This window comes from Cellvibrio fibrivorans, assembly GCF_031457055.1.
Lineage (GTDB): Bacteria > Pseudomonadota > Gammaproteobacteria > Pseudomonadales > Cellvibrionaceae > Cellvibrio > Cellvibrio fibrivorans.
The window spans coordinates 57,672-288,357 of the sequence record NZ_JAVDVX010000007.1; the positions used below are offsets into that span (position 1 = coordinate 57,672).

180 protein-coding genes, 2 tRNA genes and 1 riboswitch (2 of these 183 only partly in view) are annotated in these 230,686 nt (G+C 48.0%); of the genes, 76 read left to right on the forward strand and 106 right to left on the reverse strand.

Annotated elements, in window-relative coordinates; genetic code table 11:
• Positions 1–204, forward strand: the end of a protein-coding gene (dinB, locus tag J2X05_RS17465) for a DNA polymerase IV (protein WP_310074931.1). Its footprint begins 927 nt before the window's first position; the window shows 204 of its 1,131 coding nt (coding positions 928–1,131); the start codon falls outside the window, past its left edge; the stop codon is at positions 202–204.
• Between the two features lie 90 nt (positions 205–294).
• On the opposite strand, the gene J2X05_RS17470 is transcribed toward dinB, so the two are convergent.
• The 4 genes from J2X05_RS17470 to J2X05_RS17485 form a co-directional block, all read right to left on the reverse strand.
• Positions 295–894 carry a DUF998 domain-containing protein gene (locus J2X05_RS17470; protein ID WP_310074933.1) on the reverse strand — a complete coding sequence of 200 codons (600 nt, stop codon included), beginning with the start codon at positions 892–894 and terminating at the stop codon, positions 295–297.
• Positions 895–1,082: 188 nt separating this feature from the next.
• Positions 1,083–2,183 (reverse strand): aspartyl protease family protein, encoded by a 1,101-nt coding sequence (locus J2X05_RS17475; protein ID WP_310074934.1) that lies wholly within the window; start codon positions 2,181–2,183, stop codon positions 1,083–1,085.
• Between the two features lie 37 nt (positions 2,184–2,220).
• Complete coding sequence (locus tag J2X05_RS17480; RefSeq protein ID WP_310074936.1) at positions 2,221–2,706, reverse strand: glutathione peroxidase; 486 nt, start codon at positions 2,704–2,706, stop codon at positions 2,221–2,223.
• 95 nt (positions 2,707–2,801) lie between these two features.
• A complete protein-coding gene (locus J2X05_RS17485) occupies positions 2,802–3,620 on the reverse strand; it encodes a 3-keto-disaccharide hydrolase (protein WP_310074938.1) in 819 nt (272 codons plus the stop codon).
• 233 nt (positions 3,621–3,853) lie between these two features.
• Here J2X05_RS17485 and J2X05_RS17490 point away from each other — a divergent pair, with 233 nt between their 5' ends.
• Positions 3,854–4,339, forward strand: a complete 486-nt coding sequence (locus tag J2X05_RS17490) for a DUF3833 domain-containing protein (RefSeq protein ID WP_310074940.1) — start codon at positions 3,854–3,856, stop codon at positions 4,337–4,339.
• A 25-nt stretch (positions 4,340–4,364) separates the two neighbouring features.
• On the opposite strand, the gene J2X05_RS17495 is transcribed toward J2X05_RS17490, so the two are convergent.
• On the reverse strand, positions 4,365–4,640 hold the full coding sequence (locus J2X05_RS17495) for a hypothetical protein (protein WP_310074941.1): 276 nt from the start codon (positions 4,638–4,640) through the stop codon (positions 4,365–4,367).
• 33 nt (positions 4,641–4,673) lie between these two features.
• A complete protein-coding gene (gene hflX, locus J2X05_RS17500; RefSeq protein ID WP_310074943.1) occupies positions 4,674–6,038 on the reverse strand; it encodes a GTPase HflX in 1,365 nt (454 codons plus the stop codon).
• A 404-nt stretch (positions 6,039–6,442) separates the two neighbouring features.
• Here hflX and J2X05_RS17505 point away from each other — a divergent pair, with 404 nt between their 5' ends.
• Entirely contained in the window at positions 6,443–8,260 is a 1,818-nt protein-coding gene (locus J2X05_RS17505; protein ID WP_310074945.1) for an endo-1,4-beta-xylanase, read from the forward strand.
• A gap of 200 nt (positions 8,261–8,460) precedes the next feature.
• Here the strand turns inward: J2X05_RS17505 and J2X05_RS17510 are convergent, their stop codons facing one another.
• From J2X05_RS17510 to J2X05_RS17530, 5 genes are all read right to left on the reverse strand, one after another.
• Positions 8,461–9,117: a nuclease-related domain-containing protein gene (locus J2X05_RS17510; protein ID WP_310074948.1), complete on the reverse strand. Its 657-nt coding sequence runs from the start codon at positions 9,115–9,117 to the stop codon at positions 8,461–8,463.
• A 183-nt stretch (positions 9,118–9,300) separates the two neighbouring features.
• Positions 9,301–10,029 (reverse strand): TIR domain-containing protein, encoded by a 729-nt coding sequence (locus J2X05_RS17515; RefSeq protein ID WP_310074949.1) that lies wholly within the window; start codon positions 10,027–10,029, stop codon positions 9,301–9,303.
• Between the two features lie 49 nt (positions 10,030–10,078).
• The gene (locus J2X05_RS17520) at positions 10,079–10,777 is read right to left on the reverse strand and encodes a hypothetical protein (protein WP_310074951.1); all 699 of its coding nucleotides are present in this window, start codon (positions 10,775–10,777) and stop codon (positions 10,079–10,081) included.
• A 331-nt stretch (positions 10,778–11,108) separates the two neighbouring features.
• Positions 11,109–12,761 (reverse strand): sensor domain-containing diguanylate cyclase, encoded by a 1,653-nt coding sequence (locus J2X05_RS17525; protein ID WP_310074953.1) that lies wholly within the window; start codon positions 12,759–12,761, stop codon positions 11,109–11,111.
• Between the two features lie 130 nt (positions 12,762–12,891).
• Positions 12,892–14,049: a tetratricopeptide repeat protein gene (locus tag J2X05_RS17530; RefSeq protein WP_310074955.1), complete on the reverse strand. Its 1,158-nt coding sequence runs from the start codon at positions 14,047–14,049 to the stop codon at positions 12,892–12,894.
• Between the two features lie 552 nt (positions 14,050–14,601).
• Between J2X05_RS17530 and J2X05_RS17535 the strand changes: the two genes are divergently transcribed.
• The 5 genes from J2X05_RS17535 to J2X05_RS17555 all read left to right on the forward strand — a co-directional run bounded on the left by J2X05_RS17535 (position 14,602) and on the right by J2X05_RS17555 (position 22,813).
• Positions 14,602–15,978: a CmpA/NrtA family ABC transporter substrate-binding protein gene (locus tag J2X05_RS17535; protein WP_374725285.1), complete on the forward strand. Its 1,377-nt coding sequence runs from the start codon at positions 14,602–14,604 to the stop codon at positions 15,976–15,978.
• A gap of 90 nt (positions 15,979–16,068) precedes the next feature.
• Positions 16,069–17,046: an ABC transporter permease gene (locus tag J2X05_RS17540; RefSeq protein ID WP_310074958.1), complete on the forward strand. Its 978-nt coding sequence runs from the start codon at positions 16,069–16,071 to the stop codon at positions 17,044–17,046.
• Positions 17,047–17,141: 95 nt separating this feature from the next.
• Entirely contained in the window at positions 17,142–18,002 is an 861-nt protein-coding gene (locus tag J2X05_RS17545; RefSeq protein WP_310074960.1) for an ABC transporter ATP-binding protein, read from the forward strand.
• A gap of 275 nt (positions 18,003–18,277) precedes the next feature.
• Positions 18,278–20,149: a thiamine pyrophosphate-binding protein gene (locus J2X05_RS17550; protein WP_310074962.1), complete on the forward strand. Its 1,872-nt coding sequence runs from the start codon at positions 18,278–18,280 to the stop codon at positions 20,147–20,149.
• Between the two features lie 129 nt (positions 20,150–20,278).
• Positions 20,279–22,813: a two-component system response regulator gene (locus J2X05_RS17555; protein WP_310074964.1), complete on the forward strand. Its 2,535-nt coding sequence runs from the start codon at positions 20,279–20,281 to the stop codon at positions 22,811–22,813.
• A gap of 87 nt (positions 22,814–22,900) precedes the next feature.
• Here J2X05_RS17555 and J2X05_RS17560 read toward each other — a convergent pair whose 3' ends face one another.
• The 7 genes from J2X05_RS17560 to gloA2 all read right to left on the reverse strand — a co-directional run bounded on the left by J2X05_RS17560 (position 22,901) and on the right by gloA2 (position 33,191).
• Entirely contained in the window at positions 22,901–24,484 is a 1,584-nt protein-coding gene (locus tag J2X05_RS17560; protein WP_310074967.1) for an SDR family oxidoreductase, read from the reverse strand.
• Between the two features lie 5 nt (positions 24,485–24,489).
• Positions 24,490–25,284 (reverse strand): citrate synthase family protein, encoded by a 795-nt coding sequence (locus J2X05_RS17565; RefSeq protein WP_310074969.1) that lies wholly within the window; start codon positions 25,282–25,284, stop codon positions 24,490–24,492.
• Between the two features lie 47 nt (positions 25,285–25,331).
• Complete coding sequence (locus J2X05_RS17570) at positions 25,332–27,524, reverse strand: TonB-dependent receptor plug domain-containing protein (protein WP_310074971.1); 2,193 nt, start codon at positions 27,522–27,524, stop codon at positions 25,332–25,334.
• A 173-nt stretch (positions 27,525–27,697) separates the two neighbouring features.
• Positions 27,698–30,061 carry a YfiR/HmsC family protein gene (locus J2X05_RS17575; RefSeq protein WP_310074972.1) on the reverse strand — a complete coding sequence of 788 codons (2,364 nt, stop codon included), beginning with the start codon at positions 30,059–30,061 and terminating at the stop codon, positions 27,698–27,700.
• Positions 30,062–30,234: 173 nt separating this feature from the next.
• A complete protein-coding gene (bdpA, locus tag J2X05_RS17580; protein ID WP_310074975.1) occupies positions 30,235–31,752 on the reverse strand; it encodes a BAR domain-like protein A BdpA in 1,518 nt (505 codons plus the stop codon).
• A gap of 64 nt (positions 31,753–31,816) precedes the next feature.
• Entirely contained in the window at positions 31,817–32,749 is a 933-nt protein-coding gene (locus tag J2X05_RS17585; protein ID WP_310074977.1) for a polysaccharide deacetylase family protein, read from the reverse strand.
• 52 nt (positions 32,750–32,801) lie between these two features.
• Entirely contained in the window at positions 32,802–33,191 is a 390-nt protein-coding gene (gloA2, locus tag J2X05_RS17590; RefSeq protein ID WP_310075405.1) for an SMU1112c/YaeR family gloxylase I-like metalloprotein, read from the reverse strand.
• 184 nt (positions 33,192–33,375) lie between these two features.
• Here gloA2 and J2X05_RS17595 point away from each other — a divergent pair, with 184 nt between their 5' ends.
• Entirely contained in the window at positions 33,376–34,836 is a 1,461-nt protein-coding gene (locus J2X05_RS17595; protein WP_310074979.1) for an alkaline phosphatase PhoX, read from the forward strand.
• Between the two features lie 90 nt (positions 34,837–34,926).
• Here the strand turns inward: J2X05_RS17595 and J2X05_RS17600 are convergent, their stop codons facing one another.
• The 13 genes from J2X05_RS17600 to ppc form a co-directional block, all read right to left on the reverse strand.
• On the reverse strand, positions 34,927–36,153 hold the full coding sequence (locus J2X05_RS17600) for an EAL domain-containing response regulator (protein WP_310074981.1): 1,227 nt from the start codon (positions 36,151–36,153) through the stop codon (positions 34,927–34,929).
• Entirely contained in the window at positions 36,150–37,196 is a 1,047-nt protein-coding gene (locus J2X05_RS17605) for a protein-glutamate methylesterase/protein-glutamine glutaminase (protein ID WP_310074984.1), read from the reverse strand. Before J2X05_RS17605 ends, J2X05_RS17600 begins: the two co-directional genes overlap by 4 nt.
• A 115-nt stretch (positions 37,197–37,311) precedes the next feature.
• A complete protein-coding gene (locus tag J2X05_RS17610) occupies positions 37,312–37,833 on the reverse strand; it encodes a chemotaxis protein CheD (protein ID WP_310074985.1) in 522 nt (173 codons plus the stop codon).
• A 4-nt stretch (positions 37,834–37,837) separates the two neighbouring features.
• Positions 37,838–38,659, reverse strand: coding sequence for a CheR family methyltransferase (locus J2X05_RS17615; RefSeq protein ID WP_310074987.1), 822 nt, complete (start codon positions 38,657–38,659; stop codon positions 37,838–37,840).
• A gap of 41 nt (positions 38,660–38,700) precedes the next feature.
• Positions 38,701–40,224 (reverse strand): methyl-accepting chemotaxis protein, encoded by a 1,524-nt coding sequence (locus J2X05_RS17620; RefSeq protein WP_310074989.1) that lies wholly within the window; start codon positions 40,222–40,224, stop codon positions 38,701–38,703.
• Positions 40,225–40,324: 100 nt separating this feature from the next.
• A complete protein-coding gene (locus tag J2X05_RS17625; protein WP_310074992.1) occupies positions 40,325–41,950 on the reverse strand; it encodes a methyl-accepting chemotaxis protein in 1,626 nt (541 codons plus the stop codon).
• 63 nt (positions 41,951–42,013) lie between these two features.
• Positions 42,014–43,678, reverse strand: a complete 1,665-nt coding sequence (locus J2X05_RS17630) for a methyl-accepting chemotaxis protein (RefSeq protein ID WP_310074994.1) — start codon at positions 43,676–43,678, stop codon at positions 42,014–42,016.
• Between the two features lie 40 nt (positions 43,679–43,718).
• Positions 43,719–44,228 (reverse strand): chemotaxis protein CheW, encoded by a 510-nt coding sequence (locus tag J2X05_RS17635; RefSeq protein WP_310074996.1) that lies wholly within the window; start codon positions 44,226–44,228, stop codon positions 43,719–43,721.
• Positions 44,225–46,420, reverse strand: a complete 2,196-nt coding sequence (locus J2X05_RS17640) for a chemotaxis protein CheA (protein WP_310074998.1) — start codon at positions 46,418–46,420, stop codon at positions 44,225–44,227. Before J2X05_RS17640 ends, J2X05_RS17635 begins: the two co-directional genes overlap by 4 nt.
• A 10-nt stretch (positions 46,421–46,430) precedes the next feature.
• The gene (locus J2X05_RS17645; protein WP_310075000.1) at positions 46,431–46,736 is read right to left on the reverse strand and encodes an STAS domain-containing protein; all 306 of its coding nucleotides are present in this window, start codon (positions 46,734–46,736) and stop codon (positions 46,431–46,433) included.
• Between the two features lie 58 nt (positions 46,737–46,794).
• Positions 46,795–47,157, reverse strand: a complete 363-nt coding sequence (locus J2X05_RS17650; RefSeq protein ID WP_133685375.1) for a response regulator — start codon at positions 47,155–47,157, stop codon at positions 46,795–46,797.
• A gap of 9 nt (positions 47,158–47,166) precedes the next feature.
• Entirely contained in the window at positions 47,167–48,423 is a 1,257-nt protein-coding gene (locus J2X05_RS17655; RefSeq protein WP_310075003.1) for a methyl-accepting chemotaxis protein, read from the reverse strand.
• Positions 48,424–48,796: 373 nt separating this feature from the next.
• The gene (ppc, locus tag J2X05_RS17660; protein WP_310075005.1) at positions 48,797–51,412 is read right to left on the reverse strand and encodes a phosphoenolpyruvate carboxylase; all 2,616 of its coding nucleotides are present in this window, start codon (positions 51,410–51,412) and stop codon (positions 48,797–48,799) included.
• Between the two features lie 799 nt (positions 51,413–52,211).
• On the opposite strand from ppc, the gene J2X05_RS17665 reads away from it, so the two are divergent.
• Positions 52,212–54,218, forward strand: a complete 2,007-nt coding sequence (locus tag J2X05_RS17665) for a TonB-dependent receptor plug domain-containing protein (RefSeq protein WP_310075007.1) — start codon at positions 52,212–52,214, stop codon at positions 54,216–54,218.
• 291 nt (positions 54,219–54,509) lie between these two features.
• Positions 54,510–55,688 (forward strand): lytic polysaccharide monooxygenase auxiliary activity family 9 protein, encoded by a 1,179-nt coding sequence (locus tag J2X05_RS17670; RefSeq protein WP_310075008.1) that lies wholly within the window; start codon positions 54,510–54,512, stop codon positions 55,686–55,688.
• A 203-nt stretch (positions 55,689–55,891) separates the two neighbouring features.
• Here the strand turns inward: J2X05_RS17670 and J2X05_RS17675 are convergent, their stop codons facing one another.
• On the reverse strand, positions 55,892–56,311 hold the full coding sequence (locus J2X05_RS17675) for a cupin domain-containing protein (RefSeq protein ID WP_310075009.1): 420 nt from the start codon (positions 56,309–56,311) through the stop codon (positions 55,892–55,894).
• Positions 56,312–56,596: 285 nt separating this feature from the next.
• On the opposite strand from J2X05_RS17675, the gene rnk reads away from it, so the two are divergent.
• Positions 56,597–56,983, forward strand: coding sequence for a nucleoside diphosphate kinase regulator (gene rnk / locus J2X05_RS17680; protein ID WP_310075010.1), 387 nt, complete (start codon positions 56,597–56,599; stop codon positions 56,981–56,983).
• Between the two features lie 347 nt (positions 56,984–57,330).
• A complete protein-coding gene (locus J2X05_RS17685) occupies positions 57,331–59,517 on the forward strand; it encodes a putative bifunctional diguanylate cyclase/phosphodiesterase (protein WP_310075012.1) in 2,187 nt (728 codons plus the stop codon).
• Positions 59,518–59,580: 63 nt separating this feature from the next.
• Here J2X05_RS17685 and J2X05_RS17690 read toward each other — a convergent pair whose 3' ends face one another.
• Entirely contained in the window at positions 59,581–60,633 is a 1,053-nt protein-coding gene (locus J2X05_RS17690) for a M23 family metallopeptidase (RefSeq protein WP_310075013.1), read from the reverse strand.
• A gap of 402 nt (positions 60,634–61,035) precedes the next feature.
• On the opposite strand from J2X05_RS17690, the gene J2X05_RS17695 reads away from it, so the two are divergent.
• Complete coding sequence (locus J2X05_RS17695; protein ID WP_310075015.1) at positions 61,036–63,051, forward strand: hypothetical protein; 2,016 nt, start codon at positions 61,036–61,038, stop codon at positions 63,049–63,051.
• Positions 63,052–63,065: 14 nt separating this feature from the next.
• On the opposite strand, the gene J2X05_RS17700 is transcribed toward J2X05_RS17695, so the two are convergent.
• Positions 63,066–63,965, reverse strand: a complete 900-nt coding sequence (locus J2X05_RS17700; RefSeq protein WP_310075017.1) for a YihY/virulence factor BrkB family protein — start codon at positions 63,963–63,965, stop codon at positions 63,066–63,068.
• A 97-nt stretch (positions 63,966–64,062) separates the two neighbouring features.
• Positions 64,063–64,347 (reverse strand): hypothetical protein, encoded by a 285-nt coding sequence (locus tag J2X05_RS17705; RefSeq protein WP_310075019.1) that lies wholly within the window; start codon positions 64,345–64,347, stop codon positions 64,063–64,065.
• A gap of 266 nt (positions 64,348–64,613) precedes the next feature.
• On the opposite strand from J2X05_RS17705, the gene J2X05_RS17710 reads away from it, so the two are divergent.
• Both J2X05_RS17710 and J2X05_RS17715 read left to right on the forward strand, forming a co-directional pair.
• Positions 64,614–64,880 carry a DksA/TraR family C4-type zinc finger protein gene (locus J2X05_RS17710; RefSeq protein WP_310075021.1) on the forward strand — a complete coding sequence of 89 codons (267 nt, stop codon included), beginning with the start codon at positions 64,614–64,616 and terminating at the stop codon, positions 64,878–64,880.
• Positions 64,881–65,001: 121 nt separating this feature from the next.
• Entirely contained in the window at positions 65,002–65,406 is a 405-nt protein-coding gene (locus J2X05_RS17715; protein ID WP_310075022.1) for an MAPEG family protein, read from the forward strand.
• A gap of 51 nt (positions 65,407–65,457) precedes the next feature.
• On the opposite strand, the gene J2X05_RS17720 is transcribed toward J2X05_RS17715, so the two are convergent.
• From J2X05_RS17720 to J2X05_RS17735, 4 genes are all read right to left on the reverse strand, one after another.
• Complete coding sequence (locus J2X05_RS17720) at positions 65,458–66,255, reverse strand: EcsC family protein (RefSeq protein WP_310075024.1); 798 nt, start codon at positions 66,253–66,255, stop codon at positions 65,458–65,460.
• Between the two features lie 94 nt (positions 66,256–66,349).
• On the reverse strand, positions 66,350–67,639 hold the full coding sequence (locus J2X05_RS17725; RefSeq protein ID WP_310075025.1) for a cation:proton antiporter: 1,290 nt from the start codon (positions 67,637–67,639) through the stop codon (positions 66,350–66,352).
• A gap of 255 nt (positions 67,640–67,894) precedes the next feature.
• Positions 67,895–68,731, reverse strand: coding sequence for an alpha/beta hydrolase family protein (locus J2X05_RS17730; RefSeq protein ID WP_310075027.1), 837 nt, complete (start codon positions 68,729–68,731; stop codon positions 67,895–67,897).
• Positions 68,732–68,893: 162 nt separating this feature from the next.
• Complete coding sequence (locus J2X05_RS17735; RefSeq protein ID WP_310075029.1) at positions 68,894–69,919, reverse strand: GlxA family transcriptional regulator; 1,026 nt, start codon at positions 69,917–69,919, stop codon at positions 68,894–68,896.
• A 202-nt stretch (positions 69,920–70,121) separates the two neighbouring features.
• Between J2X05_RS17735 and J2X05_RS17740 the strand changes: the two genes are divergently transcribed.
• The 5 genes from J2X05_RS17740 to J2X05_RS17760 all read left to right on the forward strand — a co-directional run bounded on the left by J2X05_RS17740 (position 70,122) and on the right by J2X05_RS17760 (position 75,334).
• Positions 70,122–71,189 carry a class I SAM-dependent methyltransferase gene (locus J2X05_RS17740; RefSeq protein ID WP_310075030.1) on the forward strand — a complete coding sequence of 356 codons (1,068 nt, stop codon included), beginning with the start codon at positions 70,122–70,124 and terminating at the stop codon, positions 71,187–71,189.
• A 333-nt stretch (positions 71,190–71,522) separates the two neighbouring features.
• A complete protein-coding gene (locus J2X05_RS17745) occupies positions 71,523–72,134 on the forward strand; it encodes a YigZ family protein (RefSeq protein ID WP_310075031.1) in 612 nt (203 codons plus the stop codon).
• Positions 72,135–72,186: 52 nt separating this feature from the next.
• Positions 72,187–73,077, forward strand: a complete 891-nt coding sequence (locus J2X05_RS17750; RefSeq protein WP_310075032.1) for a DMT family transporter — start codon at positions 72,187–72,189, stop codon at positions 73,075–73,077.
• A 26-nt stretch (positions 73,078–73,103) separates the two neighbouring features.
• Positions 73,104–74,384: a DUF445 domain-containing protein gene (locus J2X05_RS17755; RefSeq protein ID WP_310075034.1), complete on the forward strand. Its 1,281-nt coding sequence runs from the start codon at positions 73,104–73,106 to the stop codon at positions 74,382–74,384.
• A gap of 92 nt (positions 74,385–74,476) precedes the next feature.
• Positions 74,477–75,334 carry a YciI family protein gene (locus J2X05_RS17760; protein WP_310075036.1) on the forward strand — a complete coding sequence of 286 codons (858 nt, stop codon included), beginning with the start codon at positions 74,477–74,479 and terminating at the stop codon, positions 75,332–75,334.
• 79 nt (positions 75,335–75,413) lie between these two features.
• On the opposite strand, the gene J2X05_RS17765 is transcribed toward J2X05_RS17760, so the two are convergent.
• The 7 genes from J2X05_RS17765 to J2X05_RS17795 form a co-directional block, all read right to left on the reverse strand.
• Complete coding sequence (locus J2X05_RS17765) at positions 75,414–76,073, reverse strand: hypothetical protein (protein WP_310075037.1); 660 nt, start codon at positions 76,071–76,073, stop codon at positions 75,414–75,416.
• A gap of 169 nt (positions 76,074–76,242) precedes the next feature.
• Positions 76,243–77,418: a low temperature requirement protein A gene (locus tag J2X05_RS17770; protein ID WP_310075039.1), complete on the reverse strand. Its 1,176-nt coding sequence runs from the start codon at positions 77,416–77,418 to the stop codon at positions 76,243–76,245.
• A 3-nt stretch (positions 77,419–77,421) separates the two neighbouring features.
• Positions 77,422–77,706 (reverse strand): hypothetical protein, encoded by a 285-nt coding sequence (locus J2X05_RS17775; RefSeq protein ID WP_310075041.1) that lies wholly within the window; start codon positions 77,704–77,706, stop codon positions 77,422–77,424.
• 37 nt (positions 77,707–77,743) lie between these two features.
• Entirely contained in the window at positions 77,744–80,815 is a 3,072-nt protein-coding gene (locus tag J2X05_RS17780) for an ATP-binding protein (protein ID WP_310075043.1), read from the reverse strand.
• Positions 80,794–82,068, reverse strand: coding sequence for an EAL domain-containing response regulator (locus J2X05_RS17785; protein WP_310075045.1), 1,275 nt, complete (start codon positions 82,066–82,068; stop codon positions 80,794–80,796). Before J2X05_RS17785 ends, J2X05_RS17780 begins: the two co-directional genes overlap by 22 nt.
• Before the next feature lie 84 nt (positions 82,069–82,152).
• Entirely contained in the window at positions 82,153–82,995 is an 843-nt protein-coding gene (locus J2X05_RS17790) for a CheR family methyltransferase (RefSeq protein ID WP_310075048.1), read from the reverse strand.
• Between the two features lie 318 nt (positions 82,996–83,313).
• Complete coding sequence (locus J2X05_RS17795) at positions 83,314–83,937, reverse strand: response regulator transcription factor (protein ID WP_310075050.1); 624 nt, start codon at positions 83,935–83,937, stop codon at positions 83,314–83,316.
• A 158-nt stretch (positions 83,938–84,095) separates the two neighbouring features.
• On the opposite strand from J2X05_RS17795, the gene tcdA reads away from it, so the two are divergent.
• Entirely contained in the window at positions 84,096–84,920 is an 825-nt protein-coding gene (gene tcdA / locus J2X05_RS17800) for a tRNA cyclic N6-threonylcarbamoyladenosine(37) synthase TcdA (RefSeq protein WP_310075053.1), read from the forward strand.
• A gap of 13 nt (positions 84,921–84,933) precedes the next feature.
• Here the strand turns inward: tcdA and J2X05_RS17805 are convergent, their stop codons facing one another.
• Positions 84,934–85,296, reverse strand: coding sequence for a SufE family protein (locus J2X05_RS17805; protein ID WP_310075055.1), 363 nt, complete (start codon positions 85,294–85,296; stop codon positions 84,934–84,936).
• Between the two features lie 253 nt (positions 85,297–85,549).
• Between J2X05_RS17805 and J2X05_RS17810 the strand changes: the two genes are divergently transcribed.
• Positions 85,550–86,680 (forward strand): glycoside hydrolase family 18 protein, encoded by a 1,131-nt coding sequence (locus J2X05_RS17810; protein WP_310075058.1) that lies wholly within the window; start codon positions 85,550–85,552, stop codon positions 86,678–86,680.
• A gap of 154 nt (positions 86,681–86,834) precedes the next feature.
• Positions 86,835–88,166, forward strand: coding sequence for a GGDEF domain-containing protein (locus J2X05_RS17815; RefSeq protein WP_310075060.1), 1,332 nt, complete (start codon positions 86,835–86,837; stop codon positions 88,164–88,166).
• Here the strand turns inward: J2X05_RS17815 and J2X05_RS17820 are convergent.
• A complete protein-coding gene (locus tag J2X05_RS17820) occupies positions 88,149–88,991 on the reverse strand; it encodes a TatD family hydrolase (RefSeq protein ID WP_310075062.1) in 843 nt (280 codons plus the stop codon). The two genes, J2X05_RS17815 and J2X05_RS17820, sit on opposite strands and share 18 nt — an antisense overlap.
• A 198-nt stretch (positions 88,992–89,189) precedes the next feature.
• Between J2X05_RS17820 and J2X05_RS17825 the strand changes: the two genes are divergently transcribed.
• From J2X05_RS17825 to J2X05_RS17840, 4 genes are all read left to right on the forward strand, one after another.
• Complete coding sequence (locus J2X05_RS17825) at positions 89,190–90,167, forward strand: GGDEF domain-containing protein (RefSeq protein WP_310075064.1); 978 nt, start codon at positions 89,190–89,192, stop codon at positions 90,165–90,167.
• Positions 90,168–90,275: 108 nt separating this feature from the next.
• Positions 90,276–91,190, forward strand: a complete 915-nt coding sequence (locus tag J2X05_RS17830; protein WP_310075065.1) for an AAA family ATPase — start codon at positions 90,276–90,278, stop codon at positions 91,188–91,190.
• Positions 91,191–91,193: 3 nt separating this feature from the next.
• Complete coding sequence (locus tag J2X05_RS17835) at positions 91,194–92,183, forward strand: DUF58 domain-containing protein (protein ID WP_310075067.1); 990 nt, start codon at positions 91,194–91,196, stop codon at positions 92,181–92,183.
• Positions 92,173–94,185, forward strand: a complete 2,013-nt coding sequence (locus tag J2X05_RS17840) for a transglutaminase TgpA family protein (RefSeq protein ID WP_310075069.1) — start codon at positions 92,173–92,175, stop codon at positions 94,183–94,185. The genes J2X05_RS17835 and J2X05_RS17840 overlap by 11 nt, the downstream gene beginning before the upstream one ends.
• A gap of 102 nt (positions 94,186–94,287) precedes the next feature.
• Here J2X05_RS17840 and J2X05_RS17845 read toward each other — a convergent pair whose 3' ends face one another.
• Complete coding sequence (locus J2X05_RS17845) at positions 94,288–94,899, reverse strand: carbohydrate binding domain-containing protein (protein WP_310075072.1); 612 nt, start codon at positions 94,897–94,899, stop codon at positions 94,288–94,290.
• A 287-nt stretch (positions 94,900–95,186) separates the two neighbouring features.
• On the opposite strand from J2X05_RS17845, the gene J2X05_RS17850 reads away from it, so the two are divergent.
• A complete protein-coding gene (locus tag J2X05_RS17850) occupies positions 95,187–95,744 on the forward strand; it encodes an RNA polymerase sigma factor (protein WP_310075074.1) in 558 nt (185 codons plus the stop codon).
• Positions 95,741–97,828: a vWA domain-containing protein gene (locus J2X05_RS17855; protein ID WP_310075075.1), complete on the forward strand. Its 2,088-nt coding sequence runs from the start codon at positions 95,741–95,743 to the stop codon at positions 97,826–97,828. Before J2X05_RS17850 ends, J2X05_RS17855 begins: the two co-directional genes overlap by 4 nt.
• Before the next feature lie 39 nt (positions 97,829–97,867).
• On the opposite strand, the gene J2X05_RS17860 is transcribed toward J2X05_RS17855, so the two are convergent.
• The 3 genes from J2X05_RS17860 to J2X05_RS17870 all read right to left on the reverse strand — a co-directional run bounded on the left by J2X05_RS17860 (position 97,868) and on the right by J2X05_RS17870 (position 100,553).
• Positions 97,868–98,275, reverse strand: a complete 408-nt coding sequence (locus J2X05_RS17860) for a hypothetical protein (protein ID WP_310075079.1) — start codon at positions 98,273–98,275, stop codon at positions 97,868–97,870.
• Positions 98,276–98,314: 39 nt separating this feature from the next.
• Positions 98,315–99,970 carry an NINE protein gene (locus J2X05_RS17865; RefSeq protein ID WP_310075081.1) on the reverse strand — a complete coding sequence of 552 codons (1,656 nt, stop codon included), beginning with the start codon at positions 99,968–99,970 and terminating at the stop codon, positions 98,315–98,317.
• Positions 99,971–100,040: 70 nt separating this feature from the next.
• Positions 100,041–100,553 (reverse strand): DUF1993 domain-containing protein, encoded by a 513-nt coding sequence (locus J2X05_RS17870; RefSeq protein ID WP_310075083.1) that lies wholly within the window; start codon positions 100,551–100,553, stop codon positions 100,041–100,043.
• 223 nt (positions 100,554–100,776) lie between these two features.
• Here J2X05_RS17870 and J2X05_RS17875 point away from each other — a divergent pair, with 223 nt between their 5' ends.
• Positions 100,777–102,486, forward strand: coding sequence for a cation:proton antiporter domain-containing protein (locus tag J2X05_RS17875; RefSeq protein WP_310075085.1), 1,710 nt, complete (start codon positions 100,777–100,779; stop codon positions 102,484–102,486).
• A gap of 95 nt (positions 102,487–102,581) precedes the next feature.
• Here the strand turns inward: J2X05_RS17875 and motB are convergent, their stop codons facing one another.
• Together motB and motA are read right to left on the reverse strand one after the other, a co-directional pair.
• On the reverse strand, positions 102,582–103,583 hold the full coding sequence (motB, locus tag J2X05_RS17880; RefSeq protein WP_310075087.1) for a flagellar motor protein MotB: 1,002 nt from the start codon (positions 103,581–103,583) through the stop codon (positions 102,582–102,584).
• A gap of 12 nt (positions 103,584–103,595) precedes the next feature.
• Positions 103,596–104,453: a flagellar motor stator protein MotA gene (gene motA, locus J2X05_RS17885; protein ID WP_310075089.1), complete on the reverse strand. Its 858-nt coding sequence runs from the start codon at positions 104,451–104,453 to the stop codon at positions 103,596–103,598.
• Positions 104,454–104,728: 275 nt separating this feature from the next.
• Here motA and J2X05_RS17890 point away from each other — a divergent pair, with 275 nt between their 5' ends.
• Positions 104,729–105,040, forward strand: coding sequence for a DUF1244 domain-containing protein (locus J2X05_RS17890; RefSeq protein WP_310075091.1), 312 nt, complete (start codon positions 104,729–104,731; stop codon positions 105,038–105,040).
• Between the two features lie 27 nt (positions 105,041–105,067).
• On the opposite strand, the gene J2X05_RS17895 is transcribed toward J2X05_RS17890, so the two are convergent.
• Both J2X05_RS17895 and J2X05_RS17900 read right to left on the reverse strand, forming a co-directional pair.
• Entirely contained in the window at positions 105,068–109,612 is a 4,545-nt protein-coding gene (locus J2X05_RS17895; RefSeq protein WP_310075093.1) for a two-component regulator propeller domain-containing protein, read from the reverse strand.
• A 165-nt stretch (positions 109,613–109,777) separates the two neighbouring features.
• Positions 109,778–110,617, reverse strand: a complete 840-nt coding sequence (locus tag J2X05_RS17900; protein WP_310075094.1) for an SMP-30/gluconolactonase/LRE family protein — start codon at positions 110,615–110,617, stop codon at positions 109,778–109,780.
• A gap of 288 nt (positions 110,618–110,905) precedes the next feature.
• On the opposite strand from J2X05_RS17900, the gene J2X05_RS17905 reads away from it, so the two are divergent.
• Positions 110,906–111,958 (forward strand): LacI family DNA-binding transcriptional regulator, encoded by a 1,053-nt coding sequence (locus J2X05_RS17905; protein ID WP_310075095.1) that lies wholly within the window; start codon positions 110,906–110,908, stop codon positions 111,956–111,958.
• 82 nt (positions 111,959–112,040) lie between these two features.
• Here J2X05_RS17905 and nagB read toward each other — a convergent pair whose 3' ends face one another.
• The 9 genes from nagB to J2X05_RS17950 all read right to left on the reverse strand — a co-directional run bounded on the left by nagB (position 112,041) and on the right by J2X05_RS17950 (position 124,262).
• Positions 112,041–112,835, reverse strand: coding sequence for a glucosamine-6-phosphate deaminase (gene nagB / locus J2X05_RS17910; protein ID WP_310075098.1), 795 nt, complete (start codon positions 112,833–112,835; stop codon positions 112,041–112,043).
• A gap of 48 nt (positions 112,836–112,883) precedes the next feature.
• Positions 112,884–114,041, reverse strand: coding sequence for an N-acetylglucosamine-6-phosphate deacetylase (nagA, locus tag J2X05_RS17915; protein WP_310075099.1), 1,158 nt, complete (start codon positions 114,039–114,041; stop codon positions 112,884–112,886).
• Positions 114,042–114,087: 46 nt separating this feature from the next.
• Positions 114,088–115,176 carry an acyltransferase family protein gene (locus tag J2X05_RS17920; RefSeq protein WP_310075101.1) on the reverse strand — a complete coding sequence of 363 codons (1,089 nt, stop codon included), beginning with the start codon at positions 115,174–115,176 and terminating at the stop codon, positions 114,088–114,090.
• 45 nt (positions 115,177–115,221) lie between these two features.
• The gene (gene nagP, locus J2X05_RS17925) at positions 115,222–116,526 is read right to left on the reverse strand and encodes an N-acetylglucosamine MFS transporter NagP (protein ID WP_310075103.1); all 1,305 of its coding nucleotides are present in this window, start codon (positions 116,524–116,526) and stop codon (positions 115,222–115,224) included.
• Positions 116,527–116,541: 15 nt separating this feature from the next.
• Positions 116,542–117,468: an N-acetylglucosamine kinase gene (gene nagK / locus J2X05_RS17930; RefSeq protein ID WP_310075105.1), complete on the reverse strand. Its 927-nt coding sequence runs from the start codon at positions 117,466–117,468 to the stop codon at positions 116,542–116,544.
• A gap of 492 nt (positions 117,469–117,960) precedes the next feature.
• Positions 117,961–118,665 carry a DUF6445 family protein gene (locus J2X05_RS17935; RefSeq protein WP_310075107.1) on the reverse strand — a complete coding sequence of 235 codons (705 nt, stop codon included), beginning with the start codon at positions 118,663–118,665 and terminating at the stop codon, positions 117,961–117,963.
• A 63-nt stretch (positions 118,666–118,728) separates the two neighbouring features.
• The gene (locus J2X05_RS17940) at positions 118,729–120,252 is read right to left on the reverse strand and encodes a tryptophan halogenase family protein (protein ID WP_310075110.1); all 1,524 of its coding nucleotides are present in this window, start codon (positions 120,250–120,252) and stop codon (positions 118,729–118,731) included.
• Between the two features lie 94 nt (positions 120,253–120,346).
• Complete coding sequence (locus J2X05_RS17945) at positions 120,347–123,055, reverse strand: TonB-dependent receptor (RefSeq protein ID WP_310075112.1); 2,709 nt, start codon at positions 123,053–123,055, stop codon at positions 120,347–120,349.
• A 367-nt stretch (positions 123,056–123,422) separates the two neighbouring features.
• Entirely contained in the window at positions 123,423–124,262 is an 840-nt protein-coding gene (locus J2X05_RS17950) for a DUF3014 domain-containing protein (protein ID WP_310075115.1), read from the reverse strand.
• A 172-nt stretch (positions 124,263–124,434) separates the two neighbouring features.
• Between J2X05_RS17950 and J2X05_RS17955 the strand changes: the two genes are divergently transcribed.
• From J2X05_RS17955 to J2X05_RS17970, 4 genes are all read left to right on the forward strand, one after another.
• Positions 124,435–126,831: a fatty acid cis/trans isomerase gene (locus J2X05_RS17955; protein ID WP_310075116.1), complete on the forward strand. Its 2,397-nt coding sequence runs from the start codon at positions 124,435–124,437 to the stop codon at positions 126,829–126,831.
• Positions 126,832–126,940: 109 nt separating this feature from the next.
• Positions 126,941–127,243 (forward strand): FeoA family protein, encoded by a 303-nt coding sequence (locus J2X05_RS17960; protein ID WP_310075118.1) that lies wholly within the window; start codon positions 126,941–126,943, stop codon positions 127,241–127,243.
• Positions 127,244–127,255: 12 nt separating this feature from the next.
• Positions 127,256–129,115, forward strand: coding sequence for a ferrous iron transporter B (feoB, locus tag J2X05_RS17965; RefSeq protein ID WP_310075121.1), 1,860 nt, complete (start codon positions 127,256–127,258; stop codon positions 129,113–129,115).
• 20 nt (positions 129,116–129,135) lie between these two features.
• Entirely contained in the window at positions 129,136–129,306 is a 171-nt protein-coding gene (locus tag J2X05_RS17970) for a FeoB-associated Cys-rich membrane protein (protein WP_310075122.1), read from the forward strand.
• A 43-nt stretch (positions 129,307–129,349) separates the two neighbouring features.
• On the opposite strand, the gene J2X05_RS17975 is transcribed toward J2X05_RS17970, so the two are convergent.
• Positions 129,350–130,273 (reverse strand): substrate-binding periplasmic protein, encoded by a 924-nt coding sequence (locus J2X05_RS17975; protein WP_310075125.1) that lies wholly within the window; start codon positions 130,271–130,273, stop codon positions 129,350–129,352.
• A gap of 156 nt (positions 130,274–130,429) precedes the next feature.
• Here J2X05_RS17975 and J2X05_RS17980 point away from each other — a divergent pair, with 156 nt between their 5' ends.
• The 4 genes from J2X05_RS17980 (at position 130,430) to eptB (ending at position 135,194) form a co-directional block, all read left to right on the forward strand.
• On the forward strand, positions 130,430–131,530 hold the full coding sequence (locus J2X05_RS17980) for an AI-2E family transporter (RefSeq protein ID WP_310075127.1): 1,101 nt from the start codon (positions 130,430–130,432) through the stop codon (positions 131,528–131,530).
• A gap of 45 nt (positions 131,531–131,575) precedes the next feature.
• Complete coding sequence (bamJ, locus tag J2X05_RS17985; protein ID WP_310075128.1) at positions 131,576–132,196, forward strand: BamJ family beta-barrel-assembly machinery protein; 621 nt, start codon at positions 131,576–131,578, stop codon at positions 132,194–132,196.
• Positions 132,197–132,445: 249 nt separating this feature from the next.
• Positions 132,446–133,363, forward strand: coding sequence for a recombination-associated protein RdgC (gene rdgC / locus J2X05_RS17990; protein WP_310075130.1), 918 nt, complete (start codon positions 132,446–132,448; stop codon positions 133,361–133,363).
• A 124-nt stretch (positions 133,364–133,487) separates the two neighbouring features.
• Positions 133,488–135,194, forward strand: a complete 1,707-nt coding sequence (gene eptB / locus J2X05_RS17995) for a kdo(2)-lipid A phosphoethanolamine 7''-transferase (protein WP_310075132.1) — start codon at positions 133,488–133,490, stop codon at positions 135,192–135,194.
• On the opposite strand, the gene dauA is transcribed toward eptB, so the two are convergent.
• On the reverse strand, positions 135,150–136,970 hold the full coding sequence (dauA, locus tag J2X05_RS18000) for a C4-dicarboxylic acid transporter DauA (protein WP_310075134.1): 1,821 nt from the start codon (positions 136,968–136,970) through the stop codon (positions 135,150–135,152). The two genes, eptB and dauA, sit on opposite strands and share 45 nt — an antisense overlap.
• A gap of 90 nt (positions 136,971–137,060) precedes the next feature.
• Here dauA and J2X05_RS18005 point away from each other — a divergent pair, with 90 nt between their 5' ends.
• Genes J2X05_RS18005 through J2X05_RS18015 form a run of 3 tightly spaced genes read left to right on the forward strand, consistent with a single transcriptional unit; the run spans position 137,061 to position 139,304 of the window.
• Positions 137,061–138,095 carry an FAD:protein FMN transferase gene (locus tag J2X05_RS18005; protein ID WP_310075136.1) on the forward strand — a complete coding sequence of 345 codons (1,035 nt, stop codon included), beginning with the start codon at positions 137,061–137,063 and terminating at the stop codon, positions 138,093–138,095.
• A gap of 22 nt (positions 138,096–138,117) precedes the next feature.
• On the forward strand, positions 138,118–138,435 hold the full coding sequence (locus tag J2X05_RS18010) for a putative signal transducing protein (protein ID WP_310075137.1): 318 nt from the start codon (positions 138,118–138,120) through the stop codon (positions 138,433–138,435).
• A complete protein-coding gene (locus tag J2X05_RS18015; RefSeq protein ID WP_310075139.1) occupies positions 138,432–139,304 on the forward strand; it encodes an endonuclease/exonuclease/phosphatase family protein in 873 nt (290 codons plus the stop codon). Before J2X05_RS18010 ends, J2X05_RS18015 begins: the two co-directional genes overlap by 4 nt.
• Here J2X05_RS18015 and J2X05_RS18020 read toward each other — a convergent pair.
• Positions 139,287–140,246 (reverse strand): LysR family transcriptional regulator, encoded by a 960-nt coding sequence (locus J2X05_RS18020; RefSeq protein ID WP_310075141.1) that lies wholly within the window; start codon positions 140,244–140,246, stop codon positions 139,287–139,289. The two genes, J2X05_RS18015 and J2X05_RS18020, sit on opposite strands and share 18 nt — an antisense overlap.
• Positions 140,247–140,372: 126 nt before the next feature.
• Between J2X05_RS18020 and J2X05_RS18025 the strand changes: the two genes are divergently transcribed.
• Both J2X05_RS18025 and cysD read left to right on the forward strand, forming a co-directional pair.
• Positions 140,373–141,308: a sodium-dependent bicarbonate transport family permease gene (locus J2X05_RS18025; RefSeq protein ID WP_310075143.1), complete on the forward strand. Its 936-nt coding sequence runs from the start codon at positions 140,373–140,375 to the stop codon at positions 141,306–141,308.
• Between the two features lie 36 nt (positions 141,309–141,344).
• Positions 141,345–142,265: a sulfate adenylyltransferase subunit CysD gene (gene cysD / locus J2X05_RS18030; protein ID WP_310075145.1), complete on the forward strand. Its 921-nt coding sequence runs from the start codon at positions 141,345–141,347 to the stop codon at positions 142,263–142,265.
• 191 nt (positions 142,266–142,456) lie between these two features.
• Here the strand turns inward: cysD and rtcR are convergent, their stop codons facing one another.
• A complete protein-coding gene (gene rtcR, locus J2X05_RS18035; protein ID WP_310075147.1) occupies positions 142,457–144,061 on the reverse strand; it encodes an RNA repair transcriptional activator RtcR in 1,605 nt (534 codons plus the stop codon).
• Positions 144,062–144,275: 214 nt separating this feature from the next.
• Between rtcR and J2X05_RS18040 the strand changes: the two genes are divergently transcribed.
• From J2X05_RS18040 to J2X05_RS18060, 5 genes are all read left to right on the forward strand, one after another.
• Positions 144,276–145,499 (forward strand): RtcB family protein, encoded by a 1,224-nt coding sequence (locus tag J2X05_RS18040; RefSeq protein ID WP_310075148.1) that lies wholly within the window; start codon positions 144,276–144,278, stop codon positions 145,497–145,499.
• Positions 145,500–145,662: 163 nt separating this feature from the next.
• Positions 145,663–145,734: transfer RNA gene (locus J2X05_RS18045), tRNA-OTHER, on the forward strand.
• A tRNA-Asn gene (locus J2X05_RS18050) sits at positions 145,734–145,803 on the forward strand. Before J2X05_RS18045 ends, J2X05_RS18050 begins: the two co-directional genes overlap by 1 nt.
• Positions 145,804–146,083: 280 nt before the next feature.
• Complete coding sequence (locus J2X05_RS18055) at positions 146,084–147,247, forward strand: slipin family protein (RefSeq protein ID WP_310075150.1); 1,164 nt, start codon at positions 146,084–146,086, stop codon at positions 147,245–147,247.
• 85 nt (positions 147,248–147,332) lie between these two features.
• Complete coding sequence (locus J2X05_RS18060) at positions 147,333–148,424, forward strand: hypothetical protein (RefSeq protein WP_310075151.1); 1,092 nt, start codon at positions 147,333–147,335, stop codon at positions 148,422–148,424.
• Positions 148,425–148,474: 50 nt separating this feature from the next.
• Here the strand turns inward: J2X05_RS18060 and J2X05_RS18065 are convergent, their stop codons facing one another.
• Positions 148,475–148,768 carry a type II toxin-antitoxin system RelE/ParE family toxin gene (locus J2X05_RS18065; protein ID WP_310075153.1) on the reverse strand — a complete coding sequence of 98 codons (294 nt, stop codon included), beginning with the start codon at positions 148,766–148,768 and terminating at the stop codon, positions 148,475–148,477.
• Positions 148,765–149,022, reverse strand: a complete 258-nt coding sequence (locus J2X05_RS18070; protein WP_310075155.1) for a type II toxin-antitoxin system prevent-host-death family antitoxin — start codon at positions 149,020–149,022, stop codon at positions 148,765–148,767. Before J2X05_RS18070 ends, J2X05_RS18065 begins: the two co-directional genes overlap by 4 nt.
• 199 nt (positions 149,023–149,221) lie before the next feature.
• On the opposite strand from J2X05_RS18070, the gene purE reads away from it, so the two are divergent.
• From purE to J2X05_RS18095, 5 genes are all read left to right on the forward strand, one after another.
• Positions 149,222–149,713 (forward strand): 5-(carboxyamino)imidazole ribonucleotide mutase, encoded by a 492-nt coding sequence (gene purE / locus J2X05_RS18075; RefSeq protein WP_310075159.1) that lies wholly within the window; start codon positions 149,222–149,224, stop codon positions 149,711–149,713.
• Between the two features lie 81 nt (positions 149,714–149,794).
• The gene (purK, locus tag J2X05_RS18080; protein ID WP_310075162.1) at positions 149,795–150,871 is read left to right on the forward strand and encodes a 5-(carboxyamino)imidazole ribonucleotide synthase; all 1,077 of its coding nucleotides are present in this window, start codon (positions 149,795–149,797) and stop codon (positions 150,869–150,871) included.
• Positions 150,872–151,005: 134 nt separating this feature from the next.
• The gene (locus J2X05_RS18085; RefSeq protein ID WP_310075167.1) at positions 151,006–151,686 is read left to right on the forward strand and encodes a glutathione S-transferase family protein; all 681 of its coding nucleotides are present in this window, start codon (positions 151,006–151,008) and stop codon (positions 151,684–151,686) included.
• 23 nt (positions 151,687–151,709) lie between these two features.
• The gene (locus J2X05_RS18090) at positions 151,710–152,084 is read left to right on the forward strand and encodes a hypothetical protein (protein ID WP_310075170.1); all 375 of its coding nucleotides are present in this window, start codon (positions 151,710–151,712) and stop codon (positions 152,082–152,084) included.
• Between the two features lie 266 nt (positions 152,085–152,350).
• Positions 152,351–153,856, forward strand: a complete 1,506-nt coding sequence (locus tag J2X05_RS18095; RefSeq protein ID WP_310075173.1) for a methyl-accepting chemotaxis protein — start codon at positions 152,351–152,353, stop codon at positions 153,854–153,856.
• An 88-nt stretch (positions 153,857–153,944) separates the two neighbouring features.
• Here J2X05_RS18095 and J2X05_RS18100 read toward each other — a convergent pair whose 3' ends face one another.
• Positions 153,945–155,672 carry a phosphate ABC transporter substrate-binding/OmpA family protein gene (locus J2X05_RS18100; protein ID WP_310075177.1) on the reverse strand — a complete coding sequence of 576 codons (1,728 nt, stop codon included), beginning with the start codon at positions 155,670–155,672 and terminating at the stop codon, positions 153,945–153,947.
• A 186-nt stretch (positions 155,673–155,858) separates the two neighbouring features.
• On the opposite strand from J2X05_RS18100, the gene chrA reads away from it, so the two are divergent.
• Positions 155,859–157,202 carry a chromate efflux transporter gene (chrA, locus tag J2X05_RS18105; RefSeq protein WP_310075179.1) on the forward strand — a complete coding sequence of 448 codons (1,344 nt, stop codon included), beginning with the start codon at positions 155,859–155,861 and terminating at the stop codon, positions 157,200–157,202.
• Positions 157,203–157,255: 53 nt separating this feature from the next.
• Here chrA and J2X05_RS18110 read toward each other — a convergent pair whose 3' ends face one another.
• The 11 genes from J2X05_RS18110 to fucP form a co-directional block, all read right to left on the reverse strand.
• Positions 157,256–157,873, reverse strand: coding sequence for a DUF3617 family protein (locus J2X05_RS18110; protein ID WP_310075182.1), 618 nt, complete (start codon positions 157,871–157,873; stop codon positions 157,256–157,258).
• 70 nt (positions 157,874–157,943) lie between these two features.
• Positions 157,944–160,370 (reverse strand): glycoside hydrolase family 95 protein, encoded by a 2,427-nt coding sequence (locus J2X05_RS18115; RefSeq protein ID WP_310075185.1) that lies wholly within the window; start codon positions 160,368–160,370, stop codon positions 157,944–157,946.
• Between the two features lie 166 nt (positions 160,371–160,536).
• Positions 160,537–163,746 carry a glycoside hydrolase family 3 N-terminal domain-containing protein gene (locus J2X05_RS18120; RefSeq protein WP_310075188.1) on the reverse strand — a complete coding sequence of 1,070 codons (3,210 nt, stop codon included), beginning with the start codon at positions 163,744–163,746 and terminating at the stop codon, positions 160,537–160,539.
• 203 nt (positions 163,747–163,949) lie between these two features.
• Complete coding sequence (locus J2X05_RS18125; RefSeq protein WP_310075190.1) at positions 163,950–164,798, reverse strand: fumarylacetoacetate hydrolase family protein; 849 nt, start codon at positions 164,796–164,798, stop codon at positions 163,950–163,952.
• A gap of 15 nt (positions 164,799–164,813) precedes the next feature.
• Positions 164,814–165,542, reverse strand: coding sequence for an SDR family oxidoreductase (locus tag J2X05_RS18130; protein WP_310075192.1), 729 nt, complete (start codon positions 165,540–165,542; stop codon positions 164,814–164,816).
• A 10-nt stretch (positions 165,543–165,552) separates the two neighbouring features.
• The gene (locus tag J2X05_RS18135) at positions 165,553–166,770 is read right to left on the reverse strand and encodes a UxaA family hydrolase (protein WP_310075195.1); all 1,218 of its coding nucleotides are present in this window, start codon (positions 166,768–166,770) and stop codon (positions 165,553–165,555) included.
• Positions 166,767–167,114, reverse strand: coding sequence for a UxaA family hydrolase (locus tag J2X05_RS18140; protein ID WP_310075197.1), 348 nt, complete (start codon positions 167,112–167,114; stop codon positions 166,767–166,769). Before J2X05_RS18140 ends, J2X05_RS18135 begins: the two co-directional genes overlap by 4 nt.
• Positions 167,115–167,151: 37 nt before the next feature.
• Positions 167,152–168,150 (reverse strand): aldo/keto reductase, encoded by a 999-nt coding sequence (locus tag J2X05_RS18145; RefSeq protein WP_310075199.1) that lies wholly within the window; start codon positions 168,148–168,150, stop codon positions 167,152–167,154.
• A 286-nt stretch (positions 168,151–168,436) separates the two neighbouring features.
• A complete protein-coding gene (locus J2X05_RS18150; RefSeq protein ID WP_310075202.1) occupies positions 168,437–169,243 on the reverse strand; it encodes an IclR family transcriptional regulator in 807 nt (268 codons plus the stop codon).
• A 140-nt stretch (positions 169,244–169,383) separates the two neighbouring features.
• A complete protein-coding gene (locus tag J2X05_RS18155) occupies positions 169,384–170,229 on the reverse strand; it encodes an amidohydrolase family protein (protein WP_310075204.1) in 846 nt (281 codons plus the stop codon).
• Entirely contained in the window at positions 170,226–171,494 is a 1,269-nt protein-coding gene (fucP, locus tag J2X05_RS18160; RefSeq protein ID WP_310075207.1) for an L-fucose:H+ symporter permease, read from the reverse strand. Before fucP ends, J2X05_RS18155 begins: the two co-directional genes overlap by 4 nt.
• 193 nt (positions 171,495–171,687) lie before the next feature.
• Here fucP and J2X05_RS18165 point away from each other — a divergent pair, with 193 nt between their 5' ends.
• The 3 genes from J2X05_RS18165 to J2X05_RS18175 all read left to right on the forward strand — a co-directional run bounded on the left by J2X05_RS18165 (position 171,688) and on the right by J2X05_RS18175 (position 175,051).
• Positions 171,688–172,839 (forward strand): L-lactate dehydrogenase, encoded by a 1,152-nt coding sequence (locus J2X05_RS18165; RefSeq protein ID WP_310075211.1) that lies wholly within the window; start codon positions 171,688–171,690, stop codon positions 172,837–172,839.
• 15 nt (positions 172,840–172,854) lie between these two features.
• Entirely contained in the window at positions 172,855–173,754 is a 900-nt protein-coding gene (locus J2X05_RS18170; protein WP_310075213.1) for a LysR family transcriptional regulator, read from the forward strand.
• A gap of 202 nt (positions 173,755–173,956) precedes the next feature.
• A complete protein-coding gene (locus J2X05_RS18175; protein ID WP_310075216.1) occupies positions 173,957–175,051 on the forward strand; it encodes an NADH:flavin oxidoreductase/NADH oxidase in 1,095 nt (364 codons plus the stop codon).
• A 118-nt stretch (positions 175,052–175,169) separates the two neighbouring features.
• Here J2X05_RS18175 and J2X05_RS18180 read toward each other — a convergent pair whose 3' ends face one another.
• The 9 genes from J2X05_RS18180 to J2X05_RS18220 all read right to left on the reverse strand — a co-directional run bounded on the left by J2X05_RS18180 (position 175,170) and on the right by J2X05_RS18220 (position 185,449).
• The gene (locus J2X05_RS18180) at positions 175,170–176,852 is read right to left on the reverse strand and encodes a methyl-accepting chemotaxis protein (RefSeq protein WP_310075218.1); all 1,683 of its coding nucleotides are present in this window, start codon (positions 176,850–176,852) and stop codon (positions 175,170–175,172) included.
• Positions 176,853–177,166: 314 nt separating this feature from the next.
• On the reverse strand, positions 177,167–177,862 hold the full coding sequence (locus J2X05_RS18185) for a response regulator transcription factor (RefSeq protein WP_310075220.1): 696 nt from the start codon (positions 177,860–177,862) through the stop codon (positions 177,167–177,169).
• Between the two features lie 17 nt (positions 177,863–177,879).
• A complete protein-coding gene (locus tag J2X05_RS18190; protein WP_310075222.1) occupies positions 177,880–179,511 on the reverse strand; it encodes a methyl-accepting chemotaxis protein in 1,632 nt (543 codons plus the stop codon).
• Between the two features lie 534 nt (positions 179,512–180,045).
• The gene (locus J2X05_RS18195; RefSeq protein ID WP_310075224.1) at positions 180,046–181,728 is read right to left on the reverse strand and encodes a carbohydrate-binding protein; all 1,683 of its coding nucleotides are present in this window, start codon (positions 181,726–181,728) and stop codon (positions 180,046–180,048) included.
• A gap of 244 nt (positions 181,729–181,972) precedes the next feature.
• Positions 181,973–182,965, reverse strand: coding sequence for an LLM class flavin-dependent oxidoreductase (locus J2X05_RS18200; RefSeq protein ID WP_310075226.1), 993 nt, complete (start codon positions 182,963–182,965; stop codon positions 181,973–181,975).
• 148 nt (positions 182,966–183,113) lie between these two features.
• Positions 183,114–183,866, reverse strand: a complete 753-nt coding sequence (locus tag J2X05_RS18205; protein ID WP_310075229.1) for a DUF72 domain-containing protein — start codon at positions 183,864–183,866, stop codon at positions 183,114–183,116.
• Between the two features lie 117 nt (positions 183,867–183,983).
• The gene (locus J2X05_RS18210) at positions 183,984–184,514 is read right to left on the reverse strand and encodes a hypothetical protein (RefSeq protein ID WP_310075230.1); all 531 of its coding nucleotides are present in this window, start codon (positions 184,512–184,514) and stop codon (positions 183,984–183,986) included.
• 17 nt (positions 184,515–184,531) lie between these two features.
• On the reverse strand, positions 184,532–185,044 hold the full coding sequence (locus J2X05_RS18215) for a BON domain-containing protein (RefSeq protein WP_310075232.1): 513 nt from the start codon (positions 185,042–185,044) through the stop codon (positions 184,532–184,534).
• Between the two features lie 225 nt (positions 185,045–185,269).
• Positions 185,270–185,449, reverse strand: a complete 180-nt coding sequence (locus tag J2X05_RS18220; RefSeq protein WP_310075234.1) for a DUF6435 family protein — start codon at positions 185,447–185,449, stop codon at positions 185,270–185,272.
• Positions 185,450–185,655: 206 nt separating this feature from the next.
• On the opposite strand from J2X05_RS18220, the gene J2X05_RS18225 reads away from it, so the two are divergent.
• Complete coding sequence (locus tag J2X05_RS18225; RefSeq protein ID WP_310075237.1) at positions 185,656–186,192, forward strand: pyridoxamine 5'-phosphate oxidase family protein; 537 nt, start codon at positions 185,656–185,658, stop codon at positions 186,190–186,192.
• 359 nt (positions 186,193–186,551) lie between these two features.
• Positions 186,552–188,234 carry a pectate lyase family protein gene (locus J2X05_RS18230; RefSeq protein WP_310075240.1) on the forward strand — a complete coding sequence of 561 codons (1,683 nt, stop codon included), beginning with the start codon at positions 186,552–186,554 and terminating at the stop codon, positions 188,232–188,234.
• A 98-nt stretch (positions 188,235–188,332) separates the two neighbouring features.
• Here J2X05_RS18230 and J2X05_RS18235 read toward each other — a convergent pair whose 3' ends face one another.
• The 6 genes from J2X05_RS18235 to J2X05_RS18260 form a co-directional block, all read right to left on the reverse strand.
• Complete coding sequence (locus J2X05_RS18235; protein WP_310075243.1) at positions 188,333–189,238, reverse strand: RluA family pseudouridine synthase; 906 nt, start codon at positions 189,236–189,238, stop codon at positions 188,333–188,335.
• A 383-nt stretch (positions 189,239–189,621) separates the two neighbouring features.
• Complete coding sequence (locus J2X05_RS18240) at positions 189,622–192,606, reverse strand: TIM-barrel domain-containing protein (RefSeq protein ID WP_310075245.1); 2,985 nt, start codon at positions 192,604–192,606, stop codon at positions 189,622–189,624.
• 144 nt (positions 192,607–192,750) lie between these two features.
• The gene (locus J2X05_RS18245; RefSeq protein ID WP_310075247.1) at positions 192,751–194,484 is read right to left on the reverse strand and encodes a DUF5597 domain-containing protein; all 1,734 of its coding nucleotides are present in this window, start codon (positions 194,482–194,484) and stop codon (positions 192,751–192,753) included.
• 81 nt (positions 194,485–194,565) lie between these two features.
• Complete coding sequence (locus J2X05_RS18250) at positions 194,566–197,529, reverse strand: TonB-dependent receptor (protein ID WP_310075248.1); 2,964 nt, start codon at positions 197,527–197,529, stop codon at positions 194,566–194,568.
• A 55-nt stretch (positions 197,530–197,584) separates the two neighbouring features.
• A complete protein-coding gene (locus J2X05_RS18255; RefSeq protein WP_310075250.1) occupies positions 197,585–200,008 on the reverse strand; it encodes a glycoside hydrolase family 95 protein in 2,424 nt (807 codons plus the stop codon).
• Positions 200,009–200,218: 210 nt separating this feature from the next.
• The gene (locus J2X05_RS18260; RefSeq protein WP_310075252.1) at positions 200,219–201,709 is read right to left on the reverse strand and encodes a tryptophan halogenase family protein; all 1,491 of its coding nucleotides are present in this window, start codon (positions 201,707–201,709) and stop codon (positions 200,219–200,221) included.
• Between the two features lie 248 nt (positions 201,710–201,957).
• Here J2X05_RS18260 and J2X05_RS18265 point away from each other — a divergent pair, with 248 nt between their 5' ends.
• Positions 201,958–202,926 (forward strand): hypothetical protein, encoded by a 969-nt coding sequence (locus J2X05_RS18265; protein WP_310075254.1) that lies wholly within the window; start codon positions 201,958–201,960, stop codon positions 202,924–202,926.
• Positions 202,927–202,990: 64 nt separating this feature from the next.
• The gene (locus tag J2X05_RS18270; protein WP_310075258.1) at positions 202,991–204,049 is read left to right on the forward strand and encodes a phospholipase A; all 1,059 of its coding nucleotides are present in this window, start codon (positions 202,991–202,993) and stop codon (positions 204,047–204,049) included.
• Between the two features lie 21 nt (positions 204,050–204,070).
• Here J2X05_RS18270 and J2X05_RS18275 read toward each other — a convergent pair whose 3' ends face one another.
• Both J2X05_RS18275 and J2X05_RS18280 read right to left on the reverse strand, forming a co-directional pair.
• Complete coding sequence (locus J2X05_RS18275) at positions 204,071–204,433, reverse strand: PilZ domain-containing protein (RefSeq protein WP_310075260.1); 363 nt, start codon at positions 204,431–204,433, stop codon at positions 204,071–204,073.
• A complete protein-coding gene (locus J2X05_RS18280; RefSeq protein WP_310075261.1) occupies positions 204,430–206,859 on the reverse strand; it encodes a DUF1631 family protein in 2,430 nt (809 codons plus the stop codon). Before J2X05_RS18280 ends, J2X05_RS18275 begins: the two co-directional genes overlap by 4 nt.
• 526 nt (positions 206,860–207,385) lie before the next feature.
• A riboswitch (guanidine-I (ykkC/yxkD leader) is annotated at positions 207,386–207,526 on the forward strand.
• Positions 207,527–207,596: 70 nt separating this feature from the next.
• Here J2X05_RS18280 and J2X05_RS18285 point away from each other — a divergent pair.
• The 6 genes from J2X05_RS18285 (at position 207,597) to uca (ending at position 215,537) form a co-directional block, all read left to right on the forward strand.
• A complete protein-coding gene (locus tag J2X05_RS18285) occupies positions 207,597–208,655 on the forward strand; it encodes a putative urea ABC transporter substrate-binding protein (RefSeq protein ID WP_310075263.1) in 1,059 nt (352 codons plus the stop codon).
• Between the two features lie 129 nt (positions 208,656–208,784).
• Positions 208,785–209,606 (forward strand): ABC transporter permease, encoded by an 822-nt coding sequence (locus tag J2X05_RS18290; protein WP_310075265.1) that lies wholly within the window; start codon positions 208,785–208,787, stop codon positions 209,604–209,606.
• Positions 209,607–209,674: 68 nt separating this feature from the next.
• Complete coding sequence (locus tag J2X05_RS18295; RefSeq protein ID WP_310075407.1) at positions 209,675–210,451, forward strand: ABC transporter ATP-binding protein; 777 nt, start codon at positions 209,675–209,677, stop codon at positions 210,449–210,451.
• A gap of 3 nt (positions 210,452–210,454) precedes the next feature.
• The gene (locus J2X05_RS18300; protein ID WP_310075266.1) at positions 210,455–211,189 is read left to right on the forward strand and encodes an urea amidolyase associated protein UAAP1; all 735 of its coding nucleotides are present in this window, start codon (positions 210,455–210,457) and stop codon (positions 211,187–211,189) included.
• Between the two features lie 27 nt (positions 211,190–211,216).
• Positions 211,217–211,858, forward strand: a complete 642-nt coding sequence (locus J2X05_RS18305) for an urea amidolyase associated protein UAAP2 (protein ID WP_310075269.1) — start codon at positions 211,217–211,219, stop codon at positions 211,856–211,858.
• 73 nt (positions 211,859–211,931) lie between these two features.
• Entirely contained in the window at positions 211,932–215,537 is a 3,606-nt protein-coding gene (gene uca, locus J2X05_RS18310; RefSeq protein ID WP_310075271.1) for an urea carboxylase, read from the forward strand.
• A gap of 61 nt (positions 215,538–215,598) precedes the next feature.
• Here uca and J2X05_RS18315 read toward each other — a convergent pair whose 3' ends face one another.
• The gene (locus J2X05_RS18315; RefSeq protein WP_310075272.1) at positions 215,599–218,136 is read right to left on the reverse strand and encodes a DUF1631 domain-containing protein; all 2,538 of its coding nucleotides are present in this window, start codon (positions 218,134–218,136) and stop codon (positions 215,599–215,601) included.
• A 217-nt stretch (positions 218,137–218,353) separates the two neighbouring features.
• On the opposite strand from J2X05_RS18315, the gene nadC reads away from it, so the two are divergent.
• A complete protein-coding gene (gene nadC, locus J2X05_RS18320) occupies positions 218,354–219,208 on the forward strand; it encodes a carboxylating nicotinate-nucleotide diphosphorylase (protein WP_310075275.1) in 855 nt (284 codons plus the stop codon).
• A 39-nt stretch (positions 219,209–219,247) separates the two neighbouring features.
• Here nadC and J2X05_RS18325 read toward each other — a convergent pair whose 3' ends face one another.
• Both J2X05_RS18325 and J2X05_RS18330 read right to left on the reverse strand, forming a co-directional pair.
• On the reverse strand, positions 219,248–220,009 hold the full coding sequence (locus J2X05_RS18325; protein WP_310075277.1) for a hypothetical protein: 762 nt from the start codon (positions 220,007–220,009) through the stop codon (positions 219,248–219,250).
• A gap of 112 nt (positions 220,010–220,121) precedes the next feature.
• Positions 220,122–220,652, reverse strand: a complete 531-nt coding sequence (locus J2X05_RS18330; RefSeq protein WP_310075280.1) for a pilin — start codon at positions 220,650–220,652, stop codon at positions 220,122–220,124.
• Between the two features lie 336 nt (positions 220,653–220,988).
• On the opposite strand from J2X05_RS18330, the gene pilB reads away from it, so the two are divergent.
• Genes pilB through yacG form a run of 5 tightly spaced genes read left to right on the forward strand, consistent with a single transcriptional unit; the run spans position 220,989 to position 225,748 of the window.
• On the forward strand, positions 220,989–222,713 hold the full coding sequence (gene pilB / locus J2X05_RS18335; protein WP_310075282.1) for a type IV-A pilus assembly ATPase PilB: 1,725 nt from the start codon (positions 220,989–220,991) through the stop codon (positions 222,711–222,713).
• A gap of 4 nt (positions 222,714–222,717) precedes the next feature.
• Positions 222,718–224,004 carry a type II secretion system F family protein gene (locus J2X05_RS18340; protein ID WP_310075286.1) on the forward strand — a complete coding sequence of 429 codons (1,287 nt, stop codon included), beginning with the start codon at positions 222,718–222,720 and terminating at the stop codon, positions 224,002–224,004.
• A 2-nt stretch (positions 224,005–224,006) separates the two neighbouring features.
• A complete protein-coding gene (locus J2X05_RS18345) occupies positions 224,007–224,903 on the forward strand; it encodes a prepilin peptidase (RefSeq protein ID WP_310075289.1) in 897 nt (298 codons plus the stop codon).
• A gap of 11 nt (positions 224,904–224,914) precedes the next feature.
• Complete coding sequence (coaE, locus tag J2X05_RS18350) at positions 224,915–225,529, forward strand: dephospho-CoA kinase (RefSeq protein ID WP_310075291.1); 615 nt, start codon at positions 224,915–224,917, stop codon at positions 225,527–225,529.
• Between the two features lie 6 nt (positions 225,530–225,535).
• Positions 225,536–225,748, forward strand: coding sequence for a DNA gyrase inhibitor YacG (yacG, locus tag J2X05_RS18355; protein WP_310075293.1), 213 nt, complete (start codon positions 225,536–225,538; stop codon positions 225,746–225,748).
• 28 nt (positions 225,749–225,776) lie between these two features.
• Here the strand turns inward: yacG and J2X05_RS18360 are convergent, their stop codons facing one another.
• The 3 genes from J2X05_RS18360 to secA form a co-directional block, all read right to left on the reverse strand.
• Positions 225,777–226,730, reverse strand: coding sequence for a Nudix family hydrolase (locus J2X05_RS18360; RefSeq protein ID WP_310075296.1), 954 nt, complete (start codon positions 226,728–226,730; stop codon positions 225,777–225,779).
• 16 nt (positions 226,731–226,746) lie between these two features.
• Complete coding sequence (gene argJ / locus J2X05_RS18365; RefSeq protein WP_310075299.1) at positions 226,747–227,967, reverse strand: bifunctional glutamate N-acetyltransferase/amino-acid acetyltransferase ArgJ; 1,221 nt, start codon at positions 227,965–227,967, stop codon at positions 226,747–226,749.
• Positions 227,968–228,063: 96 nt separating this feature from the next.
• A protein-coding gene (gene secA / locus J2X05_RS18370) for a preprotein translocase subunit SecA (protein WP_310075302.1) crosses the window boundary here: on the reverse strand, positions 228,064–230,686 show its 3' portion. 110 nt of this gene lie beyond the right edge of the window; the window shows 2,623 of its 2,733 coding nt (coding positions 111–2,733); the start codon falls outside the window, past its right edge; its stop codon occupies positions 228,064–228,066.

The window sequence follows — 230,686 nt, forward strand, 5'->3', positions numbered from 1 at the left end:
ATGGAATTGCAAAGTTTGTGTGCAGAAGCTTATGAGCGGAAAAATTTACCAGTGCGGTTGATCGGTGTAGGCGTGAGGTTTATTGATTTGCGGGAGAGTAATGCGTTTTTTCAGCTGGAACTATTTAACAACACCAATCAGTATCTTACAGAAAAGCCATTTTATGGATTGAGCGATGAATTAAGAAAACAAAACATTGTTTAGTGAAGATTTAGGCGAGTCTGCAGCCAGTGAATTCCTCGCTCAATCCGTTATCCTCTCATAATCATTAACAATAAAAAAAAGCAATCCAAATTAATTCTTCATCAACATCAAACTCAAAACCACTACCCAAACCGCCAACACACCATAATTAATGCGTTGATATAAACCCAAGTTGATATTGGTTTTGATCGCACGCAACATTAACACCAGAGCAACAACTGATATTACCGCACTAACTGCGGAATACAGCGAAAACCACGCAGGCAAATTGTGTATTTTAATCGTCCACAGCAAGCAGGTGGCCAGCAAAGAAAAATACACCACCAAACCCGCAAGGTTATGTATTACCTGCCCCTTTGATGGTTTGGGAACACCCAAATCTTCATCACAAGGAAACAAGCCCGTTACCCAATGTGAAACGCCCTGCACCATCATCAAAATACCGGTTAAAAATAAAAGGTTATTAGTGGATTCAATATTCAGTAGCATCGCACCAAACAATACAAACCAAAACCCAATAGGAAAATTATTGATCCATGGGTGAATTTTGGTAGTGGCGCGGTTGCGTGCGCCCAACTCACTCATCACTTGTTGGCGATGGTTATAACCGGGATATAAACGCGCGACTATAATTACGCCCACTAGCATCCACAGTGGTGCAACAATTCCAGCTAAAACTAATAATTCCATAACATATTTTTTCCAATTTATTAATTCTCTCTCAGAGGAAATTCCATCTCAATTATATCGTCAATACTCAATTTCGATTCGTCGCTTTCTTCACCCTCAATCAGCAAAAGCCTTATTGTCGCCATTGTTGAACTATTGGTGTCAGACATTTTACCGCTCCAAAAACTGATCTATGCACAGTGTAATCACTACCGCTTCTTCAACCGCAATACCGCTTTATTCTGATCAATCACAAAATCAAACCGGCCGAGAATATCAATGCCCAGCAGGCCATCGAATTGATCGCCATTATCCATCGGTAGGCGGGCGAGCATGTGTTTGTTGAAGGTAATGCTTTCGATGGTGAGGGTATCGACTACAAATAAATAACTTTCAACCGTGCCGCTTGCGGTGTTGAGTTGGATGGGTTTGGGAGATTTTACAAATGAGTAATGGCGATTGATAAAACTGGCAGTCAGGCCGCTGATAGATGCACCCGTATCCAGCAATAATTTTACTTGCTCACCCTCTACTGTTATTGGCACTAAAAATTGGCCGCCGAAACGAATCAATGGTACTGTAATTTCGGCGGGCCCATCGTCTTGCGCAGTTGAGCCTTCATCCAGTTTTGTCAATATACCTTCAGCGCGCGCCTGGGTTTCGGGTTGGTTGGCAGCCATGAGAGCATGGTATTGAGCTTGCTCTTTATCTTCGATTTTTAAATGCATTTTGGCGAGCTGCAAATGCAACTCGCCATTGTCAGGCGTGAGTTTGATCAGGTCATTGATCTGCGCCATTAACCATTCGTAGCTCTCTCCAAAAATAGAGGGATTCTCAGTGAGGCGAATTAAATATTTCGCCAAATACGCGAGCGCACTTTCAATTTTTTGCGCATCCACTTCGGTATTGATATAGCGGAACCAAATGCCGACTGCTTCTTTATGCTGCCCCTGCTGCTCGTACACACGCGCCAACAACCACAGCGCCTCGGTATTTTGCGGCTCCAACTCGAGTAATTGATTCAGCAGGCGCGCAGCATCGCCGTAAGCGCCATTAGCAATTAACTGATTGGCGCGTTCGAGTGGCGACTGGGGTTTCGTCGGTAAAAACTGAGTTGTTGATGCAGATGAAGTGGGACTGAGATCGTGCGGAGGGCTTGGTTCTGGCTTTTCAAAAAAATCAGGTTCATCAATATTAGCCGCAACAATCGGCTGCGCATTTTTATCATTTTTGGCATGACGATATTCGCTGGCGTAAAAACCCAGTGCAAATGCCAGCGTGGCGACAAAAACAATTTTTTTGTTATTCATCGTTAATTTTTTGTAGTAGTCAGGATAGTTGTACTTATTAGGGCTGTTGTAGCTGCTTACGGATAAAATCCGCCATATTTTCCGGTTTGGTAATAGTTGCAAAACGTTTGATGGGTTTGCCGTCGCGACCGATTAAAAATTTAGTGAAATTCCATTTAATCGATTTACCTAACCAACCGGGTAATTCACTGGTTAACCATTTGAAGAGCGGGTGCGCATTGTTGCCGTTGACATCCACTTTGGCGAACATGGGGAAACTCACACCGTAATTAATCTGGCAGGTATGGGCAATTTGATCAGCGTCGCCAGGTTCCTGTCCACCAAATTGGTTGCAAGGAAAACCGAGAATCTCCAAACCCTGAGCGCTAAATTCCTTATAGAGCGCCTCAAGTCCAGCATATTGCGGGGTAAACCCGCATTGGCTGGCGGTATTCACCACCAGCACCAACTTGCCTGCGTAGTCAGACAGGTTGATGGGCGTTCCGTTCAGGGATTCAGCTGTGAAATTGTAGAAAGGGCTCATGGTTCACCTGCGAGTATTATTGGCGAAAGTGCATCAGCCCAGACTGCATGGAGCGCAGGATTAAATCAACCCTCGCGCTCCATTGACGTGAAGGATTAATATTCCGCCGCAGGCTTATCGAGCGTTTTGATCTGGATATTGCGGAAGAAAGTCTCAGCGCCTTCCGATTGGATTTGCAGTTTGCCGCGTGTGAGCGGAACAAATTTTCCATCGACTTCGTGGCGTGAATTAAAGCCGCGAAACACTTCATGGCCGTTTACTTTATGGATCAGGGTTTTGCCATCGGTAATCACTTCCATGGTGTCCCACTCACCGCTCGGCTTTTCATAGTTGCCCAGTTTTAATACGCGCGCGGCTATATCTTTGCGCAGCGGCAATTTGGGGTCGTAGCGATAAAATTTCCAATCGCCGAGATTGGTATCGCCCGCATGCACATCAATGATCACACCGTCGAGACTGTGGTAGTCACCGCTATCACCTTCCTGGATCTGGAATTCGTGGCTGCGCATCCAGTGGGTGCTCTGTGCACCTTGTGGGCCGACGGCAAAATAGAGAAGGCCGTTGTCACGTGCAACATCCAGGCGTGGATGCCATTTTTGTTTGCCCCATTTCACTTCAAATTTCAGATGGAAGTTTTCAAACTCTTCAAGGCTGGTCAAACCGCCCCACTCTTCCCCCGATACCCGCAGCAGGCCATCAACCACCGAGAATACTTTCTTCGGATCATTATTAACACCGCGCGGCTTGTGCTTGGAAACCAGATTGTATTCATTGGTTTCCGGTTGGTAGCTCACATAAGGCTCCCAACCACTCAGGTCCTTGCCATTGAACAGGGATTTCCACTCACCCGCGCCCGCCGCAAACACCTGGGTGCTGGCGATAAGGCCAAATAAACATAAACCGATTAATTTCATTGCTGTTCCTCGTTGTTGTTCTTTATGACGTCAGATGCGCGCAGCCTAGAGCCTGGCCACTGCCCAGTCCATATTTCCAGAATGACAATTACAGTCCTTTACCTTGCGCCGCAAATGATCCCCGTAGCGCTGGCTTGCGTATCTTTACTTACATCCGGTGCGAAATCCCATCACCCAAGGTTTTTACTATGTATACCCACTGCAAAATGCTGTTTTTATCAGGCCTCATACTTATGCTCTCTTCCTGCTCTACTACAGCCATCGACGACTACGCCAGCAATCAGCCGCGCCTTGACCCGCAGCAGTTTTTTAATGGCAACCTGAGCGCGCACGGTGTGTTAAAAGACCGCAGTGGCAAGGTGACGCGCTATTTCAACGCGAGCATCAAGGCCTATTGGAAAAATGGGGTGGGCACACTGGAAGAAAAATTCATTTTTGATGACGGCGAAATCCAATTCCGTAATTGGACGCTAACACCCACCGCCGATGGCTACGCAGCAACCGCAGGCGATGTAATCGGCGCCGGCAAGGCACAAGTTAGCGGCAATGCCATGCAACTCAATTATGTGCTGGAGATCAATTACAAAGGCTCACCACTGCAACTGAAAGTAGACGATTGGATGTGGCAGGTCGATAGCAAAACGCTGCTGAATGAATCCACGTTACGCAAATGGGGCTTTAAAGTGGGTAGCATTCAGTTGGTGATTGTGAAGCCTTAATACCGATCCTGACATCGAAAGCTGATTAACCTCTTTTAATACGCACGACTTTCATCACTTCAAATGTAATGCCCGCAACAACTTGCTGTTCCGGGTAATAGGTAATGTTCACTCTGGCCCCTTTTAAACTCAAGTACTTACCTTTGCGCTTGAACTTAAACGGGACATCACAACCCTCCACCATTAGCGTATGTAAAATCCATTCACCTTGCTCCCGTTGAACATGGGATACCACTTTCAACAATTCGGAATGATTGAGGCTGCTGTTTTTCTCTACCAGTTTTTTAGGATCTGATTGCATATTCAACTTTTGTGAATTTAGATGTGACGACTATTATCCCGCTCGATTTGAACCGGCATCGTCGGCGAGTTTGCTCAGTTTGGCAACCATGTCCGGTGCGGCGCGCAAACGAAAAAAAGCACCGGTCGCATCAGCGCGCTCTTCCAGCACATTGCACGACGCAAATATCTCGCCACGCAATTCTTGCGCCGACCAAGGCAAAAAAATCTCGGTTTCCACCAGATCTTTTTGAAAAAACTGCACAATCGTTTGATGCAACTTTTTTATATCCTCGTCGCGCTGCGCACTCAACACAATACAGCCGGGATAACTCGCTTGCAGCTCGGCAATTCGCTCGGCTTGCGCATCGGCATCCTGTAGATAATCAATCTTATTGAACACGCGAATGCGCGGCACTGTATCAGCACCAATCTCGGCTAATACTTTGTCCGTGACCTCAAGCTGCGCCTCATAGCCTGCGTCACCCGCGTCGATAACGTGTAACAACAACGATGCGTTGAGCGCTTCGTCCAGCGTTGATTTAAACGAGGCGACTAAACCATGCGGCAAATTTTTGATAAAACCCACAGTGTCACTCACCAACACTTTGGGCACAGTGTCCGGCTGTAAGGTGCGTACTTTTGTGTCGAGTGTGGCAAAGAGCTTATTGGCCACCAATACCTCATTGCCAGTCAAAGCGCGCATCAAGGTAGATTTACCCGCGTTGGTATAACCGACCAACGCCACTTGCGCCAATCCGGTTTGCCCTTGCCGCTGCGCGCGCTGGGTTTCACGCCCCGCTTCCATTGCATCAATTTCTTTTTGCAGCTCGGCAATACGGTCGCGCACTTTGCGGCTATCGATTTCACTGCGCGACTGACCCGAACCGCGCCCACCCACACCACTGCGCTGCCGCCCTGAAGGGCCTTCGCGTTTCGCTGCTTCACGCAAACGCGGCGCCATATAAGTCAGGCGCGCGATTTCAACTTGAATTCTTGCGGCGTGTGAACTGGCGTTGCGATGAAAAATTTCGAGGATGACAACGGTGCGATCCATCACCTCACAACCCACTTCATTTTCAAGATTGAGCGCTTGCGACGGCGAGATTTCATGATCGACAAGAATATAATCCACCGCCTGACTCACCGCGTGCGGATCAACTTGCGCACGGCCATTCGAGGCATCTTGCTGCGCTTGCACGAATTGCCGTATCTCATCGCGCTTACCAACGCCCATATACGCCGTCGAATCAAACGCTGCACGCTTTTGCGTAAATTGCCCAACCACCTCCAAACCCAAGGTTTTTGCTAGCTCGCCTAATTCAGCCAACGACGAGTTAAATTCAGTATCGTCAACACCGTCTAACTGCACAGCGACGATAAGCGCACGCGGAACGCGTGTTTGTTCGGGGTTTAACATGGAGTCACATCTCGGATAAGGGCGCGATAGCGGCGCCAGAATTTAAACATGGGTTAGCAGCTTAAAAGGTTAGCGGCTTAATAGGGTCGCAGCTTAACGGGTATTAATCCCCCGTTGCACGCACAGAGTTGCGGCATAGATTTGCGATCTGCGTACCTGCTGGTTGTCATTGCAAGACTTGCAGCGCAAGGTTCCGTTCAATTAGTCGTCGCGCGCCAACATTTTGAGCACAGCATCTCGATTAATGGCGCCAGCCTCATCGTTTGCGAGCGAACGATTTACCAAACATATGGTCAACTATACAATAAGCCACAATTCCGGATGCTACGTCACTTGCATCGCCCAAGGTGCCGAGCCTGCGGTTGTGAAGCTGGATTTCCAAAAACCATAAGAGAGTGATCACTATGAATATGAATCGTTGTAGCTTATTAGCCGTTCTACTGGCACTGACTGCCTGCGGTGGCGGGTCCGGCTCTGGATCCAAATCCTCCAGTTCGTCGGTCGTCAGTTCGATGGTGTCGAGTTCGGCGGCTTCCATGGCTTCCCTATCATCGGCAGTGAGTTCAATACCATCATCAGCGGCGATGAGTTCAGTATCTTCCTCCGCCATTACCTCCAGCATATCCAGCGCCAGCTCAAGTTCGACACCAGTAGTGATTGAGCTAGCCGAAAACGGCGGTTTCGAAATCTCGGAAGCGGGCAGCACCGCGCCCGCGAATTGGTCGTTGGCGACCAATGGAGGCACCGCGGCAATTCAAGTTATTAGCGCGGCTAATCAACCATCCAATGTTCACACCGGCGATCGAGCCCTGGAGGTCGCCATCAACACGATCGGCGCTAACCCTTGGTCGATAGAAACCACTCATACCGGGCTCAATAACGGAGGTATTCCGGTAGTTGGTGGCAGCATTTACGCCTACAAAGCTTGGGTAAAAGGCCCTGCCGGAGCGCAAGCCAATTTCACCGTCGGCACTCCCGCTCCAGCTTACGCTGAGCGTGCACGTAGCAATGTCACTCTGAGCGGTGAATGGCAAGAGGTGAGTATCGAAGTCACCACTAGTCCGGACGATACGCTATTGCGATTGCCAGTTCATTTTTCCCTCGCAGCAAACGTAGGCGCGACTATTTACGTCGATGATTTTTCTTTCACCAAAGTGGAATCCATCACTTACGAATATTCGCCTGTCACAGTTGAAAGCCTCCGCAGCCTGAGCCCTGGCAATATGCCAATTGGTGTTGCTGTGGCAGCAGGCAATTCTGCGATCAGCCCGCTGACTAACATCCCGCGCCAAACTGTCGTGACCCAGCACTTCAGCCAGCTGACCGCTGAAAACATTATGAAGCCCAGCTTTCTGCAACCGACCCAAGGTCAGTTCTCCTTCGGTGATGCAGACGCCCTTATCGACTTTGCTGAAGCTAATGGTTTGAAGGTGCATGGTCATACGTTGCTGTGGCACAACCAAATTCCAACCTGGATGCAAAATTTCTCGGGCACCAAAGACCAATGGTTAGACGTATTGAGAACGCATGTCTCTACCGTGGCTAGTCACTTTGCCGCGCGCCAGTCAGTCGTTAGTTGGGACGTGGTAAACGAAGCTTTCGAAGACGCGGGCGGTCGTTATCGCGGTTCAGCAGCAAATACCGGATCTTCCGTGTGGTACACCAATATTGGCCCGGAATTTATTGAAGAAGCGTTCAAAGCTGCCCACGCGGCCGCTCCTAACGCCGATCTGTATTACAACGACTTCAGCACTGAATGGAACCGGCCGAAATTGGATGCAGTGGTCGCGATGGTAGAGGATTTTCAAGCGCGCAATATTCCTATTGACGGTGTTGGTTTCCAAATGCACGTGTGGGGCAACGCTAACGTCGCCACCATCCGTGAGCATCTGAAATTAGTGGCAGATATTCGCCCGGCGATCAAAGTTAAAATTACCGAGCTGGACGTACGCTTAAATTACGTAGATCCGCCACTGTCAGCTAACGCCTACACTCCAGCGCGCGCCGACCAGCACAAAGCATTAATTAAAGGCATCGTCGAAGCCTACCTTGAGGTAGTACCCCCTGAGCAGCGTGGTGGCATCACCGTTTGGGGCGTTGCCGATGTTGATAGTTGGATTAACTCGCTCTATGGCCGTCCAGACTGGTCACTGTTTTTCTTCAACGACATGAGTCCAAAGCCTGCACTACAAGGCTTTGCTGATGCACTGAGCGGTAACTAGGACTAAACTAGGCGGCCTAACCATTCGCCTGACCAAAAAAATGCCGGGATCAGAAATGATCCCGGCATTTTTTTTTGAAGAAAAGATTATTTGGTCAGCATGTATCAAATTGCAGTTACTTAAACGCCGTAGTGGCGACGAATTGATACTATCGCCACTGCTTGCCCAAGAGTAGGCACTCAAAGATGAGACTTATTTGGTTAATCGGTTTTAGCTTGGAGAATTCCAGCTGCATTTAGCAATTGCAATGTGCGCCCAATATCTGTTGATTCAACAACAGTGGTTTCCTTCCCATCAAATCTATTCAAAATGTCCTTTACCAGCTCATCTATAGTAATGATTTTAATATTAATTTCAGCACCATGCTTCAAAAAACGTTCTTTCAAAATAGCAGAGTTTTCAAGCTTTTTGCGATACATCTGGGCATCTCTCCCTGATAACTTTGTTACAGCTATATAATAAGTGAAGGAGATTTTTCCGGTTTGTTGCTGAATCGTTTTTAGGAAAGCGCAAAGCCACTTCGTAGAAACCAATTCCCTAAAATATTTCCATCCTTCTCTTTTCTGAAAGTCTTGTGTGCGCTCATTGTATTGCGCTTCCCCCTCAAGAACGGCCAGCCATTTTTTAGCATCGAACCCACTTTGCCAGGATTTACATGTAACAACAGCAACCTCATTGCCACTTCTTCCAGTAGGTGAAAAAGCTAGTATGTCGATATCCGAGTGAACGGAATCTTGCTTTGAGTTGTATTGCGCATCGTCTTTTGATGGCCGAAATTTAACGTTATGTTTTACAAACCACCCGTCTTGTGCCACAAACCAATCCGCTACAATTTGCTCAAGAATGTCTTCTTTCAATATAATTTCCTAATACGTTTTTCGCACAATCAATCACTTTCTTTGTTTTCGGTTGCACTAAAAATTAGTTTTCGTATTTCAGCTTTCGACCAAAAGCAGAAGTTGCTCACGGTTCTGCCGACTTGGCAACTGGAGGTGGTTGCATAAGGGGATTTTTTTACCGCAGTCGCTTGTTATAAATATTTAGCCCCAATTTCTGTCTACGTAAAACTTAAATACATTACCGCCTGAAATGTTCATTTTATATGTAGAATTTCTTTGAAAGACTCTCGGCAGAAGCTCTTTCGTAGAACCCAACTCCAATCGTAATATATTGTCGACTTCTGTATATTTGATGGCAACGTTCTCGATGGCTTCGTTAGTTAGCCATGCTTCTAATACCGCAATTTTATCGTTTTCATCGTAATTGTCGTGATCGTTGATAGGTATTTTTTTAAGAGATGCGGTTGATTCGTTATATAGACCCTGTAATTTCATTGCTTGACGGATTTCATGACATGCGGGTCCTAAAGCAGCTGCCGCCTCCGATTTAGCTCGGGCTCCCGAATACTTAGCCGGTGAAACACCAACTAAATCTGTAGGAATATGTAAATCAATATTATCGGGCATTACTATAAAGCAACGCCTTTTCCCAAGTTTGCCAATGAATAGACCAAGTTCGAAGATAACATTGTCGCGAACGGTATCACTAACATTACCGCGCATTCGAGTCTCATCGTCTCCACTAAAAACAAATATGCCAAAATCGGATGCTCTCAAAGCTTCAGTGATGGAATCTAAAGGCGTTATCGACAAAGAAAAGACACCTTGGCTCCAGACCGTTATATCTGCATCATGCTGTAAATTCACTTGCAGCGGATAAGCGATATCTAAACCTTCTACAGACGATGCTACAAATACTTTTGGCTTCAACTTCCACCTCGCTTATGCAACTTAAAATACCACCCATTTGATTGCTTCGTTACGCTGCTTTTAGCGCTTTTAACATTATTTTTCCGTCTGGTTTACCATATGCACCGAATAAAACATCTTCTTCTATATCTTCAAAATGCTCTATATAAGAGAAATGCTCAAACCCAAGCTCTTTTGCTAAGAGTAATATTTCATTCACTGTGTTTTTTGGCAGATTTTCTGCAATAGCTACGATCAAATTTTCAGGCTCACCACCATTTACTCCAAATGTTCTAATCGCCGGAACACCAAGCTCTGCTAATTTTGATTCAATTTCATTCTGATTATTAATGTTGGCATTAACAGCATACGAAAGAGTGGAGAGAGATGAATTTTCTTCATCGTTATTATTTATTTTACTAAGTTTGTTTTCTAATAACTGAATTTTTGAGTTTAACTGGTCATGAAGAATGTCTATTTTTGAAACCTTCATTATTTCGTTAGTACGGCTATTTAGGTAAGTTGAATAGTAAGAATCTTCTTGCAACTCAGGACGAAACTTAGTTTGCAGAAGAAAAAGGGCACCAATAAAAATAGGAACATTTAATATTGCAGCTATTGTCAGTGCCCCTGACTGCCAGGAATTCAAATCCATTTTTGCAGCCGCCATTAAAAATGCCGTATCAATGGTTAGCAGACCGACAAGCCACGCGCCTAGCAATTGAATAGGCTTAGTGATCCGGTCGGGTGAAATGTTGTGTTTTTCCATTGCGATAATTCATCCTTCGCTTAAAAGTTTATTCAACGACCCAATGCCTTGTGGGCAGATTAACCCTACCCCTTTAAAAATACTAGATGCAGCAATATCTCAGCAATCAACACAAATAAAGTTGGAAGTGTACGGTTTAATAAATTAGGAGATATACGGCCTCTATTTTTAAACTTCCGCTTTGGGCATATCTACGACCTTCGGCGGATTGTTTCGCTAAGCACGCCCTACCAAAGCATCAACTGATTGAAGCACAGATGAGCTGAATAACAAATATTGCTCGCAAGTGGAATTACCACTCATTACACCAATAAAAATTAAACGGCTTGGTTTAATCACTTTCCCTAAACGCAACCGCACAATTACGGCCTGCTGCTTTTGCTGTGTACAAGGCTTCATCGGTGCGTTGTATAACGGCGGTTGCGTTGGGTTCGTTGGGGTGCCAGGCGCTGCTGCCGATGCTCATGGTCATGTGGCCGACATCGGGGAAGGTGGCGATTTCAATTGCGCTGCGAATTTTTTCAGCAACCGTGCTAACGGCGATGGCATTGGGGGAGTTTGGCAAAATTACCGCAAACTCTTCACCACCGTAGCGTGCGACAAAATCAGTCGTGCGGATATTGTCTTTAATTACGCGGGCGATTTGTTGTAACACGGCGTCGCCTACCGGGTGGCCGTGGTTGTCGTTTACTTTTTTGAAGTGATCCGCATCGAGCAATAAAAGTGAAAAGCCGTGGCCGGTACGCTGCCCCATGCGTACACACTCTGCCAGTTTTTCATCAAACGAACGGCGATTGTTAACGCCGGTAAGTGGGTCAGTGGTGGCGAGGTGTTCCAATTGTTTATTCGCAGCAGCCAAGGCTTCTGTGCGTTGCAATACTTGTTGCTCCAGTGTTTGATTCAGCAATTCCAGTTCGCGCTCGCGCGTGAGTAATGACTCAGTCATGGATTGCATGGCATTACTTAATTGCGCAACTTCACGCAAGTTGGTGCCGGTTGGGTAGCGCGGTGCGGTGGTGTGGAGTTTGATACTGCGCGCAGCGGCGGCAAGTTGCTCGATGGGTTTACTGACACTTTGGGCGAGGCGCCACGCCAGCAATGAAAACAATATCATCGCAATGACTGCAAGAATCAGAAAATGCCAATAGGTGGCATACACAGGCGCTAATGCGTTTTCCAATGGCTGACGCACTACAATTCGCCAACCGAAATGGGTATTAGCGCTCGCGTCTACCATTACTTGACTGGTCAAATATTGACGTCCATCGTCCCAGGTAGCTATCGAATAATTTGCCGAATGATTTTTCGAATAATTTTTGTTGTCGGATAGATTTTCAGGTAAGCGACTAATACCAGCCAACGCCTGCGGATAAAGCACATTGCCCGCCTCGCTGACGATGAGAATTTCTGAACCGCTATCGCGTTCACGGCGATTGGCAACCCGTTGCACAGTCTCTGTCACCCAATTCCAGTGCGCATGTGCAGCCACCACACCAATGACCTGCCCCTCTTTATTGCGGATGGGCGCGGCGAAATCGATAAAGCGTAAGGGTTCGGTGCTAGCGGGATGAGGCAAGAGTTTGGCGAGCAACAAGGCCTCATGTACATCGCCGGTAAATACACCCTTTAATCCGGCAATAAACCAGGGGCGCTGTGCGACAGATTCGTTGACGAGCATGTTATTGCTGGCCTGAATCACTTTGCCATTTGTATCTGCCACACCCAGCCATGCGAATTCACTGCGCAGTATCCGGCGGCGCTCAAGAGAGGCCAGCAGATCCGGGCTAGTGAAATCCCCACGCACAAAATGTGGGGCCTGGCTGAGCAATACAATTTCCATTTCGCGCTCGCGCAGGTTTGCGCCCAATAATTCGGCGGCAGCCATCGCATTAGCAAAAACCGATTCGCCTGCAGTAACTTTGATTTGTGCGGTAGTGAGCAAGCCAGCGTAAATACCCACGCTGAGCAAAGTAAACAGAGACAAGCCGCCGAACCAAAGCGCGAGCCTTACCCTGAAGCTGTTATGTTTAAACAATCGATAGGCCTTTTGTGTGTGGGGGTTGTTGAATTCTACAACACAGGCGCAAATGGCGTATTTAGTTAATCAATAAAAATCAAAACCGAATCGTGCTGAGCTGGTACAGCTTATCGCGCATATGCCGCGCGTTTTCAGTATCGCCAAGCTTGTCGTAAATATCGGCAGCAAGGCGATAGAAGCGCGCTTCGTTCTCTTCTTTCTTAATCGCTTTTTTAATCAGCACCAACGCACCGCTGGGATCATTTTTTTCCATCGCCTCTTCCGCGCGCTTAAACATGTAATACGGATTGGCATTGCGGTGCATGCGCACACGTTTTTGGTAATACTCGCTCTGTTCGAGCTTGCCCATGTCTTTATACAGACCGGCAAGATTATGCATGATGGTGTAATCGCGCGGATTAATGCTCAGGCCGTGCAAATAAATTGCCTCCGCTTCCGGCAGTAATTTCTGGCGGCGATAAAAACTGCCGAAATTGCTCCAGATATAACTCGGCTCCTGACTCATCAATAAGGCTTTGCGCAAATACAAAAAGGCCTCGCGCGCATTGCCCTCAGCAGCTAATTCCATCCCGCGATTGGAATAAAACTGCGCCGCTACCAAATCCTTACTGATCACCTGTTGCTTGTAATGCGGCCGATAGCGGCGCATTTCCAAATCCACCACTATATCGCTCACGTCTGCCGTGCCGATAACACGGATAAAGGACTGGTTGGGGCGCGGCATAAACACCTTGGCGTTGACATGGCGCATCAGCAGATAGGTATCGGTTGCGCGCATATCCCAGGTGGGAGGCAAAATCACTTCATTCACTTCCGCCTTTAACCCCAGATGGCGAGCCATAGCGACGAACAGAAGTGTGTAGCTTATGCAGTTAGCCTGGCGCCGCTCAAACGCATCAATACCGGTGATGGTGTCAAAGGCGCTGTAGGTAATGCCGCGACCGCCGACACTGGTTGAAGATATGAGCGCTTTATGGAGCGCTTCCGCTTTGGCATCGCTGCGCTTGGCATCGGCAGTGGAGGTTTCTGCAAATAGCTGCATTTCCTTCGTCAAGCCAAACAAATCTGCATTGGGCAACTCCTCGGGTAAATAGGGGCGCCCCAAAATCAACTCTCCCGATAACTCCCGCTCTAAAGAGCCTTTATCCGACAAAAAAGGGACTTTCTGCACCACGGAGGAACAGGCAGAAAGCGTAAAACAGAAAAATAAGACCCAAAAGCGTGGTGTTTTCATTGTCATCAGGCTCAGTTCCGGTCAATTAGTCATATTTAGTATAGGTGCTATTCACGCCCTGTGCGCGTCACAAATGTCACGCTAAACCTGTGAGATTAAAGAGAATTTTTATATTTACCCACGCGCGAAAAAAGTGTCATTAGCACTTTGTACCGCCCACATAAATTAGCCACAAAAGCACTTTGCGCAAAAAAAGTGCGCCAACCCACTCGTTCGACGTCTGTCAGCGCACGTCTCGCCAACAAAAACCAGCACTAAAAAAACGCACGTGCTTTTTGTGTGATCCAGCAGTGTGCAAAAGTAAAAGAAACAGACCAATAACAGCAAATTCACTGCGCCGTTAATGTGCATTACTGATATTGGCACAGTGTTTGAATAGACCTGTTTGTACTGATTCATTACAACAACTCAATTTTCTTAATTTTTTTGCGCAGCCGTTTGTTTTTCGAAAACGTTTTTTGTGGCGCAAACAAGACCTAAAAAATTCACCATTTTTTTTAAGCGATTTGTATCCACCGCCAGGAGCCAGAGATGAAAGAAACAATCACAACAATGAAAAAAATTTCCAGTTTGTTAAGACCTTTAGCAAAAACCACTTTTGCACTTGCTGCTGCATTCTCTTTAATCACTGCAGCACAAGCAGCAACCGGCCCTGCCGAAAAAACCGAATTGAAATTTGGTTTTATTAAATTGACCGACATGGCCGACCTCGCTGTCGCTTACGAAAATGGTTACTTCGACGATGAAGGTTTGACCGTTGAACTCGAAGCGCAAGCCAACTGGAAAGTCGTACTTGACCGCGTTATTTCCGGTGAACTGGATGGTTCGCACATGTTGCTTGCTCAACCTGTGGCAGCCAATATTGGTTACGGCACGCAAGCGGAATTAGTGTTTCCGTTCACCATGACACAAAACACTTATGCAATTACGGTTTCCAATGAAATTTGGAAAAAAATGAAAAAGAATGTGCCGGTGGGCACCGATGGAAAACCCGTTCATCCAATCAGTGCGAGCACATTGAAGCCCGTTGTTGACAGCATGAAAGACGCAGGCAAATCGATTCAAATGGGCGTGGTGTTTCCCGTATCCACCCACAACATGGGTTTACGTTATTGGTTGGCTGCTGGTGGAATTAATCCCGGTTTATATGCACCGCATAAAGGTGATACCACCGGCCAAATTAATGCCGATATTTTATTGTCAGTTACTCCACCACCACAAATGCCCGCCACTATGGAAGCAGGCACCATTCAAGGTTACTCAGTAGGTGAGCCTTGGAACCAACAAGCAGTATTCCGCGGGATTGGTGTACCGGTAATGGCAGTACACAATAAAATTGGCGATAAAGTGTTTGGTGTGCGCAAAGATTTTATCGAGAAAAATCCCAACACCACTATCCGTGTTGTGAAAGCCATGATCCGCGCAGCCAAGTGGCTGGATGAAAACAACAACGCTAACCGCTCTGCCGGTGCAAAAATGATTTCTGCTGCACACTACGTCGGTGCCGATTACAAAGTTATCGCCAACTCCATGACCGGCGTCTTTGAATACGAGCGCAAAGACGTTCGCCCAACTCCTGACTTCAACGTGTTCTTCCGCTACAACGCTTCTTATCCACATACTTCTGATGCCGTTTGGTACCTGACCCAAATGCGTCGCTGGGGCCAAATCCCTGAAGCAAAACCTGACAGCTGGTACATGGAAATGGGCAGAAAAGCGGTAGCGCCAGAAATTTACCAACAGGCTGCAGCCGATTTAATTGCCGAAGGAAAAATGGCAGCGAGCGATTTCCCTGACTTTAAAACCTTCAACGGTATTCGCGCAGTGAATGAAACCGAGTGGATTGATGGTGTGCAATTTGACGCAGCAAAACCGAACGAGTATCTCACCAAATTTAAAATCGGTTTGAAAGGCGACGAGAAAATTTAAGCACACCAAGCTTGCAGAACACAGTTGTAACGTTTGTTGACAATAAGCCCGCTTGCTTACGAGCAAGCGGGCAATCCAGAGGAAACGATCATGAGTAGTAAATTAGCCACCTTGAAATTTGAACAGCTAAAAGCCATCAAATGGCGCGATGTCCTGATCAGCACCTTGATGCCATTGATCGGTGTACTCGCCTTTATTTTGCTGTGGCACACAGCCGCACCGAACATCAACACTTCACTGGGTGATTTTCCCCAGCCCAAACAAGTATTCGAGCAATGGGGTAATTTGGTTGACGAATATAAAACTGAACAAGAGCGCGCTGAGGTATTTTACGAGCGCCAGGAAAAACGCAACGCCGAATTGCTTGCTCAAGATCCCGCCGCCAAAATTGACGAGCGTGAATTTAATGGCCGCCCCACTTTTTTTGACAAAATCGAAACCAGTTTAGTTACTGTGCTTTCCGGATTTTTTGTTGCATCGATCATTGCGATTCCGGTGGGAATTTTGATTGGCCTGAGCCAACCGCTCTACAACGCCATCAACCCGCTGATTCAATTATTTAAACCGGTATCGCCTCTTGCCTGGCTGCCGCTGGTGACCATCGTGGTGAGTGCGGTCTATGTTTCCGATTCGCCGATGTTCTCCAAGTCTTACATTATTTCCCTTCTAACCGTGAGTCTCTGCTCGCTCTGGCCAACCATGATAAACACGGCTGTTGGTGTTGCGGGTGTTAGCAAAGATTTGATCAACGTGAGCCGCGTATTGCGCCTCGGCTGGTTCACTCACGTCATGAAAATTGTATTGCCATCTGCAATTCCGATGATGTTTACCGGCCTGCGTATTTCACTCGGTATCGCCTGGATGGTATTGATCGCTGCTGAAATGCTCTCGCAAAACCCGGGCCTCGGAAAATTTGTGTGGGACGAATTCCAAAATGGTTCATCGGATTCACTGAGCCGCATTTGCCTCGCGATTTTGGTGATTGGTTTGATCGGCTTTCTACTCGACCGGATTATTTTGATCCTGCAAACCTATATCAATTGGGACAAGAGTGCAGTCGTCCGTTAACGCACAGCGCAAACGGTATATAAATTGCCTTATCAAATTGTGTCCAAATTATTTATCACTCGCCAAATACGATAGAAAGTACAGAGGAAAACACCATGAGCCAGATTCATCTTGAATTGACTAAAGTCGGCATAGAATTTCCAACGCCCAAAGGCCCATTTTGCGCACTGCGCGATGTGGATTTAAAAATTAAAAAAGGTGAATTTGTATCGCTGATTGGCCACTCGGGCTGCGGCAAATCCACCGTGCTCAATATTGTCGCCGGCTTGTATCAAGCCACTACCGGTGGCGTGGTTCTGAATGGCCGCGAAGTAAATGAACCCGGTCCCGAGCGTGCCGTGGTATTCCAAAACCATTCCCTCCTGCCTTGGCTGACTGCCTACGAAAACGTTGAGCTGGGTGTGAAACGCGTCTTCAAAGGCAAAAAAACCAAAGCGGAAATGCGCGAGTGGATTGAGCACAACCTGGAACTGGTACACATGACCCACGCCATCCACAAACGCCCGGATGAACTCTCCGGCGGTATGAAGCAGCGTGTGGGTATTGCGCGCGCGCTGGCAATGGAGCCGCAAGTGCTGTTGATGGATGAACCCTTCGGTGCGCTGGACGCACTGACCCGCGCCCATTTGCAAGACTCGCTGATGGAAATCCAGAACGAGCTGGGCAATACCGTGATTATGATTACGCATGATGTAGACGAAGCGGTACTGCTCTCTGACCGCATTGTGATGATGACCAACGGGCCAGCCGCTACTGTCGGGGAAATCCTCGATGTGCCACTCGCGCGTCCACGCAATCGCCTGGAACTCGCCGACAACGTCGAATACAACCACTACCGCTCAGCGGTATTGCGCTTCCTGTATGAGAAGCAAAAAAAAATTGAATCCATCGACGCCAAACGCGCCGAAAAGCAACTCGACAAAGGCGCGGCTGAACCAGCCAAAAGCGTCGCCTGATCTCGCGCTTGTCCGGCTTTGTGGCGGTGTACCTCCACAGGCCAGAAGTGCGAATTCGACCTCTGTTTGCCCCGGCTTGCCGGGGCTTTTTTATGCCCGAAAGACAGCGATTTTCACCCCTTAAAAGCCAAATCAAAAAAATAAGCGCATTAATTAAGCGTTTTGACTATTTTTTGGTTGGCACATTTTTCATCATTGGTATATATTGTGCAGCATATTTTGACGACACCCATCCGTGATGGACCACGCACTTCTGGAAACAAGGCGCGAACTCCATGCAGCAAGCCATTAACAAACCCTATCTCCTCCTCACATCGAAACTGGAACACCCTCCGGTTGCGGAATTTAATCCCGCAGTAGAACCCGTGACTCTCGGCGAGCTGGAGCAATTCACACAGCTACAGACACCGGAAGTCACCGCTACCTACGCCGATTTGATTATCGATTACCTCAAGCAATTACAGATCGATACGGTCTTTGGTGTTCCGGGTGGTGCGATAGAACCCCTGCTCAACTCTCTTGCTCGCAGCGAGCGTGCCGGTGGCCCGCGCCTGGTAGTGGCGCGCCATGAGTGCGGTGCTGCCTTTATGGCCGATGGCTACTCACGCGAAACCGGCAAGATGGGTGTGGTGTGCGCGACTACTGGCCCAGGCGCAACCAATCTGATCACCGGGGTGGCGTCGGCGTTGGCTGATGAAATCCCGATGCTGGTGATCACTGCGCAAACGCCGCTGCCCAAATTCGGCAAACGCGCACTGCAGGAATCCAGCTGCACTGCCATCGATACCGTCGGCATGTTCCGCTACGTCACCCAGTTCAATACGCTGGTATCGCACCACGAACAACTCGAAAGCAAATTGGTGTCGGCAATCATGGCGGCGCACCGCAAACCCAATGGACCGGTACATATCAGTGTGCCTGCCGACGTATTGCGCGCACCAGCAACTATCAATGCACATATTCACAGCGACTTGCTGGTGCACGATTTCGCCATGGCCGACGATTCGGCCATCGCCCGCCTGTGCGAAAAGCTCGGCAAGGTCGATAACATCGTCATGTACATTGGCAACGGTGTGGGCAAAGCCAGCAAACAAATTATGGAGTTTATCGAACTGACCGGCGCCGCCTTTGTCACCGGCCCCATGGGCAAAACCTGGGTCGATGAACATCATCCGCAATACCGCGGCGTGTTCGGTTTTGCCGGGCACGAAAGCGCCCGCAACCTGCTGCAAAGCAAAGAGGTCAACCTGATCCTCGCAGTGGGCACTGAGCTGGGCGAACTGGGCACCAGCGGTTGGAAAAACGATTTGCTCAATACCAAACTCGTCCACATAGATTCATCGATTGAACACTTCACCCGCTCGCCTATGGCGAATCTGCATGTGTTCGGCAATATCGATGTGATTTTTGATCGCCTGGTCAAAAGCGTACGCGAAGTGCGCAAATGGGGCCGCACCTGGCAAACACTGCCAGGCGCCGCCACAGAAAATGCCAACGGCGGTTTTTTCACTCTTAACGATGCAGACAAATGCCACTCCAACGCCAGCCCGGTAAAACCCCAGCGGTTGATGTGTCACTTGTCGCGCGCCCTGCCCGACGACACGCGCATTTTTGTCGATGCCGGCAACGGCTGGTCCTGGGCGACGCACTACCTTACCCGCTCGAACAGTGAAGGCCTGTACCGCATCGCCATGGGTTACGGCTCAATGGCCTGGTCGATTGGCGCAGCGATAGGCTCTGCGATCGCCAATCGCAATGCACCGACTCTGTGTATCGTCGGCGACGGTTCCTATTTGATGAGCGCGCAGGAAATTACTGTTGCCGCACAGCAAAAACTGCCGGTGGTGTTTCTGGTATTAAACGATTCGGCGATGGGCATGGTGATGCACGGGCAAATGCTCGGACAGCAGGAATCGATTGGCTGGGAATTAAATGAAGTCAATTACGCCCTAATGGCACAGGCGATGGGTGTGGATGGCATAGTGATCGATTCACCTGAGCAACTAGATGCGCTCGATTACGCCGCACTCTTCCAAAAAAATGGCCCGACCCTGCTTGATGTGCGTATCGACCGCAATGAAATCCCGCCCATGGGCGATCGCATCAAAGGGCTTGCAGTCAACGGCTCAGCCACTCCGGGAGGTTAACAACCCGCTCAGTTGATTATTTGGGAAGCGCGGCTAATTTAGGAAAGGTCTACGCGAAAAACATCCCTAGGCGAAAAGGAAAGCGCAGTTTATGCTAGGCTGAAAGGATATTAATTCGGAGACTAATGAGTGTTAACTAATAACACCAATCCTAATCAACCAAGCTCGCCTATTAACCTCCTCATCGTTAATAACGACCCCGCTGCGCTGGCTGCGATCAATGCCAGCTTGCGTGCGGCTGGGCTGGATAATCTCACCAGTGTCGATTCCGCACAAAAAGCATTGCGCGTACTGCGCCAACAAACCATTGATGTATTAATTGTGGACGTCGATACCGCCGATCTGGATGGCTGGCGGCTCTCGCGTTTAGTGCGCAGCGGCATACTGCACTGCCGCGCCGATATGCCAATTATTATTATCGCTAGCACCTGGTGCGAGCGCATCGCTGAAGTTACTGCGCGCGAGTATGGCATCAACCAATTACTGCCGCTCGACCAGGTCAACCAATTACCCACTCTGGTGACGCAACTCGCGCACCGCGAGCAGAATAATTTCCCCAAGCCTCGTTTACTGGTGGTAGAAGATGAACCCGATACTGCCGATTTAATTAAGCGGGTGCTCGCGCCCTCCTTTGATATTGAAGTGGCCAGTGAAGGTGATGCAGGCTTGAGGGCCTGGGTGCAACGGCGCCATGATCTGGTGCTGCTTGATGTGATGCTGCCGAAACTATCGGGGCGCGATATTTTGATTGAAATCCAGAGTATCGACGCCAATCAACCTGTAGTTATTATGACTGCCCACACCACTATCGATCAGGCCGAAGAATTAATGCTGCTCGGTGCGGTCGATTTTTTACCCAAGCCCTTTCGCGCCGAACAATTGCGCAAAGTGTGCGACATCGCCATTCACCGCGATGATTTTTTAGTGAGCAACGCGCAATTTGCAGCACAGGTAAAATCCCTGCAAGAGCGCGAGCTGGCCTATCGCCAACTTTACGAAAACCACCACCAACTGCTTGATGATTTGCAATCCGTAGTGATGGAGTTGGATGCGAACTTTACCATTTGCTATCTCAACCGCGCATGGGAAACCATGATGGGTTATCCCATTGATGATTGTATTGGCCAATCGCTGGAAAGTTTTATCGCACCGGAGGACATAGCGCAATTTTCGCTGTACAAAAGCAGAATACGTAAAGCATTACAGCAAAACAAACCCTGTCCAGAAATAGAAATTTGCTTGAGCAGTAGTCGCCACCAAAAATTGTGGGCGCAGCTAAAAATCAGCCGCTCCAGCAACAACAAACAGCAGAGCAATCTAACCGTCTGCCTGGACAACATCACCGAGCGGCGCGAATCGCAAGAGCAACTTAAATATTTGGCGATGCACGATTCACTCACCGGGCTTTACAACCGCCACTTTTTTGAAACCACCCTCGCTCAGCTGACTGCCGATTCGGTACGCAATAACCGCCAACACGCACTGGTGTATTTGGATCTGGATCACTTCAAGGTAATCAACGATACCTTCGGCCATCAAAAAGGGGATGAAGTGCTACGCGAAATGTCGCACTTGCTTAGCAAACGCATTCGCGGTGCCGATATCCTGTGCCGTTTGGGTGGCGATGAGTTTGCGATTTTATTGCGCGATATCCATAGCACTGAAGCACACGAATTTGCGCGCAGTATCCAGCAGATTATCAGCGAGTTCAGTTTCCAACTGCAGGAGCAGCGCATTAACCTCGGCAGCAGTATCGGGCTTACGTTAATCGATGGCAGCACCAACAATGCAGAAGAGCATTTAATGCGCGCCGATATTGCGCTCTACGTTGCCAAGGGGCGCGGGCGCAACCTCATCCACCAATATGATCCGCTCGATAGCGAGAGCGATGAGCTGCGCCATTCGATCAACATGTCGCAAAAAGTGCGCAAGGCTATTACCGAAGATCGGATGACTCTCTATTTCCAACCGATTTTTGATATCAAAAACAATAAAATTTCTTACTACGAAGCATTGGTACGCCTGATAGAAACCGATGGCAAAATTATTGGACCAAACAATTTTATTCCCGCACTTGAAGCGGCAGGTGAAATGCATTTACTGGATCGCTGGATTATTAAATTGGCGATCCACAAACTCAAAGAGCATCCTGAGCTAAACCACATCGCCATTAATCTCTCGGCGCAAGCGTTTAAAGATGACAATCTGGTACCAACCATTTTAGAAAATCTGAAAGCCACCGGCGTTGACCCCAAACGCATCACCTTTGAACTCACTGAAAGTGCGAGTTTGTTTAACCTGCATATCACCCAGCGGGTAATTGCCGAGCTGCACAAATTGGGCTGCAGTTTTTCAGTGGACGATTTTGGCTCCGGCTTCAGTAGCTTTGCCTATTTAAAAGATTTGCCCGCGGATTACATTAAACTGGATGGTTCATTTATCCAAAACCTGCACCGCGATAAGATCGACCAAACTCTGGTCAAATCAATGATCCAGGTGATTCAGGCATTGGGTAAAAAAGCGGTGGCGGAATATGTTGAGAATGAGGCAATTCTCGATATTTTAAAAACCATGGGCATTGATTTTGTGCAGGGGTATCACATTGGGCATCCGTTGCCGATAGCGCAGTTATTTACGCAACAGGCTGTGGGTTCATTGCCGTAAATCGATCATGACTCGAAAATTGCACTTGGATTACCAAGTGCAAGTCCATAAAAAAATAATCAACAGAAACAGGTTATTCACCCAACATCAGGTTACATTTACGCCGCCATCAACAGCCCAAATTGCACCCGTGGTATAACTTGACTCCAGCTGCGCCGCAATTATTTCAGCAACTTCTTCTGCCTTGCCATAACGTCGCAATGGGATTTGCGTTTCCATATGCGCCTTGGCTGCCGCAATCGTTTGCTCATCCAAGCCGAACTTGGTAATGATCGGTGTATCAATAGCGCCCGGCGATACTGCATTGACACGCACATTAACAGGAGCCAATTCAATCGCAAGACTTTTGGTTGCCGCTTCAAGCGCTCCTTTAGAAGCTGCATACAAAACTGCATTTGCCAACCCGTTATTGACCACGGCAGAGGACACATTCGTAATGCTCCCCTTAGCTTTCTCCAGCGCGGGTAACAGGCCTTTAATTAAATCCAACGGACCACGCACATTAGTATTCATGACCTCATCAAAATCAGCCGCACTGCAAAATTGCATAGGAATAAAACGTGCAATGCCGGCGTTATTCACCAATGCATTGAGTGCTTTACCCTGAAAGTGCGAAGCTAATCTGGCGACATCCGCCGGATTTGCCATATCGGCTACCACAGCATCTACACCGAGTTCATTCGCCGCTTCAGCAACCCGCTGCGCATTGCGTCCGGAAATAGTCACAGCATAACCACGCGCTTTTAATAATTTTGCCGTTGCATATCCGATTCCGGAATTGCCACCGGTCACTAACGCTATTTTTTGCATTGCAAGTTCTCTTTGATTGGTAGGTTGAAAGTCAGGTATAGGTCGTACAGCAACACCCTGATAATCAATATCATCACAGCGCAGTGGTAGAAATGTATCCGGAGCCTGATGGTAGGTATCCAGATAACAGGCAGTTACGCCACTGGCGACCAAGGTGGTAAATATTTGATACACCTCATCCGGTGAAAAACCATGGTCTGCCATTACGGCAGATACATAGCCATTAACATTCATTCCCTCGTCATATTTTTCCTGCAAGACACGCTCAATTGCCATCGCTAATTCAAGATGCGGACCCACTGGAAAACCATATCCTTCAGCGATGTTTGCCATGGCACGTATACGCTCATCACCTTTTGCAATGGGGCGAATATATCCCACAATTAACGGCTTGCCTCCGCGCGAGGGCACGTTCGCAACTATCTGCTCGGCAGATAGTCCTTGCTGATGACTCGCCAGGGCCGTTTGAATAAATTGCACGCCTTCTTTCAATGGGTAAACGCCGTAGGTGCGCGAATCTGTCGCCAGCACCCCCATGGCTGTTGCTGCAATTGCCGAGGTGCGCGCGCCACCTGCAAGCGCCCCAATTTGATTACACCAAATGCGCGGATCAGGCCAGCTAAGGCACGAGTAACCAACCTCTATCCAATGGGCAAACTCGGTGGAAATCATTTTCCCCGTCGCATTTAATACCACAATCTGGAAGTAGGATTTTTTCCCCACCAAATCATCCATCATGGAATAGCCATGACTGAAAACGCCCTTGCCGGGAAACCAACCACCTGTCTTGCTGATTATTTTTCCTCGGCGGGCATTGAGTGTGTCAATGATATGTTGATCGCTAAATGTTTTTTCAGACATGCCCATCACCGCTCAATAAAATAATTTTCATCAGAGACAAAAGGCATCGCAGTAATAGGTTTATTGGCCAGTTCGAGGCCATGGGCAACCACACCTGGTGCTCCCATTAATTGATACAAACACACTCCCGCTTTAGGTTGGAACCCCAAATCCGATAAGACGGCAGAAGCAACGCCAGGCATTAGCCAGCCCATACCTTTTGCTTCAAGCGCATAACTCAATTGCATACCCCATTTCAAAGCTTTACCTGCGCCGGGTAGTTGCGCGAGTTGCGCAGCATGCGTGTTTGCAAGGAGATCAATGCCACCGTAGTAGGCACCAAACCCTGGAATAGGCGTTGAGGATTCCACATGCGCCGCAGCACAAACGGCAGCATCTTGATTTTGTTGCTTGCGTAAAAAACGCATCGCCTCTTCCACTACTCCGCCGCTGTGATACTCACCGCCGAGCAGTGCCGCGCCAATTGGCAATATGTGGGCAGGATCTGTTTTACCGATACCAGCGTTCATCGCTGCGCGAGTGGCGGGATGGCGGGGACCGGGATTGATGAGGGCAATCATCAGTTGTTGCAGAATTTGAACTTCATCCGGTGCTGGTAACTCACCACGAAACAATAAGTAAAACACATCGGTAAATGACCGCTTCGCCATCAGCTCACTAACATCATAGCCATGACAAAAAGCGGCACTGGCGATGTAAGGATTATCATCACTAGGTTGCTCGAGGCAAATTTTAGTGCTGGTCCGCTCTGCAAAAATTTCATTTCTGCTGCGCACCTGATTGGTATTTTTTTCTTGCATCAGTAAAGTCCGGCAATGATTAGAGATGAGTGATGATTAGGTGGCACTCAATGGAATCTATAACTTAGCTCCAGCAAAACACTGCGCGATTCCAACAAATAATCTTCCGGAATTTCACCACTGCTTGGCTCACGCGCGTCTCTATCCGCAACGTTGCGCACGGCAATCATCAAATCCAGATTTTGCAGCACATTGGCTCTGCGCAGATTCATATCCCACAAACTGTAATTGGCGATTGGAGCGCGGTTATCACCCGGGGTTTTAAGAATTGGATCTGCCAGACGACGACTGCGGTCACCCACCCAGATATATTGGTTATGCCAATGCCAATCAGGTAAAAACTCCCAGTCCAACATTAACTTGAATTGTTTTGCTGGCGCATCCTGAACAGCGGCACCGGTGCTTTGATCACGCGCATTTTGATAAGAGTAACTGGATGCTAACGAAAAGTTATTCAGTGGTCGCCAATTCAACTCTGCCTCGTAACCATCACCTTCTTGATCGCCCGTATTTTTGGCAATTTTGTTGGTAAGGTCGGAAGGAACAAACTCAATCAGATCGGTCGCGCGATAATCAAATAACGTCAGGTTAGTTCCCACGTTTTCAGATACATAAAAATTCAATGACAATTCTGTGGTTGCTATGCGCTCAGCCCCAACAGCCGGATTCCCCAATGACACAGGATTATTTTTGCTGGCTTTTTCAGTAAATGAAGGTGCACGAAATGCGCGACCATGCATAAGTTTGGTTGTCAAGCGCTCGTTAGTTGCCCACACCAGTGCGACACGCGGATTGGTCGTTGAACCAAAATCCGAGTAATGGTCGTAACGCACTCCGCTGGTCAATTGCAAATTGCCTGTCATCTGCCACTCATCTTGCAGGGATACGTAACCGATAGTGCGCGAATAATTGGACAAAAAAGCATACTCAGTGCCGCTTACATCCTTTAAGGTTCCATCGACTATCATTTCCGATCCAGTAAGTACACCAGGACCAAAATTTTTGTGCTCGCGCGGTTCTGCAGACTGGTCACGAGCGCCCACCGCGGCGCGCACTTGATGAGAATCCAGACCCTTAAAGATCGCAACGTAATCCAATTGTGCATCTTCCGTTGCTCCTCCTGGTTTACCAATTAACCCCTCAGAAAATAACGTCCAGTTGGCATTAGGTTGGGCGAAGTCAATGTTGCCCTGATTGCCCTCCTGCTTGCTAATTGGCAATACTGCACCGCTGGGAAAGAGCGTAAATGTGGATTCCTGATCATAGCGAAAATAGCTGAGTCGTACGCTCTTATCCCATTCGCTATCATCGTTATCAAAACGGTAAGTGAAGTCGGCCATCCATAAGTCGCTATCGTCACTTCCTGAGGCATCAAGCACCTGAGCAGCCCCCGCACCGACGCCAGCATCGCGCGATAACCAGTTCCAAAAATTAAATTGCCATTGTTTGCCGCTCAACGCCAGATGCGAGTCAAGTACCTCATAACGGGTAGATAAACTGCCGGGAGCCAGCGATGCTTTGGTGCCCAAGAGTGAATCGAGTGTGGATTGCAAATCGGTACTTACCCTCCGCTCGCTATCACCGTCCGATTTTTGGTAGGCCATAGTGAAGGCAATATCCACGGCTTGCCAATCGGCGGCCGTCTCCAACCACAATTCGCGCGTGCCAAAAGATCCGGATGTTGCACCCACTCGTGTTGAATCTATTGCCGATGCATCTTTAGTAATAACATTGATCACCCCCGAAAACGCATCCGCACCATAAATTGCTGAGCCTGGCCCACGGATGACCTCCACTCGTTCAATGCTGGCCGAAGGTAAGCGAAATAAGGTTGGGCGGCCACCCTGAGCGTTGTACTGGACGGGTATTCCATTCAGCATTAACAATACATGTGGGTTCAAGCCAGTGTGAATACCGCGAATGGAATACACCGAATCCAATCGGCTTAAGGATGAGAGAGACACATGCAAGCCAGGAACGGTTTCCAGTACTTCATTCAGATTGCGGGCACCCATGGCTTGGATTTCACTGGCGGAGATAACCGTTGCCGTCGCCGGAGCGCGATCAAGCGGTGTGCTATTGCCCGTGGCGATAGAAATTTCGACCTGACCCAGTTCGGCCAGCGATAGGTTGTAAAAGTCACTGGAGGAGGATTGTGCGCCCGTTTCTGCGTTAGCGCTGCCAACCCAAAGGGCTAAAGCCAATGCAAGCGGAGTCGTTGGTGTTCTTATCACGCGCATAATGACAACCTATTCAAAAGGGCCTACGTCATTCCGCTGACAAAATCACTCGATAAACCATTAAACCTGACAGATAGCTGATCATCTAAGAAACTGGGTCTAAGCACTTTTTGCACTAAGAGTGCTTAAAGATAGTTTACCTTTGCATGAAAGCAAAGCAGATTGATGCAACTTTAGAATAGAGGTTCAGTATTTTTATGCGGTGCGAGGCGCTGGATGGCTTGTTTAAGGGTTTCGCGTCTCACCGGTTTGGTTAAATATTCTTCCGCCGGTTGGCGATTGAAACGCTTACGCTCTTCAATCATGGAAATCACAATTACAGGAATGTCGCACACATCGGGATCGGCTTTGATTCGCTCAAACAAAATCCAACCGTGCTGGTCAGGCAAAAATAAATCCAGCGTAATCACGTCGGGTTTAATCGCCTGAATTAAGCGCCAACCACTTTCCGCATCACTGGCGGTGTGCACGTTGTAGCCTTCCGCGCGAATAGTGCGCGCCATGATGTCCAGAAATGCCGGATCATCGTCGATCATCACCACCTGCTCGCCAGCGGGCGTCAACGCTGCCGGTACCGATATTTGCGGCTCATCATCTGACTTGGGTGCCTGCACCGCTGTAGGAGTGATCGGCAGTGGCAGCTCAACAATAAACTTGGAGCCCGCTCCCAAGTCACTTTCAACACGAATTCCGCCTCCCATTAGCTCGCACAACTGGCGAGTGATGGATAACCCCAGACCGCTGCCCTGGAATTTGCGTGTTGTGCCAGAATCAGCCTGTTTGAAGGGATCAAAAATGGTGGCTTGCTGCTCTTTCGAAATGCCGATTCCCGTGTCGGCAACACTGATATAAATTTGTTGCGGTTGATGGTAAGCCTTGATCCGCACTTGGCCGTTGGGAGCAAATTTAATCGCATTGCCCAACAGGTTAATCAATATGTGCAGCAATTTTTCCGGATCGGCAACCGGCAGGGACTCACCATCATCAACATCAACCTGCAACTGTATGGCATTTTTTTCCATCAGCGGCGCAACGGTACCCAAGGCCTCCTCGACCAAACTCGACAATTTCACTTCGGTTAAATCAAGATCCATGCGGCCTGATTCAATTTTGGCCAGATCCAGCACACCATTGATCAGTTTTAACAAACGTTCACTATTGAGTATCACCCGGTTTAAATCTTTCAGGTGATGCTCGTCATCCGCCAGTTTAAGTTCTTCAATCACCACTTCGGTATAACCAATAATTGCCTGCAGCGGCGTGCGTAATTCGTGGCTCATAAGTGACAGGAATTCACTTTTTGCCTTGCTTGCATCTTCCGCTTTGCGCTTGGCAATCGCGAGCCGGTCGCGCGCAATTTGCAAGTCCTGGCTATGCGCCGCCAAACGTTGGTTATCGCGGCGTTTGATCGTGTAGGCAAACAATACGGTGATAATTAATAAGGCTCCCAAAATCACGGAGCCCCACAAATAACGCAATGCCACTTGTTGTGAGTCAACTAATTCATCAAGATCGACAATGGCATTTTTTTGTTTAAGGATGGTATTTTCTTGCGATTTAATCGTCGTATTCAAATAGGTCAGACGCTTTTCGCGCATATCAATCTCCTGCAAAATAGTGCGCAGATGCGTCTGTTGCTCGTCCAACTCTTTGGTGCGCAGCTCTACTTCTCGCAATAGTGCTTCACGTTCTTGCTTACTGGTTTCGATTTGTGCCTGTTGGTTTTGCAGGAGTATTTTTTGCTCGGCAATTAACGCATCGCTTTTGTGGATATTTTGGTTTAACTCAGCCATTTGTCCCTGCAGGCGCGCCGTCATCTCCTCTTGCGTTTTAATCGCTTCCGTTAATTCACTGAGTATTTTTTCCCGGCCACGCAATTGTTTTTGCAGCGCAACCAGTGAGGCCTGTCCCTCGCGGTAAAGTTTGGCAACATCAATTTCAGTCCCGCCGTTTAAAATTAACTCCGGCAGCGGGGTTAAGCCGTGGTTGATGATGTTGGATTTATTGACTTCAAACTTAAGGCGATCATTTTCTGTAGTGATCAGGTTTATCATCACCAGCTGCTTGTTGTTATAGGAATCAGTAACCAGCAAGACCGGCTTGCCTTCAAGCTCGTCGTAAATATCCGCGATTATTTTCGCATTCACCTGTTCAACATACACCAGATGGTAATTCGCCAGTGAGTCCACTCGATTCACCTGGTTAACGGTAATCGGCAGATCGCGCAGCTTTACCCTGTCGCGTAAAACCGCCAACTCATTCATTAATGCCGGGGAGCTTGCTCCATAGACGGCGATATCAAAAGAGGTCATGGTCGCCTGATTGGGCCACTCAATGTTTTTGGCAAAGTTGTACAAATAAGAGGCGGTAATTTTTTCCTTATTGAGTCCCTGCGCCCACGCAGGTGTGGTGCAGCAAATAAACACTATCAGGATCAGAGGGATAAACAGCAACGAAAAAACCTGCTGCCTTGCTTGCTGTGGCAGCCGAGGGCCGAGTGTAGCGATGGCTACTGACAGGAAGGGGGTTGTTAACATTGTCGTTGGTCTTATCTATTTTTAATCACTGAAGCATAGCTTGTTCATTCCGCTATTGATAGGTCTTGCAGGTTGCAGCACGGGAGTAAAATTACTCTTGCACAGAATACAAAGAGGCACCCGTAGGTGCCTCTTTTAATAACTGAACGCTAATCAAAAGTGCCGGATATAAGCTACATATAGGCTTTAGCAAATGCGGCCTTGGACTCCTGGATATAAGTGCGGACTTTTACCGCGTGGGATTCCCAGAGCCCGCGGTCTTTTTCGTCAGAGAAGGGGTTTTGGTCTTTCGCGACCGAGCGATCAAACTTGTCATAAAATGTAATGACCGACGAAGCGATTTGATTGAAGCGCTCTTTAAACACTTGGGTTTCCTCCATAGTACCAGTGGCTTTCATCATGAATTGCACGAACTCGGTATTGGAGCTGGAATGATTTTGATAGCTCTCTGCTTGCAACGTAAAGTAGCTGTTGATTTCCTCCAGCGCCGCACTGCGAATAGCTTCGTCTTTACTCATGACACGGTTGTAATTTTCCTGACCACGCCCCATACCACCGGCAATCAGTGATTCCTTTAAATGTTTGTCCAAATCTTTGCGAAATTTATCAACCTCACGCTGGATATCCATTAAATCTTTGTCCAGAGCAACCACCGTGTTTAATTCTTTTTCCACTTCTCCCAGAAAACCTTCGGCTTTGGAAAAGGTTTTTAAACCGTTTTCTTCAGCAAACTTACGTGTTTTGCGATCCACACCGGCATTTTCATAGGCCACTTTATCGAAGGTAGTCGCCACTATGGTTTTAAAGGGTTCTGCGAACGCTGCATAGGCTCCCTGGGTCATTACATTCAGGGTAGCGGTTGCTATATCACCCAAGGGTTTTAAAAGCGAATCCATACGCGCCTTTTGTATGGGTGATGCCACCATCTTCACATCGCTCACTATGCCTTTAAAGGTTTGGTAACCGAGTGGGTTAGCCATCTTGCCCCGCTCTGAGGTGGCGAGTACCAGTGTCACACTGGAATAAATACCATTGGCGTATTCCAGATATTGGCGCTGCACATCGATCTGTGCAGCGTAATTTTTACCCAGCGTACGCAGCGCATCCGCCTGCACCTGATAATTTTTGTCATCGCGTAATTTGCCCAGCACTTCTGCAATCACTTTTTCCTGATTTTTTTGCAGCGCCGTATCCAGCAGAATTTTTTCTACGCTCAGGTCATCAATCCATACCTGGCCATTGGTAATTTCAAAATCCAGACGCAAGTATTTTTTGCCAGGGTCGTCAATAGAAATACGCTTTGCATGGTATTCCGCCGAATCGTTATTACCCAAAATTTGACCAACCTGCACCCAACCACTGTCTACATTTTGGTTGGCAGCTACCAGCACATTGATTTTGTATTGGGTAGCGGGCGATGAAGTTTTGATCCAAAACTCCAGCGTACCCTGCTCACTTAAATTCACCCGCGAACGCACTGATGCCTCGCCCTGCTCTATTTGCAGTGCGCCAGTGCCCGTACGCGCCTGCTCACCGGTAAATTTTGCACCGTATATCAGCGCCCATTTTTTATGGTCGGAATCGCTTTCAAAACCGTTTTTGAAAATAACCGATTTCTGCTGGGCAAACGCCAGCGATGCCATCAGGCTGGCGGTGGATAAAACCAAAACACTCGCGATTGTTTTTAACATGGTGGTCTCGCAATCCTTAAAAAAATACATAGGTAACCGATAAAACAGCAATGAACGCTGGATGTTATTCAATAAAACCCGGGATCCGATTTTGCAAAAAATTATCCACTGCAGTTTTACGCTCACCGAGCACGCGCGCATAAGCCACGCGCTCATCAGGCAAGCGGGTTATGGAATTCAAATAGCCATTTGCGCCCCAGCGATTGGCCGCAATAGGATTAGCGATAGGATCGTTCATCGCGCGCTCGGCCGCGATAATAGTCCAGCCTTGGGCGACTAAACGATCAACCAACGCAACGATAAAATACGCCGCCAAATCATTTTCCTGCAGCACTAGCACTTGCCGCGGAGAATAACCCAATACATTAAATGCTTTGGCGTCCTCTTGCACGAGCGACTGCGTGATCAGATCAATATAGGCTCCCTCCAGTGATGCCATATTCACTGCGCGATTGCTGCGGATTTTTTTCTGGTACAACTGATCCAGATATTGATCCACACCGCGCATGGCATTCACACCGGTAAATGCAGGGCGATAGCCGCGCTCTTGCAAAAAATCCGCAAGTTCACGCTGGATGTTGGCGTCGCCAAATTCATGCAGATAAGAAAAGTGCACATGTTTTTTATAGCCGCTATAAGCCTGCAATATGCGATTGGCTTTCATAATGCCAATTTCATACACATAGAGATCACTCTTAGTCACCAGACTGTGACCATGGCCGGCATTCACCAGCAAATGTCCTTTATCGCTATAGAGCGCCAAACGCGCTTTGTCTTTTTGATCAGCACCTTTGGTTTTAATTAAAAACATCGCTTGTGGAACACCCGCCGTGGCCAGATTGCGCACCAACATTTGCGAGCGCGCCATTGCATCCAATGAAGTGGATGCTTGTAAGGTATGGTCAAACGCAATGACCAATTCGCGCGCGTGAGCCATGCCAGTACTAATCAGCCCACTGAGCAACAATAAACTACCGAGCAACCATTTTTTCAACACAGTCTTATCTCATGTAAATAGGTCGTTGGATAACATTGTTAGACAAAAAACGTTATTCCGGCAACTCATACAACTCCAACGGCAAACCATCGGGATCTTGAAAAAACGTAAAACGTTTTAAGGTGTATTCATCGATGCGAATGGGCTCTACCGAAATATTATTGGATTCCAGCCAAGCAACAGTCCGGTCAAGATCGCGCACCACAAATGCCAGGTGGCGCAAACCGCATGCTTCGGGTTGCGACGGGCGCGCGGGCGGATTGGGGAATGAAAACAATTCCAGTTGGGTGCCATCCGGTAATGCCAAATCCAACTTCCACGAGGACCGTGCCGCACGATAATGCTCGGCAATAACCTGCAGACCTAAAATAGTGACATAGAAATGTTTGGATTTTTCATAATCCGAACAGATCAAGGCTACATGATGGACTGCCTGCAACATGGATAACGCATTCTTCATTTCTTAGCACTCGCTGCTCATCGCCCAATACTCGCAATGGGCGCATTTTAGTATAACCTTCACTTTACAAAAGACGACGGCTTTTACCTTTGTAAACCAGCCAGTCGTTATGCTGCCGTCATTTGGCTGTATCTTATCTGAATAAAAAAACACTCACGGATATATTATGAGTCTCTCCCGCCGTCATTTTTTACACAATGCAGGTGCCGCTGCAATCGCCCTGGCCGTCTTTCGCCATTTGCCCGCCCGGGCTGAAGCCTATGCGCGCGACCCCAAATACGGCATTGATAAATATGGTCCGCTCATTAAAGACCCGCACCAGATAATCGATTTGCCTGCCGGTTTCCACTATCAAATCATCGCCCGCACTGGCGACCCCATGAGCGATGGATTGATCATGCCCGGCGCTCCCGATGGTATGGCGGCCTTCCCCGTTGCAATGAATCCCACACAGACCGTATTGGTGCGCAACCATGAATTGAGCTCCTCCTGGGGTGATGTGGATGCTTTCAGTGGCGATAAGAAACGGGCGAGAAACAGCGTGGGCCATAAAGCCTTTGATTTTTATCGCAACGGCTTACCGGCTAATGGCGGCACCACCACGCTCTTGTACAACCACAGCTCCGGCAAAATCGAGCGCAGCCATTTGAGCCTCGCCGGTACATCGCGCAATTGCTCAGGCGGAGCAACCCCCTGGGGGTCGTGGCTCACCTGCGAAGAGACTACTTATGGCACTAAACAGGGTTTTGGCAAAGATCACGGATTTGTGTTTGAGGTTCCCGCCAGTGCGACTGAATTAGTCGCGGCAGTCCCCTTGACTGCGATGGGGCGTTTCGCCCATGAAGCCTGCGCAGTCGATATCACCACCGGCATTGTGTACCAAACGGAAGATGCCAAGGACGCGCTCTTTTATCGATTTATCCCTGCTACCCCGGGCGAATTACACAAAGGTGGCAAACTGCAGGCGCTGGTGATCCGCGATTGGCACTCTGCCAATACCCGCAACTGGCGCGATGATGAAAAAGATTCCCACGCACGCAAAGTTGTTATGCAACAGGAATTCCTGTGCGACTGGATAGACCTGGATAATGTCAGCGCCCCAGAGGCTGATTTGGCTGCACGTGGCCAAGCAAAGGGCGCCGCTATTTTTGCCCGCTGCGAAGGCCTCGCCTTTGCCTTGCGCGACAACACCCAGCCACAGACGCGGGAATTATTTTTTACCGCTACCACCGGCGGCGACAAAGGCCTTGGGCAAATATGGCGCTATCAACCCAGCCCCTACGAGGGTACCGCGCGCGAACATGAAGCGCCGGGCAAACTTGAACTGACCTATGAAAGCCAGGATCGCGCCTATCTGGAAGGTTGTGACAACCTCACTATCGCCCCCTGGGGTGATTTAATTGTGTGCGAGGATAGTTATTCCGGTGAGCGCGACAACACCAATTACTTGCGCGGCCTGACTCCGCAAGGGAAAATTTATACCCTGGCGATGAATGCGCATAAGAAAAAAGGTGAATTCTGCGGCGCCTGTTTCTCACCCGACGGTACTACCTTGTTTGTGAATATCCAACAACCGGGATTAACACTGGCCATTACCGGCCCATGGCAAACACTGCGCCCAGCCTGATCACTTTTCCATAAACTTTACGCATTAAAAAAATCCCGGGCGCGCCGGGATTTTTTTAATGTGATTGATCAACAAACAATATTGTATTGTTTATTTGCGCTCATGCTGCCGGCGCAATTGGCTTAATCCAGTCTTGATAAACGCCAGTAAATCATCGGGAAATAACGGTTTGGAAAAATAGTAACCCTGCACCAGATCTACGCCTAAATCATAAATTATTTTAAAATCCTCTTCCGTCTCCACACCTTCTGCAACGGTGGTGAGATTCAGATTTTTTGCGAGATCGACCGTGCTGGCTAAAATCGTCCGCTGTTGCGGCCGCGCAGCAGAGCGATGTACCAATGAGCGATCAATTTTTAATTCCGTTGCAGGCACACGCGAGAGCTGCTGCGCATTCGCAAAACCAGTGCCGTAATCATCAATCGCAATATGGAAACCTTTTAAGCGCAAGCGTGCGAGTGTGCGGATAGCGCTTGCCAATTCTCCGAGCAGCGCATTTTCCGTAATCTCAAAAGTCACGTCAGCGGGCGCTATGCCGTAATCTTCGGTGAGCTTGCACAACCACTCCACCATATCCGAATCTGCCAGTGAGAGCGGCGACAAATTAAACGCGAGATTGAAACGCAAACCGTAATTTTGCCAATTTTTTTTGTGCTGGAAAGCTACCTGCAGCAGATGCCGGGTAAGCGAATCAATCATGCCATGGCGCTCAGCCAAGGGGATAAAAACACCGGGGGAAATAGTGCCTTTGTGCGGATGTTTCCAGCGCGCCAAAGCCTCGACTCCTTTTAGCATCAACCCATGCACAGTGAGTTTGGGTTGGAATGCCAATGTCAATTCACCATTGGTAATTGCCTGCCCCAGCTCAACCGCGGTGACTTCATTCTCGGGCGCGGCTTTGGGCTCGGCGGCCTGGTTTTTTGCATCCTGGATAAAGCGCAGCAAACTGCATTCAAGCGCATCAGGCAGGAGCGGCTTTTGAAAAGTACCAAGCACATGCAAGCCGTCTGCTTCGGCCATGGTGCCGACGCTGGCAATTAAAATGGGATCTTTAGCGCTGAGGATAATGACGCTGCTCACATACTTTTTCTGCGCCATCGAACGGATTAATTCAACACCATCCATAATCGGCATTTCAAGGTCGATCAACACCACGTCCACACTGCACGATTCAAGCACCTGCAAGGCATCAACGCCATTGGCAGCGTCATGGAGATCGCTGACACCCAAGTCCTGGCACAACTCTTTGGCGTACTGGCGCTGGGTCAAACTGTCGTCAGTGACCAATACACTCAATTCGGAGATAACGGACTTCATGCCTTGCCCCCTAATACTGCGGGAATCTGGGATAAAGGCATAACTTCTTTCGCGGCACCGAGACTAATCGCCTCTTTCGGCATGCCAAAGACAACACAGGATTGCTCATCCTGCGCGATGGTTCTACAACCAACTTGCCGCATTTCCAATAAGCCTCTCGCGCCATCATCCCCCATGCCCGTCATGATGATGCCCATGGCATTGCGCCCGGCGGCGCGAGCAGCAGAGCGAAACAGAACATCGACTGACGGACAGTGGCGGTTCACGCTTGGGCCTCGAAATACCTTGGCAATATACTGGGCACCCGAGCGCTGTACTTCGAGGTGATGCCCGCCCGGTGCGATGAGCACTCGCCCGGGGATCAGGCGATCACCACTCTCCGCCTCTTTTACATCCACTTCACACAAACCATCCAAACGCTTGGCAAAGGCTGCGGTAAACTTTTCTGGCATGTGTTGCACCACAGCGATACCTGGGCAAGTGCGCGGAATTTTGCTGAGGATTTCCTCCAGCGCTTGTGTGCCACCTGTTGAAGTACCAATCACGATAATCGTATCGGTAGTGGCGGTCATAGAGACCAGATCCGAGGCAGGTATTAACGGCGCCGCTTTTTTGGTATCAACCGTCGCCACCCGACGCGACACATGAGCGCCGGCTGCACCGCGCACGGTTTGCCAGAGCAAATGTTTTGCCTCCAATAAAAAATCCTTAACGCCTAATTGCGGTTTGGTAATCACATCAATAGCACCCGCCGAGAGCGCCTGTAATGTCAGCTCGGCACCCTTCTCCGCCAACGACGAACAAATAATTACTGGCGTAGGTTTTTCATGCATCAGCTGGCGCAAGAAAGTCAAACCGTCCATGCGCGGCATTTCAATATCCAGCAAAATCACATCGGGCCATTTTTTTTGCATTTGCTGTTGGGCAAAAATGGGGTCCGACGCAGTAGCATAGACATTAATGTCCGGCGCTTCATTGAGCACGCCACTAAGCACTTGGCGCACAACCGCTGAATCATCCACTACCAACACATCAATTGTCATAATCTCTCAACTTTTCAGCGCGTTTTAAGTATCAATCGACTCAGTTACCAGAACACTTGCCCCGGCGATGCTGCAATTTATAAAGTATTGTCGATCAAACCGTTATTTCAATCATTCAAGGCTGATTCATCTGATAATGTTTTAACTGAATTTCACCGGTGTGTATAACCAACATTAACGAGCGGGAAATAGAGCCCCCCACATCGACGTGGAGAGGCTTGAGCTTTTCGCGTATTAGCCATTGGCGCGCATAAGCAATATTGTCGAAACCAATCGAGGTTGGCGTACTGTAGGCAAACATATCGCCACCGCCAAATATGCCGAGTTGGAATTCATTCATATCAGCATAAGCCTGCATCGAGCGTTTCATTTGTTCCAGAGCGTTATTGGCATAGCGACAATCACCTGCAATCATTCGCTGTTGGCTAGGCCCGCCACCCGCCGCAGGGGTATTTTTTTTATTTGGCTCAATGGCCAATAAGTAATGGCACATACCGCCAATTTTGAGTGCCGGATGCCACGCGGTTAACGCAACACAGGAACCCAACACGGTATGCAACCGCTCGTATTCAACACCGAAGTACCACTCGCCAGGATGTATGCTGTGCAATGGTTTGATAACCGTCGCGACGGCCATAGGTTCACCGCCCAGCCAAACGGTAAATGGCAGGTTTTACCGGCGTAAAACGGGTACTGATACCATGCAAACTTTCGGAATGGCCAACAAACAATATCCCACCTGGATTTAATTTATCGGCAATCCGCTCCAAAATTTTTGACTTGTTGTCATTCTCAAAATAAATCAATACATTGCGCAAAAACACCAGATCGAATTTTCCAATATCGGGAAAATCCTCATGCAAATTTAATGTAAAAAATTGCACTGCATCGCGCAACTCGGCAGTTACGCGCACATTACCTTGCTGGGGGCCAACACCTTTCCGGCAAAACCGGCGTAAATATTCAGGTGGAATATTTTTTACACGCACATCTGGATAAATACCAATTTTTGCTTGTTCAACAACAGTGCGGTTTACATCCGAACACAATAGTTCCCATTCACTGGGGCAGCGGTCGCGCAACACCATAGCGATACTGTAAGGTTCCTCACCGGTGGAAGAGGCTGCACTCCACACTCGGAAATTAGTACCCGGCCGCAATTTGGGCAGAATCTCTTCCTGCAAATAATCAAAATGTTTTTGCTCGCGAAAAAAATAGGTTTCGTTAGTAGTAATCAGTTCCAGCGCAATATTCAACTCGCCTTTGCCTTGAGGGCTCTGGATCAAGCGATAATAATCGCCAAAGCCTTTAACCTGACACGCCTGCAAACGCTTCCACAAACGATTACTTAACAACGCTTTTTTTTGTGCAGGTAAAAAAATCCCCAACTTATCCTGAATTAACTGCTGAAATAACTGGAACTCTTTATCTGAGGGGATAGGTGTTGCGCTGTCCATTTCCATAGCGTGACTCATCATTATTTACTTTTATCAGCACAGTTCATTTAATTCGTCCTGCGCTGTTTATCGCCAACCAATTTGAAATAAGTCATCGACTCCTGCAAACGCAGCGCCTGCGCACTCATCTCTTCCGACGTTGAACTCAACTCTTCAGATGCCGCCGCATTTTGCTGAAGGGTTTGACTGACTTGGCCAATTGCCAAATTGATCTGATTAACACCGGTAGTCTGCTCGCCTGAAGCCGCGGCTATTTCCTGAATTAAATCGGCAGTCTTGCGAATGGCGGGTACCACCTCTTGCAATAATTTTCCCGCACTATCCGCTTGTTTTACTGAATCGGTGGCGAGCGTACCTATTTCTTGTGCGGCTCGCTGACTGCGCTCAGCCAATTTGCGTACTTCCGATGCAACTACCGCAAACCCGCGCCCATGCTCACCGGCGCGTCCTGCTTCAATTGCCGCATTGAGCGCAAGCAAATTCGTTTGGTAGGCGATGTCATCAATCACACCGATTCGCTCGGCAATTTTTTGCATTGCATCCACAGTTCCTACCACCGCAGCACCACCAGAAGCAGCATCGTTCGCCGCCTTCTGTGCCATCCCATCGGTGACACGGGCATTTTCATTATTTTGTGCAATTGAGGCTGCCATTTGTTCCATCGAGGCTGATGTTTCTTCCACACTGGCTGCCTGCATAGAGGCACCTTTTGCAAGCGATTGCGCAGTTGCATTCACCTCTTCCGACGCTGAAGAAAGTGAATCTGCGGAAGAACGTACTTCCGCAATAATGTGCCCCAGTTGTTTACACATATTATCGACACTGGCTAGCAGTGAGCGATCATCGCCTGCGCGCAACTCAATCGCCACATCCAAATTGCCATCAGCTACCTGACTAACCACACTCGCGGTGTAAGCAGGCTCGCCACCCAAAGTGCGGAATAGATCGCGAAAGATATAAATTAACACGCCGAGAATAAATGCAATGGCCACCAATAAAATAATGCCGAAGGTGCGTAATGATGCGGAATAAAGGCGTGCAATTTCTTCATCGGTGCTGATGACCAATTGATTAAATTGCTCGCTCATTTGCTCTGATACCACGAGAATATTGGCGCCCAGAGCCGACACAATTCCCGCCGCACGTCCATCCACCTTCAAACCGGTAGCAGGGTCATTAAAATCAAACCGCTGCAGTGCGCGATTGTACCGGTCGAGCACACGGTCGTACTCTGCCAAAAAGTAAGTGAGCTCCTCAGAGTTTTGTCCTAATTTTTCCTGCAGCGCAATACCGGATTTTAAATTGGTTTTAACTTTTTCAGTGGACGCATTAAACGCTTTCAAATAGCGCTCATACTGGGACTTTTCATTGCCACTGATCATGATGTTTTTCCACGCTTGAATCTGGATGCGCAACTGCAGCGAGGAACTATCAACAGCAGAAAGCAAATCCGATTGCATCTGGATTTGTGTGAGCTTTTCATCAACTGTGGTGTTGTATTTTTGTAGCTGAAAAAGTGCAGACGCACCCAAACCAACCAAGCCGAGCATAATCAGGCAGGTCAGAATCATAAGCTTTGCTTTTAGACTGAGTTTGCTGAACATAAGCTGGCATCCTGTTTTATTTACCGACCGGATTAACTGTGGTTAGCAAAGAATAAGCAATTGTCTCTTAGGAATAGCGTACAAAGTCTTTATCCAGATCGTCATCACTCAGCATTTTCTTATCCGCTTTTTTGCGCGGTTGCGGCTGAGACTGAACATTGGCTTTTGGTGCGCGAGAATAAGAAGGGCGTGAATCCTGGTTACTCAGAGTGAAATAGCTCACGGCCTCTTGTAGACGCAATGCCTGTGAACTGAGTTCTTCTGACGTAGAACTTAATTCTTCGGCAGCAGCAGCATTCTGTTGCATGGTTTGGCTAACTTGACCAATAGCAGCGTTAATTTGATTAACACCCGCTGTTTGCTCAGTAGACCCGGCCGCAATTTCTTGCACCAAATCGGCGGTCTTGCGAATCGAGGGAACCATCTCTTGCAGGAGTTTGCCCGCGTTATCAGCTTTGCTTACCGTTTCACCCGCGAGCGAACCAATTTCCTGTGCAGCAACCTGGCTTCGCTCAGCTAACTTGCGTACCTCTGAAGCCACCACTGCAAAACCGCGCCCGTGTTCCCCGGCACGCCCTGCTTCAATAGCAGCATTAAGTGCGAGCAAATTTGTTTGGTAGGCAATGTCATCTATTACCCCAATACGGTCGGCGATTTTTTGCATAGCCTCGACAGTACTTGCCACTGCTGAACCACCAGTAGCCGCATCGATAGCCGCCTTTTGGGCCATTCCGTCAGTGATACTGGCGTTCTCATTGTTTTGCATAATGGAGGCAGACATTTCCTCCATTGATGCAGATGTTTCCTCCACACTTGCGGCCTGCACTGATGCGCCTTTTGCAAGTGATTGCGCCGTTGCGTTGACTTCTTCCGATGCAGAAGCCAAAGCATCGGCAGAACTGCGCACCTCACCTAACACTTGCGACAAGGTATTAGACATTTCGCGGATCGCCGCCAACATGCTGGAGCTATCACCTTGTCTGGTATTCACTTGCACAGTTAAATCACCCTCGGCGATTTTTGCTACAACAGCAGCGGCATAGTCTGGCTCACCACCCAATTGGCGCAGTAGATTCCGCGCAATGAAAAAACCAATTGCAGCAATTGCCAATAAAGTAACCACAGAGATAATGATGGAATAAGTCGTTGCCTGTGATTTAGTAGCTAACGCCAGATTTTTGGAATTTTCTGCTATCTCCATATTGTAAACAGCATGATTTTCAATTGCTGCAGACGCTGCCAATGCATCGGGTGTTGCAACCTCTAACAAATCCCGAGCCACCTCCAATTGATTTTTTTCTGAAGCGGCTATGATTGCAGGAACATGTGATAGGTAACGATCAAAACTCTTAATATTTTCTTCCAATAGCTTACGGTCTTTTTCATCAGCAAGCATGGTTTCATATTCTTTAAATCCCTCGCTAACCTTGGCAATTGCATCATTCATACTTGCTTCAAGCTTTTCCGATTGAGTGGTATCGGTATTGAGAATGTGACGATTAAGGCGGATACGCGTGCGGTATACATTGTTTTGTATTTCCGATAATAAGTGCATACTGGGAATAACATTTTCGTTACTGTAATTCGTCTGCTCAAAGACAGTATTGATTTGCACTTGCGCAGCACCAGCCAGAATAATAATTCCCAGCAATGCAGTAGCCACCAACAGCAGCATTTTTTTTGCGACAGTCATTTTCTAACTCCATTAACATCCATTGATCGCTTTGCCTAATAATTAAATCAAGCCGTTTCGTTGTCAGTTGTAACGTACAAAATTTTTATCTAATTCATCATCATTTACAGGATTCGTTTTATGGCTAACAGATTTCGGCTTATTACCTGCTGATGGCTTTTTGTTGGCGGGTTGAATAGTTTTTTTAGCACGATGGCTATCAAGCGTAAAATAGGTCATGGATTCCTGCAGGCGAATAGCTTGTGCACTCATTTCCTCAGATGTGGAGCTTAATTCTTCAGAAGCGGCGGCATTTTGTTGTAGTGTTTGGCTTACCTGACCAATCGCGCCATTAATTTGGGCAACACCAGCGTTTTGCTCAGAAGAGGCAGCCGCAATTTCCTGTACCAAATCAGCCGTTTTGCGAATGGCAGGAACCATATCGTTGAGCATGGTTCCCGCTAATTCAGCACGTTTAACTGTATCCAGTGCGAGTGTGCCAATTTCTTGCGCAGCTACCTGGCTGCGCTCAGCCAACTTGCGAACCTCTGATGCCACTACTGCAAATCCGCGCCCATGCTCTCCTGCGCGCCCGGCTTCAATTGCAGCGTTTAATGCGAGCAAATTGGTTTGGTAAGCGATGTCATCAATCACACTGATACGCTCCGCAATTTTTTGCATAGCTTCTACAGTACCCATTACCGCCTCACCGCCTGTAGCAGCATCACGTGCCGCTTTTTGAGCCATGCCATCAGTAATTTTGGCGTTTTCACTATTTTGCGAAATGGAGGCAGACATTTGCTCCATAGATGCAGAGGTTTCTTCAACGCTTGCCGCCTGCACTGATGCACCTTTAGCAAGGGACTGTGCAGTCGCATTGACCTCTTCAGAAGCAGATGAAAGTGCATCGGCCGAACTGCGTACATCGCCAATAATTTCAGCAAGCTGTTTGCTCATATTGGCCACACTCGCGAGCAGCGAACTCTTGTCGCCGTTTTTAAGATGGATATCAATATTAAGATGCCCGTCAGCCACTTGCGAAACCACACTCGCGGTATAGGCAGGCTCGCCACCAAGGAGTTTAAACATATCGCGGAATATAAATATCATTATTGCAATAATAATGGCCGATGCACCGAGGCAAATGATCAACAGCAGGCGCACGGTGTCGTTATAAATATTTTCAGTCTTCACATCCGAATCATGTAAAAACTGATCGAAGCCAGCAGTAGTAACATCTGCCAGTTCCTGCATTTGTTTGCTGGTTTCGCGATCCATACCGCTCACCAGTTTATCAACCACTTTTCCTGTGCCGGGATTTTCCTGATCATAACTTTTTAGAGCTTCGCGATAATTTTTCCCCAGCTGCACGTGCTCCTTCTGTAATAGGATTACCGCCTCAGTTGGAACCCCCTCTTCCTTTTGTAGCGCCAGTGCAGCAGAGAGATGCTTCTGTACGATTTCTTCAGACTTGATAAAACCATCAACATATTTGGTAAATTGTTCAGCGTCGTTGCCACGGATCAGAATATTTTTCCATTCTTGCACTTGGGTCTTGAAATTAATTGCCGCCGCTTGAATTTCGGCCAATATATCCGAGCGCCGTTGACTATGGGTGGCAGTATCATCCACGACGGCATTATAGGAGCGGATTTGCACATAGGCGGTAATCCCCAATGTAGATAAGCCAAGCACAATCAACGCGCTAAGCAATAATATTTTAAACTTCAAGGTGAGGTTGCTGAACATTACTAATCCCTCAAAAATTCTGAATTATTAACGGGAAGGGTTATTGCAACTGTGCTTCAACCAAATGAGCAAGCTCGCGGATAGACAAGGCGTTATTTGCGTCCAGCAATACCACAAACTCATCCTCTCGCTTGGCAATGCCCTGGATAAAATCGGCGCGGATATTGGCACCAAAAGAAGGGGCATCTTCAATATTTTCATCATTCATTTCGATCACTTCACTGACCGAATCAGCAAGCAACCCGAGCACATGGTTCTGTTCATTGTTTTGCAACTCAACTACAATAATGCAGGTTCGCTTTTGCACCTCGATTGATTTACGCCCCAAGCGCACTGCCAAATCAATAACCGGCACCACCTCACCACGCAGGTTAATAACCCCGCGCAAAAAATTGGGCATTAACGGCACTTCGGTGATGCCGCTGTACTCAATAATTTCGCGGGTTTGCGACAACTCCAACCCGTAGTTTTCATTACCAATGCGAAAGGTCAGGTACTGCTTGATGACTTCTACTGATTGAGTCTTTTTTTGTCTGCTTGGCTGGTTCATTCTTCCTGCTCCTGCGCACTTACCAAAAAGGCATTGTTGCGTAAATGTTCGCGATTAATTGCAAACCCGATTAACTGTTGGATATCCAGAATCAAGGCTACTGCCCCTGTACCCAAAAGACTGGAGCCGCCGATGCCTTTGAGTGCTTGAAAAATAGGCCCCATAGGTTTTACGACGGTTTGAATTTCGCCGTGCAGTTCATCAACCACTATGCCCGCACGTTTTTCACCAAATTGCACCACCACAATTTTTTCGCGACTGTGGTCTTTGGGCTGCAGTGAAAAAATTTCACGCAAGCGAATGTAAGGCACTTGCTCGCCACGCAAATTAACGCAATTCTGGCCTTGCACATGACTCAAGGAATTTAAATCCACACATTCAAGAATGGTGTTTTGCGGCACAATAAAATCAATATGGCCAGCCGTGACGTGGAAGCCATCAATGATTGCGAGGGTCAGGGGCAAACGAATACTAAAACTGGTACCCACGCCAATTTCACTTTCGATTTCAATGCCACCCTGCAACTCTTCAATATTGCGTTTGACCACATCCATGCCCACACCGCGGCCGGACAAGTTGGTCACCTGCTCAGCAGTGGACAAACCGGGATGGAAAATTAATTGGAACAACTCCTGACGCGAGAGATGGATACCCTCCTCCAAAATCCCATTGGCAATGGCTTTTTTGCGGATGCGCTCCACATCCAAACCACCACCGTCATCGTGGATGCCAATCACAATATTGCCCGCGTCATGACGCGCGGTAAGTTTGATGGTGCCGGAATCGGGTTTGCCGCGCGTTTGCCGCACTGCAATGGCTTCGATGCCGTGATCCATTGCATTGCGTACAATATGCATTAGTGGATCATTTAATTTTTCCACCATGGATCTATCCAGCTCGGTTTCCGCGCCTTCAATTTCCAGCTCGATTTCTTTGCCAATGGATTTGGCCGTATCGCGCACAACGCGTTTGAATTTTTGGAAAGTATCGCCAATCGGAACCATGCGTAAGGTGAGCGCCGCATCGCGGATCGCCTCAGTAAAGTTACCCATGGAAGTAACCGCTTCGATCAATGTTGGGTTACCCATTTTTGATGACAGCAAATCAACGCGCTGGCGATTAATAACCAATTCGCCAATTAAATTAATCAAAACATCCAAACGCTCGGCATCAACACGGATAAAACGATTTTCACCGCTGGTCTTTTTCTCGCTGATTTTCTTTTGCTTATCGAGCGCTGCGTTGACAATTTCGGGGGCGATCGATTGTTCTTCAATAAGAATATCGCCCAACATCCCCACCGCACCGGTGGTTTTTGCCTGCTGTTTTTGCGTTGCCAATGCAGCATCTAATTCCTGAAAGCTAATCGCATGGCTTTTTACCAAAATTTCTCCTAAGCGCTGGGTATTTTCAGGCAGGGACTTAATCAAATTGACATAGGCTTCGATATTGCTGCGCGGCGGAATCAATTTGAGATCCGAGTCGTCGCGCACAAACATAAACGCATCTTCAATTTGTTGCTGCGAGGCATTGCTTACCAGGGTAATTTCAAAACCGAGATACAGCTGCTCTGGATCGTAATCGTTATATTCGGGCAAGTGGTCGGTGATGGTGGTGATATGGGTAATGTCACCTAATGTGCGCAGAAAACGTAAAATAGACAGAGGATCCATGCCATTGCGTAACAAATCTGGCCCCAAGCGCACTGAGATATGCCAGGCATCGTGATTGGCCTCAGCACCACTACTTTTTTTCGGCGATGCGCCGATGACAGGTACACTGGCCACAGCAGGTTGTGGTACTGCTTCCAACCAAGGTTGCAATGAATCAAGTAGTGCTTTGCCTTGCGCAAGGCATTCTGCATCGTTTTCCTGTTCCTGCCGCGCATTTTCCACCAACACTGCGATGTGATCGCGACACGGCAAAAAAATACTCAGCAAATCGCTGGTGATGACAATTTTTCCGTCGCGCGCGCGATCCAATACGTTTTCCACAATATGCGTAAAACTGACAATATCATCCAACCCAAATAAACCGGCCGAACCTTTGATCGTATGTGCTGCACGAAAAATTTCATTGATGGTTTCCATATCCTTATCACCCTCATCCAAACGCAGCAATGCCGCCTCCATGGAGTTGAGCAAATCATCCGCTTCGGCGAAGAAGGTCTGTAAGGCACCGTCAAGATTCATAGTGGATTCCTTATGATTCCATAGCAAATTGGGTATTTACATCCAGCGCAGTCAACACACTTTCTACAGATTCATTGCTCTTGGTAATAAATAATGGACGGTGTACCGAAGCAAAAAACTTTTTCGCGAACAGCAGCAGCTGCACTCCCGCAGTATCTATTTCACCCACAGCGGCCAAATCCAGCGCGACCTTATCGGCCAATTTTTCATAATCGGCAAACAATTCGTCTTTGATATGGGCGACGTAATAAATAGTGAGGTCGCCTTCAAATATTAGCGTGGTTGTGTCCTTGCTCTTTTTGCGCGAAATATTCATGGCCTACCCCTATTAAAAAAATCCTGTAAAAGAGAGTTCCTATAAAATAGAGCTCCTATCAAATCAGCATGGAAACTGCTTGTAACATTTGTTCAGGGCGGAAGGGTTTAACAATCCAGGCTTTTGCACCTGCAGCCTGGCCTTCGCGCTTTTTCTCTTCTGCACCTTCCGTCGTGAGCATGATCACCGGGGTAAATTTGTAGTTGGCTTTTGTTTTCATTTCTTTCAAAAAGGTAATGCCATCCATATTGGGCATATTCACATCCGAGATCACCAAATTGATTTTTTGCCCATCCAATTTGGTTAGTGCATCTTTGCCATCACTGGCTTCAACAACGGTATAACCAGCACCGCGCAGCGCAATGCCCACCACTTGCCGCACGCTGGCAGAATCATCTACGACGAGAATTACTTTGGACATTCACTACTCCTAAAAAAACGTGATTTCTGAATTGTTTGAACCTTTGGCTTGTGCTCCGCTGCCGCGATGCACATCAACCTGCTCTAGTGTGGTATAAGTTTTTTGCAACGAACGCAGCCATTCACCGGTATCAATCGCAATCACCGGCTCACCGAGGCGCAAGCGGGTTTCCTGATCGGCAATCGCACCAACCAGTTTTTCCATATCATCAATGACGTGCCCCAGGATTTGGCTGACGCGATCCTGGAATTGCAAATTCACCAGCACCTCTTCAACACTCGATTGAACCGCTGCACTCTCCTGTTCCAAAACGTGTGCTGACTGCAAAATATGTTCACTGGAGTGCTGGAATTGTTCGAGCACTTGCGCGATGGAAGTTTCTGATTTTGTTAAGCGGGAATTATCTTCAGCAGCGTATTCAGCAGTTCTGTCCAATGTTGTTTGCAACGCAGAATTGACTTGCTCGATACGGCGACCAATACGTGCACCAGTTTCACCCGAGCGGGTAGATAGTGTGCGCACTTCATCAGCCACCACTGCAAACCCGCGTCCGTATTCACCGGCGCGCGCCGCTTCGATTGCAGCGTTGAGTGCAAGCAAATTGGTTTGCGATGCAATGCCCGCAACTTCTGCACTCATCCCGCTCAGTTCAACCGTGATTTTGGAGAGGCCGGAAATTTCTGTGAGCAATTCATCGCGCTGATCAATTGCCTGACGCAGTGTGTGGGTGATTTGGCTCAATTCATCGTTGGCGAAATGAATCACTCCGCCCAATCCATTATCACCTTTCATGCTACTTGCAGTAGACGATGAACTTGCCACCGCCGCTTGCAAGCGCTGATGGATATCGGAAAAACGCCCCACCAATTCGGTGATACTGCCTTCCAGTTGATGCCGCGCCAATTCAGTTTGACGCTGCCACAGCGGCAGGATTTCTTTCAGTAAATGCTGGTAGTTTTCCAGCAGCGGCCGATACATTTGCGCGAGTTGTTGCCCGCTTTGCGCTTGCGCCAAGGCCATCTGGGTATCGCTCTCGCGCTTTGCCGCTTGTACGACCTGCACTCCGGCAATTACCGCAGCAGACAATAGGGCTAACAGCAATAACGCCTTCCAGACCATCGACAATTCTGCAAGCGAAAGCAACAAGAGCGCAATCAAGCCCATAACTGCGATTGCCCCAATCACCACGACCTGTGATGAGCCGCGCTGCGTATGTGTAAGTGGGTAAGAAACGGGAGAGTTCCCGTGGAAGTAGCTGCTATTCATGGGTTGTATCCGTCAAATTCAATAGCAAAAACGCAGGATGTTGTAGGTCGTTATCCCTGCACACTTTGCTGCCATATGGGTTAACTAGGTATAGACGGGGTTTATATAGGTGTCAAAGAGGCTACTTTGAGTGAAATTACTCAGGACGACGCGGACTTAACACGGAAAATTGACGGCTCTATTCATGCTATTTCTTCGCAAAAAATCTGCTGGGTTTCGTGTTGGGGCACATAAAAAAACAGCGCAATGGAAAGATTCCATTGCGCTGTTTTTTGTTATCGATGGGAAATCGATTTGTATAAAGAGAAGAATACAGAGAAAACAGGCACTCCAGCCCCGCTAAAATACGGAGCCGGCAGCAACCGCAAGCCGATCAACCCGTATTGCGCATGCCCGCCGCGATACCAGCCATAGTTACCTTGAGTGCACGCTCAAGATCCGGGCTGATGGTTTCACTGCTGCGATAGCGCTTGAGCAACTCAGCCTGCAAGTAGTTCAGTGGATCGACATAAGGTTTACGCACTTCCAGCGATTGGCGCAGCATAGGGTCATCGTTCAACAACACATCCTGCTTTTTCATCTTGTTGATCAGGCCTTCGAGCGCTTTCAAATCGCCGCGCAACTCCTGACCCAAGCCACGATACTCCACCGGCACCAACTGCTCTTCGTAATAGGTACAGATAGGGCCGTCGGCCTTGCCGATCACCATTTCCAACAGATCGAGGAAGCTGGAGAAAAATGCCCAGTTGCTGACCATATCTTCCAGCAGCGCCGGGTCATGTTGCATCGCATATTCAAATGCCTGACGGGTACCCAGCCAAGCTGGCAGGTTCAGGCGCACTTGCGTCCAAGCGAATACCCAAGGAATGGCGCGCAGGCTTTCTACACCCCCAGTCGATTTACGTTTGGCTGGACGGCTGCCCAGTGCCAACAAGCTCAACTCTTGCTCGGGAGTCAGGTTGCGGAAGTAAGGTACGAAGTCTTTGTGACCGCGAACAACTGCACGATAAGCCTCAAGACTTGCCTTGCCCATGCGCTCGATCAGATCACGCCACTCGGGTTTAGGTGCAGCATTAGGTGCCATGGTCGCACGCATAGTCGCCACCACATAAGAAGAGAGGCTGCTGAAAGCGACACGCGGTAAACCGAATTTGTAGCGGATCATCTCGCCCTGCTCGGTTACGCGGATACGGCCTTTGACCGAACCCGGCGGTTGCGATGCCATGGCCTTTTCTACCGGACCGCCGCCGCGGCCAACAGTACCGCCACGCCCGTGGAACAGCACCAGGGATACATCGAATTTATCGGCCAGAGCGACCAATTTTTCCTGCGCCTTATATTGCGCCCAAGTTGCCGCCAGCTTGCCCGCATCTTTAGCGGAGTCGGAGTAGCCGATCATCACCGTTTGCTGTTGCGCAGAATACTGTTGATACCACTCCAGGTCCCACAAGCGCTCCATCACAATCGGCGCGCGGTCAAGGTCGTCGAGGGTTTCAAACAGCGGCACAATCGGCATATTCCAGGTCATGCCGCACTCTTTCAACAAGAGTGCTACCGCTAATACATCGGACGGTTGCTGAGCCATAGAAATAACGTAATGCGAGAGAATTTCACGCGGCTCCTGCGCCACCACGCGGCAGGTTGCCAGGACTTCGGCAGTTTCGTCGCTCATCGGCCAGCTAATCGGCAAGAGTGGACGCTTGCTGGTGAGGGATTCCAACAGGAACGCCTGACGTTTTTCTTCCGGCCACTCGCGGTATTCGCCAATGCCGAGATACTGCACCAACTCATCTATCGCCTGCACATGGCGGTCACCATCCTGACGGATATCGAGCGGCACAAGGTTGATGCCGAAGCAGTGAATACGGCGAATCGTATCGACCAGCGGACCATTGGCAATATGCGGTAAACCAACCTCGTTAAGTGAGCGGAAGCAGAGCATTAAAGGGGACAACAAATCTTCGCGGCTGGTGATTAGGTCAACCGGCACTTCTACCGAACGGCCTTGCAAGCGCGCTTCTGCCCACTCCAAAGTGGATTGGATACGGCGACGAAGATCAAACATCACATCGCGATACGGGGTGGTACTGTCAGGGTACTGGGCGCGCAACTCATCGCTCGCCTCGATCATACTCAGGTCGCCACCCAGGCTGTAGACATCGCGCGAATAGAGTTCAGCGGCCATCCAGCGGCCTAGCAACAACACTTCGCGGGTAATTTTGTGGGTTACATTCGGGTTTCCGTCGCGGTCGCCGCCCATCCATGAATAGAACTTGATGGGGCGGATATCCACCGGCAGCGACTCGCCCAAATGCCGGGTGCACATGCGATCCAAGTGGCGGATAAAGTCCGGCACTGCCTGCCAGAGGCTGTTTTCAATTACCGCGAAACCCCATTTGGCTTCATCCACTGCCGTTGGGCGGGTGGTACGGATTTCGTCGGTAGCCCAGATCTCTTCCACCAAGCGGTGCAGGCGGCCGCGTAGTTTGTCTTGTTCGAAGGTTAACAGGCTGCCGTTTTGGCGATCGGCCAGAGTATCGACTATTTGGTCATACTTGCGGATCAGGGTGCGACGGGTCACTTCGGTCGGGTGCGCCGTGAGTACCAATTCAATCCGCAGCTTGTTGATAATCTCGGTCAGGGCGTTTTTGCCGTGTACTTCGGCAAACTCCTGAATCATGGTTTGCAAACTGTCATCGCGCTCGGCTTCAGCGCTGGAGAAGTACTCCTGGTCGGCGATGTTCGCCAGGTTCAGGAATTGGTTAAAGGCGCGCACTATTGGCAGGATGTTCTGGTCATCCAGGCTGCTCAGCATCGCCACCAGCGGGGCAGAATCACCATTCTCCGCTTTGGTGATGGCCTTACCCAACTTGCGAATACCTTCTACCTTGGTAAACAGTTCTGCACCTTCGTGGGCATGAATCGTCTCACCTAAGAGCTCCCCCAGCAGGCGGACATTTTCGCGCAGGGTTTCAGGCAGCTTTAACATTGGGTTTCTCCAACAAATCGAGGGATTAAAAAACGCACAAGCGAATCACCAAAAGCGGGCGGCATTCTACGCCATCACCCCTTTTATGGGTAGAAAATGGCAGCAGGAATAGCTTACTTAATGATAAAAACTCGCGTTATAGAATTATTCGGGCTTTTTCGCGGCCGCGCAGATTACAAAGGTGCAGGCTGCGATGCAAGCGCACCAAACAAGAGCGGGCATGCCAAGCTCAGAAAATGCACAGAATTTACACCCAAAGGAGCTAACAATACGACGCCCACGGTGTCAGTCCACCAAAAAGCCACTGACAATGGCATCAACCAGTAACCCCATCCGGAAATAAAAACACAGCAGCGCTTTATTCCCCGATACACCAGGGACATCAGCAAATACTATGCCCATCAGCGGTAATAGCCGTAAGACATACTCCGCTTCCGCTTCAACAACTCTCTCCCAATTGCGACAAAATCGCTTTTATCCACAAAAGCTGTGAATAACTCTGTGCATGAACCTTTGGTAATAGCCGCCAACCCCCATTGGCTCTACCCCAAGTCGGGATGTTCAATTCGTGGGCGGCTTGAATTACATCACAATCAGCTACGCACCAATGCTTAATGTGTCGCCTAATAACTCTCTTGAACACCCAAAGGTGATCATCGTCTCGATCCAGGGAAAATGCGTCGGCGGGTCTGAGGCCAGTGGACTATCCTAATCTTTCGACAGCATAACTATGTCCCCACCGCTTCACCTATTTGCAACACAGGTTGAATTTCAACACTGGTAGTCAAAGGATAAGCCCATGCCCACAGACCGATTGATGCGCGATGCTATATCCCGCACCGCTATGTTGGGTGCAATGCTCCTTGCCTCGGATTCCTTCGCGCTCGCTGTGGTTGATTATTTTGAACTCACGCTTGAACAATTGTTGGAAGTCAAAGTACACAGCGCCGCTAAAAAGGCGGAAGCTGTAGCTGATGCCTCCGCCGCTATATACGTGGTAACCAGCGAAGACATTATCCGCTCCGGCGTCACCTCCATTCCCGACGCGCTGCGCATGGTGCCCGGCATGCAAGTCGCTCGTACCGATTCGAACAGCTGGGCAATCAGTATCCGCGGCTTTAATAACGGCCTTGCAAATAAATTGCTGGTACTTATTGATGGACGCACGATATACAACCCGGTGTTTGGCGGTGTGCTCTGGGAAGCGCACAACCTGATGCTGGAAGATGTTGAACGGATCGAGGTTGTGCGTGGTCCGGGCGGAACACTGTGGGGCGCCAACGCCGTCAACGGCGTAATCAATATCATCACCAAACATACAAGCGACACTTCGGGCAATCTCATCAGCGCAATTTACGGCAATGAAGAAAAGGGAACGTTGAGCACACGCCAGGGAGGCCACTTCGGCAGCAATAGCTCCTATCGTGTTTATGCCAATGTATTCAAACAGGACGCATCGCGCGCACCACCTGCTGCGGGCAGTGATAAACAACAAGACACCTACGATGAATGGAATGGATTCCGCACCGGTTTTCGCGCTGACTGGAGCGATGAATTTACCCTGCAAGGTGATGCCTATCGCACCGATACCGAACAACGGCGTCCACACTTTTCATTAATCGCACCTTACATGCCAATCAAACAACAAATTATTCGCTATGACGGGATCAATCTTTTAGGACGTTGGACCGACAAACATCATGATGGCTCACTGCTGAGCATTCAAACTTATGTTGATTGGGCCAGACGCGACGAGCCCTTTAATTTTATTGATGACCGCATCACTTACGACCTCGACGCACAATACAATTTTGCGCCCCTGTCAGCACACGACATTATTCTTGGTGCCGGGTATCGCTATCTCACCGATGATGAACAAGGTGATAACAATACCGCCTTCACTCCACAGAAACGCCGCAACAGCCTCTATAGCGCTTTTGTGCAAGATAAAATTACGCTTGCACCGGAAGCCTGGTTTTTAACCCTGGGCGCTAAATTTGAACACAATGAATTCTCCGGTTTTGAATTCCAACCCAACGCACGCTTGCAATGGCACCCTGGCCAAAACCAAACGCTCTGGGCTTCAGTGTCTCGCGCAGTGCGCACACCAACTCCCATCGAAGAAGACTTAACTAGCACACTTGCCACTGCGGCCAATGTGCGCGCTGCTTTTGTTCCCAATGACGATTTTAAATCAGAAAAACTCACGGCTTATGAATTAGGTTATCGCCAGCAATTAGCGCCCGCAATATCAGTCGATGTGGCCGCATTTTACAATGATTATGACTCACTCAGCACAACCATGGCCGACCCGGAAAATGTGCAGCTAGTAAACAATGGAATTGATCCACCCCATATTTTTATTCCCTTTATATTTACCAATAACATGCAGGGGACATCAGAGGGAATTGAAACCGCAATCAATTGGGCAGTTAATCCCAATTTAAAAATCGCGGCCAATTACAGCTACTTACAGCTGTCACTCAGGGCGCTTGATCCAACACAAGAGGAGGCAGAAAAATTAGCGCCAGAACATCAGGCAGGGTTAAAAATCTTCTGGAATATTAACCACAACTGGACACTGGATACTACCGCTACTTATGTCGATGAATTACCTGCAAGCAAAGTGGACAGCTACCTGCGCCTCGATATTAATCTCGGCACCCAGCTAAGCAAAACCCTGCGTTTGAATATCACCGGACAAAACCTGACAGACAGCAGTCACCGCGAATTCAACAAAGCCGATAATATTAATGCAGGAGAAATTGAACGCAACATTTTCGCCAAATTGACCTGGCAATTTTAATCTCACCGGCACTGCCCGCATTTACCTGCAACTCACACCAATCTGAATCCGCTCAAGCGCACTTGACGCCTCAATCACCCTTCGTACCTGTGCGTTATTCTCCAGCGTAAAGTCGAACGCAAAAACACCACATTGGCGAAAAGTCGTACTGGAATTTTGTTGTAAGGGTCGTAGACTCGACCTCCGAATAGAAATTTGAATCGCAACTGCGCAGTGCATTTTTATTCGCTCAAAAACATTTATTGGTTTTTGAACAATTCCAACAACCTTGATCAGAGATGGAGATTGAAAGTGAAAATAATCAATAATCAACCCGCTGTTTCATGCATTAAAGCATTTAATACATTTAGTTTATCGGCTGTGCTGGGAGCAGCAACCTTGCTCGGCGCAATTGAAGCCAGTGCCCACGGTTATGTTTCCAGCCCCAAAAGCCGTGCGTTCTTGTGTACGTCTGCACAAGGTGGCGGCAGCTCACCCGCGTGCCAAGCGGCTGCGGCTGCAGGCAACTCAAGCCAATATGAACCCCAATCCATCGGTATTGGCGGCGCTAATGACAATCACCAAGGCCTGATTCCCGATGGCAAACTCTGTAGCGCAAATATTGGCAGCATGAACGGATTAAACCTCGCCCGCGGCGATTGGGGTGCAACCACCGTCAGTGCAGGCACACGTGCATTTGTGTGGACCAACACCGCACAACATAAGACAAAATATTTCCGCTATTACATTACCAAGCAGGGTTTTAACCCGGCGACAACTCCGTTGAAGTGGTCTGATCTGGAACAAATCCATCAATCAGGCCCAGCTGATCGCGAAGCCACATCCACGCACATGGTTAATTTGCCCGCACGTACTGGCCGTCATATTGTGTACAGCATTTGGCAACGCGATCCGGTAACAGATGCACCGGAAGCCTTCTATCAATGTATTGATGTTGTGTACGGCACCTCTAACAGCTCCGTCCCTGTAGCCTCATCATCCGCACCATCGTCGGTTGCGGTGACCAGTTCATCAACTGGAACTACCTCCAGTATTTCCAACAATACCTGTGCCGGTTTGCCCACCTGGAATGCCGCAACTGTCTACAACAAACCGCAGCAAGTGCAACACAACAGCAAGCGCTATCAGGCAAACTATTGGACGCAGGGTAATGACCCAGCGCTCACCTCTGGCCAATACAACTATTGGTTGGATTTGGGTGCCTGTAGCGAAGGCGGCACCTCCAGCGTGTCATCCGCTGTTGTGGCCAGCAGCTCGCGCTCATCAGTTGCCTCTTCCGTCTCAACCGGTAACTGCACATCGCCTGCATACGTGAATGGGGCTACCTATGCAACCGGCGCCAAAGTCGTTAACGCTGGCAATGAGTATCAATGCACCGTGGGCGGCTGGTGTTCACAAGGCGGTGCCTATGCACCAGGCACTGGCTGGGCGTGGACTAACGCCTGGACACTGGTGCGCAGCTGTCAATAAAAAATAGTTTGATGTGAAGTGAAAAACGGCAGCCTCGGCTGCCGTTTTCTATTGGCTGAATACAATTTTGTGAAATAAAAATAATGGCGCTGATTGATATTGGGCCATCCAAAAAATTTGGCAACAAACCCTTGGCAGCAAGTTCAAATAAAGCTGACGATATATATTTTAATAAACGTGGATATAGATGGCCGACACCTACTTTAAATATTTCCCGTATCTCCAGCAGGATGCTCTTTAAACCAGGCCGCAATATCTGGCATCGCTTGCTCAAAATTACCCGGCACAGAAAAATTAAGCACACCTGCTTTTGCATCGCTGCGATTTTCAAAATCGTGAGTCACACCTGCCGGAATTAAAATAAAAGACCCTTGCCCGGCATGAGTCCACTCATTGCCCATCAGAAAACTCACTACACCTTCGATAACGTAAAAAATATCGTCTTCATCATGACTGTGTGCCCCAGGCCCTTGAGTGTGAGGATCTAACCACCACTCGGAAATGGAATAGCGTCCAGCAGTTTCTTCGCCATCTGCTTTGAACAACGCGGAGATTCTACCCATCGGATAGGCGCGCCCTTCGCCGGGTTTAAGAAAAATCGGTTTGGGTGGTTGAACATCCATTACTGGCTCCGCATAATTTTTTACGCTCGAATTAGACACCGACCAACAATAAGCTTGCAAGATAAACAAGCGAAGTGCTATGGTTTAGCAATGACCGACTGCAAAAATATTTCCCATCATATTACGCCACCTCGCGCGCAGGAATGCAATTCCATTCGCGCCTTTGTCGTTTGTGGCGATTAAGCTTTTTACTGCTTAATCGCCCACCATCAAAATCTCTTAAACACTCATTCTTTCTCGCTGATGTATCCCCAGCGTGTACATGTTTTATTTTTGGAGAAATCCATGCGTACCAAAAAAGCAATTTCACTCATCGTTTCACAACCAGATTATTTACAACTTACGAAGTTAATTGAACAGCACAACACCCCCGAAGCAGAAGCATTAGATGTTGAACTGAGCCGCGCTGACATAGTGCCAGAAAAAGATATTCCAGCCGATGCTGTAGCGATGGGTTCAACAGTTACATTTGTTGACTTGGATTCAAACGAAGAAAAAACTATTAGTCTGGTGTACCCAAACGAAGCTAATGTTACGCAAATGAAAATATCGATTTTATCGCCGGTAGGCAGTGCATTAATTGGTTTGCGTATTGGCGGCAATATTGATTGGCCAGTACCGCAAGGAAAAGTCCGGCGGTTGAAAGTTATCGCGGTACAGCACCCGGTATAGATCCACAAAAAACTATCGGATTTAATTATACCAGCGCGCTAGAGGTATCTACGCGCGATCACCCATTCGAATCCGGACACTTCAAGCTGCACTGTAATCCCCTGTAATGGCAATTCCCCGCAAATCGCGATATCCAGAAAAAATGCTCTAATGATATCGCGTTCTATATTTTCATCTTTTAATTTTCAATCTCAAACAGAAATTATCACTTTTTATTTCGAATCAGACTAACTACTGTTTCAAAATCATGGCGCCTCCAGCCACATTTTTACGCCGCGATCTTTCCTTTTCTATACTGAAATGGCAAAACTGCTCCGCTAAAGCAAAACAAATATGAGGATGCGCTGATGAAGTGCCCGGCGATATTTCCGAACGAATCCGAACGATTGAAAGCATTAGCAGGCTACGGACTCGATGAAGAGCAAATGCTGAAAAGCCTTGATCCCGTTGTCCATATTGCATCGCGTATGTTTGATATGCCGGTTGCAGCAGTCAATATGATTGGCAGTGACCATGTTTTTTTTGCCGCAAGTGTCGGTGTGGGTAAAGTGGATATGCGCCGCGATGTTTCATTTTGCGCTCATGCGATTACCCAAGCCGATGTGATGGTGGTGCCCGATGCAACCCTCGACGAGCGCTTCCACGACAATCCTTTGGTGACTGGCGACACCAATTTGCGCTTTTATGCTGGAGTGCCTCTGTTCTCACCCGAAGGGCTAGCACTGGGTGCGCTCTGTGTGATTGATGACAGACCTCATAACGATTTCTCACAAGAGGATCGCCAACGCTTGCAGGAGCTGGCGAAAATGGCCGCTGACCGTTTGGAATTGCGGCGTATTGAAGTATCAACCGAACGAACCAGACCGCCCTTTGAAGAATACGCAGGCCATTCTTCCACACCCGTCGTCTGGTTTGATGAACACTTACAGATTATCGAATGGAACCAGGCGGCAGCCAGTGCACATGGCTACCAGCTGCGCGATAAAAGAGCGCTGCAATTTGACCTACTCTTGCCCGAACGTGAGCGCGCCAACTTCCGCGAGCTAATCGGGCATGCAATCGAAGCCGGTTCACTCGACCACATTGACGTACCGCTGGAAGCTACCGGGTTGCGTTACGACGATAGCGAGTTTCGTATTGGTTTTTCACTGTTTGGCTGGCGCGATGCGGGCCATATGAAATTTGAAGCCATTCTTAAAGACCTGACATCGCAGCAGCGCGAAGAAGAAGAGTTGCGTCAGCAAGCTAATATTGATGGGCTTACAGGTCTTGCCAATCGCGGAAAATTTTATCGCTCGGTAGAAGAAGTTCTGCTCAGCCCCGCCCCGGCAACAGTATTGATGATCGATCTCGATGGATTCAAGGATGTGAACGATACCCTTGGCCATACCTTGGGCGATGCCATCTTGTGCGAAGTCGCCAATCGATTACAGCAATTGGCAACCAACAATGATTTGGTGGCGCGCATCGGTGGCGATGAATTCGCCATCCTGTTAGCAGGCGTGACCGATTCACACGCAGCAGTGCAGCGGGCAGATGCGATGATTCATGCGATTACTCAACCCATTACTATCGATGGAAATGAAGTTCGCGTTGCCGCGAGCTGCGGCTTGGCACTTGCCCCCACTCAAGCGCAAGAAGCGTTGGAATTGGTGGGCAATGCGGATCTGGCATTGTTCAAAGCAAAGAGCACCGGACGCGGACGCGTATTTATGTTTGTCCCTGCACTGCGGATGGAAGCGACGGCGCGTCGCCTGTACGGGCTCGAATTACATCGTGCAGTTGATAAAGGGGAATTTGTCATGTTCTATCAACCGCAAATCAGCATGGTCGATGGTTCCATCACCGGCGCCGAAGCCTTGATCCGCTGGCACCACCCGGAGCGGGGAATATTGTTTCCCGCTGCTTTTTTACCCGCACTGGAAGGTGGCCCCTTGGCAGCAACTGTCGGCGCGTGGATTCTCAATGAAGCCTGCGCGCAAGCCGCTTACTGGCGCCGCAACGGAGCGCCGCGCTTTCGCATCGGCGTAAACCTGTGCAGCGCGCAATTCCGTGTAGGGGATTTAGCCACTGAAGTGATAGAAATCCTGACGCGCCACGGATTACCAGCAGAAGCTTTAGAGTTGGAAGTCACCGAAAATATTGTGCTCGACAACGACGATATTGTGCTGGAAATTTTACAGCGCTTGCACGCGCACGGTGTAGGTATCGCGTTTGATGATTTCGGAACAGGTTACGCCTCGCTCAGCCTGTTGAAGTCCTATCCGCTTTCCCGCATTAAAATTGATCAATCATTTGTGCGCGGCATTTTGACATCCAAGCGCGATGCATCAGTGATTCGCGCAATTATCGACATGGCAAAGAGTTTTGATTTGGAAACCATCGCTGAAGGCATTGAAGGAGAAGCAGAATACAATTACCTGCGCAATGAAAAATGCGATGAAGGACAGGGATATTTTTTTGGCAAACCTATGTCAGCACCGCAATTTGAATTGCTGCTGGGCATTGGAAATTCAGCGCGGGCAATTGCATAAAAATACAAAAGCCCCGCCATTTTGAGCGCGGGACTTTTGTGAAGAAATTTCCGAATTTAAAAATTACTTCCTCCAAATACCGGTGTAATTCGCACCGCAGTACCACCAACCGGTTCTGGTGTAACCTTTGTTGGCATAGTAAGTGGATTTGCTATTGAAATCAGTCAGCGACATACCTGCATGCGCATACCACGAGCCGCTCGCAGGAATCCAGGTGGTGTTATAGATCTGGCCACCATCGGTGCAGGGCACGGTATCCAGCATCACACCGGAATCGACGAAATGGTTAAACCAGGCTTGAAAGCGCTCATCAGGAATATTGTTCACAGTCCAATAACCTACTGAATGTGGAGCCCACACCAACACCTTGCCGGCAGGTAGTGCGTTGCCATTTAACAATGTCCAGGGGCCATTTACTGATGCGGTGTTATTAGCATAAGACGTGGTTTGGCCATGATCGAATTTAATCGTTACAGGATCGCCGCTTTTCTCCATGTGCACATGTAAATGTGGCCCGGTTGAGTTGCCGCTATTGCCGACCACACCTAAAACCTGGCCAGCTTGAACACGCACTCCATTAGTAACTCTTCCGTCCTGGGTCCAGGGATTGGATTTTTCCGGGTTGGTCAGATAAGTGGCATTGTGCGGGCAAATTGCAGCGGGCACAGTGCCTGGTTGGGCGTGAGCATAGAGAGCGTACACACCATCATCTTGCAAAATCCACACGTGGTTTCCACCGAGGGCGATGTATCCATCCAACACCTTCTGCAATTTGCTGCCCGCAGTGTTTTGCGGTGAGTTACGCCAGCAACCAACAACAGTCCCTGCCGCCATAGCACGGATTTTTGCACCGTAAATGAGGTAATTTGAATTGACAGTTCCATCGGCATCATCACTTTTCAGGTGATGCCATTTGTTGTTGCCAATATGACGTACTGCGCCAATATCAAAACCTTTTTCCTGGGTACCACCAGACCAGTGAGCACCAGTTGAGTAACGATGATTGAGATTAAGATCATCCGCACGCAGTGGAAAATCATACGAGTGTGCAGTGATAGAACCTAACGTGACAGAGGCAAATAACAGAGCGTGGGTAACATAACGAATCGCTTTCATTTTCAAACATCCTTATAAAATTAAAAAATATGAGTGAGTGGTTCAACACTTATCAACCTGAATGAAACCCTTTTCAATTCGAGATAGATCAGTGCTGTTGAGCGCGTTATTACGAGGCTATGGAGGCCATTGTACGGAATTTAAAAACCGGAAATAGTCGCTAAACGCGGAGTTTTGTGTAAGCCATTTGCCGGGAAGGAATTTTTCCACTGGGGATATGTGAATTTGTCACAAATATGTTTAAACAAGTGACAAAAATTTGATTTTGATGACCTAAGCGCGTTTACAAACAGATCCCTATATTCTTTCAAGGCTATTATTACCAATTAGATAACATCGTTTAGCAATGTCCCACCGGGTAAACCGGCGCATTACGAAACATTTCATCCGTAGGGTATCAGCGTGGAAACAGTTATCTCATTTACCACCCTCTTACTTGGCGAAATAAGCCTTGTGCTTATTATCGCTCTATTTTTCTCCATCCGTTACAACTTTAAGCAAAAAGCCCTGTTAAAACGACTGATTGAAAAATACAAGGAAGTAAAATCAGAGCAAAAAACAGCAGAGAGTGAGAAAGCCAAATTCTATGCGGACAAAAAGGCAGAACACCAACAGTCCATTGTGGAGTATTTTGAGTTATCTCTATCTGATTCTCTACAACGTTATGGGAAAAATACCGGCTCACATCTCCCGCATCTTGATTCCAACCACTCCTTCAGCGCACGTGTCGCAGCTCTGCGCAGTCTTTATTTAACGGCTGAAAAAGAGGTCTTTGAGGAGCGGGGGATTACTCATGCTGGCTGGGGGCTATTTGAAAGAAAACTCGCGGATATTGTGCGCTGGCAAGACAAAAAAGACACACAACGCCAGGAAATTAAAGATAACCGGTTAAGATTGATGCAAGACCGACTCGATTCACTTAAAGGCATCCACGAAAAAAACGCTCAACTTCAAGAAAAAGTTGAACGCTTACTTAAATCGGAGAGAAAACTCAAACAGTACCAACTGGAAAGCCAACAAACCATTAACAATTTGCAATATATGCTCGAACAACTGAAGCAGCTTTCCCCTATAGCCAATCCTGCCTCCGCACCAAGCGAAAATAATCGCATTGCAATCGACATGATCCGGGAGTTAAAAACCTACAAAACCAATTTTTCCGCTGAAATAAAGGAAAAAATGGACACCTACATGAACATGCTTGAAGTGGAACTGATGAAATCAGACAATTATATTGGCAGTCTAAAAAAAGAACTAAAAGAAGCAAAAAATCAGGCAACCAATTATGCCATTATGTTAAGAGATGCCAGGATTGACGAAAAAGGAAACTCGCTTAACAACGGGGAATCAATCACAAATTCAGATGAAATGGCAATGCCATCTGATCAAAAAAATATTATCGCAGAAGTAAAGCAACTCAGAGAAAATAACCGGATACAACGCGATCTTATTCTCAAGATGGAGCATGAGATACAAATTTTAAAAAATTCAGTTAATCCCGATGACACAATTGAAGTTCGAGAGGAAAAAGCAAAAGAAATATTGCGTTTGGAACGGATAGTAAAAGAATGCCAAGGCTGCATTGATACATTGGAGAGCGAAGTTGACCACCTTTACAGCCAACTTCAGGAACGTGTTGAGTCTGCCACTGAACACCTGGACAAAACTGATAATGAATATACCAGTGAAGAATTGACCATGCTAACTAAAGAACTGGAACAAACAATTGCCCATTATCAACAACTTCATGCCATTAACCGCTTAATATTGGAACTAATGAAATGTGAGACATTATCTTCCATAAGCAAACAGATACTGCAATTCATCAAAGACTTTACTGCTCCAATTGGATTTTCCATCCATTCCGAATTAGGCAAGGACGAATATTTTCCTGGTGACCTATTCAATGACTCGACAATAGACCTAGTAAAATCGCCGTCTATGACAGAGTCATTGATCCATTTAGATGAAGGCACTCTATTTATTTTCAGTAAAATTCACCTGATGCATCTCAATATCCCAGAGCAAGACGGATATCCCATATTGGAAACAAGTTTGCAAGGTTTAGTAAAAGCCGCAGATGAATGCATTAAACATATTGAAGCACATAAATCTACTAAAAACTTCGCCCACGAGACCAATTTATGGGTTGAAACAGTAAAAAGCTCCCTATCGAATATCGATATTCAATACGCATCACAGGCAGAAGAAAATCGAAAAACTTTCAATAACTTTATTGCTGAAATGCGTAAAGCATATCCGTTGTTAGACTTGCATGGTCCAGGCGCAATAGTTCTGGACAATGCCATAAACGAATACGAAGAGCGTATGCACTTGCTACTGAGCAGCAGTGATGTGATTGACCACGAAATATCCAGTTTACTTGAGAACATGAAAAAGCTAAAAATCACTCACTAATCGACGTGAACCGATTACTTCGAATCAGCAGTAGAAACTGCAAACTCCAACGGCTTAATGCGTGCGCCACGTCGATCTGCATAAATGCGGGTAAATTCAGCACCAAACAATAGGATTAATGCCGCGTAGGACACCCATAACATCAGCAAGATAATCGTCCCTGCTGCTCCGTAAGCAGAGGCGGGATTGCTGTGACCGAAATAAAACCCGAGCGCAAATTTGGCGATTACAAAGAGCAATGCAGTGACCAAGGCACCTACCCACACATCGCACCAAGGGATTTTTGCATCAGGGAGGAATTTAAAAATAGCGGCAAATAAAAAAGTCACCACACTGAGTGACAAAGAAAAATCAAGAATACGAAATAGAATATTAAAAGCTTCGGAAAAATAATAGGCAACCCAACTACTCACGATTGAAAGCAGCGCTGACAACACCAAGGAGACCAATAATAAAAAGCCAACAGCGAGGACCAGGCCGAATGAGAACATCCGATCCAGAACCATTTTTACTATTTTACGTTTAGGCTGTGGCTTAACCTCCCAAATCATATTGAGCGTTTGCTGTAGTTGATAAAACACACCAGTAGCACCAAAAATCAATGTAGCTATACCAACCAGTGACGCGAAGGTAAAATCCTGATGCACACTGGCATTGGCAATAATCGCCTCAATATCTTTAGCCGTATCGCGGCCGATCATACTCCCGATTTCGCCACTGATGCGCCGGGTTACTGCCTCTTCACCATAAAAATAGCCAGCCAGATTAATAATAATCACCAACAACCCCGGCAGTGAAAAAATAGTACAAAACGAAATGGCAGCACTATTTCTAAACGGTTCCCGATCTAACCATTGATTAAAAGTGTCGCGAAAAATGTACGCCAATGCGTTGAGTTTCTCAAATAGCGTCATGTGGAGATCCTTGTTTAGGGATTAACGCCAAGTCGACTTATTGTCCATATCCCTTTTCACTTTGTATGTACGCTTACACACAAGACCGCTAACCACATTAACCAGATATGCTTACGCCCTCGCCTTGCACTACGGTTTTAGCTTCAGACCGCTCTATCATCTTCACCAGTGCTGATTGAATCACCTCATCTTCGCGCGCATCGGTCTTGCTGGAAAACCGCTCAACTTGAATATCAGCACCCTCTTCCAGTACAAATTCAACGACCACCTCATCAGCATGCGCACTGGTTTTGCCATAATAGGTCAATGAAATTTTAGGGTAACCCTGAAACCCCATTTTGGCTCTTTTGGCGATGCGTTTTTTGGATTTATCCAAATTCATAATTAGTTCTCAGCGGTGAAATTCCAGAGCGCAGTAGTCTGTGATGTAAATAAACCTACTGGATTGCGGATGCAAGCAGCACCTAGCTTAACGGATTTGCTGTTTCAGTTGGGAAGTTTTCAGTGCAAGTGCAGTGCTCACCGTTGCATGAACCAACAGTGAACTTTCCACTTTAACCAAGGCCAAAATCTTATAGCTTTACTTTTTGGCTATTCTTAAACGATACCAATTGAACAATTATCGGATTACCGATGAGGATCGACGCTATGGCAAACGGCTGGGCACCTGACGGTGCAGTACAAGATCAAATAGATGCGAGCATTGAAGACGCAGTAAAGTTAGCTCGCAGTCGTATTCCTGAAGGTGAGAGCCTGACGCATTGTGAAGAGTGCAATGCGGCAATTCCCGAAGCGCGCCGCGAGATTATCCCGGGGGTGCGGCTGTGTGTGAAATGCCAGGATGAGCACGATAAAGATGAAACGGTTTATTCCACTATTAACCGACGCGGCAGTAAAGATAGCCAGTTGAGATAGTGTAGGTTACGCACCGCACTTAACCACTACTGGCTTTGTGGTATAAGACCTTCAGAAATAATTACTTCATAATCTCGCGCATACGTAAACACGTTAAACCTAAATAACGGGAATAAAATCAATGAAAATAGCTATTATCGTTTTGTTTTGCCTGTGCGCTATACCCTATATATTTGCTGTTATTTCCCATTACTACCGAAAAAAACAATTTGGCCAATTTGACAACCAATATCCACGCGAACAAGCAGCCCAACTCAACGGGGTCGGTGCTCGCGCCGTGGCGGCGCAGCAGAATTCATGGGAGGCACTGGCTGTATACAGCGCCGCATTACTTGCCGTGGTTGCATCGGGGCTAGATATTAAGTACTTGGCTGAAGCAGCGATTATTGTGCTAATCGGCCGCATACTTCATGGAATTCTTTATCTGGCAAATTTGGATAAGCTACGCTCTTTGACGTTCGTCATTGCTATAGCACCGTGTTTTTATTTGTTTTACGTTGTTATTGCTGTTTTTTCAGTAGGCTGACTTTTACATTTGGTTGCGGTCTTACTGCAGAACTCTGGATAATTCTGTTATTTATTCAAGCTTTGGCAGTTCAAGATAAATGCGCTCGATTAATTCCTTACCATGCTTGCGTTCAAGTCTCCGCACAATAAAGTGCCCTCTTGCCATATCCTGAAAATGATCAATGAATATGGTGTTGATAATTGCCCCACCGGCGGCGCCAATTGCGGGTATTGCCTGAGCTGCAGCTTTTTCTGTTACTTGAATCCCAAATCGCTGCGCTACTGTTGCGATAAATTTAAGTAACAATGGAGCACCTTCGTCCGCCAATTTATTACTTGCAATAAATTCTGAGGCCGCTGCTATAGATTTCGCAAGCGTAGCTCGTACTGCATAGTATCCACTGTCGGTTCCATCGTCAGACCTGCTGTTACCGCCCAAAGCAAACACCTCTAGACACGCCAATTTCGTTTCCATTGCCGAGATAGATTCGCCCTCACTCCGTGCAACATCTGCAATTGAACGCAACATGATTGAAGTGGATATAGGTAATTCAATAGATATGGCTGCAATACCAAAAAACCCACCCACCCCGCCACTCACAGCCACACCCAACTTGTGCCACATATTAGATGACTCCTCACCAGGGATATCTTTCATTGTAAAAATAGCTGCCTGCGATGCCTTAAGTAACGCAGCACGGGTAACTTCGCCGATATTTTTATTCCAGCTATCAGGCAATAGAGCGAGGCCTTTTTCAATAGGAGTGCCGATAAAATTGGTCACCTTTGCCGCCACGCCTGGATTTTCCAAAAGATTTTTTGCTACCTGGAGTTCTTTTCTATCTTGGTCTGAAAAATTATTGTGCATAATTTTCTCCGCGTTTTACCTATGGCGATCCATTAAACCATACACGCATGATCGCGCAGTGATATTAAAATAGGTCATGGGCTTAGCAGGCAATTTAACGACGTCGCCAAAATTTTTCCATAATGGGTTTCACGCTAATGCCGTGAACAATAATAGACAGCGTTACTACAACAAGTACAAATTGAGTCAACTGTTGTGCCAGATGTTGATCCAGCCCATGTTGTATTGCATACATCAAATAGTAGATCGAACCAATGCCGCGCACACCAAACCATCCGATCATGCTGCGTAGTTTCCAACTGGTATTGGTTCCGGCCAGGCTGATGTAAACACTCAGCGGGCGGGCAATCATGAATAGAAACAATGCCAAACCAAGGGTTTGCCAATTCCAGAATTGAAACGCCAGCATGCCCCCAAGCAAAAACACCAATAACATTTCCGATAAGCGCTCAAGATGAGCACCAAAAACCAACGACTCAACACTGATAATGGGTGGCTCAGGATCATTTGCATCAACCGTCAATGAATTATCTTTTTGTTTTATTGCATTAACCTGGCGTGCATATCGCTCGGATAACTTCAATTCAGTTTGACGTAAAGCGACCCCGGAAAAAAATACCGCTAAAAACCCCCAGGCATCAATCGACACGCTTATTCCGTAGACCAGCGCGATTAACCCCAATCCCGCCAGATCATCAAGAATCTCGTGTTTAAATTCACTCCCGCGCAACTTCCATCCGATCTGCGCCAGAAGCATACCGCCAACAATACCGACAGCGATGGCAGCTGAGGTTGCCCACAGCACATCCAGCGTTATCCATTTCCAACCTGAAGTGCCCAAGTCGTGCAAGCCAAGCAAGCCTAAACCCAACATCACAAACGGAAATGCGGACCCATCATTCATGCCTGCTTCACTGGTGAGGTTGAAGCGTAAATGATCTTTATCGCCGGGATGCCGCGATTGCACATCCGTAGCCAACACTGGGTCCGTGGGCGCCAAAATGGCTCCCAGCAACACCGCAAGCCCCAGCGGAAGACTCAAGACAAAGTAAGTGAAAGCAGCAACAAACCCTACTGTAAGGGCCATGGCTACCCAAGCGAGCAAGACTGGCCTGCCCCATTGTTTTACCGTAACCGGCACCGGCATTTTAATGCCCGCCGAAAAAAGGGAAATCAACACGGCCACTTCTGTCAGTATTTCCAGCAGCGGTGCTTCTTCGACAGGATTAAACCGAAAGAGATTTAACACCATGGGGCCTGCAATCAACCCAACTGCCAGGTAAACAATGGAGGAGCTGAAGGGTGAGCGCGTCAGAATCGTGGAGGTCAAACCACGGCCAAGCATGAGCAAACCAATTAATAAAAACCAGGTTCCGTTTTCCATAAACACGACCTACCTAATCGGGCTCGGATGTAGTGAACCATCATTCTGCACCAAGTTAGGCATAACCAATGTGCGCAAGCTATCTTTAGCAATCAAACTGCTATCGAACATGCATCCTATGTGAGCCTCGAAGCTCCCTAGAAACGGTAATAGTGGCTATGTACAAGATCTCACCGTACATCAACCTCCGATTGGTGATATGCAATACGCTGTTCCTTTTCCTGAAAATTGAACCACGCGTTCGGTTTTTTTTGATTATCGTGATATTCGAATAATCCAATCGGATGCGGTAGAAAAAGTTTCCGCCATATTGTTGTGGCCCAACCCTGAAAATACGACATAGTCGTATTCATGGCCTGATTTCCTCAGTAATTCGAGCCTTTTTATTGAAAGGTCTACTGGCACACTGCCGTCATCCGTACCGAATATCCACAGCCCCGGAATATGTAGTTTTGCCAGGCTATCACTTGGATCAGAATCTTTGCCAAGGAAATCAGGCCAGCGGTATTTTTGTTTTCTCGAATTTATCGCCTCGTCGTAACTTGGAATTTCTTTACCATCCATGTCAGCCGTATATTTACTGAAGATATCTTCCTCACTGACCTTACAGACCGGACCACTCCATAACACCATGAATTTTGGAATAGAGCTTTTTTCTGCAGCTAAAGGAATTATCCATCCGGCCTGACTGATTCCCGCCAAACCTAAGGGCAAATCTGTTAACGCGCGATGCTTCGATAGGACGGCCAATGCTGACACAGCATCGTCTGCCAAAAGACCTATATTTTTTTCGCCCACGCTGCGTTCACTTTCGTAGTTGCCACCCGAATCTCCTACCCCGCGCTTATCATAGACCAGCGCCGCTATTCCCTTTTCTGCAAATTTTTCTGCCCAGAACAAACTTCTGGTTTGCTTGCCGGAACCGTGAACAAATACCACTGCTGCGACAATCCCTTTATCCTTGGGAAGGAAGATAGAACCCGATAGCTGAACATTGTTGCTGGCAAACCGGACCTCCTCTCTTTTAAAACTCTCTCCATGTGCCCGTACAACATGGATAAGTAAAAGCGTAACCACCAGTATATATTTCATGGTCTTCCCCACCTGTTGAGTTGTTGCCAATGGAAAAACGTCACGCGCAGTATGTTTTAAGCAACGCTTAATAACTTTACTGGCGTAAAGTTAATTGGACACAGGAAGTGGGGTTTTGGATTCACCATCGCTTTTCATCCAAGTTCACAAAAAGCTCAATGACTAACGCGCAAACTCCGGAATACAAAACCGTTTGCGATAAGCACTCGGCGCCATACCAGTAGTGCGCTTGAATAAACGCCGGAAAAATGCAGCGTCTTCATAGCCCACTCTCCAACTAATCTCATCAATAGATGTATTGGTTCGCTCAAGCCGACGCTTGGCGTCTTCGATACGCAGGCGCTGCACATAAGCGATAGGTGTGATGCCGGTAGCGGCGGCAAAACGACGTTTGAAGGTGCGCTCGGCAAGGCGCGATTGTTTGATCATTTCGTCAACCGCATTAGCCACTGAAAAATGTGTGCTTAACCACTGCTGTGCACTATAGATTTCCGCATCGCCGTGATCGAGCTTGCCTTCAAAAACCATGTAGGGTGTAAGACCATCTTGATGCCATTGCAATGCGAATAAACGCGCAACTTCCTGTGCGGTAGTTGCGCCAGCAAAACGTGCAATTAAATACAGCACCAGATCGTGCCAACTCATAGACGCACCGGAGCAAATTAATTCTTCGCGCTGGCCGGAAATTACCAGTACACGTTCTGGATGGATCGTGACTGCGGGATAAGTTGCCGCAAAAATGTTGGCGTAATTAAAATGTACCGTGGCTTCTTTGCCGTCAAACAATCCCGTTTCGGCCAATAAAAAAATCCCTGAGCAGGCTGAGCAAATAATTGCACCGCGCTCATGCATTGTGCGCAGCCATTGAATGGATTGCGGATAACGGTTTTGCTCCCAGCAATCGGCGCGCAATAAAAATGAGGGGACGATAATAATATCGGTTGTCGTGATACCAGTAATTGCGCGCTGCACCTGAATGGGAACACCGCTCACCAAATCCAGCGGCCCCACCACCTCGCCCACAATTTCTACCTGAAACACCGCAGATGATGCAGTAGAATTAATGCCCATGACCGCAACCGAATTCATCACATCGTAAATACCCGCCAGCGTGGACACCACTGCATCGGGCACAGCCAGTAAACTGACGTGATAGGAATTTCCTCTGCGCGCTGCATCATTACTCATTCTGCGATCCTTTTTTATTTATAGGGCGCAGCAAGCCGCGCCCCTACATAACCTGACGAGCGGGGCCCCCACACTGCAATACAAATCTGTCACCCAATGGCATAAACGAACCGATTTTAGGTGATTCCACCTCTTCAGCCTATACCCGATTACATTGATCATGAGCGGCAGCGTTAAACCTATCACTCAAGGAATCAATATCATGAATGCAACTGCAATTAATCCTGCAAAACTGGAAGCTTTTGTCATGCGCGCGGTCAACGATCTTTCAGCATCTTATGGCGGCGCGATGATCAGTATTGGCAGCAAGCTCAGCCTTTATAAAGCTATGGCTGGCGCTGGCCCGCTCAGCGCCAGCGAAGTCGCCTCTCGCTCGAGTTGTGCTGAACGCTACGTGCGTGAATGGTTAAATTCGCAAGCGGCGGGCGGTTATGTGGATTATCACGCGTTGAGCGATTGTTACGAACTCACACCAGAACAGGCGCTGGTGTTGGCCGATGAAAACAGCCCGGTATTTATTCCCCATGCATGGAGCGCGGCGGCGTCGCTTTGGTTTGATGAAGAAAAAACCCTGCACGCATTTCGCACGGGCAATGGCGTGGCCTGGGGCGATCACCACAGCAGTTTGCACTGCGGCGTTGCAGCATTTTATCGCAATGGTTATCGCGGGAATTTAGTTGCAAATTGGCTGCCTGCACTCAATGGGATAGTCGATAAACTGCACGCAGGCATTGCTGTTGCCGATATCGGATGCGGCCACGGTCATTCCAGTATTTTAATGGCACAAGCCTTTCCCAATTCACGCTTTTATGGCTTTGATGCACACGCAGAGTCGATCCACACCGCACAACAAAATGCGCGCATTGCGGATATTGCTGAGCAAGTGAATTTTGATATCGCCACCGCCGTGTCCTACCCCAATCACCGATATGATCTCATTTGTTTTTTTGATTGCCTGCACGATATGGGTGACCCGGTTGCAGCCGTAAAATATGCCGCGCAAACATTGGCACCCGGCGGCACAGTGATGTTAGTCGAACCCTTTGCGCATGATCGAATTGAACAAAACCTTTCCCCTATTTCCCGCGCCTATTACGCGAGCTCAACAACCGTTTGTTGCGCTCATGCCATTTCCGAAGGTGGAAAGATGGTGCTGGGTGCACAAGCGGGTGAAGCACGCTTGGCAGACGTGTTTCGTAAAGCGGGTTTCACACATTTTCGGCGCGCAGCGGAGACTCCGTTTAATTTAATTTTTGAAGCGCAGATCTAATGTTTATCTATTTTACTAACCATAAAAAACTTGATGCGCCTAAAGCATAATTCACCTGACCCGTGTAATAGCATCCACGATATGCATGGGTGAAATGTCGGCAGCATGCCTGCCGGTATATTACTCATGCCGTTTCAAATCGAGCCTGAACCAACTTTATTCACACCATCATTAAGCAGTGATGGCGACTTGCTCCAGATATCCGCGGCGTACACTAACTACACAAACCATTCATTCATCCCACTTGCTTTAGATCCCAGCGCTCACAGAAATCGAATTCGCAGTGTAACTTGCACTATAATTCCCACTTTCGTTTTCACCCTGAGCGACTCCATGTCCATCTACACCATTCTCGCCGCACCTATCGCAGCAACCACTGAAGAAAAAAACAGTGAATTTTTAACCTTTCTACACCCTGTTACTTCGCGTGATGAAGCGATGGTGCATGTTGATGGCTACCGAAAACAATATCCCGATGCGGCCCATGTGTGCTGGGCATATGTAATCGGAAATACCCGCCAGCCGCAGACACAAGCATTTAGCGATGATGGTGAACCTTCCGGTACAGCGGGAAAACCTATGTTGCATGTATTGACTGAACGCGAGTTGGGCAATTCGCTTGCCGTGGTAGTGCGTTATTTTGGCGGAGTGAAATTAGGTGCGGGGGGATTGGTGCGTGCGTATTCGGGCGCAGTATCTGCAGCAGTGAATTGCGCGCAGTTAGTAGAAGTGACCCCCTGCATACACATTCATATCACTGTGGATTTCGCCAAGGAAACCAAAATTCGCCATCTAGTGAATACGTATCAAGGGCAGGTTTTACATGTGGACTATGCCATGCAAGTCACTTTGCAAATCAGCCTCGCCGCTGCGCAAGCAGAGTTATTTACGCAACAAGTCATTAATGAAACAGCTGGCGATGCGCTTGTTCATATTGATGATTGAGTAGTTACCACACCGCCTTTATGATGTCGCATCCACCACCTTGAACCCCGCCATGAAATATCCTCCTGCGATCATCGGTATTATTTGCATTCTTGTCGGCACCTTTTGTTTTGCTGCAAAGGGGATTGTCATCAAGCTCGCGTATCAATATGGAATCACCGCTACGCCATTGCTGGCATTGCGTATGTTATTTGCAATTCCATTTTATGCAGCGGTTGCGCTCTGGTTGCAAACCCAACAACTCACACCACTCGCAAAAGGTGATGGCTGGAAAATTATCGGGCTGGGGTTGTTGAGTTATTACGTCTCCAGCCTGCTCGATTTTATGGGGCTGCAATATATCTCGGCGGGCTTGGAGCGATTGATTTTGTACATCTATCCAACACTGGTGTTATTGATGTTGGCATTTTGGAAAAAGGAAAAAATAACACGTAAAACAAAAATTGCATTGGCACTGGCTTATGCAGGCATGTTGTTGGTATTTATCCAGGATTTACGCTTAACTAGCGAATGGAACTACACTTTGCTGGGTACGAGCCTGGTTATCCTGAGTACCATTTTTTTCGCTTTATTTGTCGTCCTGGCGGGCGATACGATTCCCAAAGTTGGTGCCAGCCGTTTCACGGCTTACGCCATGTTATCCGCTTGCGTAGGTGTGATACTGCACAGTTTAACGCTGGAAGGAGTTGCTAATCTTAAGCAACCGCAACCGGTATATGTTTTAGCAATAGTCCTCGCGTTCTTTTGTACGGTTATTCCCAGTTTTTTAATGAATAAGGGCATTAGTGTCATTGGCAGTGGCCGTGCGGCAATTCTTGGTAGCATTGGCCCGGTGATTACCTTATTTCTTGGCGCCCTGATATTGCATGAGCCCATTACACTGGTGCAGCTACTCGGAGCTTTACTGGTGATTAGCGGTGTTACCCTCGCCACCAGAAAATAGCAGTGTTGTAAGGGAGTGATCAGTAAATGACTAAAGAAATCGAACTGCAAAAATCCAAACGCCTTGCTATGTATTTTCTGGCGTTTGCCGCGCTCACTTTTATTAGTACGTTATTTTTGCCTGCCGAGCGATGGTGGGTCGGATTAATGAGGGCGATATCTGAAGCGGCTATGGTGGGCGCGCTGGCAGACTGGTTTGCGGTAGTGGCGCTGTTCAAACGCGTACCCATTCCAATTGTCTCTGCGCACACCGAAATTATTCCTAAAAATAAGGATAAAATTGCAGATAATCTCGCGCTGTTTGTGCGAGAAAAATTTCTGGATGTGGAGTCCATTGTTGCGCTCATTCAAAAACACGATCCTGCACAAAAAGCGGCAGATTGGTTGTGTGCCGCCGACAACACCAAAAAACTGGGTACCTATTTAGTCAAAATAACCGCGGGCATGCTCGATTTTATCGAAGACGCAGCTGTGCAAAAATTCATGACCAAAGCGATTCATGCGATGCTGGACAAAATCGATTTATCCCAATCCGCTGGCATGCTCCTAGACGTCATGACTAAAAATAATCGCCACCAGGCCCTGCTTAACGAAGGGATTAATCAGTTTGCATCAATTTTAGCCGAGAACGAGACGCAGACCTTTATCGCCGAAGGAATTGTTGACTGGCTTAAAGATGAACACCCGGTTGCAGAAAAAATTATGCCTTCAGGTTGGGTTGGTCGCACCGGTGCTGACATTGCAATTAAAGCAGCAAGCCGCTTATTGAATGAGATTAACGAGAACCCTGACCATCAACTGCGCATTAAATTTGATGGCTACACAAAAGATTTTATTACACGTTTGAAAACAGATCCCGAGTTTTTTGAAAAGGCAGAAGAAATCAAACGCTACTTAAAAAATGATGAAACCTTTAATACCTATATGGGTGAACTCTGGCGCGATTTAAAAGACTGGCTCAAACGCGACTGTGCAGATAAGAATTCCGTGCTGCATCAAAAAATCAGTGCTGCCGGTCAATGGTTAGGAGAAACCCTGGCGCACGATGCAAATTTACGCCAATCCCTTAATCAGCATATGGAAGACGCAGCAAAAAAAATGGCTCCAGATTTTGCGCTATTCCTAACGGCACATATCCGGGATACGGTGAAAGGCTGGGATAGCAAAGAAATGTCACGCCAGATTGAATTGAATATAGGCAAAGATCTGCAATATATACGCATCAACGGCACCATCGTGGGTGGATGTATAGGTTGTCTGCTTTATTTGATATCCCATGCGCAGGAACTTTTTCAGTTTTTATTTTAATCCCGCTGTCGATTTCCCCAAACGCCGTTCGACTATTGGGTAGCAAGTAACAAAACCCACCCTAAATATTGGTTTATATAGGAGATACCACAATGAAAGTCATGGTCATAGTAAAAGCATCGCCCGGTTCTGAAGCGGGAAAAATGCCAACTGAGGCGCTGATGTCAGCGATGATGAATTTTAATGAGGAGCTGGTAAAAGCCGGCATTATGGAATCGGGCGACGGGCTTAAGCCCAGCAGCCAAGGCTTGCGTGTGCGCTTTAGCGGCGACAAGCGGGTAGTGACGACTGGCCCCTTTACTGAAACAAATGAATTAATTGCCGGTTATTGGATTTGGAATGTGAAATCCATGGAAGAGGCCGTTGAGTGGGTGAAGAAATGCCCTAATCCGATGGAAGAGGAAGAGTCGGATATCGAGATCCGCACCTTTTATGAGATCGAGGATTTTGCGGTTGCTGACCCAAATGGCGCATCACGAGAAAAAGATGCTGCATTGCGCCAAGCATTAGCCATGCAAAAAGTAGAAGTGAACAACTACTTATTTTTCTCTGGCCGCTGCGATGAAGCCCTGGCGTTTTATAAACAACATTTAAGTGCGGATGTTAAATTCCTGATACGTTTTAACGAGAGCCCTGATGCTGTTCCTGAGGGAATGCTTCAAGACGGTTTTGAAAATAAAGTCATGCATGCTGAATTTAGCCTCGGCAATGTGCGGGTAATGGCATCTGATGGTTGCAATGATGTGGAGAAATTCAGCGGATTTCGCCTGGCACTGAATGTTCCTAATGAAGATGAAGCTCGCCGCATTTTTGCCGCACTTGAGAGCAACGGTGGAAAAGTAGATATGCCGCTGATGAAAACCTTTTGGTCGCCGCTCTACGGGCAGGTCACTGACCAATTTGGTGTGGGTTGGATGGTGATGTTGCCGGGTGAAGAACCCGCGCAATAACCAATGCAAAAAATAAAACCGGCAGGACATTGGTGCACACTATCTGCGCCAATTTCCTGCCGGTTTTTTTCAACCAGGATTATTTTTCAACCAGTTCGCATTGCCTATGAATAACAGAACTCAGTGCAATCATTAGCAAGCCGCTTATCAACAATATGAATAGTGATGGTTCAGGAACCGATGTGGAATAGTCGTAAAATAAATTATCCACCACAGCGCCCGTTCTTAATCCATAAAAGGCTTCCAGTGTAATAAAAGAAATCCCCTCGGGTGCATAAAAACTCACTAACTGATTATCGATATAAGGTGTTTCATTGTAGGGACCTGCATAACCTGATGTTTGTTTTTGTGCGAGCCAACCACCTTCGCCAAAGGCATTGAGAAATACTGCCTGCTCATGTGCCGCGCTGACATACATACTGACGTAGGTTGGCAAGTTACCGACGAACCTGAGCAGTAAAAAGTTACTGCCGAGCAGTTGGTTGTCATTGCTACCATCGGGAAGGGATTCACCTACCAGAAAACCACCATCAATCAATAAACCTTTGTCGAGGTACTGGTCGGTGAGCGGGTTATCAGAAAAATGAGGGAACATTTCATCAGCAGGGACATATCGAATGTCGTCAAAATCAATAACAACTGCATTGGCGGAGTTTGTTCCTATCAGTACCAACGCAATTACCGTCGGAAGTGTAAATTTTTTTATTTGTTTTACGATGCGATAAAATATGGCGCCCATAATAACCTCCGATCATTTTTGTGAAGAGATTGCGAATCACTGTATCGCAGGAATAACCCAAAACAGGCCTCACGCTAACAGAAAAATTTTATTGATCTTGTGATTCGCAACGACTTTTTACAAAAAGCCCTGCCATAAAAGACAATATAATTTTTATCGGAACGAAAATTTAATCTTTTAGCGCCATTGTCTCCCATATTGCTACCACAACCAGAATCCCGGTAGTGACCGCACTCAATCCCAATGCAGAAAAATGGTGATGGGTGGCGAGCGGAATGGCAGCAAGCAGCAACAGCAAACCAACCATGTGAGACAAGGGCGGTGTCCGGCGGTCATTGGTCACCCATTTAAATAACATGCAGCCCAATAGATACAGCGCAGGGCCGCCGATAATTGCCGCCACCCCTGCTGGAGATGCATGGTCGGGATGGGCAAGCACCAGCTCGTCGGCAACCGCGCAGACAATAATGCCCGCTACAATCGGCGCATGCATATAAGTGTAAGCGAGACGCGCTTGGCTGCCGGGGTCAGCAGAATGAAGGATGCGGTGATGAGCACGTTGCAAACCTGAATCAAAATAAATCCACCAGAGCGCAATTGAACCAACCACCGCCACCAAAAATGCGGCGATAACATTGGCGGTCCACTCTTGATCCGCAAAGGTTGCCCCCGTCACCAGCAACGATTCACCCAGCGCAATAATCACAAACAAGGCGCAGCGCTCAGCCATGTGGTTGCCTTCCACATCCCAATCCGTTGTACTTGCACGCCCCAAACCCGGCACCCAAAAAAGTGCAGCGGGCGAAATAAATTCAATAAAAAAAGCAATGCACCAGAGGATAAAACGCGGCTGCCCTTCCGCAAATCCACCAGCGAGCCAGAACACCGCCGAGAGGCACAACCAGATAAAAATGCGCTGGAAACTGCGCACAAAATTGCGCGCGCTGTTGCGGATCGCGTAGAGGAAAAATGCTGTGCGTCCCACTTGCATACACACATAAGCACAGGCAAATAATAATCCGCGCTCGCCAAACGCATCGGGGATAGAGGCAGACATCAACAAGCCCGCAAGCATCAATGCAAATAAACATAAACGTACTGGCAGACGTTCAGGGTCTAACCAGTTGGTGACCCAAGAGGTGTAAATCCAAACCCACCAGACGGCGAGCAAGAGCAAAAAATGTTTGATCGCGCCGTCGAGCGTTAAATGTGCAAGCAGTGAATGGGAGATTTGGGTGATGGCAAATACAAACACCAAATCGAAAAACAGTTCAACCATAGTGACCTTGCCACTCTGGTTACTACCACCCGGGTCACGACCGCGCGCGCGGAGTAAAGACAACATCAATTATTTTCCTTTTTGCAAATGAGTGAGCCGCCACCAGGTCAGTAGCGCGGCCGCAGCAGGAACACCAAACACCAGCAGGAAGATGGGCAACTCTTGCATAAAGGTGTAACCGGCGTGGTTGATACCGATCCACATATTGATGGCAGCTATAACAAACCAGAGCGGAATAAAGAGCAGCTCCGCTTTAGCCATAGGTTTTACTCCCGCACCAGCAAATACCCGCGCGACTAGCTGACAAAAAAATAACAACACAAAGCCACCGACTAAAACCATAAGTGTGTGCATAGCGACTCCTAGTGAAAAATGAGGTTAACAATCATTATTAATTATGTTGCAGATTTAAACCCAGCGAAACCAACTCCACCATAGCGGTGAGCTCAACACCCAGCTTATCAACCAATTCTTGCTGCCACTCACCATTATGCAAATGTTGCTCCAGATTAAAACAAATAATTTCCAGTTGGCTCATACCCAAACTACCGGCGAGGGATTTAAGTGAGTGCACCTGATTGAGCGCCTCTGCAGGGTTGTTTTCCAGCAGCCCAGTCAATTGCGCTGGAAATGTGGCACGCTCACGCGCAAACCGTTCGAGCAAACGGCGATAGAGCGTCTCATTGTCCATTAAATTATGCAGCGCGCGCGCCGTGTCGATTCCACCATTGTGCAAAAATTCAAAACTGCTGGCTTTGGGCACCAGATCATCGGCCACGCGGCAGGCATGCCCCCACTGCTCCAATACACTATGCAATTGCGCAGGCTCAATCGGTTTGGATAAATAATCATCCAAGCCCGCGGCGAGATAGGCCTCTCTATCGCCCGGCAACGCATTCGCAGTTACCGCAATAATGGGGAGATGTTTACCCACCGGCAATTCGCGGATGCGCGCGGTGGTTTCAACACCGTCCATACCCGGCAATTGAATGTCCATCAATACCAGATCAAATGCCTGCTGTTGGATAATAGCGATGGCTTCTGGCCCCGAGCCGACACAAATAGCCGTTGCTTCCATAGACTCCAACAGCGATAAAATAATTTCCTGGTTGAGCAAATTATCTTCCACCACCAGAATGCTGCAGTGGATGGGCGCCAATTTTTTGGGGCTGGGATCTGCTTGCAGGATATTGGGCGCGGGTGCGCGATTATTTTTTTCCAACTGCACGCGCAAGCGGAAACAACTGCCCTGCCCTTCGGTACTTTTGACATCGATGCGCGCCTGCATCAAATCCGCCAGATTTTTACAAATCGACAACCCCAAACCTGTGCCTTCAAAACGGCGCGTGCTGGAGGAATCTACTTGCTGGAATGGCTGAAATAAATTTTGCACTTTTTCAGCATCAATCCCAATCCCGGTATCTTCCACTTCAAATAATAATTCGACGCGCTCTTGCCAATCACGCACTTTGGTTACACGAATACTGATGCTGCCGTGATCGGTAAATTTCACGGCGTTTGCGCAAAAATTAATAAGGATTTGGCCGAGCCGGAGGGAATCACCCAACAGCACCTTGGGAATTTGCGCATCAATTTCCACATTCACTTGCAGGCCTTTTGCCGCTGCTTTATCCCACACCAGATCAACTGTTTTATCCACGAGTTGATCGATAGAGAATTCACTGTGATCGAGCGAAAGTTTGCCCGCCTCCATGCGCGAGAAATTCAAAATATCATTAATAATTTGCAGCAGATGCTCACCTGAGTCGCGCATTTTTTCCAAATAAGTGCGCTGCTTGGGTTCGGGCTTACTGGCCAGGGCAATATGCGCGAGACCGATAATCGCATTGAGCGGCGTGCGAATTTCATGGCTCATATTGGCCAGGAATTCCGCTTTTGTTTGTGATGCAGCCAGCGCTTCATCTTTAGCGGACATGAGTTCGTGGGTACGCTCATTGATCATTTGTTCCAGATTTTGGTTGACCTCTTCCATGCGCTGATTGGCCACTATCCGCTCGGTAACATCGACCCAAATGCAGGTAATCGCCTGCGGCTCTTGCCCCTTGGTATGGATGATCGGGAAACGCACTATGCGGTAGTAACGCGGATTGCCGTCGGGGTGGCGCAATTCAGAGACAACATCATTCCAATAGGAATCAGCGCCGACGTTTTCCTCGGCTTGAAGGAGTGGCTTGAGCCAGTTGGGTGCGGGTACGTCATGTATATCGCGCCCGAGCAAATCGCTTTCATCCAGTTTAAGCAAGCTGCAAAACGCCGGGTTGACCATAATCAACTGGTGATCAATGGAGGTCATGTGTGTCGCTGCCGGTAAATTATCCAACAGCGAGCGGAAACGCCCTTCACGCATCAATGCACTGCGACGATTGAGAATCGCGGTGATGGTCAACACCACAATTAATAAATTGGCCGCGACACTCAAGCCGATAATAATATTGCGCGAGGCGAGAAAAGGCCCCATCGCCTCTTCCACATCCTGTTCGATGATCACACCCAATTCCATTTCATCAATCCAGCGACCTGCTCCGGCTACAGAAATACCGCGATAATCCTGATAACCCACTTTGATTAGTCCGGCTTCACGATTAATTAAAAAATCCACCATATCGGTCAATGGCCCCTGCTCACCGCGAGCGAGGGGACGCCGCACTTCGGCCCCAATACGCGCCGCTTGTTGTTGCGCTTCGGTGCTTGAATTATCCATTTGTGTTGGCGCAAAACGCGCGGGCGTAACAAAGCGGCCACGGTTGTCGATAGCGTAAATTTCGCCTGAACGACCGGTGCGCCCTTTAAAAAAAATCGGAAAAAAACTCGATTGGGTATTAAAGCGCAAACAAAAATAGCCGGGCGCTGTGACCTCTGATTCGAACAGCACACACATGTTTTGCATAAGTGTGCCCGCCGGTTGCAGGCCGCGCGGCCCATCGATAGGGAGTACTGCCGCTACCGGGCGCGAAATAGCCGGACGCTTGGCAAGCGCTTTATCAAGCACCTCAATGGTCTCAGGCAATAACACCGGTTGTTTGCGATAAGCTTTCGTACTGGCAGCAACCAATACACGCTCGTGATTAATCACTGAAAAGCCATCAAAGCCCATCACCATCAATACCGGATACAACCATTCGCGCAGCGCATCATGGGTAGCAGCCTTATCGCCCTGTTCCAGCAGCACCTGTTTCAGCAGGGTTTTGCCTTGGGTCGAGTTAGCCAACATATGGATGGCGGCGAGATTTTGTTGTTGCCAGAGCTGAATCAACTCGGCGAAGGAGCTGAGTGAAGTTTGCAGATGCGCGCGCACAATCCGCTCCTGACTGGAATGGATATGACGCAATGCGAGGCTAGTAAAAAAAAACAGCAGCACTATAGCGAGTGCTGCTGACAACAGGGTGGGATTAACCAGCGAGAAAAAATGAAAGTATTTGTTTACCCGAGACTTGTTTGGCATATGGTGTTTTTACGTTGCAAATCCTGTTCGACCCAGCCCATCAGCTCGCGCCCAGGCATGGGGCGTGCCAGCAGGAAGCCCTGCGCCTGTTTACAACCCAGGCTTTTGAGCAAGTGTAGCTCGGCTTCTGTCTCTACACCTTCTGCAACGGTAGTAATCCCCAAACGCTGCCCCATTTCGATGGCCGACTTCAAAATATTGCGGATGTATTGCCGCGCCGGTGCGCCCTGAATAAACGAGCGATCAATTTTCAATTCTGAAAAGGGGAAGCGCGACAGCTGCTGCATAGACGAAAAACCGGTGCCGTAATCATCGATGGAAATACCAAAACCTTTCAAACGCAACCGGCTGATGGTGGCTAACGCCGAAGGCAAATCGACCACCAATGCGCTCTCGGTAATTTCAAAGGTAATAAAGTGCGCTGGTATGCCCTGACGAATTACGCGCTGGATAATTTCGTTCGCGAGATTAAATTCGGCGAGAGATTTCGCTGAGAGGTTAATTGCCACGGGAATATATTGCCCCAGCTCCCACCAGCCATTCATGTCTTGCAACACCTGGTCGAGCACAGAGAGAGTCAAATCGCCAATCAAACCGTGCTCTTCCGCCATGGGAATAAACACGCCGGGTGGAATCCAATCACCCTGCAGGTTTTTCCAGCGTGCGAGCGCTTCCACGCCCGCCACCTTCATAGTTTCAAGATCCATTTTGGGCTGGTAATACACCTGGATTTTAGCGCGGTCCAACGCCGTTTTTAATTGTTCAACATCGGTTTCTATCGGCGGGCGCTCCTGGTCGGGCGGGCAAATACCGGCGTTGTAACTGTTGAGTGCATCGGCCAATTCAACCGGGTTGACCGGTTTGCGAAAAGCACCGAGCAAATTAATACCCAAGGCTTCCGCCATAGTGGCAACTGCGCTGATGAGCACTTCATCGGAGCTGCTGGCTAAGACGACTGCAGGTTTGTGCGGCAATTGCGCGAGTTGTTGCAATACTTCGATGCCGTCCATAACCGGCATTTCCAAATCCAGCAACATCACCGCAGGGATTTGTTCGAGCTGCGCGAGTTGATCCAGCGCTAATTTTCCATTGGCCGCTTCGTACACCTGACTGACACCAAAAGCGCGCAAACACATATGCGCGCTGTACCGGTGCATGCTGCTATCGTCTACTACCATTACCCCTTGCTGCACAATATTGCCGTGCAAATTGAGTGAAGGGTTTTGGCTGGCCGATGTATTAAGTGAAATCATATGTCGCTCACTGGCTCCGAGATGCGGAAGAATAGCAAATTTACACAGGTTAACAGCACCGGGTTGCGCGCTACCTGGCATGCCTTAACTCGCCACGCGCTTGAACACAGGTACAGCTGCAGCAGGCTTGCGATAAATCGATGGGCTAACCGCTTTAATATCGACATTCAACCCCTGCAAACTTTCGCAGTGGCCCAAAATTAACCAACCACCAGGGCGAAGTGATTGCAACATATGTTCAATTACTTTTTGTTTAGTTTCACTATCAAAATAAATCAGTACATTGCGCAAAAAAATCACATCAAACTGTTCATTGGTTTCACGCGGATGCAGGAGATTATGCTGTTCAAAGGTGATGCGTGAGCGCAGTGAGGGCACGACTGCCAACATACCTTCATATTCACCAATACCGCGACGGCAATAATTTTTTAAATAATCGGTCGGGATATGGTTGATACGCTCAGCGCGATACACGCCAGTGCGTGCGTGCTCCAATACCTTGCCGGAAATATCGGTAGCCAAAATATCCCAATCGCATTTACCCAGAGTGTCAGCCAATACCATTGCAATACTGTGCGGCTCTTCACCAGTAGAAGCGGCGGCACACCAGACGCGCATTTTGTTGTAACCCTGCTGCGGAATAATTTCATCGCGCAAAAAATTAAAATGCGCTGGCTCACGGAAAAAATAGGTTTCGTTCGTGGTGAGCAAATCCAACATAGTGCTGCGCTCTTGTGCACCGGCAGGGCTGGAAACGTAAGCGAAATAGGTTTCGTAATCTTTGTGCCCCAACAATTCCAGACGGCGCCACAGGCGGCCAGTTACCATCGCCGTTTTATCGGCGCCAATAATGATACCCGCAGTGCGATACACGTAATCGCGGATTTTATGGAAAGCAAATGGGCTGATGTTGGAATGTGTACTCATAATCCTGGTCGTTACTGGGTTCATCATGATTGGCAAAGGTGCCGATTATTGAAAAGATCCTTGATCTCACAGTGCGGTGCTTTGCCCTGAGGCGAGTCACCTTCATTGGTTCCCAGTGTGCCGGTTTGGCAAAAAAGTCGTGAGAGTAAAAATACTCAGGTGGCGTGAGGGATAACACCTAGTGGGACAGTACCTGGAGTGGTGAGTCTAGTGTCAGGCAAACCTAGAGGGGGTATTAACCAAGGTGAGAACGGAACGTGACCCACCTGTAAAAGGGAGATTAAGCGTTTGAAAATACAGGTTTTTTTTGAAATTAAACTAACGGCTCGCCACCGGCATCATAAAATCGCGCATTAATTCCATCGCCGAATTAACGCGCAGTTTTTCCATAATACGCGCGCGATGGTTTTCTACCGTGCGCACACTCAGGTTGAGCTTTCCGGCGATATCTTTGCTGGGCAACCCGTCGAGCACTGCCTGCAAAACTTCCTGCTCTTTAGGGGTGAGCAGTGCGATGCGCGCTTCGCGTGTGGCCAAATGTAGCCGCTGCTGATGCAGCTGGCGGCTGAGTGAGAGAGCGGCTTGCAACTTCTCCAAAAACTGGTGGCCATTGATGGGCTTTTCAACAAAATCAAAAGCGCCCTGCTTCATGGCCTCTACCGCAGCGCTCACCTCCGCATAACCGGTGACGATAATCAGTGGTGGCGGCACGGCGTAGCGTTGTTGCAAGACCTTGTGCAGTTGCAGACCACTTACACCGGGCATACGCATATCGGTGATCACACATTCGCAGGGGCGCGGGGAATAAGCATCCAGAAAGGCTTCGGCGCTGCTGAAACACACAGGTTCTACGCCGGTAGATTCTACAATGCCGCTCATTAATTCCAGGGTGATGCTGTCGTCGTCAATCAAATACGCCGTCGCTATAGCCGTTCTAGTCATGAAGCACTCGTCAGTAAACTCATTTTATGGATAGGCTGCTACCTGATGAGTGTAGCAGAAGGCGCCAAATTTACCGGCTGGCAAGGCTTGCGTTCACGCGGTATCTCCGCTAAAAAGCCGCCCCTTGCACCAGCCTCTTTTTCTTAAATGAGCCGCTTATGAACAGACCAGTCTCTCCCGACCATTTACTGCGCTTTGGTGGCCTTGCGCGCCTGTATGGGCACGACGCACTGCAAGCCCTCACCAATGCCCATTTTGTGGTGATTGGATTGGGCGGCGTAGGCACCTGGGTAGCCGAAGCATTGGCGCGCTCGGGGGTGGGTGAATTAACCCTGATCGAGATGGATGAAGTCTGTGTCACCAATACCAATCGACAATCACATGCATTGAAATCTAACCTAGGCCGACCGAAAAACCAGGTGATTACCGAGCGCTTGCGCGATATCAACCCCGAGCTGGTGATTCATTCGATTGAGGATTTTATCGACCAGGACAATATGAAAACCCTGATCGGTAAACAACACCATGTAGTGATCGATGCAATTGACGCAGCGCATTTAAAAGCTCGCCTGGTCGCTTATTGCCTGGCGATCAAAGTGCGCCTGATTACCATTGGCTCCTCGGGTGGTAAACGCAACCCGCAAGCGGTAACGGTGGATGATTTGGGGCGCAGCATCAGCGACCCCATGCTCGCCAAAGTGCGCACGCAGCTTTATCGCCACCACAATTTTGCGCGCGATAAAAACCGTAAATTCCGCGTTGATGCGGTCTACTCCACCGAGCAGATGGTCTACCCGCAACCCGATGGTTCTGTGTGCATGGACAAACAAGCCCTTGCCGACGGCGTGAAATTGGATTGCGCGGGTGGCTTCGGCTCCAGTGTGATGGTGACCGGGACATTTGGATTTATCGCGGCAACGCGGGCGATTGAGCGCTACCTTGATAAACAGCTGGGGGATAAACAGAAAAAAACGATGGATTAAATCACAGCAGGTGTTAAGCATCCACAAAGGCTAGCGCGCGCAAGATGATGCGACTGAAACCATTATTGCGCGACGGTGTGAGATGTTTCTCCAAACCCAAATCCCGCAACGATTGGACAAGATTCTCACCATCAATCTGCGCAGCTGTTTTTCCGTTTAATTGCACCAACAACAGCACCGCCAACCCATTCATCACACTGCTGTCGGAATCGAACTCGAAATAATGGTGTTCACCTTTCCGCTTATGCACCAGCCAAACAGGCAACTCGCAGCCTTTAATCAGGTTGGCAGGCAAGCGGATATCCGGTTTGGGGCGAACCAACTTGCCCCATTGGATAATTAACTTGTACTGCTGCTGCCAATTAGATACAGCCATTAGTTCAGGTAACTTTACAGTACCAAGGTCATCGCGGCTAATCACACAGGAATTCTCAAAACACAGGAGGGAAAGCGATTATAGAGGCAAGTGCAAACTTTAAGAATCTTTACCTACACGCGACACTTATGCCGCAATTCTGCGGTTAGAATATAACCACACAATAATTGCTGCACAACGGCAAAGTAAGATCACCACTCCCACCCAGCTCTCGCGAATGATAAATACCCGATTTATCCACCGAGGGATGTATATGAAATCATTTTTATCCGCTGTCAGTGCAACATTTTTAGCCTTTGCACTCGGCGCCTGTAGTTCACCACAGACTGCGCAACCACAGACTGGAACCACACCAGCCTCACCCAAAATAATTGCCTACTATATGGGTGACGGTTCAGATTTGCAGCGTTACAACGTTGGCCAACTCACCCATATTATCTACAGCTTTTTGCACTTGAACGGCAATCAACTCAGTTTTGATTCAGATAAAGACAAACAAGCGCTGCAGCGTTTAGTAGCACTCAAAAAACAATATCCACAATTAAAAGTGATGCTGTCACTCGGCGGCTGGGGTGGCTGCGAAACCTGTTCCGATATTTTTAACACTGTAGAAAACCACAAAGTGTTTGCGCAATCTACACTCGCGATTATTGAAGAATACCAAGCCGATGGCATTGATCTGGATTGGGAATATCCGACGATTGCCGGTTTTCCAGGCCATAAGTATGCAACCTATGATCGCGCAAACTTCACGGCGTTAATCCAGGAATTGCGCGCAGTATTTGGCAGCCGCTATGAATTGAGTTTTGCTGCGGGCGGCTTTGATAGTTTTTTAGAAACCGCAGTGGATTGGGATGCAATTATGCCGCTGCTGGATAACGTCAACCTGATGAGCTACGACATAGTGAATGGTGCAACACCGCATACCGGCCACCACACCGCACTCTATTCCACACCACAACAAAAAGACTCCACAGATAACGCTGTACAGTTTTTATTGCGCAAAGGGGTAGCGCCAGAAAAAATTATTATCGGCACCGCATTTTATGCGCGCGTATGGGAGCAAGTTAGCGCAACCAACAACGGTTTATACCAACCCGGCGTGCATATCGATGGCGCTGATTACAAAGAATTTGCCACCCGCTTTAATCCAGCTGACGGTTTTATTTATCACTGGGACGATATCGCCAAAGCGCCAAGTTTCTATAGTCCTAGCAAAAAAATATTTGCGACCTTTGACGATAAACGCTCGCTCGCGGAAAAAGCGCGTTACGTTAAACAGCACAAACTGGGTGGCATGATGTTTTGGCAATTACCACACGATACGGATAAAGACGGATTACTGGATACGATTTATAAAAATCTGACCAATACAGTCAAATAAACTTTAAGTGCGCTGTTTTACTGCAAACTTTTGTATGAGTTTGCGGTAAAACTTCACCAAAAGTTATAAGCGGAAGAAGAGTTACACAAGCTGCTGTCAGCCGAGCAAAATTTGTGTTTTACTTACAAAAATTAACGAATCTATAACACCTATCATGACTATCCAGCACGATATTTTAAAAGCAAGGCTGCTTGGATTACTCATTGTTATCACCCTGCTTGCCCTCGCCTTTCAGGCCTATGGCCCGGAAAAAGTATTGGTGCTCGGGCAAGAGTCAGACCTGTTCATCGATTCTATCGATGACCGTGGCAACGGTGGAAAATCCATCTCAACACTGCAACGGGATGGTGAAAAATTTATTCTCAATTGCGAAATTATCGCCTCTGATTATCAATGGCCCTATTGTGAAATCAGCTTTAGTCTTTCTGACAAAAATGGCATAGGCAGGGATTTAAGCAATTACGAACAGATTAAACTCTGGGCAAAATATTCCACGCCGCAAACATTTGGCGTGCGCTTCCAGTTAATTAATTTTAATCCGGCATATTCACGCCAGGAAGACACCAACTCACTCAAATATAACGCCATTGAATTATTTGACACGCACAAGCGCTATCCGCAAATTATCAAAATGAGTCATATGCAAGTACCCACGTGGTGGCTCAGCCAAGGGAAAATCCCACCGGAATATTGGGGACCGGAATTTAATGAAGTGCGCGGTGTGCAGGTATCAACTGGCGAACACGTTAAACCGGGTAAATACCAAATGATTATCGAGCGCATCGAGATCAGCGGAAAATACATTCACGATCGCACACTCTATTTAATCCTCTTGAGCCTGTGGACATTAACGGCGCTGGCATTTTTTGTCAGTACATTGAAGAAAGCAAAAATAGAACTGCAGACTAATAGACAGCGCCAGCAACAATTGGAAGACCTTAATCGCTTACTCAACCAGGAGCATCAGCAACTGGAGGAGCGATTGACCCGCGACCCTTTGACCGGTGTCTTAAACCGCGATGGTTTAGTGCCGGTGTTTAACCAAAGCTGGAGTGCTGATGCAACTCATTTGCTATCACTGATTTTTATTGATATCGATCACTTTAAAAAAATCAACGATACCTATGGCCACAATATTGGCGACCAGGTCTTATTGGTCTTTGCACAAGTACTGAGTGCAAATACCCGCACACACGATTTACTCGCGCGCTGGGGTGGAGAAGAATTTGTACTGGCCTGCCCCGATACCACATTGGAAAATGCCTGCGGTCTGGCAGAAAAATTGCGCCTTTGTATTGAAGAAAATGATTGGCCCAAAGCATTGCATGTCACCGCCAGTTTTGGCGTTGCGCAAATATTAGCGCAAGAATCACCGACCGATTTTATTGCGCGTGCCGATAAAGCGCTCTATGTGGCCAAAGCACAAGGACGCAATTGTGTACGCGCTTCTACCCAGGCCCCGGCGATATTAACTGCGGTGAAATAAACGCATCGTATTGCGATAGGTGACCGCGGCAATCTCATCCACAGCTACATCGTGCAAATCCGCGAGCACTTGCGCTATCTGTGGAAGATATTCCGGACTATTGCGTTGCCCCTGGCTGCCATGCAGAGGCATATCCGGAGCATCTGTCTCCAACACTAAAAACTCCAGTGGAATTTTTGCAGCAGCAGCGCGGGTTTTTTGCGCGCGTTCATAAGTGATAGTGCCGCCAATACCAAGATAAAAGCCCAAGTCCACATACTGCTGTGCCACTTCATAACTGCCGCTAAACGCATGAATCACACCACCCGCTACCGGTTTGTGTTTTTTAAGTAATGCAATCATTTCATTGTGCGCCCGAACGCAGTGAACAATCAGCGGTTTATGTATTTGTCTGGCGACATCAATGTGGATTGTGAGTAATTCTTGTTGCAAGTCAAAGGGGGTTGCGATCATCTTGTCCAGACCACTCTCGCCCACGGCGACGCAGCGCGCGGCACACACATTTGTAGAAAGATTAAATTCTTGCAGGATGAGTGCTGTTATTTTTTCTCGCACAGACTTGTCCAACAGATTATTGGTATCAGTTGGAAACCAGGGCTGCTGTACGATCCAATGCGGATGAATACCTGCTGCATAACATAATCCAGCATATTGCACACATAACTGCGCGGCGGTTTGCCACTGATCTGGTGTGACCCCGGGTATTAACAGCTGCGTAATTCCCTCCGCATTGCAGGCTCGCCAAAGCGCGGCGCGGTCAGCATTGAATTCTACAAAATCGAAATGACAATGACTGTCAAAAAAGCGATTATCGAAACAGGACATAGTGATTCATTTACCTATCCAATACCTGAAAATCAGCTAAAAACCAGCTCGCAGGGTAGTGTAGCTAATGTGGTAACACCAAATTCTTCCGCAATGAAGTGGGCAAAACTACGATTTGGCGACTATGCTGTGAGCTGTAAAAAGCGATGCAGGTTAAGCAGCGCGACAATATCTACACGGGAGAATCTGCCGGCAATTATGCTGACTGACTCAAAGAACAAGTTCCAACGTGGGATGGTATATCTGTTTGCCATACTCGCAAGCTTGGTTATCGCGCCCTTTTGTGTGATTCGCTACCTTAACGGCGAGATTGCCAACGCGGCGGTGGATTTAGCCATTGTAATGGCTGCACTAGGTAGTGCTATCTACACTTATAGACTCGGCCAGGCGACACAACTGGTTTCCAATATTACCGCCCTGCTCTATTCCTCAGGCGCGGTTGCAGTTGCCCATCTCAATGAACCCATCTATGTGTTCTGGCTGTTCCCATCGCTGATTGCCAATTTCTTTCTGCTTAACGCAACAGCCGCACTGATTGCCAATGGACTGACCATCGCCGCAGTCCTGCCTATTGCAATAAAACTCAATACCACCACGGAAGCCTTTGCCATGGTTGCCTCGCTGCTGATGTGCGGCAGCATGGCCTACGTTTTCGCACTCCTGACGCACAAACAACAATTGTTGCTGCAAGGTTATGCCAATCAGGATGCACTCACCCAACTCGGTAACCGCCGCGCGATGGATGAAGAGATGCGTCTGAGTATTGCAGACTGCGCGCGCAACCAAACCCCCGCGACGTTGATTATTCTGGATTTGGATTTCTTCAAAATGGTGAATGACAAATTCGGCCATACCACTGGTGATGACGTATTGGTTGATCTGGCCCACTTGTTGACACGGCGCGTACGCAAAACAGATAGGGTTTTCCGTTTTGGCGGAGAGGAGTTTGTGGTGCTTGCGCGCAACACACACCTCGCCGATGCATTGGTGATTGCGGAACAGCTGCGCGTGCAAATTGAGATGGAACTTAATGATCCCGACGGTGCACTCACGGCGTCGTTTGGCTGCGCGCAATTACACATCGATGAAACCCCGGAAGACTGGTTTATACGCGCCGACAAAGCGGTTTATCAAGCCAAACAGCAGGGGCGCAATTGCGTGGTTGCTGCCGAGTAGACATCCGGCAGCGCGCGTGAACTGGCGCCAGCTTTGCGATTCTTTATCCCCGTCAAATATCCCGCTGCGCTATGCTCCCATCTGGCCAATTGATTATCAGGGTTATCCATGCAGTCACTGATCAGCAACATTATTCAGCAAGTCGACCAAATCGTTTTAGGTAAAGATCAACAGGTGCGTTTGTCCCTCGCCTGCCTGTTCGCCGAAGGCCATCTGTTAATTGAGGACCTGCCCGGCATGGGCAAAACCACCCTCGCCCACTGCCTCGCCAAAGTTTTGGGTTTGAAGTTTGAGCGGGTGCAATTCACCAGCGATTTACTGCCTGCTGATATTCTCGGGGTGGCGATTTTTGAGCGTGAGCAAGGGGTGTTTAAATTTCATCCCGGTCCGGTGTTTACCCAAGTGTTGTTGGCCGATGAAATCAACCGCAGTTCACCCAAAACCCAGAGTGCTTTGCTCGAAGCAATGGAGGAAGGGCAAGTCACCATCGAAGGAAAAAGCCGCCCACTGCCTAAACCCTTTTTCGTGATAGCGACGCAAAACCCATTATCGCAAAGCGGGACATTTCCACTGCCGGAATCACAACTCGACCGTTTTTTAATGCGTATCTCGCTCGGCTACCCCAGCCCGGCATCCGAGCGAATGCTGTTTGAGGGTGTTGATCCACGCGCGCGTATCCGCCAACTCACTCCCATTGTCACCCACGAACAACTTTCAGCAATCCAAGCGGCGGTACACCAGGTCAAAGCCAGCGATTCACTGCTCGATTATGTGCAGCGGCTGGTCGCTTTTACCCGCAGCGATACCCAGTTCGCCTATGGATTATCGCCGCGTGGTGCACTCGCGCTCTTGCGTGCGGCTAAGGCTTGGGCGCTGATCCACAACCGCGAATATTTGGTGCCGGAAGATGTACAGACCGTATTGCCCGCAGTAGTCGGCCATCGGGTACGCGGGCGCGGCCACAGTCAGGATTCGGAACCGCTGGTGAAACATCTGCGCGACAGCGTGAATGTGTTGGGCTAAGCCATGGCCAGCCTGATCACCTCTCTGCGCAACGCTTGGGAAACCCGCTTTTATCGCTGGATCGACCAGCGCTCCCCGCGTGCGCGACAGGTGCAACTCAACCGCAAAAATCTCTACACGTTTCCCAACCTGACCGGCTTGCTCTACACGGCCATCACCTTAGTCATTTGGCTGCTCGGTACCAATTACCAGAACAACCTGATCCTGGCGTTGAGCTACCTGCTGGTCAGTATTTTTGTGGTCAGCATCCTCCACGCTTTTGCCAACCTCGCCGGCATTAGCATCCGTTTTGTGGGTGCGCGTCCGGCATTTGCCGGCGACCCGGCAGCCCTTGTATTGGAATTGAACTGCATCAACAAAGCCGGATGTGACAATCTGGAACTGCGCTGGCCGGGAGGTGAAACCCAGGTGATCACCCTCAACCACAATGAGCCGCAGCAGGTGATAGTGCGGGCGCAAAGTGTGCAGCGCGGCTACTTACGGCCGGGGCGATTGCTGGTGCAGAGCCGCTTTCCGCTCGGGATTATCCGCTGCTGGACCTGGCTCAATCTGGACGCCAGCGCACTTATCTACCCCGCGCCAATCTTCACCGATGAACCCCATGCCCAAGCGAGCAACGGCCGCGAAGAAGGTGGTACCAGCCAGCGCGGCGGTGATGACTTTAGCGGCCTGCGCGATTACCAGGCGGGCGATCCCATCAAACACATCGCCTGGAAGCAATTTGCGCAAGACAAAGGCCTGTTTACCAAAGAATATGAGGCCTACCTCTCGGCCGAAAAATGGCTGGATTGGGACAGCTTGAACCATCCGCAAGAACTGCGGCTGTCCGGCCTGTGTTACTGGGCATTGGACTACGAGCGGCGGCAGATTCCCTATGGTTTACGTCTGCCGGGGCTCAATCTTGCACCGGCATTAGGTGAGCATCACCAACAAGCCGTGCTTACTGCACTGGGAGAATTTAACCTGCCGCGCGAGGCCAAACATGCTCGCTAAGCCATGGCGCACCCGTCTCTCCCCCTCCGGCAAGCCCCCCAAACAAGCGGAGTATCTGGCGCGCGATAAACTGGCCTGGCTATTGGTCATGCAGGCTATGCTGATCCTGCCACTGTTGTTCAACCTGCCATTCTGGCTCTGGCTGGTGTGGGCGATTACAGCCTTCTGGCGCACGCAGATGTTTCGCGGCCGCTGGGGCACGCCTGGCAGCCTGGTCAAAACCCTGCTGGCATTGATCTGTGCCGGCGGTTTATTCGCCAGCTATGCCGGTAAAACCGGCACCGAAACCATGGTAGGTTTGCTGGTATGTGCCTTTTCGCTGAAACTGCTAGAGGTGAATTCCGGGCGCGACGCACAACTGCTGTTGTTCATCGGCTTTATCATCACCGCCACCCAATTCCTGTTTAGCCAAACCCCGCAGGCCGCCGCTTACGCGCTCCTCTGTGTCGTATTACTGCTCGCCAGCTGGCGTTCGCTCTATCTCACCCATCCGCAATCCACTGGCCTGCGCTTCAAACGCGGCGGCATGATACTGCTGCATGCGCTGCCGATCATGCTGGTGCTATTTGTGGTGATTCCACGCCTCGGCCCGCTCTGGGCGATCCCCAACCAACAGGCGGCCAAAACCGGTTTTAGCGACAGCCTTTCACCCGGCGATTTAGGCAATCTTGCGCTTGATCGCTCACCTGCCTTCCGGGTCGGATTCGCCGACCAACCACCGCCCGTCAACCAGCTCTATTGGCGCGGTTTGGTATTGGATACTTTTGACGGTCGCACCTGGCGTATGCGTGATACTTGGGGAGTGCAGTCGCGCACTCCAAACGACGATAAGGCTATCAAGCGCGAACTGACCGACTACAGCATCATCGTTGAACCTCATGGCCAACCCTGGCTATTCAGTTTGATGACCGCACAAAGGGTAGAAAATACCAGCAACTCGATTCGTATCACCGCCGACTCGCTGCTGATGAACCGCATCCCTGTCGCCCAGCGGATGCGCTATCAGGTCAGCTCGGCGCTGCAAATTGAATGGCCGGAACCGCCCCAGCTCAACAAGCTGCAACGTGACAACTACACTCGCCTGCCGCGCGATAGCAATCCGCAAACTCGCGCTCTGGCTGAAAGCTGGCGCAGTCAAAACCTGGGCGATGCGCAAATTATCGCCCAGGCCCTGGCACTGTTTAACCGCGAATTTACCTACACCTTGCAGCCCCCACTGCTCGGCCAACATTCTGTTGATGAGTTTTTACTGACGACCAAACGCGGCTTCTGCGAACACTTCTCCAGTGCCTTTGCGTTTTTGTTGCGCGCGGCAGGCATACCGGCGCGAGTGGTTGTGGGTTATCAGGGTGGACGCTGGAATCCGGTGGAGAACTACCTGCTGGTCAGCCAATCCGATGCCCACGCCTGGGCGGAAGTCTGGATCGAGGGCAAAGGCTGGCAAATGATCGACCCCACTGCCGCCGTTGCGCCCAACCGCATCCAACAGGGCATGAACGAGGCCTTGGGTGAAAGTGATCAGCAACTAGTCGCCAACGCTTGGCGATCCTCTAAATTGCTATACAACCTGCAGCTGCGCTGGGACGCCGCCACCTATACCTGGCAGCGCTGGGTGTTGAACTACGATAGCGAGGCGCAAGAGGGATTGTTGTCGCGCCTGCTAGGCGGCACTGAAACCTGGCGCATCACCCTCTGGCTGATTGGTTTGGGCTTGGTCGGCGCGGGGCTGTTTGCTTGGGCGCTATTACGCAATCAAAAGGGCGCGCTATTGCGTCCGGAAACACAAGCAGTCAAAAAGCTGGAACAGAAATTGGCACAGCTCGGCTACCGGCGTAAAACCGGTGAAACCTTCGGTGTTTTTATCCACCGTGTGCTCTACAGTGAACCGCAGCTGAAAAATGGCTTAACCCAAATCGCACAGTTATTTGAACAAGTGGCCTATCAAAATCGCCCTGAACAATTGCCGCAACTGCAGCAAGCGGTCAAACAATTTCCGCGCTAATCATCATTTAGCAGTAAACAAGATCGTCAAAACAAAAAACCCCAAGGCTCACTAGAGCAAACCTTGGGGTTTTAAATTCAGAGGGATTTATTCAGCAAATTATCACGCGCGATTTTTTCTTCTAATCAAAACCAAACCGGCAAGACCAACCAGCAACATCACTAATGGATTGGACTCCACTACACTCGCTTTCGCAGTGACCACAACACCATCTAAAAAGTTGCCTAAAGTGCCAGTGTCATAAGTAGTAAACGTAATAGTACTCAATGCACTGCTGGCAACGAAGCTACCTGTGTACTGCTTCCAACTACCCACAACATGGTCATTCAGCACTGCTGCGAGGCTGCCAGCACTAAATGAAAACTGCTCGTTGGCGTTGACACGCGCACTGTAGAAGAACGAAACATCATAAGTTTGGCCAACAACGGTGGCAAAACTTTGGTAAATCGAGAAGACGCTGCCGTCGAAGGGATGGGCATTCAGCTCTGCGTGCTGTGTACCTTCAGGGGCAACCACGCCACCAAAGCTATCCCAAATTTCAATATTGTCCCCATCCCAACCGTTGACACTGGCAGAAGAAAAATAGGCCCAATTACCGGCAGCCACATTATTGTCTTCAAAACCGCCATTCACGATAAGATTGGCATGGGCTCCCATACACAAGGCACTCAGCATGGCACCCAGGCATATGGTGTAGAAAGATTTAAGAGACATAGAGAAATCTTTAATTTGATCGGTTACTAGGGGGAACATAAGTATCTACCCACTTGTCGCCTAAATTAGCAAAATTCGCACCACAAACTTTTTTGTCATCATAATCAACCATATAACGATAAATCCGTCACATTAGTAATTTGAAACATGTAAACAAATCCGACACAAAGCAATACATCCAAAGGAAATACCTAATGGGATCGTCTAAATCCTGACTCGAGCGACCGCCTATAACTGGATAGATATGACCCTTAAAAAAAGAGCAGTAATCCTACCGGAAAGACCTAATGAGCGAAGCTGACCAACAGGGGCTTATTCGCGCGGCACAAGGCGGTGACGGCCCTGCCTTTGCGCAGTTGCTGACAGACAGCTACGACAGCATTTACCGCTTTGCCTACCGCTGGTGTGGCAATAAGGCCGATGCCGAAGACATAACCCAGCAGGCGTGCATCAAACTCGCGCAGAGCCTCGGCCAATTCCGCTTTGAGGCGGCTTTTAGCAGCTGGCTGTACCGATTAGTTATCAATTGCGCCAAGGATTGGTACAAGAGTCAGAACCGCCACATGCACGACAACATAGACGACTGGATAGAGCCGGAGCGGACGCCAGACCAAACCGCCGAGAACCGCATTTACCTACAGCAGCTACTGCGCCTGCTCGACCAGATGGCCGAGGGTTTTAAAGAGACGGTACTACTGGTACATGGTGAAGGCCTTAGCCATGCCGAGGCCGCCACCGTTCTGCAACTGAAAGAATCTACCGTCTCCTGGCGGCTCCACGAAATTCGCAAACAACTTCAGCTTCTGCAACAACAATCCGACGGAAGCTGGGAGCTTTCATTATGAATAGACAAGATATAAACGACGATGACTTGCAACAACTCTTGCAAGAGCAGCCACCCAAGCCGGATGCCGATACCAAAGCGCGTCATATGGCTGCCGCCATGGCCGCATTCGCTGCACAACAAAGTGCAGAAAAAAAATCCACTGTTCTCCAAGGATTTTTAGAGCGCTTGCGTCTTACCCGTGACACCAACCATCACGGGGACAAATCTATGAACAATACGATGAACAACAACGGTTTTGATAATCGCCCTTTCTGGCAAAAACCTGCATTGATTTCCGGTATCGCCGCCTCCAGCCTTGCGGTGCTAGCGGGACTAACCTTTATGCAGAACTTGATGATCAATTCCGATCAACAGGAATTGGCTACGCGCATTGCCGAGCAATCACTCCGTAAAAGCGTCCCATTAAATGTGCAAGAACCAGCGAACGCAATTATTAGTGAAGATAAAAAAATCCTTGCTGACATGACCATCGCTGAAGATGCAGTTGAATACCAAGAAATGGAAGCAGCGGTAGCCGTAGAGCGCAAAGAACAAACTAAATTAGCTGCGCAAAAAATGGACATGAGTGTTGTACAAAAGATGAAGTCCGAAGCTCAACCCATGGCACTGAGTGCACCTGCGCCAATGGTGGAAGAAACAATTGTTACCCAACCTCCACAAGAATTCCGCAACCGCTTTGAAGATTTCAAAGAAAACACCGTTATCGCCGCGAGCGAAAATCCTGTCTCTACTTTTTCTATCGATGTGGATACCGCTTCTTATAGTTTTGTGCGGCGCATGCTCAACAACGGCCAGTTGCCGGAAAAAGATGCGGTGCGCAGTGAGGAGATGATTAATTATTTTGATTATGCCTACCCATTACCTAAAGATCGCAAAACACCCTTTGCAACTTATACCAGCGTGATGGATTCGCCCTGGAAAGCGGGCAACAAATTAATCCATATCGGTATTCAAGGTTATCAATTGGCAACGAGTGACATTCCGCAATCCAATCTGGTGTTTTTATTGGATGTATCCGGCTCCATGGATGAGCCCAGCAAATTGCCGCTGGTAAAACAATCCATGAGTTTATTGTTGGATACCCTCAAACCTGACGACACCATTTCGATTGTGGTTTACGCCGGTGCCGCGGGTACAGTGTTGGAGCCAACTAAAGCAAAAGAGAAAAATAAAATTCTCGCTGCATTAAATAATTTGCAAGCCGGTGGTAGCACTGCTGGTGCCGAAGGTATCGCCCTCGCCTATCAATTGGCGGAAGCGAATTTTAATGCGAAAGGTGTCAACCGCATTATCCTCGCAACCGATGGCGACTTTAATGTCGGCCAAACTGGCGATGAACAGTTGCAAGATTTTGTAGAGCGCAAACGCGAAAAAGGCATTTATTTATCGGTACTCGGTTTCGGCCAAGGCAATTATCAGGATGAAATGATGCAAACCCTGGCGCAAAACGGCAATGGTACCGCCGCTTATATCGATACACTCAGCGAAGCGCAAAAAGTATTGGTGACAGAGGCTACCTCCAATTTATTCCCGATCGCCAAGGATGTGAAAATCCAGGTGGAATTTAACCCCAACACCGTTAAGGAATATCGCCTGATAGGCTACGAAACCCGCGCACTCAACCGCGAAGATTTTAGCAACGACAAAGTGGATGCCGGCGAAATTGGCGCAGGCCAACGTGTGACTGCTATTTATGAAATCACACCCGTCGGAGCAGAGAGTGGCTTATTGGAAAACAGCCGCTATCAAAAGGAAAATAAACCTGATATTGGTAAAAATGGTGAATATGCTTTCTTGCGCTTGCGCTATAAATTACCAAGCGAAACCCAATCAAAACTGATTGAAACACCTATCGAGAAAAACGTATTGCTTGAAGCGCATGCTGGCTATCAACAAGAAGTGAATTTCTCTATCGCTGTTGCCGGTTTTGCACAGCTGCTACGCGGTAGTAACTACGCTGGTAATTTCACCTACGACAAGGTGATTGAACTGGCGCAAGCAAACAAAGGCAAAGATGAATTTGGTTATCGCACTGAGTTTGTGCAGTTGGTAAGAAAGGCGAAGATTGCGAAGGAGTTGTAGTTTGGAAACCGCCTGTGGCTCCCAATCGGGAGCCATTCGTTATTTATCCCAAATTTCCTGTGATTGATATGCATATTTATACAAACCAAAATACTGAAAAAACAGCATCAATCCCAAACAAATCAAGGTTATACCAATAAATATGTGCACTGCCATCTCGCTTTCAGAAAATACTGACCAGTCCTGACTCACTAAGGTATAAACATCCCATCCGATAGCGACAGGAATAAAATATCGCCAAAACTGCATCGTGAATATTTTTTTATTGTATGAAAAACCAAACAGTCCTGTCCCTATCAGACTATAGACAATCACTTCGCCTAACTTATCAATATTACTGGATTCAGCATCAGCAATAACGGACCAAAAAGATAAACACGCCAAGGGCATAAATATCCAAAAAAAAAACCTTCCACCCGGTTTTCTTGCGCAGCGGAATAACTTCATTCTCCAGAACCGCTTGCGGCACTTCATAAGGGTTCGTCATTATTGATTAACTCCCGCATGAACCGTAAAACTCTCACTCACCTTTTTCAGTAAAGCGCGATTTTTTTCAAAGCGGGAATCCATAGTCCAGGCATAAATAAGGTAAAAATAGGTATCGTCTTCCAGGCCCGTTAAAAGATAGGTCACTTTTAGGCGATTTACTGAAGCAGCTATTACCTGCTGCCTTGCGGAAAGGCCTTTTATATTAAGCGATTGAACAGTACTAATTTCGCGAAAATTTTCTGCTGATGATTCCGTATTTTTTACCACCAGCTGCAAATAATCATCCAATGTTACTGATGATTCAAAATCCGTTTTGGATTCGCGAATAACAATGGCATAAACCTCATCATAGGTATTGGCAACACCGAGGATCGCCTCTTCATTTAATTTACGATTACCTTTCCAATCATTCGGCACCATCAAGGATATGGTTTTATCATCGCTGTACATGCGCGCATTCAATGACGTTTTATCGGCACTCTGCGACCGCGAAGACTCAACCGCGCCACTACCACCACGACACTCGGGCATGCGGTATTTATCGCTCAGTGAACCCTCAAGGCAGGTCCACACCACATCATCTCCTTTTATTTCTGGAGTCCAAATAATCGTGTTGGTGCCATTCTGAATTAAATGCGGGATGCGAAAACTGACAACCATTTTTGCATCCTCACTTAATTCAATAGAGGTAACAAATTCATTGCTGATCGTTTCTGGCAAACCCGCCAACACATTTTCACTCGGTAAAAAATTTTTTTGTTTAATGACAGCCGTGACTTTTTGTCGGGTTTCATTGATCAACGGTAATGCAGCCTGCACTTTGCTGCGCGTGGTGTAATCCTGATAGGCGGGTAAGGCGACTGCGGCGAGAATACCGACAATGGCTACCATCAAAATCGCGCCGATAACTAACGCCACTGCCATACCGGCACCGCGTGCGGGCACCTGCCCGTATTTTTGGTTCCAACGCTCATTGGGCGTAAACCAAAATACAAAAGCTTCAATCAGCGAAACAATGCTGGGAATCAATGTGCCCCAGAACAGCAGATAAAAAATTCCCCACCACTGCCCCAAATAAAAACGGTGCACACCTAAACCGCCGAGGAAAAATGCGAGCACACCCGCAGTCGCTTTTTCTTTGCGATGCAACTGGACCTGAGGAGCGCGGCAGTACGGGCACTGCGCCAAACCAGGTGCGATGCCCCGCCCACACTTATAGCAAAAATAATCCGTGGACTCGCTGTTGGTAGTGGGAGCACTGTAAGGCGATTGATAGTGAGCGTTGCCGTGTGGGATGTTATCTGCCGCAGGTGCCTGATCATCGACTGCAGGTATGAGCGCGGTAGGTTCAATAGGCGCAACACTCAGCGGTGCGCGCGCGGCTACCGGGCTCAATGCTTCACTCGGAAATAATTGTTCGCCGTGGTTTACCAATTCACATTGGCCACCGGCTTTTTTGATTGCGCTTTGGTATTTCGCGGCAGTTGCCGCATCGACATTGGCTTTGAGCAAACTACGCGGTCTGCGCAGCATTTTTTCAATGACCGGAACATCTTTTTTGAAGGTGGTGGCGAGATTGCGCACCAGAGTTGATCTATCTATACCCGGTTGCGGTTCACCGAGCAAATATACATCCAATCGAGTATCAGACATCCTTACGCATCCTTTTATAAAACCCATGCGCCGTTCACACAGCGCATGAGTTAATTATTGATGCGCCATATTAGCTTTTGTAAGGCATGCTTCCAAGATAATCCTTCTTGCCCACATCAACGCCGTTGTGACGCAGAATGGCGTAAGCAGTGGTGATATGAAAATAAATATTCGGGATTGCATGCTGAATCGCAAACTCGGTACCGGTGAGATATTTACCTTCCCAACGCGGCTGACTGATATGGCGTTCAGCAGCACCGGCAAAATCTTCCGGTTTAAAACCAGCGAGATAATCCAACACTGCCTGAATGCGCGCCTTCAATTCTGGCAGGGTGGTTTCGGTATCGGCATGAACGGGGGCAGATTCCACTTTACCGGTCAGGCGTGCAACACCTAACTTGGCGGTATCGCAGGCGATTTGGACCTGGCGAATCAGATTGAATTGGTCCGGCGCGAGGCGCGAATTCAACAACACCGATACATCAAATTTTTTCGCTTCGGCGTGGGCCGCACCCTTATCGAGAATCGCGTTGAGGTTATTGAGCGCTTTGCTGAATTGCACAACGGTAAGTTCGTAAAACATGGAATTCTCCTGTGAATACCTTGGGTAGACTGATCTGGATAATCAGTGTTCATTGCGTGAGCAGATCATTTGGGACTTGGGCGATTTGGGGCTGCGCCAGCGGCTATTCAATCCCGGTGGGGTAAATTAACCATATAAAAAAGGTAAATATGGACCCAATGATTACACTTTTTTGCCACCTGCCAATATAGTTAACCCTCATTCATCAAGGACTTAGCTGCTTATGCCACATGACATTAGCCTAATCACAACTATTGCGGCCGGCCTCGGCCTGGCGATGATCCTGGGTTTCGTCGCCGCGCGCCTGCGCTTACCACCGCTCATCGGCTACCTCGTGACCGGTATTATTATCGGCCCCTCAACTCCCGGTTTTGTCGCCGACATGGCACTCACTGCCCAGCTCGCGGAAATTGGCGTGATGCTGCTGATGTTTGGTGTTGGCCTGCATTTTTCTGTGGGCGACCTGATGGCTGTCAAACGTATCGCCGTACCGGGTGCGATGCTACAGATCACCATTGCCACTCTGCTCGGCGCCGGTGCAGGCTATTGCTGGGGCTGGGATCTGGCGCAATGCCTGGTGTTTGGTTTATCGCTTTCCTGTGCCAGTACGGTGGTGCTGCTCAAAGCGCTCGAAGCGCGCGGGCAAATTGAAACGCTTAATGGCCGTATCGCGGTAGGCTGGCTGGTGGTGGAAGATCTGGTGATGGTACTGGTGTTGGTACTCCTGCCAGTCGCTGCGGGCATCATGGGAACTATTCCCGCCGCCGATGGCCACGCCCCGGCCACCAATGACCAGCACATCGCCGTCACGCTGTTGATTACACTGGGTAAGGTTGCCGCGTTTGTAGCATTTATGCTGGTGGTCGGTAAACGCTTGTTGCCTAAATTGCTCTGGTGGGTGGCCGGTACCGGTTCGCGCGAGTTGTTCAGTTTGTGTGTTATCGCCACTGCTGTAGGGGTCGCCTATGGTTCGGCGCTGTTGTTCGATGTGTCCTTCGCACTGGGTGCTTTCTTTGCGGGCATGATGCTGCGCGAATCGGAATTCAGCCACCGCGCCGCCGATGATTCACTACCCCTACGCGATGCATTTGCCGTATTGTTTTTCGTGTCGGTCGGTATGCTGTTTGATCCAAACATTTTGCTCGACGAGCCGCTAAAAGTGCTCGCCGTCGTAGCCATTATTATGTTTGGGAAAACCATCGCCGCTGTAGCACTGGTACTGGTGTTCCGCTACCCGCTGAATACGGCGTTGATTGTCGGCGCGAGCTTGGCGCAGATAGGTGAGTTTTCGTTTATTTTGGCTGGATTGAGTATCAGTCTGGGGTTGATGGATATTCAAGCACAAAACCTGATCCTCGCCGGCGCTCTGGTGTCCATCGCACTCAACTCGCTCATGTTTACGCTGCTGGAACCGCTGCGTAAGTGGGCGCTTAAGCATTCAGCTTTTGCACGAAAACTGGAGGTACGCGATGACCCATTGGCAGTACTGCCGATGAGTACCGACGAGGCATATCTTTCGGGCCAGGTGGTGCTGGTGGGTTATGGCCGCGTGGGTCGCCGCATTGCCAAAATACTCGACGAGAAGCAAATACCTTATGTTGTGACTGAAGCTAATCGCGCAATTGTTGAAGAGTTGCGCGCGAAAAACATTCCAGCAGTGTGCGGCGATGCATCTGACGCGAATGTGCTCATCCAAGCGCATATCGCCAAGGCAGGCATATTGGTCGCAGCAACCTCGAACACCTTCCATGTGCGCCAAATGGTGGACATTGCGCGCAAGTTGAACCCCAAAATTGAAACTGTGATTCGCACCCACAATGAAGAAGAAGCCGAACTCTGGGTGAAAGAAAATATCGGACGGATATTTTTAAGCGAACAACAATTGGCCGGTGGTATGGCAGAACATGTGCTGCAACGGATGGGCAAAAGCTAACGCGCAATTACCGTTAGTGACTTGCAAAAAAACAAGCGCGTAAAAAAAGGGGCTGGTTATCCAGCCCTTTTTTTATGCATCTGAAACTGGTTGGGTTATTGTGCGTTGGCCGCATCAATAGCGTCATCCACTTCTGTGGGTGAAAGGATTTTCGGTCCGGCCGGTTGCGATTGCACAGGAGGCTTGGCAAACGTATCACCGCTTTTCATCAACTGGCTGCTATCAATTCCCGCACCGCTGCCCAACGCATCAGCAACTGCTTTTTTCAGCACAATGATCGCAATCCGACGGTTGATCGGCTCGCCTGGTTTATCCACCACCAAAGGTGCGGCTGAACCCATACCTTGCACTGTAGCAACCTTGCCTTCCGGATAGCTACCTTCCAACAACGCGCGGCGTGCGGCATTAGCACGGTCGGCGGATAATTCCCAGTTGGTATAGGTTGCACCTACGCCATAAGGGGTTGCATCGGTATGGCCAGTGACGCTGATTTTGTTTTGCACTTTATCCAAAATCGGTGCCAATGCATTCAGCACATTGGATGACCACTGTTGTAAGTTGGCACTGCCGACATCGAACATAGGGCGCTGGTCTTTATCGACAATCTGGATTCGCAAACCCAGCGCGGTAAAGTCGATCAGGATTTGGTCCTTGATTTGCTGGAAGACCGAATCAAGCGCATTGATTTCAGTTTCCAATTGTTTTTTCAACTCTTCCAGTTGTTGCGTTTCAATACGCTCCAACTCTTTTTGCAATTCTTCTTCCGTCAGATCTTTGGTAGCCTCCTGATCATTGGCAGTTTCATCATTGGGGTCATCTGATTCGGTTTGCTCCAAAGGTTTGTCTTGAGTGATTAGACCGAGATCAGCACCCCCCTCGCCCACCACATATTTACTGCCCGGATCTTTAAAATGCGCCGCAATCGCCTTCTGTTCTTCTGAAGACGTACTGCCTAACAGCCACATCAACAAAAAGAACGCCATTAGTGCAGTCATAAAATCAGCAAGCGCTACTTTCCAGGAGCCACCATGGTGGCCATGGCCATGCCCCTTCTTCTTTTTGATAATGATGGGTTGCTGATTCGCGCCCTTTTCCATAAACCTCTGCCCTTACTTCTTGCTGGCGCGATATTGTTCTTCCAACTCTTTAAAGCTGGGGCGAACGCTGTGGAACAGTACTTTGCGACCAAATTCCACAGCAACTTGCGGCGGCACACCATTCATAGAGGCAACCAGAACGGCTTTAACACATTCATAGGCACGCGATTCGTCGCGGTTCTTGCCGCCGAGGTAAGAGGCAAAGGGTGCAATAAACCCGTAGGCAAACAGAATCCCCAACAGGGTTCCCACCAAGGCCGCTGCCACCGCCGCCCCGATTTCACCAGGTGGCCCGCCAATCTTGCCCATGGTAATGATTACCCCCAGCACTGCGGCAACAATACCAAAGCCTGGCAAACCATCCGCCGCATTTTGTATGGCTCCGGGAATGACAGCGGCCTCTTGATGATGCCCATCCAATTCCTGCTCCATCAGCGACTCAAGCTCATGGGGTGCCATGTTGCCCGCCACCATAATGCGCAGGTAATCGCAGATAAATTCCACTATGTGGTGGTCTTTCAGAATTTCCGGGTAGTTGGCGAACAAGGGGCTGGTATCTGGCTCCTCAATATCGCCTTCAATTGCCATCAACCCCTCACGGCGGGTTTTATTGAGGATGTCGTACAGCAGGGTCAGAATTTCCAGATAAAAGGTTTTATTAAATTTGGATGGGGTCATGAGTGCCCCGGCCGATTTGATAACGCCCATTGTGACCGAGAGCGGGTTGCCGATCACCATCGCACCAAACGAGGCACCACAAATAATCAGTACCTCAATCGGCGACATCAACGCCATGGGGTTACCACCATGGATGGCAAAACCACCAATTACACAGCCCAGGACGATAATAATCCCTAGAATTATATTCACGCACTTACCCCCAACATAAAAACGGCCTCAAGGTAGCAACGGCCCCGGCACAGCAACAGCCCTGCATTAATACGGCAAAAAGACGGCGGCAAAAACGCTCACAAAACAAACACGACAAATACGACAATGCGGCCAGCACGGTTTGAGTATAGGCAGGTTGATTTGAGGTTCAAGCAACGCCGATGAATTAGCTGCAATTGACCTGCCACTGACGATCACCCACACTGCCGCACGCCACTTAATCGGCCACTAATCCAGAAGCTAAAGGTTAACTTATGAAAATTAATGAACTCTCGCCTGCCAACCAACAAGCATTGGAAGCTGCTGCGTTTCGCCGTTTGCTGGAGCATTTGGACAGCCGCAAGGATGTGCAAAATATTGACCTGATGAATCTCGCGGGTTTCTGCCGAAATTGCTTGAGCAAATGGTATGTAGCGGCGGCCAAGGCAGACAACATCGAACTGGATTATGAAGATGCGCGCACGCGTATTTACGGTATGCCTTACGCTGAATGGAAAGAAAAATACCAGACTGATGCTAACCCTGCGCAGTTACAACAATTTCAACAAACACAGCATGACAAATAACAAGCGACGAGAAAAATAAAACCATAGTTAAAATTTAACCTGCGTTTTATCTACTGAAGCCTCAATTTCAATTGCACCTTTGGCGAGCAAGAGATTGAGGTTTTTATCGACAGCAGGGTTCATATCCAGCACCACCCCCGGGTTACTGGCGATACCTACCCAGCAATCGCGTCCGGCATTTTTTGCGGCGTAGAGCGCGCGATCCGCCGTATCCACCACTTGTTCCCAGCTCAAGGTATTGGGCACTTGCGGATAAAATGGATAAACCGCATAACCGATCGAACAGGTTTTTTGCAGCTGCTGTCCATTGCCTAGATCAAAGGTGTAATGCGCGACCGCTTGGCGGATTCGCTCGGCCATTTCCGGTGCTTCTGCACGCGAACAAAAACGCGCGACAATTAAAAATTCTTCCCCCCCCCACCGCACAAGATAATCGGAATCGCGCAACACATCTTCCAACAGGCGGCTCAATTGTTCCAACACTTTATCACCCGCACTGTGGCCGTAACTGTCATTGACCCATTTGAAATAATCCACATCGAGTAACATAAAAATTAAATCGTGATCTTTGGGTAGTGGCCAATGGATTTCATCATCGCCATTGGTTTGATTCGCGAACAACCAATTTTGGTATTCGCGCTCCACCAGCGAAATATCAGAAGGCATGGATTTGCTCAGAAAGCGACGATTGTGCAACCCGGTAAGCGGGTCTGACAAACTTGCCTCTTCCAATTTCTGGTACGCGCTTTGTAGTTCTTGTTGCGCCTGTTTCAAGCCTTCATTTTTTGCGCGCAATTCTTCAGTGCGCTCAGCCACTTTGCGATCCAAATACTGGGTCGCACTGTACAACTGCAGATGCATGTCGACGCGCGCCAGTAATTCCTCTTTGGAGATCGGTTTAATTAAATAGTCATTCGCGCCCACCTCAAAACCCATCACCAAATCCTGGGTCTGGCTGCGGGCAGTGAGAAAAATAATTGGTAACTCATAGGTTCTATAAGACTCGCGCAAGCGTTTGCAGGTTTCATAGCCAGACATTTTCGGCATCATGATATCGAGCAGTACAAGATCAATATCGCCATGTTCTTCTACCAGTGCGATAGCCTCTTCACCACTGGCAGCTTCGGTAACACGGTAGTTGCGCAGCGCGAGATGGTTCACTAGCACCAAGCGATTTACCGAATCATCGTCCACCACCAGTATGTGTCCCTGGAATGTCTTGCCAATACGAGCCGCCCGGGATTCATTTAATTGCTGTGTGGGCGTTTCAACAAAATCAGCCGCCATTTCATGTGCAGTATCGTCAACTGCAGACTGTGCAGGAAGTTCCAGCGACAGAGGCAAACTAAAACAGAATACCGAACCCTGACCGGCATTGGATTGAACACTAATAGTTCCACCATGCAGCTCTACCAATTGTTTGGTGATGGATAATCCCAAACCTGTCCCACCGTAGACACGTTCTGCACGGCCATCTACCTGCTGAAAAGGTTGAAAAATAGTTGTTAAGTGTTCTGCGGCTATGCCTATTCCACTGTCAGCAATTTGCACCAAAATTTGATCATCTTTTTCGTTTACCTCGGCATAAATATTAATGCTGCCCTCATGAGTAAACTTCACTGCGTTGCCGATGAGGTTGTGCAAAATTTGCAGCAGCCGATCTTCATCGGCATAGGCAGCCGGTAAATTTTCCGGCACGTGATTGTGTAAGGTGAGCGGCTTATCACCTATCAATGGACGTGAGAGGGTAATAACAATATCGACCAGCACACGCAAGTCCACCGCTTTTTTGTGCAATACCACACCCTGATTTTTTAATTTGGCGAAATCAAGAATATCGTCCACGAGCGCTGCAAGCCGTTTTCCGCTAGCCGCAATCAAGCGCAAACTGTAGCGCGTATGTGCAGGTAAAGGGCCATTTAATCCATCCAGCAACGACTCCGCCAATCCAATAATGCCGTTGAGTGGTGTGCGCAATTCGTGCGAGGTATTGGCGAGAAATTCATCTTTTAATTTATCAACCTGCTGCAGGCGACGCACCAGTGATCGCTCTTGTTCAACTTGTTGTTGTTCATAGCGCAATTTTAATTGTTGGATACGCACAAACCAGTAAAACAGCAAACAAGTTATCAGCAAGTAGCCCAGATATGCCCACCAGGTTAACCAAAACGGCGGCGCAATATGGATCGCGAGGCGCGCTTGTTTATCGCTCCACACTCCATCGTTGTTACTCGCCTTAACTTCAAATACGTAATAGCCCGGGTCAAGGTTGGTGTAAGTAGCCGTACGTTTTGTCCCAGCAAAAATCCAATCGCCATCAAAACCTAACAGGCGGTAGGCGTATTGGTTTTCTTCAGTCATTTGGAAATTGAGTGCAGAAAACTCCAGCGTAACCACTGCGTCTTCATGCGAAAGCCTGATTTCATCGATATGGTTAATCGACGCAGTGAGGGGCGAACCCTTTGCGTTTACCATGACCGGTTTATTGAGAATGAGTAAGTTGGTAAATACGATGGGCGGCGAATAATTATTGGTAGAAATTGCGGCAGGGTCAAACACGACAAAGCCTTTACTGTTACCAAAAAACAATTCGCCTGAATTCATTACCACGGGTGAATTGCGGTTAAACAAATTGTCGTTTAAGCCGTGGCGCTTATCAAAATTGCGGAATTGTTTTTTATCAACATCAAAGCGGGCAATACCTTTTTGGGTCCCTAACCACAAGTAACCTTGCGGGTCTTCCACAAGGCCGGCGACCACATCATCGGCAAGGCCATCGCGGCTGGTGTAGGCGGTGAATTTACCTGTGGTGCGATCAAACAAATTGATCCCGCCGCCGTCGGTGCCCACCCAGAAATTACCGCGGCTATCTTCATACATAGCAAAAACAAAATCCGCGCTCAAACTGGTTGGATCATTATCTATATGGCGGTAGCGCGTGAAAGTTTCGGTAGCAGGATCAAATAAAAATAGACCCCGAATACCGCCAACCCAAATACGTCCCTGCCGGTCTTGATAAACCACCCGGGCATAAAGTGCTTTGTCACCGTCGAGGTGCTCAGGTGGAGGTACAAAATAGCGGAAAGAATCAGTAGTGGGATCGTAGCGATTCAATCCCTCCTCGGTCGCAACCCAGATATGCCCCTGCTGATCGCGAATGACCGACCAGCCCTCGCGGCCGCGAATCGCGTTGGCGCTGTCAGGATTAGGCATGTAACGGGTAAATTTCCCGGTGCTTATATCTAACCGATTAAGCCCACCCGAATAGATTCCCAACCATAATTCCCTGTCGGCTCCCAAAACCATCGACAACACAGTGTTGCCACCAATACCCGTCAAATTTTCAGGATCGTAAACATAGCGTGTGAACTGTTGAGTGCTGGGATCAAAATAATTCAGGCCGTAGCCGGAGCCAATCCACAAATTTCCTTGCGCGTCTTTTAAGCCCGAAAGTACACCGCCGCCAGTTACCGTATTAGGGTCATTGGGGCTGTGGCTGTAGTTGTGGAAAATCGAGGCCTGGCGATCAATCACATCGACACCCGAGGGAAAATAACCGAGCCAAATATCGCCTGCTGCATCCTCAAAGAGTGTGTTCACCACGTAGTTGCCAGGCGATGCCTGATTGGTTTCGTCATAGGTAAAACGGGCAAAGGTTTGTGCGCCGGGTGCGCGGACATAAACGGCACTGCCATCGCCCACCCATAGATTTTTTTGGCGATCTTCCAGCACCGCCATGACCATTGCACTTTTTTCCTGGGTGTCGTGTTCAAGTGCAACAAAGTGCTCGCGCTTGTCATCCAGCATAAACAGGCCCGCACCATAACTGCCCGCCCACAGGTTATTGGCAGAATCGACATAGAGCTCGCGAATATCCGCAGAAGTCAGCCCTTGCGCTTGCGCGTAGCGGCGCACTTCTCCCGTAGCCGGATTAAAGCGAGAGATACCGCGATCCTGATGGCCGACCCATAAATTACCTTGCTGGTCTTTAACGACCGCCCAAAGCAAACCCTCGCCAGCCGTAGAAGCCTTATCTTCCAGGGTGTGAAGCTGGAATTGGTTGTTGCTGGGTGTATAGCTGTAAAGACCACCGCGGCTGGCCAACCAAAAGCGGCCATCATCGGTTTCTTCAATTGACATAATGTCATCAGCACTGAGCAATTCGGGGGTACTGGCGACGCTGTAGCGGGTGAAACGATTTAGCTGCGCATCGTAACGATTGATGCCTTTACGGGTTGCAATCCATAGATTGCCATCGCGGTCGAGATGAATATCGTTGATGTAGTTGTTGCTTAAACTGTGTTCATCGATATCGTCGCGGCGGTAAATAACCAGATTGTAACCGTCGTAACGCGCAAGGCCGTTGGCGCCACCGAACCACATAAAACCCTCTGAATCCTGCGCAACGGTGCTGATGTAGCCTATAGCGGCAACTTGATCCGGCAATATATGGCTGAAGGAGTAGTGTAGCGGCGGGCTATCCAGTGGACGAGGTGCGGTCTGGGCGAGTGTAAAAAGTGGCACAAATAAACAGCTGACTATCAATAATTTAAGCAGTGGGGCAAGCGCCATCGTCAGCTCCAGCGGGATACTGATATAGGGTGGACAAACCAAAACCAGCTTAATTTATCTGGCGAACTCCAATTTTAGCAGCTATCCGGAAGGAGCGAAGGGAACGAAGTAACAGTTAAACCGCTCAGGCAGATTGAGGCAACCGGCCTGAGCGCATGCCCACCCCTATTTCAACTGATAGGCAGTGACCGAATTTTTAAAAAAGTTGGGTACAAAAACCCGTTTGGTGTTTGGGTCAAAGCCAATATCGGCCGTATTGATTTTTTCGGATTGGGAATCGATCAACAACTCAATCTTGCCATCGCTGTAAACGTAGTACACCAACCCTGCCCAGCAGGAGACGATAAATTCACCGCGTTCGGTCATCTCTATACCATCGATCCCCTGGGCAAAACCCTTTGCCAGAGTCAGCGGCTTTTTATCCGGTCCCAGCAATAATAATTCCGGGCCAGCACCAACAATCAAACTAGAACCAAACACTTTCAACCCATTCGCGCTGGTCATATTTTCCAGATACAGGCTTGGCTCGTCGTTTTCAATGCGATGGACTTTATTAGTGCGGGTATCAGATACAAACACCACACCACTGGAATTCGCGGTGACATCATTTAAAAAAACTGACCCGGCGATGGGAATCTTTTTAACCAGCGCCTGTTTTTTAATATCGATCACCACCACGTCGGTAAGGTCGGCCACATACAACCGGTTCTGGTAGATCGCCATCCCTTTTGGAGCATTAAGGCCTGAGAACCACTCCTTATCAATGACCTCCCCTTCAGTAGACAATTTGGCAATTCCGCCCTTGCCATCAACGGCATCACCCTGACCGTCGATCAGGGAAACAAACAAATAAGGTTCATCATTCCCCAATACATAAAGCACTGATTCAGGGGTGGGTAAGTTGGGAGTCAGCCACGCCTGCTCCAATTTGTGCTGCGCCAGTGCGGGTAGTGCAAGGGGTATTAACAAGAGCAAGAGACTGGGGAATGCAAAGAGTCTGTTCATAGCGATACCTCATTATTTTATTGTTGTGATCTATTTTTAATTGCCGACGGGAATCCCTGCACCAGCTTGACCCATCCTTAACTCTAGACCATGTTGCCATTGGGGATTTCCCCGCCGCAAAACTCTTTACAAAACCTTGCGCCACCGTTACGGCTCTTTACGCCAGCGGAAACAAATAAAATGCGGCGGCAGCGAAATCATTGCGCTTGGATGGCCTAAGCTCTACCCTAGCAACCAGCCCTGTAAGGGTCAGCCTGATAATCAATTGCCTGATAAGCCTAAAAACCTATGAAAACCAGTGTCGATAAACACGCACCCAAATCCAAAGCCACCATTAAAGATGTAGCCAAGTTGGCCGGAGTCTCCTTTAAGACCGTATCGCGTGTGATCAATAAAGAAGGAACTGTCGGCCAGGAGCTGCAAGACAAGGTAATGCAGGCAGTCAAGGCGCTGAATTACCAACCCAACTTATCGGCGCGCTTACTGCGCGGCGCGGCCTCGTCGATTGGTTTTATTTACGACAACCCCAACAGCAACTATGTGATCGATATGCAGAAGGGGATTCTGGGGGAATGCCGTCGCCAGGGCTATGAGTTGGTTATCCACCCCTGCAACTCCAAGGCCGATGACATTATTGATGAAGTGCTCAACATGGTGGATCGCAGCCAGGTGGGCGGGCTGGTGTTGACACCGCCGATGTCGGAAATGCCGGAAGTATTATCGGCGCTGGGCAAACGCAAAATACCGTTTGTACGCATCCTGTCTGGCTCACAGGCGCCAGATAAAAAAGGCCCCTGCATTTTTATCGATGACCGCACCGCCGCGTACAAAATTACCCAATACCTGATCGACCTCGGCCACAAAGCCATCGCCTTCTTAGGAGGTGAAGAAGCGCATAAATCCAGCGGCGAACGTTTGGAAGGTTACAAGGCTGCACTCAAAGCCAATAAAATTACGCTCGATAAAAAATTAATCCTGCCCGGCGAATACTCGTTTGAATCCGGGGTAAAACGCACCCGCCAATTGCTCTCGTCCAATTTAAAACCAACCGCTGTATTCGCCTGTAACGACGAAATCGCGGCCGGTACTTTGTTTGCGGCGCGCATCCAAGGTGTGGATGTGCCGCAGCAATTATCCATTGTCGGCTTTGAAGATAGCCCCTTCTCCCGCCAAGCCTGGCCAAATTTAACCACCGCGCAACAACCCAACACCACCATCGCAGAGCGCGCCACCGGATTGTTGATTGATACCATTCGCGCGCATCGCGATGTAGAGAGCGAAGGTTTTTATCCGCAATTAATTGTGCGCGATTCCACTTGCCCTGCTCCATCAAAACGTTGACGACAATAGCAACTCAGCTTTATAAAAAAGGCCGACTTGCAATCAAGTCGGCCTTTTTGTTTTTTAACGGTGGCAATAAAAATTACGCGCGACCTAGCCGCTCCAATAATTTTTGATTTTCGATTTCAATGTGTTTGTATAACTCAACATCCGATAACAATGACGCAGCGGCCTCGTCAATTACCAACACCACCTGCTCATGCAATTGCAGCGCCGATGCCGGACATGCTGCTGTGAGCGGTCCTTCTACCGTTGCTTTAATCGCTTCAGCTTTGTTTTCACCCGTTGCTAGCAGCACTACTTTTTTCGATTCGAGAATAGTACCTATACCCATGGTGATGGATAAATGCGGCTGGTATTCATCGGGGCCAAAAAAACGCGCGTTATCATCAATGGTGGCACGGGTAAGGGTTTTGATGCGCGTGCGCGACATCAAGGAAGAAGACGGCTCGTTAAAACCTATATGGCCATTGCGACCGATACCCAGCAATTGAATATCAATGCCGCCTTTTTGTTTGATTGCAGTTTCATAAAGTGCGCAGGCAGTAAATGGATCTTCTGCATCACCCGGCGGAACAAAGGTAGAGGCTTTATCGATATCAATATGATCGAACAATTGTTGATTCATAAAGTAGCGATAACTTTGCGGATGAGTTGGGTTCAAGCCCAAATATTCATCCAGGTTAAAACTGCTCACTTTTTTAAATGAAACCTGCCCACTTTTGTAAGCGTCAATTAATTCTTTGTAAAGCGCCACGGGCGTTGAGCCAGTTGCCAAACCTAATACCGAATCAGGTTTACGGCTGATTTGTTTAATAAAAATGTTCGCGCCGTATTTAGCAACTGCAGCAGCATCTTTCAAAATAACAACTTTCATTGAACACTCCAGTGAGTGGTATTGACCGAAAAAATTAACAATTTAAAACTAACTATGCCGCAAAAAATCACCGGCAACCCAAGTGTGGGTTACGCGATAATCATCCGTAAAATGCACTAAATCCGCACGGAAACCGGATTGAATTCGACCAAGATAATTATCCACCTTCATGAATTCTGCAGGGTATAGCGCCGCCATACGCAAGCTCTCACTCAATTCCATGCCAACCCATTCGGTATTCAAGCGCACAGCATCAATCATGCCGATTGCACTGCCTGCTAACCGCCCTTCTGCATTGACCAAACAGCCATCTTTTTCATAAATAGTTTCGCCGTAAATCTGGAAAGATTTTTCGGGCGAGCCGACAGTCGACATAGCATCCGTCACTAAGTACATTTTGCCTTTGGGTTTTGCGGCGCAAGCAATACGTGCAGAAGCGGCATGCACGTGGTAGGTATCGATAATAATTCCGCACCAACTGTTTGCATCTTCCAGTGCAGCACCCACAACGCCAGGTTCACGGCCAGTAGTTGGGCGCATCGCATTGTATAAATGGGTAAATCCGGATAGGCCTTCTTTAAGCGCGCTAACTACCGATTCATAATGCGCATCGGTATGACCAGCACAGACGACGACACCTGCAGAGGTTAATTGTTTAATTTGACCGGGCGCCGCATGTTCGGGCGCAAGCGTGAGCATTACTTTAAAATCGTGCTGGCCTTTTACCGAGGCAACTAACCAATCGATATCAGCCTGTTCCATTTCGCGAATGTAGCGTTCGTTGTGCGCACCGCGTCGCGCCATATCAAAAAACGGACCTTCAACGTGAACTCCGAGCACACCTTTCATTCCGGCGGCAACAGCATCAGCAACGGCTTTAACACCGGCCTGATGCACTTCACGGGTATCGCTAATCAAAGTAGGTAATAACGAGGTGGTGCCTGTAGGGCGATGACCATTCAACATGGTCGCGATTGCGCTGACGTTGGTATCGTTAGTAAAAAACGCACCGCCACCGCCATTGACTTGTAAATCGATAAAGCCCGGCGCAATCACACCGCCGTCCAATAAAATTTGCGGAATAGATTCATCCAGTTCAGCGACGGGAACCAGCGCTGCAATCTGTTCGCCTGCGACCACTACCGCATAATTTTCCAGGAAGTCTTCACCGGTAAAAATGCGCGCGCCCACTAACGCCTGTTTCATAACAACACCTGTCAAAAATCGCTCGCCGCACTGACAGCGACAAACGTTACAAACTGATAATAATATTGCGTTTGTGCAATACCCAGGCAACAAGCCACAAAATCGCCACTTGCAACATTGCAAACACTAGCGATGCAAAATACGGGTCAGTCACACTGCGGAAGGCCGCATAAAGTGCGGTGTAGAGTGATTCATTGCCAATCGGTATTAAATACATAGTAGTTGCCAACACACCCGACAACACATAAATAAAGAGCGGATTCTTTCCGATAATTTCAAAGAAGTGATACACAGGTTTGATCGCATTAGCTGCCGCCGACTGCTCAAGCTTCACTAATAAGATCATCAGCAAAATCGCCACACCACAGGTCAGTAATACAAAGGGGCTGGTCCACAGGGATTTATTGATCGGGAAAACGGTATTCCACAACAATGCCAAACCAATCAGGGCCAATGCCGATACAAACAATTTACTCAACGCTTTTTCTTTGTCTTCACTCGCGAGCAAAACGCGCGCTGCTTCAAAACCAATAATCACATTCACTATCGATGGAAAGGTGCTCAGGATACCTTCGGGATCAAAAGGCATCCCTTTGCCCTGCCATAAATGGCTGGCACCCAGCACACTCAAATCGAACTGGCGCACGATACTGTGCTCAAGGCTGTATGGATCAGCGGATAGATTTAACAAGCCCCAATAACCGACTAATAAAATAGCGCTAATCACGACACGGCCAGTAAATCCAAAATACAAAATAATAAAAGAGGCAAATGCATAAGCGATGGCAATACGTTGCAACACGCCCATCACTCGCCACTGCGCAAGGCTTTCCGTAAAGGGATAGGCGGCGAGCAATACGCCAATTAAAAACATAAGTGCAGCGCGGCGCAGGATTTTTTTGGATTGTTCGGCAAAGGTCAGTTGGCTCAGACCGCGCACTGAAAAGTACATGGCCGAACCAACAATGAACATAAAGAAAGGAAATACAAAATCGGTGGGCGTCGCACCATGCCAACTTGCATGCAGCAAGGGCGCGTAAACAAACTCCCAGGAACCGGGAGTGTTTACCAGAATCATCAACGCGAGGGTCAAACCACGCATTACATCCAACGCTAGAAAACGCTGCTTGACCATCGGATACCTCGCAAATCATGTAGTCGTGTTACTGATATTTAGACCTTATTTCCAACTACGCAGTTTGTATCCTTTAGCTGCATAAAAGAGGATAAACAAATAACAGGGTGTCATCACAATATAAGCCGTCTGCCGATCAATAACTGTTGATAGCGCGCCCATGATCACAGGTACCACTGCACCACCCGCAATCGCCATAATCAGCAACGCAGAACCCGTTGCGGTGTATTTACCCAAACCGCTTAACGCCAATGGCCAAATTGCCGGCCATACGATGGCATTCGCTAAACCCAGCAAAGCGATACACAGAATAGTATTAGGAATTGCAGGCGCACCAAGGAAAGCAAACAGAGAAGAAATAGACGTAGATTCGTTGCTACCAAATACAATGCAGAGGCTGATAAACACACCAAGAGCAGCAGACACCAGCAACATATTTTGCTGAGAAATAACACGCGGAATTAATAAAATACCCAGTATGTAACCAATCACCATACAGGTCATAGTGATTGAAGTCAGAATAGAGAAGTTGCTAAAACCAATGCTACGACCGTAGGCACCGATCGTATCACCGGCAATTACTTCTACACCAACGTAGAGAAACAACGCGATCACGCCCAGTACCAGATTTGGAAATTGCAACGCACCACGCAAAGGTAATTTTTCTGAACTATCGTCTTCAGATTCCAACTCAGGCAACGAAGAAAATTTTACCAAAAACGCAACAGCACCAATCACTAACGCCATATAAATGTAGGGCAATACCAAATTACTTGCCATCTGCTCAATTTCTTCGGGCGTTGGTGTTGTCGTTGGGTGCCCAGTCATCCCCCCCAAAATCAACGCAGTAAATACAATAGGTGCAACAATGCCCGCCGATTTATTGAGAATACCCATGATGCTGATACGGCGCGCCGCAGACTCTTCAGGCCCCATTTTTACTACGTAAGGATTCACTGCTGTTTGCACCAGCGTTTGTCCGGCACCCATCATGAACTGCCCAACCAAAAACATACCGAACCAGTGAGTTTTTGCAGCAGGGATATAAATCAGTGCAGCTGAAGCCATGGTAGCCAGGCCAATTGCCATACCATTCTTGTAACCGACTTTACGAATTATCCAGGAGGATGGCAGCGAAAAAACCGTTACCGCAATATAAAAAGAAAACAGAATAAATGAAGCTTGAAATGGGGTTAACGCCAAAACCACTTCCAAATAAGGCATCAACGAGCCATTAAGCCAGGTGACAAATCCGAAAATAAAAAACATCCCGGCAATCATTGCCAAAGGAAGAAATGAACTCTTTGAATTTGCGCCCGGTGCCGGGACAGCAATAGCGTCGTTACTCATGGTCAAGTTCTCGCGTTAGATGGCAGTGGTTAAAACACTCTGGTTATTATTGGCTAGCTTGAAACGCTGTTTGGCGAAATACACGGCGCCAAATTCCGGTTGGTATAAAGCGGGGGAAAGATTGTTGGCCATATCCTGTTCCATCCAGGGAATCAGACGCGGAGCAAGACCACCGATAATTGACATGCGGCCAGGTTGAGTCGCCCATAACTTGCGCGCGACTGCACTCATATAGGCAGCTCCTTCTTTTGCGATACTGACTGCAACAGCATCGCCAGCATCGGCTGCATCCACCACAAAAATAGCAAATTTGGCGTAGTCGCCCTGCTTGGCACCAAACATACGGTCTACGATCATCACACCGGATGCTTGCAGGAATTCACCAATAGATTCGCTCAAACTGGTCTTTGGTCCCAAGTCATCAGAGGCCAACAAAATCGCTTGAATTGCCTCTAATCCCATCCAGGCACCACTGCCTTTGTCGCCAATGGGGAAACCATGACCGCCGATAAAGAGCGATTTATCACCTACATAAGAATAGCCACAGGAACCCGTCCCACAAATCATCACCGCACCTTCATCGCGGTTGTGGGCACCGAGGCAGGCAATATGAAGATCAGTGGTGAGATGCATTTCTTTGAAAGGGTGCTCCCAAGCCGACATCACTTCGTAAAGACTTGGAACATTGACACCGGCAAGGCCAGCGCCAGCAATTAGTTCAGTCATTGCTGAAGGAGGTAAACCAGCATCAATCAATGCCAGCTCGGCAGCAGTGCGAATAGAATCTTTGGCTTGTTGTACGCCTTGGAAAGGGTTAGCAGGACCACCGACACCAGTACCCAGCACCTGTAAATCTGCGGTCATGATACTGGCGCGACATTTAGTACCGCCGCCATCAATCCCTATATACAAGGTTTGTTCGCCGAGTGGCATCTTTGCCATGATCTACCTCTTTATTTTTAGAGCAAATACCCGGCCTAACTGATGCAGCGCCGAATACTCAAAAATTCGAATGTTCCCAATTGGCTTGCGATCATAACAGACAGTTAAAAAAGGTTAGTGCCCCGCAGGACACTAACCACAAGACCACTACTACAGCTCTAGAGAACTCATGCCCCATGATACTGAGCCTAACAAGGAGAGTTATCAGACCCAGATGTCATCATCGGACAGGATTAGATTACGCCGACCAGACAACGTTGTCAAAGAAAATTTTGACTTTTTATAGTCAAAAGGAAAACCTTTAAAATACAGGGAAATAGAACGTGGTAGATGAGTTAAATGGGGGGAATGGGGCGCAGCCGCCCATAATGCAGCATGCAAAATACAGCAGCTATTGAACCAGACTAACAATATTCACAACGCATTTTTTGGAGATTACACAACGCATTCACCAATGAAAAACTCATTAGGCAATTAATGCTGCAGTCACGTTTAATCAAAACTAAAAAAATTGTTCGCCGTTAACCTGCCCGTCTTTGGATCAGAATTAATACTGACACTCGATAAAATATTGGCCGAATGTAATAAGCAGCCAGGATAAATAACCAAGCGGTTAAATTGTGCAGGAATAAATCCTACCTTGGTAAAAAACTCATCTGATTCAGAAAAATAACGGCGCTCAGGTTTTTTTCTATTCAGCTCTTCATAGGAAACATCGAGATAGAGATCGCATCGTTCAGGCGTAATAGATTCATAGCCCGTACTGTTGTGTCGATAAAATCCTGTTCCTCCATGTCCTTCACCGCACAGATAAAGCAGCGTGGCAAAAAAATAAGGATTACTTGCATCAAAATGGGGAATCCGCTGAAGTGCCCCCAGTTCCATCTCGGGTACAGTCATCAAACACAGGGCATTTTGTAGCGCAGTTACTTGAGTTTCAGCCGGAATGCCAAATTCACTCTTTATTATTTCACCAACCATGTTTTTAAACTGATTGGCAAAATCAGCGGGCGCCGGAGTTCGCACACCGGGATACCCTTTGCGCTGTACCGCTGCGGCATAAGGTGAAAAGACCGCGCCACTGGCAAATTCAACAAGCCGTGACGGCTCCACTAAAAAATCATCAAAATAAATGACTTTGTTTTTTTCATTGCCCACAGACAGTGTCTGCATAGTCAGGCTTTCATTAATCATCATTAGCGTTCTCACTAATTTGGTTCAACCAATTCACATCATATAATTAACTGGTACCGACAAGTACTAGCGGGATGCAAGCGCTTGTTTTAGCTCACTTAACCAAGCACGATGCGACATCAAAGAATTACCCATCTGCAATGATTTATCCTGGACAGCACGCACCAATTCCTTTGATCTGGATTCTTCATTAGCACCAAGCACACCAGGCCTTGTTGGATAATCCATCCCGTAGAGCACAAACAAGTGGTTTTCTACACCAAAAATATCAAACGAACTGAAAAAATCTGTCTTTTTAGGTACGCCGATTTTCCATAACTCAAGCCTTTCCCGCAGCACATCAGACATTACTGAATTTTCAGTGTTATCAATCCAAAATTGCGAGTCACGGCGGTCTGAAATCAAATAGTGTAGCTGTACAAAATCAATTACCCGCTCCCAGGTATACCGCACCGCTTTATTGCAGTACTCAGACACAACAGGAATATCATTTATCATCTTTGGAAAATTTCTGGCCACCAGCAATGCAGCAAAATCAGTGACTAATATGGATGTGGCCTCTAACGGCTCTACAAATCCCTGCGCCAGGCCCAAAGCGACGCAATTCTTTTTCCAAAAAGCTTCCCGATAACCAATTGTCATAGGTATTTTTCTAAGGTTGGCATCTTCCAAGTCTCGCCCGAAATAGGTTGAGAAAGTTCCAACAGCCTCGCTCTCTGTCATATGTCGGGATGAATAGACAAAACCCACACCTCTGCGATGAGTCAATGGGATATCCCAAATCCATCCCGCTTTGTGTGCGGTTGCTAATGTATAAGGCAGAATTTCATTGCTCTCGGCGATAGGCTCCTGAATAGCAAGCGCAGTATCAGTTAAAATCTGCGCCGATTTATCCAGGAAAGGTACACCTAATGTTTCACCAATCAATAGCGATGAAAATCCGGTGCAATCGATAAAAAAATCAAATTCTTCTTCGCTGCCAGATGCATAAACAAATCCTTTAATGCTGCCATCCGCATTGAGCAAAACTTGGGAAATGGTTTCAAATATATGTTTGACGGAAAATTTTTCACGCGCGTTTTTAGCTAATAAATCCGCAAATTTAAGCGCGTTGAAATGATAGGCATAATCCACCAAGCCCATATAAGGTGGCGATGACTTTTGTTTGGGGGAGCGATTCATTTCAGCTACCGAATAAATCTCGGATAGCTTTGAAAACTCAAATGCTGATTTATTATTTAGCCAATAATTAGTGACATCAAAACCCGAGGGATAAGGTGAGCTGAAAGGATGATAATAAAAATTATCGGCGCCATGCTTTTGCGCATCCATCCAATGTGCAAATTTAATTCCCTGCTTAAAAGTTGCATCGCAAGTGGATAACAAATCGATTTCCGCTATGCCGAAGCGTTTCAAGGTCGCTTTGATTTGCGGAACCGTCCCCTCACCTACGCCGATGATAGGAATATCTTTTGATTCAATCAGGGTGATTTCAATTTCAGGGTCGCGACTAAGTTCCACCCCCAGGTGATTCGCCGCCAGCCAACCCGCAGTGCCACCGCCCACAATTGCCACGCGTTTAATTTTCATCACTGGCTTACCAAATAAAAATTGTACCCATTATTTTTAAACAAAAAAGCCCAGCTTAAGCTGGGCTTTTTTGAACTACTCAGCTAATTAGCACTTATAGCTTGAAGCTTACACCCAACATATAAGTTGCTTCACCTTCAAATGACCAAGCCGGGAAGCCTTCCAACAGAGGGCGCTTGGTGCCAGAATCTGCGGCCCAAAATTCGGCTCCACCATACTGAACATCATCTTCTTCAAGAATGTTGGTAGCCTCAAAACTCACACTGATGCTATCAGATACATTCCAGCCCAAGCTCAAATCCAGTGAACCGAAGTCATCATGCATACGGTTGCCATAGTAACCAGTTTCACGAATCATATACTCTGAACGCCAGTTATAAGCAGCACGCGCCGAGTACACATCGTTTTCCCAGTAACCAACCAGGTTCACACTGTCTTTGGAAGATTCAGTGAATACGCCAAGACGATCCGTATAACTTTCCAGTGGCGCATTAGCATTTACGTAAGTGTAGCTTGCAGCCATACCGAAGCCATTATCAAACGCATGGGTCAACTGCAGCTCTATACCATCAATTTCACCGCCACCAGAGTTCTTAAGGGTAACTACTTCCCAGTTGTCCACTTTACTATCAGGACTCACCAAACCAACAGATCTATTGATTTCAATATCACTAGTAACAAAGTTATTGATTGACTTAACGAAATAAGTCGCAGACAACATGTTACCGTCACCGTAGTAGTACTCCACACCAAGATCCGCCTGAGAAGCTTTCATTGGTTTTAAACCAACATTACCTGTGGTCAGACGTTCGTTACCTGGAATGCCATCCTGATAACCAGTTTGGCTCGCATTGGTGAACATATCGTTGTAATTTGCACGGCTGATTGCCTGTGAAGCGGTAGTACGCAACACCAAGTCATCAGTCAGATCAAAGGTTACGTTCAAGCTTGGCAACACATCATCATAATCTTCACCAACAGATGTTTTGTTGGTGCTGTAATAGAGATTTTGACCTAGATCGCCAGCAGCCAGCGGAGTACCATCCAACGCATATGACGTACCAGTTATATCACTGCTGATATAACGCAATCCAAAGTCACCTTTAACGGCATCAGCTTCAAAAGTAAACATACCGTAAAGCGCATCATTTTGTTCATTCAGCGCAGCGTAGCCAGCACGCTCTTCTTTCCAGCCAGTTACATCTGCCAAGGTTGCTTTAACCATTGCACCCAGTACAGGTTTTGGCGCTTTGAAACCATGTGAACCCACTTCAAAGGTGCCGCGATAGAACATAGAAGTATCGTTTAGAGTTTGAGGAGTTGCATTACCAAACACCGCCGCATCAGAAGATTTCTCTACATCGTGGTCGGTAGTACGGACACCGGTTTTGAACGACTTGATGGCACCAAGGTCCAGATCAAATTCGAAGTCAACTTGTGCATAGCTCTCTTCGTCTGAGTTTGGACCTCTTTTTACAGCCCAGGCTTCTGCAGCAGATTTGTCACGGTAGTTGGCCAAAGTCATGTTCAGATCAGATGTAGCATTGATCTTAATTTTCTTACCGGAGGCATCGATGCTACCTGCCCACAACGCCATGTTGTAGTCACCCAGGCTAGCAAAGTGCGAAAAATTGGTCGTTAAGTCAGTACCGCCACCAGCTTTGGTACTACCTGCGCTAGCGGTTACTTTGAATGAATCAGCAGCGTATTCAGCATTCAAATCAAAGGTTTCAGAGTCCATGCTCGCAACACGACCCCAAGTTTGGTTGAAGGTCTCGGTTCCCAATGCGCCACTCGCCCAACCAGCAGTTAAGTTACCGCGAACAGGTTTTTTGGTCGTACTCACTGTACATACACCAGCCGCATTTTTTTCCGAGCAAGTGTAGTTAGCAGCAGACTGATCCAAACCAGAAAAAATATAAGTACTGGTATTGGTATTGTTTGCCTTGAGATCCAAAGACAAATAGTGCAATCCAAAGGTCAATTCGTCTGTGGGAGCCCACTGTGTAGTTACATCCAATGCGGTACGTTCACGCTCCTGGATGAAAGTGGTTGGAGAAACGTCATCCCACCAACGGTAATCTGCTTCGGTACCACGACGTACGTAGTCGAATTCTTCAGTTGCTCCAGCAACCAAAATACCAAAAGATTCTGAATCATTTTTCCAGCTATACAAACCAGATACTTCTGGAGAGATTTCATCGCTAATAGTGCCAGTGCGTGCCTTAGCACCCACATAGACAGTGTTGGCCTCCATATCCAATGGTTTGCGAGTTTTAACGACAACGGTACCACCGATGCCCCCTTCATTAAGATCAGCTCGCGATGATTTGTAAACTTCCATGCCGTCCACCAATTGTGATGGAAGCAATGAGTAGTTGAAGCTACGATCGATAGCTTGTTGATCATACCAACCAGTAGAAGCAACGTTCTGACCATTTAATTGGGTCAACGTCATTTGTGGTGCGGCACCACGAATAGATACTGATGCACCTTGGCCAAATGCACGGCCAACAGTTACACCTGGGACGCGGCCAAGTGACTCGCCTATGTCCGAATCAGGGAACTTGCCCACATCTTCAGCTGAAACAGCATCTACAACAGCGGTAGAGTTACGTTTGATATCAACTGCATTTTTCAATGCACCGCGAATACCGGTTACCAACACTTCTTCTGGCTCTGCGCCTGCATCTTGTGCATGTGCAGTACCAACAAAACCCATCATGGCGACAGCTGCTACTGAACCGAGCATCAGTGCACTCTTATTGGCCAGTTTGATCGCATCACTTAACTTGTTACGCATGGTTATTCTCCCGTGACTTGGCAATTTGTGTGTATTTAATAATGAACTAACTTTTCAACAACTGGGGACACAAGACAACGTTGTCGATGAGCCAACACTATCCCCACAGGACAACGTTGTCAACATCTTTGTAAGGCAATGTAAAGTTCTGTTGCCGACGGAAAACAGGGGGATTTCTCAATAAATTTGTTACAAATCAGCCAATTAGATAATTTAGGCGACAGAAAGGGTCAAAAATATATTTTTCTCGGTTAAAGCAAAGTTATTACGAAAATACACACTCGAAATTGCAGACAATAAAAAAGCCGCTCAATGCGGCTTTTTATAGTGGAGGGAGCAGAAATCAATAATGCACAAACATGAACCATTAGTTCACTAAACGAGCCCGCAATTGGCGCAAGCTGGCCTTCACACTGCGCGCGTTTTCGGGGCCCATGCGCAGCATTAATTTGTGCGTTTGAGGCATAGTTTCAAGCGCAGGATCAGCGAATTGGTAAAACACTTTGGGGCGCACTAACAACAAATCGCCCTGTACATCGGGAGCGGCGAGGATGTTATCGATGGCCGCAATCATCACGCTGTGAAAATTAGGCTTTTTCAAACCCAATTCGCGAAATGCTTCCTCTAACAGTGGGTAAAAACGGCGATATACAGCAACAGCTGCGTCGCTATCGATTAAGGCTAAGGTGGTGACATAGGGTTCGTAACGCTGGAAGTTGTTGGGGGAAACACGTTCCTGGTCAACTGCGGTACCTTCGACCATCACCGAAAAAGTGTCTGCAATAAAGGGGGGTGGTGGCGATACTACCGGGCGGTATTCATGGATAACCTTACCTTCAGCCACATTATTTACCGCCAGCACAAATTTACGCAGCACTTCTTGCGGCACCAATAATTGCAACAGACCTTCGCCACGCAATTGCTGCAATGCGGCAATTATGCTGGCGTCGCTGTCATTTAAGCCAGGCAGCGGCTCCACCTCAATCACCGGCTGCGGTGGTTCGTACTCAACAATGGGCGCTGCAGCTGCGCTGCTGGTAGCCACCGCTTGTGGGGCAACCGCTACTGGCGTCGTAACCGTTTGTGATGCGATTGGGGCATCGTCGCGTAAAAAGAAGAAAGCAGCCGCAGCAGCAATCAATGCCAACACCACAATAACAATCATAGTGGTGGATGAATTTTTGCGCGGTTGGTAGTCATCACTCATAGCAATACCCTTTATGTGGCGATTTTTTATGGCAACTGTTGTTAATAGTTAACAGACAGCAGGATTATGGCCTAATCCTCTATAGGGGGACAGCCTTGACCGGCGCCAGTTCCCCAATTTATTACCGCGAGCTAGACTGGGAAACTCATGTGCAGTCAATCCAGGGACAATTATGCTTCGTCAGCACTCTCTGCTCATCACGCTTATCCAACCACTCAAGTATTTAACACGCAGCTCTCTCGGACTGATGCTACTTGTTACTCTTGGCTGCACAAGCATCACAAGCTCGCAATGGGATCAGCGCTACGGCAAAGCCACCCCGCGCGAAATTACCGATACCCTGCCTCGGGCAACATTAACCTATTACAAAGATACCAAGCCGATTATTGAGCAGCGCTGTGTTGTTTGCCACGGTTGCTACGATGCGCCCTGCCAACTCAAGCTTGAAGCATATGAAGGGCTGCTGCGCGGAGCCAACCCGAGAAAGGTTTACGACGGTACGCGACTACTCGGTGCATCGCTCACGCGCTTGTTTGAAGATGCCAACACTACAGCACAGTGGCGCGACAAAGGATTTCATCCGGTTTTGAATGAACGTAAAAACATCCCCGCCGCGAATATTAATGCGGGGGTGATGGCGCAAATGCTGGAGTTAAAAAAAGCGCATCCACTTCCAGCCACGACAATCCTGCCGGCAAGCTTTGATTTTAATATCGACCACGCGCATCACTGCGCCACGATAGAAAGTCTCGCCAGCTTTACTGAAAGCAAACCACTCTGGGGCATGCCTTATGGCTTGCCGGGGTTAAGTAGCAGCGAGCACAACACCACTATGGAGTGGCTGGCTCAAGGTGCTGCCATGGGCACTGCAACAGAGATACCCGCAGTGGTACAAAAACAGGTTGAAGAGTGGGAAACATTTTTTAATGCTGGCAGCCTTAAACAGCAACTCGTCAGCCGCTATATTTATGAACATGTATTTTTAGCGCAGATATTTTTTTCCGAATCACCTCACCTCTATTTTCGGCTGGTGCGCTCCAGCACACCGCCAGGAAAACCATTAGCGAGAATCAGCACCGCTCGCCCATTTGATGACCCAGGTGTGAGCCGCGTCTACTACCGCCTGTGGCAAGACCCATCGAGTGTGATAGCCAAAACCCATATGCCTTATTCGCTCACGCCCGCGCGCATGAAAAAATGGCAGCAACTATTTCTCTCGTCTGATCCTGCTTTCGCATACGAGGTATCCACCTTACCCGAATATGCACCAGATATAGCGGCCAACCCGTTTGTCACTTTTGCCGAACTACCGATTAACGCGCGCTACCGTTTTATGCTCGATGAAGCGCAATTCACCATCATGAATTTTATTAAAGGCCCAGTGTGTCGCGGGCAGGTTGCGCTCAATGTCATTCAGGATCATTTCTGGGTTTTCTTTTTTGCACCGGAAAATCAAAGTACCGAAGGCAATGCAAAGTTCCTTGCGGAAAATAGCAAACACCTGCGGCTTCCCGCCGAAGCGGGCAACACGCTACTACCGATGAGCAACTGGCTTAAATACTCAGAATTGCAAAAAGAATATCTCGCGGCTAAAGCGGCGTTTGTGAGTAAAAAAATTGCTGCTGAAGGCGGATTGGAGTTGAACGAAATTTGGGATGGCGACAAGGGTAAAAATCCTAATGCGGCGCTGACAATTTTTCGCCACAGCGACAGTGCGAGTGTGCATAAAGGAATGATTGGCAAAGCGCCGAAAACGGCTTGGATAATAGGCTACCCGCTACTGGAACGCATTCACTATTTATTAGTGGCGGGGTTTGACGTGTATGGCAACGTATCGCATCAATTGTTAAGCCGCTTGTATATGGATTTTTTACGCATTGAAGGTGAAATGAATTTTGTGGGGATGCTGCCGGAAAAAGATCAACAACCGCTGATGAATTACTGGTACCGCGACGCCGAATCCCATTTGCAAACCTATGTGGATTTGTACATCAAGCAAGTGGATGCACCGAACAATACCCGCTACCTCACCAATAATCCGCAACAGGAGCTGTACCAAAAACTGCGAGCTTACTTGGGTCAGGCAAGTCAGTCGCATCACAATATCAGCACGAAAAAGTTGCCTGCCCGCAAACTGGCGCTCTACGAAAAACTACAGAGCATACGCGGAACTGCAATCAGTTTTTTACCCCAGACCACTGTCATTCACATGCCGAATGTGGGTTTATTTACGCTGGTACACAACAGTGCCTACTCCAACTTGTCGTCACTGTTTGGCGAGGACAAACGACGCATTCCCGCGGAGGACAGCCTCACTATCACTCGCGGTATTATTGGCGCCTACCCCAATAGCTTTTTGCGGATTGAAGAAACCGAAATCGACGCATTTATTACCCAATTTCAACAACTCGACTCTGAAGAAAGCTATCGCGCATTAAAAGACAAATACGCGGTACGCCGCAGCAATCCGCAATTCTGGGCATTTAGCGATAAAGTCCACCAGCTTTACCACCTGAGCGAACCGGAGGAGGCAGCTCTGCTGGACTACAACCGGCTGGAAAATCGCTAGGCATGCGCAAAGAAAGTACACAAAACCACCAAGCGCAAATTGCGGCTTGATGGCAAATACAGTATCCTTCCTAATAATCACTCTCATTTACATTCAATATGTGTTTACTATGAATACTGCCGTGTTTGCCAATACGCTGCCCGCTACACTCCGTCTGGATCAATGCCGCAAAGGCGCGACAGTGCGCGTCACTGGTTTGATCGAGCAGCCACTGTTCGGCACCCAGGATGAGCGTGTCAGCCTGCGCTTGAAAGAGCTGGGCTTTTTGCCCGGTGCCCCTTTAAAAGTCATCGGCTTTGGCCTGTTAGGCTCTGATCCACTCGCTGTACAAGTCAACGGCACCAAATTCGCCTTGCGTCGCGCTGAAGCCGCCAAAATTTGTGTCGAGCCAATCGACAATCCCAGCCTTTAACCAGGTAGCAACATGTCCACCCCCATTCGCTTCGCCTTGATTGGCAACCCCAATTGCGGCAAAACCTCTTTATTTAATCGTCTGACTGGCGCGCGCGCCAAGGTTGCCAACTACCCTGGCGTTACCGTTGAGCGCCGCTCCGGTATGGTGACCGGTTTGGCCAAACCCGCCGAACTGCTGGACTTACCTGGCACCTACAGCTTGTTTGTAACTTCGCCCGATGAGCAGGTCGCGCGCGATGTAATCCTCGGGCAACTCCCCGGTGAACGCCGCCCGGACTTACTGATCGCCGTGATCGATGCCTGCAACCTTCGTTTGGGTTTGCGTTTGGTGATGGAACTCAAAAGCCTGAACCGCCCGATGATTCTGGCACTCAACCAGATGGATGAAGCCAAGCGCCGTGGCATCAGCATCAATACTGCTGCCCTCGCTCAAGCTATCGGCATCCCCATTATCGAAACCGTCGCAGTTAACAGCCAAGGTGTAGCTGAGCTGCGGAAGGTGCTGGATGGCTACGCGCAACAACCAGCAACACCCGCAGGCGAGCAAGTACTCGCGCTCAGCGACCGTCAGGAATCGGTAGAGGCGCTCTACGCCGAAATCGAAAGTATCATAAGCCAACACGTGATCCAACCGGCGCATTTGCCACACTGGCAGGATCGTCTGGACTCGCTGGTAATGCATCCACTGCTCGGTTTGGTGGTGTTGTTCAGTATTTTGTTGGTGATCTTCCAAGCGGTATTTGCCTGGGCATCGCCCGTGGTGGATTTAATTGATGCAGGCTTCAGCGGACTAGGGGGATTAGTCGGCGCGGTTTTACCTGATGGCATTCTCAAAGACTTTATTGTCGATGGACTTATCGCTGGGGTTGGCGGAGTACTGGTATTCCTGCCGCAAATTATCATCCTCTTCTTTTTTATTCTTGTGCTGGAAGATACCGGATACCTCACGCGCGCCGCGTTTTTGCTCGATCGCCCAATGCGCGGTTTGGGTTTATCCGGCCGCTCGTTCATCCCGCTTTTATCCAGCTTCGCCTGCGCAGTGCCGGGCATTATGGCGACCCGCACTATCGCTGATCCACGCGAGCGTTTTATCACCATCATGGTTGCACCACTGATGACCTGCTCGGCGCGCTTGCCGGTTTATGCATTGATCATCGCCGCGTTTATTCCCGAGCAAACCGTATGGGGCTTTTTTAATCTGCAAGGCCTTACGCTGTTTGCGCTGTATTTCGCGGGTGTCGCCAGTGCCGCATTGATCGCGTGGATAATGCGCCGCCGCGCCAGCGGCCGCGAAGAATTTCCGCTGCTGCTCGAATTACCCACTTACCGCTGGCCGATGGCCTATCACCTACTGATGGGCTTGCGTGAACGCGCGTGGATTTTTATTCGCCGCGTGGGCACCATCATTCTCGCGCTCTCGATTGTGCTCTGGTTTTTGGCGACCTTTCCCGGCGCACCGGCCGATGCAACGCTACCCGCAATCGACTACAGCTTCGCCGGTCAACTCGGCCACTTTATGCAACCACTGTTTGCCCCACTCGGCTTTAACTGGCAGATGTGTATTGCGCTGATCCCTGCCATGGGCGCGCGCGAAGTTGCCGTAAGTGCACTGGCAACCGTTTATGCGGTAGGTGAAGAATCGATTGATGTCGCACTCGGCTCTGCGCTCGCTGCAAGTTGGTCACTGCCGGTTGCCTATGCGTACCTCGCGTGGTTTGTATATGCGCCCCAATGTATTTCCACCATCGCAGTGGTAAAGCGCGAAACCAACTCCGCCAAAGCAACCACCTTCTTCACGATTTATTTATTTGCATTGGCTTATTTTGCTGCTTGGGCCACTTATCAAATCGCCAGCGCAATCGTGGGTTAACCGGTAGACGGGGAATCATTATGTGGCAAGAAGTGATTGTCGGGATTTGTGTAATCACAGCGGTGATTTTTTTAGTGCGCCGCTGGCTATTTCCCTCAGCAAAAAAATCCGCCGCCTGTGGTGGTTGTGGCGGCTGCGCCAAGACGAGTGAATCGAGCTGCGCGAATCCCACCGAAAAAACACAACATTGAGCCGATTAAAACTACTATTCGGCTCATAGTGTGAGCCAAATAATTAATCTGCCTGCAACGTCGATAAATTAATCCAATAGCGTGGATTATTCACGGGGGTTTCCGCTGGCAAGTAAGGATTTCTTAATTCGACAATGCGCCGGTTTTTTAATCGCTCCAATCCGGAACTAACGCGCGGGTGATTATAAAAAAATTGGTCAAATTTGCCATTATCGATTAATACCTCCATGCCTTTTTCTATACGCTGCGCCAAAGGTTCATTATTTTTGTTAACAAAAAAATAAATATCCGTTGGATAGTAGAGCAACAAATTTTCTTCTACGACTAAATTGGTTTCCTGACGTTGGAGCAGTTCAAACCAGGCCTCGGAAATACCGCGCGGAAAATAATCGAAGCGTTTGGCATTGATCATCCGAAATAGCGATTCCGTTGTCTCTGCAGTAGTCAAACGCAACCCGTTGGCTTGTAGAATCAAGGTGTCCGGCCAATGGGTGCCCTGCCCACCGAGCAGCTTTGCCAAATCACCGACATCTTTCACATGATCAAAACGCGCCTGTTCCTGTTTTCGGATTAACAATACGCGATAACTGAATAATCCTTTAAATAGCGGGATGCGAATAGGGCGCAATTGTTGCTCGCGTTGTTTATCGGTCATAGTCCAGATCACAAAGTTGCTTTTATCGCTCTGCAACATATTGATCCAGCGCGCTTGCGAGTAATCGCGCGGGGAGAAAATAATATCAATCTCTTCGTTATCGGCTTTACTGGCTTCCAGTGCCATCACCAGCAACGTAGTGAAATAGTCACTCGGTTGCTCAAATGCGGTAGCCTGCACCTTGACCGGAATACGGATTTGCTCCGCGCGGACGGGTGCCATCAATAGCTGCACAGCGACCAGCACCAGACACCAGAGCGGCAATCTTGTGCGTAAAGGCGACTGCCAACGATCAAACAACGGCTTGGGCATAGTGGGCTCACCGACCAAATCAACATTTACGAAGGATAGAATAAAACCCATCATCCTGCCGAATAGAGTGCATTACGCGCCGAGGGATGACACTCACCACCCGCTCCCGTATAGTCGGCGCGATGCCATCCCCTAGCTTCGTTAAGGATTACTTCCATGCAAAAATTGGAAACCCGTACATTTTTACTATTTTTATTAATCGTCACCGTCGGTTTTTTGATGATCTTAAAACCCTTTTTCGGCACGATTTTTTGGGCTTGTGCAATCACGGTAATTTTTTACCCAATGCAAGCGCGCCTGCTCAAGCGCTTCAAGGGGCGCACCAATACCAGCGCACTACTGACCTTAGCCGCTTGTATTTTGGTAGTGGTATTGCCGGTCACTGTGCTGGTAAGTTCGGTAGTGGCAGAAGGTGCTGATTACTACAAAAAACTGGAATCAGGTGAGGTGGATCCCACCCATTATATTGAGCAGATACGCACTGCGTTTCCGGCAGTACAGCAGGCACTGGATCGCGTCGGCATTGACTTTGCCAAAGTTAAAGAAGGCGCTTTGAGTGTAACCATGAGTGGTGGCAAGTGGTTGGCTCAAAATGCACTGAGTATTGGTCAAAACACCTTCAGTTTGCTGTTGAACATCTGCCTGATGTTGTACCTGACTTTTTTCCTGCTGCGCGATGGTAATTACTTGCTGGAGCTGTTGATCCGCGCCCTGCCTTTGGGCGATGCACGCGAGCGTATGCTGTTTGCAAAGTTTGGCGAGGTCACTCGCGCCACCATCAAGGGCAACCTGGTGATTGCAGCAATCCAGGGAACGCTGGGCGGTTTGATTTTTTGGGTACTGGGAATTCCCGGTGCGCTGCTCTGGGGGGTGGTAATGGCGGTACTGTCGCTAATTCCCGCTGTGGGACCAGCCATTGTATGGGTTCCTGTCTCTATCTATCTTTTTGCCACCGGCGATAACGTTAAAGGCTTAATTTTGGTCGCCTTCGGCGCGGGCGTAATTGGCCTGGTCGATAATATCCTGCGCCCGATCCTGGTGGGACGCGATACTAAACTGCCCGACTACGTAGTGCTGTTGTCCACCCTCGGTGGCTTGGCGCTGTTTGGTATTAATGGCTTTGTGATAGGACCTTTGGTCGCCGCGCTGTTTATCGCCTTCTGGGGAATTTTTATTCGTGAGGTGCATGTAATGGTGCCCAGTGAAGACGAAGAGGGACAACCAGACGCCGATTCCGGTAAGGATTCTGCTGCCTGATCTGCTAGACTGCGCGGCCTTATTTATCCCTTGGAAATTGATTTTATGTCTAACCAATACAAGACCACTGAAGAGCTCGTCAGCTACGGCATTGGCCGTCAAATGGGCGACCAACTGGCAAGCAATCCTTTTGAAGGTGTATCAGCCGCTGCAGTTGCGCAGGGAGTGATGGATGCGCTCAACGGTGTGGATATGCCCTATAGCAATGATCAGATGCAAGCGGCATTTGAAGAGATCAATACCCGCATGCAAGCCAAAGAAGCAGAAAAGCACAAGGCTTTAGCAGGTGCTGGCGAAGCTTTTCTGGCAGAGAATGCTAAAAAAGCCGGTATCACCGTGACGGCTTCAGGTTTGCAATATGAAGTGATCACTCAGGGTACCGGTGCGATTCCAACCGCGACCTCAAAAGTAAAAACCCATTACCACGGTACATTGATTGATGGCACTGTGTTTGACAGTTCTGTTAAACGCGGCCAGCCAATTGATTTCCCGGTCAACGGTGTTATCGCAGGCTGGACTGAAGCCCTGCAGTTGATGCCTGTTGGTTCCAAATGGCGTTTGTATGTACCGCACAATCTCGCCTACGGTGAGCGCGGTGCAGGTGCGAGCATTGCGCCTTTCTCGACGTTGATTTTTGATGTTGAGTTGATTGATATTGTTGGTTAATTCCTCAGTTTGAAATGACCACCAGCATGGGCTCCGGTGTGACCTTTTTCGACACGCCGTGAACCCATCCTTGGGGGCTCGGATGCAGCAGCCGCAGTTGTTCCATACAAATTGCGGCACTTCCCACATCCATGTGGGTCGTCCATGCTGCATACGGTCTCAAAGATCACACCGAACCCCATGCTTCATCGCAACCGTCCAGTAATTTTCCATCCCTAAATAAAAACCTTTTCTGTTGTTGGATTTTCCATGTGGTTTAAAAATTTACGTTTGTATCGCCTCACCGAGCAGTGGACTATTTCTGCTGAAGAATTAAATGAAAAGCTCGCCGAATTTTGTTTTAACCCCTGCGGCAGTCTGGACCCGATGCGTTACGGTTTTGAATTTCCGGTTGGGCGTCACGGCAGCGAATTTATCCATGTAACCAACGGCTACATCATGATTTGCGCCAAGAAGCAGGAAAAAATCCTGCCCGGTGGTGTGATCAAAGAACAGTTGGAAGAAAAAGTGCTGGCACTAAGCGAGGCGGAATCCCGTCCAATTGGACGCAAGGAGCGCGATACATTAAAAGATGAAATTATTTTTTCGCTCTTACCGCGCGCCTTTACCCGCTCATCGCTGGATTACGCCTATATCGCCCCACAAGAAAATATGATTGTGGTGAATTCGTCGTCAGCGAAACGCGCAGAAGATTTGCTGAGTAAACTGCGTGAAGCACTAGGCAGTTTGCGCTGTTTGCCTATCGCCCCAAAAAATATTCCCACTCAAGTGATGACTCATTGGTTGCGCGAAAGCCAAGCCCCGCACCAGTTTGAATTGGGCGAGGAAGTAGAGCTGCAAGCTGCAAAAGATGGCCGGGTCATCCGCTGCAAAAAACAAGATCTCACTGCAACCGAGATTCGCAACCATTTAGAAAGTGGTATGCACGTGAGCAAGATCGCACTGGTATGGAAAGAGGCGATCAGTTGCGTGATTGACGACCAGGTGGCCGTTAAACGTCTGAAATTTGAAGATGTTATCAGCGAGAAGGCCAACGAGCGCAATCCGGAAAGCAAAGCGGAACAATTTGACGCTGACTTTGCGATTATGGCACTTGAATTAAAGAACTTTATTCAGGCACTATTGGCTGCATTCGGCGGCGAAGATGATTCGCGCCTCGACCATTGAGTTACGGACAAAATACTAATAAGAAAACCTTAAGTAAGGTCTGTTAGTCTCACAAGGGAATGGTGCTTCAACCAGAAGCCCGATAGTAAAGCGAAAGATACAATTACCCTTGTGGATAATAATAATGCGATCCCTAACTGTTTTTAGCCAGCGGCAAGTGTCGCTGGCGCTCAGTGTTTATATTGGTGTAATCCTCAATAGCGCCTGCCTGATTCGCAATGGCATATCCGGCGGCTGGCTGGAGGTGATTTCTGCCTTGCTGTCAGCCATTGCGCTCTTTGCTTTTTGCTATTTGCTCATCAGCTTTTTCAGCCTGTTTGGCCAAATCGCCTATAAAACGCTCGCGAGTTTTACACTCCTTGCATCAGCTGCAGCCAGCTATTACATGACATTTTTCAATGTAATCATTGGCTATGGTGTGATTGTTTCAACGCTGACGCTGGACACTGATTTAAACGGCGAAGCGCTCGGGCACGAATTTTTCTTGTGGTTTCTGCTGGTCGGACTAATGCCATGCTTATGGCTCTGGTGCACCCGCCTGCTAAAAGATGTCTATAGCAATCAGTGGAATGGTGTTGGAGTATTTGCCAAAAAGCTGGTGCCCGCTGTCGGTATGCTACTGGTGCTCAATGTCAGCATAGATACCATTGTCAAGCTCACCAAGGACCAGGCGCGCAAAAATAATCAATACACCGCGAGCATCGGCGGTGTAATTGCACACTCCTATTTGCCCACCAACTGGATCGCCAGCCTCGCGATTTATGCACATCAACTCGGCAAAGAAGATACCAGCGCAAAACAACTCTATGACCCGAGCAGCCATTTCACTTACCAACCAACACCGGCCATCGATAATTTATTTGTGGTGTTTGTGATTGGTGAAACCACCCGTTGGGATCACATGGGTTTATTGGGTTATGAGCGCGATACCACGCCGTTTTTGTCGCAGGAACCTAACCTGATCGCGCTGCGCGGCACCTCCTGCGATACCGCCACAAAATTATCCTTGCGCTGTATGTTTGTGCGTGAAAACGGCACAGAAGACGATGACCAACGCACGCTCAAAGAGCGCAATGTGTTTGCCGTGATGCGCAAACTGGGTTTCACCTCGGAATTATTTGGGATGCAAAGCGAGGCCTGGTTTTATTCCAGCGTGGATGCCAACAGTTATGAGATCCGTGAAATTATTGCCTCGGAATATGCTCACGGCAAACGCCCGATTGACGATATGTTATTGGTTGATCAAATGGAAAAATCCATTAACAAATACCAACAGGGAAAACACTTGGTAGTGCTACATACCAAAGGCTCACATCATATGTATAGCCAGCGCTATACACGCGAATTTGCGCGTTTTACCCCGGAATGCATAGATATAGACGATAACTGTACCAAACAACAATTGGTAAACTCCTTTGATAATTCGGTACTGTATATTGATTACATGCTGAAAAATGTGTTCGATAAACTGCGCGATAAAAATGCGTTGGTATTTTACATTCCCGACCATGGCGAATCCATCGATGAAAACCGTCACTTCCATGCCACCCCCAAAGAGATGGCGCCGCCCGAACAATTCCGCGTCCCTTTTATTGTCTGGGCATCTGATAAGTTTATTGCGCACCCACACCACCAACAACTCTTTGCGAATTTACAGAAGCGTGAAAAAAATAATTTTAACCCGCATCACGAACAAATTTTCGATAGCCTGTTAGGTTGCATGGGCTACTCATCGCCTGATGGTGGCATAAAAGCGCAAAATAATTGGTGTAGCGATAACCCAACGTCAATGGCCTTCGACAACCACCCGACGCGCTTCACCCAGCGTTAGATAAAATCGCAGCACGCCTTTAATCGGTTTGATATTAGCGTGCGCGAGGGTACTGAGCGGCTGCTTGGGAATATCGGTCAGGATTAATTCGGTATTATTTTTTTCGCATTTGGCAATTAATTTATTCAGCGCAGACAATCCGCCAGCATCCAGCAGTGACACCTCTTTTAAGGAAAGAATAATATGTTGTTGCACCGTACAGAGCGTTGAAAGCTCTCCAAAAACTCGATCAGCCGCCGCAAAAAATAATGGCCCGCTAATACTGAACGCGCGCCAATTTTCTGGTAACTGCTTTGTCTCATCGGTAGCGTTTTCATCAACAGTCACATCATCCACATGGGTCATGGCGGCGATTTCTTTCATAAACAAGAGCGCAGCCAATACGATACCCGCAGTAATCGCTATCACCATATCGAATAAAACGGTCAACGCAAAACAAGTGATAAATACCCAAATATCCCCGCGTGGTGCGGTTTTAATTAAATGTACGGCTTTATGCGCTTCACTCATTCCCCAGGCGACCATTACCAGTAAGGCAGCCATTGCAGGCATAGGCAAATAAGCGAGTAGCGGCGCAAGTGCAACCAGCCCAAGCAATACCACCAACGCATGAATCATTCCTGCTACTGGTGATTCCGCACCGGCCTTAATACTGGCCGCCGAGCGGGCGAGCGCCGCAGTCGCGGTAATACCGCCAAAAAATGGAGTGATTATATTGGCGATACCCTGCCCCAATAATTCACTATTCGCACTGTGACGCTTGCCGGACATACCATCCAACACCACCGCACACAACAAGGATTCAATTGCTCCAAGCATCGCAATCGCAAATGCAGCGGCGAGTAAATCCTGCACCACACGCGAATTCCACTGAATCGCTTCACCCTGTGCACCGGCCTGTAGCCAGGGCCATTCAAATTGTGGCAACTGCGGTGGAATACCAAACCCGGTTGTGCCATCAGCCAACGTGTAGGAAAAACGCGAGCCAATGGTATCGACAGAAAAGCCGGATTGATTAAAAACCAAAGCGACCAAAGTACCGACAATAAGTGCGGGCAGGTGCGGCGGGACAGGCAACTTTAATAACGGCCACAACAACATGATGACAAGTGTAGCAGCGGCGACAACAAAACTCGGCCAATAGAAATCGGGCAGGTTTTGCACTAGCAGCCAGAGTTTTTCCAAATAATGTTCAGGCATTGAATCGAATTGCAAACCGAAAAAATCTTTGATTTGTAAAGTCGCAATCACTACCGCAATACCGGCGGTAAACCCCAGCGTGACCGCTTCAGGAATATATTCAATCAAACGCCCCAACCGCAGCAGCGCCATCACCACCAAAATTCCACCGGCCATCACACTGGCGACCAACAATCCTCCCAAACCGTATTTTTGTGCAATGGGATAAAGAATAACGACAAAGGCGGCGGTAGGACCGGAGATACTAAAACGCGAGCCACCCAGCAACGGAATTAAAAAACCGGCGATGATAGCGGTGTACAGCCCGTATTGCGGCGCTACACCGCTGGCAATGGCGAGCGCCATTGCCAATGGAATGGCAATAATGCCAACGGTAATGCCCGCTAATAAATCGCGGGTAAAACGCGCTGCACCATAAGTTTCCGAAAAGCAGGCTTCACGAAAAGCATGAGCAATGCGTAGGGAAAATAAATGTGCGCGATGGGGCATATACACCTCAATAAAAATATCGATAGAGCGAAATACCAAGCAGTATCCACACCAGACATCCTTGTATGGACTCAAAAATGAGGCCATTCAACACAAACCCGGTGTATTCAAAGTATAGCGGGCTATAATGCTGCCCAAATTGTTCTGGATCATTTACGTTGACTTGAGAGACACAACATGAGCTTGATGTACCGCAGCATGATTGGCGCACTCTGCGCACTTACCCTCGCCTGTAGCAAGACCCCTGAGCTGTCAAAAATTGAAGGTTTTGCCCAGGGCACTACCTACCATCTCACCTTTGAATTGCCTGCTGATTCCACTGCCGAATTGTCCGCAATCGAAAAAGCCGTAACCGATGAATTTGCGCGCATGGATAAATCCCTATCTAACTACCGCGATGATTCAGTCATCGAAGCATTTAACGCAGCGCAAACCACCGAGGTATTGCCAGCCGAAGCAGAATTAGTCGCACTGGTTGAAGAAGCGCGCAAAGTACATCGCGCCAGCAACGGCTGTTACGATCTCACCGTCAAACCCCTGTTCGATTTGTGGGGATTTAAAAAAGAAGTATTCAGCCCACCGAGCGACGCCGATCTTGCACAAACTATGGCAATCATTGGGTTAGACAATTTGGAAACCGTTGATGCAACTCACCTGCGCAAACAGATTCCTGCATTGCGAATTGATGTCTCCTCGATTGGCCAGGGTTATGCGGTAAGTCGCATTGTGAAAATCCTTGAACAACTCAGCGTCAAAAATTATTTGGTTGAAATTGGGGGCGAGTTAAAAATCAGTGGCAAAAAACCGGATGGAGAACCCTGGAAAATTGCACTGGAAAAACCACTTCCAAATGAGCGCAAAATGCACAAAATTGCCAGCTTTGATACTGGTGTACCTATGTCTTTAATGGCATCCGGCACTTATCGCCATTACTTCGATAGCAACGGCAAACGCTATAGCCACATTCTTGATGCACGCACCGGCAAACCCGTCGAGCACAACACAGTTTCTGTCGCGATTTTGCATCAAGATCCTACCTTTGCCGACGCTTGGTCTACCGCGCTGCTATGCCTGGGCAGCAAAGAAGGTTTACAAGTCGCCAATGACAATAATCTCGCTGTGCTGTTTATCGACCAACAGGGCGATGAATTAATTGAGTCACAAAGTAACGCTATGAATGAAATGAAAGATGTGAGTTTTAAAAACCCTTAACAACATATTGGATGGACACAACATGAAACTCATCTACACCCACGAAAACCGTTTTCTGGTCGGTAATGCACACAACATCCTTGAACAGGCGGGAATTCGTGTGGTGTGGAAAAATGAATTTGCGTCCAGCGCAATTGGTGAAATAGCACCCTTTGATACCTGGCCAGAATTGTGGGTAGTTGACGATGCCGATTACGATCATGCGATTCAGATTATTGCCAATGCACTGAGTGCACCCAATGCACCTGAATGGATATGCCGAAGCTGTAACGAAAATAATGATGCAGCATTTGAAACCTGCTGGAATTGCCAAACTGACAAAACGGAGATGGCGCAATGAAACAATTTATCCTGTTTTTTTTATTGCTGGGGTTAACATCCAGCGCGCTTGCAAACACTTCTGCTACCGTGATGAGTTACAACATCCGTTGCGGCTTGTGTGAGGCCCCGGAAAATCCACACAACTGGAAAAAGCGTAAATATTTTGTCGCGCACCTGATCAAAACCCACAACCCTGATGTGATTGGTTTACAAGAGGCTGAACTGTTCCAAGTGGAAGATTTGGTTGAAATGCTGGATGATTATTCTTGGATGGGGGTCGGCCGCGATGATGGCCGCGACAAAGGTGAAACCACAGCGATTTTATTCCGCACGGCACGCTTTTCACTGCAAGCCCAACAAACACTCTGGCTGTCGCAAACACCACTCAAACCATCACTCGGATGGGATGCAACCTATCGCCGCACACTGAGCATCGCCAAATTACTCGATGCGCAATCTAAACAATTTCTGCATGTTTTTAATATCCATTTAGACAATGAGGGCGAAACCGCACGACAAGAAGGTGCAAAATTGCTGCTTGGTGAGATTGCAAAATTAGATGCAGCATCACCTATTGCGGTCACCGGCGATTTTAATCTCACCGCGCCATCTGCGACCTACGATATCATCACCCAGGTTTTGGCAGATGCAGAAAAAACTTCCATTACACCGGCAGTCGGTGGTGGAAAAACATTTAATGGTTTTGGTGAAAACAAAGAGCCAAACAATAAAATCGATTTTATTTTTGTGAAGAAATCCACCAAAGTACAAAGCCATCAAGTCGATACCACCATCTACAATAATATTTATCCATCAGATCACTATCCCGTCATAGTCAACATCGACACCTCCGCAGCACCGGCAGATGCATCAGTGAGTGCCCAGTAGCACCGCCAATTCATTTCGGATATATTTTTCTTCCACCCATTCCGGTAAATGGGCATTCATAAACTCAATAAAATGATGTGCGGCGATAGGCAAACGTCTATCGCCATGACGCACCACATACCAGTGACTGTTCAACGGAAAATCGCGCACATTGATGACGGCGACTTTTGCGTTGGACTGTGACAGCGTTTGCGCCAATGTATGCTCCGATAACACCGCCAACCCCAGCCCGGTTTCCACACTCATCCGGATCACTTCATTGCTTTCAATCTGCAACGTTTTATGCAGCTGTAAATTCTGTTCGCGCAAAAAATTTTCAAACACCATGCGCGTCGCACTGCCCGGTTCGCGCATTAAAAAACGTTCGTCGATCAATTCGGAAAAATCAATTTGTGTTTTTTGCGCTGCCCAATGGTGAATCGGTGCAATCAGCACCAGCGGATTACGCAAGAATCGGCCACTGACCACATGATCGCCGGTCGGCGGATGGCTGAATAAATACAAGTCGTCCATCTGATTTTGGAACCGCTGCAAAACGCTGCTGCGGTTACCGATGTTAAAAGTCACATCCACCGCCGGATACTGTTGTGCATAGGGGCTGAGCAGACGCGGCAAAACATATTGTGCAGTAGTCACAACCCCAATACTGAAATGCCCTTTAGTGCCCTGCGCGGCATCACTTAAAAAACCATTGAAATCATCAAAGCGCGTGAGTGCATCAAGCGCGGCGTGATACAGCTCTTTACCTACAAAGGTCGGCTGATACTGACCATCGCGCACCTCCAGCAACAACTCTCCCACCGCTTCGGTGAGGCGTTTGATTTGCAGCGAAACCGTGGGCTGGGTGAGATGTAATTGCGCTGCCGCCTGGGAGATAGAACCCGTGCGCACCACAGCGATATAGACCTGCAACAGGCGGAAGGTCAGATGGCGGATATTCATAGGGTACCCTTGCTTAGGAATACTTATAGATAATCGTAAATATTAAAAAACATAAACATTAATTATCTTCTATCAATGCCCATCGCCACAATGGCCGCCAGGTACATCATTCATCTGGAAATCAGCATGCCCGATATCGTTATTATGTTTTTCTTACTCGGCGTACTGGCCGGCTTGGCCAAGTCCGATCTCAAAGTCCCCAAGGCAGCCTACGATACCCTGAGCATTCTGCTGATGCTCACCCTCGGCCTCAAAGGTGGGCTGGCACTGCATGGCCAGGTAAGCTGGCACTTACTGCCAGAAGTCATTACGGTCATCCTGCTCGGTATTGCGATACCGCTACTGCTCTACCCGCTCCTGCGCAAATTCATCCTGCTCAACGCAGCCAACAGCGCCAGCATCGCCGCTCACTATGGTTCAGCGAGTGCGGGTACCTTTGCGGTGGCACTGGCGTTTGCGGAAGCCAACAACCTAACCATTGCCCCACAAACCACCTTGTACCTAGTGCTATTAGAATTGCCGGCGATTGTGGTCGCGATTTTGTTATACAAAAAAGCCACGGGCAGCACCGGCGGCATGAAGGGAATTTGGCACGAAGCGCTCACCAGTCGCGGAGTGGTTTTGCTCGCCGGCGGTGTGATTATTGGCTACCTCTACGGGCCAGACGCGAGCAAAGATATAGCCCCATTATTTCTCGGCGCGTTTAAAGCCTTGCTCGCGTTATTTTTATTGGAGATGGGCGTGTGCGCCTCGCAACATCTGCATCCTTTTCCCAAACAACATTGGCGCTTGATCAGCTTCGCGCTTATCGCGCCTTTTGCGTTGGCGGTGATAGGTATTGCCGCAGGCATTGCGTTAGGTTTACCTGAAGGCAGCACACTCATCCTGGCTGCGCTCACCGCTAGCGCCTCCTACATAGCCGCTCCTGCTGCAATCCAAGCCGCAATTAAAGAAGCCGATATCGGGCTCGCAATTTTTGCAGCGCTGGGAGTGACATTTCCGTTGAATGTGTTGGTGGGGATTCCGGTTTACTACCAGATGCTCACGTGGATCAGCATCTAACTTCTTTTACTTAGCACAGTGATTCGCGGAGCATTTATGTACAGTCAAACGCATTTGCAACAATTGGAAGCCGAAGCGATTTATATCATCCGCGAAGTGGCAGCCAGCTTTGAAAACCCCTGCTTTTTTTATTCGATTGGCAAGGATTCCACAGTGATGCTTCACCTCGCACGCAAAGCGTTTTATCCCGCGCCTGTTCCGTTCACACTCCTGCACGTTGATACAACCTGGGAGTTTGCCGAGATGGCGCGCTTTCGCGATGCGATGGCAGCAAAACATAAACTGAAAATTTTGGTACACACCAATGAAGAAGCGCTGGCGATGGGCATTCACCCCATCACCTCTGGCTCGGTGAAATACAACGATTTGATGAAAACCCAAGCCTTAAAACAAGCTATGAAACAGCATCAGTTTGATGCCGCATTGGGTGGCGCGCGGCGCGATGAAGAAAAATCGCGCGCGAAAGAGCGAGTATTCTCCGTACGCGATTCACACCAAGGCTGGGACCCTAAAAATCAACGCCCTGAATTGTGGAACATCTACAACACCAAAATCGACAAGGGTGAATCAGTACGCGTATTCCCGCTTTCCAACTGGACCGAGTTGGATATTTGGCAATACATCCTCAACGAAAATATTGAATTGGTCTCACTCTACTTGTCCGCCCCACGCATGAGTTGGATCAGCGATGACGGCGGCCAATATTTAATTCTGGACGACGATCGCATGCTGCCATTTTTGAGCGAAACCGAACGCGCCAGCCTGGCAATCCGCCCACTGCGCTGCCGGACGCTGGGTTGTTATCCACAAACCGGCGCCGTTTTAAGCGATGCAACCAGCCTGCAAGATGTGATTCAAGAATTAATCGCAAGCAAAACCAGCGAACGCGAAGGGCGCATGCTGGATAAAGACCAGGTTGGGTCGATGGAGAAGAAAAAGCGCGAAGGGTATTTTTAGGGGATTCCGAGTAGCTATGCGATTGCGGCTGGCTGGTTAATTGGTTGGCAAACAAAAAGTCGATAGCCATCTAAAATACACCACCAAAAAGCCCCATCGCTATTCCAAGCCTCCCTGGAAGCAATATTGCACTCGATTTGCCCCAGAGCACCACCATAGCCTATGAGCTGACCACAATCAAAATACCGCTATTACGATTTATTGGGAGTACAAATCTGCTGAAAGGTTAACCCAAATTTTTGTAGATATTGTTTAACACGATGTGAGTCATTTATGGATGATTTTTTGTCGCGACTCACATTAAATAATGTACGTCCTGCATCAGCCAGAGATCGACTCGCCTTGCACACCTTGATGACCTCACTCAACTGTAATCGATCAAACAAATCCAAATCTGCCAGTTGCGACGATGAGAAATAATTCTCCAGCAGGCGCTCACTCCCTGTCATATTCTCATTCTGAAAACCCTGCCACGCACGTTGCAAACGAATAATTTCCGCTGCGACCACTTCCTCAGTAATTCGCCCCCCAACCGCCAGCGTTGCCATGCGCGTAATGCTGGAATTGAGATCGCGAAAGTTAGCCCGCCAGAGTGCTTGCGGGGAATAGGCAAATTGTAAGTAAGCCGCACGCGCCGCCTTATTAAAACTCACCTTGTGACCGGCCTTGCGCGCATAATTATTCAACTCGTGCTCAATATTCGGCTCCAAATCCTCGCTGCGCAATTTCAATGAAGGCAGCTCGTAAGTCCACAGATTGATTCGCGCCAATAAGTCTTCACGAAATAATCCTTGTCGCACCAATTCAAATAAATCGCGATGGGTACCAGCGATTAATTGGAAATCACTACTAACCGTTTGATCACCGCCAAAGGGCATAAAGATTTTTTCTTCGATCGCACGCAACAGCATTGCCTGTTCATCCAGACCAAGCTCACCTATTTCATCGAGAAATAACAACCCTTGATGGGCTTCGCGCAGCAAACCAGCGCGCGCATTGAGCGCGCCAGTAAACGCTCCCTTAACATGACCAAAGAGTGCCGACATTGCATTATCACCACGAAGTGTTGCGCAATTCACTTCAACCAAATTCCCTGACAACTGTCCTCGTTGTTTTTTCAATTCATAAATTCGTTTTGCCAATTGGGATTTTCCCGCCCCTGTGGGTCCATTTAGCAACATAGGCGCAGTAGATTTAATCGAGACCTGCTCCACCTGCGCAATCAATTCATTAAACGCTGCATTACGCGTTTGAATTCCACTCTTCAAATGGGTTACTGCATCGCGCGATTCTTTGGCAAAGCGCGACGCGATTTGGTCATAGCGCGACAGATCCAAATCAATCAAATGATAGGTTCCTTGGACACCATTTTTGCCCGGCGATGACTGCAAGAGTTTGCCAGGAAGATAATGCGCCTCAGTCAACAAATACAAACAAATCTGTGCGACGTGCGTGCCCGTGGTGATATTTACAAAATAATTATTTTGCTCAACATCAAAAGTCTGACTCACGGCTACTGCATGAATCTGGCTATAGACCTGCTCAAAATCCCAGGGGTCGTCGCAGGCAATCGGAACTGTGGTGACTTTGGTGCGAGGGGAAACTTCAGCCATATCCGCCAACACTACCCGCAACAACGCCTCATCTTCCGGCAAATACATAAGCAAATACTCGTGAATCGGGAATTCCGCATGCATCGTAATTGCTACAGTTGGCCGCCAGCGCGTCCAGCGCCTTTTCCCCAACCCAAATTGATCCAGCCTTGAACCGAGAATTCCGATAACCACATTATTCATATAGATATACTCCTATCTATTTAGATAAATACTTAATATTCACAAATTCTACGTCAGTCACCAAAAACACACAATTAAACTTTTTAATCCTTATAAATCAATAATTTAAGTAAATTTAAAACTTATTGATCGAAGTTGGCACTATGCCTGCAATAACAGCTGTGTCAGCAAACAGCGAACAAAATGAAAGCAAAAACAACAGAAAGGTACGGATATGAGCAATTTTGAAGTCATGCATAACCAGGGTCAGGTGCCGGTTAAATCCTGGACGCGCGGAGTGAGTTTCGATGAGAACGCGCGCCAGCAGGTCAACAACATGGCGAGCATGCCGTTCATACATAAATGGATCGCAGTAATGCCTGATGTACATCTAGGTAAAGGCGCCACCATCGGCAGCGTAATTCCGACCATTGGCGCAATTATTCCGGCAGCAGTGGGCGTGGATTTGGGTTGCGGAATGATGGCTGCAAAAACCACCTTGAATGCATCGCAATTGCCTGACTCATTGGTAGCACTGCGCAGCGAAATCGAGAAAAAAGTTCCGCACGGAAGCACTCCTAAAATGCGCGGAGGCCGGGATAAGGGAGCTTGGCTAAATGCACCCGATGACGTCACTGCAGGCTGGGCACATCTTAACGACGGATTTGAAAAACTATGCGCAAAACATCCGTTTTTAAAGAACACCAACAATATGAATCATTTGGGAACTCTGGGGACAGGTAACCATTTTATTGAAATTTGTTTGGATGAAACTAACGCAGTCTGGGTGATGTTGCATAGCGGGTCGCGCGGTGTGGGTAATCGCATAGGGACGCATTTTATCGAGCAAGCAAAAAAAGATATGGCGCGCTGGTTTATTCATCTGCCCGATAAAGATTTGGCGTACATACCCGAAGGTAGCGAAAAATTTCGCGACTATGTAGAAGCCGTAGCCTGGGCGCAGGATTTTGCCCGCACTAATCGCGAAGTCATGATGGCGAGAACACTGCAAGCGATGCGCGACATTCTGCAGGTGCCGTTTGAAGCACATGTAGAGGCGGTGAATTGTCACCACAACTACATCAGCCGCGAACATCATTACGGAGAAGATGTGTGGGTAACACGTAAAGGTGCAGTCAGTGCGCGCAAAGGTGAGATGGGAATTATTCCGGGCAGCATGGGCGCAAAATCGTTCATCGTGCGCGGTCTTGGTAACGATGAAAGCTTTTGTAGCTGCAGCCATGGCGCCGGGCGCGTGATGTCACGTACTGAAGCAAAACGCCGAGTCTCCATGAGCGAACATTTGCAAGCAACCGCTGGTGTTGAGTGCCGAAAAGATGAGGACGTAATTGATGAAACACCTTCGGCATACAAGCCCATCGAAAAAGTAATGGAAGCTCAAGCTGATTTAGTAGAAATCGTGCACACACTAAAACAGGTTTTGTGTGTGAAAGGTTAAAAAAATATCGCACCAAGGACGAGGCGATAAACAAGAATTTGGTGTGTTGTTGTAGACGGAAATATAACAACACTGTGTGATCACAGCGGCCCAGTATTGTTTACTGGCTGACACAAACGCCTTTGGCTATTTGTGTATCGGGATCACACAGGCACCAGATAGTGCCTTGTAGCTCAGCGGTAGAGCAGCGGAATCTAATCCGCAGGTCATTGGTTCGACTCCAATCATGGCTCCAATGCTATAGCTCATTTGGTAGAGCATCTCACTGTTAATGAGACGGTTGCCGGTTCAATTCCGGCTAGCAAACTGGTCTTCCAACCAGCTAAAAAATGAAACATCGCAGACCTCCGCGATAAATCGCTACTTATAAATGGATTTAGGTTTTGGCAAAGGATTTCATTAGTAATGATTTATTAAACATGGCAATGCCATAACAGATACTTGGTTAAAGCGCGTTAGTGCAAATAGCATCGGATGCTGAAATCATTCAGCGGATGGACGAATGCAAAAACGCCCTCTAACAAAAACCGGTTATGCCTGCGCCATGTGGAGGCTCTGCTCCAACAAAACAAGGAAACAGGAAAATGAAATTCAAGAAAAAATATTTACTTAACGATACCCAAATAGGCTTGCTGTACAAAGATCAGCAATTCCAGAAAGTACTGAACACTGGCACCCATGAATATTGGGATTGGCAAAATCGTCTGACACTACAGTCGGTAAACATCGCCACCACCTTGAGCGATGGTGTCAGCAAAGATATTTTATATCTCGCTGAAATACATTCGTCCGCTTTTGCAGACCACCTGCAGATGTGGGAAACCGGCGAGCACGAAATTGGATTGGTCTATCAGCAAAGTATTCTGCGCGACATTAAAGCACCCGGCCAACGCGGCGCTTACTGGAAGCAGAAACAAGCGATCACTATTGAAAAGCTGGATATCAGTGAGCACTTTTCGCTTTCGGAAAAACTGCTGCGTGTACTGTCCGGTGCACGAGAAGCTTTACTTAGCCGCGCAGCTGCAACCGCTATTGCATTAAGCAACGTAGCAGAAGGTCATATTGGTTTTTTGATAGTAGACGGCAATACTATTAGCGCCTTGCAACCCGGTTTGCATATGTGGTGGAAGTTCAACCGTGTGATTGAGGTTAAACAATTTGATTTGCGTTTACAAAATATGGAAGTCAATGGCCAAGAAATTTTGACCAAAGACCGCGTCAGCTTGCGTATTAACCTATCGGCCATGTGGCAAATCACAGACGCTGCTGCCGTTAAACGCGAATTAGCAGATGCAAAAGATTACTTGTATCGCGAATTGCAATTGGCTTTGCGCACAATCGTTAGCACTCAAACACTGGATGAATTATTGGCCGACAAAAATTCACTCAACCAGCAGGTGTTGGCGATAGTGGCAGAAAAAGCGGCAACCTATGGAATTGCACTAAAATCAGTTGGTGCGCGGGACATTATTTTGCCAGGTGAAATGAAAGCAATTTTAACTCAAGTAGTAGAGGCGCAAAAACTGGCCGAAGCCAACCTGATCAAACGGCAAGAAGAAACCCAGGCCACCCGTTCACTGCACAACACGGCGAAAGTCATGGAAGGCAACCCTGTACTTCTTCGTTTGAAAGAACTGGAAGTACTGGAAAAAATCACCGGCAAAATTAACACTCTGAACGTCTATGGCGGCTTGGATGGTGTGATGAATGATTTGGTGAGAATTACTGACAGAGCTGCAAAAGCTTGAATTTGATCACCGGATTAATCTCCGGTGATGTTTTCATGCCAAAATGTATAAGCAGAAAAAATACTCAACATCAGGTTTTTAAAAAATGGAAACGTTAGAAAATTTCGGCATATCTCAAAAACTTTTTGAAGAGTGGAGGGAACCTCGCGAAGGAACTGATAATCCTACCAAAGCCAACAACCCAGTTTGGAATTGGCTGGTACAAACCAAACTGAGTGCATGGGCCGCTAATAAAGCATCAGAACATGATTACTACGCCGATGGACCAACTTGGTGCTTTGACAGATATGGTCAATCAACTAACCAACTGCCGGATGGACGGAAAATATATATAGGCGGAGAACATGAGGACCATTATGATCCGGACTTTTGTATTTACAACGATGTAGTTGTGGAGCACATTGACGGATCTCTAGATATTTATATCTATCCCCAAAGCGTTTTTCCAGCAACGGATTTCCACTCCGCAACATTGGTAAACGATGAAATATTTATAATTGGCCGTCTCGGTTATCATGATCAAAGACACATCAAACAAACGCCTGTTTTTATATTAAACATCAATAATTTTAGTATTCGTAAACAAGAGACAACTGGTAGTAACCCTGGATGGATTTTTGGGCACAATGCAACCCTATTAGAGGATGGTAAATCTCTATTGATTAGCCAAGGTGAGATTTATAGCGGTCCGGAAACTCCAGTTACCGAAAATATAAACGAATGGTGCCTTGACCTTAGCAGCGGCAGCTGGAAATTATCAAAGGAAAATAATTGGCCACGATGGCAATACATAAGGGCTGACAAAAAATGCAATCTTTTATGGGAGCTTCGCCAACTCCTTTGGCATCAGGAGATGAATTGGAAATCAGAGTATGACCGTGATTTAGTGAAACTGATTGATCAACTAGGCCATCATCCTGATTTGCCAACACTGAAATCGCTATATCAACCACCACTCAAGTTCGAGCCATTACCAGAGCGGGAGGGTGATGGGGAGTACAATCAACAGCGTATTCTCGTAGAGGATGTGGTTGTACGGTATAAAGAAGAACACTGGGAGGTTCAAGTAACGGTTGAGGGCTATTTACCGCCCGATATCATTGCATTATTAAAACAAGATCTCTATTCAAAACTCTCCAACCTTGTTAAAACTCAATGGAAAGTTTCAGATATTTAATTGATTCACAATACCTACGGTGGAGTGCGCGCGACTCCACCATACAAATCTTAAAAATATCGCATCACATCCACACTCATATGCAGCACCCGCACAATCGCAATTCCGTCTTTTTGCAGCACATAAAAAAGCAAATGGCTTTGATAGGGAAAGCTGCGCAGCCCTTGGGACAACTCATCGCGCTCAGTTCCCAGCAGAGGGTTATCCGCGAGTATCTTAGCAAGTGCCTCCACGTCATCTATATAGTTATGCGACTGCGCTACACCCCAGCGCTGGACGGTAAAATCGATAATAGCTTCCAAGTCCTTTTCCGCTTGCTCCGTGAAATAAAAGGTGGCCATCATTTCACTCGCTGACGCAGACGCTCAAGCACAACATTTCCGCTCGCGATGCGACCAGCTTCTAAATCCGCAATACCTTGCTGAATCTGCGCCTTAAGTTGCGCGGTTTTGTAGCCAGCAAGCTGCTCGTATTCGGCATATGAAAGCATCACTGCTACTGGCTTGCCGTTTTTGTTAATTCCCACAGGTGCACTTTGGACTTTTAGGAGAAGATCGCCAAATTCGCGCTTGGCATCACTGGCGTTTAGGATTTCCATTACGCATCCTCACATTGATCATTTTAATTAATTTAATCATTTTGATCACTTTATCCAGTTGTTCATCTAGCAGTCAAGGCTGGGCAAAGAATGCATTCGGCATCACCCCAGCATCGTGCTAATATGCGCGCCTTTTTTCCGTTTCCGGCCCATTTTTTGGGCTTACACTTATTGAGTTTCAAGCATTCGGACAAGCGCTATGGCAAGAAAAGTTGCGGTGATTATGGGTTCCAAGAGCGATTGGGCCACAATGCAGACGGCGGTAGAAATACTGGAGCAGATGGGTGTTGAGTATCACACTGAAGTGGTTTCTGCCCATCGCACCCCGCAGAAGCTCACTGAATTTGCAGAAACTGCGGTCGATAACGGCTATGCGGTTATTATCGCCGGCGCTGGCGGTGCGGCGCATTTGCCGGGTATGGTCGCAGCACACACCCGTTTGCCAGTGCTGGGCGTACCTGTCCAAAGTAAAGCGCTCAGTGGCTTGGATAGCCTCTATTCTATAGTGCAGATGCCCAAAGGCATCGCCGTGGGTACCTTGGCGATTGGTGTGGCCGGTGCGTTTAACGCTGGTTTGCTTGCCTGCCAGATTCTGGCAGTGACTGATCCGGCGTTGGCGGCCAAAATCGACCAATTCCGCCATGACCAGACCCAAGCGGTTTTGGATAATCCAGACCCTAGGGATCAATAGGTAGAGATCAATAAACTTTGATCAACAACCCGCGATCAGTCATTTCCCTTTGCATTTAGTAAGCGCGTTTCGAGGTTAGGCATGAGTCAACGAATTTGGGTATTAGGTGCAGGCCAATTGGGTGCGATGCTCAAGCACGCCGGTATGCCATTGGCTCTGGATGTGTGCCCGGTGGATATTAATGAAGGCACAGCACCTGCACTTTCTCCCAATGACCTGGTTACCGCCGAGCGCGAGCAGTGGCCGGAAACACTGGTGACTCACGCCCTTGCCCAACACCCGCGCTTCATCAACCAGAATATCTTTGGCCGCCTGGCTGATCGCAAAACCCAGAAAGAATTGATCGATTCACTCGGTATTGCGACTGCTCCCTGGCGCAATGTGGCCAATGACATCACCGCCAATGAATTGCGCGACCAACTCGGCGAACGCGTACTGCTTAAACGTCGCACCGGTGGCTATGACGGCCGCGGTCAACACTGGCTGCGCACCGATGAAGATGAAGTACCCGATGATTGGCAGGGCGAAGCCATCGCCGAACAAGCCATCAATTTTGATGAAGAAGTATCATTGGTCGGTGTGCGCAACCACCAAGGCGAATGCGTGTTTTATCCGCTCACGTTGAATCTGCACCTCAGCGGAATTCTCTACGCCTCGATTGCACCGCTCGCTCGACTACAACCGCTGCAGGCACAAGCAGAGATGATGCTCGGTAAAATTCTCAATGCGCTCGATTATGTCGGCGTTATGGCGATGGAAACTTTCCGCGTTGGCGATCAGTTGCTAATTAACGAATTAGCCCCGCGCGTACACAACTCCGGTCACTGGACGCAAGCGGGCGCCAGCATCAGCCAGTTTGAATATCACCTGCGTGCCGTTGCTGGCATGGCGACACCGTTGCCGCAAGTAATTGGCCAGAATGTGATGATCAATCTCATCGGCACTGACTATAATCCCGCTTGGCGCGATCTGCCCTGTGCACGCACCTACTGGTACGGCAAAGAGGTGCGCGCAGGCCGCAAGGTTGGGCATATCAATATTGTCAGCAACAACATCACCGAAATCCGCGAGACATTGGTGTTGCTTGGTGATTTACTGCCAGAGCACCACTACCGCGAAGCCATCGACTGGAGCCTGAACGGGCTCGCCACACTGTAAAACACTCGCGCACAAACCAGAGCCCGAAAAACTCTGGTTTTTTTGTAAGTCTTGGTTAATGTTTGCATCTTGCATAGCGGGAAGTGTGATAGGTTCTGTCATCTTTCCGCGTGTATCTTACAAGGAGCCATACGATGTTCACTTTGCATATCGCCAACAAAAATTACTCTTCTTGGTCACTGCGCCCCTGGGTGTTGATGCGCACATTGAATATCCCTTTCAACGAACAATTACATCCGTTTGACCCAGACAGTAATTGGACGGCATACCGAGCATTTTCGCCATCGGGCAAAGTACCTTGCTTGCAAGATAGCGAAATACATATTTGGGATTCCCTCGCTATAGCCGAATATCTCGCTGAGGCTTATCCACAGGTCTGGCCAGCCGATAAAACCGCGCGCGCCTGGGCACGTTCCGCCAGCGCAGAAATGCACTCGGGCTTTCAAGCCCTGCGCAACAATTGCAGCATGAGCTGTGGCCATCGTATTCAGCTACACACAATTTCCCCTGCACTGCAAAAAGATATCGCACGCATTGATGAACTCTGGAATGAAGGCCTGCGTAAATTTGGAGGGGCATTTTTAGCCGGCGAAAAATTTACCGCTGTCGATGCTTTTTTTGCGCCGGTTGCTTTTCGGTTCCAAACCTATGGCCTGTCATTAACTGGCGCTGCGCAAGAGTACCTTGTGCGCTTATTGAATCTGCCAGCCATGCAGGAATGGTATGCAAGCGGCCTGGCAGAAACCTGGCGTGAACCAGAACACGAGCAGGAAATTCTCGCTGCAGGAAGTTTACTTGCCGATTTTCGCCACTAGTCCCAAACAGAGTATTCGCACTAATGAAATTGGAAATTAATGTCACTCCGCATGAAAACTACCTTCACGTAAAGGTGAAAGGCATCGGCAATTACGAGAACGCGTTGTATTTCTGGCAGCAAGTGGTCGCGGCCTGTGAGCAATATCAATGTTACCGGGTGCTTGGTGAGCAATACCTGCTCGACTCTGTAACCACGCTCGAAGCATTTGACCACCCGGCGATGTTTAAAAAACTCGGGATTACAACCAAATATCAATTTGCCTGGGTAGATAACAACCCGCGCACCCGTGAGACCACCGAATTCGTATACAACGTACTCGCTAATCGTTCAGTCAGCTATGGCAAATTGTTTCACGACGTCGAGAGTGCAAAGCTCTGGTTACTCGCGCAAAAATAACCACCTGCCACTGCTCTCATTCCCGAAAAACTCACCTCACCACAGTCCACCCCACTGCCGCAGCCTCCTCCCACTCCAGAGGGATGCTCAGTTATGGTGCGAGGTCGCTTAAAGTCATTACCATTTTTGACAAACATCTCCTTGCTTACTAAGGTTCATAGCAGCAACCGCTACGTCGGAAGCCTTTTTTGGATCATTTTCTATAAAAATTATCGTCCAATAATTGTTGGCTCCCGGTGCCCGATCTCGCATCAAGGAGTTTCTCCATGTTCAACAATATGAAAGTCGCACTGCGCCTCGCTATGCTCGCAGGCATACTGCTGGCATTTATGATCCTCATCGGTGCCATGGGTATTAAAGGCATGAGCGATGCAAACCAGGGCATGCACACCGTTTATGTGGATCGTGTTGAACCTATGCGCGATCTGAAAGAGGTGATTGATAACTTTGCGCTCATTCTGGTCGATGTCCCACAGAAAACCGTCAAGGGCATAATGACTACGCAAGAAGCACTAAAAATTACCCAAGAGGTTTTACCCAATACGGATAAACTCTGGGAATATTATCTAACTACTTTTTTGATTGATGAAGAAAAAGCACTTATTAAAAAGGCCGCTCCGCTAATCGATAGAACGCATCAACAATTGGCCGATTTACAGAAGTGGTACAGCAGCAATAATGTAGAGGCAATCAACGGTTTTACCCAAACTGGAATTTACCCGATCTTCGACCCACTCAACGAAGTATTTACGGAACTCAATAAATTGCAAGTGACCGTAGCTAAACAAGAATACGAACGGTCCACCAAACGCTATCACGACACGCTTAGGCTCAATAGCATTATTATCGGCTCCGCTATTTTGATCGCGATATTACTCAGCTTTGTCATCACGCGCAGTTTACTGCGGCAATTGGGTGGTGAACCCAATTACACTGCCGATGTAATTTATCGCATTGCCGAAGGTGATCTATCGGTAAAAGTGGATCTTGCCCCAAAGGATCAAAGCAGCATCCTGTTTGCCATCCGCCAAATGGTTACAAAATTATCGGAAATTATTGGCGATGTACGCTCCACTGCCGATTCACTGTCTTCCGCATCAGAAGAATTAAGTGCGACAGCGCAGTCGCTTAGCCAGGCAGCAACGCAACAGGCCGCGAGCATTGAAGAGACCAGCGCCTCAATGGAAGAAATTACTGCCTCTATTGGACAAAATAGCGATAACGCCAAAGTCACCGACAGCCTGGCCAGCAAAAGCGCGCGCGAAGCAAATGATGGTGGCAGCGCAGTAAAAAACACCGTAGAAGCTATGCGTAAAATTGCGCAAAAAATCAGTGTGATTGATGATATTGCCTACCAAACTAATTTACTTGCGCTCAATGCAGCAATTGAAGCCGGGCGCGCCGGTGAACACGGGCGCGGCTTTGCAGTAGTCGCCAGTGAAGTGCGCAAACTCGCAGGCCGCAGCCAAACGGCGGCAAAAGAAATTGGGGAACTTGCAGGAGGCTCAGTCAAACTCGCTGAAAGCGCCGGGCAATTATTAGATGAGATAGTACCTGCGATTAAAAAGACAGCGGATTTGGTACAGGAAATTTCTGCTGCAAGCGATGAACAAACCATGGGCGCCAACCAAATCACTATCGCGATTTCGCAAATCAGTATTGCCACCCAACAAAACTCATCTTCAGCGGAAGAACTGTATTCCACAGCAGAAGAACTCACCAGCCAAGCCTTGCAATTGCAGCAGATGATGGAATTTTTTAAAGTGCGTTAACCGCTAAATAAAAAAGCCCCACCCAATGATATTGGGCGGGGTTTTTTTATGGGACGGACTCTTCATGAGCTGAACGTGTCACCGGCAATTATAAAATCCACACTTCTACACGGCGATTCATGCGACGCCCCTCTTCCGATTTACTGCTCGCCAGCGGTGCCTCCTCGCCCATACCGCGCGCTACCAACGGATAAATCCCGCGCGCAATTAAATGCTGCTCAACCACTTTGGCGCGGCGCAAAGACAACTCAACATTTTGCGCCTTGTCACCCTCGCTATCAGAAAAACCAAAGAGCTGCACACGTTTGGGGGAGTTGATTTCTACGTACTTCACCAGGCGATCAAGGTCAGAAATACTTTTGGTATCCAATTCGTCGCTGCCATCTTTAAAGCGAAAGTTAATCGACAAACGCTGCGAGCGCGCCGTCAGGCTGCGCATCTCTTCAGGGTAAAAATTATTATTGAACGGCTGGCCAGTTTTAATATTTTGCGATACCAGGCCTATATCTTCCACGATACTTTGGCCGCGCTCGGTTGCACTGAACTTCACAAACTCTTCCGCATCGGTATTGATATTTTTTTGCGGCAGATAAAAATACAAACGGCGTGCGAGTGGGTAGTCTTCTGTGCTCACGGTAAAGTGCGTGGGTAAAATCGCTTTGGATGTTTTGGTGGTGGAAATTGCCAATAATTTTGCGCGGCGCACATAGGGCAAGCCGATAAAACCTATAGCGCCTTCATCTTTTGCCACTAAATCCGACAACTCAGTACTGGACTCAAAACGTTTGGCTGTGAGCGCAAGCGTTACCTTGGCGGGGTCAAGCACCATACTTTTAAATGAATCCCAGGTACCGGAGTTTTCGTCGCGCGCATAAAGAGTGATAGGCAAGTCTTTACCTCCCAGTTCAGACCAGTTAGTCACTTCGCCGGAAAATATTTTCACCAATTGTGGAATCGAGAGTTGGCTAATCGAATTTTGCGTATTGGTAATAATGGCCAGACCATCCAACCCGATAATATGCTCACTACCAGGCTCAGTCAGGTCACCACTTTTACCCAGTAATAGCTCGCGTTCCTGCTCTTTAATACGGCGCGACGACATACCCAACTCCGCACTGCCCTGCAGTAAATCGGTAAACGCCGTACTGGAACCATGAGCATGGATTTCGATAAATTCGATGCGGCCATTAAGCTGTGCACTGACCGCTTTTTCAGTGGGTGCTTTACCTTGCTCGGTTTTAATATCCGTAGCGCCACGCGCCATCAAATAAGACTCCACCAACCGCGGTGTTAATTTTTCACCAACGGTATTGGAACCATGCACACGGAACAGCGGCTTGCTCGCACGTATCACCGGGCTACCGGGAATATAAACTTGTTGCTGAGGCTTAACAGCAGACTTCACCCGCGTTTCAGTAATCGCCTGCAACACAAACACTTCGCCCGCATCAAGCGGTAAAAATGAGCGCAATAAATATCCACTCAAGAGCAGCAATAACGAGCAAGCTACTGCTGCAATAAAACTGAGTTTAATGGTGCCGCGTGTTTTCTTTTTGGGTGAAAACTCATCACCAGTGTGAGTTGCGGTTACAATGGAATCTTCCATCTGGCGCACATCCCACACCAGTTTGGTTAATTCATCATCATTTGCAGTCAGGGCTTTTTCTAACAACTCAGCGCGATATTCTTCATCCTTCAGTACCATATTCAACGGAATGTGCATTTTTAAGTGAGCTTCGCACAGCCGTTTTAAATTCCATAATTTATCGACCAAGGCCACGTTGTAATGCATATGCTTGTGGGATTTGGGGGACATAAAGGCTCTCTGGTTTTCATTGTCGAATAGCCGATAGACGAGGGAAATATCTACCGACCTCTGAAGCGGTGCACTATATGACGACTTTGTGACAAGAGGATTACATCCCACTTGCATCTTACTGTTGAGCAATCCAATTGCTTGTTATGATGCACCCTATCGAAAAAGTTATAACAAGGCATCCACATGAATACACCTCCCCCCCCGGTCAGTCTCTGGCAAGCGCTAAAATTCTGGCTCAAATTAGGCTTTATCAGTTTTGGCGGCCCTGCCGGACAAATCGCCATCATGCATCAGGAATTAGTGGAGCAGCGCCGCTGGATTTCCGAGAAACGTTTTTTGCATGCGCTTAATTACTGCATGCTTCTGCCGGGGCCAGAGGCGCAACAACTCGCCACTTATATCGGCTGGCTAATGCATCGCACCTGGGGTGGAATCATTGCCGGTGTGCTGTTTGTTTTACCCTCGTTATTTATTTTAATTTTGCTTTCCTGGCTTTATATTGCCTATGGACATCTCACATTCATTGCCGGAATTTTCTACGGCATTAAACCGGCGGTAGCTGCCATTGTGGTGCAGGCGGCACATCGCATTGGTTCACGCAGTTTAAAAAATAATTGGTTATGGGGCATCGCATTTGCCGCCTTTATTGCCATTTTTGCCCTGCACTTACCCTTTCCATTGATTGTGCTGGCAGCAGGGATTATTGGCTGGTTAGGTGGAAAATTTGCACCGCAATTATTTAATGCCAGCGCCAAACACCAGGCGAACCAGAAAAATTACGGCGCCGCGATTATCGATGATGCAACACCCACACCCGCGCATGCAAAATTTCGCACGGCACGCTTGATATTAGTGATTGCATGCGGATTATTACTGTGGATATTGCCCATGCTATTGCTCGGCACCAGTTTCGGTTGGCAACACGGCTTTACCCAAATGGCCTGGTTTTTCACCACCGCGGCACTGCTGACATTTGGCGGCGCCTATGCCGTTCTACCTTACGTTTACCAAGGTGCAGTGGTTAATTACCAATGGTTGACACCCGCGCAAATGATGGATGGTCTGGCGTTGGGCGAAACCACACCCGGGCCATTAATTATGGTGGTTGCGTTTGTAGGATTTGTGGGTGCCTATACCCAGCAATTTCTCGGCGCCGAGCAATTATTTTTAGCAGGCGCGATTGCTGCAACACTGGTGACCTGGTTTACATTTTTACCTTCGTTTATTTTTATTCTCGCTGGTGGCCCGCTAGTGGAGTCCACCCAAAGCAATTTGCATTTCACTGCCCCGTTAACAGCAATTACTGCTGCAATCGTGGGTGTGATCATTAACCTCGCATTATTTTTTGCTTATCACACGCTCTGGCCCGAGGGAACGGAATCAGGTTGGCTATTGCAAATAGATTGGATCGCATTAACGATAGGCATTCTTGCCAGTGCTTTATTATTTTATTGGAAGCTGAGCATCATGAAAGTATTGGGGATTTGTGCCTTACTGGGTATTGCGGTGAAATTTGTAGTTGGATAAAAACAAGGGCGCCAATTGCGCCCTTTTTTTAAAAATTTACCGCTATGTTCCAGCTATTGTGCTGGTTTGATATCACCACAATCACTGCCCAACCACTTACCTTCCATTTTAAAATTCATGGTGCGCTTTTCCCCGTTCATCATATGCACCATGGTTCCTGTGCCAGAATAATGTTTAGGTGAGTGAAAATTCACCTCACTCTCACCCCTGGCTTGTTCTTCACCTGAACACACATAGGTAGATTTGAACCGGGTGGCGCTGATTTTTGTAATAGTAGATTTGCAGCCATCGACATCATCCGGCAACTCACCACGATCAATTTCCGCTTGAGTGATGCAACTTTTTACGTTAGTCCCCGATGGCGATACCTGCACCTGATCATTCTTGAAACTAACTCCGTCATCTTTGATTTCCATACCCGATTGCGCCATTATCGCCTCCATTTGTTTACGCTGCTCCGGCGGCATATTGGCGAATTGCTCTTTCATTTGCTCCATAGCTGCTTTCATTTGATCGGTTTGCATGGCCTGCATTTCCTTGGCGCTATCTGCATCCCAAGTCATATTGTTTTCCCACAACCCCGCTTTCATATCAACTTTGATTGGCTCAGCTTGCGATGATAAAACTGTGGTACCGACAACGGCGACAAAACCTAACAATAGCTTGTTCATAATACTGTCTCCTTGATTGAGGTAAGTTTTTGCTTATACACCCGAGTTGATGAATATAGCATTAATCGGCCTATTGACTTGCGCCCCAAACGTAATCGTGCCCCGCTTCCGTAGTAACATCAACCAAATAGGCATTTGCAAGCGATAGCTGCGGCATTGCTTTGGTGGTGTTTTTTAGCGGTTTTTTGATCTGAGCCTGTTGATAATAAGGATTGGGATTTTTTCCGTTACCCGTAATTTTTTTCACCTTGAAATTGTTTACCGCTGGAAGAAGGGAATGGGTGCGCAAACGCAAATTACCGCCGAGACGTGAATGTATTTTTAATTCCCTAATCTGACCCTCAGCCCAGCGCATATCCACTACAAAACCGCCGCGCATCACCAAACCTTTTACTTCACCTTCAGGCCAGGCCTGCGGCAATGCCGGTAACAAGTGCACTGCGCCGTCATAGCTTTGCGCCAGCATTTCAGCAATACCCGAAGTAAAACCAAAATTGCCATCGATCTGGAATGGAGGATGTGCATCAAACATATTGGGATAAGTACCGCCACTTTCGTTCACACTACCGTCAAGTGTTAATGCAGGTTTAATTTGGTCGCGCATTAATTTAAATGCGCGATCACCATCCAACAAACGCGCCCATAAATTGATTTTCCAATTCATCGACCAACCGGTAGAAGGGTCACCGCGTTGCTCCATACTCACCCGCGCTGCACTGAATAATTCCGGCGAACGAATCGGAGATATTTGGTTGCTGGGATAAAGCCCATACAAATGCGATACATGGCGGTGTTTATCCTGCGGGTCATCCCAATCCTCCAACCACTCTTGCAATTGATGATATTTACCAATTTGCATTGGAGGCAAACGCGAGAGTGTTTTTTCCCATACAGAAATGTGTTTTTTATCCTCTCCTAGAATTTTTGCGGCAGCGATGGTATTGCTGAATAAATCAAACAGGAGTTGATTATCCATGGTCACACCCGCCGCGATTTTTGTGCCCGTCGCCTTGGGTGCATTTTCCGGCGACATTGAAGGTGACACTATGAGCCATTTTTTATTGGGCGACTCAATTAAAAAATCTTCAAAAAAAGTGACGGCTGATTTCATCACTGGGTAGACATCGGCCAGATATTTTTTGTCACCGGTGTATAAATATTTTTCCCATAAGTGTTGGCTCAGCCAGGCATTGCTTGTTGGCCATGAACCCCAAGTGTGATCCACACCGCCGGTGATACGCCAAATATCCGTATTATGGTGCGCCATCCAACCGCGCGCGCCGTACATGGCTTTGGCACTCTCCTGTCCGGTTATCGCCAACTCTTTGGTCATCCTAATCAGCGGCTCATGCAGCTCACTTAAGTTGGTGACCTCTGCTGGCCAGTAATTCATTTCGGCATTAATGTTGAGTGTGTATTTGCTATCCCAAGGTGGATCTTGCCGGTGATTCCATAAGCCTTGCAGATTCGCTGGCTGGCCGCCCGGTTGCGATGATGAAATTAATAAATAGCGGCCAAACTGGAAATAGAGACTCACCAATTCAGGATCATGACGACTGGCAAATAAATGGATTCGCTGATCAGTCGCCTCCTGTGCAAATTCACTTTTTCCCAAGTCAAGGCTTACACGATCAAAGTACTGTTTGTAAAAATCGCTGTGTGCTGTTTTACGCGATGTATATTGATTGTTTTCAAAGTTGCGTTTTGCTTGGGCGAGGTACTCGCGTGAACGCTCCAATGCATTTGCGCTGATATCGTTATACTTAACAAAATTGGTTGCCATGGAAATCAGTATCAACGCTGAATCCGCATTGCTCACCTGGATACGATTAGCGCGCTGGATTAGGCTGCCACCACTTAAATTCACATTCAGCAGCGATGCGAGTTTCACTTGTCCTTTGATACCTTCGTGATCTTTGGATTGCACTTGCATCGCCAAAGTATTTGCATCCTCTTGCGAAAAAGCAGATTGGGAAGGATGGGATAGATGTGCACTGAAATTGAGTTGGCCTGCTTTGCTCGCACTCAATTTCACTACAATCACTTGATCGACAAAAGAGCTGAATACTTCGCGTGTAAAGACGACATCCTGCACTTGATAGCGCGTGGTGACCAGTGCGCTGCCAATATCCAGTTCGCGATAATATTGCTGATACTGACTGTGACCTGGGAATTCCAGTTGTAAATTACCTGCTGTTTGATAGGGCATGCCATGGGCACCCTGACTGGTAATGGTTTTTGCAGCCAGCGCTTCAGCAGCGGGGTAATCACCCGTTGCAATTAATCGACGAATCTCTGGCAGGGATTCTAAAGCTGCCGGATTGAGATTGTTGTGCGGGCCGCCGGCCCAAAAAGTATTTTCATTTAACTGGATAGTGTCATTCGCAGGATTGCCATACACCATTGCGCCCAGCCGCCCATTTCCCAAGGGCAATGCTTCTTCCCACACCGCAGCGGGTTGGGCATACCACAGTTTATGGGATTGATTAGCGCTCACGCTAATGCTCGCGCACATTAGTAATAGAATAGTACTCAGGATTTTCATCACACAAACACTCCGTTTTTATTTAGTTCTAATAGTGTTTTTATAGGAAAGCAAAGCGTCTGTCGAAAACAATTACTTAACTTAAAAAAATCGGCGCACCAGGCGCCGATTTCAATACTTACTTCAAGAGCTTCTGCAGATGGGGTTCCAGTGCTTTTGCCCACAGCTCATAGCCTTTCTCATTCGGATGCAAAAGATCCGGCATAATCTCTTCCGGCAATACACCCTCTTTGGTTAAAAATACGGAATTAATATCGGCAAAAAAGATTTTCTTATTATCCGCATAATTTTTAATGAGCGCATTCACACCATTATTGATCTGACGCAATTGGCCATCGGGTTTTGCATCGCGCGGAAACACAGCCAATAACAGCACTTTTGATTGAGGTAAACGCTGTTGCAATTCATTTAGCAAGTTTTTAATTCCTGCTGCCGTAGTTGCCGGATTTTCATGGCGATGACCGGTGTTGTTGGTGCCGATCATCATGACTACCAACTTGGGCGACATATTTTCCAATGCACCGTGCTGAAAACGCCAAAGCACATTCTCGGTACGATCGCCGCCAAAACCTATCGCAAAGGCATTACGTTTTGCGTAGTGTTTTTCCCACACTGCCGCACCTTCTTTTTCCCAACCCTGGGTAATGGAATCGCCAATAAACAGTAAATCGATTTTTCCACCTTTCGCTTTTATTGCTTTAGCATCAGCCAGTTTCTGTTCGTGACGCGGCAACCACCAGTCGATTGACCACCATTCATTTAACATGCCCGGCGTAACCGATACAGTTTTGTAATCCGGGCAGGTAGCAAGCGTTACGTCTTTAGGTGTTTGAATTAAGAGTTGTACATTGGCGACAGCAACTTCACCTGCACCACCCACTTCCAATGCAAAAGGCATAGTCGTCGCAGCGAAGTCATCCTGTTCCTGCTTAAAGCAACTCAGCGGCACATAGATTTTTTTCCAACCTTTGCCAATCAATTCGCGTGCTGCCATAGTGAAAGGAACTACACGATCGCAGCCTTCTTTTTGGCATTCCATTTTGAAAGACACTCCGCCTTTGGCGAGTTCGTCAATTTTGATATCCAGTGTCAGCACGCCCGTTTTCATATGGGCAGTTAGATCCAATGGCTCGCCGGACTCCAGTGTCATGCCAGCACGCCATGTATCTTTCCAAGCAAATGCCAGCGCGTCTTCCTGCACATCTTTATCAATAGTTTGTACTTTGACATCGCCCTTCGGCAAAGCAGCAAAAGCACCGCTAAGGATTTGTTGACGCTCATAGTTTTCGATAAAAACATGCCAAGGTTCAAGCGGGCGACGCACATAGAGTTTTATATCTTGCGGTTCACCACTCGCTACACCAGCGACTTGTTCCGGTAAATTTTGCGGTCCGGTTTTGCCGGATTTATAGGTGAGCCCGTAACCCAATTTAAATAATGGATCGTAATTTTTATGATGCTTATTTAATACATCTTGCAATGGCAATTTTGGCCAGGAGAAAGACAAGGTGCCTTTGAAATCGAAATTGGGTTTACCGTCCGCTTTCGCAATCAATACATCTGCCACGCCTGCACCTTCTGAACCCGGCAACCAGGCGGCAACAAATGCATCTGACGCATTTAACTCTGGGTTAATCCACATAGGGCGACCAGATAGAAATACCGACACCACTGGAATACCTTGTGCTTGCAATTTTTTTAACAGCGCGAGGCTTTTCTTTTTCGCAGGTTCAAATTCAAGCGTGTCGCGATCTCCACTGCCTTCGGCATAAGGATTTTCACCAAACACAACAATGGCCGCATCCGGCTTTTGCGTGAAAGTACCATCAACTGATAAAAGTGTTTTTCCACCTGCCGCATCGACTGCGGTTTTTATGCCGCTATAAATGGAGGTAGCACCGGGAAAGCGAAAGTTTTCTTTTGCATCAGTAACACCTTGCCACCACACACTCCAACCACCAGCTTGTTTGCCGATATTATCCGCACCATCACCGGCCACCAAAATAGTTTTGGATGGATTAATCGGTAATACCTTGTTGGTATTTTTCAATAACACCAAACTTTCACGCACAGCTTGGCGTGCAATCTCGCGATGCTCAGCACTACCTACGACAGATTGATCAGCCGCAAACGCACGCTCAGAAGGTTTTTTATCCCACAGGCCTGCACGCATTTTTACGCGCAGGATTCGGCGCACTGCGTCATCCAAACGCGCTTGAGAAATTTCGCCCGACTTTACTTGCTTAAGCGTATTTTCAATCATGGCTTTCCAATCGTAGGTCACCATAAGCAAATCGATACCAGCATTAATCGCTTGTGGGCAAGAATCGTTGGTGCAGCCGGGAACCTGGCCGTGGCCATTCCAATCGCCTACGACTAAACCATCAAAACCCATGCGATTTTTTAATACATCGGTAAGCAGATATTTATTGCCATGCATTTTTTCGCCATTCCACTCACTGAAACTGGCCATCACAGTTTGTACGCCGGCATCCAGCGCGGGCACATAACCGGCGTTGTGAATCTTAACTAATTCTTTTTCACTAATGCGTGCGTTGCCTTGGTCATCGCCACCTTCTGTGCCACCGTCGGCAAGAAAATGTTTAGCGGTGGCAATCACACGGTCTTCTGCTAAAAACTCTTTCGTATTCGGCTTACCTTGCAAACCCTCCACCATGGCAGTTGCGTATTCAGCGACGAGTTTCGGATCTTCTGAATAACTTTCGTAGGTGCGCCCCCAACGATCATTTTGTGCAACAGCGAGCGTGGGTGCGAATACCCATTCAGTACCAGTTGCGCGCACTTCTTTTGCTGTTGCAGCGCCGATTTGACGAATCAAATCAGCATTGTGCATTGCACCCAAACCTATGTTGTGCGGAAAGAGTGTGGCGCCGGTTAAATTGTTGTGACCGTGAACTGCATCGGTGCCCCAAAAAATCGGGACGGCCTGCTTGCCATCGCTGGTGTCCATAGAGGCGATATAGAGTGCGTCGAGAAACCCCACCCAGTCTTTTGGTGTTGCATTGTCGATGCGATTCGGCATGGAACCGCCACCGTTTAATACCGAACCCAAATGGTATTTTTTAATATCATCCGGCGTAACGGTCTGAATTTCTGCCTGCATGATCTGCCCGACTTTTTCTTCGAGCGTCATGTTTTGCAGAATGCTTTCAATTTTTGCATTGAATTCGGCCGAACCTTTTATTGGCGATTCGGCTTTTGGCCAGAGTTTGATATTGGTTTTTTGTTCGGCGTAGGTGGAATAATTTGCGGAAAAAATTGCGGAAGCAATAAGGCCAAGTACGGCTAATTTTTTGAGATTTTTCATTGGGGATGTTCTCTTTAATTTTTATGAGCTGTAATTGTAGGTTGGTGCGGGCCGCGCAGGCTGAGCCTACGAACCGCAACGTGACCATGCTCAACACCAAACCAAAACCCGGTTCAATGCTCCATTGGGCTTTTGGTCGGAGCGGCAAGATGGTCGTGTTGCGGTTCGTTCATCACCAGCAACCTACAAGTACTTCGGAAAAATTATTTCGCGTTAACAACAACCTGCTTCTGTACACCCATCCCTTCAATACCTAATTCCACCACATCACCTTCATTCAAATAGATTAGTGGTTTTTGCCCGAGACCAACACCGGGTGGTGTACCTGTGCTAATAACATCGCCGGGTTGCAAACTCATAAATTGGGAGAGGTAGTGCACTAAAAATTGTGGCCCAAACACCATTTGATCGGTAGAACCATTTTGAAAAGTTTTACCGTTTACTTTTAGCCATAAATTCAAATTCAGTGGGTCAGCAACTTCATCTTTGGTTACCAGATAAGGGCCGATTGGGCCGAAGCTGTCGCAGCCTTTGCCTTTATCCCACTGGCCACCCGGGCGCTCCAATTGAAAGTTGCGTTCCGATACATCGTTAATCACGCAATAACCAGCGATATAATCCATCGCTTCATCCAGCTCAACATAGCTCGCGTGCTTACCGATGACGATACCTAACTCGACTTCCCAATCGAGTTTGGTGGAATTACGCGGTTTTATAATATTGTCGTTCGGACCAGTGATCGCACTGGTAGCTTTCATAAAAACCACCGGTTCCGCTGGTACAGCAACACCTGACTCGGCGGCGTGATCGGCATAATTTAAACCGATGCAAATAAATTTTCCGACGTTGTTAACACAGGCACCAAAGCGCACAGGCTCAGTCACTAAAGGCAATGAATTGATATCCAGACTCGCAATTTTTTTTAGCGATTCGTCACTCAGGGTTTTGCCGTTAATATCGGAAACCACTGAACCCAATTCACGCACCTTGCCATTGCTGTCCAAAATCCCCGGACGCTCATGTCCTGCATTGCCATAACGAAGTAATTTCATAAATATGATTCCAAATTAATTGCTCCAACCACCATCAATTATATTGATAGTGCCGGTGGTAAATGCCGATGCGTCGCTCGCCAGATAAAGCGCCAGCTCTGCCATTTCACGCGCGGTGCCTAAACGCCCCATGGGTTGGCGAGCGACAAAATTTTTATAAGCTGTTTCGTAATCACCAGTTGCATGCAAGCGCTGCTCAAGCGATGGTGTTTGTACGGTGCCGGGGCAGATTGCATTGCAGCGAACGCCTTGTGTGACAAAATCGGCGGCGACAGCTTTAGTCATACCAATTACAGCCGCTTTGGTCATGCCATACGCAAAACGATTGGGGGCACCTTTAATCGAACTGGCGACGGATGACATATTGATAATAGACCCGCCCCCCTTTTCGATCATGCCCGGCAAAAAAGTGCGGATCATGCGGTACATGGAACTTACGTTTAAATCGAATGAAAAATTCCAGTCTTTTTCATCGCATTCCAAAATGGTTCCGCTGTGCACATAACCGGCGCAGTTAAATAAAATATCGATACCACCGATGTCTTTGCTGAGCGCGATGACTTCTTCGTTGTTCAACACATCCAGCTTGCGGGTTTCGCAGCCCGTCAGTTCACTCAACGCGGCAATATTGATATCCGTTGCAATAACACGCGCGCCTTCAGCGACAAATAATTCGGCGCTAGCACGACCAATACCTTGGGCGGCAGCGGTGATTAATGCAGTTTTGCCTTCAAGACGTTTCATAGTTTTTGTCTCACTGGATTTGTCTCACCGGCAAACAACTCGGGCCAATCGGCTCAAAGGCTTTATAAGTTAAAATAAATTCCTGATGCCCAAGCTCTTCCGACACACTGCGCTTACCCGAAGCAACATCGATAACATTTTGCAGAATCTCTTCACCCACTTCGTCCAGTGTTGCTTCGCCTTCCAAAATGCGCCCGGCATTCACATCCATATCACCCGCCAGGCGACGATAGGTTTCCGGATTGGCGCAGACTTTTATCACCGGCGAAATAGCTGAACCGACAACAGAGCCACGACCGGTAGTAAATAAAATTACATGCGAACCGCAAGCAATTAATTCGATAATTTCCGCGTTGTCAGAAATATTGGGAAAACCAAAACGCGGTTCGCCGTCGGGTACTACATCCAACAAATACAAACCACCGGCGGGTGGAATATCGCCCGGTTTAATCAAACCACTAATCGGTGATGAGCCCGATTTTGAATAAGCACCCATGGATTTTTCTTCGAGCGTCGTCAATCCGCCATCGGCATTGCCCGGTGCAAAACTGCCGAAACCCATCACGCGATAATAGTGTTCCGCTTTGGCAACGCAGGCTTCAATTTCTTCGCCCAATTCCGGAGTAATCGCACGATCCGCCATAATGGTTTCGCAGCCAATTAATTCACCGGTCTCTTCAAAAATGCAAATCGCATCGGCGGCAACCAACGCATCAAAACAACGGCCGACTGCTGGGTTAGCACTGATACCACTAGTGCCATCCGAGCCACCACAAATTGTCCCCACAATTAATTCGTTTAAATACATAGGCACGCGCGCAACTTTTGCTGCTTCGCTTTGCAAACGTTTTACTGCAGCCAAACCTAATTCAATTGTGCTTTTGGTGCCACCCGCCTCCTGAATAACCAATAATTCTGCAGGGCGACCACTCGCGCGAATTTCAGTCAATAATTTTTCGCGATTCATACTTTCGCAGCCGAGCGATACCAACAACGCACCGCCGACGTTGGGATGAGTACAAACCGCGCGCATCATTTCATAGGCGTATTGATTGGGATAACAACCGGGAAAACCAATGAGATGCACATCAATGTCATCAACCAGATTTACAATCCTGCGCGTAACGTGATGCGCACATTCAACCAAATAGGCCACCACAATCACATTGCGGATACCTTTGCGGCCATCCGCGCGCTGCCAGCCAGAAAAACTTACGGCATCATTCATGATTCACTCCTGTCTTTGTTTTGACGGCTGCGGGTGTGACTGGGAATGTAATCACTTTTCATATTGTGCATATGCACGTGTTCACCTTTTGCGACGGCATCGGTCATTGAGCCGATAGGTGCGCCGTAGCGATAAACTTTATCGCCGGCGCTTAATGCGGTGCGCGCAATTTTGTGTCCGACAGCGATGTCAATTTGACTGGTAATAACTTCCCCATCAATTGATAACGCATCGCCGCTGTGGATCTGCTTCACGCACACCAAAATATTGTCTTCCGGATGGAGCAATATCACCGGTGCGAGTGCAGGTTTTTGCTGTGCAACTGGATCAGCAGTTTGCGTCATACCTAATCCTGAAAAAATAAAATAGCAGTTAACGAAATTAAGCTGGTATGGGTGCGGCCGGATGCAATAACTCACACTCGCGCAACCGTTGCCAGAGCTCTTCGGGAATTGGTGTATTCATCCAGACAAGTGATTGCTGCACTTGCGCCTCACTCGCCAGACCAGCCAATACCGAACAAATTTGTGGATGCGCAGCCGGAAATTGCAGTGCAGCAGCGGCAAGTGGTACCGCAAATTCTTCACACACAGATTCAATTTGTGCGACGCGATCAATAATGGCTTGCGGCGCCGCTTCGTAGTTGTAATGCAGCGGAATTTTACCGCTGGCGATATCGGCACCTTTCACTCCGGTTGCCAAAATTCCGGAATTAAACGGGCCACCGAGAATGACAGACGCTCCGCGCCTTGCACACAAAGGCAGGAACGTTTCGCAGGCGCCTTGCTCTAGCAAGGTGTAGCGACCAGCCAATAAGAAGCCATCAAAATCGCCGTGTTTTAACGCCGCCTCGCAGATTTGCCATTCGTTGGTACCCAAGCCAATCGCGGTCACCTGCCCTGCCGCCTTCAATTCGCTCATGGCGCGGTAACCACCCTCCATAAATTCGCGAAAACGCGCTGGGTGGTCAGCGCCGTGAGTCAGCGGCCCTAGATCATGGGCGAGCAATACATCAACGTGGGTGCGCTGCAAGCGTTTGAGGCTGGCATCAAACGAGCGCATCACGCCGTCGTAGCTGTAATCAAATTGCGGCTCCAGTGGCGGAGCATCGGCAAAACCATGGCGCATCGAAGCTTTGGATGTACTGGGCACTAACAGACGCCCTACTTTAGTTGAGACGATTACAGGCTCAGTCACCGCTGTCTTGGCGAGTGCGGCGCCCAAGCGGGTCTCGCTCAGGCCAAAACCGTAATGGGGTGCCGTGTCGAAATAGCGGATGCCGGAATCAAGTGCCGATTGCACTGCGCTGTTCGCTTGGGCATCGGTTAAGGGGTGATATAGGTTGCCGATGGGGGCAGCGCCAAAACCCAATAAGGACATAGGGAGATTGCTGCGGCCAAAAGCACGCGTCGGAAGAAGATTGAACCTGCCCACACAACCTCTTTTTATAATTAGATTTTTACGATCGTTTTTTGCTTGGCTTTTTATGCTTGAAACATCAATCGCCAATAAAAACATTCTAGCCGAACGCAACTGAAAAGCACATATAGTTATTTAGACTTTTTCTAAAAAGATATGCTCTCAGCTAACAATCCTTCCACCATCTTTTTAACCCCCATAAAAAAGCCGACTGCAGGAGTCGGCTTTTTAACAGCTTGTGAGATGGTTAATCGATAAGCCCTTGCGAGATCTTATCCGAGGCCTGCAGCAAACGCTCCAACACCCGCTCAGTGCTGATCGCCTGGGATTTGATATGGATAAACGGAATAATCAATACCGCAGCCGCACCGTGAACACCAATGATCGGCACACAGAAATCGGTCACGCCATCGACAAAATCACTCGCAAGCTGGATATAACCCTGATCTACCCCTTTGCGCGCCTTGGCAAGGAAGCGCTCGATGCGCTCCAGATCCACCGTTGCCGACAGCAGCGGCAGCCAACCAGCTTGTACATCGGGCGTGGCGAAACCGTAGAGCAAGGCACCGGAGTTGGTATCTATCAGGCGGCGGCGATAGCCAACACGCACTGAAAAACCGAGATCCATCGGGCTTTCAAGGCGGGCGACCACCACAATTTGGTCGCCTGAGGGCACCACCAAATGGCAGGATTGCCCCAGCTCCCGGGTCAGCTCTTTCATCACCGGCAAGGCGACTTCGAGCAGGGTTTTGGCCGTGCCTTGGGAGATGCCGAGCGTGAAGAGTTTGTTGGTGAGCATGTAGCCGTCGCGACCATCGGGCATCTGGGTGATGAATCCGCGATATTCGAGCGCGAGCACCATGCGGAAGAGTTCGCTTACTGAACGCCCGAGTGCAGCGGCCATTTGCGAGGTCGTCATGGGCGACGAATTGCGCGCGAGCAATTCAAGAATGTCCAAGCCTTTCTCCAAGGCAGGGGCACGATATTTACGTTCGGCGTCGTCACCGTTTTCCAAAAAAGCGCTGTCGAGTTCTTTAGTCATAATAGAAGTCATAGTATTTTTCTCGTTATTGTTTCCCCGTGTCCATTATTGGCTTATAGCGCTTAGGTCAAGTCAGGATGCAACCTAAGGCTAAACTTTGTCCTTGTTGTCACAGGATTCTACTCACACACTCCCACATCAGGCGTTCCACTTTACGCAATTCGATAAAAACGCAAACTTGTACCTATGAAAACACTTTCAATTTCGCCCAGTTTGCATCCTGTAAGTGCATGCTGGACAAGATTAAGCCAATTTTTATAGATAGTGAGCTGCTTGTTTGGCGCCAAACCAATGACAGGCCAGTCGCTCCCCCACATCAATCGCTCAGCTCCGAATACCGTGAGTAAATATTGAATATAAGGGGCCAGTTCTGCCTGCCCCTGGTCTTTGCCCGATTCAGCCGGCAGGCCTGAAATTTTGCAATGTACATTCGGTAATCTTGCGATGCTGGCGATGGCATTACGCCAGTCGTCGGCAGGACGATCAGTAGCGATAACCGCTGGCTTGGCAGCATGATCGATCACTATTGGCAGATCCGGATGGCGCCGCGCAAATTGCTCCAAATGTGGCAAATGACGGGTGTAGACCAGTGCATCGAAGCTCAATTTGTGCCCTTTCATCGCCGCGATCGCTGGTTCCAGTTCCGGGCGCAAGATCCAGTCATCGTCTGGCAGAGATTGCAACATGGGGCGCAGACCACGCAATTTGGGATGCCCTGCCAAATGGGCGATACGTGCAGACGCCGACTCCGACGCCAAATCCACCCAACCGACAACGGCTTTGACAAAATCGGATTGCTCCGCCACCGCCAATAAATAATCGGTATCCGCATCGCTCTCTTGCGATTGCACCAACACTGAACCCGTCACCCCCGCAAACCTGGCCAGCGGCAGCACATCCTCCACACCAAAATTGCGGTAGATCGCAACCAAATCCGGCGTCGGCCAACAGCAATCATGCTCGCCGAGTTGCCAGATATGTTGGTGCGCGTCGATCACTTGGCGACCACCTCTGCTTTATCGCGGCTACGTGCATAGAGCGCAATTACTGCAAAACACACCAGCGGAACGCCGACGGCGGAATGGATACTGGTCAAATCCGATACCAAGCCCATCACCGCCGTGAGCACGGCACCGCCGATAATCGCCATGATCACCAGCGATGACCCGGCTTTGGCGAGCGCCCCCAGGTTTTTAATGCTTAAAGCAAAAATAGTGGGAAACATCAGCGACATAAAAAAGCTGGTCGCTGCGAGCGCCAGCAATCCGGTGTGCCCGGGAACCAGCATCGCATAGGTGCAGAGGGCGATATTGGCGAGCGCATACAGCCACATCAACCAGGCAGCGCGGAAACGACCCATGAGCGCCGTCGCGACAAAACGGCCGACCATAAACACCACCAGCGAGCCCATCAAATAGTTAGCGAGGGTTTTCTCGCCCGTGCCCGGCACCGCCTCCTGCCCATAGCGGATCAGGAAACTCCAAATGCACACCTGCGCGCCCACATAAAAGAACTGCGCGGCCACACCAAACATAAACTCGCCATTGCGCAGCAGGGTTTTGTAATCCGCCCAACTGCCGGTTTCATCGATAGCGGGTTGTGTCGCGATGCGCGGAAACTTGACCAGTAATACCACCATCGCCCAAGCCAGCACGACCAAACCAATCACCAGATAGGGCCCCTGCACCGCATGGGATTCAAACTGGTAAAACTGCTCCAGTTGTTCAGCGCTCATCGCCGCCAGCTCTTCCGTCGTCGGCTCGTTACCGGAAAGGATAAATTCGCGCCCGATCAGAATCCCCGCAATACAGCCGAAGGGGTTAAACGATTGTGCAAAATTGAGCCGGCGCTCGGCGGTCGCGGGGTCGCCCATAGCGACAATCAACGGATTAGCCGAAGTCTCCAGAAATGCCAGGCCGCTGGCAATCACAAAGAGCGCGCCGAGAAACAGCACATATTCGCGCTGGGCGGCGGCGGGATAAAACAGAAAGGCGCCAGCCGCATAGAGCAGCAAGCCAAAGACCACCGCCGCTTTGTAGCCGAAGCGTTTCATCCAAAGGGCAGCAGGAATCGAGAACACAAAATAACCGGTATAAAAGGCAGACTGCACCAAGCCAGCTTTGAAATCCGACAGGGTAAATACCTTTTTGAACTGGGTGATCAGGATATCGTTGAGGTTGTTTGCCATACCCCACAAGAAGAATAGGCTGATGATCAGGATCAGTGGCAACAACAGGTTTACGGATTTATCGTTATTGTTCATCAAGACTCCACATTGTCATTATTAGGATGGAGAGTGCCCGTTATTGATCAGGCTTATAGCAACTTTTTTAGTTACTTTAGCAATACACCATTCCCACACAACTTAGATTGCATATAAAAAATGGTTTATACATAAAAGATGCTAACATAGAGTCAATCAAACTATAACATTTTTTTACACTAGGTTAATCGCCATGATCCTCGCTAATATCGACGACTATCGCACCCTCGCCCGCAAACGTTTACCGCATTTCCTCTTTGAGTATATAGACGGTGGAGCCTTTAGCGAGGCAACCCTGCACAATAACCAATCTGACCTGCAACAGATCGCTTTACGTCAGCGGGTATTGCGCGATGTGTCCAGCATATCAACCAAAACTACGCTGTTTGGCCAAACGTTTTCCCTACCGTTGGGTCTATCGCCCGTTGGTATCGCGGGCTTAAATGCACGGCGCGGCGAAGTACAGGCGGCGCAGGCGGCAGAAGAAGCCGGTATCCCCTTTTGTTTATCGACCGTATCGGCCTGCTCGATTGATGAAGTGAGCGCCGGTGTTAACAACCCCTTCTGGTTCCAGTTGTACATGATCCGCGACCGCGGCTTTCTGCGCGAAATGCTCGCGCGCGCCAAAGCCGCTGGCACTAACACCCTTCTATTTACCGTCGATATGCCCGTGCCCGCCACCCGCTACCGCGATATGCGCTCGGGTTTATCGGGCGGCAGCCTGTTGCAGCGCAAACTGACCCGCGTTGGCCAAGTGCTTACCAAACCACACTGGGCTTGGGATGTCGGCCTGCTCGGTCGCCCCCATTCACTTGGCAACATCACCCCGATCCTCGGTGACAAAGCCGGTATCGATGAATTCTGGAGCTGGCTGGGCGCCAATTTTGACCCCACTGTCACCTGGGCTGATATCGACCGCATCCGCGCTGAGTGGGATGGCCACTTCATTATCAAAGGCATTCTCGATGCCGACGACGCCAAACAAGCCGCAGCTATCGGCTGCGATGGCTTGATCGTCTCCAACCACGGCGGTCGCCAGCTGGATGGTGCACTCTCCTCCATCAAAGCCCTGCCGCGCATCGCCGATGCCGTAGGCGATGACCTCAGCCTGATCCTTGATTCCGGCGTGCGCTCGGGCTTGGATATCGTCCGCGCCATGGCGCTGGGCGCCAAAATGGTGATGATCGGCCGCCCCTGGGTTTACGCATTGGCGGCACGACAAAAACGCGGCGTGAAAGAAGTGATCGATATTTTTGCAAAAGAAATGCGCGTGGCGATGGCCTTGTCGGGCTGTACACGTGTGGAAGATATAAGTGCTAGCATGCTGGAAAATTACCGGGCATAAACAGGGCGTGGTGGCATGCGCGATATAAAAAATATCGATCTCAATTTATTGAAAGCGCTGGATGCCCTCTTGGATGAACGCAGCGTAACCCGCGCAGCAGAGCGGCTCTCGCTCACGCAACCGGCGATGAGTGGCATGCTGACGCGCTTGCGTGAAAGCTTTAATGATCCGCTGTTTGTGCGCTCACAGCGCGGCGTTGTGCCCACCGAGCGCGCACTGGAATTAGCGGCGCCCGTCAAACAAGTGCTGGCGGAAATCGCTGTACTGCTCACACCCACCGAGTTTGATCCGCTCACCGCAACCATGACGTTATCTATCGCCGCGACCGACTATGCCTTACAAGCGGTCGCCGTGCCTTTTGTGTTGGAATTGAAAAAGCGCGCCCCGAATATCCGCGTGGCGCTCTTGCCGATTGAAAACGAAAATTTGCATTCGCAACTGGAACGCGGCGATATCCAATTAGTGTTGTTAAGCCCGGCGAATAGCCCACCCGATTTGCATGCGCGCCGCCTATTCGACGAAGAATATGTGTGCGTGATGCGCGACGGACATCCCGCTGCGCAAACATCTTTATCGCTCGACGAATTCTGCCGCCTCGAACACGCACTTTTCTCTTACAACGGCGGTTGCTTCAGCGGCGCAACCGACGAAGCCTTGGCAAAAATCGGGCGCGAACGACAAGTAATGCTCTCGGTAAAATCCTTTTTGGTGATGACCAATATCGTCCGCGCCAGCGATTTGATTTCCGTCGTACCCAAACGTTTAGTTGAACACCTCGACGGACTGGCAACACAAGAAACACCACTGCCGGTTGAGGGTTTTGCACTGGTCGCGGCATGGCATGAGCGAACCCACAAAGACCCAGCGCAGCGCTGGATTCGCGACCTGTTGTTTGAATTATTTATTACTGATTAACCCGCCACTTTTTATCTCCCATCGGCCACCTATCAATCACTTATCAATCACTCATCATTGATCATCAACTCCAGATATAAAATTTCATGATGGCAATCATAAGAAAATAGAAATTTTTATATACCTGAAGAGCGGTTACTCTGCACTCACGAATTTGATTCGACGAACACTTGCAGCAACGCCTGCTTTTTTGGAGACACACATGTCTGAGTTATTTACCCGCTTTAAATTAAAGAGTGTTGAATTGCGCAACCGCATCGCCGTGCCGCCAATGTGCCAATATATGGCGACCGACGGCCTCAGCAACGACTGGCATCTTGCACACTACACCAGCATTGCGCGCGGTGGTGCGGGCTTGGTGATTGTTGAAGCAACAGCAGTATCGCCTGAGGGCCGTATCTCTCCCGGCTGCCTCGGCTTGTGGAGTGATGAACAAGCCGAGGGTCTCGCGCAAATCGCCAGTGCAATTAAAAAAGCTGGCGCTGTTCCCGGAATCCAGATTGCACACGCCGGCCGCAAAGCCAGCGCCAACCGCCCATGGGAAGGCGACGATCACATTCCCGCAAACGATCCGCGCAGCTGGGAAACCATTTCTCCGTCGCCCGTCGCCTTCGGTGGCGATCTGGATAAAACACCGCGCGAGATGAGCATCGTCGATATCAAACGCGTATGCGCGGATTTTGCTGCAGCGGCAAAACGCGCCCGTGACGCTGGTTTTAAATGGCTGGAATTGCATTTTGCGCACGGCTATTTAGCGCAAAGTTTTTTCTCAACGCACGCCAACAAACGCACCGACGAATACGGTGGTAGCCTCGAAAACCGCAGCCGCTTTTTATTGGAAACACTCGCCGCCGTCCGCAGCGTTTGGCCAGAAAATTTGCCACTGACGGCGCGTTTCGGTGTAATTGAATATGATGGTCGCGATGAAGAAACACTCGCAGAATCCATCGAAGTCACCAAACAGTTGCGCAAAAATGGTTTGGATATGCTGAGCGTAAGTGTCGGCTTTTCCACCCCCGATGCAAACATCCCTTGGGCACCGGCGTTCCTCGCACCCATCGCAGAGAAAGTTCGTAATGAAGCAGACTTGCCAGTGTCATCTGCCTGGGGTTTCAGTACGCCACAATTAGCGGAACACGCCATTGCCAATAAACAATTGGATTTAGTGATGATTGGTCGCCCGCATTTGGCGAATCCACACTGGCCCTATTTTGCGGCGAAAGAATTAGGCGTGGACAAGCCCTCCTGGGTTTTACCTGCACCTTATGCGCATTGGCTTGAGCGCTACAGAACCTGATCGAGTTGTAACATTTATATTTGCAAGATAGAAAATAAAATCCCGCTGATTGAACATCAGCGGGATTATTGCGGCAGGTTGAATATCAATTTTTAAATTACAAGCGGCGAACTATATTTCACACACTTACCATTCTGGTTCGTGAAAATGTTTCGAATACTCTTTTTTCTTTCGGTTGCCCTTCCAGCTTGAAAAAGTTTACACGTTGATGCAGATGCTGAGAAACTACAGCCAATGTTTGAGCATAATTTTCGACTTGCCCAATTGCACTAACGGCAACGTCAGTAACGTTGTTAATGCTGACCACATTTCTATTGATATCTTCCGCCACCATGCTTTGCTCTTCCGCTGCTGTCGCAATTTGTAAATTCATTCCGTTAATTTGTGAAACAGACTGTTTTATATCAGCCAGTATTTGTTGCGTGTGTTTTACATGCCCTACAGTCTCTGCAGCTTCGCCTCGGCTAGTTTCCATTACCGTTACAGCATTGCTAATACCAGTTTGTATTTTACTGATCATAGCCTGAATTTCTTGAGTAGAGCTATGCGTCCGGCTTGCTAATGTGCGAACCTCATCAGCTACCACCGCAAACCCTCGACCTTGCTCTCCGGCACGTGCAGCTTCAATTGCGGCATTTAACGCAAGCAAGTTGGTCTGTGCAGCAATGCTGCGAATGACTTCCAACACTTTTCCTATTTCACTACTGTCTATCGCCAGTTGAGTAATAACGCCTGACGTTTGTTCTACTTCATTAGATAAATCCAAAACAGCTTGAATAGAGCGAAGAACGGCGACTTCACCAATCCTGGTTTGCTCATCAGCTGAGTGTGTTGCGTTTGACGCATTTTGCGCATTTAAGGCGACCTCCGCGACTGTCGCCGTCATTTCATTCATCGCCGCTGCAACTTGCTGTGTCTGCTGCTGTTGGATATCCAACTCCTCTGAGGTGCGACGACTACTTTCGGCTAATTCGTGCGAAGCTTCCTGAAGCTCTGTCGATGAACGTCTGATTTCGTGTACTGTTTCCTGAAGCTTCTTACTCATATCCAACACTGCACGCATAATGCTATTTGCCGGTGGCTGATAGGCGAGATTTAACACAAGCCATCCATCAGCAACTTTCTGCACGTTCAAGGCAACATCATCAGGCTCACCGCCAATACGACGCACTAACTGTTTGGCAATCGTAGCACCCAAGCTAATACTGGCAACAATGCTTATCAATGTGAGTAATATCGTTATGAGTTCTGTAGTTCTTAGCGCTTTCTCGGATCGCTGGAATTCTTCATCTACAATAGTCAATTGCAATTCGATTAGCTTGGTCAAACCTTCGCTAATAGGATCTATGGCGGAGTATAGTTCCCCATCAAACTCATTAAACTGTCCTGCCGCTTCTCCGTTCAGATTTCCGATTTTTGCAAGCACACGGTCTATTTCAATATTGCCAGCAGGCAACAAGCGATCCACTGCTTCCATGAGGAACGTTTCTTCGCGCGTTAAATAGGTTTTTTTGTAGCCACTCCACAGTTTTTCCACATCTATTTTTGCTTGCGATAACGATTTACTGGCGCTGTCAGGATGCACTAATCCAGCATTGAGCTTGTTCACAGTATCGATCACTGCAACTGCATAAGCATCGGCGACTAATTTTAAGTCTCGCAGTGGAATAACACGGTCTTTATAAATAGTGGTAATACTGGCGTGTTCCGCTTCAAGTGCCGAAATGGAACGATAGCCGAGAAAAACTAAAAATATACAGGGCAATAAAGCAATCAATGCAAGCTTGTGGAAGGTTTTCATTGTGAATCATTCCTGTATTAATAATTAACAGCGATGCAAACTTTACGGTTATGTGAATTATTAAATCCCTCCGGGCACCACCATTGTCATTTGGTGTTAGACGAAGCCGATCAACCTGGAGTTACGCCGGTGCTTTTTGTCCAGCCAGAATAAAAGACCTGACCGAACCGCGTGGAGTTACCCATGCACGAAGGTGCTCTCAGTTGAGAGTGTAGAGGGAGGAGTTTTGTATACAATAAAGCGCGCAAGAAAAATCACCTTCGCACAATACAATTGGATACATTGTCAGAAATAAATCAGTTCAATCGTCAGAATTAATGCGCGCCACTACGATGGCAGGCGTAACCCAAGCCGTAGTGACTGACAATTGACACGGGGTTATCAGGAAGAGTTTCTAACTTGAGGCGGAGTCGGCTTATCAACAGATCCAATGCCCTGCCCTGTTGACCGGCTTCAACATCCCCCCAAATGGCTTCGCTCAAGACCTCGCGGCTTACCACTTGCCCTTCGTGACGTAGCAGAAATTCAAGCGTTCGAAATTGAGAGGGTGAAAGGCGACAACGGCCACCATTGCGAATGATTATCTCCAACGACGAGGGAAGCAAGGTAACTTCAAGCCCGGGACTCAACGCATTGAGGTCTTTACCCCGACGGCGCATTACCGCTCTTATGCGAGCAAGCAACACACTTTTATTCACCGGTTTAGTGACAAAATCGTCTGCCCCCAAATGCAAGGCCTGTGCAATATCGTCCGCCCGCCCGAAGCTGGTAACGAAGATAATCGCCGGGCAATCGGGTTCATTGATCAACTGCTTGGTCAGTTGAATACCACTGATGCCCGGTAACTGCCAATCGACTAACAGCAGCGATATTCCTTGCGCTTGCCAATTGGAAGCCAAAAACGCCTCACTCGACTCAAAACAATGACACTCGTAACCGTAAGGCGCGAGCCATAAGCTGACCAGTTGTGCGACAGATTTATCATCTTCAACGATGGCGACGGCGAGCAAGTGAGTAAACCTTCCATTTAACTGACTTTAAATTGTTTTACTGCAGAGCCCAGTATAGTCGCTAAACCATCTAATGCATTGCTTGACTGGGTAATCTTGCGTGCTTCCTGCTCCGCCAAATTGGCAGAATGCGTAATACGATCGAAGTTTTTGTTGATGTCAGCAGCTACTACAGATTGCTCTTCAGCAGTCGCGGCGATTTGTGTATTCATATCATTAATGCGTGTCACCGAGGAGTTAATTGCTTTCAATGCATCACCAGCGCGATGCGCCTGATCAACACTCAGGCTGGCCTGCTCCTGCCCCTGCTTCATTACTTCTACTGCTTTTTGCGAACCATCCTGCATTCGCTTGATAACTTCTTGTATCTGACGTGTTGACTGTTGGGTGCGACCAGCGAGGCTACGCACCTCATCGGCAACCACCGCAAAACCCCGTCCTTGCTCGCCCGCGCGCGCCGCTTCAATGGCTGCATTTAATGCGAGCAAATTGGTTTGCTCTGCGATACCTTGTATCACGTCTAACACCGAACCAATTTCACGGCTGCCTTCCGACAGATTATCAATGACCACAGCAGCCTCACCCACTTTACTCGCCAACTGCGAAATAGTTTGTTGCGTTTTATCAACTTCCTGCTGGCCCGCTGTAAATTCCTTCATGGCTGTTTGCGCTAAAATCGCCGCCTGATTTGTGTGATGCGCCACATCGATTACGCTATTGGCCATTTGCTGTATAGCCGAAGCACCTTGTTCGGTTTCATGTTTTTGCTGGCCAATTAATTTTTCGTTTTGCTTTGATGTGTTAAGCAAATCCGTAGAGGCAGACATCAGATCTGCTGCTGCTTTTGTTGTACTAGCCGTCATTTGATTCAGCTGGCTATTAAGCTTATGCAAGGCGCTCATAATGCTGTTGGGCGCAGATGCTTCAACGGTTAAGCGCAGATCACCATCGGCAATTTGATTAATGATTTCAGCTGCTTGTTCAGGTTCTCCGCCGAGAATTTGTAACAATCTTTTTACCGTCAGCACAGAAAAGGCAGCGCCGATCACCAGCGAAAAAGCGGTTACAATCATCATAAACAATTGAAAACTATGGGTTTCATCACGCACTGATTTAACACTTTGCTGAATTTCTTTTTCCTGAAGATCAATCAGCGCATTAATACGCTTTAACCATTCCGCGTAAGAAGGGGAAACATCCGACAACAAAAAGCTCCGCGCCTGATCATAATCATTCGCATTCAGTAAGCGGATACATTGAGCTGTAATTTCCAAGGTTTGTTTTTCGATAGTTTTGATCGCAGCCAATAATCGCTGCTCTTCAGGATTGTTGCCTTGTTTGGAGCTGTACAGCCGGTCAAGCAAAACCGCTGAGTCTTGATAAAATTTATCGAGCTTGACGATATCGCCCAAGTGTTTTTGGCTGGCGGTCAAATTACCTTCAAGTACCGCGTCGCGAATGGATATGGCACGATCATGTACGCTGCCGCGAAAATTAATCGCCTGACGTTGCTCAACAGAGGTTTGTTCGGCGACAGTCGTAAGTATCTGGTCTGCTTTTCTGATTTTAAGAACCCCCATCACGGTAGTTAAAATCATCAGTAGCAACAATAAAACGAAGCCGATATACAAGCGATTAATAACTTTCATAGAGCAATTGGACCCGTAGTTCGTTAGAGGATATTTAGTATTACTAATCCTTTAACCTGGCAGTTCAGGAGAAGATCGTTCATTTGCAACAAATCGCCTGATAAAAACCAAGTCTGCGCAATGAATTCCGTATCAGTAACCATAGCAACAAGAAACCATTCTGCGAGTTTTTAATTTGATTTCGCGTTAAAAAATGAGCAATCACCAAGCCACCAACAAAAATTGCTCGGTAATTTTCAAGGCGCGACAAAATGGTTATATAGAAAGAAGTGGGACACTGATAAAAAATGCATGACGGCGCATGAACGCCAGTAAGAAAGATTCGCAATCAACTCATTATTTTTGCACATCAGATCTATAAGCAACCCGATACGCACCATAAGAAATTCCAGATCACGAATCAGGGCCTGCCTATGAAAAAAATCCCGGCCTGTAAAAGCCGGGATCAATTAAATCGTCTGAAAAATTGTAGGTGTCAACTCAAGTAACTGTAAGGTCAACTTTGTATGGATACAGACATATAAATACGTCGCCTTACAAAAACTTCACCTCACAGAAAATCGGATAGTGATCCGATGGTGGCGTAGTGCCTTCGCGATAGGTAATCAGGTTGCAGCCAGACAGCGTAAACTTGCTGGCAAAAATATAATCCAATTGCACGTTAGGCGTTGGATTCCAACCATTAAACGTGTTACCGGTAAATAGGCTGATGAGTTGTGTTTGGTTCATCAGCGTATTGATCGGGCCACTACCCGGCGCTGCATTTAAATCGCCCAATAAAATAGTTGGCAGCGACCAACTCTGGTTCAAGCTTGGTAGGGTATCACGCAAAATATTTGCAGAACCTTGTTGCGAATTACCATCAACACCCCAGTGATTATTCAAAAACAAAAATTCGCGGCTGTCAGATTTTCTGCGCAACTTTATCCATTCACTGGTACGTCTGCCCCAGACATCGGCCACCAATTCAATAATGCCGCCTTGCACTAGATCAAACGCATCATTGCGATAAATAATTTGGCGCTGTGGCGATGAAGACCAATTACCGCCGAGGCTGCCTTTAATATAATCGTGCTGCTCAGTGGTGGCCTCCTGAAACCCAATCACTTGCGGCAATTGGGTTTTAATGGCGGTAATCAACTCAGCTTTGCGGTTATCCCAAAAGCGTTCGCCCACATCACCGGCGGGTGTAGTGCGCACGTTGTAGGTCATTACTTTTAAAGTTCCGGCGCTGCTGGAACTACTGCTTGAACTACTGCTGGAATTATCGTTGGGGCCAAGGTATTCAAAATCCACATAATTCAGATTGAAATTGCCGGTTTCAAAATAGGCTTCCAATTCATGCGCGCCTTGGTCGAGCGATACCTCGACACTTACATTCTGCCAGGTTTGCCAATTGCCGGTAGTAGGAACATTAATGCGGCTGCCAAGGTCGCTGCCGTTGAGTTTTAATTTGAAATAGGTGCCGCTGTTGGGCGATGCAACCCGCGCCGTCATTTTATAGCGGCCCTTCATACTCACATTCACTCGGTAACGCAAATATTCACCCGCGTCGATCCAACCCACGTTGTAGCCGCCGCCGGAATCTGTAGTGAGTTCAATATCTACATTGTCCGTGCGCAATTGGCCGCCGGTATTGCCCGCCGTTGTATCCAGAAAACTATTGTAGCGCTCGGCTTCTACACGCCCTGGAATGGCATGACCGCAATCGGTTTGCTGGCAAGACACCACATCAACCCAATTTAAATTCCATCCGCCGGTGGTAGCATAAACACCCAGGCTATAAGTGCCCGCATTTATTTTCACCACTTTGGAAAAAGTCTTCCAGGTTTGCCAACCGCCAGTGCCAGTTATGGCGAGCGCGCCCAATGGAATAGAACCGCCATTTAAATCCAGCGACAAGGTGCCACCACTCGCGCTCGCAACACGTGCACTTATTAAATAATCGCCCGTTGCGGGAATAACTAAATTGTTAAAGCTGAGCCACTCGGTGGGTTCAATCCAACCCACATTAAAGCCGCCACCAGTATCGGTGGTCGCTTGAATATCCACATTACCGGTGCGATACACATTGCCCGTATTGCCGGTGGTGGTATCAAAGGCAGCCGCGTAATCCTCGGCTTGATAAGGTGCAGCCGCACAAATGGCTGCGTAGTTAAGGCTGCCCAATAAAATAAAAGGCAATAATAGTGAAGGACGTTTTAAGCAGGGGTGCATGGAGATTCTCCGATGATCATAGGGAAAGGTTGAATTCATTATTAGTATGGGAAACACGCGCAACGTTATGTAACAGCAATACGCGAGTGCAGGAGCCTAGCCCCGATGGAGAATGATTTGCTAGTCAGTTTCAGTTGGGCGATAAAGTGACTGGGAACAGCGGGAGTGCCAGGCGTGTTAAAAAGTGGCACGCCTGACCTATCATAATGATTTTATTAGCGTTTAATTCAGATGGGATTTTCTATTAACGCAGATGTTCTTTAAGGCGCGCGAGAGTGGATAAAGTTTTAATGCGCAAGTCGCGGTCATACACATCGATCGTAAACATAAATTCATCGATGGCGAGTTCATCGCGCAATTGCTGCAAGCCATCCAAAATTTGAAGTTCATCACCAATTTGTGCGAGCGCTAAAAATTCCTCCACATTATTTTTTTCGCCAGCGGACCAATCTATTTGCGCAATATCAACCGGCGGCCGCAACCACATAGGCTCACCGCGAAACAACGCCACAATCCTCTGAAATCCGGTGGATGCATTAAACATCGCCCGCTCATTTGTCTCGCCCCAAATAACCGGCAATCCCAACATAAAATAGGGTTTATCCAAATATGCTGATGGGCGAAATTCTGCGCGATACCGTTTAAGTGCAGCACGCATATAGGCGGGCGCAAAATGCCCGGCGAATGAATAAGGCAATCCCAATTGTGCCGCAAGCCCCGCACTGTAAAGGCTGGAACCTAAAATCCAGATTGGCACTTGCGTACCTTCACCCGGCACAGCGCGCAATCGCTGTTGCGGTGAACTCGGCTGTAATAATTGTTGGATCACTTGCACTTCCTGCGCAAAATTTTCCGCAGCAGTATCATCGCGTTTTAATGCACGGCTGGTAACCGGGTCAGTCCCCGGAGCGCGCCCCAAGCCCAAATCGATGCGGTCGCCATAAAGCGATGCGAGCGTGCCGAATTGCTCCGCCACAATCAGCGGCGAGTGGTTGGGCAACATAATCCCACCAGACCCCACGCGCAGCTGCTGCGTATTCCCAGCAATATGCCCAATCAACACCGCCGTAGCCGAACTGGCAATGCCCTGCATATTGTGATGCTCCGCCAACCAAAACCGCTTAAACCCCAAGGCATCGGCCGCCTTGGCATAAGCCACGGCATGCGTAAAGCTGTCACAGGGAGTTTCATTGATGCGCACAGACGCGAGTTCAAGCAGAGAGAATTCGACAGACATAACACAACCTCATCCGATGGATAGGGTTGTATTTTACGGGTAAAAGATCTGGTGATGGGTTTGTGCGAAGGTAGTTTAGTAATTCTTTACCGTTTGCACTCTGTGAATATGACATAAATTGATTGTTGTACTTAATGTAATCCAGGGCTTATAGATTCAACAACCTCTGAAGTGTAAGTGCATTATTGTACGCATCGCCTATGGTATTGTTGAAGTAGACAAATATCGTTTTCCCACCGATGTGCCACTGTCGAATCCTTTGTGCATACGCTTCAATTATTTGGTAATCATAGGAACCGGTGTAGTTCCCTGATGGCCCATGGAAACGTAAATAGATAACGTCAGTTGCAGTGTGATCCAAGGGGGTTTTAACGCTAGGCATATCATGAAATACGAGCGATGCTTGATATTTTTGCAGCGCAGTATAGAAGTCATTTGTATACCAACTGTTATGGCGAACCTCGACCGCTAATTGCCAAAAAGGCACTGTTTGTATCGATGTTAAATGGTGCAGAATGCTTAATACCTTATCCGCATAAGCTATGGTTATGCTTGCCGGAAATTGAATTAATAGCGCGCCTTTATGCCCGTTCAATTCTTTTGTTGCGGAGATAAAATTAGCGATATCAGCGACCTCAAAATTCAATTGCTTTGCATGCGTTATCGATTTTGATAGCTTTACACTGAAAATAAAGTTGTCCGTAACTTCGCCACCCCATTTAGAAAATGTTTTGGCCTGAGGAAGTTTATAAAACGAGCTATTCACTTCCAACGAATTAAATATTGAGCTGTAATATTGCAACCGGGTACCTGAACGAAATTGTTCGGGGAAACTGATTTTGCTACCGGGCAATGCAATACCACTGGTTCCAATGTAAATTGGTGATTCATTCGCTTTCATATCACCTCAAACCAGGCTGGTGCATAATCGCTGGTCATCTCCCGCCAAAATTTTTCCGTGCGAGGCTGCCAATAAAAAAGCGCGAGGAAAGTCGCGCTTTTTTAGGACAAATTACTATTAAGCCGCTTTATGCGGTGCACTGCCTTCTGACGTGGAATGAATATCTTCAGCACCGGCACGCTTATAAATCTCTTTCACAGCGTCAACCTGGTCAGAATTTTCGGTGTGAACCGAGATCAGGGAATTACCGCCTTGAATTTTGCCATCATATAATTTGGCTTCATATTCAGGAATTCCCATGCCGATTAAACCACCTATCATCCCACCCGTTGCGCCACCGACAGCAGCTCCTCCGAGCGCAGCCATTATGGGGCCCGCAGCAATGAAAGGACCTACACCAGGAATGGCCAAGCTACCAATGCCAGCCAACCAACCCAGAGCGGCACCTGCCCCCATTCCCGCAATACCACCTGTGGTCGCTCCCTCAGGCATTTTCGTATTTTGTTCATGAGAGAAATCGCGTGTACCTGATTTATCGGCGAAAAGAACAGAAATTTGCGTATTAGGAAAACCAGCATCTTTTAAACTATGGACGATGGTTTCAGCTTGTTCGCGAGTTTGGGCAATACAATAAACAGCGTTTTTCATAATAAATCTCCAAAGGTTTACTTAGTGTCAATGTCTAATCGGTTATCAATACTTACAACTCCCGCAACTTTACGCGCGAGTCCCTCTACCCTTGCTTTTTCACTTGTATTCTTTACTGGACCGCGCAATGTAACCGCGCCATTCGCCACCATAATTTTTACATTGTGAGCGGCAGTCGAAAGATTGTCGTCTTCTACAATTGCACTGCGCACCGCCGCGAGAACTTTAAGGTCTGACTCGGAGTTCGACTGATTTTGTGGGGTCAGCGTATCGCCACTTTTGTCACGAGTGTTCAAATCCGTATTATCAGCATCTTTTGCCAACGCTGGTTTCATAGCGGATGATGTCGCTGACGACATAGATGAAGACGAGCTATGGAGAACTCCATTTGCCGCTATCGCTGTTGCGCTACCAAGCACAAGAGTAAATCCTAAAAGTTTTATTGATGTTCGCATCATTTCTCTCCGGTAGTTAATAAGTGGCCGCCAATTCGCAACCTGCTGTGCGCAGTCTATGCCGAGAAATTTCATTTGATTGTTTGGTAGCACACATTGGAGCTAATTTTCTATTAAGAATTTAAAACGATATAGAGCTGGTTTGGGGGAGGGGTAGTCAAGCACATCACTTTAAGAGACAGTTGAGATGCTTAAGCATTGCGATACGAGATGGGCGACCTGAGGATTTTTGTGCATGGTCTCTAAATGAAAATCTTCCCACATAGGTGAGAATTGATACTCTCATTTTCATGGTGCAAATTACTTTTCTGTTGGTTTCTCCATAGTTTCGATCTTCTTCAAAATATCCTCCGCCTCACTCGTGAGCATCGAATAAGACCTGATATCGCCATTGCGCTGTGCATACATGGCCTCTTCTAATTTTTGCAGATATTGTTTATTGAGCTCTTTAAGCGGATCTTTTTTGAAAAAGGAAAACATAGTAATTATCCGTTAATTTCTGTAGTCAGCTATTACGGTTGCCAACAGGTTTTGGTTCAATCTACCCACTCACTAGTCCTCCTCCCAAAAAAACCTCGCTAGGTTGCTTACCGAACAGTTCGTCAGGTTCGCATCATTTAAGCTGGTGAGAACCACGCTGTAAGAGCAGCGCCTGACGTTTTTAACATTACCCATGCGAGATTATTATGAATTCAATTAATGAAAACCAAACCGAACATAACCATGAAGACCTGAGCGGCGTTGCCGCTGTTGAGAAAATCAAACAGATTATTGATAAGGCGGAGAGTTGCTTTTTCAGCACTGCTATTGCAGTTGCAGAATCTTGTGGAACGCGCCCTATGGGCGTGCAAGAGGTGGACGACGAGGGCAATATTTGGTTCCTGAGTGCGAATGACAGCCACAAAGATCAGGAAATTGCGATAAACCCCAGTGTTACTTTGCATTTTCAAGGCTCGGCTCATTCTGATTTTTTAGTCATTAAAGGCACTGCCACTGCTTCACGCGATGAAAACAGAATTAAAGAATTATGGAAGCCGATATTTAAAACCTGGTTTACTGAAGGCGAAAATGATCCGCGTATCTCTGTTATCAAAGTGACGCCAACCGAAGGCTATTACTGGGATACCAAATATGGTTTTGCTGTGGCGGGAATTAAAATGGCTATTGGCGCGTTGATAGGTAAAACACTGGATGATTCTATCGAAGGGAAAGTAAAAATGTAAAAGCAAGGTAGATACACAACCGTACTTGCGGGGCTTAATGCCTGGTTAGAAAATGGCATTGAACTCAACTTAATTTGCGATCAATTCCCGGACACTTGTCAACATGTGAAATTCATCTGTCCACTAACCCTTCTAACTCAATTTAATTAAAAGATAATTTTTAATATTGTGTAAGCCGTAAAAGTGATTTATTTCGCCAAATCGCGTTTTATTTTTTTACAGCCCAGTTTTCAAACTATACTATCTACGCGCAACAGGAGTGACGAATCTGCCATTCCTGCGCTGCTGTTTAAATTAAAAATAAGAAACTGCAAAAAATATTCGGTCAATAAACAATAACTAATTGCCGAGGATTTTTTATGTTTACTAAAATTGCGTCAGTTGCTGTTCTGGCACTGGCTTTCACATCTATTTCATCGCTTGTCTCCGCTGCCGTCACCATCCAGGAAAATGATCCGGGATTTTGCAGTTACGACGGCATTATCAGCACCGCTAACAACGGTTACACCGGTGCCGGTTATGTCGACATCAATAACTCCGGCGGGCAGGGAATTAATTACCAGATAAATGTACCTGCGAGCGGTAGTTATTCCATTAGTTTTCGTTATGCGAATGTGGGATCAACCAGTGCGGGCTTAACAGTGAATGGCTCATCGGGCAGCTTGTCATTTCCGCGTACTGCGTCGCTATCAACATGGAGCACGGTGACCAAAAATATCAATTTAATGGCAGGTGCAAACCAGCTGCGATTGCGCGCAACGGGTTCGCAAGAAATTGCCAATATTGATTCTTTGACCGTCGGTGGAAATGCAGTGGCGGGCAATTGCGGAGCTGCATCCTCAGTACCCAATTCATCAGCTCCCTCTTCTGTTGCGTCTGTGCAATCGTCCAGCCGTGTTTCCAGCAGTTCGCCGAGTAGTAATTCTTCCACTCCAATATTGAGTTCATCGCGCTCGTCGGTGCAGTCAGTTTCCAGTAGCTCCGCATCCAGCATACCGATTAGTGAAACACCTGATTTTTCATTGACAGGTTTTGCTACCGTTCCAGCGTTGGGTGTTCCAACGACAACGGGCGGTGCGGGCGGTGCGGTTGTGAGGGTAACGACCTTTGAGCAACTGCAAACCTATATTACGGCGAGCGAGCCTTATGTGATTCAGGTAGAAGGCACGATTCAACCACCGACGGGGTACGTAAAATTTAATGTAGCGTCCAACAAAACAATTGTTGGTGTTGGCAATACTGCGATTTTGCGGCAAATAGGTTTCCGTGTCGGCGGCACTACCGGATGCCTTGAAGCGTACAACACGAGTAACACTTATGTATCCAATGTCGTTATTCGCAATTTAACTTTCCGCGATGTGTATGACGCAGGTTCAAACCCCGATGCCGATGGTGTAACGGTTGAATGTTTTTCTCACCATGTGTGGGTAGACCACAACACCTTTATTTACAGTGCCCCTAACTCCACGCTCGCGGGACGCATTGATGGTGCTGTGGATGTAAAACGCGGTGGCGATTGGGTGACAGTTTCCTGGAACCATTTTTATCACTACAACAAGACCATGCTGTTAGGGCACGTTGATAGTAATGCCGTTCAGGATTCAGGGCGCCTGCACGTGACTTATCACCACAATTATTTTGAAAATACCTATCAACGCCATCCCCGCGTACGTTTTGGTAAGGCACATGTCTACAATAATTATTTTTTCAACGACCGCACTGGCCCCAGCCGCCAGATTTCCTACATCGCATTAGCTGGCCCGGAAGCAGAGTTGTATCTGGAAGCGAATAATATTTATGTGGATAGCGGAGAGCTTTACGTAGTCAGTGAAGACAGCGAGCAAAGTGCCAAGGTGACATTTACCAATGACAATATCGTGAAATTGTTTAACCCAAACGCAGAATGGATATTACACGTAGACAACGGTTTGGCATTTAATCCACGCAATTTTTATCAGTACACGATTAATAGCGCATCGGTATTGCCAATCCTGGTGCCAACTTATGCAGGTGCGGGCAAGATAGATGTGGCGAAAGACTGATCGACTGTGAGAATGCAAATGCCCGGTCGCTTTACAGCGGCCGGGCATTTTTAGTTAATAGCGGCTCAACGAATCGATTAATAAACAACAGATTTATTTCACCTTCTAGAAACCGGTTTAGTTAATTTTTTTCCTCTCGTAGTAGAAGAATTTTGATTCATCAACGCAAAAAAATCCGCAGGAGCAGGTGTTTCAAACACTAATTCTTTGCCGGTTTTTGGATGAATTATTTTTAACCGCAACGCATGTAAACCCATGCGATCGCCGTTGGTGCCGTAGCGTTCATCACCGACTACGGGATAACCCAGCCAGGATAAATGCGCGCGGATTTGATGCTGTCGCCCAGTGTCTATTTGAACCTGCAAAAGCGTGCGTGTGGTGTTGGTGCGTTCTGTTTTGAAATGGGTGATGGCGGGTTTTGCATCTGGATGCGCACCTACGTGAACGCGGTATTCCACTTCATCCAAACGTAAGGGTTGATCGATTGTTCCCTGCGCCGGGTCTGGGCAACCTTCTACAATCGCCAAATAGGTTTTCTCGGCTTGATCCCATTTATCCATTACGGCTTCGCGCATTTCGCGTGAAGTGGCGAATAATAAAACCCCTGAAGTATCGCGATCAATCCGGTTTACCGGCCACAACTTTACGGCGTGCGTGCGGCGCGATAATTGATTGCGCAAAATGGCCAGAGCATGCTGCTGCGTTTCTTTCGCATTGCCTACCGACAACAAACCAGCAGGTTTATTGATGGCGATAATATCGCGATCAGAATACAAAATTTCCAATTGTGAGGGTGAGCTACTAGCTGCCTTGGCAGTTGCTCCTACTTCAACCAGATCACCGTTTTGAAGCGCGTAATCATGCTGTGTAATGGTAGTGCCATTGACACTGACGCAACCGCTTTGTAACCGCTGCTTAATTTTACTGCGCGCCCAACCCTGCAGTTGCGTACTGAGAAACACCATAAGACCCGCAGGCTCACTAACGTGCAATTTTTCCGACATAGCGTTCGCTCTGAATTTAAGCTCTTTGGGCGCGGCGCGTAACAAGCTTAAAAAGGATGGTCAAGAATGCTTGACCATAGTCGGAAGAGCTGAGATGAAGGCTCAGACGAGGCAGGAAAAATATTCAGTAGGTCGCCAGAATAACACCCAATTGCATCCTATAGCTAATTAACATTTCTGTGACGGCTTTCTACTATTATCCGCTGCGAAAGATAATTGATATCCCAAATAGGGCGCAGCAAGCAGCGCCCCTACTGGTGCGATGCTATGTGTAGGGGCGCCGCTTGCTGCGCCCTTGTCATCCAAAAACAAAAAGCCCGACCATTTTGCAATGACCGGGATTTTTGTTTTAACGCCATTTATTTCGCGAAGAAATTAAGGAATTATTTTGTTAATTTCACCGTAACTGATTTACCTGCATAGGTAATTGTCTCTTGCACACCTACATCAAAATTTGCAGCATCTTTATTGACGCCACTGATAAAGCGAACACTGATCTTGCGTTCATTGGCCATACCAGTGAAACCGCCGACGCGGTCTCCGACGGTGACAGTGCCCGTTGCATCGTCGTAGCTAACCGGAATGCGCGCCCACTCACCCGATTCGTATTTGGTTGAGCGGCCATCGTCTTCATAAATTTCGAAGTTGCCGTTTGCACCTGTGTAAACATTCAGCGTTAATGGTGTATTCAAACCTTCGTCGACATGTTGAATGGCGGCGCCGGTGGGAACAATTGAACCGGCTTTAACAAACAAGGGCATTTGCGTGAAAGGTGCGTCGGCTTTAATGGTTTGACCGCCGGTTGATTTCTCACCGGTGTAAAAATTGAACCAGTCTGCACCTGCAGGCAAATACACATCGCGACTGCGCGCTTTGTTTTCATATACAGGGTTAACTAAAAATGCAGGGCCAAACATGTATTGCGTATTGATATTCCAACCCGTTTTGTCGTTCGGGAAATCCATCACCAGCGGACGCATAATAGTTCCGTTTTTGTGATAAGTATCGCCCGCTAATGTGTAAATGTAAGGCATCAATCGATAGCGCAATATAATGTAGGATTCGAGTGTGTTGTATACCTCGGTACCCTCATCGGCGAGACTGAAAATTTCGCGGTAAGGATACTGGCCGTGTGAACGGAACAGTGGCACGAAAGCGCCGAATTGGAACCAACGCACGTTCAGCTCTTGCCAATCAGCAACCAATTCAGGTCTTAAGTCCTGCACTTTCAGTGCTTCGCCACCATTTTTATTGCCCCAACGATATTTATCTTCCGGTGTAAAACCACCGATATCAAAACTCCAGTTAGGCATACCGGCAATACCGGTGCTGACACCTGCGGCAATTTGGTCTTTCAAATTATTCCAATCCGATGAAGTGTCACCACTCCAAATGGCTGCGCCGGTACGCTGGATGCCGCCAAAACCTGAGCGAGTCAAAATAAATGAACGTTTCTCCGGGCTGGTTGCGCGCTCGCCGTTATATACCGCCGATGCATTGGGAATTGCGTAAGAGTTGAAATTCTCTGCACCCGATGCAATTCCACCTTCACGGCTCATTAATTCTTTGCGTTTGGTGAATGACAAATTCGAGTGGATATCCGGCTCAGCCGCATCCAACCACCATGCATCAAAACCTTTGGATTTAATTTTCTCGTTGATTTGCTTCCAGAAAATTTCCTGCGCTTCTTTTGGGTAAGGATCGTAAAACGCATTCAAATAACCTTTTCCAATCCAGTCCAGATTACCTTCTTCAATGTTCTTATTGAACATGTAACCTTTTGCATTCAATTCTTTATAAGTTTCGGTGGTGGGGTAAAATTTTGGCCACACGGAAATCATGATATTGCCATTCATCGCGTGGATTTTATCGGTCATGGATTTTGGATCAGGGAAATGTGCCGGATCAAAATCGTGGCTGCCCCAGGCATTTTCTGGCCAATAAGACCAATCCAACACGATGTTATCAATCGGGATTTTTTTCTCGCGATAGTATTTAAAGGTGTTGACGATTTCGTCCTGATTTTTATAGCGCTCGCGGCTTTGCCAGAAACCATAAACCCATTTTGGCAACATGACGGCTTTGCCCGTTAATTCGCGGTAACCACCCACGACTTCATCTTTATTGTTGCCGACTACAAAATAGTAATCAATGGCTTTGCCCGTATCAGACGTCAGTGACAATTCTTTTTGCTCTTCCACTGGCATAGGATCCAGGTGCGTTAAGCGGAAGAAACCGCCACTCACCGTCCAATCCACTTTAACGGCTTTTTTCTCGCCCGCCTTCATATCCATTTTGTAGGTGTGGTACCAGGGGTTCCAGTTCAAACGCCAGCGATCCAGCGCCAGCTGGCCATCGACAAATAATTTTGCGTAACCGGAGTTGTACATTTTGAAATGATGAGTGCCTGACTCATCGCTTTGAATGCTGCCCTCCCACTCGAGGCGCAGATTTTTTGCATCTTTCACTTCATCCGGGAATGGCACTTCACGCACGCTGTTGTTGCTGAAGAATTGATAATTCAAATCTGCTTCGACGCGAGTGAGTTTTAACTCGTTGCCATCGTAATAGCGCGCTGTCAAACCACCTTCTTTGCCTTCTGCATCATACAATTTCAGTGAAACATTTAATGGCTGAGTTTCGCGTGGGTCGCCAAAACGGGTGACAGAGTTGTTATCCCAGAGCACACCATAGTTGCGGCTGGAAACGACATAAGGAATTGAAATCACCAGATTGTAGGTGGTAAGTTCCACGTTTTCACCCGCGTAATTCACTTGACCATTTTGGTGTTGACCCAAACCAAAAAAGCCTTCATCGGTGTCGCGGTTAAATTCCTGGCGGATTGCAAAAGAATCCGCATCCGGCTTGATCGGATCTGCAGTCACCGGTGAAAAAGTACCGCGATTTTCTTCTTGTAATAACAGATTACCTTTTGCATCGCGGAAACTCACAGTGCCATCGATTAACGAAACTTCAGCAGCGACTTGCGCCGTTTTTAGGACGAGCTTTTCACCTGTCTGATCAACCGTAAACGGAACAGTAGTTGCTGGTTTGGCAACAACCTGAATGGATTCGGGCAATACCGAAAAATCCGTACCGGGCAATGCAGTCACACGGATAATTTTTTCGCTCATTACCTGCAAACGCACCTTTTTTACTGCACCTTCTGCAAGCGTAATCACTACACCTTCTGCAGTTTTTTCAACTTGCGCCAAGGCCTTAACTTGTTGGGTAGGCGCTGTAGTGTTGGATGTTGATTCATTGCCTGATTGTTTGGAACAAGCTTGCAAAAGCGCGACCGATGCCACACCGATAATGCAATGCTTGATCATGGCTTTGTATGAAAGCCGTTTTAATGCAGATAGCATTTTTGTTTTCCTCGTTTTACGATTTTAAAAATTTGAATATTTTATAGAGACAGGACGAAAAACAGGGCGCAGCAAGCAGCGCCTCTACGGGTGTAATTTGTAGGGGCGCTGCTTGCCACGCCCTTTTCTCTTCGCCCTGGTTTTTTAATTCGTTGTATACGCAGCCATTTTGACCCTCAACGTAACCGCGCGATCACTGAAATTCATACCCCAGTCGGTTTGATCGCCATTCCAAACGCGATCCATCCTCCACTCACCTTTTTCATCAGGAATGGTTGAGAAGTTGCCTTCTTCCACGCGTTCGATCATATATTTTTTACCAACCAATTCTGCTGATGGTTTAAATTCCACACGTGCTTTGTGTGCTGTAACCAAATATTCGTTATCACTCAACTTCACAACCAGTGCGCCGCCAGCCGCCGGGGTATTTCCTTCGGGTGGCGCAATCCAAAACATGGGGCGACCATAGGTCACTTCTATATCCCATAATCCTGCATCAACCAATTGGGTGAGTGCTGCAGCGCGGTCCTTGCTGTGCTGTTCTTTTTCAGCGGGAGTTGCTTCTGCATTCCAGATTTTTTGTGTATCGCCAGTGGTATCCAGTGGTTCGGCAAAACCCCAGCTGTTATTTTCAAATAACAGCTTTGCCCATGGGCGCATGCCCGGTGCAATAGCGCGATAGTGCTGGGCAAAATATTCGATCACCTCATCGTTATATTCTTTTGCACCGAGTGGATAATTGGTATAGCCAGTATTATCCATGCCGAAAGGCGAGAAACCAATTCCGCCTTTACCCAAGGTGGGATAGAAATAGCGTGCAAAAGGTTGATCATTACCAATCTCGGCAACAAATAATGCGTTGTCGGGGCGTGCATACAAATCCAATATTTTGCTAACTGTTTTGTGATCGCGGAAATAAATATCCGGGGCGATTAAATCAATCGCTGGCGCTGCCGCTTTCCAAATATGCAGCACGTTATCGGTGCCTCCACCACTGGAATACTGCCCAGGCAAACCGGGATTAAACGGATTGCGCAATGCCACGTTCACATACATCGGCAGATTTTTTACCGCCTTACCTGCTTCGGTAATTTCATTGCAATATTTGGCGATGAAGTAGGCGTGAAAAAACTCGTCGGCATCTTTACCAAACACTTGCGCCCAACTACCGGATTTTAATTTCAGCTTTTCAATCAAATCAGCAGGCACGGGAGAGTTGAATTGCTGTTGGGCAACAGCGGAGTAATCGCGCACGGCGCCATAGGTACCCACTTCGTTTTCTACCTGCACCATAATGACGGTATGGTCTTTATCGGTTTTCTTTAAATGCTTCATTAATTCAACAAAGGCTTTTTTATCCGCCTCCAAGGTGTTCTTACCCAGCGGCGACATTGAATTGAGCGTATCGCCATCTTGTTTCACTACACGCGGAAAACGTTTGTTATCCAACTTCACCCATGCCGGTGCATAGTGAGGAGCGTTGTTTTTCCAAGTCGCAAACCAGAGCAGCACCACTTTTACATCGCGCTCGCGCGCTTGTTTTAGCAATACATCGACAAAAGAAAAATCGAATTGGCCTTCAACCGGCTCGATTTGTTCCCAAGCGACGGGAATACTCAAGGTATTGGCATGCATTTTTTCAACCGACGGCCAGACATCTTTTAATGCCGCGGGATAATTGCTGGAGTTATTGGTTTGTGCTCCAAGCATTAAATAGGGTGCCCCATCCACCAATAAAGCGTGGCGACCATTTTTGGTGACGAGTTCGGGCAAAGCTTCAGCGAAAACTGGCAACGATACAATCGGCGCAGATAGAATTAAGGTAAACGCAAAAAAACGTTTCAATGCGCACCAATAATGTGAAATGCCAACGTTCATAAAACCTCACCAGGGTAAATTTCATATAGGACAAAAACAAAAAAACCTTGCCCCGATGGGGCAAGGTTAAACACGCACTAATTAAAACTTGGCACGGATACCAACTGCAAAGCGGGCATCTTGTGCATAGGAGTATGCGACATGATCGCCAGCACCATTCTGATCGATAATACCCACTGTTTTTTCCTTCAAGAGATTTGAAGCTTCAGCAGTTACTGTGTAATTGTCGAGGAAGGTGTAGCTAACGGACGCATCCAATTGACCGTAGTCATCGTTGTAGACTGGCAGGCGAGCCTTACCGCTGCTACCGAAGTTGAAGTCTGGATCAAACCCGTTACCACCCCAAGTAATCAAGTATTCACTACGCCAAGTGTAAGCTAACCGCGCAGAGAAACCGTCTTTCTCATACATACCCACAATGTTATAGGCATTTTTAGAAAGTTGATCGAGAGGCATCTGACCGTAACGCGAGCGATCCGTATCGATTGGGCTCACACCATCAGCACTCGCGGGGATTTTTGCCTCGCTATCAATGTAGGTGTAACTGGTTTGAATACCCAAACCATCGAACGGTGCGGGCAAGAAGTCAAAGAATTTACTGACCCCAATTTCAGCACCCTTGATGTCCCCCGACCCAATATTAGTCAGCTTGGTTGAGTTCACAGGAACCACAACCCCATTGGGGTTTTCGACATCTGACACCACATTGTCGCGGCGGAAGAAATCGTCAATTTGCTTACTGAACAACGCCGCATGTGCCATACCGCCGTTATCATCGAAGTACCACTCCGCAGTAAGATCAAACTGGGTGGCTTTCATTGGCGTTAAGTCAGGGTTACTGAATTGATCTTGAGCAAACTTCACGTCATTAATAGTGGCGATATTGTTTACGCCGTCTTTCTTACTATTGGTGATAATTCGTTTTGCTTGAAGCTCAGCAAAGCTGGGAGCCCACATAGCCTCGGATGCAGCAAAGCGAATAAAGAAATCATCTGTGGCTTTTAATCTAAGGTTCAAACTAGGCAATACGTAACTGCGGCTATGTTGCACATGATAGGGATTAACCTTGCTTTCAAAACCCACCCCCGGAGGCGCGCCTTCCAGTCTATTCCAACCTTCGTAACCATCAGCTTCGTTGTCAACCTCAACTACACGCACACCAAGATTACCATCAATTGGCATTGCTAAATCATCGAAACCAAAGTTAGCCATCATGTAGGCAGCAAAGCTGGTTTCGCTCTGTTGGTTGCGATACTGAGGATCCGTCAAACGATTTGCATCAGGATAAATGGCATCACAAATCCAGGATTGATACACAGCGCAAGTAGTAGCGCGGTCACCATTAATCGCATTTGTGGTTGCCATAAAATCTTTAACTGCTGCGCTTGAGTACAAATAACCCGCCGCAGGAACCGCGACATCTCCACGCTGGAAGTTATCGAACGAATAGAGATTCAAATATTTTGACGCTTCATCAGCAGTGACTTTTGGCAACGAATTTTTATCATAGCCACTCCAATCAAGCTTGGTAAACCAAGTGGCGTAACGCGTGTTCCAATCGTAATCTGTGTTGATATTATCCGCAGATTTGTCCGAGTATCTCACACCCGCTTTTACCGATTTAATAACCGAATCATCGAAATTGTATTCAGCATCGAACCGTGCCGTTTTTGCTTCAGCTTCATTGCGCTCGAAGTGAGTCATTTCCTGACCCAAGCTGTAATTGGCATAATCCGCCATGAACTCCGGATCTAACTGGATAGATGGTGTCTCAGTACCAATACCAGCCATGTACCCTTCTTCCGGAATCACTTTCAAACCCAGGGTAAAATCGTCGACTGTTGCATCCGCTTTTACATATTGAAGATCGGCAGAAAATTTCCAATTATCATCCGGACTCCACTTAATACCGCTCGAATAGTCGGTGGTTTCTGAAACGTTATTTGCCCAACGTGTACTGGTGCCAAAATCCAGGCCCCATTGTGCAGGATTGGAAACAGTTACAGTACCAGACTCTAATGCACCGTTGGCGTCATACTCCCAATCATCTTCAGCTGTGGGAAACAAGGCTTGATCACCGTTGGCACCTTCGAGGAAATAGGCGTTTTCATCGTAAGTTGTGTCGTGTTTACTTTGGAACACGGTGAAATAAAGTTCTGTTTCATCATTTGGCGCCCACTGCAATGCGAGGTATCCGCCTTGACGTGTACTTTCGTAGTCGTTGCGGCGCCAGTCCACTCCTTTGGAAACCCACACATCATCGCCATTAATTTCGCGCGGCAAAAATGCTCGTGTATACACCTGATCAGAACGACTCGATAAATCAGAAGTTGATGCATTAATCAAAACACCAAATTCACCAACACCGGTTTCCCAACGATTGCTGTACAACCCGGAATATTCGCCGTTGGTCTCTTTAATTTGATCGCCGTAGTTACCCTTAGCAGACACACTCACCAATTGGCCATCGGCATCAAATGGCATACGAGTGCGCAGGTTTACCGTACCACCCAAACCACCTTCGATCATATCGGCAGAAGGGCTTTTATAAGTATCAACTGCATACATCAATTCGGCTGGAACATCTTCAAAGCTAAGACCACGGCCACTAGCAGCAGAGAACACATCGCGACCATTTAATTCTGCACGAACTTGCGACAAACCACGCACAGCAACACCACTACCTTCAGCAGCAGGATGCTCGGCATCGTTGTTAGTGTAGCGACCTACAGTTACACCTGGAACACGTTGAAGTGCCTCAGTTACGCTGCGATCCGGTAATTTACCTATATCTTCTGAAACAATAGAATCTACAATAGTGGAAGAGTTTTTCTTAATGTCTTGCGCTGATTGAATACTCGCACGCTGTCCACTGACGATTACTTCTTCAACTTGCTCATCGGCTGCCGGCTCTTGTGCGAAAGCATGGGAGCCTATACCCATTGCACCAACAACGAGTGAAAGGCTCGATGCCATTTTGATGTACATTGGCAATTGTTTTTTCAGGAACGGTTTTTTAATTACATGTTTATTGTTAGTTGTCATGATGTTCTCCAGTTAGAATAATTGAACTACCCCTAAAGCTATCTCCCGCTGTTTTCTATTGACGAACGTTTAAGAGATATGTGCTTCCTCCCTGCGCGGTAAAACTTCCACTTGTACCTTTGCGTTTTAGTGCGACGGCGGTACCACCCTGCGCTAATGCCAGAGAATATTTTTCTGACAAAACCCCGGTTCTTAAATACATTTTTCCACTTTTAACAGTGTGAATTCGTGCAGAAATTAGTTGCCCATCTGCCCAACTCATATCAACGGTAATACCGCCACGTGCGCGCAAACCAGAGACTGATCCAGTTGGCCAAGCCGCTGGCAATGCGGGCAACAAATGCAATTCACCGTTGTGGCTTTGCAACAGCATTTCTGCAATGCCTGCGGTTGCGCCAAAGTTGCCGTCTATTTGGAAGGGAGGGTGGTTGTCCCACAAATTGCTGAGCGTGCTGCGCTGCAATTGCTCACCCAGTACTTTGTGCGCGCGATTGCCATCGAGTGCGCGCGCCCACATATTTACTTTCCAGGCTTGCGACCAACCGGTACCGCCATCGCCTCGCGCGTTCAGTGTGCTGCGTACCGCTTGCAATAACTCAGGATTTTTATGGACATTAATTTGGTTGCCGGGATGCAATGCAAATAAATGAGAGATATGGCGGTGATCGTTTTTAGGATCGTCGATATCTTCTTTCCATTCCTGCAACTGCCCCCATGAACCAATGCGGATACCAGCGTCGAGTTGCGCTAGTTTTTTTGCCACTTGTTGGGTGAATTTTTTATCTCCCAGCACTTCAGCTGCGTCGCGGGTATTGCGTAACAAATCAAATACAATCTGTTGGCTCATAGCGGCGCCGTTGGTGAAGTTGCCTTGCTCTGGCGAGAAACTTGGAGAGACAATTAATTTTCCATCGCGCGGGTCTTTTATTAAAAATGCCAACCAAAATTCAGCGACGCTTTTCATAAGCGGATAAGCGCGCTCACGCAGGAATTTTTCATCGCCCGAAAATAAGTAGTGTTCGTAATGATGTTGCGCCAACCAAGCGGAAGCTTCCGGTTGCCAAAAGGCCGTAGGCCATTCAATCACACCGGTAAAGCCCCAAATATTAGTATTTAAAAACAGTGTCCAACCCTTATCGACACCGGCAATTTTTTGTGCGGCGATTTTTCCGGGCTCAACCAGGCTATCAACAAAATCAAAATAGGGTGTCATCAATTCAGGAAGATTGGTGGTTTCTGCCAACCAGTAATTCATTTGCAAATTGATATTGACGTGGTAGTCGTCATTCCAGGGCGGCGTAATCGAGTTATTCCACACGCCTTGCAAATTCGCTGGCAATGAACCGGCGCGCGATGAGGCAATTAATAAATAGCGGCCAAATTGGAAATAAGTCGCTTCAAGTGTGCGATCAAGACTTGCATTGCCTTTTTTATACTGCGAGAGCAACACTGGCGTTGGCTGCTCAATCGCTGCTTGACCAATGGTTAGCTTCACACGGTTAAATAAGGATTGGTAATCAGCGCGATGCTCGGTTTGCAATTGCGTAAATTCTTTTGCCGCTGCTGCATCTACACGCTGTTGTAATTGTGTGTGGGGATGTGCACCGCGATACCGGGGATATTGCTGTTGATAGTCTGTGCCCGCGGCCAACAAAATCACCACCGAATCGGCATCAGTAATGCGAATCTTTTTGTTGTCGATGACTTCCAGCACGCCGCCTTGATTAAGCAGTTGCACTTGCGCTTCAAACTGCAAACCGTTGCTATTTAATTTACCTGCAGCAGTAATGCGACCTTGATTAACATGGGTGATAAGCGATCGATTGTCTGGTGTGCTGACACCAGCAGTGAAAGATATTTTTCCCGGTTGATCGGCGCTGAGTTTTATCGCAATCACACTGGCGGGATAACTCGCCAAATACTCGCGCTTGTAATTCACACCGCCCTGCACATAGGCCACCGTAACTTGTGCATCGGCAAGCGATAGCTCGCGCTTGTAATGACTGACACCGCTGTCATTTCCGGCAAAGTCTAAAACCAGATCGCCGAAGGTTTGATAGTCGCCATAGGCCGTGACTTTGCGCCCCATTAATTTAGCCGCAGCTTCAGGCGCTATAGCACCATCAGTGGCGATGGTTTTTCTGACCTGATTCAAGGCTGCTGTTTGGGGCTGTTCCGGCCAGCCAAAATCATAACCCTCTGCACCCGGCCCGCCAGTCCACAAGGTCTTTTCATTGAATTGAATAAGGTCGCGCTGCACGCCACCGGCTATGACTGCGCCCATAGCGCCATTGCCAATCGGCAAGCCTTCTTTTTCCCAATCGCTGGCGGGCTGGTCAAACCAGATCGATAAAGGCGCGGCCGCAGATACCCACTGTGAAACAAACAGGCACAGCATAATCGCCACAGCATAAATGCCGTGCCCCAAAGTGGAGCAGATACGCTCTCGAATTGTTGTAGTTCTGCAAGGGCTTGTCATGGTTTTAATATGGTATATATGACTATTACGACTAATGTTAAGCCAATGTTTTTATACGTGCAAGATTTATTACCTATGACATCGAATAGCACAAAACACCTGCTACAAAAGGAAACAACCATGATTAAGGCGTCACTTGCCACTGGCAATTGAGACTAGTGTCCGATGCGGGAAACAGGTGGGAATGGGTATCGGCGATGCCGTGCCGATTTATGGCGTGCCAATAGTTTGGATAAATTCCGCATGAGAGGGGGCGAGCTGCACCCCCTTTGCAACGGCGATTTTCATTTTATTCATGATCATCTGGATTCTTTCGGGGTCAGTTAATGACGCCGGTGCATGGGGCTGCACCCCGAAACCGTAATACATGCTCACCCAGCTATCCTCTTTAAACGACTCCTGCTCCAACATTTTGATATCGCCAGATGCGCGGAACAGTGACATTTTTCCTTCCAGGCTTGCAGGTATTGGCATCGCCCTGACATGCTGCCAAAACGGATTGGATCGGCCATTTAGTTTGTAATGCAGGATAATAAAATCCCGAATGCGCTCGTATTCCAAACGATTCAGGCGATTAGCCTCGGCAACGTGTTTTTCATCAATTTCAAAGTTCACCATGAAGCCCGTCATTTTGTTGATGCCGGTTTGGATCAACGAAATGCTGGTCGATTCAAGTGGCTCTAAAAAACCACTCGATAAACCAATCGCGACACAATTTTTGGACCAAAAATCCTTGCGCATGCCGGTAGTAAAACGAATCAGTTTTGGCTCAGTCACTCGCTCGCCAGTTAAATTATTCAGCAACTCTTCGCGCGCTTGTTCATGGGAAATAAACTGGCTGGAATAAACGTACCCATTACCAACGCGATGTTGCAGCGGAATATGCCACTGCCACCCAGCCGTGCGCGCCGATGAACGAGTAAAGGGATCAGGCTCCACCACACTTTTGGTTTGCACTGCGAGGGCGCTGTCACACGGCAGCCAGTGGCTCCAATCTTCGTAGCCAACACCGAGTGTTTTGCCTATCAGCAGTGCTGGCATTCCCGTGCAATCCACAAATAAATCGGCCTCGACTACCTGCCCTGACTCCATCGATACAGACTGGATAAATCCGCTGGCTCCATCCAATTGGACGTGATTGATTTTGCCCTCAATGCGCTGCACATTTCTTTGTTCTGCATAGCGGCGTAGAAATTTCGCGAATAATGAAGCATCAAAATGGTAAGCGTAGTTGTACCAGGCCAAACGGCTTTTTTCGTCAAAGCTGGGTTGCGCAAATTTGCCCGCTTGTGCCAGTTGAGTGCACAGGCAAAATTTATCTAACCCCTCTGAATAGCCCTGATTTTTTGCCCACCACCAGGTTTTATAAAAAGGGCGATCTTCAATTTCAACTCCATAGCCGGCAAACGGATGGAAAAAACGGGTATCTATTCCCGCCCACTGATCGAACTCAATACCCAACTTAAATGTCGCATTGGTTGCCTTGATAAACTCACTTTCTTTAATTGCAAGATCCTTAATGAACTGATGGATGCCGGGGACAGTTGCCTCGCCCACGCCGATAGTACCAATGAGTTCGGATTCAATCAGCGTGACTTGGATATCGACCTTTTCAAGCCAACGCGCCAAATAGGCGGCGGTCATCCAGCCCGCAGTGCCACCACCGACAATCAGGATTTTTTTTACAGGCTTAGTCGTCATCAAAACTCCCATTGCGGCATTGTTATCATTGTTATGAAGGAATGGATATTGGCCCCACGCCAGAGCCACTAGTCTCATTAATCATATATTAATGGAGCTTGGCTGCCTACGCACCATGCATCAGGATGGTCTGGCATAGCTGTTGCTGTAGTCTTAAGTCAATAACGGGCAAAGTATTAGAGCGCGCCAGATAAGCGCATCAACTGCATTCAATCCCGCGTTTTCAGGTATTTGGAGTAAAGCAAAGAATGGCAGCAAGCACCATCAACAGACAGGGGGCAACCCCGATTGCACCATCTCGCAGCAAAGGCTCAAGCCAATTTGCACACTTCTGCGACCTTTATCACCAACGATTGGATGCATTGACGCTCGCGAAGCAGCTGATCCACATGATCAAGGCAGTACAGCGCCATCGCGGTATGACCATGGGCACCCTTGGAGGCAACCAACAGTTCCGGGACGAGCTGGCGCATTTGCAGGTGCAATTGGAGCGTCGGCTGGAGTTGCTGCAGGCATTTTCCTCTCGCAGCTCTGCCCTGCTTAGCCCGCGTGATCAGGAAAATCTGAGCAATGCCTGGCTGACAATTAGCCGCGACTGGCAGGAAGATGCGGTGATCGATAACTACGAACTGCATTGCCATCTGATCGAACAGTTGCTGAGCATGGTGGCAGCGCTGGGTAAACAACTGGAACAACCTACCTCCCAATCCATGCCGGAGATGGTCGAACCCAAGGTTATCCACGCCGATGAAACCCTCTATCCCAACCGCTTTAAATACCTCGAGGTGCTGCATTTTGCGACGCGCCTGATGCCGGCAGTGGCGGAGCAGATTGGCCGTATCCGTGCGCTGGCGACTTACGCCTCGGCACTCGGCTACTGCGACAAAGATTTCGCCAGCAAACTGCGCTACGTTATCCAATGCACACGGGTAAACAACGAGAAACTGCGCCATCAGACCAAGCGCCTTGAAGGCCTGCTGGACAGCGATCTGAGTCTGCTTGGCCAACTCAAAAGCTATGAGATCAAGCTGGAGTTTTTATTGTCGATGGTGGAGAGCGATGTGGTAAATGCACATCAAATCAACACCGACAGTAGCCGCCTGTTCAGCTTGGCAACCGATATTATCGATGTGTATTTGAAGGTTGTAGATGAAGGTGTGCAACTCCTTACCCAATGGCATGAGCAGGATATCGAAGTCTGGGTGCAATCCTACTAATCAAAGTACTTGCCTCTTGGGTCTCACTCCCTACAATGGGCTCTGTCTATTTTAGGGAACCTCTATGCGTCAACTCTGGTTAATCGGGGCATTTGCCTCTATCCCTTTGTCTGCACTCGCTGCCGATACCACAGCCCCAACTATTGAATTCAGCACCGAAGCAATGAACCACTGCTTGCAAGCCTCAGTGGTGGGTGCTGCAGAAGCCATGACGGTAGCGGAATTAAAACAGGCCTGCCTGCTGCTGCACGAGCAGCGCCGGGGAGTAATTGAAACGCCGGTAGCGGACGAGAAGGAAGAAACCAACTGGGTACTACAAAAGCGCCTGACTCTGGAGGCGCTCAACCGCTCCAGCCGTTTTGTGCTTACCCCGCATAAACGCAACTATTTGTTCCCCTTAAGCTTTACCGAACACCCCAACACCGGTCCTTACCAAAGGGAGGATGAATCACCGCTGCTTGACCTGAGCAAGACGGAGGTGGACTTCCAACTCAGCATCAAGATTCTGCTGCGTGAAGACCTGTTTGGCGACAATGGCCATCTTTACCTCGGCTACACCAACCATTCACTTTGGCAGGTGTATAGCGATAAGGATTCAGCCCCCTTTCGCGAAACTGACCACCAACCCGAATTGATTCTGAGCTTTTCCAATGATTGGGAAATATTGGGGTTTCGCAATGCGCTGAACGAGGTTGTGCTGAACCATCAATCCAATGGTCAAGGTGGGTTGCTATCGCGCAGCTGGAATCGGGTAATGCTGAACACGGTATTTGAACGCGGCAATTTTGCGTTCGCGCTCAGTCCCTGGTACCGCATTCCTGAGCCAGAGCAAGAATTTCCAGGTGATCCTGATGGAGACGACAATCCAGACATCACTGATTACATGGGGAATTTTGAACTTAACAGTGCCTATCAACACAGCGATGACATCTACAGCATTATGCTGCGCAACAACTTACATGCCGATAACAAGGGGGCGCTGGAGCTGGGCTGGAGTTTTCCGATCAGCTCCAATTTGCGCGGCCAGCTGAAATACTTTAACGGCTATGGCCATAGTCTGATTGATTACAACACCGATATGGAAGTGTTTGCACTGGGTATTGTGTTTACCGACTTGTTTTAGCTGATACCGCAAGGGGCAAGGCTAATAGGCTTCGCCCAACAAATCAACAAGGGTGCGGATAGACTCGGTCGCCTGCGGTGATACATCGATAATCGAAAATCCGGTCCAGTGTTTACCCGACAAATCTGCATCGCGCGCCCAGAGGCAGTCAGCACCCAGCTGGATCACCATCTGTCCATTAACAGGCTCCGGCACATGCAAATCCAGGGTGTAAAGGCGATCTTCCTCCATGGCGACGTCACCTACAATCATTAATCCCTGAGTGTGAATATTGACCAGGCGACCGATGTATTGGTCGCGCAGGTTATCGTACACATCTACATCGCCATTGATCGTATGGCGCTCCAACTCCCTGTCGTGTTCACGTGAGCAGTTGTGGGTCATGATGTATTACCGGTTTTAAGAGTATCGGCTCGTTCATTGAGGGTGTGATAGATGTTTTCCAAGGCGCGCTCGAAAAACGGTTTGGTGCTGCCCGCGATAATCCGGGCGCGGCCCGCGAGCATATCGCGCGCCAATTGGAGGCCAGCCGCGAGCGACACTTTGCGCCCCTGCTGATCGACCAACATGTAGTGTTGGGTCTTTTTATTGTACCAGGCCACTTTCAGGCGCTTGCCACCATCAAATTCAAACCAGGTACCAAACTCCACCATCTTCAAGCTATCAACAATCTTGGCCTCTTCCGGCAACACCGGCTGCAACTGCGCCACCATATGTCCGGCTTTTTCTGCCGCCAACGATTCCAACTTGGTGCGCATGGGCGCTGGGGCAGGCTCGGCTTTGCGGCTCAACAGCGCCATGCGCTGGAGCGAGACAACCGCATCCAAAAGCTTGCGACCTTTGGCCTGCTCATAACCGATGGTTTCAAAACCACGCTCAAGGGCGGCGAGCAGCCCATCCTGCAGCTCCATTTGTTTTACTTTGTCCGGCTGCTTGGTTTTGGGCTCCAGCGTCCAGAGCAAATCGTCGATCACTTGCAGGGCGCGCTTCCAACTGTCGGATTTATCGCCGTAGCGCAGCAGCACAAACGACAGGTAGTCCGACCAGGGTTGCAACAACAACAGCAATATCGCCGAGGGCATATCGCGATTATCGGTGCGGCCTCGCACCTCGTTATTCACCTGGATCTTCGCTTCGCGCAGTTTTTCTTCGCCTTGGGCTTTTTCCAGCGCGCGACGCTCCATCAATTCCTGGCGACGCGCCACATTGTGGGTATAGGCATTAAACTCAATCAGCAATTCGGCAAAGATGCGCACATCATTCTTGAATTCCTGCAGCAGGCGAAACACCGTGGTTTTGATCTTGGTAAAGATATCGTATTGGTCGCTGCCATCATTACTCACCCAGCGCACACCGGCTTCGGCAAGACTGTTGAGCAGCACGCGCGCGGGGTGCTCAGGTTGCTCAAAAAAACCCTTGTCGATAAAGGCGATTTTCAGAAACGGCGTATGCAAATAACTGAGCAATGCTTTGACAGAATCGGGCAAGTGATCATCAGACAGCATGTACTCAAACAACATACCGACCAAGTCAATGGTCTGCATATCACCCGCTTCTACTGCGCCATTTTCGTTTTCGCTGGCGATCTGCTCCATCATCTTGCGGCCAACCTCGGCCACCATTTGCGGTGCAATAGGCACAGGGCCCGACTCATGGTTAGCCAGCACCTGCTGGGTCACACTAAAGGCCTGGGTTTGCATCTGTTCCAGCACACTCACCAATTGATTTTGGGTGTAGACCTGTAAATTAGCGGGTGACGCTGTAGGCACAGCAGGGGTAGCGACAACTGCTCCATTGGGGTTGATCACCGGGCTATTCGCCGCCTGACCAGCAACCACCGCTTGAGGATTGAAATGTGCAGCCTGGATTGCAGGCAATGCCTGGGTTACATGGGTTTGCAACAGGCGGATCGCGTTCAACAGGCTGTTTTGGTACTGGATATCATTGGGGTTGAGCGCACCACTGAGCAATTTATCGCTCGCACGGCGCTGATGCTGCTGTTCTTCTTCGACTTGTTGCTGCTCGTCAACTGACCCGTCGTTGCGCTCGAAGGGATCATCCTGCATCGCCTCATCCGTTTTGTGGTCAGCCGGCTTGTCACTGGCGGGAACAAAGCGGAGATTGGGCAACAGGTTTTGGCGGATCAGGTAATCATTCAGCTCATCGTATAGCCCATCGAGCATGCCAATCACGTCTTGATCGAACAACTTGTAGCCGATGATTTTGGTTTTGACATCAATATCCAGATTGGCGAGCAGCTTGCGCAGCGATTCACAAAATTGTACCGGGCTGGCAGGGTTGGCGCGCTCATCAATCTTTTCGCCATCATTTAACAGCGCCAAACGCTGCTGCAATGCCCAGAGCTGCTCGGCAAAAAAATTGTCGGCGCGATGCGTAATAGAGGTAATAGCGATGGTTTCTTCAAGGTCTGAATGTTCCACCAACGAAAGAATATCGCCGCTAAAACGCTCTTCGCCCGTCAGGGTATTAAGGGATTTATTCTTGAATTTTACAAAACCGTTGGCCAGATGCTGGCAAAACTCTTGTTCAGCCGCTTGCTGTACAGCTGCAAGTAAATTTTGGGTTTCATAGAGGGCTATCTGGTCTTTATTAGATTTAGCCTGTTCAGCAACTTCCAGAACCTGCTTACACCACTGCCGCCAAAAATTAGGGAAAACACGGTACGCAAAACCGCGCGTTAAATCGCGGCAATGTTTTAAATATTGAATGACCAATTGCTCTGACATGGCTACCGCAGAATACGGAGAAGACTTATTAATATCAGAACCAGGTAAGCCTGAGTTATGCATAATTATTCCGTGTTTTTCCATGAATTTCATATTCCCTAGCGCCTATTATTACCAAGCTGGTTTTGCGCTAACCGCGCTTGGAATCAGTGCCTGCGAACCTAGAGACTAGATGAGTGAATCTTCTATATAGGTTGTCCTGAGCGACAATCTTAACAGCTTGTGAGATTTCTTCCAGCCAATAAGACTATTGGCTCACAGTTAGATTAAAAATAGCACGATCTACGCAAATCGCCGCAAAGATGCCTTTCCAGCCGTTCGAAAGATAAGTAAATCCTGATTTTTCAATATTTGGATAAATGTTCCTTGAGCAACCGCACGCCCGGCGCACCAAAATAATCCAGCACGCACAGTATCGCGCCCCACCATGGAACACATATAGGCATAACTTCCCTCCATGAAACTCCCAAATCCCTTTCAAAATCAGGCAATTAAAAAATTGGCACTCATATTGCGATAGCCCCCCTGTAATAACTGATTCGCACTCTGGGTGGTTTTAGCTATTCAACAAATCTGTACACACAATTTGTTAATAGGAGGCTAGGGTTCCGGTCACTTGATTTTATCAAGCGATGTCTGGTCCGAGAGCTTCCGACCTCCCAAGGCAGGCAAAAGGCTAAACGCCCGCAACTGTCTTGAGGTTACACGGCGGGATAAAAGCCCGGGAGATGGAATGGCCTAATCGCCAGAGTGCTCCCATTTGCTTGCGCCGATGTCACCAAAACCGCTGGAGGTTATTCATGTTGCGTCAATCCCGCCTTAAAAAAGTATTACTGGCCATTACACTCTCCCTCTCCGCCGCTTGTGCCAGTGCTGCTGAACCATTCAAAGTCTGCTGGTCCATCTATGTTGGTTGGATGCCGTGGGGCTACGGGGCCGAACAAAAAATTGTCGATAAATGGGCAAAAAAATACGGCATCGAAATTGAAGTTGTGCAAATCAACGATTACGTCGAATCCATTAACCAATACACCGCAGGCCAATTTGATGGCTGTGTAATGACAAACATGGATGCGCTCACCATCCCCGCTGCTGGCGGTGTAGATTCAACCGCATTGATCGTCGGCGACTTCTCCAACGGTAACGATGGCGTTGTACTCAAAGGTGGTAAAACGCTGAAAGACATTAAAGGCCAGCAAGTCAATCTGGTTGAACTGAGCGTATCTCATTACCTGCTTGCGCGCGGTTTGGAAACTGTCGGTTTGAAAGAGTCCGATGTCAAAGTCGTTAACACCTCTGACGCCGATATGGTCGCCGTGTACGGCACTAAAGATGTCACCGCGGTTACCACTTGGAATCCACTGCTAAGCGAAATCCTCGCACAACCTAACAGCACCAAAGTTTTCGACTCATCACAAATTCCTGGTGAAATTATGGATTTGATGATAGTGAACACCGAAACCCTGAAAAAGAATCCTGCACTCGGTAAAGCCCTTGTTGGCGCCTGGTACGAAATTATGGGCGTAATGAGCGGATCAGACAAAGCCGCTGCTGCTGCCAAAACCGCTATGGCTGTTGCCTCAGGGACTGACCTCGCCGGTTTTGAATCGCAACTCGCCAGCACAAAAATGTTTTACACACCCGCTTCAGCTCTTGCTCTTATCAATAGCGAAGAACTGTTAAAAACCATGCAGAAAGTTGCTGAGTTTTCGTTTGATCACGGCCTGTTAGGTGAGGGTGCACCCGATGCTAAATACATCGGCGTAGAAGGCCCTAAAGGTGTGTACGGTGATAAGAAAAACGTGAAGCTGCGTTTTGATGCGACTTATATGCAAATGGCAGCAGATAAAAAACTTTAATTGTCTGACACTGATTAATCAGTGAGTCGTCATCCTCGCGCAAACGGGGATCCACACACCGCGTAATCAAATTGAAAGCTGGACTCCCGCGTGCGCGGGAGTGACGACCACACTATAAAGAAGATGCCCATGAAACGATTAATTAATCTAACGCCCTCAAAACCGCTCAAACTTTTACTGGGGATTCTGCCGTTTGCTCTGCTGCTCGTTGTTTATTTGATCGCTTCCGATGCACGCCTCGCCGAAAATGCCAACGACAAACTGCTACCCAGCTTTGCACAAATGGGCGATGCAATTGGCAACCTCGCGTTTGAACCGAGTAAACGCAGTGGTGAATATTTATTTTGGCAAGATACGCTCAGCAGTTTGTATCGCTTAACGCTCGGCATTTTTATCGCCGCTATTTTAGGCTTCACTATCGGCATATTAACCGGCGCGATTCCCACCATCTATTCGCCCATAGCGCCGCTGTTAACCATTATTTCACTGGTTCCGCCCATGGCGCTTTTGCCGGTGTTATTTATCGTCTTTGGTTTGGGTGAATTATCCAAAGTGGCGTTGATTGTGATCGGCGTTGCGCCATTTATCGCGCGCGATATTCAGCGCTGCACCCAGGAAATTCCGCTTGAACAATTAGTTAAAGCACAAACCCTAGGCGCATCTACCTGGCAAATCTTGGTGCGCGTATTAATTCCGCAATTGCTGCCACGTTTGATTAATGCCGTGCGTTTATCGCTCGGTGCCGGATGGTTATTTTTAATTGCCGCAGAAGCAATTGCTTCTACCGACGGTCTGGGTTATCGCATATTTCTGGTACGCCGTTATATGTCCATGGATGTGATCCTGCCCTATGTTGCCTGGATTACCTTACTCGCCTTTTTAGTGGATTGGTTACTCGTCAAGCTCAGCACCACATGTTTCCCCTGGCACTATCAAGCAACAACAAAGTGACAGGCGGCCACCCAATGACCATTATCCCTTTTGATAAAAAATACATAGATGAAAAAAGAGCCAAAGCTATGCCCATGATTCAGGCAAAAAACCTGTGGAAAAAATACGGCGACAACGTGGTGTTGGAACGCATGAATGTGAGCGTAAAAGCCGGTGAATTTATTACCATGGTGGGCACTTCCGGCTGCGGCAAAAGTACCTTTTTAAAAATGTTGTTGGGCATGGAGTCGCCCACGTCCGGTGAATTACTGTTGGATGGGAAATCGATTCGCAGCGAACCCGATCAATCGCGCGGCATAGTGTTTCAGCAATACTCCGTGTTCCCTCATCTCACCGTGTTAGAAAACGTGATTATCGCGCGCGAATTTGAGCACTCCCCAATATTGGGGAAATTATTCGGCAGTAAAAAACGCAAAGTTGTTGATGAAGCCAAAGCGCTGCTGGAATCGGTTGGATTAACCCACGCAATAAATCGTTATCCGCATGAATTATCGGGCGGCATGAAACAGCGGTTAGCCATCGCCCAAGCGCTTATCCGCCAGCCGCGCATTTTATTACTCGACGAACCCTTCGGTGCACTCGACCCGGGTATTCGCGCCGACATGCATCAATTAATTTTGGAACTCTGGCGCGAACACCAGCTCACCGTGTTTATGGTGACGCACGATTTAAGCGAAGGATTTTATTTAGGCACACGCCTGTGGGTGTTCGACAAATTGCGGCGCGACAATCAAGCCCCTGGTGCTTACGGTGCAAATATTACCTATGACCTACCGGTTACCCGTCGCAAAAGTGAAGTGCCTTATGAATTACAAACGATTGCCCAAGAATCACAGGATTTTTAACTCATGAGTAAGATGTTGTACACCACTACCCTGCCCGGCAACGGCCACTGGTCACTGGAGTTGCGCCGCGGCAGCCTGATGAAAATTACTGACATCGAAGGCGGCGCCAACGTTGGCATGCTGTTTTACAACCCGCGCAATTTATTGGAACGCTACAACGCGCCCGACACACTCAAATGCCAACACACGTTTAAATTGCAACGCGGCAATTGCTTGTATTCTGATATGGGCAGAATTTTTGCTTCGATTGTTGAAGACTATTCCGCGAACGGCGAAGGTAATTGGCACGATACTATTTGCGGCAATAGCACTGCCGAACTGATCGAAAAGCAGTGGGGGAAACGCGATTACCAAACCCATCGCAATCAGTGGAAACAAAATGGCTATGACGCCTTTTTAGTTGAACTTGCAAAATACGGTTTGGGGCGCGCCGATATGGCGTCCAATATCAACTGGTTTAGCAAAGTCATCGCAGATGATCATGGCAATATCCGGCTCGACACTAAAAACCAATCGGCTGGCAACAGTGTCACCTTGCGTTTTGAAATGGACACCATGGTTATTATGCACGCCTGTCCACATCCATTAAATAAATCGAAAACCTATCCGTTTACTTCAGTGGAAATTGAATTAGGGGAAGCAGAACCAGTCAGCGACGATGACTACTGTAAAAACTTCCGCGAAGAAAACCAGCGCGGTTTTCAAAACAACGCGCTTTATTACCTGTCTGCAAAATAGTTTAGCTGCGAAATAGTTGAGGAAGACATGTCACATATCCAAAGCAACCTACACCCTGAAACTGCGTTCTCTACACACTATGTGCCCGCAGGCGATTATTTTCTCGGCGAAATAAAACAAGGGCAAACTTTTCGTATTGTCGATTTAAAAGGCAATCAAGCCGCTGACGTTTTATTTTATAACGCCAAAGATCCAAGCGAGCGCTACAGCGCGATGGATACTATCCGCAGCCAGGGCAATTTGTATTTATCGGCGGGCACTAAATTAATGTCCAATGCCAATCGCGAATTACTGGAAATCGTCGCCGATACCTGCGGCCGCCACGACACCCTCGGTGGTGCCTGCGCAACAGAAAGCAATACCGTTCGCTACAGTTTGGAAAAGCGCTGCATGCACGCCTGCCGCGACAGCTGGATGCTCGCAATTGCAGAACATCCCGAATTTGGTATTAGCAAACGTGACATCACCCACAACATAAACTTCTTTATGAATGTTCCCGTCACCGCAGATGGTGGACTCACCTTTGAAGATGGCATTTCTGCACCCGGAAAATATGTTGAGCTGAAAGCGAAAATGGATATCGTGATGCTGATCTCCAATTGCCCGCAATTAAACAACCCGTGCAATGGTTATAACCCAACGCCGATTGAAGTTATCGTTTGGAATTAATTAAATTCAATATCCTCAGTGGACGGCCACTGTTGTAAATTAATCCCAGCAGGACGACCTGCCGGAGCAGAACATGTTTACCAAAGTGTTAATTGCCAATCGCGGCGCCATCGCAACACGCATTATTCGCACCTTAAAAAAACTCAATATAAAATCCGTCGCTGTCTATGCCGAATCTGATGCAGACTCATTACACGTGCGCATTGCCGACGAATCGTTTTCTTTAGGCGAAGGTGCGGCCGCACAAACCTATCTTGATCGCAAAAAAATTATCGCGATTGCACAGCAAACCGGTGCACAGGCGATTCACCCCGGCTACGGTTTTCTAAGCGAAAACTCCAGCTTTGTTGCGGAGTGCGAAGCAGCAGGTTTAGTGTTTATCGGCCCTACTGCGGAACAAATGATTACCTTTGGTTTAAAGCATAAAGCACGCGAATTGGCACAGGCAGCCAATGTACCCCTCTGCCCCGGCACTGATTTATTAAAAGACCTCGACGAGGCAATAGCTGCTGCAGCAAATATTGGTTACCCAATAATGCTTAAAAGTACCGCCGGTGGCGGTGGTATTGGCATGCAATTGTGCAATAGCGAAGCCGAACTCATCGCCGCTTTTGATTCAGTAAAACGCTTGGGCAAAAATAACTTTGCCGATGATGGTGTGTTTCTGGAAAAGTTTATTGCCGCTGCTCGCCATATTGAAGTACAAGTATTTGGCGATGGCAAAGGAACTGCTGTTGCGATTGGAGAGCGCGATTGCTCAAGTCAAAGACGCAACCAAAAAGTTGTTGAGGAATGCCCCGCACCCAACTTACCCGAGCCACAACGCAAAGCCATGCAAAAAACTGCGGAGCAGCTGTTGGCGTCGGTCAGCTATCGCAATGCGGGTACGGTAGAATTTATTTACGATTCCATTGACGAAAAATTTTATTTCCTTGAGGTCAACACACGCCTGCAAGTAGAGCACGGTGTTACTGAAGAAGTTTACGGTGTGGATTTAGTGGAGTGGATGCTGCACCAGGCAGCGGGTGATCTCGGCGATATTAAAACCCTGCGCGATCAGCTCGCACCCAAAAGCCACGCCATTCAAGTACGCGTTTATGCGGAAGACCCCGCGCTGAATTTCCAACCCTGCGCGGGTTTGCTCAGTAAAGTACAATTCCCCGAGTTACACAACGATCTACGCATCGATCACTGGATTGAAAGCGGTATTGAAGTCCCTGCATTTTTTGATCCAATGCTTGCCAAAATTATCGTGTGCGGCGCTGATCGCGAACAAGCACTGAAAAACTTATCCAACGCTTTGACGAACACCTATCTCTACGGTATCGAAACCAATATCGGTTATTTGCGCGCACTCTTGCAAGATCCAACCTTGCTAGAGGGGCGAATGACCACACGCTATTTAAATACATTCGTGTACCAACCTGCGCGCATCGATGTTATTCAAGGTGGAACCCAAACCACAATTCAGGATTATCCGGGTCGCTCAGGTTATTGGCATGTAGGCGTACCTACTTCCGGCCCCTTTGATAGCTACTCATTCCGTTTGGGCAATCGCCTGCTCAACAACGATGAAACAGCAGCGGGGCTGGAAATTACCTTGCAAGGTCCAACATTAAAATTTGGCTGCGCAACAAAAATAGTTTTAACCGGCGCAGCGATTGATGCAAAACTCGACGGCAATGCGATTGCGATTTATGAAATTATTTCAGTAGCTGCAGGGCAACAATTGCAACTCGGGCGCATCACCGATAAGGGCGCTCGCACCTACTTAGCAATTGCCGGCGGAATTCAATGCCCGGGTTATTTAAATTCAAAATCTACATTCACACTCGGCCAATTCGGCGGCCACAATGGCCGCGCATTGCGTGCCGGCGATGTGCTCGCACTAGATGCAAACAACTGCAATGCGACAATTGCTCCTGTAACAATCAACGACAAATTAAAGCCGCAGATTAATAATCTCTGGCAATTGCGTGTTATCTACGGCCCTCACGGCGCGCCGGATTTTTTTACCCCCAATGACATAAGCACATTTTTTAACACCGACTGGGAAGTGCACTACAACTCAAGTCGCACCGGTGTTCGCTTGATTGGCCCAAAACCGGAATGGGCACGCAGCTCCGGCGGCGAAGCGGGAATGCACCCCTCCAATATTCACGATAATGCTTACGCTTTCGGCACCGTGGATTTTACTGGCGATATGCCCGTGATTCTCGGGCCAGACGGTCCATCACTCGGCGGTTTTGTTTGCCCGGCAACCGTTATCAGCGCCGATTTATGGAAACTCGGGCAAGTACGAGCGGGCGATAAAATTCGTTTCCTACCCGTATCGATTGACGATGCAGTAGCGATTGAAAAAACACAAAACCAATCGTTGCGAACGCTGGAAAACATTGCGCATACTTGGAGTAAAAGCGATTTAACATCACCCATTGTAAAAACCTTGGGCGCCGACGAGTTTGGTGAAAATATTGTGTACCGCGCTGCAGGTGACCATTTTTTATTGGTCGAATACGGCGCGCTGGAACTGGATATTAAATTGCGTTTTCGTGCCCACGCACTTATGCAATGGTTACAACAAAATGCCTTGTATGGTTTACGCGAACTGACACCGGGAATTCGTTCGCTACAAGTACACTATGACAGTCAGCAATTATCACTCGAAAATCTGTTGGCACATCTTGAACGCGGTGAACGCGAATTAATTTTGCAACTTGCACAGCTAAGCGTTCCTTCACGTATAGTGCATATTCCTTTGAGCTGGGATGACGAAGCCTGTCAATTGGCGATCCAAAAATATATGCAGTCAGTGCGCTCCAACGCACCCTGGTGCCCCAGCAATCTGGAATTTATTCGCCGCATTAATGGTTTGGATTCTATCGCCGAGGTAAAAAATATTCTCTTCAGTGCCTCCTATCTAGTGATGGGTCTGGGCGATGTGTATTTGGGTGCGCCTGTTGCAACTCCAATTGACCCGCGCCATCGTTTGGTCACCACCAAATATAATCCTGCACGCACTTGGACGGCAGAAAACTCGGTTGGGATTGGCGGTTCTTATTTATGTGTTTACGGTATGGAAGGCCCCGGTGGCTACCAATTTGTCGGGCGCACCTTACAAATGTGGAATCGCTATCGTCAAACCAAGGAATTTAAACAACCCTGGTTATTAAATTTCTTTGACCAAATCCGTTTTTATGAAGTCAGTGCAAACGAACTACAAAAAATTCGTCGCGATTTTCCACAGGGTCGTTATCCCATCAAAATTGAAGAAAGTCATTTCAGTTTAAGTGAATACCAAGAATTTATTGCCGCCCATCTGGATTCCATCACTGCATTTACCGCGCAACGCGAGCAGGCATTTGAAGAGGAATTGGCTCGCTGGCACGCCAACGGACAATTCAATTATGTACAGGAAGAAATTGTCGACGAAAATGAAGAAGCAGAATTGCCAGAGGATGCAATCCGCGTTGACAGCTCGGTCTCCGGCAGTGTCTGGCAAACCCAGGTACAAGTGGGGCAAACAGTGAAAGCAGGAGATGTGCTATTGATTCTGGAATCCATGAAAATGGAAATCAATATAACGGCAAGTAGCGCGGGCAAAGTAACACATCTGTTAAAAGCAGATGGAGCACGCGTGCAGGCAGGACAAACATTGGTGGTTTTGGAAGCAACATAATTTTTCGCAGCCCAAATAAAAAAACCCGGCGCAAGGCCGGGTTAAACATCTGAGGAGAAAACTAACTTAAGGTGCGCTGCTCACGCAACGTCCCAATTACTGCTTCAAGTGCTCGGTCAAACAACATACCGTCATCTAAAATTGTCAGGCGCTTGGTCTGCAGTGCAACCGCCAGACTTTCACGGCTTTCTTCTGCGACTTTCATACCTGAACGGTTTACAAAAATATATTTTCCTACCGAGCGAATAATGGCAGCCAAACGGCAGCGGTATTTCTCACCTGCATCACCTTGCATTTCAAACCAGGTGCCCTGGGTAATATTATTGACCAAGGCTAAATGTTGCGGATCAGCCTGAACGCTTTCGCTGATGGTTTCTTCTACCACAAATTGTTGTTCTGCTTCTGCAGCCGTTGCAACTTCTGCCACCGCAACAACTTCAGCTACAGTATCAGCAACCGGCTCAATTATCGCTTGGTCAGCTAGTTTAACGTCTGCGGTTTCGGCTATTGGTTCATGCGCAGATTCGACAACTTCCGCTGCATTCTCAATAACCGGCGCGGGTGCTGCATTTTGTACCTTGTTAGCTTGCGCCGCAGCATTCGCTGCTTGTTGCGCACGCATTTGCGCCTCCACCATGGCCGCCTTCATGTTGGCATTTTTCGTCGCCATTTCACTGGCCTTGGCTGCCAAATCTGCTGCGGATACGGATGGCGCAGCCTCAACCTGAGGTTTTACGTCGCCACGTAAGCGCGCCAAATGTACACTTTCAAGCTGCTTGAACAAATTGGTGGTTTCAAACGGACTGAACGAAATACTTTCCAAACCGGTGCGCAATTTTTGCAACAGCTCGGGTACCAGCTTTAATAAGCGTTGGCGGTTATCTTTATCCATCGCCGCTGTAACACTCCAAACGAGCTGCTGTGCTGTTGCAGAACAGTTGCGCCACTCATCACTCTCCACACCTTGTTTGAGTGAGGTAATAAACATCACATTCGCCCAAGCCTCACGCAGCAACTTAGTGACCGCCAGAGGCAACTCCTTACCGGCACAAATGCGATTTAATTCCGCATCAACCTGCGCGCGTGCGCGTTCAGATTTGGCCTTGCCATCTTCCGCATCAATAGTGCGCTGCTCAAGAATTTGTGCACGACGTTTTTCTTTATCAAGGAACGAGCGAAAATCGACCAGCAATCGCTCAAAGATACTCATATCGGTATCAAAATCAGTCAGGATCGAACGCACAGTTTCTTCCATTTTGTTAAAGAGACTGTCTTTGCGTTGATTTTCTTCGCTGGATTCCTGCCATCCCAGACAGGCCATTGCCATTTCATTCAACAAACGACGCGCGGGGTGGCCACCTTTGCTGAAGAAAGTTTTATCGGCAATCGCCACTTTGACCATCGGAATTTGTAAACGACCAATCAAGGCTTTCATTGGTGCCGCCAGGTTACGGTCATCCAAAATAAATTCGAACATCATACTTACCAAATTGATGACATCATCATCAACTTGATTAATCGCGGCAGCAGTGTGGGTTTCGTTGCGCAGCAAATCACTCAGTAAATTGCGCAAGCTAGCTGGCGCTCCGCTGGTAACGGGAGCATTAACTGTATTTTGCTGTTGAGCCAGCGACAGGATCTTGATCAAGTCCTGGGTAGTAATTTCTTCACCGGGTAATTGCACGCGCGGCGCACTGCGGTTGGCTCCCAACAGGTCGCGCAGCTGATGCAAAACCTGGTTGGTTTGGTCGTCATAACTTTGCACCAATCCGCCGGTCTCGCCCCCCGCTTTTTGCACACCCAAACCATACTGCGCACTGATGCCTTGGCCATAGTGATCAGCAGTTGGGCTAGTTGAGGGCTTTTTGACGCGCACATCTTGTTTCAATGAAGGCAAAATATTGGCATCAATCAAGGTTTGGTTGAGCACTTCAAATAGTTTGCCCAGCTTGGTCATCACAATATTGTCGAACAGCTTGAACAATACCAACTTGGCTTTTACATCGACATTTAACGCTTTAGTTGCATCGGTAAATGCATTGCAAATCACATCAACGCCCAGAGGGTTATTCTTTTGATAAACCTTGGTGGGAACCAGATGATCAATACGCAGGGTCAAATGTTGGATAGGCTCAGCAAATTGTTCATTGGCTTTGTTGACCATGCCATCAACCGCAACCATCTCTTCCAGCTCATCATTCTTGACCAATGACAAATCGTCCAGCGAGACCGATTTTTCACCGGATGGCTTTTCATCGCGATAAGCACTTGGATCAAGTAATTGGGCAAAGCTGATATCAATGCTGCGGAAAAATGAAGTCTCCATCGCACGGCGACGGATGCGCACCTCGCGCATTGAGTCAAAAAAGATATTTTGATCGTGATTGTTGTTAGCTTTGTCGGCCAATTCAAACATGGCATCATCGACTTTATCGAACAATTCACGTAGAAATAATTGCAACTGCTGCCGCGCCTTATCACGCAGGGCGTGCATAGCGGCAGGCAAACGAGCAAGTGCCACTTGCGAATTAGCAGCGGAATTGCGCTCTACATTTAAGTGAACAACCTTTTTGGGGTCGGATTTCATATGTTCGGACATGGCGGATTACCATTAGTAAAAACTTGCGTAGTTGAAGTATAACTAAGGGAAAGACACATCAAGTAGGCAAATGATAAGATCGAGAGCCATATCACAAAAGGCTATAACTAACGCATCATCTTATGGTTTTCTAAGTAGATTTTGGAATTAGCCGAAGAGTGCAGCGCCAAAACTGCCGATTTTCAACCTCACAATGTTCAATTATTCGACATACAACATGAATCCTATATACAGCAAAAACCTACCAAATCTAGCTGAAAATATCGCCAAAAGCGTAGCAATAGCCCTTGCTGAAGACATAGGCCCTGGCGATATCACCGCCCAATTAATTCCCACTGAGCAAACCGCCAAAGCAAACATAATCACCCGTGAACAGTGTATTTTTTGCGGCAAAGCCTGGGTTGAAGAGGTATTTCGCCAACTGGATCCGCGGGTTCAGATCATTTGGTATGTAGAAGATGGCCAAAACGCAGCAGCCAATAGTCTGTTATTTACCTTGCAAGGTAGCGCCCGTAGCCTTCTCACCGGGGAGCGCACCGCACTGAATTTTGTGCAGACTCTCTCCGGCACCGCAACCATCAGCAAACAATACTCGGATCAAGTCGCCCACACCGGGGTGAAACTGCTCGATACCCGTAAAACCATCCCTGGCCTGCGCACCGCACAAAAATATGCAGTTGCCTGCGGCGGCTGCCATAATCATCGTATTGGTTTATATGACGCATTCTTGATCAAAGAGAATCACATCGCTGCCTGCGGTGCAATTGAAAAGGCCGTCGCTGCTGCACGGGCTATTGCGCCAGGCAAACCAGTTGAAGTCGAAGTGGAAAACTTTGCCGAGTTAGATCAAGCACTGGCAGCGAATGCGGACATCATCATGCTGGATAACTTCAGTATTGATGATATGAAAAAAGCAGTAGCGATTAATGCGGGGCGCGCAAAGCTGGAAGCTTCGGGAAATATTAATGAGCATACATTAATTCCGACAGCAGAGACTGGGGTGGATTATATTTCTATTGGTGGATTGACGAAGCACTGCCGGGCGGTGGATTTGTCTATGAGGGTTTCATAACTAAATCTGCTAATACCTTTGACCATAAATATGGAAAACTTAGCCGGGATCAAAGTCAAGATAAGCTCTTACATTATTCCCATCCGGACAAACGATAGCGGTTTTTATTTCAACAAGAGCAACTAGCGGATACCAACCGCAATCTTTAAATTCAACCAAGGCATTTTTGAGCATAGATACATCTAAATCATTTTTCTTCACAATATCTTCCAATAGCTCTATTTTCTTAGCATCCTTGAACCACTCCCCATCCAGACATTGACGATAGTATTGTGGTAATCGATGAATATCTTTGCCTGCCAAAACAGAAAGCAGAATTTTTTTCCTCCCTTCAGAATCATTAGGGAAGGTAACACACAGGTATTGAGTGCTAGCGAATAAAGAAGGAGTCATCGGTAAATCCTCAGGCCATCCAGCTTCAAATTCACCTATATCTAGAGGCCTAATAATTTCGACCCGATCCCTTGCCAACACCAAGAATGCTGGACGGGCTGCGGCCACTATAGATACACCATACACTAGAGCGCCCAATTGAATGACACCAATCACAATATAATCAGAGCATAATTCTTTTATTGATTTCTCAGGGGAATATATCACCAAGGTCATTAATGGCCCTAAAATCAACTCCACCACTATAATGATTTTATAGGCGACCAAGCTATCTAGAACTTGCATCAACTCGCCAGGGTACCAAAATATAATTAGCTGCCACACTAACAACGCTACAACTGATGTAATGAAAAAATGCAGCGCAGCAGCTTTTAGTTTAGAGCGTGCAGTTACATTAATCAGCTTCATAGAACCAACATATAAATGGCATAATTACAGGAGGTGACAAAAGAAAAAACCCTTACCACAGCAGCGCGATAAGGGTCTTTGCATCAAACAATTTGAAAATTATTTTACTAAGTTACTTACATTCTGCAGGAGCAAATCTTGGATTCAAAGTACCTGCAACAGCACCAGCTAAACCGCGGTTTGTTGCCTGAACACTTGTGGTAGATGCGCACGCCCAGTCAACAGAACCAGTAGCCCCAGCAGCAGCAGCAGCTAATTGGGTGATTACACCTGCTGCATTTAAATAAGGAGTAAAAACCAACGTAGGAGCTGCACCTACAGCATTACCAATGTTTGCGCCGTTATAGGTTATGGTTACAACACCAGTAGCAGGAGCAATAGCGATGCTAGTTACATATTTAGATTGTGGCACAGCACCGGCTACTTGCGCTGCAAATGCAGCAACACCAGGCATACCATCTGATGCATACATACTGGACATATCAGATTTCAGTGCTGACGCCAAACCAACACCCTCCGTAATTTTGGCGCGAATCGTGTAGTCCTGATAAGCAGGAAGCGCTACTGCAGCCAAAATACCAATAATCGCTACTACGATCATCAATTCGATTAAAGTAAAACCTTTCTGTAAAGTTTTTTTCATCACAAATCTCCAGACTTTTTAGGGGGGCGGAAAGTAAAACAACACATGTTTAAAAGCAAATCACATACCAACATTCAGAAGAATTTAAAAACAGCAGTAAATGCTGGCCATGCACAACATTTACTGCTCGTCCATATTCACACTCAACAACCACCGCTCACCTGATTTGACAACAAGTGACAGTTTTTGTCACTCCATTCAATTTATGAACTACAAAATAGTCATCAAACGCGAATCCATCGGGCATAACAAACTAAATCCACTAAGCTTAATCGGCTGATGTAATATAAAGTTATCCAACCAATATCCAAATATAGGTAGCAGCGGTAATAACGAATGAATAGCCCAACACCTACAATGCTAAATGGTCTTGCCCGCAGGCTAGTGGCTGACAAGCTGATAGATGCCGAATTGGCGAGCAAGTCAGTCCACCAGGCAAAAAAAGAAAACATCCCGTTTGCCCAGCACCTGGTAAGCAATGGAATCTTGGATGCCCGCACGCTCGCTCGGGTTGCATCCGAGGAGTTCGGTTCACCTGTCTTCGACTTGGATGCCCTCAACAAAGATTTGCTTCCTCAAAAACTGGTAGATGACAAGTTAATACGCAAGCACCACACACTGCCCATAGCAAGACGCGGCAACCGCTTGTTTCTGGCAGTAACCGACCCAACCGACTTGCATGCTCTGGATGAAATTAAATTCAATACCGGCATTAACACCGAAGCTGTTCTGGTAGAGGCAGACAAATTACGCATAGCAATCGACAAATACCTCAACTCCCAGGAGGAAACGCTGGGCGATGCACTGGGCGGCTTGGATGATGACCTTGATGATCTAAATGTACAGACTATAGATACAGCACCTACCGCAGACGACTCAAATGAGGCAGACGAAGCTCCTATTGTTAAGTACATCAACAAAGTTTTATTAGATGCAATAAAAGGTGGAGCTTCCGATATTCACTTCGAGCCCTACGAGAAAAGTTATCGCATCCGCTTTAGAACTGATGGCGTTCTGCATGAAATGTCACGCCCTCCGGTGAATCTCGCCTATAGAATGGCAGCCCGCTTGAAAGTAATGTCGCAAATGGATATTTCCGAGCGGCGCTTACCACAAGATGGACGTATTAAATTAAAGGTATCCAAAACCCGTGCAATCGACTTCCGTGTAAACACTCTGCCAACACTGTTTGGCGAAAAAATTGTACTGCGTATCCTTGACCCAAGCTCAGCGAAACTGGGGATCGATGCTCTTGGATATGAAGATGACCAGAAGAAACTCTACATGGATGCACTGGCGCAATCGCAGGGTATGATTCTGGTTACAGGGCCAACGGGCAGCGGTAAAACCGTATCGCTTTACACAGGCCTGAATATTCTTAACACCGCCGAGGTAAATATTTCAACGGCAGAAGACCCTGTGGAAATTAACTTGGAGGGCGTTAACCAGGTACAAATGAATGCGCGCGTGGGCCTTACGTTTGCAGAAGCGCTGCGCTCATTCTTGCGGCAAGACCCGGATATCATCATGGTCGGTGAGATTCGCGACTTGGAAACAGCTGAGATTGCAATTAAAGCATCGCAAACGGGTCACTTGGTGTTATCTACCCTACACACCAACTCAGCACCAGAGACGTTGACTCGCCTGCTTAACATGGGCGTTCCTGCATTTAACGTAGCTACCAGCGTAAGCCTTATTATCGCCCAAAGACTTGCGCGCCGTTTGTGCCCTGCTTGTAAAAAGCCTGCAACCGATATTCCGGCAGACATTCTCACTCAGGAGGGATTTGACGAAATAGGCATTCCGCGCGCAGAATTCCAGCTCTTTCACCCTGTTGGCTGTGAAAAATGCAATGGTGGTTATAAAGGACGAGTAGGGGTATATGAAGTGGTTCGCATCACCCCCCTGATTGCCAACCTTATAATGGAAGGAGGCAATTCACTTCAAATTGCGCGTGCTGCTAAGGAAGCTGGCTTTAATAATCTTAGGGTATCCGCATTGCGCAAGACCGCAATGGGATTAACCAGCCTCGAAGAGGCCAACCGAGTCACCAAGGATTAATTCCATGGCATTAGCATCTACAACAAAATCAGCCAGCTCGTCTGCAGCAAAATCGAAAGCCGCAGTAGCAAAGGCAAAACAAATCCCAACAACCAATACCTATGTGTATAAAGGTGTAGATAAGAAAGGGAATAAGATTCAGGGCGAAATTAACGGTGGCAGCCCGACTATTGTAAAAACCCTGTTGGCTAAACAAGGGATCACTACACGATCCGTGTCGAAAAAGGCGAAGCCCTTATTCGGATCTAGTGGCAAGGCAATCAAGCCTGCGGATATAGCTATTTTTTCTCGCCAAATGGCAACTATGATGAAAGCAGGTGTGCCTCTGGTCCAAGCCTTCGACATTGTTGCCGATGGGCTAGAGAACCCTAATTTGCGCAAGCTTGTATTACAGATCCGCGATAGTGTTGCCGCTGGCGGAGGCTTTGCAAACTCACTAAGGGAACACCCCAAATACTTCGATGATCTTTTTTGCAATCTTGTCGATGCAGGAGAGCAGTCAGGTGCGCTGGAAACCATGCTGGATCGCATCGCGACTTATAAAGAAAAAACGGAAGCACTGAAAGCTAAAATAAAAAAAGCAATGACATATCCTATTGCTGTTGTCGCTGTTGCAATTATTGTTACTGGAATATTATTAGTAAAAGTTGTACCTCAATTTGCCGAAACTTTTAGTAGTTTCGGCGCAGACCTTCCCGCTTTCACACTATTTGTATTGCACTTATCAGAGCTTGCTCAAGCGTATTGGTTCATGATTTTAGTGGGCATGATTGCATCTATTTTTGCATTTAAAGAAGGTGTTAAACGCTCATCCGCCTTTGCATATGCCGTAGATAAATACATGTTAAAATTTCCTATTGTAGGCCAAATTTTATATCTTTCTGTGATGGCCAGGTTTGCTCGCACACTGGCCACAACATTTGCTGCAGGTGTTCCTTTGATTGATGCACTTACCTCGGTTGCTGGCGCGGCAGGCAACAGAATTTATGCAGATGCAATAATAAAAGTAAGAGACGATGTCTCAACCGGTATTCAATTAAATACCGCATTAAAAGCAAAAGGTATTTTTCCAACATTATTAATTCAGATGTCCGCAATCGGTGAAGAGTCAGGTGCGCTGGATGCGATGCTAGACAAAGTTGCCGTTTATTATGAGGAAGCTGTAGATAATATGGTCGATAGCCTCACTTCATTACTCGAACCTTTAATAATGTCAGTGCTAGGTGTGCTGGTAGGCGGATTAATGATTGCCATGTATATGCCTATCTTCCAACTCGGTGCGGTTGTATAAACGTGACATTTTTTTCAGCTCTGCAAGTCTATCCACTATTGGGTTTGGCTTGCACCTTAGTTCTTGGCTTACTCGTCGGCAGCTTTTTAAACGTTGTTATTTACCGCCTGCCAAAAATGATGGAACGCGATTGGCAAAACCAATGTCGTGATTTTATAACTAATGATGGCGACATAGCCGCCCTTCCCGCAAACGATTCAAAACAGGAACCATTTAATTTGATGGTTCCTGTTTCCCGCTGTCCTCACTGCGGTCACAAGATTAAACCTTGGGAAAATATTCCAGTTATTAGCTATTTGTTCTTACGCGGTAAATGCTCCAACTGCAAAGCAGGGATCTCTGCTCGCTACCCGATAATCGAATTGGCAACCGGCTTGCTGTCTGTCGCGGTTATTTATTATGTTGGTGTTAATTGGAATGGATTGGCCGCGTTGATATTTACTTGGTCGCTTATAGCGTTGACCATGATTGATTTTGACACTTATCTGTTACCCGACGACATAACGCTTCCGCTACTCTGGCTCGGCTTGATAGCAAATAGTTTTGGTACATTTACCGATCTGCCAAGTGCAGTCTGGGGCTCGATAGCAGGTTATTTGGCACTCTGGTCTGTCTACAAGGTATTTAAACTGCTGACTGGTAAAGAGGGGATGGGTTACGGCGATTTTAAATTACTTGCCGCGCTCGGAGCCTGGATGGGCTGGCAAATGTTGCCGCAGATTATTTTGTTATCGTCTCTGGTTGGTGCCGTTATTGGTATCAGCATGATTGTTATCCGCGGCCGCGATAAAAATATTCCCATCCCCTTTGGCCCCTACCTGGCTATTGCTGGCTGGATTGCATTTATCTGGGGTGACACCATCAACCAATCCTACTTAAAACTTTTTGTAGCACATTAGGCTGTAAAAAAATGCCTCTGATTATTGGACTTACTGGCGGCATTGGCAGTGGCAAGTCAGAAGCCAGCAAGCGATTTATTGAGCGCGGCATACTGGTTGTCGATGCAGATGTGGTCGCACGCGAAGTAGTTGAGCCGGGCTCACCGGCATTAACACAAATTGCTGCACATTTTGGACCTGTTATTCTGGATGCAACAGGCAATCTACAACGCAGTAAACTGCGTGAAATTATCTTTTCTAATCCCAGTGAAAAACAATGGCTTGAATCGCTACTCCACCCGATAATTAATACAGAGATTCGCCGGCAGCTCGCAGGGGCAATGAGTGTTTACGCCATTCTTGCATCGCCGTTACTGCTGGAAACGCAGCAATTTCAGTTAGTTGATCGCATATTGGTAATCGACACCAGTGAACAACACCAACTTGAACGCGCAAGCCACCGCGACAAAAGCAATGAAGCGCAGATAAAGGCCATTATGCAAACCCAACTCTCGCGGCAGGAGCGCTGCGCGCGGGCGACTGACATTATCCAAAACCATGGCAGTATTGATGAGCTGGATGCCCAGGTTGAAAAACTCCACCAGCTTTATCTCGAATTAGCGCAATCCACTGCAAAAACGAACTGATTATTTATGCAAAATACCACACTGAACTCTGATTTAACGTCACTCAAACTCGCTTGCCCTACGTGCAAAAAGACAGTGCTATGGAATGACGAATTTCCGCACCGGCCATTTTGCAGCGACCGTTGCCGTTTGATTGATTTAGGTGAATGGGCCAGTGAAAGCCACCGAATTGCGGGGGACAATCTGGATATCAATTCAGAGGATGAGACAAATCATTAACAGATTTTGCTTGTGATTGCATTGGAAATCACCACCAGGCGCTGATGCCAGCCACACCTTGTGCGCCGCAAGACTGGGCAGTTTTTATATGCTCTTCACCCACGCCGCCCAATGCATAAACCGGAATATTGGCTAGCTCCGCCAAAGCAGAAAATGACTCCCACCCAAGCAACTTGGCAGATGGATGTGAATCTGTCGGTAATACGGGAGATAAGAGTAAATAATCAGCACCAATATTTTGCGCGTGGGTGATCTCTTCAGCGTTGTGGCACGAGATACCAAACAGCACCTCCTGCCCAACTGGTCGCGCATTAATTGCTGCCGCATGATGGTGATTGAGATGTAATCCTAATTTTTTATCCGGGAGGGAATGAGTTAGGAGATTAAAATCCGTAAGCGAACTATTAATTACCAAACGTCCATTTGATTGGTTGACTGCTTGAATTGCTTCATCCAATAAGGATTTATGCGTATTCACACAAAAATCAGCTACACGGAATTGCACTATACGAAGGTCCATCGCCAAAACGCGATTCAGGCGCACCATAAAATCAACATTATCAAGATAAGCCCCCGTAATCGCATATTTTTCCGGCAAATTAATTGCTGAAATAATGGGTCGATTAGCTGCAGGAAACGCAAATTTGTTCAGCTCTTTAGCATCAACCCACTGGATTGGTTGACCTTCGTTGCCGATAGGAGTGCCCAGAAATTGGGTGATTTTATGGACATCAAGCAGAACGGATTTATCAGGGTAATGGTGGCGAATCTGAATCAATGGTTGACTGGCAAGCACATCAATCGCGAGCTCTTCGTACAACTCACGCACAAGTGCGCGCTCGATGGTCTCACCCGCATCAACCTTACCGCCAGGAAACTCCCACAAGCCACCTTGGTGAGCGCTCAACGGGCGTTTGGCGATAAGAATTTTGCCGTCGGCATTAACGATAACACCGACAGCAACACGAACTAATTTAGCCACGATAATCTACAAAAAACTAAGAGCGATAGTCCGCATTAATGCGAACATATTCATATGAGAGGTCAGTAGTCCATACCGTTTCTGCAAACTCACCACGGCCCAAATTGATATTAATTGCGATATCAGGCTGACTCATTACTGCCTGCCCTTGCTCTTCTGTATAGGTTTTTGCACGGCCACCGTGCTCAACAATCAGCGTATCGTTTAGGTGAACACGAACCTTTGTTGCATCCAAACCCGGAACACCAGCATAACCAATTGCCGCCACAATGCGCCCCCAGTTAGGATCAGAAGCAAAGAGCGCAGTTTTAATCAGCGGTGAATGCGCCACGGCGTAAGCAACATCTAGACACTCATCGCGATTGGCGCCACCACTTACTGCAACAGTTACGAATTTGGTTGCACCCTCACCATCACTCACAATACTTTTGGCAAGATGGATGTGTGCAGCAATAATAACGTCGCGCAATTTTTCATAAAGTTCACCGCTTGCACGGTTGATCTCAGGCAGATCCACTTGACCTGTGGCCATTAAAATACACGAGTCGTTAGTAGATGTATCACCATCAATTGTGATGCGATTGAATGATTTATCAGCGGCTTCACGCGCTAATTCTTGCAACAACGCTTGCGAGACTTTTGCATCAGTTGCGATATAACCCAGCATAGTTGCCATATTGGGTTTAATCATACCGGCACCTTTAGATATGCCGTTTACTGTAATAATCTTGCCCTGATACTCAAATTGCTGACTGAAACCTTTGGGGCGGGTGTCAGTCGTCATAATACCTGCGCCGGCGTCATCCCAGCCATTTTCATTCGCTTTTTCCAACGCCTCTGGCACTACAGCAATAATTTTTTGCACTGGCAATGGCTCACCGATAACGCCGGTTGAAAATGGCAGCACCTGCTCAGGTTTAACACCTTTTAACTGTGCAATCGCAGCACAAGTGGCCTTTGCATCAAGCAGGCCTTGCTCACCAGTACAGGCGTTAGCGTTACCTGAATTAATAACTAAAAAGCGGATCGGCGCAGCAGCAAGGTGCTCCCTGCATACCGTAACCGGCGCTGCGCAAAATGCATTTTTAGTGAACACTCCGGCAACAGCACTGCCTTCAGCGAGTTCAAATAAAACCACATCGCGACGCCCCACTTTTTTGATACCCGCACTCACAGCGGTTAACTTCACACCCTTTACAGGATGCATGTGCGGAAAAGGATATTCACCAACTGCCATAATATGAATCTCGATATTTGTTCATGACCAGGTTGTTTCGATCAACACGACTTAAATACACAGAGCCTCGCAATTGCGAGGCTCTGGCAGTAAAAATTATTCTAAAGAACCGTGACAACTTTTGTATTTTTTACCAGAGCCACAAGGACAGGGATCATTGCGCCCGATCTTACGCCCTTCGCGCACCACTTGCGCACGAGGAGCTGCTGCTTGTGGCTCCTCTGGCTGCCCAAGCGCAGAAAGCTCATCGTGGCGCAACTGCATTTTTTGACGTGCCAATTCTTCGCGACGCTGATTCTCCATCTCTTCCATTTGTTCGCGCGAAATCGGCTCAACACGCGCCATCAAATGGACAGTCTCTCGCTTCACAGTCATCAATAAACTTTGGAAAAGTTCGAACGCCTCACGTTTGTATTCTTGCTTTGGATTTTTTTGCGCATACGAACGCAAGTTAATCCCCTGACGCAGATGATCCATAGTAGCGAGGTGATCTTTCCACGCATTGTCAAGCACTTGCAGCATAACCTGCTTTTCAATTTCCAGCATTATCTCGCCAACACGCTCACATTTCGCATCATAGACACCCTGTATTTCTGACAGAATTTTCTTGCGCAAAGTTTCTTCATGCAAACGAGTGTCTTCTTCCAACCATTTGGCAATAGGCAAGCGCAAACCAAAGTCGGTTTCAATTTGCTTTTCCAAACCAGGAACGTCCCATTGATCTTCAATGGATTGTGGCGGAATAAATCCATTCACCAAATCATCTACCACTTCTTCGCGAACTGCAGTGATGGTTTCGCGGATTGAGTCGGCATCCAATAATTCATTGCGCTGATGATAAATAATTTGACGCTGATCGTTAGCTACATCATCAAATTCAAGCAGTTGTTTACGAATATCAAAGTTGCGGCCTTCAACTTTACGCTGGGCTTTTTCGATAGCGTTATTCACCATGCGATGCTCGATTGCCTCACCCTTTTCCATACCCAATGCTTGCATAAAATTACGCACGCGCTCGGAGGCAAAGATACGCATTAAATTATCTTCCAGTGACAAATAAAAACGCGTAAGACCGGGGTCACCCTGACGACCGGCACGACCGCGCAACTGGTTGTCTATGCGGCGCGATTCATGACGCTCAGTACCGATAATGTGTAAACCACCGGCAGCCAGCACAGTTTCATGGCGAATTTTCCACTCAGCTTTAACAGCCTCAATCTGCTCTGGTGTTGGGTTTTCAAGCTTGGCCACATCAGATTCCCAACGTCCACCCAATACAATATCAGTACCGCGACCAGCCATGTTCGTTGCAATTGTCACAGTCGCTGGGCGACCAGCCTGCGCAATAATTTCAGCTTCCTGTGCATGGAATTTTGCATTGAGCACTTGATGTTTAATGCCTGCAGCAGTCAAACGACGCGACATTTCTTCTGAAGTTTCAATCGATGCGGTACCCACCAAAATGGGGGCATTTTTCGCTTGGAACAATTTAATATCTTCAACAATTGCGAGATATTTTTCTTCGAGCGACAGGAAAACCTTATCGTTCATATCCAAACGCAATACAGTTTTGTTTGTAGGAATTACCACCACATCCAAGCCATAAATTTCACGGAATTCATAAGCTTCGGTATCTGCGGTACCGGTCATACCGGACAAGGTTGGATAGAGACGGAAGTAGTTTTGGAATGTAGTTGATGCAAGAGTCTGGCTCTCACTTTGAATCGCAACGCCTTCTTTGGCTTCAATCGCCTGATGAAGACCTTCCGACAAGCGACGACCGGGCATGGTACGACCAGTGTGCTCATCAATTAATACCACCTGTCCTTCCTGAACGATGTATTCCACATTCAGATGGAAAAGTGCATGAGCGCGCAGAGCAGAGTTAACATGATGCAATAGCGACAGATTATTCGCCGCATAAAGATTTTGATCGGGCTGTAACAAGCCCGCTTGAATCAATAAATCTTCTACTTTTTGATGGCCATCTTCCGTTAGTTCAATCTGACGCGATTTTTCATCAACACTAAAATGGCCTGGGTCAGTAATAACGCGACGATCACCGTCTTCACCGTTATCAATCTGGCGTTTCAGTTTTAATACTAACTGATTAACACGCTTATACATTTCCGCACTATTTTCTGCTGCGCCGGAAATAATCAGCGGTGTTCTCGCTTCATCAATAAGAATCGAATCCACTTCGTCGATCACAGCGAAATTAAGATCGCGCTGAACCTTATCGCGCTTACTCAACGCCATGTTATCGCGTAGATAATCAAAACCATATTCATTGTTGGTGCCGTAAGTAACATCAGCAGCATACGCAGCTCGCTTAACCGCTTGTGGCTGCATGGATTGAATGACACCAACCGTCATTCCCAAGAATTCATAGAGCGGCATCATCCAGTTGGCGTCACGGCTTGCGAGGTAATCGTTCACGGTAACAATGTGTACACCTTTACCTGCCAAAGCATGAAGATAACTCGGCAGTGTAGACACCAAGGTTTTACCTTCACCGGTACGCATCTCTGCAATGCGGCCTTCGTGCAAAGTCATACCACCAATCATCTGCACATCAAAATGACGCATACCTAACACACGGCGTCCTGCTTCACGCACGGTTGCAAACGCTTCCGGCAACAATTGGTCGAGGGTTTCACCCTTTTGATAACGTTCGCGAAATTCTGCTGTCTTTGCCTTGAGCTGCTCATCACTGAGC

Bases quoted from the DNA above. Each gene is read 5' to 3' on its own strand.
- J2X05_RS18055 (WP_310075150.1), top strand. From the start codon at position 146,084: ATGAAATTCAAGAAAAAATATTTACTTAACGATACCCAAATAGGCTTG.
- nagK (WP_310075105.1), bottom strand. From the start codon at position 117,468: ATGGCAAAGATGCCACTCGGCGAACAAACCTTGTATATAGGGATTGAT.
- uca (WP_310075271.1), top strand. From the start codon at position 211,932: ATGTTTACCAAAGTGTTAATTGCCAATCGCGGCGCCATCGCAACACGC.
- J2X05_RS18295 (WP_310075407.1), top strand. From the start codon at position 209,675: ATGCCCATGATTCAGGCAAAAAACCTGTGGAAAAAATACGGCGACAAC.
- J2X05_RS17490 (WP_310074940.1), top strand. From the start codon at position 3,854: ATGCTCTCTTCCTGCTCTACTACAGCCATCGACGACTACGCCAGCAAT.
- J2X05_RS17675 (WP_310075009.1), bottom strand. From the start codon at position 56,311: ATGGATGTTCAACCACCCAAACCGATTTTTCTTAAACCCGGCGAAGGG.
- J2X05_RS18170 (WP_310075213.1), top strand. From the start codon at position 172,855: ATGCGCGATATAAAAAATATCGATCTCAATTTATTGAAAGCGCTGGAT.
- J2X05_RS17595 (WP_310074979.1), top strand. From the start codon at position 33,376: ATGAGTCTCTCCCGCCGTCATTTTTTACACAATGCAGGTGCCGCTGCA.
- ppc (WP_310075005.1), bottom strand. From the start codon at position 51,412: ATGTTAAAGCTGCCTGAAACCCTGCGCGAAAATGTCCGCCTGCTGGGG.
- J2X05_RS18120 (WP_310075188.1), bottom strand. From the start codon at position 163,746: ATGAAAAATCTCAAAAAATTAGCCGTACTTGGCCTTATTGCTTCCGCA.
- J2X05_RS17865 (WP_310075081.1), bottom strand. From the start codon at position 99,970: ATGTCTGATACTCGATTGGATGTATATTTGCTCGGTGAACCGCAACCG.
- J2X05_RS18025 (WP_310075143.1), top strand. From the start codon at position 140,373: ATGCCCGATATCGTTATTATGTTTTTCTTACTCGGCGTACTGGCCGGC.
- J2X05_RS17635 (WP_310074996.1), bottom strand. From the start codon at position 44,228: ATGAACCAGCCAAGCAGACAAAAAAAGACTCAATCAGTAGAAGTCATC.
- J2X05_RS17705 (WP_310075019.1), bottom strand. From the start codon at position 64,347: ATGAATTTGGATAAATCCAAAAAACGCATCGCCAAAAGAGCCAAAATG.
- J2X05_RS17735 (WP_310075029.1), bottom strand. From the start codon at position 69,919: ATGAGTAATGATGCAGCGCGCAGAGGAAATTCCTATCACGTCAGTTTA.
- J2X05_RS17475 (WP_310074934.1), bottom strand. From the start codon at position 2,183: ATGAATAACAAAAAAATTGTTTTTGTCGCCACGCTGGCATTTGCACTG.
- hflX (WP_310074943.1), bottom strand. From the start codon at position 6,038: ATGTTAAACCCCGAACAAACACGCGTTCCGCGTGCGCTTATCGTCGCT.
- J2X05_RS18020 (WP_310075141.1), bottom strand. From the start codon at position 140,246: ATGAATATCCGCCATCTGACCTTCCGCCTGTTGCAGGTCTATATCGCT.
- J2X05_RS17870 (WP_310075083.1), bottom strand. From the start codon at position 100,553: ATGTTTTACGAACTTACCGTTGTGCAATTCAGCAAAGCGCTCAATAAC.
- gloA2 (WP_310075405.1), bottom strand. From the start codon at position 33,191: ATGTTGCAGGCAGTCCATCATGTAGCCTTGATCTGTTCGGATTATGAA.
- J2X05_RS17720 (WP_310075024.1), bottom strand. From the start codon at position 66,255: ATGCACAATAATTTTTCAGACCAAGATAGAAAAGAACTCCAGGTAGCA.
- J2X05_RS18340 (WP_310075286.1), top strand. From the start codon at position 222,718: ATGGCATTAGCATCTACAACAAAATCAGCCAGCTCGTCTGCAGCAAAA.
- J2X05_RS18225 (WP_310075237.1), top strand. From the start codon at position 185,656: ATGAATTCAATTAATGAAAACCAAACCGAACATAACCATGAAGACCTG.
- J2X05_RS18330 (WP_310075280.1), bottom strand. From the start codon at position 220,652: ATGAAAAAAACTTTACAGAAAGGTTTTACTTTAATCGAATTGATGATC.
- J2X05_RS17815 (WP_310075060.1), top strand. From the start codon at position 86,835: ATGACTATCCAGCACGATATTTTAAAAGCAAGGCTGCTTGGATTACTC.
- J2X05_RS17505 (WP_310074945.1), top strand. From the start codon at position 6,443: ATGAATATGAATCGTTGTAGCTTATTAGCCGTTCTACTGGCACTGACT.
- J2X05_RS18205 (WP_310075229.1), bottom strand. From the start codon at position 183,866: ATGAAAGCGAATGAATCACCAATTTACATTGGAACCAGTGGTATTGCA.
- J2X05_RS18060 (WP_310075151.1), top strand. From the start codon at position 147,333: ATGGAAACGTTAGAAAATTTCGGCATATCTCAAAAACTTTTTGAAGAG.
- J2X05_RS18085 (WP_310075167.1), top strand. From the start codon at position 151,006: ATGTTCACTTTGCATATCGCCAACAAAAATTACTCTTCTTGGTCACTG.
- J2X05_RS17765 (WP_310075037.1), bottom strand. From the start codon at position 76,073: ATGGGCGCCATATTTTATCGCATCGTAAAACAAATAAAAAAATTTACA.
- purE (WP_310075159.1), top strand. From the start codon at position 149,222: ATGGCAAGAAAAGTTGCGGTGATTATGGGTTCCAAGAGCGATTGGGCC.
- J2X05_RS17495 (WP_310074941.1), bottom strand. From the start codon at position 4,640: ATGCAATCAGATCCTAAAAAACTGGTAGAGAAAAACAGCAGCCTCAAT.
- J2X05_RS18255 (WP_310075250.1), bottom strand. From the start codon at position 200,008: ATGACAAGCCCTTGCAGAACTACAACAATTCGAGAGCGTATCTGCTCC.
- J2X05_RS18270 (WP_310075258.1), top strand. From the start codon at position 202,991: ATGCGTCAACTCTGGTTAATCGGGGCATTTGCCTCTATCCCTTTGTCT.
- J2X05_RS18245 (WP_310075247.1), bottom strand. From the start codon at position 194,484: ATGAACGTTGGCATTTCACATTATTGGTGCGCATTGAAACGTTTTTTT.
- J2X05_RS18230 (WP_310075240.1), top strand. From the start codon at position 186,552: ATGTTTACTAAAATTGCGTCAGTTGCTGTTCTGGCACTGGCTTTCACA.
- purK (WP_310075162.1), top strand. From the start codon at position 149,795: ATGAGTCAACGAATTTGGGTATTAGGTGCAGGCCAATTGGGTGCGATG.
- J2X05_RS17790 (WP_310075048.1), bottom strand. From the start codon at position 82,995: ATGAGTACACATTCCAACATCAGCCCATTTGCTTTCCATAAAATCCGC.
- J2X05_RS17530 (WP_310074955.1), bottom strand. From the start codon at position 14,049: ATGAAAACACCACGCTTTTGGGTCTTATTTTTCTGTTTTACGCTTTCT.
- J2X05_RS18285 (WP_310075263.1), top strand. From the start codon at position 207,597: ATGTTGCGTCAATCCCGCCTTAAAAAAGTATTACTGGCCATTACACTC.
- J2X05_RS17830 (WP_310075065.1), top strand. From the start codon at position 90,276: ATGCAGTCACTGATCAGCAACATTATTCAGCAAGTCGACCAAATCGTT.
- J2X05_RS17610 (WP_310074985.1), bottom strand. From the start codon at position 37,833: ATGGCCGTCGCGACGGTTATCAAACCATTGCACAGCATACATCCTGGC.
- J2X05_RS17630 (WP_310074994.1), bottom strand. From the start codon at position 43,678: ATGTTCAGCAACCTCACCTTGAAGTTTAAAATATTATTGCTTAGCGCG.
- motB (WP_310075087.1), bottom strand. From the start codon at position 103,583: ATGGAAAAGGGCGCGAATCAGCAACCCATCATTATCAAAAAGAAGAAG.
- J2X05_RS18015 (WP_310075139.1), top strand. From the start codon at position 138,432: ATGAAACAATTTATCCTGTTTTTTTTATTGCTGGGGTTAACATCCAGC.
- J2X05_RS17825 (WP_310075064.1), top strand. From the start codon at position 89,190: ATGCTGACTGACTCAAAGAACAAGTTCCAACGTGGGATGGTATATCTG.
- J2X05_RS17520 (WP_310074951.1), bottom strand. From the start codon at position 10,777: ATGGAAAAACACAACATTTCACCCGACCGGATCACTAAGCCTATTCAA.
- J2X05_RS17645 (WP_310075000.1), bottom strand. From the start codon at position 46,736: ATGAATATTTCGCGCAAAAAGAGCAAGGACACAACCACGCTAATATTT.
- J2X05_RS17960 (WP_310075118.1), top strand. From the start codon at position 126,941: ATGAATACTGCCGTGTTTGCCAATACGCTGCCCGCTACACTCCGTCTG.
- J2X05_RS18305 (WP_310075269.1), top strand. From the start codon at position 211,217: ATGTCACATATCCAAAGCAACCTACACCCTGAAACTGCGTTCTCTACA.
- J2X05_RS18175 (WP_310075216.1), top strand. From the start codon at position 173,957: ATGTCTGAGTTATTTACCCGCTTTAAATTAAAGAGTGTTGAATTGCGC.
- J2X05_RS18200 (WP_310075226.1), bottom strand. From the start codon at position 182,965: ATGTCTGTCGAATTCTCTCTGCTTGAACTCGCGTCTGTGCGCATCAAT.
- J2X05_RS17650 (WP_133685375.1), bottom strand. From the start codon at position 47,157: ATGTCCAAAGTAATTCTCGTCGTAGATGATTCTGCCAGCGTGCGGCAA.
- J2X05_RS17665 (WP_310075007.1), top strand. From the start codon at position 52,212: ATGCCCACAGACCGATTGATGCGCGATGCTATATCCCGCACCGCTATG.
- J2X05_RS18325 (WP_310075277.1), bottom strand. From the start codon at position 220,009: ATGAAGCTGATTAATGTAACTGCACGCTCTAAACTAAAAGCTGCTGCG.
- J2X05_RS18190 (WP_310075222.1), bottom strand. From the start codon at position 179,511: ATGAAAGTTATTAATCGCTTGTATATCGGCTTCGTTTTATTGTTGCTA.
- J2X05_RS17760 (WP_310075036.1), top strand. From the start codon at position 74,477: ATGAAAGTCATGGTCATAGTAAAAGCATCGCCCGGTTCTGAAGCGGGA.
- J2X05_RS17980 (WP_310075127.1), top strand. From the start codon at position 130,430: ATGCAAAAATTGGAAACCCGTACATTTTTACTATTTTTATTAATCGTC.
- nagP (WP_310075103.1), bottom strand. From the start codon at position 116,526: ATGAGTAACGACGCTATTGCTGTCCCGGCACCGGGCGCAAATTCAAAG.
- J2X05_RS18290 (WP_310075265.1), top strand. From the start codon at position 208,785: ATGAAACGATTAATTAATCTAACGCCCTCAAAACCGCTCAAACTTTTA.
- J2X05_RS18215 (WP_310075232.1), bottom strand. From the start codon at position 185,044: ATGAAATTTCTCGGCATAGACTGCGCACAGCAGGTTGCGAATTGGCGG.
- J2X05_RS18235 (WP_310075243.1), bottom strand. From the start codon at position 189,238: ATGTCGGAAAAATTGCACGTTAGTGAGCCTGCGGGTCTTATGGTGTTT.
- chrA (WP_310075179.1), top strand. From the start codon at position 155,859: ATGAATACACCTCCCCCCCCGGTCAGTCTCTGGCAAGCGCTAAAATTC.
- J2X05_RS17855 (WP_310075075.1), top strand. From the start codon at position 95,741: ATGAATAGACAAGATATAAACGACGATGACTTGCAACAACTCTTGCAA.
- J2X05_RS18010 (WP_310075137.1), top strand. From the start codon at position 138,118: ATGAAACTCATCTACACCCACGAAAACCGTTTTCTGGTCGGTAATGCA.
- J2X05_RS18110 (WP_310075182.1), bottom strand. From the start codon at position 157,873: ATGAACAAGCTATTGTTAGGTTTTGTCGCCGTTGTCGGTACCACAGTT.
- J2X05_RS17725 (WP_310075025.1), bottom strand. From the start codon at position 67,639: ATGGAAAACGGAACCTGGTTTTTATTAATTGGTTTGCTCATGCTTGGC.
- J2X05_RS18145 (WP_310075199.1), bottom strand. From the start codon at position 168,150: ATGTCCTTATTGGGTTTTGGCGCTGCCCCCATCGGCAACCTATATCAC.
- J2X05_RS18100 (WP_310075177.1), bottom strand. From the start codon at position 155,672: ATGTCCCCCAAATCCCACAAGCATATGCATTACAACGTGGCCTTGGTC.
- J2X05_RS17945 (WP_310075112.1), bottom strand. From the start codon at position 123,055: ATGCGTAACAAGTTAAGTGATGCGATCAAACTGGCCAATAAGAGTGCA.
- J2X05_RS17805 (WP_310075055.1), bottom strand. From the start codon at position 85,296: ATGGCTGTATCTAATTGGCAGCAGCAGTACAAGTTAATTATCCAATGG.
- J2X05_RS17605 (WP_310074984.1), bottom strand. From the start codon at position 37,196: ATGACAATTGATGTGTTGGTAGTGGATGATTCAGCGGTTGTGCGCCAA.
- J2X05_RS17900 (WP_310075094.1), bottom strand. From the start codon at position 110,617: ATGAACAGACTCTTTGCATTCCCCAGTCTCTTGCTCTTGTTAATACCC.
- J2X05_RS18315 (WP_310075272.1), bottom strand. From the start codon at position 218,136: ATGTCCGAACATATGAAATCCGACCCCAAAAAGGTTGTTCACTTAAAT.
- yacG (WP_310075293.1), top strand. From the start codon at position 225,536: ATGCAAAATACCACACTGAACTCTGATTTAACGTCACTCAAACTCGCT.
- bamJ (WP_310075128.1), top strand. From the start codon at position 131,576: ATGTCTAACCAATACAAGACCACTGAAGAGCTCGTCAGCTACGGCATT.
- nagA (WP_310075099.1), bottom strand. From the start codon at position 114,041: ATGAAACAGGCGTTAGTGGGCGCGCGCATTTTTACCGGTGAAGACTTC.
- J2X05_RS17560 (WP_310074967.1), bottom strand. From the start codon at position 24,484: ATGTCTGAAAAAACATTTAGCGATCAACATATCATTGACACACTCAAT.
- J2X05_RS17820 (WP_310075062.1), bottom strand. From the start codon at position 88,991: ATGTCCTGTTTCGATAATCGCTTTTTTGACAGTCATTGTCATTTCGAT.
- J2X05_RS17905 (WP_310075095.1), top strand. From the start codon at position 110,906: ATGAAAACCAGTGTCGATAAACACGCACCCAAATCCAAAGCCACCATT.
- J2X05_RS17850 (WP_310075074.1), top strand. From the start codon at position 95,187: ATGAGCGAAGCTGACCAACAGGGGCTTATTCGCGCGGCACAAGGCGGT.
- J2X05_RS17485 (WP_310074938.1), bottom strand. From the start codon at position 3,620: ATGAAATTAATCGGTTTATGTTTATTTGGCCTTATCGCCAGCACCCAG.
- J2X05_RS17545 (WP_310074960.1), top strand. From the start codon at position 17,142: ATGAGCCAGATTCATCTTGAATTGACTAAAGTCGGCATAGAATTTCCA.
- J2X05_RS17575 (WP_310074972.1), bottom strand. From the start codon at position 30,061: ATGTTAACAACCCCCTTCCTGTCAGTAGCCATCGCTACACTCGGCCCT.
- J2X05_RS17770 (WP_310075039.1), bottom strand. From the start codon at position 77,418: ATGTTGTCTTTACTCCGCGCGCGCGGTCGTGACCCGGGTGGTAGTAAC.
- J2X05_RS17600 (WP_310074981.1), bottom strand. From the start codon at position 36,153: ATGAAGTCCGTTATCTCCGAATTGAGTGTATTGGTCACTGACGACAGT.
- J2X05_RS17810 (WP_310075058.1), top strand. From the start codon at position 85,550: ATGAAATCATTTTTATCCGCTGTCAGTGCAACATTTTTAGCCTTTGCA.
- J2X05_RS17685 (WP_310075012.1), top strand. From the start codon at position 57,331: ATGAAGTGCCCGGCGATATTTCCGAACGAATCCGAACGATTGAAAGCA.
- fucP (WP_310075207.1), bottom strand. From the start codon at position 171,494: ATGAACAATAACGATAAATCCGTAAACCTGTTGTTGCCACTGATCCTG.
- J2X05_RS17640 (WP_310074998.1), bottom strand. From the start codon at position 46,420: ATGAATCTTGACGGTGCCTTACAGACCTTCTTCGCCGAAGCGGATGAT.
- J2X05_RS17570 (WP_310074971.1), bottom strand. From the start codon at position 27,524: ATGCGCGTGATAAGAACACCAACGACTCCGCTTGCATTGGCTTTAGCC.
- J2X05_RS18165 (WP_310075211.1), top strand. From the start codon at position 171,688: ATGATCCTCGCTAATATCGACGACTATCGCACCCTCGCCCGCAAACGT.
- J2X05_RS17955 (WP_310075116.1), top strand. From the start codon at position 124,435: ATGCTTCGTCAGCACTCTCTGCTCATCACGCTTATCCAACCACTCAAG.
- J2X05_RS18135 (WP_310075195.1), bottom strand. From the start codon at position 166,770: ATGAATGATGCCGTAAGTTTTTCTGGCTGGCAGCGCGCGGATGGCCGC.
- J2X05_RS17745 (WP_310075031.1), top strand. From the start codon at position 71,523: ATGTCCATCTACACCATTCTCGCCGCACCTATCGCAGCAACCACTGAA.
- J2X05_RS17550 (WP_310074962.1), top strand. From the start codon at position 18,278: ATGCAGCAAGCCATTAACAAACCCTATCTCCTCCTCACATCGAAACTG.
- bdpA (WP_310074975.1), bottom strand. From the start codon at position 31,752: ATGTTAAAAACAATCGCGAGTGTTTTGGTTTTATCCACCGCCAGCCTG.
- J2X05_RS17480 (WP_310074936.1), bottom strand. From the start codon at position 2,706: ATGAGCCCTTTCTACAATTTCACAGCTGAATCCCTGAACGGAACGCCC.
- J2X05_RS18250 (WP_310075248.1), bottom strand. From the start codon at position 197,529: ATGACAACTAACAATAAACATGTAATTAAAAAACCGTTCCTGAAAAAA.
- J2X05_RS17875 (WP_310075085.1), top strand. From the start codon at position 100,777: ATGCCACATGACATTAGCCTAATCACAACTATTGCGGCCGGCCTCGGC.
- J2X05_RS18065 (WP_310075153.1), bottom strand. From the start codon at position 148,768: ATGATGGCCACCTTTTATTTCACGGAGCAAGCGGAAAAGGACTTGGAA.
- J2X05_RS17775 (WP_310075041.1), bottom strand. From the start codon at position 77,706: ATGCACACACTTATGGTTTTAGTCGGTGGCTTTGTGTTGTTATTTTTT.
- J2X05_RS18240 (WP_310075245.1), bottom strand. From the start codon at position 192,606: ATGCTATCTGCATTAAAACGGCTTTCATACAAAGCCATGATCAAGCAT.
- J2X05_RS18180 (WP_310075218.1), bottom strand. From the start codon at position 176,852: ATGAAAACCTTCCACAAGCTTGCATTGATTGCTTTATTGCCCTGTATA.
- J2X05_RS17845 (WP_310075072.1), bottom strand. From the start codon at position 94,899: ATGTCTCTTAAATCTTTCTACACCATATGCCTGGGTGCCATGCTGAGT.
- J2X05_RS17795 (WP_310075050.1), bottom strand. From the start codon at position 83,937: ATGACTAGAACGGCTATAGCGACGGCGTATTTGATTGACGACGACAGC.
- J2X05_RS17940 (WP_310075110.1), bottom strand. From the start codon at position 120,252: ATGAAAATTAAACGCGTGGCAATTGTGGGCGGTGGCACTGCGGGTTGG.
- J2X05_RS17565 (WP_310074969.1), bottom strand. From the start codon at position 25,284: ATGCAAGAAAAAAATACCAATCAGGTGCGCAGCAGAAATGAAATTTTT.
- J2X05_RS18140 (WP_310075197.1), bottom strand. From the start codon at position 167,114: ATGACGCAAACTGCTGATCCAGTTGCACAGCAAAAACCTGCACTCGCA.
- J2X05_RS17730 (WP_310075027.1), bottom strand. From the start codon at position 68,731: ATGAAATATATACTGGTGGTTACGCTTTTACTTATCCATGTTGTACGG.
- dauA (WP_310075134.1), bottom strand. From the start codon at position 136,970: ATGGCCTCATTTTTGAGTCCATACAAGGATGTCTGGTGTGGATACTGC.
- J2X05_RS17860 (WP_310075079.1), bottom strand. From the start codon at position 98,275: ATGAAGTTATTCCGCTGCGCAAGAAAACCGGGTGGAAGGTTTTTTTTT.
- J2X05_RS17710 (WP_310075021.1), top strand. From the start codon at position 64,614: ATGGCAAACGGCTGGGCACCTGACGGTGCAGTACAAGATCAAATAGAT.
- rtcR (WP_310075147.1), bottom strand. From the start codon at position 144,061: ATGAATAATGTGGTTATCGGAATTCTCGGTTCAAGGCTGGATCAATTT.
- J2X05_RS18265 (WP_310075254.1), top strand. From the start codon at position 201,958: ATGGCAGCAAGCACCATCAACAGACAGGGGGCAACCCCGATTGCACCA.
- J2X05_RS18210 (WP_310075230.1), bottom strand. From the start codon at position 184,514: ATGAAAAACGCTGTTTATTGTATTGCCCAAACTCGCGAACAAGCTGAA.
- J2X05_RS17715 (WP_310075022.1), top strand. From the start codon at position 65,002: ATGAAAATAGCTATTATCGTTTTGTTTTGCCTGTGCGCTATACCCTAT.
- J2X05_RS18275 (WP_310075260.1), bottom strand. From the start codon at position 204,433: ATGACCCACAACTGCTCACGTGAACACGACAGGGAGTTGGAGCGCCAT.
- J2X05_RS17755 (WP_310075034.1), top strand. From the start codon at position 73,104: ATGACTAAAGAAATCGAACTGCAAAAATCCAAACGCCTTGCTATGTAT.
- J2X05_RS17700 (WP_310075017.1), bottom strand. From the start codon at position 63,965: ATGACGCTATTTGAGAAACTCAACGCATTGGCGTACATTTTTCGCGAC.
- J2X05_RS18220 (WP_310075234.1), bottom strand. From the start codon at position 185,449: ATGTTTTCCTTTTTCAAAAAAGATCCGCTTAAAGAGCTCAATAAACAA.
- J2X05_RS17935 (WP_310075107.1), bottom strand. From the start codon at position 118,665: ATGATGATTAATGAAAGCCTGACTATGCAGACACTGTCTGTGGGCAAT.
- rnk (WP_310075010.1), top strand. From the start codon at position 56,597: ATGCGTACCAAAAAAGCAATTTCACTCATCGTTTCACAACCAGATTAT.
- J2X05_RS17615 (WP_310074987.1), bottom strand. From the start codon at position 38,659: ATGGAAATGGACAGCGCAACACCTATCCCCTCAGATAAAGAGTTCCAG.
- J2X05_RS18090 (WP_310075170.1), top strand. From the start codon at position 151,710: ATGAAATTGGAAATTAATGTCACTCCGCATGAAAACTACCTTCACGTA.
- J2X05_RS17920 (WP_310075101.1), bottom strand. From the start codon at position 115,176: ATGGTCAAGCAGCGTTTTCTAGCGTTGGATGTAATGCGTGGTTTGACC.
- J2X05_RS17690 (WP_310075013.1), bottom strand. From the start codon at position 60,633: ATGAAAGCGATTCGTTATGTTACCCACGCTCTGTTATTTGCCTCTGTC.
- J2X05_RS18005 (WP_310075136.1), top strand. From the start codon at position 137,061: ATGAGCTTGATGTACCGCAGCATGATTGGCGCACTCTGCGCACTTACC.
- J2X05_RS17975 (WP_310075125.1), bottom strand. From the start codon at position 130,273: ATGCCCAAGCCGTTGTTTGATCGTTGGCAGTCGCCTTTACGCACAAGA.
- J2X05_RS17655 (WP_310075003.1), bottom strand. From the start codon at position 48,423: ATGAATAGCAGCTACTTCCACGGGAACTCTCCCGTTTCTTACCCACTT.
- rdgC (WP_310075130.1), top strand. From the start codon at position 132,446: ATGTGGTTTAAAAATTTACGTTTGTATCGCCTCACCGAGCAGTGGACT.
- J2X05_RS18095 (WP_310075173.1), top strand. From the start codon at position 152,351: ATGTTCAACAATATGAAAGTCGCACTGCGCCTCGCTATGCTCGCAGGC.
- pilB (WP_310075282.1), top strand. From the start codon at position 220,989: ATGAATAGCCCAACACCTACAATGCTAAATGGTCTTGCCCGCAGGCTA.
- J2X05_RS17740 (WP_310075030.1), top strand. From the start codon at position 70,122: ATGAATGCAACTGCAATTAATCCTGCAAAACTGGAAGCTTTTGTCATG.
- coaE (WP_310075291.1), top strand. From the start codon at position 224,915: ATGCCTCTGATTATTGGACTTACTGGCGGCATTGGCAGTGGCAAGTCA.
- J2X05_RS18150 (WP_310075202.1), bottom strand. From the start codon at position 169,243: ATGACTTCTATTATGACTAAAGAACTCGACAGCGCTTTTTTGGAAAAC.
- J2X05_RS17535 (WP_374725285.1), top strand. From the start codon at position 14,602: ATGAAAAAAATTTCCAGTTTGTTAAGACCTTTAGCAAAAACCACTTTT.
- J2X05_RS18300 (WP_310075266.1), top strand. From the start codon at position 210,455: ATGAGTAAGATGTTGTACACCACTACCCTGCCCGGCAACGGCCACTGG.
- J2X05_RS17780 (WP_310075043.1), bottom strand. From the start codon at position 80,815: ATGCCAAACAAGTCTCGGGTAAACAAATACTTTCATTTTTTCTCGCTG.
- J2X05_RS18040 (WP_310075148.1), top strand. From the start codon at position 144,276: ATGAGCAATTTTGAAGTCATGCATAACCAGGGTCAGGTGCCGGTTAAA.
- J2X05_RS17895 (WP_310075093.1), bottom strand. From the start codon at position 109,612: ATGGCGCTTGCCCCACTGCTTAAATTATTGATAGTCAGCTGTTTATTT.
- cysD (WP_310075145.1), top strand. From the start codon at position 141,345: ATGTACAGTCAAACGCATTTGCAACAATTGGAAGCCGAAGCGATTTAT.
- J2X05_RS17950 (WP_310075115.1), bottom strand. From the start codon at position 124,262: ATGAGTGATGACTACCAACCGCGCAAAAATTCATCCACCACTATGATT.
- tcdA (WP_310075053.1), top strand. From the start codon at position 84,096: ATGAACAGACCAGTCTCTCCCGACCATTTACTGCGCTTTGGTGGCCTT.
- J2X05_RS17890 (WP_310075091.1), top strand. From the start codon at position 104,729: ATGAAAATTAATGAACTCTCGCCTGCCAACCAACAAGCATTGGAAGCT.
- J2X05_RS18260 (WP_310075252.1), bottom strand. From the start codon at position 201,709: ATGACGACTAAGCCTGTAAAAAAAATCCTGATTGTCGGTGGTGGCACT.
- J2X05_RS17470 (WP_310074933.1), bottom strand. From the start codon at position 894: ATGGAATTATTAGTTTTAGCTGGAATTGTTGCACCACTGTGGATGCTA.
- J2X05_RS17970 (WP_310075122.1), top strand. From the start codon at position 129,136: ATGTGGCAAGAAGTGATTGTCGGGATTTGTGTAATCACAGCGGTGATT.
- J2X05_RS18070 (WP_310075155.1), bottom strand. From the start codon at position 149,022: ATGGAAATCCTAAACGCCAGTGATGCCAAGCGCGAATTTGGCGATCTT.
- J2X05_RS18125 (WP_310075190.1), bottom strand. From the start codon at position 164,798: ATGAAATTACTTCGTTATGGCAATGCAGGACATGAGCGTCCGGGGATT.
- eptB (WP_310075132.1), top strand. From the start codon at position 133,488: ATGCGATCCCTAACTGTTTTTAGCCAGCGGCAAGTGTCGCTGGCGCTC.
- nagB (WP_310075098.1), bottom strand. From the start codon at position 112,835: ATGAAAGTTGTTATTTTGAAAGATGCTGCTGCAGTTGCTAAATACGGC.
- nadC (WP_310075275.1), top strand. From the start codon at position 218,354: ATGAATCCTATATACAGCAAAAACCTACCAAATCTAGCTGAAAATATC.
- J2X05_RS17835 (WP_310075067.1), top strand. From the start codon at position 91,194: ATGGCCAGCCTGATCACCTCTCTGCGCAACGCTTGGGAAACCCGCTTT.
- J2X05_RS17540 (WP_310074958.1), top strand. From the start codon at position 16,069: ATGAGTAGTAAATTAGCCACCTTGAAATTTGAACAGCTAAAAGCCATC.
- feoB (WP_310075121.1), top strand. From the start codon at position 127,256: ATGTCCACCCCCATTCGCTTCGCCTTGATTGGCAACCCCAATTGCGGC.
- J2X05_RS17785 (WP_310075045.1), bottom strand. From the start codon at position 82,068: ATGATTTCACTTAATACATCGGCCAGCCAAAACCCTTCACTCAATTTG.
- J2X05_RS17620 (WP_310074989.1), bottom strand. From the start codon at position 40,224: ATGATTCTGACCTGCCTGATTATGCTCGGCTTGGTTGGTTTGGGTGCG.
- J2X05_RS18280 (WP_310075261.1), bottom strand. From the start codon at position 206,859: ATGCATAACTCAGGCTTACCTGGTTCTGATATTAATAAGTCTTCTCCG.
- J2X05_RS18130 (WP_310075192.1), bottom strand. From the start codon at position 165,542: ATGAAACGTCTTGAAGGCAAAACTGCATTAATCACCGCTGCCGCCCAA.
- J2X05_RS17625 (WP_310074992.1), bottom strand. From the start codon at position 41,950: ATGACTGTCGCAAAAAAAATGCTGCTGTTGGTGGCTACTGCATTGCTG.
- J2X05_RS17840 (WP_310075069.1), top strand. From the start codon at position 92,173: ATGCTCGCTAAGCCATGGCGCACCCGTCTCTCCCCCTCCGGCAAGCCC.
- J2X05_RS17750 (WP_310075032.1), top strand. From the start codon at position 72,187: ATGAAATATCCTCCTGCGATCATCGGTATTATTTGCATTCTTGTCGGC.
- argJ (WP_310075299.1), bottom strand. From the start codon at position 227,967: ATGGCAGTTGGTGAATATCCTTTTCCGCACATGCATCCTGTAAAGGGT.
- J2X05_RS18195 (WP_310075224.1), bottom strand. From the start codon at position 181,728: ATGCACCCCTGCTTAAAACGTCCTTCACTATTATTGCCTTTTATTTTA.